This is a genomic window from Paenibacillus germinis (genome assembly GCF_013141785.1).
In the GTDB taxonomy this organism is placed as follows: Bacteria; Bacillota; Bacilli; order Paenibacillales; family NBRC-103111; genus Paenibacillus_E; species Paenibacillus_E phytorum.
Map to the genome: position 1 here is coordinate 1 of NZ_WHOC01000176.1, position 230,686 is coordinate 230,686.

Genomic DNA, 230,686 nt, shown 5'->3' on the forward strand with positions numbered 1-230,686 from the left:
TGTACAACTTTATTGATTCCATTTAGCGTTATCCTAGCTAATGTTGTAATGAATACAACAATTCCAACCCAAATTGGCCATTTCGCATGAAATAAGGCCAATTTGTTGTACGAAATACAACATCTCCAGCCTGGCGGGCAGAAATCAAAGAAACTGTTGTACGCAGTACAACTTTCCGCAAATACCAAGGAAATATTAATCATTTTGTTATTTTTCCGGGGATGAGAAGTCCATTTCAGCTCTCTCAGCATACATTTGTCGGTTAAGAAGTATCTTTCTGACTCTGAGACGTCCTATTTGGACTTCTCAGCAACACTTTGCTACTTTTCCCGCAGTGAGAAGTCCATTTCGACTCTCTCAGCATACATTTATCAGTTAGCAAACATCCTTCTGGCTCCGAGAAGTCCTTTTCGGACTTCATAGCAATACTTTGCTACTTTTCCGGCAGTGAGAAGTCCATTTCGACTCTCTCAGCATACATTTATCAGTTAACAAGTATTTTTCTGACTCTGAGACGTCCTATTTGGACTTCTCAGCAACACTTTGCTACTTTTCCCGCGGTGAGAAGTCCATTTTCAGCTCTCTCAGCATACATTTATCAGTTAACAAGCATCCTTCTGGCTCCAAGAAGTCCTTTTCGGACTTCTCAGCAATACTTTGCTACTTTTCCCGCAGTGAGAAGTCCATTTCGACTCTCTCAGCATACATTTATCAGTTAACAAGTATCTTTCTGACTCTGAGACGTCCTATTCGGACTTCTCAGCAATACTTTGCTACTTTTCCCACAGTGAGAAGTCCATTTCAGCTCTCTCAGCATACATTTGTCGGTTAACAATCATCCTTCTGACTCCAAGAAGTCCTTTTCGGACTTCTCAACAACACTCATATAAACATTCGCAATCTATAAGGGAAAGTGCAAATTACCAGTGAGAAAGACGTAGGAACAGAGTTTTCAATCTATTTGCCTATGATCTAATGCCTCATCTTTCTTCTTGCTTCTAGCTCCTTCTTCAAGGCATGCTCAACGGATTCTGCAAGGATATCGAATTTCTCTGCAACGGTGTACGTCAGGATCTTTCCACAGTGGATGCAGCGCTGTATTTGAATATCTGTGACTTTCGAACAATTTGTGCATTTAATCATCGTATGTCGTCCACCTTTGTAATTATCATACCTCCATTATACACATATACATCAAAAAGCCACCTATTTACCTACCCAAGTGAACACCCCAGGTGACAACAAGACTAAGCAGATACTTACGGTAAGCAATGCTCATATACCTAACCTAGAACAATCGAGCGAATTAAAATGAATTCATTTATAATGGATGTATATCCATACAAAATGTCAACTTCAGGCAGGTGAAAAAGCAATGTCCTACATGGATATACCCTATAGCTTAGGAGAAAAGTCAGCCGTTCCCCTTTGTAAGTTTATTTCCATTTGGAAGGTGCAGGCGAACGACACCTATCAAGTAACTAAAAGTGCTGGATTTGTTACACCCGGGCTTTTTATTACTTATGAAGGAAATGGTGTCATCACTTTAGCCGATGAGCGATACGACTTGTACCCTGGCTCCTTTTTCTTCGTTAAAGAAACGGTTCCATGTACTTACAATTGCCAAAATAATAATTGGAAATTTTATTTTATTGACTTCAGCAGCTTGGACATGGCTCACTTTCTCCACCTTCCTGTTGGAGAAATCTTATCCACTGCGAAGTTAAGCGAAGCCCTTCAATTATGCGAAAAAATCATAGGAACCCTGATCGCACAACCTACTGGTTATGCTTATTCCGCCAACATCCTACTGCAGGAAGTGCTGCTCCTTTTTGCAAGGGAACAGTCGTTTTTAGCCGCTCCCAACCATAACGAAATGGACAGTATCCTCTATTTCATTCATAAAAACTTGAACAAGCCTATCCAAATTGATGAGCTTGTGCAAAAGAGCGGTTTGTCACGCACCTACTTCTTCGCCCGTTTTCGTTCCATGACCGGACATTCACCAAGCAGCTATATGCTAAAATTAAAATTAGAGTCAGCCAAAGTTTCGCTTGAAACGACTAATTTGCCTATCAAGGAAATAGCAGCTGCTCTGCATTTCTATGATGAGTTTCACTTCTCAAAGCTCTTTAAAAAGCACTATGGTATGCCGCCCAGCGTTTTTCGCCAAAAATAAGCATTATTATCACTTCATTTATCGTGACCTCGCGGTTTTTTACCGCTCCACCTTTCATCAACCTTCTCATTGACCGATTGATATCTCGCATCTACGCTGATCCGATATTGGTTCGTCGTATTTTCAAGCGAACAATGAAGCAAATACATGCCGAAGATGAGAACATCGCCTGCTTCAAACGTTGTTGTAGCCCATTTTCCGCCGAATTTTTCCGTAATAACCAGCGGGTCGTCGGTATAGTGTCCAATGCCGTCACGATCTGAATCCTTCGTCCCGTACGACTGTTTCAAATCTTCGAAACGATGTGATCCAAGGCAAATCGCCAGTCCTCCCATTTCATAGGATACATCCCCTAGTGGCGACCAAACCGTATAAACTTTCTCTGTACCTCTTCCCATATAAACAATGTCATAATGAGCTCCCGTAAAATCACCCTTGCCTACCGCCCGGAGCCATTTGTAATGATACGTAAGCGAGGGTTCTCCGAGGAGTTCATCAAAAAAACGCATGATATGATCCCCGTTTAAAACATTAAGCAAAGCCGGCAGGTCCTCATTCGTCCCCCCCATGAAGATGCTCTTGCTGCCATCAGCCATTCTACCTTCTTCCAACAGGGTATCGCGATCGAGCTTCCCCATTTGTCCCATTTTCTCTAAAATACTCGTACGTGCATGAAACACCTTCGCCCGGTCATGAAATCCGCGGATGAGTAAATATCCGTCTTCCTCCATCCGCTCGCGCAGCGCCACCACATCATGAACAATCTCGTTTGAGCTCCTCAGCTCTGTCAAATGGGGACCACCCATCTCCAACTCGCGACTTCCTACTTTCACCAACATTTGCACACACACTCCTCTGCGTATTGACTTATAGCTTAAGTGTAGGTGATATTCAGTCGTTGAACCATGGATGATCGCATTTTATGCATGTATAATCGTACATTTTCAAATGTGTGTATAAAGAAACGACTGCTTGCATGAAAAATTCCAATATTTTATGATTGTTCCAAAAAATAAAAGAGCCGAATGGATCGTTCTCATCCACTCAGCTCTTAAGCTTTATTTTACAATAATTTGTATAACATCACTTACCGTTGTTCCACTTCCATTCATAAACTCGCCGCGATATTGATAAATGCCAGGAGCTTTTCCCGAAATTTGTGTAATGGCCGATTGGGCACTTGGTGTGTGTGAAGATAAAGATTGCGTTTCAATAAGATCGCCATTTTCATATAATCGATACTGTGTTGCGTTCGTGCCCCACCACATATTAGCAGTAATGGTATAGTTCCCATCTTGATCCCAGTTGTTGCTGGACAACACAGGTTTGCCAGGATTCGCATTAACCACGGTAACGGTGTGTGGATCACATGAAGTCGCTCCATAAAAATTCGATAACACACATGTATACACATAGGTTCCGTTCGGCTTACCTTGAATAGGAGTAATGGAAGTCTGGGCTGCTGGCGATGCATCGGCCAGTGACTTCGTTTGGATCAATTGGCCATTCTCGTACAACTTATACAGTGAGCCATTGTTTCCCCACCACATATTCATCGTAACGTCATAATTGCCATCATGTAAGCCTGTCGCAACACCACTATTATTCGAAAGTGTCGGTTTACCTGGCACCCCATTCGCAAGCAATGCCGGACTGACGGAATGCCGTTCGAACTTGACTGCATCAGCCCTCGTATAGATCATATCGGCAGGAAGGGTTGGCGGATCTACAGTTGTCGGAGTCTCCCTTGTTAAACGAACATACTCGCTGCCGTCTCCTGTAAAGTCGAACGTTCCAAGATTAACCCAACCCGACGAGCCGACTGTCGCATCGATATACGTGACCTCGGTAACTGACTGATGCTTCACTTCCACTTTGACATGATTATCGTTTGCCGTCGTGTGGACGATCTTGTAGATGGAGACCGTATATCTCCCCTCTGGAAACTGGGCCTTCCACGTCGCCGATGATCCTTGAACTGTAGAGTAACGAGACTTAACACCAATTTTGTAACCGGCTAAATTGCTTTGGCTCCAAGACCCCTCCGTAGCGTATAACCCGGTCGTATTCGTACTGTCAACAATAACCATCAGGTCCCTGATCGTTATTGTCAAAGGTGGCGTTGTTAAGGTCACTCCGTCCATCGTTACCGTGGCCCACACCTCGATGTGATCCGTTTCCCCATCGAGGCTTTGAAGGGTCAACAAACCGTTACTGTCCACTTCAGCCAGATCGGTTCTATCAACGAAATACTGCACATTTGCATGTGCCAGATCACCGATCAGGCCGTTATCCAAATAGCCGGTTACGCTCAGTTGAGCAGCTTGAGTCATCTGCAGTTCGTCCCGATTTGACAGGATGGCCACCGACTCCAATTGCGGCATCCTATTAGGGTTCACCCACATCATTGCATCGGCAACTACCCGTGACTTGTTGGCCTTATTGGTTAATTCCACATACCCACTATTACCTACTGCAAAAGGATAAGCTCCCAGGAACACCCACGTCCCATTGGCCGTTGTCTCATCAACGGTAACCGTCTCGGAGCCCCCGTTATAATAAACGGTAAAAGAGGCATTCGTTGCCCAATTTTCGCTCGTGGCGGTTATTTGCGGAAGCTTGTAATACACGCTATAAGTAACACTTTCCGGCAGCTCAGGCCGCCAGAGAATCTTGCTTGTCGCTGTGCCGGCAGTCGATTTCGCATAAACATAGTTATCATAGTAATAGTCATTAGCCGTTGTATCTCGTATCCAGACGCCTTCCGTTTCCGCCTCCGAATTATCAACAATGATGGATGAACCTTGTTGCCAGTCCGGTTGGACCGGAGTTACTGTTACCCGATCAGGCAGATATAGCGTCCGCTTGCGGGTCTGTTTTCCGTCCGATTCCACATAATAAGTGAAAGTTTGTGATAAATCGTTGACCCGTATCGACCATTCCATCGGATAAATCGTATCTGGAACGGTCGTGTACGTGGCCCCGCCATCCAAGGAGTAATGGATCGTCGCCGGTTTCGTCGTTTTTGCCTCCACGTAAGCATCGTAGGACGTTTCGTCGGGCTTGACGATTAGCATACTTTTAACAGCATCTATTGGACTGTGAACATCGAAGAAATAGCTTGCATCCGATGTATCGGCCGTTCTAAGCTGGTGAAGCGGCACATCTATGTCTAATCCCTCCACAATGATAGCTGTTATTCCCTTGCTTGATACTGTAGCCTGAATGATTCCGCCACTCATAACCGCTTGCTCTGGTGTGCCATTATCGCGAATGATGGTTACGGTATAATCTTGTGCCGGGTTGAACCCAATGAGTTGCGCATTCAATTCGATCGGAGTCTGTACTTCAGCAGTTGATTCGTTGCTTAATCCGATGTAGAACTTATTCCCGCTCTCCCCTGTTATCCAGTTCAATTGCGGATGGTTGGTCTGGATAATCCCTTTGGGCATCCAGAGCCAAACGTTCGAATTGCCGTAGAATTGACCTGGTTTATTCCCATAGAGGTGATATTTGAACCATAAAAAATTAGTTTCGAATACGGAAGGGAATGAAATATTCCCATTCGATTTCAGCGATTGTTCACTGATCAAATAATCCATCGTTTGCCCGAGCTGCGCTGGCATATGGTGATAATAGATGGATGTTGCCCCACTTGGCCCTTCCAAAGGAAAATCCGGTTGGAGTTGACTAACAGCGAAGCCCTTATAGTAGTATCCTGGATAGTTGGAATATCGTCCGATGACCGCATTATGAGCGATATCCTGCAATAATTTATCGCCAGTATAGAGCGATAATCTCATCATGAATGGCGCTTCCTGCGCGTTCATCCGATAATAGCCAGTTGTACTTCCCGCTTCAAACGTCAACCCATTGGGAGAAACAAGCCAACTGTCCGCTTGTACGCCACCGGCTACATCTTCAGGGAGCTTGCTCCTAGGATATGCGTATTTACCACTTTCCGGCCAGTGGAACGACTCCGCGTAATTATACGTCTCCGGCTGCGGAATCGTAACGGTGCCTTCAGGAACCGGACGAGCTACGAACATGGTAGCGTACTGTTTAGCTTCCTTGTACGCGGCATTCAAGTATTTGGGATCTTGCGTTTCCTCATACAGCTCCAAGATCTCCATCCACAGCTTGCTATAATAATAAATAAACTCATTTTTACTCACATTCGTGGATGCAGGTGTATCGATATTTTGAAGGATATAACTGTCGGCTGCATCCTTGGCATCCTGCAAATACTGCGCATCCCCCGTCATACGATACATCATAAGGGGTTGAATGACAGGCCCTCGATCTTTCTGATCAGGATCTCGCACAAGGTACTCTTCCTGCCCCAGCGATTGAATGCCAGCCGAAGTGCCCAGCATCTGATTGACAGCGGCTACGCTTGAAACATCGAACGGCAAGGTTGCCATTTTCCATAACGATGGCACGCTGTATACTGGCTTCTGTGTCGGCGACCAACCGATACCATTTCGCGATACACCGTACTGGATGGACGGCAGCGCCCTCGTATCGTAAAGCTGGTCGTCTCCGGTCAAGTAGTAGGCCCCCAGAAGAACTGCATTCGATGTTGTTCGAACGCTATCCTCGTTCTCGATGTCAATGAAGCCTTTGGCTCGGTTCCACCAGCCACTGGGCGACGGAACATAATTAACAGAGTCGTCACCCTGAGGCTCAATCTTGAGCAGATCGATCATATTGAACATCGCATCCGTAAGCGACTGATCGGCGACATTTTCCCGGTATGCCGAATAACCGTATTCACTGCGGAGAATATCCCGATAGGTCTCATACAGACTGCTGCTTTGAGCGATTAGCCCCATATGAAACTGATACGTGCTTTCCGCGGTCATTTGCGAATAAGTCCCTAGCTGAGGAGCATAAAGGATCGGCTGCACGCTGCCTTCGTTGTTGACAAGACTCATACCAAGTCGTTGTTTGGAAACGCCTCCCGTCGGTTCAAATTCGACCGGAAGCTCTTCCGACGGTGCAAATACGCCATACGTCAAAGAGTTCCCCGCACCGTCATTCTTTTCAACCAGACTCATCGGAGCGCTCAGCTCCCTCAAGCTTGTTGATTCTACCGAACCTACCATTTTTGCATGCGACCTGAAACCATTCAACACTTCATTGATGCCAGTGATTAGTTCTGTTGTGAAAGACTGATAGCCGATCACATAATTGCCATCCCGGCGAGGTGTAAAGGCGAAGGAAACATCTGGTTTATCCCCTGACATGGACCAGTTCACTTGCAAATCGTAATCGTCTCCATGCAAAGAATCGGTTAATACCGCCGTGTGGCTATCAGGGAAATTAATCCCGTCGAATGTAATCCAGCGTTTGTTCATTGTATCGTAGTAATTGGTTCGACTCCCCGCATTCCCATCTAATAAGACCCATTGTTCTTCAAGTCTTTCCGCCGTATTATTGATTGGCACCCAGTTCCCCGTATCCGTGTCCTTGTAGAACAGATCACGAACGATGGATTTACCTCCATCCCAAGTAGCTTCATAGAAGGTCGCCTTATAGTTTGCATTTTCGATGCTGCCTTTTTCCGTATAACTGAGATTCGCCAATGTGCGGCTGCGCAGCGGAGGCAACGGTGGAGCCTGCTGCCGGATATTTCCTTCGAACTTGACGCTATCTGCCCGCGTAATGATGGTGCCCGTCGTAGGTTGCGTTCGAGTCAGCCTGACAAATTCGGTATCATTACCACTGAAATAATACTCCCCCAAATCAACCCATCCGACAGGGGAGCCCGACGAGGGCCTGAGATCCATAAACATGACATCCGTAATCCCATTGTGCACAATTTCGATTTTTACATTACTATCTGCTTTATCCGCCCAATTAAGCTTGTAGAACGATATTCTCGCCGTTCCTGCTTCCAATCGCGGATTCCATGTGATGCTTCTTCCCACCGCATCCGTATAGTTGGAACTCGAATTATTATACCCCTTCACTCCTGTACTTGTGCTCCAATAAGGAGCCGAGTATCCGTTATTCTTGTTATCCAAATCGGTGGTGACGACACCATCAATCGTGATGCTTCCATCATCAATGATGATCGTCTTATGAGGCTCTTTCTGCTGAATATTACCTTCGAACTTGACTGCATCAGCACGCGTAAGTATCGTGCTGGTGGTGCTGGTAGACCGACTCAATTTAACGAATTCTTCACCAACCCCGGAGAAATAGTACTCTCCCAAATCTACCCATCCCGCAGGCGCCCCGAATGAAGGCCTCAAATCCATAAATAGTACATCCGTCGTTCCATTATGAGTGATTTCGATTTTTACATTGCTATCCGCTTTGTCCTCCCAGTTAAGTTTGTACAACGATATTCTCGCCGTTCCTGCTTCCAATCGTGGATTCCACGATATGGTTCTGCCTGCTGTACTCGTATATTTGGAACTGGAATTATTATACCCCTTCACTCCTGTACTTGTGGTCCAATTCGGAGCGGAATATCCGTTATTCGCGTTCTCCGCATCAGTGGTGACGACACCATCGATCGTGATGCTCCCGTCATCGATGATGATTGTCTTAAACGGTAAGGTCTCCGCATTAGCGGTCCTAATCCCGAATAGGCTTAAAGGAACTATCATCGTCATGATGAGAACGATTAAGAAAAACAGCTTGCTTTTTATCATAAAACTAACATCCTTTCCATGATTTGCTTTCAAACAATACGGATTTCAACGAATGGAATGTTCGAATCAAATAACGACCCGCACTTTGATAACGCTTTCAAAATAGAAAACCAACCTCCTTTGTTCGAATAGTTGTGACGCAGCAATTATTCGTATCGGTCTGACTAGTCCCTACGTCTTTTTTTATCTTAGCATGTCATATAACCGTAAAATTTCTTTAATTTCAAGAATTTCTTATAAGATTTTATGTCAAAAAAGAAACCTACTTCGTATTGGACCGCTCAACTGCAGTCAGATACGATGTAGGTCTTGCAATGGGAACAAAGCCGATTTGATCAATTATAATGGCGGCTGCACCAGCAACAACCTCCCAAGCTGAATCACGGTTTGCTTGTACCAATCCGGATGCTGCCGTACATGCTCCATGCTTCGTTCATTGCCACTTGCCTCAAACACTGCCACTTTATCTGTCATCTCGGCATCGATTTCGAAGCGAACTGTATGTTTCCCATTCGGAAGTTCCGGCAAGAAAACATACTGATTCCGATTATGATCGTTATATGGCGTGAATCGATCGATGAGGAAAGGTTCCCCGCCATCCACCGTCACCTTCAATCTGCCGGAATCAGGCCCCCCGATATCGAACAGCCCAATGTGAGTGCCTTCGAACTGCACCGTGATAGCCTCCCCCGGATCGACCGCTCGCCATAGGCCGGGGAACAACCAATTGTACGCGCGGACCAAAGCAAAATCATCGGGGGTCATATAAGACCATCCTGCCGAAAAATTAGCATGGCCATCCAGCGGCACCATAGCGGCGTACTCCCAAGGATTGGCCGGGACCAAAGGGTCCTGAGGCAAGTTATGTTCGACCCTTCCCAAGCCACCTCGAAGTTCACTCATTTTCTCAAACGACCGGGTGATCGTATCCGTGTAAATTTGGTGCCCTTCGGGAATTGTCGGATGGACTGAATCATGCGTAAAAACAATAGCTCCGGAAATGGACTCATCTGCCCCTGAGGTAAAAATGAGCTTTCCCTCCGACACCAAATGACTGACCGCTACGCCCAGATGAATCGAAGGAACGCCATAATAGTCGGCCACTTCCTCTTGCATAACAGCCCCCTTCTGATATTCCCCGGACTGAAATAAGGCCACATCCCGCTCCTTCAGCGTATAAACGAACAGGATATCGGTAAACCGGCTCCGCTTGCGGATTTGACGGACGATCCCTTCGATCCGCGCCTTGGACTCGGGGACTCCGCCATCGTTGCCGACAAATTCAACAAACACTAGATCAGGCTGATGACGCAAGACATCCGTCTCCAAACGGGCGCAGCCCAAATCCGATCCAGTTCCGTCAATGCCTGCATTCACAGAGCGAATATCCGCCTTGGGATATTGCTCACGAAGCCATTCCGCTGTCATTACACGGTATCCTTCAGAACGGGTGTTACTACCGCCAAAATAGACTATGGTCACCGTGTCCTCATTTTCCAACTTTTGAATTACATTTGGAAGGCCTTCTCTAGGAAATAATTCCTTCATTGTCACTTCACCTAACCTCACTTATCTTTTTTAGGAGCATACAACTAATATGGTAGTCCTTTTTATCTGCGTTTTTTTACATGATTTCGAGAAAAATTCATACATTTTTTTGCCCCCTAAACCAACAAAGAGAGTGGCAACTAATTGCCACTCTCTTCCTTAATTTACTTGATTAACCCTGCTTCTTTAAACTGCTTGGTTGCTGTGTCCTTATATTTCTGCATGTCAAACTTGGTATCCAACGTTTTGAGGAAATTATCCCAGTTGGAAAGAGGGTCTTTGCCCGTCATAAATTTGACCAAGCTTTCATTAATGAAACGTTGACGGTCAGCCGCCAATGTATCGCTCGGGTCTGCAGTCAATAAATTCCCGGGCAAAGTAGGCGCCACATATTTCTGATTGTTCGTAAAAGCTTCTGCCGTCTTTGGATTCTGGAAGCTGAAATACTCGGCATCATCACCACGGCGCGGCATTCTATAATGATCGACCCACAGGTATTTTTCTTTCATTTCTTTCGTTAAATCAGGAGTTTTGTTTTTGACCTTGCCGTCCACCAGATCCCAATGAATACCTTTAAGGCCATAGGCGAAATTCGGGTATGCTTCTTTGTCCGTAAAGAGATATTCCAGCATAGACAGGATTCGAACGATTTTGTCCTTATCTGCTTTCTTAGAAATGGCCCATGAATTGCCTTGGAATGATTTTCTCTCCACGATTTGATCCCCGTAAGGCCCTTTCATCGGAGGAATGACGATCCATTCCGGCACCTCTCCGCCGATTTCTTTCATTTTCTGCTGGGCATCCGGTTCCAGCCTACGGGCATCCCTTATCATGAAGCCGATTTTACCTTTATATAACTTTTGGTCCAACAAATCAGGTGTATTCATTGTCACCCAGTCTGGATCTACAACTTTGGCTTCCATCATTTTATTGATGTAAGCGAGCGCTTCTTTCATTTTGGGATCGATAAACAGGAACACCGGTTTATTGTCTTTCACTTCAATGGCTGAGGGAGGATTAACGCCAAACATCCACATCAAGCTATCGAAGCCGTAGGTTTGCAGATTGCCTTCTTTATTCATACCGCCAATGAATCCGTACGTATCGTTCTTGCCGTTTCCGTCCGGGTCTTTCTCCGTAAAGGCTTTCATCACTTCGAACAGCTCGTCAGGGGTTGTCGGTACTTTCAAACCTAGCTTTTTTAACCAATCATTGCGGATAAAGTAGCTTCGACTGATACCGTTTACATTATCATAACCTGGAACTGCAATGGTTTTTCCTAGATATGACATCGCATCCCAGGAGTCTTTACCAAAACGCTTTTTCAATTCGGGAAATTGATCCAAGTACGGTGTTAAATCCGCAAGAACGCCTTGGTCATAATATTGTGCGAGATCAGCCCGGCTCTTCAAGAAGAGCAAATCTGGAATATCTCCGCCAGCAATGAGCGTATTTAATTTGGTCGTTGCTTGCCCTGATTGAGGAATCATCATATCCAAGTCGATATTCACTGCTTTTTCCAACATTTGGCGTTGGATATCTTCTTCACGGGGAGGAAGCGGAGCAGCAGCGTTGAAAGTGCCTTGGTTAAACATCGAGATTTTCATTTTGGTTGCAAACTTGTTGGGCTGGCCTTGCGAACTACTCGAAGCTGTCGGTATAACTTCATTTTTTTCCCCACATCCTGACAATACCGTTCCCAAGCCTACTATTGCTGTCAGAATAGTAAATGAAATCTTTTTACGCTGCATATTGACCTCTCCTTTTGCTTATATATTATCACGGTTTCCCCGTAACAACCTAGGTTGGAATGCCTTTTAACCTTTAACCGATCCCATGAGCACACCTTTGGTAAAATGCTTTTGCATAAATGGGTAAACGATCAAAATCGGAACCGTAGTCACGACTACAGCAGCCATTTGCACAGCGAACGTGCTAACGGTTCCGGAATTGGCAAGTGAATCAGCACTTTGTGTTGCGACGTTAAGCAGGATGTTTCGCAAGATAACTTGAAGAGGCATTAAGTTGGAATCATTGATATAAACAATTGCATCGAAATAACTGTTCCAATGCCCGACTGCGTAAAATAAGGAAATCGTGGCAAGGACGGGCAAGGACAAGGGTAAAATGATCTTCCATAGCGTCTGAAGTTCACTTGCACCGTCTACCCTCGCCGATTCCTCGATTTCAGCAGGCAATTGCTCGAAAAAGCCTTTAATGATCACTAGATTAAATGCACTAATGAGATGTGGAATAATCAATACCCAAGGACTGTTTAGCAATCCCAGAGAGCGGATTAATAAATAAGTAGGAATTAATCCTCCCCCAAACATCATGGTAAAGACGATGAATAGTAAAAATGCGCTGCGCCCCGGCAAATATTTTTTGGATAACGGATAAGCCGCTATTATCGTAAAAAATACATTAAGCGCAGTGCCTACTATCGTTCGAAACAACGTAATTTTATATGCCTGCCCGATACCATGAGAAATAAATACTTCTTTATAAGCTATAAAGGTAAAGGATTCTGGTATAATAACAATTCCTCTTCTTAACACTTCCGATTCTGGCGTAATTGAAACAGCAACCACATATAGAAAGGGAAGTAAGCAAAGCAGTGATAGCACAATAAGAATAATATAAACGGCTGTTTGCCATACTTTTTCCCCGAATGACAGATTTATCATATTGAAAACCACCTCACCAAATTTGCCCATCGAATTTTTTGGCGAGCTTGTTCGCAGCCAAAACTAAAACAAATCCGATGACAGCTTTAAACAATCCTACAGCAGTAGCCAACCCAATCTTAAGACGCTCCAACCCTTCACGGTATACCCATGTGTCGATAATGTCGATCTTCTCCTGGTTAAAGGTGTTGGCAAACATGTATATTTGGTCAAAGCCAGCGTCCAGAATATGGCTTAGTTTAAGGATCAGCATCAGAATAATGACTCCTCGAATGCCGGGTAATGTTACATGCCATAGCTGTCTCCACTTGGATGCGCCATCGATTCGGGCCGCTTCATATAAGCTCGGATCGATTCCCGCTAATGCTGCAAGGTACAATATCGCTCCCCATCCAATATCCTTCCATATTTCAGATAAGATGATCAGCAGTCTGCCCCAGGCAGGTTCCGTCAGAAAGGAGATCGGTTGGAAACCATTTCCCTTCAGAAGCATATTAAAAAGGCCATCTCCTGGGGCTAATAATGCCACCATTATTCCATAAACAATGACCCAAGAGAGAAAATGGGGCAAATAAGTAATTGTTTGCACGATTTTCTTAAACCAATGGACATAAACTTCATTGAGAAGCAGAGCAAGTACGATGGGTGCGGAGAAGCCGAACAATAGCTTGTACAGCGATATGATAATCGTATTTCTCATAATATCCCAGAAATATACCCCGTTAATAAAATCTTTAAAATTTTTCAATCCCACCCACGGGCTATCCCATAGTCCCAAAGCCAAATTGTAGTTTTTAAAAGCAATAACGATTCCCGCCATAGGAATGTACTTGAAAATTGCAAAATATAACAATGCCGGGAATAAAAGAGCATACATCACTTTATACGTTCGTATCGTTCTTATCAAAGACTTCCACTTGGGAGGGAGGGGGATGGCGTCCGCTGCCAATTTCGTTTGCATTTCATCACCTCAACTTTATTTATATTTTTATAATAGCATCCCAAAATCGGATAAATTTCTGTGATTTCTAGAATTTCTTATAAGATATTAAGTAAGAGACTGGGAAAATTTCAATACACTATGCATGAAAAAATATAGCCTCTCCAACCATGCCCGTAAACTGGAAAGAAGGCTGCCATGTGGCAACCCTTTTTTATTGAACTATGGTATTCATTAGTTCAACTTGTAAAGTATGATCCTTCTCGAATTTCTGTTGAATTCAGAATCTCCTTCGCTCTTGGCCTGCCGTATAAATCCCGAACGACAACCCCATCCCCTTGCAGATAGCTTTCCGTCACCGTGTCCAGAATCGCGTTATTGAAGCTGCTTTTTCTTGAATGTGTATAAATGATCAAATGGTTCATATTCAATTTACTTTAAGCATGTTAGTGATTGATTACTTACTATTTGTTGTAAAAAGAGAGCCATTTCTTCTCTGCAGCGCGTGAATCGTAGCCATGATTCCCTTCTCGAAGGCAGTCGCCCGTGCCTGTCCGATCAACCGCTCGTATTTGTCCGCGCTCAAGACAAGCGGCTCTTCGGTCAAATAGAGCATCTCCACGACCTCCTTCATTACAGGCACAGCCATACCGAGCAAAGACAGCCCGACTCTCCCTAGCGGAATGACCGATTTGGCGCTACCGCTCGCCTCCTGGGCTATTTGCACGATCTCCCTGCCCGAGATCAAGCCTGCCCCAGGTATATGCCAGTTCTGCCCATATGCATCATCCCTGCCGGCGAGCTCCGTGATCATGAACGCCGCGTCCGGTAAGTAAACGAACTCGCGGGGGACACGCATATTGCCTATGAAAAATGCCATCTTGCCAGCCGCGATCGCTTCGAGTGTAGAGCCCAGATAAGAAGCCTCATTCGCCGTGGGGCCGTAATAATCCGGCAAGCGGACGATCATGACCTTAGCTCGGCTCCACCGCCAATCGAACAGCATCTTCTCGTAAGCGAGCCTGATCTTGCCCTTCTTTGTATGCGGCTGCTTCGGATGCTCCTCCGTCGCCCGAGTCATCTGACTTCTTCCATAAGGATAGATACCGTCGATTGCGACTATTTTTATACTCAGCCGGTTAGCAGCCTCCATCACCGATTCACCAAGCGGAATCAGCTTGCTTACCATCTCGTGATATGGCACATTCGCACAATGGAACAAGACGTCCGCACCTTCCGAAGCGGAGACGATGTCATCCGGACGGAAAGCATCACCTACGGCAATCGTCAGATGCTCAGGATGACCCAGCCTAGCCCTAAGATCCTCCAGTTTCTGACGAGATCGCCCGAATGCTACCGTCCGAATTCCTCGCTTGACCAGCTCTTCCGCAACTGAAGCCCCCGTGCCTCCCGTTGCTCCTACTACTATCGCTTTTTCCAAAAGAATCACCTCATTTTTAATTTTGTGATTGATCAATTACTAACCTGAAAACAATATAACATTCAGTTATTGATTGGTCAATCACTTTTTTAAAAAATCCGTTATCCTCCTCCTATCTCCTTCAATTCGGGCATTGCCAATGCTACCGAAATGTTGCACAGTATTTCATTCGAACTCAGCCTCACCTTGAGCCCAATAGAGCCCTTGTCTCTTCCCAAAAGGAAAAGAAAGGGCTCCGCTTTATGGAAGGCGAATAATAACTTTACCAAATTTCGAAGCCTCCTTGAAGTAGCTGAACGCCTCCTTGGCTTCGTCGAAAGAAAACACACGGTCGATGACAGGCTTCATCTGGTGGGCCGCAATGGCGCGGTTCATCGTATAGAATTGAGCACGACTGCCAACGGCGATCCCCCGGAGGGTAAAGACGTTATAAGCAATAGCTTTGAGGTCAATCGTCGCGCCTTCTTGTGTGAGCCATCCGACCTGACTGATTTGACCTTCAAAGGCGATTGATTTAATCGACTTTTCGAGGGTACTCGTTCCGCCAACCTCTACAACACGATCGACGCCTCGGCCTCCAGTCAGCTCACGCACTGCGATATGCCATTCGGGCACTGTCGTGTAGTTAATGACTTCATCCGCCCCGAGGGCCTTCAACCGGTCTGCCTTTTCATCGCTCGAAGTGGTTGCAATAACTCGGGCACCGCTCAGCTTGGCGAGCTGCAGCGCGAATAGAGAGACACTGCCTGATCCGAGCGTGAGTACGGTATGTCCGGCCTGCAGCGACTGCCCGCTAGTGAGGGCATTCCATGCGGTAACGGCGGCGCACGGTAAGGCTGCGGCTTCCTCGAAAGAAAGATGATCGGGAATATGGACAACAGCCTCTTGGCTCAGAACCGCATATTCAGTAAGCATCCCGTCTAGAGAGCCGCCGAGCTGCGCTGAATACTCCCAGCTGAACGGACCGTCAATCCACTGTGGAAAGATGGAGGCCATGACTCGTTCCCCCGGTTTGACCCGGGTGACACCTTCACCTACCTCTACAATTTCGCCAGCCCCGTCTGAAGCTGGAATAAAGTCCGGCCGGACTGGCAGGGGATACCTGCCATGAAATAGAATTGAAATTTCTCGATAATTAAGCGAACAGGCCCTAACCCGAATTAGCACTTCTCCTGGACCCGGAACCGGTATGTCGTGTTCCTTAACCGAAAGGCCGGCAAGGCCCTCTCCCAGATTTCCATGATAACTTCTCACGATATCCCTCCTCAAGGTTGGAATGATGGTGCAGTTTGCTCGAATGACCAGACAATATGCTCGACGAATCAGGATGCTTGCAGCACATCGGTGAATTGATAGTCGAAACGGATCCGGCCATCATCGTCAAGCAGCATGAAGACGGTTCCGGCAGCCACAGCCATGCCGCCATCCCGGGGGACCATCGCCCAGCTGTACCTTACGGCTTTGTGATGCTCATCTGCAACCCCTATGGTTTTAAATACGTATCCTCCCGTTACTACGAACTTTTCGTACGCCTTGAGTACCCGGTCCTCGATGGCTTCGTGTCCATGCGCTTCAAGCGAATGAGTGCAATGGGTTGCGTCTTCCGACCACAGCTCTGCGATGATTTCTCTGCGCCGCTTCGCGTCAGATTCGTTCCAAACGGAGTTGTAAAGATTTACGAAAGTATTAATCTCTTTCATAGCCTAATCACCATTCCTTCGTTGTTAAGTTGATTACATATATGACTATACCATTCAAACATGACAGATCCTGGCTTGTTTAAATGGTATAATTAAAAAAATGCGAGGAGGAGTGCTATGTTAAAATCACAGCGGCTGATCCAGCTCATCATGATCGTCAATGCCAGGAAATCATTTACCGTTCCGGAGCTTGCCGATGAATTAGGATTATCCAAGCGCACGATAACCCGCGATTTGCAGGAACTGAGCGAATTGGGTATCCCTATTTATTCCGTACAGGGGCGAGGGGGAGGCTATAGGCTTCTGCAGGAGCGGTTGCTCCCGCCGATTACATTCACGGAAAGCGAAGCGGTTGCTATGTTTTTCGCCTGCCAATCGCTGCAGTATTTCGGTTCCCTACCTTTTGATGAAGGGGCTTCCTCGGCGCTTCACAAGTTCTACCATTACCTTCCTCCCGATATCAAAGAACAAATCAACCGGCTGAAGAACAAAGTGGTGATTTGGAACCCGCTGCGGTCCATGTCCGCTAAGTGCCTTCGCACCTTGATGCAGGCCATAATGGTCCGAAGCGTAGTGACCATCGAGTATGACACGGGCAAGGGAGCCGAGAGAAGAGACATTCAGCCGATCGGTCTTTATGCTAGTCAGGGCTACTGGTATTGTCCGGCCTACTGCTTCGAGCGCAAAGGATATCGCCTCTTCCGTGCGGATCGAGTACGCTCCGTCAGTTTGAATGATTTGCTCGCCTGCTTGGATGAGGTCGACAAGAAATCCATCTTCGATTGGAATGTCGACGAGCTGAATGCATCGGAGAAACAGGAACTAATCGCCACCCTGACACCAATGGGCGTTCGGTCCTTAGAGGAGAACGGCTGGTTTAATGAGTTCATTGAACACTATGAGGATGGAAGTGGTGAGATCCGTATGATGATCCCCGTGAACAAGGTGTCGTTTTATGCGGAGATGATTTGGGGAGTTGGAGAAGCTGCCAGGATTATTGAACCGCCAGAGGCGATAACTTATATAGAACAAAAGTTGAAGATGATGAGGCAGCAGTACAAGGTCCAATCCAAACTTATAAATTCATAGTAAAGGATAACTATAGCTTAACTAGGCTGCCAATCACTCGGCAGCCTTCTCTGTTTATTGAACTCTTGTTTTCCCTATTCCTTCTTGGAATCAATCTGATAACTTTGCGCCCGTCAAATGTTTCACCAGGTATTCATATACATACTGCTAACGTTAATAAAGTTGTAATACTTTGTTCAAACCGTATTCACATATTATGTGAAATAAATCACATACATGGCGTAAGATAGAAATATATAACAAATCAAATTGAAAACAGAAGGTGATACCACTTGAACCAATCTCGAAACCATGAAAAACGATTGATGTACCTGATGTTCATTGTTGCTTTTGTCATGTTACTTTCTTTTATCCGCAAGTTTTTTTGAACCTATGAAAACTACTAAGGAGATGAGTCCATATGCCTATCTACGATCCCGTATTTTATAGCCGTCTACTCACTGAGACCACACTGGCATTTCATATCATTTTCGCTACCATCGGCGTTGGCGTTCCGGTCATGATTATGTTGGCTGAGTTAGCCAGCATTAAACGTAAAGATCCCTATTATGCGTTGCTCGCACGAAGATGGGCTCGGGGTTTCGTTATCACCGTTGCTATTGGGGTGGTTACAGGTACTGCTATCGGGCTTCAACTCAGTCTGTTGTGGCCGAAGTTCATGGAGATTGCTGGGCAAGCCATTGCGCTTCCGTTATTTCTAGAAACATTCGCCTTTTTCATCGAGGCTATCTTTTTAGGCATTTATTTATATACATGGGAACGTTTAAAACCTATGCATCATCTCTTTCTACTCGTTCCTGTTGTCATTGGCTCCTCTGCCTCAGCATTTTTTATTACAACTGTGAATGCATTCATGAATACGCCGCAAGGCTTCACTCTAAAAGATGGCTTGATTACGAATGTACAGCCGATTCTAGCTATGTTTAATCCATCAATGCCTACCAAAGTAGCACATGTGCTTTCCTCTGCCTACATGACCAGCGCATTCATCTTGGCTGCTATAGCGGCTTACTCCCTTCTCAGGAAAAAGGGGGATACTTTATACGCAAAAAAAGCTTTAAAGCTGACAATTACTGCTGGGCTCGTGTTCGCCATAACTACGGCAATGATCGGTGATCTATCAGCCAAATTTCTAGCTCATAATCAACCTGAAAAGCTTGCCGCAGCCGAGTGGCACTTTGAAACGACTACGAATGCACCGCTCGTTCTTGGCGGTATTTTGACTGAAAATAATGAGGTTAAATATGCGTTGAAAATTCCGTATGCACTAAGTATTTTGGCAGGTGGAACTCCAGGAACTGAGGTAAAAGGGCTGAATGATATTCCGAAAGATCTCCGTCCTCCTCTATACGTGCATTATTTCTTTGACGCCATGGTTGCTATAGGCATGTTTGTGATTTTCGTTGCCATTTGTCATATGTGGTACGCACGCCAAAAATCCCGTAAACCTTATCCGAGATGGCTTCTAGCGATTATCGTTGTATGTGGTCCGCTTTCCATGCTAGGCATCCAATGTGGATGGTTTTACGCGGAGGTTGGTCGCCAACCATGGATTCTGCGTGGATATATGAAGGTAGCAGATGCCGCTACATCTTCACAAGACGTGGACACCATGTTACTGCTGTTCTGTTTACTTTATATGGTTTTAGCACTGACTGCGGTAAAAGTATTATCCAAACTTTTTAGAAAAAACGATGTTGCAGATGAACTGATTGCACTTGGTATTTTCGGGGGGAGGACCAAAGAATGAGTCTAGAACTTGTTGGAATAACTGTTTTGTGGATCTTTTTATATGGATATCTAATTGTGGCGTCCATTGACTTTGGTGCGGGTTTCTTCAGCTACTATTCGGTTATTACGATGAAAAAGCATATCATTCATAAGATCATTGAAAGATATTTATCTCCTGTCTGGGAAGTTACCAATGTATTCTTAGTTTTCTTCTACATCGGTATGGTTGGATTCTTCCCAGAAACAGCACGTTATTATGGGACTGCGTTACTTGTACCAGGCAGTGTAGCTATCATATTGCTAGCCATAAGAGGAGCCTACTACGCTTTCAGCAACTATGGTTCCAAGGATAACAAATGGTACATGCTGCTCTATGGAGCAACTGGCTTGCTCATCCCTGCAACCCTTTCTACGGTACTGACCATTTCTGAGGGTGGAATCATCGTCGAACAGAACGGCATGATTTTGCTAGATTGGAGTAAGTTACTTGGGAGTCCTTATACGTGGTCGGTCATATTGCTATCGCTAGTCAGCGTCCTCTATATTTCGTCCATGTTCCTTTCCTTCTACGCCTACAGAGCAAAAGACTATCTCGCTTTTGGAATTTTACGAGGCTATGCTCTTTTCTGGAGCGGACCTACTATTCTTGCAAGTCTGCTTGTCTTTTTCGCTATAAACCAGCAAAACCCAGAACATTTCCGCAACATGCTTAACCTTGGATGGATGTTCGGAGCATCATTTCTCTGTTTTTTAGTTGCCGTCTACTTGCTTTGGAAAAAAATAAAGCTAGGTCTATCCTTCATATTGGTACTTTTGCAATTTGCTTTTGCTTTCTTTGGTTATGGTAAAGCCCATTTACCGTATATTTTATTTCCATACATCTCCATTCACGAAAACTTTACGAATCAAGCAATGGGAACTGCGCTAGTCATCGCCTTTATTGCAGGGCTTGTTATTTTAATCCCATCTCTGTTCCTGCTAATGCGTCTATTTCTTTTTGATGCTGATTATGTACAAGGTAAATTTATAAAGAAGGGTGATTAAAACTATGGAAAACTTATTAATCCAATATGCTCCACCGATATTTGTTCTATTTTCACTTGTTTTTATGATTCTGTGGGTACCAAGGGCAGCCGACGTGACAGAATAATCAGTAAGGCGAAAAAGTCGACTATTTACTAGTCGACTTTTCTTTCCTTATGATTCGTGTTCAATATCCTTTTCCATGTCGTGTTTAAGCTCTTTAGGCATTTTTTCTGGTTTACTTCCGAACCACTTCGTATAGAGAGCTTCATAAGTTCCATCTTTGGAGACTGCTATAATGGCCTTATTGATCTTTCCCATGTACATGTTCCGCTTTTTAGCAACGATTGCGTAGCTATCTTTGTTGAAAACGTCCCCTATTTTTTTAACTTTTCCATCTGCTGAGTTTTGCTCATAATCTTGAATACTGTGCTCTTCAAAAATGACGGCATCAACGGTTTTATTTTTCAAATCATCGTATGCGTCGGAGATATTCGCATAGCTCCTTATTTTGATTCCTTTAATCTCACTCGCAAAGTAATAAGCAGTCGACCCGTTCCTTGTTGCCACCACTTTCTGGGCCAAGTCATCTTGGCCTTTGATCGCCACGTTATCTGATGTAGTAAGTATCGCTTCTCCCGATTGAAAATAAGGATCTGAATAGTCTAATTTGTTTTTGCGAGCATTCGTGACGGTCATTCCGGCGATTGCCAAATCCACATCGCCTGATTTCACACTTTTGTTCAACTCACCGTATTCCATGGGTACCCATTCATATTTTAGTTTCGCCTTTTTAGCGATGGCTTGCCATAACTCCACTTCGAAGCCTTTCTTCTCTTCCCCCTCTGTATACGTAAAGGGACGGTTGTTTTTCTCGATACCGACTTTGATCGATTCATCTTTCGAACATCCTGTGGAAGCTAATGTTACCAAAAGAACGACCAACAGCGTGATCCCCTGCTTGCTTCGAACTCGTATATTCATTGCCTTTTATGCCCTCCTTATCAGGTAAACAACGGTATTATTTGTAAATTGTTAATCGGTTATGCAGACTCGATTGCATATATTGTACAAGTTGTCACTCAAGGACATGAAAAAGACCAATCCGCAAAATGTGGATTGGTCTTCTATTCATTCTACTTTCTGCTTCTCTTTGGTATCTTCTTCTAACAATCCCTTCGTTCCTTGCCTAAACTCCTTAATCGTTGTACCGAATGCGCGGCCTAACTGCGGAAGCTTCGAAGGTCCGAATAAAAGTAACGCAACTGCAAAGATGATGACAATGCCTGATACGCCAATGCCTGATAGCATGATGTTCACCTACCCCATATATGGTTTCTGAATTAAAATTTAACCATGAGAGCTGTCACATACATAATAAGAATTCCTGCAGTTAACCCTCCAAAATTCATCCAAGAAACAGGAGAAAGACCCCTTTTCTCGGATTCTTTAAGAATCATTTTGGAAATGACATAAATAACTTGTAGAATGGCACCAGCGCCAATACCGAAGAATAGCGCGGCTAATGTATCATTAAAAATAAATCCGCCTGCCCAAGTTCCAATAATGGCAGGTCCACCGGCGATCAATGCTAAGGTAACAAAAGTCTTCCAGTTCGGACGATCTTTAAGCAGTGGTGCCGCGATTCCGACACCCTCCGTGATATTGTGAAGGGTAAAACCGATGATTAAGAAAGTTCCCAAAGCAGCTTCCCCGACTGCAAAAGCGGATCCAATGGCAAGCCCTTCGCCAAAATTATGAAGACCAATACCTGTGGCAATTTTGTTAGATACCCTTCTTCCATCTAAAGAACTGCGGTTTAGCTTGCGTTCATTTGACTGATCCACCGCTATTAAGAAGAGACAACTGAGCAGGGCACCAAACCAAACGAGTCCGGTACCTTGAAATACACCTGGAGCTTCTGAAGCCATTTCAAATCCTTCTTGAAAGGTGTCGATCACCAGAAAGAACAAAAGCCCTATCGTCAATGCGAGAATAGCATGCATCCCTCTAACTGAAAATCTACGTAGAAATGGATACCACATGAGTCCTAACCCAACCGGAACAACCCCTACGTAAAATCCTATTAATGCATATTGCCAAAATAGTTTACCATTTGGTTCAGGTGTTGCTGCTGCAGCTACAACTTCACCAGTGAAAATCAATCCATTTGAGGTGATAAGTTTAACTTCATGCGGATCGCCTTGCACCCAGGGGTAAGGGATTTTGACGGTTCCACGTTCAAATCTTTGTAAGGTATCACTTGGTGAGAATTCCGCATTCCAAAAGGCTCCATCCACAACGACTTGGGCGATCGTAATTTCCTCCGGTCCTGAATTAAGCACCTTAAGTTGGATTCCTTCATCATTGAGCGTTATTTTCTCTACATTAAGAACTTCAATAGGAGCAGCCGGCTCATTTTCGATTCCTGTTCCCACTTTTGCAATGGTAGTAATAATCGCAATTAGCAAAATTAGGGGGAGAATTCCCCATAGTATAGCTTTAAATTTGTTAGTTGAACCCTTATTTTCGGTTTGAACATTATTACTCATCGTACACTCACTCCTCCTTTCTTATTCAGCTATGAAGAAGCCCATCCAACCGAGCTCAGCAAATTCACTTTGATGCGCATGAAACATGTATCGCCCAGGTGCTGGGAATACAATTTCTAATATGCCTCGCTCTCCTTGGCATTGCATAATGGTATCTGTAAAATTAGGACGCGCCTCAGGATCCGCGCCAGTTGCATAATAATTAAAAAAGTTCGCATGAAGGTGAAAAGAATTTATGGGATCAAATTCAGTAAGATTGCTGAGATAAATACGTACAAGTTCCCCAACTTTCACCTTAATTGGTTCTTGCTGATAGGCAAACGCGTACCCATTCACCGTGTAGACTTCATTCTCCCCATCTAGATCCAGATCATAGCCATTCATAAGCATATTGAGTTCTTTTGCAGCAGCTCTTGGCTTTTTCGGATCAATGATGAAGTTACCATAAAGTCCTTTATGAATATGTCTGGCGAGAGGCGCAACATGACAATGGTAGACATGCATACCAGCAGGCTTAGCCTCAAACTCATAAGTGAATGAACCACCTGCATTAACTGCTTCCAGTCCATCCATGTTGGTAGGATGCATTCCATGAAAATGAATCGAATGCGGATGGCTCGTTGCATTGGTAAACTTCACTCGAAGGACATCCCCTTCGGTACAACGAATTGTAGGTCCTGGTATCGTGCCGTTGAATGTCCATCCGGGAAACTTGATCCCTTTCGCGATCTCAACATTATTTTCATATGATGAAATTTCGTATTCACGTAACGTTCTTCCATCAGGAAGCTTACTTACCTTTCCATAATCAAATGCTGTGAGTGCTTTCTGTGCTGCTTTAAAACCTTCAGTCACTTCTGTACTCGGCACATAACCATGCTTCATACCTTCATGCAACTGCTCTTTCATAGCATTATGAACGCTATGCTTATCCGCAGCTAATGTTGTTTTACCAAATGGATTCAGTAACGCACTGCCAATGACAGCAAAAGCTCCAGCGGTTCCCATTTTCAAAAGATTACGTCTTGATACCTTATCAACCGGTTTACGGAACATCGTCATGCCCTCCTATTTAATATTGCTTGTTTACAATTATTTTGTGTTAGGGAAACATTTTAGTCAAAAAAAATTTTATTTCCGATGGGACAAAGAGTTTACCAAGGGAAAAACCTTGACTTTACTATAAGCCCATTATCATCGTTTGTAAACCTATTTTTTTCCTAAAAAAATGCCGTTATTTCTATCCATCTCAAAAGAAAGCTTGAAAGCATAAAAACCGGCTTACACCGACCTTTGACGAGACTGTTTGTAAAGTTTGATGCAAAGTATGTTACGCCCTAGACGTAACTGGTTCAAACATTCGCTTGATCATTCGTGTCTTGTTGCATTTTGTACAACATTACGCAAGCTAATTCAAGTTTTCTGCGTTATTGTTGCAAAAAATACAACAATTCTAGCCAAAAGTAGCTCTATTGCCTTTAAAAACGCTGATTTGTTGTACTGAATACAACATCTTTTAGCTTGCCCCGTAGAAATCGAGGAAATTGTTGTACACCGTACAACAATCCATCCCAGTTCCCTAATTCCCCATTTCTATCACATCTCTCAACGCGCGCAAATCCCGGGCATGCGTTATCACTGTATGGCGGTATGTCAAAACCCCAACCAAAATAAATAAACCCCTGTTTTGTATGGTTACAAAACAGGGGCCTTTTCCATAAACTTACTTCTGAAAGGTTCTCGGCGAGCCTCCGAACTTTTGTTTGAAAGCTCGTTCGAAGTGCGTTAACGTATTAAATCCTGAGGCATAGCAAATTTCTGTGACAGGTATATCCGATGCCATTAATAACGATTTAGCAAAGTTCAAACGCAGTCCCTGTAAATAAATTTGGAACGGGATTCCTGTCATTTTACGAAATGCTTGACTGAAATAATTAGGTGCCAATGCAGCCTGTTTGGCTGCTTCCTCTAATCGTAGTGGATCTCTAAAATGGTGGTGAATATAGACAAGAGCTCTCTGAATCGAACGATGCTGAGCTTCTAAATCCTTTTCATCGATACCTGGGTGCTTCTGACAATGGGCTCGAAAAAGATTAAGAAGGATCCGCTCCAACGCACCTTTCACCATCATTCGCTGACCTGGCATCCAGTTATAGGCCTCGCTGCTAATCAGGCGAAATTCTGACTCTATCATGTCAAAGTTAACATCCATATCAACCATATATTCGGCAAATTGTTGAAACATTAGCTCTCTTATGTCTTCCCCAAGAAATTCTCCGGAGAAAACAAGGTTGTAAATATCCATGGGTTCATCGGGAAATGAGAATATCTCATGAAAATCTGCTGGTGTGAGTAGAAAGAGACTTCCTCTAGTAAGCTGATGCTCAGTTCCATTAACGATGTTCACTCCTCTACCGCGGAGAACAAAGCAAAGCTCATAAAATTCATGCCAATGCAAGGAGTGGTGCTCGTTGTTGATGTGTTGATAGTAAATTTGAAAAGAGGAGGAGGGATCAATAAATTGGGCATTCGTTAACCTAATCGGTTGATTCTTCATATCTGCCCTCCACCTCCATTTTTCCATTATTATAGCACAACAAGATGCACCTTAAATCGGCTATTGCAGCTGTCCTTTATACGTTAGCATACGTATTTCCTGCTAGATCTTGACCGCGTGCCAACCATACTTTGAAGTTTTTGTTTTTCTCTGGATACACTTGCGTTTCAGTTGAGAAATAACGCATGGTATATCCACAACGACGGTTTTCGCTTTTGTTCGGATCTGCACCGTGAATAATGCGCGAGTCATGCAGCGAGCATTGACCTCTCTGTAATTCGAAGTGAACAGCTGTCGATGTATCCATGTTTTTAATTTGCGTATTAAACAGATTCTGGGACCCATCTACACTTTCATACTCAGAGAAACCGTTGTTATGTGTACGGGGAATAACTTGCATGCAGCCATTTTCCTTCGAACTATTATCGATGGCGAGCCAAACCGTAATGATTTTATCAAATGAACTAACCCGGCCATTCCAATAAGCCGAATCCTCATGCCATGGCGTTGCCCTGCCAATAAAGGGGTCTTTGCAAATAAAATGGCTTGACCATAGACCGATGTTCGGTCCGATAATAGGCTCCACGAGATCCAGAACTTCATCAGACAAGAGGAATTTGAGCAGGCGTTCTTCACGGAAATGGGGTGTGTCCAGCTCGTCGGACAGTTTACTTCCTTTTTGCTTCAGTTGATCTTCAAATATATCCGTCAATTCAGCTAACTTCTCTGGTGAAAACAGCTGTTTTTCATAAAGTAAGTACCCATTCTTCTTATAAAATTCGACTTCTTCATTTGTTAATTTACTCAACCTAAGCCCTCCTAAATGTGCGTTCTTATTGACAAGTTAACTATAACGCACAGGTAGAATAGCAGGCTTATCGTTTACTCAGAAAAAGTTAGCGTATCTTAAGGTAAAGCAAGAAAAACCAGGGCTACTAATCGATCACAAGAAAAAAAGCCACTCTTGGAAGAGTGACTTTATATCCAGCATGATAAGTAACAAGATGATAATAACCATCAATTACCTGCGAGCGAGCTTGGTCAAGCGCCCATCCGAAATCCACTCGGCCACGTATACATCCCCACGCGAATCAACACAGATACCATGCGGAGAACTAAATTTGTTTGCTCGATAATAAGCTTTATCTAGATTAGGCCATCCCTCTTGCGATTTAGCTTGACGATCCTCACCCAAGTGCGCAATTAATCTATCATGTTTATCGAATACCGTTACACGGCTGAATAAGTCCGGAAAATACATTTCATCCTTGTAGAAATAGAAGCTGCACGGCATATCCATATCATGGTCAAAAGCGCGTTTGAATTGCCCTTCGAGTGTAAACACTTGGATCCGATGATTGCCTCGATCCGCAACATAAAGTTCCGGTTCTCCGCGTCTCAAATCAACGGAAATACCATGTGGGCAAGCGAATTGCCCAACTTCTGAGCCCTTCCCTCCCCATGAGCGAATATAGTCACCAAGTGCATTATATTGATGTACCCAGCTTTGACCATAACCATCTGAAATATAAATATCGCCATTTGGCGCCACAGCTACATCCGTAGGCACAAATTTGCGTTCAGCATCATAAATCTCAGGTAGATCAGGCGTGCCGATCGTTAACAGATGTTCGCCGGTTAATGTTGTTTTAACCATAATCCCTTTGTCCGTGTCGGTCACATAAAGGAATTCGCCACCTGCATCTTTGTGCAGATAAAAGCCATGCGCACCTCCTTCGAATTCTTCGCCCCATGCATTCAAATATTGTCCGTTACGGTCAAATACAACAACGGAAGGCGTTCCGGTATGGAATAAATAAAAGCGATCCGCACCATCAACTTCAATTCCGTGTGTGTAACCTAGTGTGACATTTTCGGGCACTTTGGCCCAATTGGGAATAACTTCATAGTTATGTGACGTATTACCTGCTTGAAGGGCACTCATAGATAGCGCTTCCAATTTATCCACATCCTTTTTCTACTTATTTCCTTTTCATAATAACACTTAATTATTGCTATGTACTAGTTCAAATGTTGAAAGCCAGAGGAGAACAGTAAGATACTGCTTAAAGTTAAAAATGACCTAAGAATATTTCAAAAGTGGATACAACCATGTCAATCTGGGCAACCTATTGAGTGCCTTTTCAACAGAAGAGATTCAAACTTCGGATCAACGTTTACATAGTGGTAGGCACTTAAAACAACAATCGATGGTGTTAATCCATACATGAACACGCTAAAGGAGGTACTGTCCATGCCAAACAAAATTCATCTTGAAGCCGCAGCACAGAAATTTGCGGAAGATACTGCAAAACCGCCATTTCTCTTCGATCTAGGTCCTGTAAAAGGGCGCGAGACTGTTGACAAGGTGCAATCCGAGCCTGTCCATAAAGAAGCTGTCGACATGCAAGATCTTACAATCGCAGGTGGCCCGAGCGGTGAAGTATCCGTAAGAATTCTGCGACCAAAGAATTCACCGCCGACACTCCCTGTTATCCTGTATATCCACGGTGCTGGGTGGGTTTTCGGAAATGCACATACGCATGATCGCTTGGTCCGCGAGCTTGCCGTTGGTGCTCAGGCAGCTGTCGTATTCCCCAACTATAGCCATTCGCCTGAGGCCAAGTATCCAACAGCACTCGAGGAGATCTACGCCGTCCTCCAATGGACAGCCAGCCATGCAAAAGAGTACGGCTTCGATGCTGAGCATCTCACGATTGCAGGCGATAGCGTTGGCGGCAACATGGCCGCAGCCATTACGTTGGTCGCCAACGAACGCAAGGGCCCGACCATCCATAAGCAGCTGCTGTTCTACCCTGTAACCGATGCATCCTTCGATACGGATTCATATGAGCAGTTCGCTACGGGATACTTCCTACGTCGTGATGCGATGCAATGGTTCTGGGATCAGTACACGTCTGATCCCCGCGAACGAGCGGAGGTGACGGCATCTCCGCTGCGAGCTACGCTCGAGCAGCTCAGCTGCCTCCCGCCCGCGCTGATCATCACGGGCGAGGCCGACGTACTGCGCGATGAAGGCGAAGCCTACGCGAATAAGCTTCGCGAAGCCGGCGTGCCCGTCACGTCCGTGCGCTTCCAAGGCATCATCCACGACTTCGTGATGCTGAATGCCTTGGCCGACACGGCTGCCGCGCGCGGTGCCATGATGCTCGCCAAAGCTTGGCTGCGAGAATCATAACAGCAGCCTGCGGTGCAAGCAGGCTAGCACAAATAAGCAGAGGCACAATCCACAAGTGGATGTGTCTCTGTTTATTTTCATAGATGAGCATTGTTCTGTATAGATCCTCAGAACCGCATTTCCTCCATATGGTGATACAAGCAATTTTCTACTTCCTTCATATGGGCTGCTCAAAGCAATGTTGTGCTCCCTATATATAAGTTGCACAAAGTAATGTTGCACTCCCCCTATATGGGCTGCTCAAAGCAATATTGTCCTCCCCCCGCGTGGGCTACGAAAAAGCAAAGTTGTATTCTGTACAACATTAAGCTAGCTAATTAACGATATCCCTTCGATTGTTGTAGAATGTACAACATTTCCTCCAAAAAGCAGCTCCAAAGCATGAAATACGGTTAAATTGTTGCACGAAATACAACATCCAACATCTTTGAGAGAAGATATCACCTAAATTGTTGTACAGCGTACAACTTTCGCTCCTATTCGCTGCGAAAAAAGACGCACAGGCTTCCCTTATTGCCTCTATCCTCCAAACCGGAAACCTGATAACCGTCAATAAAAACACTCACCATACTTTTGCTGCAATGATGTATTTCATCGTTAGATTCAAGTTGATGTAGCATTACGATTGCTGCAACGATGTTTTATATCGTTACGAGGGAGATTGGACGAATAACTGTTCATAAAAGGTTGATGGAACGATGTTTTACATTGTTGCAAGGGAGCTCTATCATCATTTTAGTACTGTGACGATACTTTTCATCATTGCGTCACAGGCCGGCAAACTCAGTGTGTACTGCCTAACTCCCAGATAACTTCGACTACTTTTGGGACAGCCACTCTCCTATAGGTTTGTACTTTACGAACTATAACTATCCGAATACTTCGTATCCGTCTTCGCCCATACATCTGCATACTCCTGATGGCGCGTGAATTCTTGCAACGCGAATGAGCATGAAGGAATGATTTTCCTACCTTTCTCACGGGCTTCATCCACTACAAAATCAAGCAGCTGTCTCCCTAAATGACGACCACGAAAGCGAGGATCAACATAGATTAGGTGAAGCATTTCCCTTCATTAACCTATTTATCAGAAGATGAATCATTATTGCTCCATCCATTCCGTAGCGACATCAACCGCTTGTTTAAAACACTCTCGCCCGCGGCTAATCAGTGCTTGCTTCGCTTTATCGTACTCTCCTTCCAGCATCCATGCTGCATTTTGATCCTTGATCACACCAAAAGCATCCCATGCAGAGCGCAACGAGGAGAAGTATTTTCGATCACTCGCCTCTTTCAACTTACTTTCTAGCTCTTTCATACATGTTTGTAAAAGTACCTCTTGTGCCACTTTTTTCTGGTACCAATCGTTTATTTTTTCTGGATCCCTAGCTTCAATCAACGAAACCATGATCGCTCGCATGCCCGTCGCACATTCCATCCACACATCCAAATCTTTCTGCAAGGCATGAGATTGCTGGAGAGAAGGCAATTTAAATTGCGAAACTACTGAGCGTAAGGAAAGACTGCTCCTTGTTGCTTCTTGAATACTTACATTCATCCCCAAAATATTCTGAAGCTGAACATCAGCAGCAGCCAAAACTTCTTCACTCCCAGCCGCTACTTGTTGAATCATTGCTGACGTTTGATTAATCGAGTTAGCAATAGACAATGTATTGCTGGTAACACCTTCTAAGCGACTATCTACTCCCTGCATGTCCCCCAAAAGTTGACCAAGAAATGACTCCATCACTTCATACTTACTAACCGCTCCTTGCAAAGTGTGCGCACCTGTACCAACCGTGTCCTGCATCTGGTGAATCGAACCTCGCAATCCATCTGCACTAGAAGTAACCGTTTGGATAAGTTCCTGTATGTTTACCGTTTCCTGCTTCGTCTGAATGGCCATTTTTGAAATCTCTTGAGCAACGACCGTAAATCCCTTTCCCTGTTCTCCTGCACGCGCCGCCTCTATATTCGCATTTAGCGCTAACAATTGAGTTTGTTTAGAGATATGTTCGATTAGAATGGTCATGTCTGCGATCTTCTCAAGAGCTTTATTCAATTCATCCATTTTTACATAGATTTGCGTACTATCCTTGGAGATTAACTGCATTTGTTCCATCGCAACACTCATTTCCACTCTACCGGAGCTCACTTCTCCCAAAAACTGAGTCGATGATTGAACGATGGCACTATTGCTATCTTTAACTTCCTCGAGAAAGGTGTGAATAGGATGGATTTGGTCTGATATGAACTGGGCATGTTCCGAGGCATCCTGCATACCTTCAGCCATTTCCCGCATCGTAGCCGTTATTTCTTCTACCTGCACAGTAATCAAAGTTGACCTCGCGCTCGTATCCTCCATCTTATGATAAAGCTCACTGGATGATTTATCTACGATTCGTATGAGAGATTTCAAACTGCGAATTGTTTTTTTCAACGTACTGATTAAAGATTTCTCACCAACAACAGGAGCACAGCTCATACTGAAATCACCCGTAGCCATTTTTAATAAATCCCCATGAACCTTTTCATACGCTGCTGAATGAAATAGTTTGAACAAAGTGATCCCCCTTTTTTCACATAAAAAAGCCTATCCCATTACAGAAACTGTAACGGATAGGCTTCGTTGCCGAATAGAACAATAAAGAAAACAATGTTAGATTTTCTACGTGATCACGTCTTTGTGATGGTTCGATTATATAAAAAATGTTGTTTCATGTCAATATATGTAACATTACCATTACGTCTACTGAAATATTTATTAAAGATCAGGCTCTAGAGTCACTGATATAACCTTCTGTCTTGCCGTATCAACACTCGTCAGATCAATCAGATAAACGGTTTCAGAATGCCCAGAATGATTCAAGTGTTCAACAGTCTGAATCGCTGCATTCAACTGCGGGGCTTCATACACAAGACGAAGCTTCCGACCTTCACTCGCGCTTAAAATAATTTCCCCCTCCTTACCAACTTCTGGCGGATAAAGGGTAATGAAACGCTCAGTAATCGACGTAGGTGGTTCCGTGAATTCATAACTGTCCGTTATCGTTAATTTCCCGTGCTTCTTATCCAAATCGAACAATCGCTCCAATTTATACAAATGAGGTAGGTCATAAGCTCGCCGCAGATCCAATAGGAATCGATCTCTTCCTTCTTGAATACCCACTTCCACTACCTGCGAACGATACAGCTCTCCCTCGCTTTGAAAGCAGCCATTGATGATGGGAACGCTATGCCCAGCTGAGCTGTTGCAAAGAATCGAATATCGTTCGTCGCCAAAATATTGTCTTGTATAAAGACCAGCACCAAGATCCTCCAACCACCTGACGCCGTCCACTACCCAGACAAAATGTCCGATATCATTATGATTATGCGGCTCATTATTATGTCCGCCCTTAGCTGCAAAGCTGATGAGTTTACCGCCAACCTGACACCGGCTAACCATCCATTCGGCTTCTTGAAGGAACTCTGAACGAATCGGCAGCCCTTCCCTTTTTTCCAGCAGCGCATAGTCCGTCCAAGCCAGATCACGCAGTGCCGTTGCGAAGCGGCCGCAGTGATCAACTGAATTCGAACGATGCGTCAGCGACGGGATGCGGAGTTGTTCAATCGTTTGGCATAGACGGCTAAATATGCCAGTCTGAATACCGCTCGTACGCCCGCAATCGGAGAAATTAGCCACATGATTCTCCTGTAAAAAGCAGAATTGCGGGAACTCCGCAATGCGCTGGGCTTTCTTTTCATCCAGAAGCAGATCGACCTGTCCACCTGTACGCTGCTTCAGCAGCTCTGCAAAATATACGTAATAACCGAAACCGTAGTACCAGTAGCCGAGACCTTCAAGACACGCCCCCTCTTCGGTGAACCCTTCAAGGAAGCACTCCATTGCTTCAAAAACGCGATTTAACACAGGCATCAGGATTCTCGAATCCTGAATCATATAAATTGCAGCCATTCCGATGCTTCCTGCGCATACAGCCGACCAGTTGTTCGTTGCTGTCTCCCACCCAAACACTCTCTTGAGCTGCATATATGGATTCAGTACTCTTCGCATAACCTCGTGGCGTGCGCGATTAACAATAAGTGGATCGAGTCGATCCTTGAACAGATGACAAATCTCACTCAATGCATGGGCCGTCTCGGAAGCGAACAAATCAACATGCCTTGCCGCCTCATCTTCCGCCACGGGATCATGAACGTTCAGGTGTGCAGGCAAGCACCAGGTATATTCATCACATATGGCCCAGATGATGTCCTCGAGTGCAGGAATGAATGCAGCATCATCTTCTATTAATACAGCGATTGCCAAAGCAGCAAGCCGACGTCGTCGATCGAAATAATGCTTCTCGAACTCTTTTCTCGAACCATTTACTTGAAATAATCGAAATGCGCTGAAGGGCAGCGCCTCGATGGGCTGCGTGAGGAATTGGTCAGCTAACTGCCGGATTTCTATCCGGTGGGCAGACAGCAGCGGATTGTCCATACCTGAGCGAATATCCGCGGATCGTGTTCTGACTTCTTCAAAAAGGGAAGCATAATCCGTCTCCGCAGCTTGCAGCGCTTCTAACAATAATCGACTATTCAAGTGAACACCTCTTTTGGGTTAGTTATCTTTAAACCCACTATAATGAATAAGGTGTTTATCGTCTAGTTCATGAATTTACTTTTTCGGGTAAAATATTAACCTTTTTCGGGCTCCAAACCGAACTAGAAAGCTCTCGACGCAGGACAGGCGCTACTTCAGTCGCAAATCGTTCAACTTGTTCACGCTGTTCGGCTTCAGTTAGCCCATCCACACTGATACTAACGACTTGATGCCCAAAGGCCGCATGGTAATTTAGAATTTTCTCAATGACCGTTTCAGGGCTCCCTATGAGCGCAGAACCATTCTTGATACTGTCCTCCAAATTCTTGAATGGAGATTGGTTATGCTGCGCTGAGGCTGTTGCATGCAGAGCATCATAGTAGGGGCGATAACGCTTGATCGCTTCTTCAGGCGTATTCGCCAGATATAAACTACCGAAACCTGATCCAACAACGGCCTTATTGGGATCATGACCATAATAGTCTAGCCGTTCGCGGTAGTGGTCGATCAGCGCCTTATACTTAGCTTGGGGATGAAAGGTATTGGATGAAAAGATCGGCTCTCCATGTTTCGCAGCCAACTCCGTGGATCGTGTACTTGATGCACTGCCGTGCCACACTGGGATTGGCTTCTGGAAAGGTCTAGGTTCGGTAGTGACATTATGAAGTGCTGGACGATACCGCCCTTCCCAGGTAACATTTTCCTCATGCCATAAGCGCTTCAGGAGTTCATATCGTTCAGCAAGAGATTCCCATTGCTCTTCCTCCGTTATTCCAAATAGCGGATAGTGGCGAGGATCATTCCCTTTTCCAATGATCATTTCCAAACGCCCGCCAGAGAGATGATCGAGTGTGGCATAGTCTTCGGCCACACGAACGGGATCTAACACACTTAGAACCGTTACCGTGGTTAGCAATCGAATTCGTGAGGTTTGAGCAGCAATGGCTGCTAATACGACAGGCGGTGAAGAAGACTGGAACGGCGCACCATGCCGCTCACCGACTCCATAAGCCTCAAAGCCAAGCTCTTCTGCCAGTAATGCCTGCTTAATCACATTCTGAAATTTCTGCTGAACCGTTAATGTTTCCCCAGTTACAGCGTTAGGAAGATTCATCATCAGACTAAATAAAGCGAATTTCATCTTACTCCCCCCTTTTAATCTGATAATACACATATAATTAATCGGATTTATATCATGGATAAATTTTAACATCTCATGGATTCAGCGTCTAATAGGTTCTTTCTATTCAAACTTTCAATCATTCTATACAAAGACGATCTGTTAATTGAAGAAATTTGCAATTTTTCACAATTTCATATATATTTTTATATTGCTGACTAAAAAAATATTATATATTTCGGATGATTTTACAAAATTCGCCTTATCCGAATGATGAAATGAAGAGGTGCACGACAATGACATTGAAAAAAACTGCAGCAGGACTCATTTTACTAACCGTGATGTTGACAGGAGCAGCTTGTTCCTCCAATCAACCGAAATCATCGCCAAGTCCCGCAGCTACAACGACCACGACGGTTGCTCCGCAAGCAACTGCCGAAAGCCAAGATGCCGTTAATATGAAAGGCTATATAGCTGCTAGAATCGCTCAAGAGAAAGTGGAATTCCTCTTTGCGGAAGCTAAATCCGCTGATGGCGCGTTTATCCTCAACCCTAAAGCTGCAGACGGCAAAGAAAAAGCTGTGAAATTTCTTTCCAGCTACTTCGATACAGCAATGGTAGACAAACTAACTGCGCATTACCTAACTGATCAAAAAGCGGATAATGCGATCGTAACAAACCAAAAATCTTTCTTCACTACAAACCTTCTTGCAACGAAAAAAGAAGATATTGCGTTTGACGCGTCGAATACGAAGGATCAAGTTAAGTTCACTACCAAAGACGGTGTAACTTACACGACCAAAAAAGTGAACGACAAATTCGTTGTCGCTGCGGTTCAATAAGATTATCATATTTGATCCAGGCTCATTATCAGGTGATCGCAAAAAAGTACCGTCAGGGAAGTTTCGAATCCTGACGGTACTTTTTTGGTTCCACGCTATACTTCTATAACTAACAGACTCCACACATAAAGCCTAGGAATGGTTACGACAAGCGATAAACCACGCTCGGTTTCCTCAATCGTATACATTAAATCACGCGGTCTGCCCATCTCGATATCCGGGCTAGCTGTGAATACATGCTTAACCGGGCCAGCGATTTGAATCCTCACCATGATACCTTCTACAGGCGTCGGCTGTAATTTACCTTCATTCCAATAATCCTCTGAATTATTCGTGAGATTAATAAAGCTGATAAGCTTATGTGACTCATTCTCCCTGACAACCGTCCAAACTTTATTCGGTTCTCCGTAAGTGGAGAAAGAGGCATTTTCAAACACATACTCCAAATTATCGCCCTGCACATGCGTCATCGATACGTCGCGCAGTGTTGAATCCTGCAGCAAATGTACATAACGTACGAGAAAATCGTAATAATTTCTAATATTTCTCATAAACTCATCGCTTACAATCGAATAGTCGGCATAGTATCCCTGCGTGAGAACACCATTGCTCTCACCTAACAGCAGATGATAAGCGCCTTGGGAGAATATAATTGCTGAAAGCAGCAGTGCAGACATATGAGCCTTCTCAACGGTTTCCTCTGGTTCCAAACGAAAAGGCTTCAAATAAGCAGCCAAGATGACGGGCTTTCCTTTACCCAAGTGCTTGGCCCAAGCAATTACCTGCTGAATATGATGATACTTTTCATATGGATTCCATACTTCGATGTAGATGGCATCCTGCTCAGCCAAAGCGACGGTATCAACTGGCCAATTCCCGACATTGTTGAAAATGAGACAAACATCGTCTTTAATCTGGTCTAGAGCTTGACGGGTGTTACGTATTAGAATCGGGAACTGCTCATCGAGCCGCTCGACTTTCTGTTTCCCGCCAAGCATAGAAATACCCGTTTTGGGATATCCGTAGGTATCCATATGAATACCGTCGAAATGGACGATTTCGATCGTTTTTTTGTATTCTTCAATAATATGCTTGTGCCAAGGAGATTCTTCGTTGATATTCATGATGGAAAAGATGTTGATGAAGTCAACAACATGGCCATTACTGTAATAAAGTGCCCACTCCGGATGCTCCTCGAAAAAGGCTTTGCTTGCTGCATAGATAGCTCCATAGGCAATCGCCTTCATCCCATAAGAATGGCATAGCGCGATTTTCTCCTTTACGACCTTCAGACTCAGCTCTCTCCCCATTAAATCGGTAAACACATCTTGTGGCGGCACGAGATCATTATGACGGTACATCCAATCATAGAATTGAACTAAATTAATGTGCAGCTTATTAAGGCTGGCAACATCAGTCGTATCACCTTCTTCACGTGAATGAAAATCGCTTAGGAAGCCATAACGAGGTGATTTCCTCCAGTCGGAGACCACATCAAAGGCACTAGAAAAATGCTGCGGCTCTGCTCCGTCTTGAATAAGATCAACATCAACGCCGTACCCTTGAAAATCCGCATCAAAAGACGCTATTTCAAACACTTGGGTTGAGCTTGAATTCGGCTGTAAAGCAAGATCTAGTGAACATATCTTTATGATTCGGTTCGAATTGAGAATTTTGATTGCCAAATGAATTTGCGCTTCATGTTGTGCCGGGTTATCCAGTTCAATTTCAATCGAAACGGGTTCATTTGTAACAAATTGCGCCTTGCTTGCGAATATGTCTTTTATTTGTGGAAACATACTTCCTCACCCTTTCACTGCCCCAGCAGTTATCCCTTTGACAAAGTATTTTTGGAAAATTAAAAATGCAATGACAGCAGGCGCTAGACCAATTACAGCGGCAGCAGCCATGAGGTTCCATTGGGCCCCATACTGTTGAAAAAACATGGACACAGCTAGCGGAATCGTTCGCATCTCTTGGCTTGTCAGGAAAAACACCGCTTGCCCATAATTATTCCAGATCGCCAGGCCCTGCAAAATGACTACCGCAGCGGTGACTGGACGAAGAAAGTGGAACGTGACTCGCCAAAACGCAGTGAATGGTGTACAACCGTCAATAATGGCGGATTCTTCAATTTCGCGAGGCAATACTTTAATGAAGCTGGCGTACAGGAACACAGAAAAAGGGATACCGTTGGAAGCCATTAGTAAAATCATGGCCCAATGAGTATTAATACCGCCAATCGACTTCATGAGAGTATACAAAGGCACCGTTATGATAATCGCTGGAATCATCATACAAATTAGCAAAACATGAAACACAATCGCATGGAATTTGTTATGATGCCTGGCAATTGCATATCCCGCACAGCTGGACACAAGGATTATCAAAAGTGCGCCTCCCATTGCGATAATCAGCGAGTTGCCGATTGCTGCTCCCATCTTAGATACTTTCCAGGCTTGTGAAAAGTTAGCAAAATGGAAATCGGGAAGCAGTACAAAGCCATTAAAAAGCGTGCGCGAAGGCGTATTTAGAGCCAAATAAAGCAAGATATAGAACGGAATTAAGGACAGCAGTGCCATAACTGTCACTAAAGCATATTTGCTGAACATTCGAGTCAAATTCATAGTGAAGCCCCCTACATGTCGAACTCTCTTGTTTTGATGAATTTCATAAAAACAAACACAGGAATAATAATGATAGCGAATAATATCATAGCAACTGCTGTTGAGTAACCGGTAAAACTGCCATACAGCATTCTCAAAATGTATATACTAAGCGATTCGGTGCTGTAACCTGGTCCCCCATCGGTTAGAGCAATGATAACTTCGAATACAGACAACGAGCCGATTATATTCGTCACAACATTAATTTTGATAGATTGCACAAGCATCGGGATGGTGATGTACCATAACGATTTGGCATAGCCAGCCCCATCGATTTCACACGCCTCATACATCTCTTTGGGAATCGATTGCAGCCCTGCCAAATAAATAATCATGGTCATGCCCACAAACTGCCATACGTTAATCAGTATTAGAACGATGAGAGCAGATTTAGGATTACCAAGCCAATTGCCGCTAAGCGCGCCTAAATGTAAATTTTGAAGGAAGTGATACAGGAACCCGCGATCCGGCTGTAGGATAAAGTACCACACGTACCCCATAATGAGCGGGCTAATAACGGCTGGCAAATAAATGATAGCTCGGACGACACTTTTACCTTTGAAGGAACGATCCAGTACCAAAGCATACAAAAAGCCGAATAAGTTAAGCAGCGGAGCGCTTCCCAAAGCAAAGAGAACGGTAGTTGCCACATCTTTTTTGGCACGTTCGTCTTTAAAAAATTCAACAAAGTTCTGAAACCCAATCAATTGAGGTTGAGATATCCCATTGGAGTCGGTCAGACTGATTCCGATCCCCTGGGTCAACGGATATATGAAAAATAGTCCAAATAGGATGATGGCAGGCAGCGCCATTAATTTGTGCAGGTTGTTCCCTAGCTTATGCAGTATTTTCATCCATCCCTCTCTCCAATCATCGCAATAGACCCGGATTAAGCCGAGTCTATTGCATTTAAGTCTGGCTATTCTCGTAGGGCTCGCTTAGTTAGTCTTACTTATGTGTTGCTTTCCAGGCTTTATCCCAAGCCATTTGGTAAGCTTTTGCAAAGTCAATCGTTTTGGTGTATTTGCCTGCTAGTACATCTTGAACCATTCTTCCTGCATCATCGCCAGAGAAGCCAGACGGTGTATCCGTGAACGGAATGTTAACACCCGTTTTCAAAGCTTGCGAAACTTGATCTTTCAATGGACCCCAATCTGCAGATACATCCGTGAATGCAGGAGGCGATTTTAAGAATTCACTGTATGTTTTCAGGTTCTCAGGCTTGATCAGAAATTCAAGGAACTTCTTCGCTTCTACTGGGTGTTTGGACTGGGACGTAATTGCGTATCTAGAGTCGTCTGCGGAAAGCACGACCGGTTTAGTGCCATCTTGGATGGACGGATATGGACTGAAGCCGATGTCATTTTGAATATTCGGATTAATTTTTAGCAGATCGCCCAATACCCACATACCTTGACTGATGATCGCTGCTTTACCAGTTGCAAAAGCCTCTTTTTGATTATCATAAGTAGCTGTCAAAGCGTCACCGTTCATCAGTCCAGCGCTTTTGAGCTCAAGCAGTCTTTTGGCAAATGTATCAATGGAACCATTCTCTGCATCGAATGCCAATTTATCAGATTCATTATTGATGAATGCTTTACGGGATCCGTTTACACCTAGGGTCTGTTTGATGATACCGTGAGGTAAGAACTCAATGAAATGACCCAATGTCCAGGACTCTCTACCTGCTATAAAGATAGGAGCGACATCTGGTTTCTTATCTTTGATCGTTTGTAAATTTGCTTTGAATTCGTTCCATGTTAAAGCTTCTTTCAACCCAAGTTCATTGAATATTTTTTTGTTATAGAATATACCAGCCGTTGTAACGTTCGTCGCGACACGGAACTGCTTACCTGTTTTCACGTCTGTGGACAATTCCTTGATGGCTGGAAGAACGCGGGACCAGAAAGCTTCGCTCGAAAGATCCAGATATTTCCCTTGGTCTATATAATCCTGCTCAACGACCGTTGTGATATCTGGAATATCACCAGAAGCGAACTTCACTTTGATCACATTACTTGCATCTTTTTGATATTCTTGTTCAACAACAATACCTGGGTTTTCCGAATTGAATTTCTCGATCATCGTGTTGATCAAATCAACCGTTTCCACTTTTCCTGTGAAAAATTTAAGTTTTACAGTTTCTTTAGGTTTGCTCGTTGTTTGTGCAGGTGCAGCTGTAGCTGGCGCATCTTTTGGCGCTTCTGCCGTTTTTTGGCTGCATCCGGCAACGATCCCCCAGAGCATGATGGAACTAAGCAGCACACTCATCTTCTTAGTGTTCATAGATATCCTCCCTTTATCGTATCCCGCTTTATTCTTGGTTACATGTTTATCATAAGGCGGATTGAATCGACGAGATACACCGCATTTTTTAGATCAAGGTACGATTTTTACAGATCGTGCAAAAACAGATTGCCCTCTATTATGGCAGCGTTTACACTGAATTCAGGGGGAGATTATATGTATCGATGGAAAAATTACCGCGAGTGGAGCATCAAGAGAAAATTGCTTGTCTTCTCCGCACTTTTCATACTTGGATCCGTATACTTAGAATCGATCCTTTCTTATTCCAAGTATACGAAGGATTTTGAAGCGCAGTCCTCCGATAGAGTTGGGCAAATTATTGAGCAGGTCTCCTATAATATCGATACGTACCTTGACGATCTGTTTCGGCTTTCCTTGTCGCCTTATATGAATGATAGCGTCATGAAAGCCATAGAAGATAATCCGAAGAACTCTGATTATGAACTTCTGCAGAAACGCCGCACGATCGAGGGGTATTTGGAAGAAATGATGATTTATCCCCGCAAAGATATTAATCGTGTGTTTATATTAACGGATGATGTGTATACCAGTGGAAGAATTCCTATCAGCGTAGACACAAAAAGCCGTTTTCAAGAATTCGACTGGTATAAGCAAGCCATGACAACGCAGGATTCCATTTTCGTGCCGACGCATACCCAGCAGATGGTGAAAAACCAAGGTCCAAAGGTGTTCTCCATCGTCAAACAGCTTAGAAGTACACGAAATACGGAGAAAATACTTGGCGTTATTAAAGTCGATGCGAACTACAAAGGCATTGAAATCATCTGCGATAAGGTCAACTTGGGTATTGACGGAGGCTTGTTTATTATTGATGAGAAACACAATGTGATTTACGGCAATACGAAGAATTTGAATGCCCAGAAATTTTATGAAGCTATACAAAAAAGCGGTAAGAATATGCTATCCGTTCAGGAAAACAACACCCCTTATTTGCTGAATGCAACTCTTTTACCTAGATCAAATTGGACGATTCTTGCCGTAAGCTCGTTGACAGAGTTAAATCATAAAGCCAAGGAAACAAGAAATTTCGGCTTTTGGATGGCGCTGGTTTGTTCAGCCCTAGCTTTTATCTTGCTTTATTGGTTTATACGCAAGCTTCTGGCGCCGCTATTCACTATTGTACATTTGATGAAAGAAGTAGAGCAAAGCAATTTATCTGTTCGTTTTCCCGACCTCAGAAGAGATGAAATCGGATACTTAGGTACCTCATTTAATCGGCTTGTCTCTAGAGTAAGCGAAATGTTGGAAGAGAATACACAGCTCGTCAAGAAAGTGTACGAAACGGAACTGCTGCAAAAAGAAGCGCAGGTTCAAGCTTTATATAACCAGATCAGGCCTCATTTTATTTTCAATACGTTAAACATGATTTCGATGTTAATGCAAACGGGCAAGCACGAAAAAGCCGTGGACCATATCCACAAGTTAAGCGATTTGATGCGCAGCATCACCATGTGGGATAAAGAAATCCCGCTCCAGCGTGAACTCGAGCTTCTTCAAGCTTATCTGAGCATCCAAAGCAGCCGATACGAAGGAAGACTCGACTATTCGATCCAGATTGAACCTGCTCTATATGGTCGGTTGCTCCCTGCCCTGCTCTTTCAACCGATTGTAGAAAATGCAGTCATTCACGGATGTGAAGCTCAGCGCGAGAAAACAACCCTAACAATTTTCAGTGAAACGAAAGAAGAGGAGATACTCTTCACCATACAAGATACCGGGAACGGAATGGGTAACGAGACATTGGCTCAGCTCCGCCGTAAGCTGGAGCGGTTAGAGATGGAGGAACCGGTACCTGGAAAGACGGTTCGTGATGGTCTGGGGATCGGTCTTATCAATGTGAATAAGCGCATTAAGCTAAAATATGGTCCCGATTATGGATTAACCGTGGACAGCGTGCTTAATGAAGGAACGACCGTTTGGATCCATTTGCCCCGTAATGGGCCGGAAAGGAGCAGATAAAAATGAATAAAGTCATGATCGTTGATGATGAGCCGTTGGTCCGCGAATTTTTGAAGCTGCATTTTAGCCAAAATCATCTCGATTGGGAAGTGGCTGACGAGGCCATGGATGGTCAAGAAGCATGGGAAAAGCTGCAGGAACAGCGGGTCGATCTCGTCATTACTGATATCAAAATGCCTGTGGTTGACGGGATGGAGCTGTGCCGCAGATTATCACAAATTGATCATCCGCCGATCGTATTGATTCTCTCTGGCTTTGACGAATTCTCTATGGCGCAGGGAGCAATCCGTTATGGTGTTCATAGTTACATGCTGAAGCCGATGGTTAAAGATGATCTGATCGAAACGATCAACCAGATAACCGATCAGTTGGAGCGGAAATCCCGTGAGGAGCTTGCTTTTCTCGCAATGAAAAATATAAGCAAAGACAGTCAAAGCCAAGTGGTGAAACAATTCTTGAAAGCATTGGTAAGCGACAGCAGTGTGGAGATTAAAGCACTGTATCCGCTCGTGTTTCGACTGAAGGTACAGTTGATTGAAACCGAAGGTATGATTATGGTGCTTGATTTGCACGAGGATCAACTTGCGATGAAGGGTATTCCGTTCAGCGATAAATCGATTTTTCGATTTATTTTGAATCAATTCGCGAGCGAATTATCCGAGGAAAGCGGAGGAATGGGATTTGTATTCTTGGATGAAGAACAGAACACTTGCGTTCTTATGACGGGTGAAGACAAAAACCATATCAAACAAAAATGTCAATTGCTGTATGAAAAAATATCCTCCGTGATGCTGACAAATACAGGAGTCACCGTGTCTGGTGCTCTAGGTTCCTATGAATCCGAATTATTTCAGCTGCAAGCCTCTTATCAGATCGCAAGCAGGAATCTTCACTATCGTCTTTTTTTAGACGGACCTACTCTGTTCGACGAGCTTACTCTGCTTAACGAACAACCACGCCTTAACGCTTTGGAGCTTACAATGTCCTCCATCCAATTCGCTTTACTGGATCATAACGAAATCGTTTACTCAATGGCTATTAACCAATATGTCGACAAGATGGAGGCCTTCAGCGTATCCAGCGTACTTAAATTTGGCATTTATTTGATCCGAAGACTGGCCAAAGGAATGAATGAACATCGAGGAGAAGTCTTGGAGAGAGCCTACCGGCACCTCCAGAAGAATTTTCAACAATCAAACGTAGAATGGACAAGTGAATCCACTCTTATCTTATTCCGCGAAACACTTGGTTTTTTTACCTCAGGAAGAAATGAGGAACCGAACCCAGTCAACGAACAAGATATTGTCAGCCGCGTCAAAGCCTACATCTACGCCCATTACTCCGAGCCGCTGAGCTTAGCCCTATTAGCTGAGAAACTCGGCATTTCTTCCGGATATTTAAGCCAAATCTTCCATAAAACCGTCCAGGAATCCTATATCAAATTTCTGACACGTGTTCGAATGGATCAAGCCGCCAAGCTGCTGAAAGCCGTTCCTCCGGAAAAAGTATACGATGTTTCTGACAAAGTCGGCTACGTCAGCGTCAAGCATTTCTCCCATGTATTTAAACAGCACTATAACATGCCGCCCGGTGAATTTCAGGAAAAATACATGAGCGCTCAACGAGGGAATTGAACGCCGCTCGTTATCGCATCAATTTCTTTCAACTCATCCAAGCTAAGCCTTTCACCGATGACAGGCAGCGCATCCGTAATATGCTGCGGCTTGGAAACCCCAAAATCGCGGATGTAATTCCTTGTTTACTCAGAACCCAATTCAGTGCAAGCCGAGCGAGTGTCCAGCCTCTGCGTCAAAAAAGACTCCCTTCTCGTTTCAAATGAATGAGGTAGAAGTCTCCCGTTGTCCGGTTGACTTGAATATATGGCGATCATATCATTCCAATCGTAAACACATATAGCTCACTTCACCCACTTGTATAATCGGATTAAACCTGCTAACATGACTGCAACAGCTCATATTGCCTATTGGACCACCAAAGGCTCCCTTGCCCCAGTGTTTATCACCTGGCATGCATGTGGAGTCTTCTTTTATTTTCATATTTAGTAAGGAGTGTACAGGATGAAAAAGAATACACGTCAAATTCACTTAAACCTATTCCTTGCGAGCATGGGACATCATGAAGCTGCTTGGCGGCATCCAGATTCTAACCTGAACGGCGTCTATGACTTCGCTCACTACCTGGAGCTAGCACGTAAAGCCGAGGCCGCGAAGCTGGATTCCCTATTCCTTGCTGACCGCTATTCAACCTCTCCAACAGCGGTCCAATATGGTGCATTAGGCGGATTAGAGCCGCATACACTGCTTTCCGCGCTTGCCGTTGTGACGAAACAAATCGGGTTAATTGCCACCGTATCCACAAGTTTTAACGAACCCTATAACGTGGCTCGCCGCTTTGCATCACTGGATCACCTAAGCAATGGCCGAGCAGGATGGAACATCATCACCTCTGGTACGGATAGTGAAGCCCAGAACTTTAATCGGGATCGCATAGCCCAACACCAAGAACGCTATGAACGTGCCAAGGAATTTGTGGAAGTCACGACAAAGCTTTGGGACAGTTGGGAAGACGATGCGTTGATTCGAGATCAGAAGACTGGCATTTATGCCGACAAAGACAAAGTCCATGAGTTGAATCATAAAGGAAAGTACTTCTCGGTTCGCGGCCCTCTGAATACATCACGATCACCGCAAGGCCGTCCGATTCTTGTGCAAGCAGGGTCCTCCGAAGACGGCAGGGATTTTGCTGCAGAGTGGGCTGAGGCTATCTTTACGGCACAACAAACACTCGAAGATGCACAGGCATTCTATGCTGATGTTAAGAAGCGTGTCCTTCTGTACGGACGAGACCCAGCGTACGTGAAAATTTTGCCCGGCATCTGCCCCATTATCGGTAAAACTGAAACCGAGGCCAAAGAGAAAGAAGGCGAACTCCACGAACTGACGAACCCAACGTACAGCCTTCTCCAACTGTCGAATCGCATTGGCTTCGATCTTACTGCCTATCCTCTGGACGGACCTTTACCGGATCTTCCCGATTCTAACGAAATTGCCGGTCACCAAAGCCGTACACACTTGATCAAAGAGCTGGCTGACAGAGAGAAGTTGACGATCAGACAGCTGCTGCTCAGACTAGCGGGAGGACGCGGGCATAAGACGATTGCAGGTACACCGATGCAAATTGCAGACGAACTGGAAGCATGGTTTGTAGGTCATGCAGCCGATGGCTTCAATATCATGCCGCAGCTAATGAACGGCGGGTTGGATGATTTTCTCGAGCATGTCGTACCAGAGCTGCAGCGGAGAGGATTGTTCCGTACAGCCTATACAGGTACTACGCTTCGTGATCATTATGGCCTGCCAGTTCCAGTTAATTCTTTTGCAAAAGCGAAACTATACCATTAAAGGCACCTATTTGCAGACGATGGCCGTCACATCCTGAATGATTTTATTGAGACTTCACGGTGATCATACGAATTTGCTTGGTGATCTCTTCGCCTCTTTTCAAGGCTAATTCCAGTGGCAAAGCTTCCTTTTTACTAGGATTGGTATGACCTACGTGTTCTTTCCATGCCGAGCCTAATAGGTGTTGACGCTGCAGGATCAATTGAAATAATTTCGAATTATCGGGTTGTTCTATGAAATCTGGCATCTGTTCCAAAGTAATATGAAATAAATGACTTAAAAGCGTTTTAGCCATCACCCAATGACCATCTGAGTTGGGATGAATACCGTCACCGGAACGATAGCCAGGGTTGATTTCGCGTTCTTGTTCTCTATGGTGAAGAAGTGGGTCGTAGATATTCACGACTTCATCAGCAGTTGAATACAGCGTTATCAGCCAATTCGCATAGTATCTAATGACATCATTGTAACGTACATATGGCTCCTTGTAGCTGTAGTCTTTCTGACCATCGGGCAAAAGAATATTAGCGTTCATAGATTCGGGATCAAAGGGCGGAGGCGTCATGACGATGGCTTTTGCCCCGCTTTGATGGATCATCCGAATGGCTGTAAGTATACCATTTTGATAAGTTTGAAACCGTTCTATGGAAAATGGCGCATAGATGCCATCATTCATGCCATATCCCACAACAACCCAGTCCGGTTTGCTTTCTTGTAGTGCCCTTGCTAATCGATCATGGATACAGGGACGTGGAAATGGATGGTCGGCCTCTGTTAATCCAGAAGCAGTCTCACTGCTTATGCCAAGGTTAATGAGTGTGAGAGGAATGTCGGGCCTATACTGTTCAAAAAAAGCATCCACATAAGCAATAAACGTCCCTTCATCTGTAATACTGTCCCCAAGAAAAACAATTCTTTTACCACCAGTCAACTGCGATTCCTCCGATTCCTTTCTTTCTATTGGAGTCATCTCAACTCTCCTTTTCATCATATATCGTGCATGATAATTCTTGAAGAGGATTTCCACAATACCTCTTTTTCAGCATCCTAAAGACATACATACTGCAATCAAGCGTTAAAGCAATCCCCGTGATAAAATTCGACTAGTTACTACCTGCTTTCATAAAGTGAGCATTCGTCCTTTTGCGGGAATTACTAATATGCTGGGACATGGCATCGGAAGCGCCTTTGGGATCTCGCTGCTTTAATTTCTGTAAGATAGCATTATGTTCCGACCATTCCTCATTCGTGGTATTTATATCTAAATTTAATTGGATGTAGGTTAAATATCTTTGAATCTGTTCAATATAACCCCTGACTAAATTCTGCAAATTGGTATTCTCGCAATAGGCAAGAATAGTACCATGTAAAGACATATTCATTTCCTTAATCGTCCCCAAACCATTAGTAGATCTCGGTGATTGCTGAGTTTGAAGGGCATCCATGGTTTCTTGCAGCTGTTCCAGTATATCTTCTGGTATAAGAAGCGCGGCCTTTTCAACGGCAAGTGGTTCAAGCTGCAGTCTGATTTCAAATAATTCGTCCAACTCTTTGACACTCATCATGTTAACAAACATGCCTTTAAAAGGAATGACATTCAGATACCCTTCCGATTGCAATCTGGATAGGGCCTCACGAATTGGAATGTTGCTTACTTCTAAAGCGCGCGCTAATTGATCAATGTTAATCTTTTCCCCGGACTTCAATTTATGAGTTAAAATATCTTCTTTGACAATCCGATAAATTTCTTCGGTTAAATTAACCCGATTAATTTTACTCCCCATATGATACCCTCACCTTTTTTACACTTAACATATCATGTATGATCGAGGGTTATCAAATAATAAATATCGAGCCCTCTCTAGACAACAAGAAGGGCTCGATATCTCAGATACCTATGGAGTAACTCTTAGAGAATCGGTTCATCGTAGAAAGTCGGATATTTACTCCTGGTCATCATCTTCATGATCATTCTGATTCTCGGATTTCTTACTTGTTTTAAAAGTAACTTCAACCCCATAGCTCGTTCCTACTGAGTTGGTCGCGTAAGCTCTGGCGTAATACGTCGTATTTGGTTTCAATTTCTTTATTTTCTCACTAAACTCGCCTAGTCCAGAGCCTAAGGAAACTTTGGTTGATCCGTCACTGGTTAGCGTAGGAGTTGGTGCTGTTGAATACACAATTCCTCGCGATGTAACAGCAGTACCTCCATCAGCCGTTACTTTTCCAGCAATTGTTGCACTTGTATTCTTGACCTTAGTGACCCCAGTCGTTGTTACGGCAGCAGTTGACGGTGCCTTTGCAACCGTAAAGCTTAATTTATCCAGCAGCATATAGCTGCCTGATTTTTTCACGACTTTGATCGTGTGCAAGCTGTTTGAAAGACCAGAAATACTGTACACCGTTTGTTGGACTAACCGCGTCGCATTATACGTGTTCACAGTTTGTTTGAAAACATCATCCACGTAAACGTCGATTTCACCCTGTGAAGCATCTTTTTCTGTAATAACTGCAATTCCGGTTCCTTTAAATGTGTATTTGAATGAATCGTTGTTCGTTTCTGTAAAATGCACGTCATTCTGATAATCGCCACTGAAGACGAATGTCAGATTCGTAGTTCCCACCGGCTGTGCTACAAGGTAAGCCTTCTTGATCGTCAACGTATTGCCTACTAATGTGTAATCGGTGCCTGGCACTAGCGTAGTTCGGCCATTGTCGATTCGATCAAGTACATACTCGCCAAGTGACAACGTTGTACTCACATCCTCTTGTGCAGCTATCTTTTTGTCAAAACTGCCTGTATCCGGACTCATAAGATCGCCTACAAGTATCGTTATTTTATCCAACAGCATATAGGATCCCGATTTTTTCACAACTTTAAGCGTATGAGAACCACTTGGCAATCCTGCAATGCTGTACACCGTTTGCTGTGCTAATCGACTAGCATGATAAGTACTCACGGTTTCCTTGAATACATCATCCACATAAATATCGATATCGCCCTGAGAAGTATCCTTCTCTGTGATCAACTCAATGCCCGTTCCCTTGAAGACATATTCAAAATAATCATTGTTATTCTCGGTGTAATGAACGTCGTTCTGATAATCTCCGAGTCCTCGATTGTTGCTATAACCCCATGAACCGGAATAATGAATCGCAGCATTCGTATCATTGATGCTAGCCGTGGCGCCATGGGATGCGGGAGCCGTTTGTACGGTCAATTCCGACGCTGCCGACGGAGTCAACTGGATAGACGTCATAGATGGTACTACTTGAACCAATTGTGCTGACACCTGTCTATACACACTTCCAGTAACTGTGCTGCCCGCAGCAGGATTAATCAGATCAGCGATGAGAACTCGCAATTTATCAATGAGCATGTAAGAACCTGATTTTTTCACAACCTTGATCGTATGAGGACCGCTGGGTAGTCCTGAAATTCCGTAGACAGGTTGTTGGGCTAAACGACTCGAATAATACGTGCTAATCGTTTGTTTAAATACACCATCCACGTATACATCTATATCGCCTTGAGATGAATCCATTTCTGTAATCACTTCAATGCCTGTTCCGGTAAAGGCATATTCAAAGTATTCGTTATTCCTCTCGGTGAAATGTACATCATTCAAATAATCTCCAAGCCCTCGATTCGTACTTCGCTGCCAAGCGGCCGAATACGTAATCCCCGAGTCGTCGTTATTGATGGCAATTGATCCGCCTTGAGAGGTGTTGCTTACAACTATAGCGAGCGTCTGCGGATTTCCGGCGCTGAAGGAAATAAGCAGGTTCGTTGTCCCCAGCGGTTGTAGAGCCAGGTACTCCTTCTTGATCGTTAACGTATTGCCAGATACGGTATAGTCGGTGCCTAATACAAGCGGTGTTCCACCACTCGTTATAGTGCTCAACTGATTACCGGCTAGTAGCATCGTAGTCGTTACATCCGCCTGCAGCGTTTTGTCAAAATTTCTAGTCGATGGAAGGATCGTGCTGTTCTTCGGAGAAGTGTCGCTCACAGCAATGGACAGAATCGGTCTAGCTCCGGCGCTAAAAGTGAAAGTAAGCTGCGTAGTTCCGACCGGTTGAGCAGCAAGGTAATCTTTCTTGATCGTGACCGAGTTGCCTGAAACCGTATAGTCGGTGCCTACCACCAAGTCTACACCTTCATTCGATATACCGCTAAGTGTGTTTCCATTCAACGTCATCGTTGTCGTTACATCGTTCTGAGCTGTTAAATTTTTATCAAAGCTTCCGGTAGAAGGGCTGATAATGCTGTTCTGTGCTAATGAATCAATCACCGTGATGGCAAGATTCTGAGTAGCGCCCAGTCCCCTGTTGCTGTTTCGCTGCCAATCGCCTGTGTATGAAATTCCCGTATCATCATCATTGATGGAGGAAACGCCTCCTTGGGATGTAACCTTCAACAAACGAGAAGCATGTGGAGCTAAATCCCCCGAACTGAAGCTGGAGTTAAACACACCTAGTTCGCTATGACTCCATAAATCACGTACGGAGGCAGCGCCGCTTAAACCGATATCACTCCAATTGACGTTGACCGTCGCGTTCGAGCTTCCCAGATTAAACAGTCCAACGGTATAGGTTCCATCACCGTTGTTCGCATACCAGACCTGCTGCTCGGATGCGAGGGATACGGGATGTGCCGGCTTACCGTCCTGATTGACGGCGATGGCCTCATCGTTCGTCAACAGCTTAATGCCGAACTCGTCCAGGTTGGTTAAGTCATTGCCCGTATATAATTGAGCCGACGAGATAGCCCAGAAAGTCATGGCTGTCTGCCGCTCATCAGGTGTAATGCCATCCATGGCGCCGTTACCGATATTCAAGGAATCGAAATTATTCCATCCGCCCGGACCTGCATGACGCCACCACTCTCCAGCTCGCGGAAATAGCCTTGCGATATTAGCCCAATTGGTCAATCCCGCTGTTCCACAATAACATTCAATATCCCAATCAACACGCCATCCGTTCGCGTACTTCTTCCAGGTGTCAGCGTAGTTAATATCCAGCGCCCACGATAGCTCGAACCAAATGTTGTGCGGGGCAAGTGCCTGGGACCAGGCTTTGACATCACCGCGAGCATCAATGGACGTGTCATTATGTCCGGAGCCCGGCGTTACGCTATCGAACTTCACAAAATCAACACCCCATGAGGCAATCTCATCGGCAATGGAGTTGATATAGCTCTGCGCACATGGCTTAGAAAAGTCAATTTTATAACCTATATTCCAATAATCCGACGTAGTTAATGGAAGTACCACGATGTCTTGTGCATGGCAGGAGGTACCATAGATTGGCAAGTTAGCGTCATAGGTTGCCGGTGACATCCCCGGTATAAAATAGAGGCCAAACTTTTGCCCATTGTTATGTACATGATTGATAACCTCATTAAGACCATTCGGATACAAAGTGGTGCTTGGTTGTGGGCGTCCGTATTCATCCATACTCCCATTCCAGGCTGCATCTACGTTGATATAATTGTAGCCATGGGGCTGCAGAATCGCATGCATAGCGTCAGATTGAGCCATAATCTGTGCGGCTGTAATCCAATTTCCGCTGTGATACACTTGCATGCTGTAGCTGCTCCAGCCCATGTATGGTTTTTGCGCTAATCCATTATCGGCTGCTTGTACGGGTTGCCCTTTCGGAATAAAGACAGCAAACAAAGTGATAAAGAAAATAAAAACCAGCAGCCACAATCTAGTTTTCTTAATCGTATATCCCACATCATACATCCCCTTTAGCGTTAAAATTCATAAATAAAGCCAGGTGCTTTATTTCTAGAACAAACACCTGGCCACTTCTTCATAGATCGTTATTTTTTTATTGCTGCCGTATCGTAAGCCTTTTGGAGAATTTCAAGGTATCTGCCCACTTTCAAGTTATCGAGACCTTTCACATAGGCATCCCAATCTTTGGTCAAGTCCTTATTTCCTGTAATAAATTGAAGCGCGCTTTGCTCAATATAGTTCTTGATGTTGGTTTGAAGAATGCTTGCTTCGTCTGTAAGTGCTGGATCAATCCAGATCGCCCACATTGGGAATAGTTCCTTCGGTTCATGTCCTTGATACAAAAGCGTCGCATCGTACAATCTGCGTTCGTAATTCGCTGAGTCGTAAACATCCGTTCCTTGTACGAAGCTATCTCTGTATTCCTTTGGTTGGTAAAAGTGTCCCATACCGCTCCATCCAGCATTACGAGGAGGCTGCCCATCTACAGCTGGAATCGTTGCAATTTGAGGGGTTACTCCCTTGCCTAGAGCTACTTCACCATCTTTCGGTTTTCTCCAATCGATGCCTTCCATACCCGATGCTGCGTTCGTTTGTCCTTCTGTCGTATACATATAATCAACCATTTTAATCAATGCGATTTGTGATTCTTTGCTGGCCTTATTCGTAAGGACGAATTTCGCACCTGGAATTAAGCCGCCTCCATCATGCGTTGCGAATGAACCATGCGGTCCTGTGAGCGGTGGCACAGGGTTATAATCAGCTGAATTTTTGTTTCCTTTATCAATGTTAACGAAGATGGCTGGATGCATGCCTGCGCCTGCACCTAGAATTTGTCCGCCAGCGTTCTCACCAATTTTCTTAAAGGCTTCGGCATTTTGTGTAAAAGCACCTGGATCGATCAAGCCCTCGTCGTACAAGGATTTAATATAGGTAAGTCCTTCTTTCCATTCCGGCTTATTGGCCGCAGTATCCACTTTACCGTTAACCAAGTTCAGGTAATTACGGTCATCATTATAGATGAAGCCGTTCATCAGGAACGGAATGACACGCACGCCGAAATCCTCAATCGATCCACTAAGCGGAACTTCGTCTGCTTTACCGTTGCCGTTCGGATCGTTCTTTTTGAAAGCTTGAAGCACTTTCTTGAAATCTTCGGTTGTTTTCGGCATTTCGAGGTTTAATTTCTTCAACCAGCTTGTATTGATCCACATTTTGTTCGGGTAGGAACAGTGGAAACATTGCGTATAGGAGCCAAGTCCGTATATTTTTCCATCTGGCGCTGTGACGAAGCTTTTGAGCGTTGGATCCTTTTCCATCGCCTTTTTAATATTAGGAGCATACTGATCAATCAAATCATTCAATGGAAGCAGAACGCCCTGCTTGCCGAACTTGAGAAGATCGGCTTGTGAGAATTGGTCGATATAGGCCGTTAACATATACGCCTCTGGATAATCGCCACTCGCTAAGGAGATTTGCCGTTTTTCCTTGGCCCCATCATAAGGGATGATTTCGAACTTAAACTTCGCATTAAATTTGCTTTCCAAATGCTTTGTGAACAGGTTCGTCTTCAAATCCATGTCGTTAGCCTGTTGAGCAAAGATGCTTATTTCTACGGGCTTAGCCGCTTGTGTTGCACTTGGCGATGCTGTTCCAGTTGAAGGTGTTGACGATGCCGAAGTCTCCTCTTTACTCGAACATGCGGCAAGAACCATACTGAACATCAAGATGAAAACCAAGCTACTAATCGATCTTCTTTTCAATTGAATCCGCTCCCTTTTTTGAATTAACTTGTTTGCTTATCGTTTATTCCTTAGCGCTTTGTTTTAGTCAATCCCCCCTTTCAATTCTTCAATCGGACAGGTTATCCCTCTTTCCACTTACCCTTTTACAGAACCTACCAGCATCCCCTGGACAAAGTAGCGCTGTACAAACGGGTAGATGACTAGTACGGGAAGCGTTGCCACGACAATCAGTGAATATTTCAAAAGCTCTGCCAACTGCTGTCTTTCTACCTGTTTCAAGGCATCTGTGGCATTTGAGCTGTTGTTAAGAATGATAATACTGCGCAAAATGAGCTGAAGCGGAAAAAGATTGGCGGTTTTGAGATAAATAAGAGCATCGAAGTAAGCGTTCCATTGACCCACAGCGTACATTAAGAACAGAACAGCTATGATCGGTTTCGATAACGGAACCACGACACTCCACATGAACCTGAGATCGCTGCATCCATCTATTTCACTCGAATCAATTAATTCATCAGGAATCGAGGATTGGAAGAACGTTCTTGCAATGATCACTTGCCATACCCATATTGCGTTAGGGATCAATAAAGCCCATCTGGTATCGATTAGCCCCATCTGCTTCACAACCAAGTAAGTAGGAATCAATCCACCGCTAAATAACAGCGTGAATGTAATTAGCATCATAAGCATATTTCTTCCGAACAAAGTCTTGCGTGATAATGGATAAGCAATCATGATCGTAAGCATTACACTGATGATCGTTCCGGCAGCCGTATAAAAAAGAGAATTGGCATAGCCTGTAACAATTTTCGGATTTTCGATGAGAGTTGCATATCCCTTGAGGGAAAATTCTACCGGCCAGAGCCACACACGGCCTGAAGTTACCGCTGACGGACTGCTGAAAGAGCTGCTAAAAATATAAATAAGCGGATATAAGACGATAACTAAAAGGAGGCTCAGTATCACGTAGATGCTAATCAAAAATAGTTTATCGCCAACCGATTCTTTGATCGTCGTTTTCATCGTATTCATCGTTTGGTTCCTCCATTGTTTACCAGATACTCGTATTCGATAATCGCTTTGCTACCATATTGACACCAACAAGCAGAATTAAATTGATAACAGAATTAAACAATCCAACCGCAGTAGCAAAACTATAGTTCGCGTTCAGTAAACCAATTTGATACACATAGGTGGCAATCACTTCGGAATTTATCTTGTTCAGCGGATTTTGCAGCAGATAGATCTTTTCGAAGCCAAGTGACATGACACTCCCTACATTCAAAATGAAAACAATCGTGATGGTTGGCATGATGCCGGGCAAGTCGATATGTCGGATTTTCTGAAACCGTGAAGCGCCATCTACCTTGGCTGCCTCATAAAGCGAAGGATCGACTCCTGCTAGCGCAGCCAAAAAGATAACTGCCGAATAGCCTGCCGTCTGCCAAATATCCGACCACACATAGATCGAGCGAAACATGCCGGGTTCCCCGAGAAAATTGATAGATCCCATTCCGAAATGATTCATCGCCACATTAACGAAGCCTAGCCGTGGTGCTAGAAAAAGCATGATAATGGATACCATAACGACGGTGGATATAAAATAAGGAGCAAACGAAACCAATTGAACAAACCGCTTAAATTTGCCATTGCGTATTTCATTAAGAGCCAAGGCCAACAAAATTGGAATTGGAAACCCGACGATTAACAAGTATCCGCTAATGAGGAGTGTATTTTTAATTAACGTCCAGAAAATCGGATTATCAAAAAACAACTTAAAATGTTTGAATCCCACCCATGGGCTTCCCCATATCCCTTTAGTAACGTTGTAATCCTTAAAAGCAAGGACGGCATTCAACATCGGATAGTATTTAAAAATAAGGAAAAACAAGGCTGGCGGAATAACGATAAGATACAATTGCCAATGTTTTCTAAAACTCTTTGTCGCTGCTGTGAGGAAGCCTCCACGTTCTATTGGTGCCACTCGGCTGCGTTCGATTTCAATTCCTTTTTCCAAAATGCTCCCCCCTAAATTCCTCATGAAGTCGTGATAGCGCTTTCTATATGGCTGATTATAGGGTGCTATTGCGACCCTCGTATAGGTACAATTGCGTCGTTTTGCGAACAAATAACCCGAATTCAGCGGGCATTTTTCCTATTCGAACAGCCACTTTTCCGCTACGGCCATTAAGACAGAAAAAATCCTAACCGCCTAAGCGATTAGGATTTTCATTCTTCTGCGGACTGTCTGAACGAGCTTGGCGATACGCCCATAACTCGCTTGAACGCCCTCCGGAAGGAATGTGAACTGTTATAACCAACATGCGAAGCGATTTCATCCACGTTATATTGGTTTCTTTTTAAAAGAATCGCTGCGTGATCCATTCTCACTTTTTCCAAATGATCGGATAAATTCGTCCCCGTTACCTCTTTAAATAATTGGGAGATGTATTTTTCTGGACGCTCTACAATCTCAGCTATCCGGTATAGGTTTAGATCGGGATCTGAATACTTTTCAGCGATATATTCATTAATTTGCTTTACGGTTTTAATATGGGCATCGTTCTTTTTGCTCGTGATGAGACCGCACATGGCTGAGATAATCTCATTAATTTCACGCGAAATCAGCTCAATAGCTTCAGTGGCCTGGATGCTAATGATCCGATTTTTGATTTTCTCGAACATAGGGGATTCCATGAGAGCCTTCTGGTCGAGTAATTTAAGCAGCGTTCCTTTCACTTCTCCGATAAACTGATGCTTCATCTCCACAGAAAGCTCTCGATTTTCCGTATTTTGCTCGATCATCGACTTGACGATCCGCTCGGCTTCATCCACATCGCCTGCCCTAATCGTACTAATTAATCGCAGCTCCACATCGATTGGATAATAATACGTGTTACTCTCTACTCGTGTATCACTATACCAAACGATTCCTTTTCTATTCATATATACGGCGTATTCTAATGCCTGTCTGGCTTGTTCATAGGAATGGCTGATCTCCATGACAGAGGAAAAGGGATCGCTTAGTGCTGCAGTAATAGTAATACGATAATCGGTAAAAGCCAGATTGGCGAGATTTGCCACGAGCTGCTCGATATCTTCCTTGCCAACTTCTTCACCTTCATCCTTTTCTCCTGACGTAAATAGGGTTACAATGCGATCTGAACCCAAATCCGTCATATGAACATGCAGGTGGCTGCCTGAATCAATTAAAATCTGTTTCAGAATGAGTCTGGCCGCATTCAGTTCGTTGAGAATTTCAACGCTTTCCATGCCGGAGTAACCATTGATTTGCAGAATACCCGTATAACCGGCATTCATATTTAGCCCAGTGTCAGCCTGCGCGGCAGCAGAAATCAATTCATCCCTCGATTGAAACTCACCCGCAATTAACCTTTTATAAAAGGCATCGCGAATTAATGGCAGCTGCCGATTAAGCTCAGACTCAAGGCGCTTGTTGTTGGTAATGATATTGGATATATTACCCTGCAAGAAATCATATTCATTGCGCTCTGTCGTTGCATCCTTGCCAAACTGCTCTTTCATCACACTAAGCAGCCTATTGATCGGGGCCGTATTTCGATAAGACAGCATAAAACCAACAAAAAGCCCGATCAGTAGAGCAACACCGGTCACCGACCAAGTGATGTACTTGATTTTATTCGCATTCTCCATTAAAACGTGCTTTGGAATTCCCGTGCTATATACCCAACCCGTTGATTTGGATTGAATCCTTATCACGAGATCATCTGCATAGAATTGACTGACTTTCCCCTTATCGAAGCGGCTATCAGCGGATAATTGATCCATTTCCTGTTGACTGATCCCCTGCAAGCTAATGGTATGTCCTTCTGCATCGCTAATATGCGTCCAACCACCGTTCGGATCTCTTAAACCAGACAAGACACTGTTGATGGTTTGTTCATCAATAATGGTGACAACCGTGGCCGGTGAAGAATCACTAAAGCTGTCTAATGGGAGCGATTGCATAAAGGTGATGACTGAGGTTTGCGTTCCGTTGTTGACAAACGGGCTCAGCGGCATGATTTCGCTTCTATGCGTTTTCTCTAATACTGTTTTTTTCCATTCGTCCAAGGAAAGATTGCTGTAATGCGAAGTCTGGTAATAATGCTCAGGGCGAAAATAAGCATTGCCTGGCGTCACAACGACGTTAAAATTAGTCAAATAAATATAGAATTGCTTCAAAAAATCATTCGTTTGGCTGTAGGCCTTAATATCTCTCGTTATTTTCCAGACCCCATACACATTTGCTTTATCGTCCACCAATTTTTCGTTCAAAAGGACACTCAAGTCTTGGTTTAAAGCTAATTGTCTCGTAAAACTTTCAACTTCGGCCATTCTTCGTTCAAGAATCTCTTGGCTCTTTTGAAGCTGTGTCACATTATTCTCAATGGAAATCGATTGCGTGACAGTGATCGAAGTACGATATGACATATAGCCCGCTATGCTGGGGATGATCAAAATAACGATGTAAGAGATCAGAAACCTTCGAAATAATCTGGAATACTTGGGCACTGGCAGTTCTCCCTTCCATTTTGGAGGTTTCGGAATACGTTCCTTAACAAGTTAGCACGATTGTTCAACAAAAAAAACCCCTAGTCGGGTCTTTTCTGATTTTTGCATATGACTAATACCCCCTGATTGCAGTCCATGCGAAACTGTACCTTATCTATATGATAGCGCTTACTACAAGACTGATTATATAGATAAAGAGCAATATCGCATAGGTACAATTGGGTCGTTGACCATACAAATTTCCTTATTCCTTATGAGTCACGTTCAACTGCTTGTCGATTCTATAGACATAATCTGGTCTTAGAACGAGCGGAACGCTTTGTTCACGGTAGCGCAGAAATGTTTGACCCGCTGAGAATGCCTGAATAGTGGCTTCCATCAACTCACCGTTCTCCCAGACGATATCAACTTCTATATTTCCTTTGGCCCGCAGTCCTGAAACTTTACCTGTATGCCATTTCTTTGGCAGGGCGGGAAGTAAATTAATTTCTCCAGCATGACTTTGCAGCAGCATTTCCGCTATCGCCGCTGTCCCTCCAAAATTTCCGTCTACGACAAATATGTGTTTCTCCGCTCCGGCAATCCCCGGTTTGGAAAAAGTTAATAAGTTATCGAAACTCAATTGACCGATTAAATGGGTTAAATGCTTATAGGCATGTTCGCCGTCTTCTAATCTGGCGAAGCTCGCTGCAAAAGAGGCAACTGTGAACTCAACATCCTCCAACGCCTCGCGAGACATTCGATTTTCTAATGTGATTCTTGCAGCGGCGCTCAGTTCCGGTGTTCCTCTTAGGGTGATTTGGTTACCTGGATGCAAGCTGATTAGATGAGATAGGTGACGATGATCCGGCTGTGCTTCTTTATAATCTTCCAGCCATTCCTGTAATTGTCCCCGGTTGCCAATACGAAGGGGCGGCAGCTTAGCGATGGCTTGCTTCAGTTTGGTTTGCATATCAAAATCCACTTGCAGCGTATCGGCAGCCTCCAAGCAAAAGGCGAATAAGTCACGAACCAACACTTGATCGAGTGTTGAGCCCATCGACAATTGATGGACGTTGTCTTCGATATAAAAGCTATTTTCCGGTGAGTTAGAAGGCCCTGTTACAAGCCACCCATATTGTGGATGCAGCGTCATGTAATCGAGGAAAAAGGCGGCGGCTTCTTTCATCACAGGATAAGCTCGCTGCGCTAAGAACTCACGATCTAAGCTATATTCATAGTGTTCTCGCAGTTGGCTTGCAATCCATAAGCCTCCTGTAACGTTCAGTCCCCACGAAGTTTCCCAGCCTGGAGCTGTAAACCCCCATGCATTCGAAAATACGTGAGCAACCCAACCTTCGCATCCATAAAAATCGTGCGCTGCAGTACGGCCTGCCAGCGATAGCTGCTCAATATAACTCATTAAAGGGATGTGACATTCTGCCAAATTACTGATTTCTGTTGGAAAATAATTCATTTGTGTGTTGATGTCCAGATGGTAGTCGCAGCTCCATTGCATACGGTTGGCTTCGCCATCATTCCAAATGCCCTGTAAATTAAGAGGCAAAGGAGAATCTGCACGTGAACCGGAAATCGTCAAATAGCGGCCATATTGATAAAATAAGGCGAATAATAGCGGATCATCATCTTGCCCGTTCTGCAAGAGACGGATTCTTTCGTCTGTAGGTAGGCGGGACGCGTCTGAATGACCTAAGTCAAGATTCACTCGGCCATACAAGCGATGATAATCGGATATGTGATTTTCTTTAAGCTTTGCATAGCCAAGTGCTATGGCTTGTGCTAGTTGGCGCTCAGATTCATTAAGCCATGAGTCATCATTTTTCCCATAATCGGTATTAGCGGTAAAGTAGATGCAGGCTTCATCTGCGTTTCTTACGACGATTTGATTATCCTCTACAATAACGGTTCCGCCCTGTGCCACAACTTTGACCATGCCTTGACAGAAAACTCCGCACGTACCGTCACTATGCATCGTTTCCGTCGCTTGCCCTTCAAAAGTAATCGTAGCGTCCTCGGCAAACCGTTGCGTAAAGTTGTCAGTCAGACCTTCTATTCCTAATGTGAATGAAATGCTCCCTTTGTGTTCACTCCAAAAGCGCGAAGCCACAATATCATCCGCATGCGAAGCAAATATTTCCCAGGTAAAGTTATTGCCATTTACGCTGTAAGAAGTATGAAAGATAGCGTTTTTAAGGTTTAATACACGCTGGAGATCACCACCTTGATGCTCCACATTCAAGATTAGATTACACATCTGCAAATTCGTTCCGAAATTTTGCTTTTTAGGCTGCAGTGCCTTCTGAGCTAGCTCTTCCCCGCGTTTGTAATCCCCTGCAAAGAAATGCTGCCGCATCTGATCAAGATCAGCTTTGCCCTTTGATTGGCTTTCGATCCTCTCCGTTTTTCCAGACCAATAAGTGACTTCCGTCATACTCCAGGTTTCCTTCTCGATCCCGCCGTAGACGACGGAGCCTATTCTCCCGTTTCCTATTGGAAGCCCTTGCGACCAGTCCAGCGCAGCGCTCGTATACCATAGCTTCAAATCACTCATGCAGAATTAGCCTCCTCAACTTCATTACACATTATATATCGTGTATGATTCGAATCTTATCATTTGCGATAAATCGTGTAAAGATATGTTAGCTCCACGTGAAAAAGCAGTCCAGTGTTTGAAAAAACTGGACTGCTCTCTGTTCATTGGATTTATTTTTGATTAGATTACAACTGATTTTCCCCAGTGCTTTGAAAAAATTCAATGATTTCGCCATCAGGCCCTTTACAGAAGGCAATCCGAATAGGTGTTGCTGGACTTTGACTTACGACCACATCTTTGGGCTCGACCGTGATCTCTGCGCCAGCCGCGCGTGCTGCTTCCACCGCCGCAGCGACATCATCTGTTCTAAACGCCATATGGATAATTGCACCTTCCGGCTTATCTCCTGGTACACCACCGGCAAACACTTCTAGATAATCGCCGTCTCCGGTATCAAGAAGAACAGCTCTCCCGTCCCCTTCTCCCCAACTTAATCTTTCCGTAAAGCCAAATCCTTCTGTGTAAAATTTCACCGTTACTTCGAAGTTGCTTGCTCGAATGGCAACATGATGAAAACCGCTTCCGCCTAATTTGTTAATTTTCCCCATATGATTTACCGCCTTTCATTATTTATTAATACGATACGGATAACGAATGATTTAGTCAAATTGTGGCAATATTAACCTTGCCTAAAAAAACAATAGATCGGAGATGTATACCATGACTGACCAACAATCCGAACAACAAAATGCAGAAATAGAAGCCCATAATGCGGTAGCTGATGCACTAAGTGAACTGAATCAAGCACAATCGATTAGTAATCATCGCAGAAGGGCTGTTCAGCAAGCACACGAACAACTTGACCAAGCACATGCACAATTAGCAGAAGCACGGACAGAACAAACTGGTAGTGCTGATGAAGATAGCCTCATGTAAATAAGGCTTACATGAAAGGGCTGCCCCTCAAATGATAATACATGAGAGGGGCAGCTTCTTCATGGAAACATGCATCCATCTATCTACCAATGGTTGGCTTCCTTTAAAGGGAACGTACAGACGCTATTTACGTGAAATATGCTCTAAACACGAAAATGAGGAACGTAGTGACGCTATTTCGTTGTTTTTAGCTTCGAATAGCACAAATTTCATCGAATAAGGCTCTCACGTTCCGCTTGTTGGTTATTTTCCTCAAAAATGCCAAAATAGCGCCCCCTCGTTCCCCCAATTCAATTTTTAGCTCATTTCATCCACTTTAGCGGATCGTCGTTCCGTTAAGAACAACTCTGCCCAAAAAGGACCTCCCCTTATTGGCGGAAGTCCTCCCTCCTATCACTTTTTACGATCATAGTTCTGCAGCTTTTTGAGAAAGTTATCCGCGGAAATATAGGGCATGCCAACATTCAACCGAGTTATTTCTCTACTATCCCCCGAATTAATCCCTTCTTTTGTCGTGATAAAATAACGGAAACCCATTTCTTTCGCGTCATCCATAACGGTCTGATTATACTCCCCAAAAGGGAAACATAGCATGGAGAGCTTGTTGTCTAGCTGCGTTTTTAACATGGCTTCGGCCATCCAAAGATCCTCGCGGACTCTTTTTCTCCATTCCACCTCCGTCTCCAACCGTTTTTCCTGTTCTAGGAAAAGACGATTCGTCAGAGCAGGTACGGCACTTACTCCGTCACCCCTCTTTTTCTGGTGAAGGTTATATGAATGAGAATAGAAACTGAATCCATCGTGTTTCATCTCCTTTGTTTGCTTCCAAGTCAAAAAGGGGAGAGACGGATAATCAGAATCCAGATAACTTACAACAACAAAGTTAGTTGCCGTGAACCCTTGCTTTTTCAATAAAGGGTACGCCTTCTCATAAAAAGATCGATAGCCATCATCGAATGTAATCACGACAGCATTCGGGGGGATTGACTTTCGATGCTCTAGAAAACAGCTATAATCTTCGATCGGGATCACATTATAATGATTTTCTTTTAATATCTGGAGGTGCTGATTAAATTTAGCCGGGGAAATCGTCACAAATGACTCGTTTTCATCTAGATGGTGGTAGGTAAGAAAGATGGCTTGATTGGTATAATGAATAACCTTCGTATCAACTTCCGGTCTAATGATTGCGCTTTCATTTGTACTGGAGCAAACCTGATTTAGATTGTCATCCTGATTCCCCAGATTCCCCAAAGGCGCTAAAGCTAGCATTAAGTAGAAGATCCATGCATTCATTATCTGTGTCTCCTCCCCCTTTTTAATTAGAAAAATAAAGACAACCAGCCCGCACTTGGTCATTAGATACATATAATTTTCTGTGCAAACTTATGCTTCCATAAACAAAAATAGCCACCTCAACAGGTGGCTATTCTTCCTTTACATTTACTATTATAAAATACGTGCCGTAAACATGGATCTAGCTACTCTAGTGCCGTTCGTCCTGATTTCCATATCAATCTTGCAAAATCTGCGGCTCATCTCCACGATCGAGGGTACGATTTCGATGACGTCATCGATTTGCAGCGGGATTAGAAAATAGCTGGAAGAACTATCCAGAATAAGATCACCTTTCTTGTGCTCCTGAACCGTGCGGTAAGCCGCACGAATCATAATCGTTGTCAGTACACCCTCGGAGACTAATCCTTCAAAATTCGTCATTTGCGGGGTAACCGTTCCTTGGAAATACAGCTTGCCTTCCTCATCTCGAAGCTCGTCGATTCCCGAATAGATCTGCACCTCGAACGTTTCTGCGTTCTGAGGCTGCCTTTGCATATGCTGCATCGCTTTCATAACATCCTTACGGCTAATGACACCGATCATCTTGCGATCGGTATCTATGACGGGCAGCAGCTCAATACCTTCCCACACCATGGTATGTCCAGCAGATGCTACCGACGTTTTCAAGTTAATCATCAACGGATTAGGAGTCATCAAGGTGCCAATGAGCTGGTTCGGCTTCGCGCCCATGATATCCTTGGTCGTAATCATGCCAATCGGCACTTGATTATCATCGATGACTGGATACCGAGTATGCGTCGTTTCTTCAACCAGCTTTTGCATGTCTTTGACCGTGTTAGCAGCGAACAGCGAATAAATAGGGCTGTCTTTGCGCACGATGTCATCTACGATCATAATCTTTTTCTTAATGAGGCGATCTTCCATGGCACGGTTAATCATCGTAGCAACCGTGAATGTATCGAATGAGCTGCCGATAATAGGCAGCTGCAGTTCATCAGCAAGCTCTTTTACTTCTGGCGTGGTATCAAATCCACCGGTAATCAATACGCCAGCGCCCTGACTTAGTGCACACATGTGTGCTTGTACACGATTGCCCACAATAAGCAAATTGCCTGCTTCAATATACTTCAGCATGGCCTCCAACTGCATCGCGCCAATCACGAATTTGTTTAGGGACTTATGTATACCCGAAGAACCACCCAACACAACGCCTTCCACCACATTTACGATTTCCGCGAACGTTAATTTATCAATGACAGGTTCTTCTTTCTTCTCCATGCGAATCGTGCCGATCCGCCGTTTGGTGCTCACTAGACCGATGTTTTCCGCTTCCTTGATGGCACGATAAGCTGTTCCTTCACTCACATCCAGATCTTGAGCGATTTGCCGAACGGACAGCTTGGTGCCTACAGCCAAAGATTCAATATATTTCGTAATTTGTTCATGCTTCGTATGAAGCTCCGAATGGCCCGTGCTCATGGTTCACACCTCGCTGAACTGTTCTATAACATTGAAATAATTATAGTATATCCAAATAGAAAAAGACAGAAGCCTCCTAAAGGCCCTGTCTCAAATTATTTCAATTACAAATATCGATACCCTTGTTCGGTTAAAAAAGCTTCAAACTCAGGCGAAACCGTCATCTGGGTAAAAAGAGCATTTGCTTGGTCAAACTTCATTTGCTGGAATGTCTCATCCCCAAGCTTTTCTTTGATCTTTGCCATCTCTTCAACTTGAATCTGCCCAAATAGTTCTGCCGTTACTTTGCGCCCGTCATCCAAAACTCCTAGTGGATGGTGGATCCACTGCCAAAGCTGCGCCCGTGATATTTCCGCAGTGGCCACATCTTCCATCAAATTGTTGATCGGTACAGCACCGAAACCACGCAGCCAAGCTTCCAAATACTGAATGCCGACGCTGACGTTCGTCCGTATCCCTTTCTCAGTTATCGGCCCCAGTGGCACTTCTAACAATTGTTCAGCGGTAATTATGGTATCAGAAAGCTGCTTGTCAATTTGATTAGCTGACGGAATATACGCATCGAATATTGCTTTTGCCACAGGGACTAATCCGGGATGAGCCACCCATGTGCCATCGTGACCATTTCTCACCTCGCGCAGCTTATCTGCTCTTACTTTCGCCATCGCTTCTTCATTCGCCTCCGGATCATTCCTCACCGGAATTTGTGCGGCCATACCTCCGATGCAAGGCGCATTCCGCTTATGACAAGTCTGGATGGCGAGCAGCGAATAAGCTTTCATGAACGGCGATTCCATCGTAACGAGCGCTCGGTCGGGAACGATAACGTGAGGCTGCTTCTGCAGTTTTTTAATATAACTGAAGATATAATCCCACCGTCCGCAGTTCAGGCCTGCGCTGTGCTCGCGAAGTTCATACAAGATTTCATCCATTTCAAAAGCTGCGACAATCGTCTCAATGAGCACCGTGGCTTTAATCGTACCTTGCGGAATGCCAAGCTCCTGCTGAGCAAATAGGAACACCTCATTCCAAAGACGCGCCTCGATATGGCTCTCAAGCTTAGGCAAGTAAAAATAAGGTCCGCTTCCTTGCTGAATCTGTGTCTTTGCATTATGGAAAAAGAATAGGCCAAAATCAAATAACGAACCTGAAACAGGGTGCCCATCAACCTGCATATGTTTCTCTTCCAAGTGCCAACCGCGGGGACGAACTTTGAGCACTGCCGTCTGGGCTTGAAGATTGTAGCTTTTCCCTTCCAGACTGGTGAAAGCGATCGTTCGACGAACAGCATCGTACAAATTCACTTGACCGTCGATCGTATTATTCCACATTGGCGAGTTAGCGTCCTCGAAGTCTGCCATGTAGACGTAAGCGCCAGAATTGAACGCGTTAATGACCATCTTACGGTCGCCAGCTGGACCTGTTATCTCAACGCGTCTGTCTTGCAGATCCGCAGGGATCGGCGCTATGGTCCAATCACTGCTGCGTATCCTTGCAGTTACTGGCAAAAAGCCCGGCAGCTCACCTGCATCAATACGACTCTGCCTCAGGTTGCGCTCCTGCAACAGCTCTAGGCGTTTTGCTCCAAATGTACGCTCAAGATGTGCTACGAATGCTAATGCTTCCGGCGTGAGAATCTTCTGCCCCTCCGTAGAAGTCGGTTCGATTTCAATTCCCCTTAGCATGGTTTGATCGATCAATATCCTCATCTCCTTGCATTGCTATTAAGAAGCAAATTGTTCCTCTTCTGTGGAGCCAGAAAGCGCAGTAGTGGAAGAAGTACCACTCGTAATAACTTGGGAAACTTCATCGAAATAGCCCGTTCCTACTTCGCGCTGATGGCGTGTCGCTTCATAACCGCGAGATTCACTAGCGAATTCCGTTTGTTGGAACTGAGAATAAGCAGCCATACCACGATCTCTATAATCGTGAGCGAGTTCAAACATGCTGTGATTCAAAGCATGGAAGCCTGCCAATGTCACGAACTGGAACTTATAACCGAGCTTACCTAGCTCTTGCTGAAATTTTGCAATCGTAGGTTCATCTAATTTCTTCTTCCAGTTAAATGAGGGAGAGCAGTTATAAGCAAGCAGTTTGCCTGGAAATTTCTCATGAATCGCTTCGGCAAAACGTCTTGCTTCCTCCAAGTTTGGCTCCGAGGTTTCACACCAGACCATATCCGCATAAGGCGCATAAGCCAGACCGCGTGAGATCGCTTGATCCAAGCCTGCATGTACATAAAAGAATCCTTCGGGTGAGCGTTCGCCAGTTAGGAACGGTCGATCATTCTCGTCAATGTCGCTCGTCAGAAGACTTGCTGCATTCGCATCAGTTCGAGCGATTAGCACCGTCTCCACGCCCATCACATCGGCTGCCAGCCTTGCTGCGATAAGATTTTTTACGGCTTGCTGCGTTGGCAGCAGCACTTTGCCGCCCAAATGGCCGCATTTCTTTTCGGAGGAGAGCTGATCCTCGAAATGGACAGCAGCGGCTCCTGCCTCAATCATGCCCTTCATCAGCTCGAACACGTTAAGCGGTCCTCCGAAACCAGCTTCCGCGTCTGCCACAATGGGGAGAAAGAAGTCAATGCTTCCCTTGCCTTCCGCATGCTGGATCTGATCGGCACGTTGCAGCGCCTGGTTAATTCTTTTCACAACGCTAGGTACGCTGTTAGCTGGGTAAAGACTTTGATCGGGATACATATGACCGGATAAGTTCGCATCGGCGGCAACTTGCCAACCGCTCAAATAAATGGCTTTAAGTCCTGCTTTTGCTTGCTGCACAGCTTGATTTCCCGTTAGAGCGCCAAGTGCAGGTACAAAGTCTTCTTCGTTAACTCGCTCCCAGAATTTGCGGGCTCCCTGGTCAGCCAGTGTCTGTTCAATGATTACGGAGCCACGAAGGCGAAGCACATCCTCAACCGAATAAGGTCGAGACACCCCTTCGAATCGCTTGGAATTCCAGCTTGCTTGCAGTTGTTCACTTTGACTTTGTTTGTTCATGATCCTATGCACTCCTTTATTGGGTTCTGTTTTTTAAAAGGATACGTCTAGAAATCCGCTGCCGCCGCAAATCGGACAAGTGTTGGGCCAGAGTACACGATCCTGACCAAAATGGATGGACGACCCCTCTTTGTGAAAATGCTCATCTGTGCTTCTCATTTCCTCTAAATCTCCATTACCTTGGCATGTTGGACAATCCATTGTTGTTTCCTCCTCTAATGTATTAATACAGTTTTGTTTTTGTTATATAATATATAACACACTACAGAATAATGTTCAATACTGTTTTATAAAATTAATTAATTTTATAAATATACTATAACAATAAAAAGCCTACCGAAAAATCGGTAGGCTTTCATTTCGTTATATAAGTTGCGAAGTCCGCCAATTATCCCACTTCCACATCATTATCAAAGGCATAGTACAGTGTCAAAGACAATGGAGACAATGGATACAGAGCAGTTTCACCGCATTCATCGTGTTCCTTATGAACTTCTTGTTTTGCAACAGACCGCTGAAAATCATAAGCCCGAAGGTTCGTGAATTTCCTTCTTTCAAACTCCATCGATGATGCCAAACTACTCATAACCATCTCTCCCTTCAACATATGAACCATTGTACCAATACAGATCGTGTTTATATATTATATTGTATAACTAAACAAAACATTTATGCAACAACAATTTTGAATTATTTTTATTGTTATATAACAAATGCGATAACACAAATCTAAGACAGCAATTAACAGCAAACAAAAAAATGATGAGGCAAGATTAGTGAAGTGTGACCCGAACAATGGGCACTTTTAATAAAGTAACCTCAATGGGTTCTTTTAACGTTTAAAAACAAGAATAAGAAAGGTTGAGGATTACATGTCGGAAATAGTTGGAGTAGTGGGGAAATAAGGTGTGAATGAATGAGTGAATGAATCCATCTTCTCTGTTGAAGATGTTGTAAAAAGAAAGTACAACAATTCAGCCCCATACAGGCCAATTGGCGACAAAATGGGTTCGAAATGTTGTACAAACTACAACTTTTACTTCAAAAATAGCCTTTAGGCGTGTGAATTGTTGCAGAAACTACAACATTGGTAATCACAGTAGCCCATGTTTTGAACTCATTATATCGAATAAGCGATCGGTATCAATGGACATTAAAAAGATGACCCCCGACGAATGCCGGGAGCCATCTTTTAACAGCTGAATTTAGGGTCTTCCTTTTAAGTGTACTCTTAACGCTTATAATATCGATCTAAAGCTGATTTCTGGATCTGAATGGCACGATCAATTTTGGAGGCTTTAATTTTACTCACATAGGTGTCAAAAGCGTCCAGAGGCTCCACGCCAAGTATGATTTTTAACGACATCTCGTCGACAAGCGTCATGACATCGATCATGATGGAAGAAAGCTCAGCGCTTTCTAACTCTGTCTTAGGCATTTGCGGGAGTGTATGACTGTCAACATCGGTATTTGCCCAAACTTGAATGGCCTCCCTTTGCTGAGGCAATGTGTAATATTGCTCCATATAACGAACGTCTTGGACGAAAGGACCGAAGTAACTAGCCCGGTTATACAGTGAAAGGGCTTGAGATGGCGCGAGTTTATTGGGATTTCGCAAAATTAAATCCGTATATCTCGGGTATCCGCCTTCCATGTCATAACTAATTCCCTCGATCCCGAAATTGAAAAGCATATGCCCTTCATCGCTATATCCGTAATCCAGCAGCTTCGCAGCTGCTTCTGCGTTCTTGCTTTTGCTTGAAATGGCAACCCCGCCTGTCCCCACATACGCATAGCTCCGCTGCCCGAACTTAGGCTTATCTCCTTTTATCAACACCGGATAAGGAGCAGGCCCTAACAATGCTGCCTTTTCTTTGTCTTGAACGATGGGCTGCCATTTGCCAATACCTGCGCCAGCATTCCATATCGTTGCCCCGCTTCTTCCTGAAATCATATTGGCATCCAACGTTTTGGTATCCACTGTAGCGATATTTTTGTCGATCAACCCTTCTGCATACCATTTGCGAAAAGTAGCGAGAAACTGTTTATAGCCCTCTTCCATCGGCCCATATTTTACTTGGCCGTTATCCAAGTAGAACCCTTTCTTGATCCCATAGGCACCCACGAAAGCACCGCCCTCAATGCCGAATAACGGATTGGGAACACCTAAGAAGGTCAAAGGAGCAGCGACTCCCTTCTTCTCTTTAAACGCTTTTAAAACGGTATACCACTCATCGATTGTAGTCGGCGTCTGGAGACCAAGCTCTTGAAGCCAATCCAGACGGATGATGGGCCCCTGATAGGTTCGAAGCAATTCGTCGCCCCGAATGAATGGAAACACATAATAACTACCGTTGTCCGTTTTGACCTGTTTGTCTATTTCCGGGTGCTCACTTAAGTATTTTTTTAGATTTGGCGCATGTTTGTCTATGAGATCATTCAATTTCAAAATATAACCGTCATTGATCGCCTTCTCAGATCCTCCAGGATAGTTATCCCATTCATATTCCATCATATCGGGCAAATCGCCTGACGCTAATAAGACATTCATCGCTTCTTTCGCTTGATTAGATGGCGGTTGAATGAAAGTCAGCCTTACCCCTGTCCGCTTCTGCCATTCTTGGAAGAACGGTATGTCCTGAATGTTCGGCTTTACACTCGCCGCATTGCCGTTAAGTTCAGACCAATAGGATAGCGTCTTCTTGGCCTGATCGGGTTGTTCTACCTTGGTAGTAGCTTTATTCGGCTCCTCTGCAGGCTTTGCTGAGTTATTTCCAGAAGTACAAGCTGATAACAACAGGGTAATTACCCACATCAACAATATGATTGAAGTACGTATACGTCTTTTACTCATCTGGTAACCCTCCATTGCCTTAATACCTAGCGTGAATCAGTTCATTTCCTTGAATTTTCCAGGTGTTATCCCCTCGTACTTTTTGAACACGCGAATGAACGTCGCAACCTCATTGTAACCCACATAATTGGCAATATCGGATATGGAGTCTTGCTTATAGCTGATCATGCGTTTGGCTTGCTGAATGCGAACCTTTGTGATGTAATCGAGCAGTCCCTCTCCTGTTTGATCCTTAAACAATTTAGAGATATAACTACCTTTTAACTCAAAGCGTTCACCGATTGTATTCACATTTAAATTAGAATCCTGATAATGCTCGTCAATGTAACGAGTCACCTTGGAGATAAGCTCACGCAACGTCTCTGCGCGCTCTTTGGACAAGTTCGTTTCCATTTTCACAGCTGCAAATGCACAAACTTCTTTGAGCAAGGTTTGAAGTTCATGCTGCATTTCCAGTATCGTATCACAGGCGATGATCTTATCCATCCACAATGGATTGTCTCCTAAAATACGGCTATCACCATCTCCTAGTTCATTGATCGCCTTCACCATCGTACCGACAAGATTGAAAATGAGACATCTCGCCAAGGTCAGTGACACCAGGGGCTTATTGAAATTTCGCTCCATAATTTCGTTCATACACGCACTAGCCTGTTCAAAACCACCAATTTTTATCAGATTTATAATCTGCTGCTCGACCTGAAGCGGATAATAATAGCCCAGCTGTTGCTGATCCGTGGAATCGATTCGAATCTCATCGTAGGTGATGATCTCTCTTTTTCCTCGAACCATCTTATATTCCATGGCATCCAATGCCTCACTATACGCCTCGGCGACTCCAAACAAGGAGCCATGGATGCCGCCAATGGATACCGTAAGATCCATGCTGAATCGAATTAAAAACCGCTGTGCTTCTGTAGCAATCCAATGAAGGTCTTGCTTCATTTCGACAGCTTCGATATCTGCAAAGTTCACAAGACAAACCATCATATCATCTACTTCAGCCACATAACCCGCATGCCCGCGCTGCCCGACAAGCTCTTCCACGACATTCGTAATAATGAACTGTATGAGTTTCCTTCTTTCATTCATATCCATTCCCGGCAAATTGGAGGAAAGGCTGTCCTGATTCTCAACAGCAAATAAAATGACGGCAAAATCATGAGAAATTAAATCAATATGGAACGATTTGAACGCTTCCTCATATGGAATCAGTGTATCCATCTTCCCTTTCAGGAGCCGATTCAACATATTGGAACGCAGCACGTGGTGATGAGATTGCAACTGTAAAGCAATTTTATCTTTCTCATTTCTTGTTTGTGAAATTGCTCTTTGAATGAAGTTGAGTTCATTTCCATCTGGCCGTTCCTGGGTGGAATTCTTATCAGAAAGCGACTGAACCAGCCGCTGAATAGGCGAATAATTGCGGCGCATGAAAAACCATGTCAATACGCCTGCTCCCATTAAACTTATTAAAATGCTAATATAGGTGAATTTACGGACATATTCCGCTTTCTCCCAATAAATACGACTAGGAATAACCAAAACATATTTCAAATCAGACACAGCAGATTGCATATAAAATAGCTCTGAATCCCCATTCTGCGCCGGCTTGTACATCACATCATCCCTATCCAACAACTGCTCCAAAATAAGGTTCTTATTGACCGACACAGGTAAATTGGAAAGAAGAACTTGATTATCATGATTAAGAATTAATATCTGTCCGCCACTAAACCCTGAGATTGTTTCCATCGCCTTCTGAAATCTTTCCATGTCTGCCATGACGACGACGGTGCCGGTTTGTTTGCCGTTCAAATCCTTTGGCAGGTGTGCAATATAAGCGATTGAGTTTTGAGGACTCACCGCATCCGCGCGTGGCAATAAGAGAAATTGGTTGTTAGCGGCATTATGTATCGTATCGAGCCATTGCTCGTATCGAAGCGTTCCTGTGTTGTGAATCGTATCAAAAGCAGTTTTCAGGTCCCTGACATTTCCCGGACGGAGGATCGATGATTCCTGATCCCAAGTGACATAAAATTCATCGATCGTTGCATAAGACGTTTGGTACATCCTAAATTCATTCACCAATTGAAAAGCGAGGAACTGATCGTCGTTTGACCGTAGATTGGAGTACATTAAGCTTTGAAGCTTAGCATTCCAAGTGATCTCCATATTCAATCGTTTCATTAAATCGATTTGATTATCTATCGTATACCGGACTTGTTTCAATAACGAATCATTCGCACGATGAATCTCGCTCTTAAGCGCTTCACTGGATTGCATATAAATAATCCAGCTCATCATCATCGGTACGAACAACACCGCGCTATATGAAATTAACCAAGTAAAAATAATGCTTTTTCGCTTCTGCCATAGAAATCGGATCTTCACATGGATCTCCTCCCATTGAATGGTGGATGAATGTCTGAAGGGATTGTCTCCACTTACCTCTATTATACCTCTGATTGCAAGGGGAGGAATGTCCAAAATGACAAAACCGATTGACAAAAGCTCTATTCAAGTCATTTTTACACAGAATTACCCCTTCAAAGAACCTACCATAACCCCTTTTACAAAGTAACGTTGAACAAAAGGATAGATACAAAGTACAGGTACTGTTGCTACAATAATCGTCGCATATTTAATTGTTTCACCTATTTGATGTCGATCTCCCGCATCTGCCCCTACGGACATTCCGTCTGTAGAATTCGAGATTAATATTTCACGGAGTACAAGTTGTAAGGGGAACAGGTCTCTGCTTTTAATAAATACAGATGCGTAGAACCAAGCATTCCATTTATCAACCGCATAATAGAGAATCATAACCGCAATGACCGGCATGGAAAGCGGAATAATGATTTTGAACAAGATGGTAAAATGGTTCGCTCCATCGATCTTGGCCGACTCCTCTAAACTATCGGGTACAGACATGAAGGCTGTACGCATGATAATGAGATTGAAGGTACCGATCGCAAATGGAATAATCGTAGCCCACAACGAGTCCAGAAGACCGACATTCTTCACAACCAGATATAAAGGAATTAAGCCACCGTGAAAGAACATGGTGAAAACGATGATCAGCATAAATGCTTTATTCCAAATGACATTTTTCCGTGAAAGCACGTAAGCCCCTAAAGCTGTCATCAAAATATTCACTAAAATACCGAACACAACGATAAATAGCGTATTGCGGTATCCGATCAGAATACCTGGGTTTTTCATGACACCTTTGTACGCTTCCAGACTAAAACCTAAAGACTTATAAAGAATTCCCTTGTGAGCCACTAACTGACCTGCATCACTAAAGGATGCGAAGACGACATATAGCAGTGGATATAAAGTAGCAACCACTAGGACTACTAAAATTAGATGAATACCAATATCGAACAATCTTTCAAGCATACTAGGTCCCTTATTCATTTGCTTCACCTCACCATAAGCTGCTTTCATTTACTTTTCGGCTGATATAATTGGCTGAAACCAATAAAATAAGATTGATTACAGAGTTAAATAAGCCGACTGCTGAGCTGTAGCTCCATCCGAATTCAAGTAATCCCTTACGATAAACAAAGGAAGAAATGACATCCGCGGTTTCATAAGTGACCGGATTGTAAAGGAGAATAATTTTCTCGAATCCTACATTAAGTAAATTCCCCATTCGCAATATGAACATGATAGCAATCGTTGGCATGATGCCAGGTAAGGTGATATGAATGATTTGCTTCCACCTGGTTGCTCCGTCCATACGCGCAGCTTCATACTGTTCGGTATCAATACCCATTAACGCAGCAATATAAATGATGGACTCCCAACCAATTCGCTGCCAAATCTCCGATAAAATATAAATAGGACGGAATAAATCAGGCTTCTGCAGCATCGTCTGGCCATCATATCCAAAAGTCATAAGGATCTTGTTGATCACACCATCCGCATTCGTAAAATCAGTTATAATCCCACAAATAACAACAAGTGAAATAAAGTAAGGCATATACGTTATGGTCTGAGCCACACGCTTGAACATCTTGCTGCGCACTTCATTGATTAGCAAGGCCAGAATAATCGGCGCTGGGAATTCAAATACCAAGGAGTACAGACTGATAACAAGAGTGTTCTTTAAAATACGCCAAAAGTAAAAACTACTGAAAAAATCTTGAAAATGCTTGAATCCTACCCACTCACTGCCGATAATCCCTTTCATAGGTGAATATTCTTTGAATGCAATCAGTGCTCCATACATAGGGGCATAATGAAAGATCATATAATAGACAAGCACTGGAACCATCATCAAATACAAGTATTTATTCATTATGAAGTCACGAACATATCGATTTATGCCCGTTTTTTTCTTTGCTAGTGCCAGACTTTTGAGCGGTTGCGTAGTCTCCATCTTTTCCCTCACCTCATTCTGAATGGATGGAGAGAGCAAAGCTCTCTCCACTCATTTTCGCATTATCTTTTGTTATAACGATCCAAAGCTGCCTTTTGAATTTCAATAGCACGATCCAACTTCAAAGATTTCATTTTTTCTAAGTATTTCGGATATTGATCGACGGATTCCGTTCCAAGAACGATTTTTAACGTCATTTCATCTACCAGGGTGTTGATGTCACTCATGATTTTTGCATATTCCGAACTCTCTTCCGGCGTTGGCGTAAGCGGAGGCAGACTATACTTATCTGTGTCCGTTTTCTTCCAAACATTGATCGCCTCACGCTGGGTTGGCAATGTAAAGAATTGCTCGGCATATCGCTTATCTTGGATAAACGGGCCGTTGTAGCTGCCGCGAACATACATGGACATCGCTTGCGCCGGAGCTAATTTATCCGGATTTTTCATCAATAAATCTGTATATTTCGGATAACCGTTCTCTAAATTGTAGCTAACGCCTTCTGTACCGAAGTTGAAAAACATGCGTCCCGCTTCACTATAACCATAATCCAGCAGCTTCGTCGCGAGTTCCGGATCTTTCGCCTTCGTCGTAATGGCTACAATGCCTCCAGAGGAATACGGCTTATCCTTTTGACCAAATTTAGGGATATCTCCTTTTTTCAATACCGGGTAAGGAGCTGCGACCAATTGTGCTTTGGGATCTTTCGCTTGGACAATCGGCTGCCATTTCCCAATACCGCCTCCAGCATTCCCAATACTTGCTCCCGTGCTAGCTGTAGAGAAGTTTCCATCCAATGCTTTTGAATCTACAGTGGCAATATTTTTATCCAGCAAGCCCTCTTTATACCATTTGCTGAATAATGCCATATAATCTTTGTATCCGCTCTCAGCTGGACCGAATTTGATTTGTCCATTTTCCAAATAGAAATTGCGGTTAACTCCAAAAGCCCCTAAAAACGCACCATTATATGAATCATTGAAAAAGTTCGGTTTACTGATGAAAGAAAGAGGTGCAGCTGCTCCTTTCTTTTCTTTAAACGCTTTAAGAGCAGTTGTCCATTCATCGATCGTTTCCGGTACAGGAAGACCTACCTCGTCTAGCCAATCTTTGCGAATAATTGGACCTTGGAATACTTGCAGATATTCATCCCCTCGAATGAAAGGAAACGCATAGTAGCTGCCGCTATCGGTTTTTACCATTTTGTCAATTTCGGGATTGTCTTTCAGAAATTTCTTAAGGTTAGGCGCATGCTTGTCGATCAAATCATTCAATTTAAGGATGTATCCGTCCTTGATCGCCTTTTCAGGTCCACCTGGGAAAGTAAGGAAATTATATTCGATGATATCCGGCAAATCCCCGGATGCCAACATGACGTTAAGAGCCTCTTTGGCCTGTCCCGTCGGCGGTGCGGAGAACTTAAGCTGTACGCCCGTCTTCTTCTGCCAATCTTGAAAGAAAGGAACTTCAGCGTGGGTTGTTTTAACACCGGTTAAATTCGGGGTCAACTCGCCCCAATAAGTAAGTGTCTTATCCGTTTTGATTGGGTATGTCGTCACAGCGTTGTTCGTAGAAGGCGACGTTTCTTTCGTTGTATTAGGTGTAGATCCTGTCTGAGAGGAGCAAGCAATCATTGTGCCCATCATCAAGACAGTCATAGTAGAAGCTAACATTTTCTTCATTCATTGACCCTCCAGTAATTTTATGGTGAGATGCATCTCTTCCCTTAGATTAATGGAACGCCAATGACTTAAATATGAGTAAAATGAGGAATAGCATGTTGATTTTCATTCAGCAAACTGATTATTTCTCCAAAGCAATAGACTATTTCTAAAATCATTGGCCATATTTACAAAAAAAAGAACTAGCGTAAGATCATCGCTAGTTCTTCTACCCTATACTTTCTCCAAACTCTCCCGATATGCCTTCGGGCTAAAACCCGTCATTTTCTTGAAAATGCGGCTAAAATGCTCGGGGTTGAGGTATCCGATTCTTTCCGAAATATCGGAAATTTTGATCCCCAGTTCGAGCAGCTGCTTCGCCTCTTCGATACGCAGCTTGGTCAAATAGTGGATGAAATTGCAGCCGACTTCTTTAACGAACTGCTTGCTCAAGTAGCTTTCGCTCACGCCCACCATCTCACTGATGAGCGACTGATTAATTTCCTCACGATAATGCATATCGAGGAATTTCTTTGCACTAGCAATGGAAGGACTATAGCGCGCTGCGTTCATAAGGCTATTCCCGTGAATAACTGAATGAGCACGCTGTAATAGCTGTCTGACATATTGCTGCGTTTCCTCCAGCGTCTCCATCTGTTTGATTTCATCAAATGGATTGTGAGAAGTAGGCTGTATCTCCTCCAAGCGCATGCCTTTGGCATAAAGAACAGCGCCGAGCTCCCACAACATATCGACGAATACAGCTCGCACCCTGTCAGGCAGCTCCTGCCTCGCATCATACATTCGCTTCTCCAATTGTTCATACTCGCGAACCCACTGACTTTCATCAGGTTGCTTCAGAGCTTGAAGTAATGCAAGCCTCCCAGCCCTCAAGTAATCCCACAACTCGTGGCCCCCTGTGTCTTTCACACAGGATTCCTGGGACGCCGATTCCCGATAAAACAACTTCCCCACACCGGCAAAATAACTTTTTGCTGCCAACTGCTTGGCCTGTTGGCATAAGCGAGGCCACTGCCTACTTCCATTTGCCAAATCACTTATGCCTACCGAAATAGAGGCGTTTACATATTGCAGCAGGCGAGTCTGAATCATCGTCAGTGCGCTATGAATGTGTGCCCGAATCGCCGATTCGCTGCGTTCGTTCGGGAACGCACACAATAAGACGTATTCGCCTGCTTCCTGTCGAACAATTTCATGCAAAATGGACATTTCATGAAGAACCGTTTGGATCGTTTGTTGGATGAAACTATGCAGCTTCGTCGTGTCGATACCTCGTGCTATTTGAATGATAATCGCCATCTCGTTCGTTTCATTTAACAAACCGTTCGCAGATAACAGCCATTGTTCGAACGACTCTGCGTCTTCCTTTGGATCGAAGTCAAAAAGCTTCTGTAATAACGCATCCTTATCCGATTGTTGGACTAGCTGCTTGTTCGCATGTTCAATCGCATTTGTCTTGGATACGCCGCCTAACCGGACTAACTCCTCTACGGCTTTAGCAATAACGGGTACGATATGATCCTCATCCATATCCACCTTGACGATGTAGTCGAGAGCTCCGAGAAGGAAAGCTTCCCTCACATAGCTGTAATCGCTATAAGCGCTAAGGATAATTGGAAGCGGACGCTTCGTTAATACTGGGTCATTCAATGCCTTTAATAACTGGATGCCGTTCATTCGAGGCATTTGGATATCGACTAGCAGCAAGTCGATGTCGCCACGGGCCTTAAGCAGCGCGAGACCTTCGACACCGTCACCCGCTTCGCACACGATTTCAATATGGAGAGCTTGCCAATCGATCAAATGATGCAAGGCCAAACGAACTAACGGTTCATCATCAACGATCATCATCTTGTACATGTAGTTACCCCTCTCCATCCATCATCGAACTTCATCAAGTTGGGCTGATTTTTTCACCGAAAACTGAATGTAAATATAAGTGGAATAGGTTTCTGGGCAGCGAGAAGAACGATCGCCATAAAAAGTATATAATACAGAACATTGCTGAGCAATTGTCGTTTGCTTGCGGTGATTTGCGCCTTAGACCTAATATATTAGCACGATTGGAAGCGCATTCACATGATCTATTTTGAATAAAAGATGATATTTTTAGTTGAATATTAATAATGAGTGAAAAATAAGCCAGGAAAAGCTACTCCTGGCTTTGACCATGTTACTTAGTAAGCGCTAAGCAATATTCTTCTCTTATTCGAGTATCTTTGTCGCTACTGCAGCTAAGTCACTAATGTCAACTTTGTTGTCGTGGTTGATATCCGCTTTTTTGTACTGATTCCAATCTGTGTCAACAGAAGTTTTTCCATAAGCCGCAGCCACAATAGCTAAGTCGCCAATAGATACTTTGCTGTCTTCGTTCATGTCGCCAGGAATAGAAATGTTGACGGAAGAAGTGAAGGACTGTACAGCCGCATTTAGGTCAGCCACTGCCTGCGCTACTATCGCCTCAGTTGCTCCCAAGTCATTTGCTACCACCTTAGCTTTGTCAATTGCCGCTTGCAGCGCCGCTTTCGCTCCTGCTGGATACTGCCCGGCTTGTGTGCCTTCTACCGCCGCATCATGTTTTGATTGAGCATCAGTAATTAAGGCAGTAAGTGCCGCCCTATCCACTACAGTAATTTGTACGCTGTTGGAACTACCGGACACTTCTGTTTCCAGGCCGTCACCGTTAGCAATCTTCACGTTAGACAACGTGATTACTGCGGCCTGCGGCTGAGCCATTAATTTGGCTTTCCAGTGAAGTTTCAACAGATCCCCGCTCGCATTAGAGGCATTACTGCCTGTGCTTGCCGCAATGAGCCTGATTTGACCTGGCTTTTCCGTTTTATTTACAATGACTAATCCCTCTTTAAGCGATTCTGCCGAAATAAATTCCAATAGATTCGAATTAAAGGTAAGGGTCAGATCTTGTGCATATACATTTTGAGTGTTATTCAGCCCGTATTGAACGGTAAACTCTGCTCCCGCAGTGATCGTGCCGGTTCCGGTTAAAGTGGTTGCGGGCTCAAGCGAATTCTGTGTAAACATAAGCGTCTTCGCGAGCCCCGCTGAGTTAACTTCATTTGCTGCAACACGTATCAGTACGGTCTTGTCGCCATTGAATACAGGAGTTTGGGCCGCATTATAATTTGTATAGTTCGCCCCGCTATCTATCGAATATTCCATACTCTCGTCCGCGCCTACGATAACGTTATTCGTATCGTCCGCCGTTACGTTTGGTGCTGCTATCGCCGGCGTATACTCGAATGCATCGATAGCCCCGATTGTATCCACTGCCGATGGGCTTTTCGTACCTTTGACAACGACTTTGATCGTATGTTCTCCGGCTGGTAGACCTGTCTTGCTGTAGATGACGACCCTTTTGATTGTGCTAGGAGAGTAACAATCGAAATCCGCTTGATCTAATACCCCATCCAAATACACATCGATCTTACCCATATTCCTCTGCTTCATACTGATCAGATTGATTGAGGTGCCGGTAAACGTAAATTGCGCCGAATTGCCGGCCGTATTGTTATATTTCTCTGTACCGTTATAATCTCCGCCATCGTTGTAATTGTTCCATGTCCCCGTATACACAATGGACGGATCGCGATCATCGACCATTATCGTCTGTACGACATCAATGCCGTTCGTCACGGTCACTTGAGCCTTCGCATTGAAGCTTCCGTCTGCCGTCGTCGCCGTAATTTCGGCGCTGCCCGTTTTGAGACCTGTTACCATCGCTTTGCCGCCGACAACTTCAACTTTGGCTACCAACGGATCGCTGCTTGCCCAGCTGACGTTTTTGTTCGTCGCATTCGCGGGTTGAACCGTAGCTGTAAGCTGTGTCGTCTCTCCTACTTTGAGCGCAACATTAATCTTATCCAGTTGTACGCCGGTTACAGCCCCATCCTGTATAGGTGATGTAACTTTGGCGTTAGCCCAATCCGCATGATCGGAACCGTTGCCGTTTCCACCATTCGTTACGACTAGCTTAAGGACATTCACGCCTGTCATATCAAGGCTTACTGCCTTTGTTGCACTGCTTCCAGTCATGACGCCGCTATCGTAAATTTCATTGCCGTCCGCCCAAACTTGGAAAATGACGCTTCCACGGCTGCTCTCTACTTCGTCATCGACACCGATATCCGATGTAAACAGCTTGCCTTTCCCGTCTAAATAATAGGAGATCTCAGACGCAGCATGGATGCCAAGTCCTTTTGGATAGACAACCCCATTCAGCGTAATTGGCTTACCATCACCAGCCGATGACTCTCCGTTACTCATGTTGCGTTCCACGGGTCCCCATCCATTCGTTGTACTCATCCAGGTAGCGTCTCCTAAATAAACTTCGCCTGAAGGCACGATTGGCGGAGAGGTTACATTCACTTTAGCGTCAACACTGCCAGTCAAAGTTCCGTAAGCGTAAGTTACTTTGCCTGAGAGCTCATACATGCTAATTGCCATCGTTGCAGACGGAGTAACGCCCCATTTGGTATCAACGGATTGGCCCGGTGTTACTTGTTGAATAACATTTGGGGTAACAGCTTCGACTGCCCATCCGCTCGGAGCCTGTAAAGAGATATTCGCGTTTGAAATTGCGTTCGGACCGTCATTTTTAAAAGTTGTCGTTACTTCAAATCTTTTCCCTGGCGAAATGTAATCAGGAGCTGTAACAGCCAGTTGCGTCGCAGGCATCGACGACGTGATCGTATACTTTTGTCCCGCTTCGGTATTGAACGTTATCGTGTCTCCGCTAACCGTATAGTTCACCGGCGTGTTGTCCGCCGCCTTAAGCACTGTAAATTGTCCGGCATGGGTGAATGTCTTATCCTTGACTTTAGCGACATTTCCTTCCAAGGAAGTGATCGTCGCATTCCTCAATATCGTCCCATTCCAGCTCATATCCACTTCAAAATCGCCTCTTGCCTTCAAGCCCTTAACATCTCCTTTGGGCCATGCCATCGGTAGAGCCGGCAACAAGTCAATACTTCCTGTATGACTTTGCAAAAGCATCTCAGCGATCCCGGATGTCGCCCCAAAGTTACCATCAATCTGGAATGGCGGGCCAACATTGAATAAATTCGCGTACGTGCTGTCGTCAAGGTGTCCTTGGAGAATCTTCTCAGCGTGATCACCGTCCAGCATACGAGCCCACATATTCAGTTTATTCGCTCTGCTCCAACCTTCCGCTTCATCTCCACGCTGAGTAAGAGTCACTTTTGCCGCATTAAATAGATCAGGAGTTGTTACCTTATTGATCAGATTGCCCGGATATAAACCTACCAGATGTGAGATATGGCGATGCTCATCGTTCGGATCATCGATATCCTCTTTCCATTCCTGTACTTGCCCGTACTTCCCAATTTTCGGCATAGACAGCTTACTTCGTTTATCAATAAGCTCATTGCGGAAAGCTTCATCCATCCCCAGAACGTTGCTCGCATCAATGCAATCCGTGAACAATTGCCAAACCAGCTCTTGATCATAAGAATCCCCTATGCTTAATGAACCATGTTCCGGTGAAACACCCGGCGTAGATACCAGTGTTCCGTCCGTATCCGTAACGAGCGTTTTTGTCCAAAATTCAGCCGCTTCCTTCATAATCGGATAAAGCTTATTACGTAAGTATTCCGTATCGCCCGTAAACATATATTTCTCCCACAACTGCTGTGAAAGGAACGCGCCAGCGGCCGGCTGCCATCCCCAATTGCTAATATCCCAACCTGGTGCCGTATAGCCAAAAATGCTAGTGAACGTATGAATCGTCCAACCAGAACCAGTTACACCGTGATGCTTCTGAGCTGTGACCCTGCCTGGAGCCCGTAAAGAATCGATAAAATCAACATAAGGTATGGCCGTCTCGCTCAAATTGGTAACTTCAGAAGGCCAGTAATTCATTTCAAGATTGATATTCGTATGGTAATCCGCTCCCCATGGCGGTGTCTTGGAATTATTCCAGACTCCTTGCAAGTTGGCAGGCAGCGATCCCGGACGCGAAGAAGCGATGAGCAAGTAGCGGCCATATTGGAAAAACAGAGATTCCAGCGCACTGGTGCGGGTCGTTCTGTAGTTGGCCAGAAGTTGGTCAGTTGGTACCGTGGCCTGCTGGTCATTCAGATTAAGCGCTACTCGCTTAAACAGCGACTGATAATCAGCTAAATGGTTCGCACGCAGCACATCATACGTTTTGGTGGAAGCTGCTGCTAGGTTATCGGTCACAGTTAGGTGTGGATCCGTTCCGATATAATCCGGATAATGATTGGCATAATCCGTAGCTGCAGACATGAGGATCGTAACAGAGCTAGCGCCTGCTACCGTCAGCTTCCCATTTCCGGCCGTAACCGTGCCGTCATCACTCAGAACTCGGAACTGCGATTCATAGGCCATATTATTATCAGCTAGTTTACCGCTAAGGGTCAGCGTATTGCCGCTAGCCACGATGGAAGGAGCCGTATGAGGGCCTGTGACCCTTACATCAAAGTTCAACAGATTCGGCTGACTGCTGGAAAGCCGCATCGCCATCACTTTATCCGGATAACTCATAAAATATTCGCGTGTATAATCGACCCCATTCTGCTTGTAAGTAACACGCGCGATCCCATCCTCCAGATCAAGTTCTCGCCGATAATCGGCAACCGTCACGGAAGCAGGAAGGGCAAAATCGAAAAAGATATCACCGAAATTTTGATAATGGCCAAATTGCGGATAATCGTTTAATGTACCTGTCAAATATTGCTCGGCAATCGAAGTGGCTTCACCTACATCACCGCTGGCTAGCTTCTGGCGAACATTCTCTAAATGATCGGCCGCACCATCTCTGTTACCGTCCCTTCCGCCTCCGGCCTTAGAACGCGGACCGCCTGTCCAAAGCGTCTTCTCGTTGAACTGGATATGCTCTTGGTCTACACCGCCATACACCATTCCACCCATAAATCCGTTTCCAATCGGCAGCGCTTGTGTCTCCCAATCCGTTGCCGGTTGTCGATACCATAGGGCCAGATTATGAGCCGGGGGCTGTGCGGATCCCGTGAATGTAACCGCGGTTGCCGCATGCGCCATTCCAATTGGCAATAGGGTTGGTATACCGGTAAAACCAGTGGAAATGCAAGCAGCTATCATTATACTTAATAAAGATTCTTTCTTGTAAGGCATCTTCAATAACTTGCGCAAAACGATCACCCTTTCATCCTTTGTTTCACATCACACAGAAGTAATACAAATCGTGCAAGAAAAAAAACGACAAAATGATACATTATGTATCACTGCAGACAGAACAAACAATTGAATCATTCAATTTTTGCACGCATTCTGGTGAATAGCTACACTTCCCCCTTTCTTTTAAAATACTTTATATCTCAACAATACTTCAAATGAAAACGCATTCAAATGATCTATTTTGGGTTCTTATTGATCTTTTTTAAACTAACATCACCTAGAATACAGTAATTCGCACAAAAGACTGTCCCAAAGTCATTTGAGCTGCCAGGTCAACATTTCCCTGCCTATTGGTCGTAAAAAAGAGGCTACGCAAAAATTTAGTGCAGCCCCTTGCTTATTAAGTTATTTGACATAGCCCTCAATCAGTATGAAAAACTTCCTCCATTGAAGCCCACCATTCGCCTTCAAGCCGCGACTCCAACGGCTCTTGGCAGGGATCACAAATTTCCCACCATTTTTGTGTTGTAGGGTGGAATAATTGCGGATATTGCATGCGTGGATCATATTGAGAACGTCTGACCATACGTTGGCATGTAGCGTCTTATATTCTTCGAGCTTCTCAGGCTTAACCTTGATCACACTTCCATATCGATTCACTGGTGGCACACATGCATAATCCAGTTATTTAATCACCGTATTCAGCTTTTTCCGTTCGTCCGGCAGCTTCGCATACTTTGCGCGGTACATGTCAAGCACCCGCCTGACCCCCAACTTTTCTAATTCTTCCTGAAAATAATTCCAATCCGTATCCATCGTAAGCTCTCCGGTCACGAATTTAATCAACTTCTCGGTCCGAAACTTATTGAGCGGTGTCATGACTTTCGTTATCTCAACCATTTCGTCCTGATTGAAAGAGACGGTCGGTCCCGAGAAAAATCCAATTCGGCTCACGTTATCGTTATACATTCGCTGCCCTTCAAGCCCGACCGCCCCCCACTTTCTCGCATACTCCGCATCTTGGTCATAGGGCGGCCAGATACCCGTGCGTCCGTCCACGCCTACCTGTTCAGGGGTTACCGTCCCCGTCGAATTCAGCTTCGTCTGCAGCTTTACGGCATATTTACGCTCCCCGTTCACCCATTTGAACGTCTCCCCTTCGATGCCCCAATTCGTTAGCTCCATCATCTCATCGGAATATTGATAATCAAGCAGGCGAATGAGTTCATCGGTATGGTTTGAATACGCATTGACAGCGATCACCCAATCTCCTTGCGAGTTTGCATATTGTACCGGTAGGAGTGCCTGCAGACCGTTCTCAGTGATGGGTGGTTGCACAGCTTTCAAGCTAAATAACGGATCTTGTTTTTTCCCTTTCTCTACCCACCCGTCCATTTCTGTAAAATATTCGCCGAACAAAGCGAAGGTCTTGCCCTTCGTAATGTTTTCAAAAAATTGAGCATCAGAATCGGTTGTAAAATCGGGGTCGATCAATCTCGCTTCATAAAATTTGTGGGCCAATTCGACCGCCTTCTTGAAATTGGGCTCAATCGGACCGAACTTAAACGTCATATCATCGTTATTGAAGTAAATGCCGCTTTGCGTATGATATGCCATGAAAAAGTTATCGAGCAGGTGATCCGGTCCCCAACGATTTGAAATCGGCTTCGAATCAGGGTAAATTTGCTTGAGCTGTTTTAGTGAATCGTACAGCTCGTCGAATGTTTTGGGCAGCAGCATACCATTACGGTAAAAAATGTCTTCACGCAGCAAATAGCCGATGGGCATTTGCCCATACGTGTTGAAGCCGTCGATGCCGTAAAGTTTGCCATCCTCGGAGACGATGCTGTCGTAGATTTGCGGATATTTGTCCATCCATCGCTGTAAATTCGGCATTTGCTTCAGGTAGGGACGAAGATCGAGCAGCAGCCCCTGAGGACCGAACCGCTGAACCATTTCTTTGTTAATGACGAAAATATCCGGTTTATCTCCCGAAGTCGTGAGCAGCTGCTTGACCCGCTTCATATATTCGGTAACCGGAAACTGAATCCAATCGAACTTTATATGGGCACGACGCTCGAACTCGCGATCGATCAGCGTATCCCGTTCTCGTTCGAATGACGGGACGGCCGCTTTGACGACGATTGGCGGTGCAGATGCCGTACTGGATGCCCGCTTGCCGAGGGTAACGGAGGCTGAAGAAAGCACCATCGCCGCACACATAAAGACCACGACAATTATCGTTCTTTTTTTATTCTGCAAGACCTATCCCCCCTTCAGCCTCGCAGCTGTAATTCGCTTTGATTCCCTTGCGATATTCGTGCGGCGTCGTGCCTTCCAGCTTCTTGAACATACGGATAAAAGCGTTCGCGTTATTGAAGCCGATCTGCTTGCCGATGTCATTCGCTGTGCAATCGGTACCGAGCAGCAGCTCCTTTGCTTTTTCGATGCGCAGCCGGTTAATGTAATCGGTAAACGTAACGCCTTTATGTTTCTTGAAATATTGTGAAACGTAGTTCGCATTCAGGTCGAAACGATCAGCAATCGTTGTTAAATTCACTTCAGCCAAATTTGCCGTTATATAATCGAGCATCCCGGTTAACGCCTGAGACGACTGTTGCAGCATCTGCACGTGCTCCGTCACTTTTCCGTATACGTTGCGGCAAAGAGCTTCGATCGGCAGCGGACTTTGCATCGTATTCACGCGTGCGATCATTTCACCAGCGGGCATTCCGAACATCGACTCTTCATCGATACGACGCGAATAAAAAGTTTCCACGGCAAAATAGAGCAGGTCGCTCACCAATTGCCGGAATACCTTAAAAGGCATTTGCTGCTTCTTCGCCCCTTCGAAAAGCTGATCCAATAAATGAGCGGCGCCCTCTACATGGCCGTTCTCCAAATATTTGCGCATCGTCTCCTTTTTATCCGCCGCATTCAGAGCACCGCCCCCTCCCGGGTTGCTGTCAGCCACGCCAAAGACGATGCCTCCGCTGCTCACGCTGCGCATATCGAGGATCGTACACGCATCCTTGTACGCCTTCCACGTTTGATCCAATTGCACGAAAATCGGGCTAACGCCGACTGCCAGGCTTATTTCGACCCCACAATCCGCTTGATATCGCGTCAAATCGGCTTCAAGCTTCATGACAAGCGCATCCACGTCGCAGGCATCCTGTTCCTGTATAAAAAGTACGCTTTCGTTCTCGGTCATATCGAGTACCGGCTTGTTTAAGGTGATCAGCTGTCGTTTGTGCTCGGCTACCGCCAATTCGCCTCCTCCAGCAATGCCGATTCTAACGACAGCCAGCGCGAAGAAAACCCCATCGCGGAAAAAATCGTATTTTTGCTTCAGCCGTTCGATATCTTCCTGATTAAGCTGCTGGTTCAAAGCGCGGTACAGAAAGATTTGCAACAACGAAGGCAGACTTTCCTGCTGAAACTGCTGTAGAGTCGTTATATTTTCCTTGATATAGTCGTATTCGGACTTGCCGTTCTCGAACGGCGCCTTGGCAAACCGTTTCACATAATTGACCATCTCCGCGAGCGGCGAGTAGATGCCGAACGTGAAGACGGCGGAAACAATCGTTCCGATCAACATGAACAAGACGATAACGCCGATCGTCATGTATAGGAATCTATTGATCGGACCCGTCAGCATTTTTTCCGGTGTTACGATCAGGAAGCCAATATTGTTCCAAGATGACGGCTGAAACGACAGTATATAGTTGTCTCCGTCAATCGACGCTTCCGAATCGGTTTTAACATCTTTCACATTCAAACGAAGCTCCCCGAGGTTGAACGTCCCGCCTAGCATTTTGCGATTGGTCGCGCTGATGAGCCGGTTATGGAGCGTGTCGATGAGGTAAATGTCGCCTTTCTTCGTAATGTTCATGTTATCGATCATTTGATAAATCTTTTGCTCGTCTATGTTAACGATCATATAGCTGCGCGCATGAGCAATGTTTTCGATACCCAGGACAAGCGGGACGATTGTTTTGTACTTTTTCTCACCAGTCACACCGGTCTGCCTGTAAACGTCTGTCGCGGGAAATATGGTTGACACGACACCCTTTTCGATTTCGCCGTTCCAAAACGGCTGCGAATAGCCCTTATAACGATAATATTTGTTAAGGTAAAAAGCGGTTTCGTAGGAACCAGATCCGGCCAACACCGTATCGATGTTTTGAAAATAGATAAAGGCATCGTCCACTGTGTCATCGCTGATGTACAGATCGTACAGCTTGCTGCTTAATGCATAGGTAGAAGAGGCGTAATTTTTTTGAGATTTGTCGGTCATGGATATCAGATTGAGGTAGTTGGAATCGGACGAGATACTGTAACCCTTGTCTTTGATTTTGTTGAACAGGCCGTCAAGTGACGAAGAAACGACGCGCAAATAATTGTGGTTCGCTTCCTTTGCGTCGTCGATCATCCTGTAATTCGAATACGCTGCGATCATGATAGACGATACCATAAGCAGCAAGGTCAGAACGAAAAACCGCAGAAAAATCGTGATCAGCGTCTTTTTCTTCATACCTGCGGTAGCCTTGCGCGGAAACGATTTTACTAGTCGTCTCATGAATTCCCGTTGCCAAGAACTTATAAAAGTCTATAAATCCTTGTTTGCTTCCTGCTTCTACGTGTCCGCTTTTGCCTAAGCTACTTGCGTTTGGTCTAACACTCCACAGACGTAAATTCGGATGCAACGAATCCTACATATTGGCATAAGCGTTTGGGTGCTACATCGCCAATTTCGATAGGTTGATCGCCGCGTTCAAGTCGCGGTCAATCTTTAATCCACATTTGCATTCATAGATGCGTTCAGACAATTTCAAGTGTGATTTCATCTGACCGCAGCATGAACACAATTTCGATGAGGGGAACCATTTGTCGGCTTGAATGAATTTCGCGCCGATCTTCTCGCACTTGTATTTCATTTGCCGGATAAACTCTTGCAGCTTCTGACCGGCTATGGCTTTGCTCAAGTGGCGGTTCTTCATCATTCCGCTTACATTCAAGTCTTCCATCACAATGACGCTCGGCTTGGTTTTCGCTATGGCGTTTGTTGCTTGGTGAATGTAATTGGTACGGATATTCGTTAGTTTCCGATGAAGCAAACGAATGGACCTTTCAACTTTTACAACGTTGCAAGTCTTGACGAAACGGTTTCCCTCCTTGTTCATGTCGTATTTTCGGGAAGCCTTGCACTGCAACCGTCGCAATCGTTTCTCCGTCTTTCTTACGGTGGCTGACTTATTGATGTTTTTGAATGCCATACCGTTACTGCATACTGCTAATTCCTTCAGGCCTACGTCAATGCCGATGATTTCGCCTGTTGGCAGCAGTGACTCTTGCTTTTGGTCGAACGCTATGGATATATACCAATACTTGCCGTCATACGATATGCGTGGGTTGCTGTACTTCACACCCACATGGAGTTGTTCCGATGTTTCCACCCAACCTATTTTCTCCAGCAGCACTTGCCCATCTTTTACCTTCAATTTCTCCGTATCATTGTAAAATGCGGGTTTGGAACGCTTTCTGCTTTTGAACTTTGGTTTCTTGGACTGTCCTTTGAACATCTTTTTGAATGCCTCGCAAGCGTCTTTGACGGCTTGTTTCGCTACATTGTTGGATACCTCGTATAACCAGGCATAGGCTTCCTGCTGCTTAAGCAGCGTCAGTTCTTTCCGTAGTTTGCCGTCTGGTAGGAACTTCCCGCCGTTTTGGTAGTTTTCTTCTTGACGCACTAACGTCCAATTGTATACCCATCGGGCGGTTCCTGCTGAACGCCATAATTGCTGTTCTTGTTCAGGAGTCGGTTTGATTCTGACTTTTTTCGCTAGAATCATCTTCGATCAACTCCTTCAGAATTTTCTTCACTTTATTCGCCCTTTTGACTGGCAATCGAAACATGAATACGGTAACGATTTTTTGATTGTCGCTGCCAATATCGGTAATAATCTCAAAAGAGTATCCTCTGGCAAGCATGTACATTTTGACGTGTTCAATCTGTCGCTCAAGATCATCTTTCTGTTTTTGGACTGGATACGCGAGCATAATCTAAGATGATTCTTTGTGCCGGTTCTTTCTTGCGTAGAAGTTTGTTTAGCTGTATCTGGGAGTAGTACCTGTATCCACCATCACTGACATGATGCTGCTTCAGTTTCCCGAGCTTGTCCCAGTTCCTTAATGTTTGTTGTGTGACTCCGATCATCTTGGCGAAATCGCCAATTCCGTATAGTTTCATTCTATCACCTCTATAATTATTATAGAGTTTAAAAAAGATTAATAGATATAGTCTCTCTGTTTATCAACCTCCTGAAACGAAAACTGTCCTGCGAATGTGAAAACATGACGAATTGGAAGCGCATTCAAATCCTTCGTTGTAACGATTATATCATGAATGCATGATTCATGGCGGCAAAACCATTTGCAGCCTTGCCGCCATTGCTCCACGCCTTCGGTAAGCAAATCTTACAACACGGTAACCATGCAGGACTCCCCAGCTTGCAAAGAGATTGTGAAAATGTCTTTCATTCCGCAAACGAGTTCCTTCGTCTTATTACCGATTCGAATTTGCAGCCCTTCGCTCGCGAAATCGTTCTGTACTCGGAAGAAACCGTCGCGTTCGGCACGCAGTTCTACATAGTCGAGCTGGTTCGCACTCCATCGCGCCGAGACGAGCACGCCCATCTCCCCGCGGAAATCGCGGAACTCGACGTCATTTGCCGCCCATTCACGGGGAATCGCTGGAAACGTACGAATCGTCTGGCCGTCCGTATGCAGCAGCATTTCCTGGAGCGCACAAATAGCGGCAAAGTTGCCTTCGAGCGTAAACGGGCGGTAATGATACATGCAGACGCCAGCCTTTTTATAATCGCCATTCAGATGGAACCCGTTCGGCGAGCACGTGTAGTGCCACATTTGCTGCAGATGATAAATCGCCGCTTCGCCGTTGCCCTGCTGCGCGTACATGGCAGCCGCCCAAGCGAACGAATAGCCTACCCATTGTCCCTTGCCCAGCACTTCCAGATTAGCGATCGTCGCATCGGCAATCTTGCGATCCCTCTCCGAACCACGTCGGTCAAGCAGCTGCAGCGGGTAAATAGCCATCATATGAGACATATGCCGGTGGCTTTCCATGAGGCACTCTTCCGGATTGACCATCAGCACGTTACTCTCGTTAACCGCAAGCTCCGGGAGTTTGGCAAGCACCTCCGCCCATCTTTCTACATCGGCGGCGTAAGTGAGCTTTTCCGCCATATCGTGCAAACGCCTGAACAAATAAATAAGGAGCGCCAAATCGTAGTTGCTGATCGGCTCCAGCCATGCTTTGAGCGAATTGTCGTGAATCTCCGGCGAGCTCGATACCGGCAGCCGCAGCTTGCCGTCTTCTCCCAGCGTCAGCCATCGCTGCACGCAGTCCGCCGTTTCCTTGAAGTATACATACGTTTTGTCGCGCAAGAAATCGCCGTCGCCCGTATACAACCAATAATGGTCGAACGCCTGGCACACCCAAATGTGGTTCGTAATGCTCATGCTATACATCGGCCACCCGCCCATCGCACCGCCGGTAAGCGTCATGACAGATGGAAGGTTGATGCCCGGAGCATCAAAGAAGCTTTGCGCGAACCGCTTCGCCTCCGGCCGCAAGCCCCACAAGAAGTCGAGAAAGCTTTCCCCTTCTTCAAGATGATTCGCTTTCAAATAGTGCCAGTAGCTGAGCTGCGTATTCAAGTCGTGATGGTAGTCGCCTTTCCATGGAGGGAGCAGGCCCTCGTCCGCCGTCCACACCCCCTGCAGCGGCATCGGCGGAGAGCCTTTGCGCGAGCAGGATGCGAACAGGTAGTTGTTCAAGTACCACATCTTCTCCGCTTCCGCGTCCGGCAAAGTGATCGAGCTCTTGCCCCAGTAGCGTTCCCACCAGGTGCAATGATCGCGGAATGCGGCGTCAAACCCGGCGTCCAGCGCATCGGTAACCTTTCGTTTGGCATTCTCCAGCCACTGCTCGCCGTCATGATTGGCAGCGATCGTATAAACCGCTTCCCAATGGCCACTCGCCGTTTGCCGTTCGGCCACGACAATTGCATATTCGAGTTCTTGGCACGTCCGCTGATAAAACCAGCGTACATTTCCTTCTTTATGCATCGTAGCGGCTGGGTAGCCGAGCCGGGTTAGGCTCGTATGGAAAACGGGATCTGCAGAATTATGAGGCAACGCACCGGCGTAATCCGGCGGTACGATGTCCAGCCGTCCATCATCGATAGGAGCACCACCGATTTGGATATAGCCGAGGCCGTTCACTGCATGCAGGTAGCTGTCCACCTTAACGGTACGATCACCGAAAGCCATTAGGACATGCGCGCATGCCTCGCGAATTGCGAGATGACTCCTTACGTGATCCGCTGACCTCCCGAAACGCAACTCCAGCCGACCGGCAGGTAGCTTGGTTGGGTACGGATATTTTTCATAGATGCTATCGAATCGGCTGAGCAGCCCTTCTTGGTCACCGCGCCTTACGCATTCGATCATTTCCGCATAGGTAAACCCGGCATCCAGCACCTCAGGCGCCAACCGCAAATCCCACAAATCGCCGCGGTCCAGGCTGAACCGAAGCGGCTCCCCGTTTCCCCACAGCAGGCATCCTGTCAATCCGTTACCAAGCGGCAGCGCCTCGTCCCATCTTGCGATCGGCTGATCGAATATCAAATCATGATTGTTCATCTCATTTACCTCCCCGCATAAGCAGACAACTCCTTCCATGCGTTCTCACGCACGGAAGGAATTGTCTGACTATAGCCTTAATTATTTTTTGACCTTATCATTCTGCAGCTTCAGAATCGACTCGTAGTCGCCCATTTTCTTGATCGTCGCTTGGAATTTGTCCCAATCGGCGAAGCTCATCTCACCTTTAATGAATTTGACGGACGATTCTTTTACGTACGTTTTGATAGGCGTCATCGTATTGGCGATACGATCGTTATCATCCTTCGTCAACATGATCTTCGGTGCTCGGTCCATCGGGGCGATCGATTCTTTGCCGCCGTATTTGTCAGACGCCATATAATAGTTTTCCATCTGCGCTTTGCCGTTGTTATAGAAGAGCACATCCGGAACCGAGGTGTACACGGCAATCCGCTCTTGCGGCGTAAACACGATGCCCGGGCGGGTGCGCATCGATGCCGATACACCCATCTTCGCCAGTTCGCCTACGAAGTCTGCCGAGCTTTTCAATGCTGGCAGGTACTGTTTCTTGCCATCCTTCATTTCGTATGATTTGCCTTCGATTCCCCACATTAAGAGATCGATCATTTTGTCGTTGTATTGATAATCAACCAGCTTCACGAGCTGCTCCGGGTTTTTGGCTTTTGCCGAAATAACGAGACCATAACCGTTATTCAGCCCTTTTCCTTTCGTGTCGCTTCCGTATTTCCATGATTTCCCGTATTTCGGGTTATCAGCGAGCATCGAAAGCGCCCATTTGACGCCAGCTTCTTTATTCGCATTGAAGTCCGCCACATAACCGGACCAGATCAGTGGGTACATGAACGATTTGCCGGTCGACGCCTTCGGCTTCGCCTGATCCATCTCATCCGACCAGTAAGCCGGATCGAGCAGCTTCTCCGTATACAATTTGTTCAGGAAAACCAGTGACTCCTTGTACGCTTCTTCCGTCGGCCCGTATACGTACTGTTTGCCGTTCCAGTAAATTTCGCCGTTCGTATGGTTCGCGTTCAATATGCCGTCGTAACCCAAATACTGTTCGCTCTGCGCGACCGGATAAGAGTCAGGGTAAAGCGCTTTCAGCTTTTTGGCTGCATCGTACATTTCGTCCAGCGTAGTCGGCACCTTGATATTGTTTTTCTCGAAAATGTCGAGGCGGTATGCCGCTGCGTATTGGCTGGGCTCGATATCCGACGGATTCGAGAAGCCGTCGTAGAACGCGAACAGTTGCTTGTTTTTATTCATCAAATATTGCTCGTTATTATCTGTGGCAGTGATGAACTGCTTATAGTTGGGCATTATGTCCATGTACTTGGAAAGGTCCAGGAACAAACCCTGCTCGCCGTATTTAATGATATTATCCTGACTGCGCACGAGCATGATATCTGGAATGTCTCCGCTTGTCAGCATCACCTGCGTTTTCTCTTTGTACTCGCCCCACGGGATACGCGTCCATTCAATCGTCACTTTGGCTCCCAAATACTTCTCGATTTCCTTCTCGAACTCCTGCTGCACGAGCGTACCCGTCGGATCGCCGCCAAAATGCGGGATAACGACCTTCAGCTTCAGTTCCTTTGCATCAGTAGCCGCCTTGCTGCCGGAATCGCTTGCCAACGGCGACGCCGACGAACTACCTTTACCCGAATCGTTTTCGCAACCGCTTAGGAACACAGTTGTTAAGAGGATTGCTGATACTAACATCGTCATTGATTTTTTCACATAAATTCCCCCTTTGATTTGATGAACATGGATTCATATCTCAAAGCTTTTCCCGAATGAGAGATCGGGAGATGCCTGTAAGATCGACTACCCTTTGATCGAGCCGAGCATAACGCCCTTGATGAAATACTTTTGCACAAAAGGATACATACACAGAATCGGCGCCATCGTGATGACGATCGCCGCCATCTGGATATTTTTCGGATTGATTTGCCTGTTCTGGATCATATCCCTCACCTGCCCGCTCTGACCTTCCTGCTGGGTAAAGATGATGCTGCGCAAAAACATTTGCAATGGATACTTGTTCTCATCTTTCAAATAAATAAGCGCATTAAACCATTCATTCCAATGCGCCACGATCGTAAATAGCGCGAAGGTGGCTAGCAGCGCCTTGGAAAGAGGCAAGTAGATGCGGAAAAGTACGGTCAAATCGTTGGCGCCGTCCATATAAGCCGACTCTCGAAGCTCAGATGAGATGTTTTGAAAAAACGTTCGAAAGATGATGACGTTATACGCGCTGATGCAGCCGGGAACGACCATGACCCAGAACGTATTCAGCAAGTGCAGCTCTTTCATGATCAAGTAAGTCGGGATCATCCCTCCGCTAAAAAACATCGTAACCGCAAGAAAAATGGTAATAGCCTTTTTCAATCGGAAATCGGAAACCGTGAGCGGATACGCCATCATCGACGTCAGGAAAAGTGTCAACAATGTGCCCGTCGCAGCGTACAGCACCGTGTTTTTGTAGCTGATATAGAGCATCGGGTTGTCGAAAATGACCCCATACCCTTTGACATTGAACCCTTTCGGGTACCACGAAACTTGCCCGAGCGAAATAAAATCTGCGTTGCTGAACGAAATCGCGATGACATTGAGCAGCGGATAAACCGTAACCACCACAAGCAGCAGCATAAATCCGTAATTGGCAGCGTCGAACAACCGCGATCCTAACTTTTGTTTGTAATGCACGTGTCTCACCTACCTACCATAAACTTGTTTCCGAAAATTTGCGGGACATGCGGTTGGTCATCAGGACAAACAGGAACGACACCACGGAAAGCATCAAGCCGACGGCTGCGCCATATTCGAAACGTCCGCCTTCCAAACCGATCCTGTACACATACGTGCCGATGACGTCAGCTTTTTCGTATGTGCTGGGGTTGTACATGAGCAGCACCTTCATGAAATCAGTGCCAAGAATGCCGCCTACGGACAAAATGAACAAAATAATTGTCGTCGGCAAAATAGTCGGAATGGAAATGTGCTTCGTCTTCTGCCACCGGTTCGCTCCGTCGATGGATGCGACGTCGTACAAGGTCGGATCAGCATTGCTGAGCGCAGCCAAGTAAAGAATCGTTCCCCAGCCAATACCCTGCCAAATACCGGAACCGACGAACAGCGTCCGGAAATAAGACGGCTCCGTCAGATAGTTGATCGGCTCCATGCCGAACAACCCCGTAATCGAATTAAACAAGCCATCAAGCGACGTAAACTCCTTAATCATCCCGATAATGATAACAGTGGAGATGAAATGCGGGAAGTAAGAAACCGTTTGCAAGAATTTCCTGAAAGCGAGCGCCCGAATTTCATTAAGCAGCAGCGCCAGGACGATCGGGGCCGGAAACCCGAACACGAGTCCGTAGATGCCGAGCACTAGCGTATTTTTGACGGTTCGCAGCGCCATCGGATTGTTCAGAAATTCTTTGAAATATTTGAATCCGACCCAATCGCTTCCCCATATGCCTTTGGCCACGTTGTAATCTTTGAATGCGATAAGCACCCCGTACATCGGAAAATAGGCAAATACAAGCACAATCAAAAAGCCGGGCAGCACCATCAAGTACAAATACTTATGACGCCAATAATCACGTAAAAAGCGGTTCTGTCCGCTTGTGCCGGGACGCGCTTCATGCGTTATGTTGGCTGATACCGGCTGATTCATGAGGCAATCGCCCTCCTTTTCGTTTAAAAAGCCAACCTGTACCGGGGCCCCGGATGGAACAGGTTTTAGGTCTCATCGCAAAGTACCCGAATTGGAAATGACTTTGCTAAATATGTCCGCCATGTAACCAACGATAGACGACACCTATTCTCCGTGCAATGGATAAATCATTAGATCATCACCATTTCGTTAGTTTTGACGATATAAAATTTGTTATCCATACATAAAGGAAGCAGCATACCGTTCTAGCGGCAAGCTGCTTCCTTTGTTGTGCTAATATTGTGGAACCCCTGTTAACCGATCCTAAAGACCTGAGGGGTATCCGCTATTCGTTATTTTCGACGCAATCGCCGCAAGGTCCATGATATCAATTTTGTTGTCGCCGTTCGTATCAGCTGCTTTAATTTGCTGCCAATTCGGATCGGATGACGTTTTTCCGTAATTGACCGCAGCCAAGGCCAGATCGCCGATGCTCACTTTACCATCGTGGTTGATGTCGCCTGGAGTTCCTTGAGGTACTGTCACTTCAACATGTACGGAAGATACCGCCGCTTGTTTCTCAACGCCCGTTCCGCCCGCCAAGGCTGCGCTCGTCACAGAAACGGTCCCTGTGGATGTTACCGCTGCTTGTTTCGCTTTGAACGTCAGCACGAGCACTTGCTCATCCCCTTTGACCGCTTGTTTTCAGTTACTCCCTCCAGACCAAATGTAACAGTGAACGTTCCTCCCGGGAGTACCGAGTTCGGAGCCGTTAACAGTTACTAAAAAATCATTGTTATATATACAATTGGTACGCTACAAAGTGTTAATTTCAAATCAAAAGAAAAGTCGCCCAACAAAAGGACGACTTCTCTCTAATCTTATTGTGTTGACCATAGTTTGATCAATGCATTTGCATCTGCATTAAGAATGGCTTTTACATTGCTGTCTACATCTTTTCCTAAAGCTGGATTGTTAAGATGTTTCACAAAGTCCTGCATGTGCTTTGCAGCCTGATCTCGCCGGTTTTTATCAAGTTGATGCTGCGCTTGACTGAGGGCATTGCTCAGTTGTGATGTTAATGCGTTGCTAAGCAGCGATTGATAGTGGTTAAGCAACGCATTCATTGCATTTATGCTGGACGTCACATTGAATTGGAAATTCTTTTGAAGCCTATTTCCAGCCATATCTTCAACAACGATAGCTGCTGAATAGCTGCCAACTTTTCCAGTTAAATCTATGACGATGCTTGTTCCCTTAGTTAGATCTACCGCATATACAGCGTCGCTGACACTGATCTGGGCAGAAGCTACACCTGATAGATGATCAGACACCTGAAAGGTTAAAGGCAGATTGTCATCGAAGGAGTCACCCTCCTTTAATTCCTTCCCAATAATCATAAATTTAATGTCAGGAAGTGTAGTATCGACTTTTACAGTCTGCTGCTTGGCATCTTCAACATTTCCTGCCCGATCCGCTGAACGATACTGAATGGTATATGTTCCGTCTTGTGGCAGCGAAAACGCTCCGTAATAATCCGTCCAATCCCCATTCTCACTTAGTTTGTACTGAGTCTTCTCTACGCCGGACATATCATCCGTTGCATGCAGTGTTACTGCTTGACTGTTGTACCATCCATTGTTAGTTGTTCCTGCAACAACAAGTTCGGTAACCGGCTTCGTTTGATCTAATAATATCGATACCGAAACTGCATTAGAGTGAGCGCTCTCCACGCCGTATACGGTCTGGGTAACAGAATATCCTGCGCCTGCCGGTACACCGGTAAATTGGTCTGCCGCCGTGCCTGTCGCTGTTAGCGACGCAATTACTTGGTTCAAGCTGTCATAGAGCTTCAAGATCGCCCCTAGGACCGCATTCTGAACGGTAACGGTTCCCGCACCCCCGGCAATCGCCAATGCAGGAAGAGAATCTTTAAACACATTGATTTCAGCTGCAGACGCCCAACCATTGTATCCATTCGTTGCTTCCAACTTGACAAATGCTGCGCTTGTCGATGTAAATACAACGCTTTTCTCCTTGTCGTCTGTAGCCCATGTTCCGCTTGTTGCTTTTGTAAAATTAATTCCGTCTGTGCTCGTATACAAATTGTAATTCGTAATCATCCCGTTTTTACCACCGTCTTGCCTAGGAAGATATTTAATTTGGTTGATGTTATAAGTTCCACCAAGATTCAATGTAATGGATTGCGGAAACTGATTGGGATTATCCCACCTGGTATGCCAAATCGTTGACTCATCATCGTCGATTGCATTGGATGGGCCATTATCTTCATTTTCTGTTTCCGCATCTGTAGCCGTTGCAGTCATCTGCGAATGAGGAATCATGTTAGGATCGCTAGTAGACTGATCCGTCGGAATATTCTGGCTAGGATCCCCTCCAAGCGTAATAACCAGATCATCCATGACGAAATCTGTAGCGCCCGCCTTTTTCTTAATTCCGAACCAAGATTGGCCAGATGATGACGCTACGAAAGCTGCTTTGAATGTTTCTGGCGAAGTGGCTTCCTTTAATGTAGTGGTCGATTGTATCGTAGTACTGTCGCCAATTACGAAAGCGTAATCTGATGCTGCGCTTTCATATTTAAACTTCACCGTATACGTCGTTCCAGGGATTAACCTTACCATCTGCGGAATGGTCTGGTATAGCAGTCCCGAAGATTCCTTATACGCTTTAAGTGAATAATTTCCGCTTATTACGTCGTCAATTGCCTTCCCGTTCCAGCCTTTTTGTGTATACGGAGCGTGAAGCTCTGACAGATGTGTTCTCGGGTCGTTCGTCCCTCCAGCTGGGCCTTTAACAAACGGGTACCATCCTTGGAGTGCATGTTCGAAATCTTGAACGAAGTAGGCTCCATCCGGATTCGGCGTCTTGACCGTTTTCCCGATACGCACGTCGTCAAAGGTAACAGTCGAAGTGCCGCTATCTGCTTTTAAATATAACGTCGCTGTTGTGGACCCTGCAGGGACATCGAAGAACAAGTACATCCGCTGCATATTCGTATCGCGTTTAGAATCGGCTTGAATATAGTTGCTCCATAGCGAGCTGTCTGCATAATTACTGACTTCTGGCCCACCGTAATTATTAACGCCGATGTACGCTTTACGTCCGTTGCTTGTGGACACATAAACGGATGCATAATACGTTCCTTCCGAAAGGCCGGTGATTTGCTGACTTACGGTTGCACCGCTGCCGCTGCCAATCATAAGTTCATATTGACCGCTAGGGTTACGCTCAACCGAGGTGTCGCTCCCTGCAACTGTCCAGGCATTCAAGTTTCCACTGTTGAATCCCGGGTCCTTAACCTGTGTGCCCTCACCCCAGTTGACAGTAGGGTTAGCCGCTGCAGCACCCTTGTAAACGACGTAGGGGGTTTTTGCAATTGCATTTATCGCAATCTGGTTATTAGAAACAGGCAGATCGCTAATCAATTGTTTCCCTTGATCTGTAAGCTGATAAAGCTTGACGGTTTGCAAACCTGCCCAGCTGGATGGCAATGTCCACGTCGTATTTCCGCCGTCTGCATTCCAGTGATAAAGTTTATCTTCTGTTGCAGGGCTCCAGGGCAGAAGATATTTATTGCCGCTAAGCAATGTTATACCGTCCTTCGTTACAACTCTCGACCCGCTTGCATTGCTCACGTTTACGTTATTTTCAAAATTGATCGTATCGCCGGTCCACTTCATAATTTTGAAATGCTGCATGTATTTAGTAGGCAGATTCGTCTCAAAGGTTACTTGAATGGCGTTATCGTAATTTCTATTCCCTTGCCAGCCTTCAAAGTCCGTCACTTCTGCGCCACCCAATAGCGGATTCCGCGCAATCCAGGTATCCTTCTGGTGGTTGCGGATAAATCTTGCAATCTGGCTATTGAAGCCCTTGATATTAGACCCTCCGTATTTGTAATCTACAGCCCAGTGATACCAGACCGAATCATTTTCAAGCACATCCGGGAACTCCGTTGTCGTCGTCCACCCTAGCGAATTGATCTCACGCGCCAGCTTCTGTCCGTTCCACGCCTTTTCAAACCATGCATCCACGTACATGAAGTCAAGGCTTGGCACGGCATTCTTAAGCTGCTGCAGGCGGTTCAGCCTGTTATTAGACGTACCTTCGTAGCGCATTTGGGTAGGATTGAGGTCATACGCTGGATCCAACCAGTCCCATCCAGGATGATTAACATCTCCCAACGTATCGGAAAATACACTTGATTCAGGCTGCAACCCTGTAGCTCCGATATGAACGCCTACAAAACCGTTGTATTGATGTGCGGCGCTGGCCATCTGTTCCAAATCGGCAGCTCCGCCCTGACGTTTGCCAACATAGCGATAATCAAATTGATTCTGGTCGTGCCCTTCCCCCTGGTAGCCCTTATGCTCAATCCATTGTCCCAAACCATCCGTATTCAGGTATACCCTCTTGGTTTCATCCAGCGTTTTCAAGAACGGATTGGTTGCTTCACTGGCGAAGTTCATGGGAATACGGAACACCGCTAGGTCCGGTACGCGGTCAGAGCCCACCGGGACGTTCATGATACTCCTAAAAGCGATTGCCCCGTCCTGCCAGTCGACTGTTCCGTCACTATTGGCATCGGGCGTAATTACTACCTTTGTGCTTGGCAGCGGTTCCGGCGATACCGATCCGCTGACGCTGCAAATCCATGGATAGCTCCAAAGGCCTGTTCTGTAGTAGCTTCCCTTGTTTACCGTCTGCTTCAGAATGCGCTCGTTATTGTTATCTTTAGAGTAATCGGCAACAGCATTTGTCCATATGCTTCCAGCAAGCTGGTTTGTGTTTACAATCCCATACAGGTAATTTACAGGTGAACTATCTGTAGACGGAGCGCCTGTAACCGATTTAAAAGTGTCGCCAGAACCGCTTACAGCCGTATACATTCGAGACCCTGAGAATGCCGCTCCGCTTTCTGTGCTCCTTACCGAGAGCAGATTCAAGTTCGGGATTTCCAGTTTAGAAACCTTTGTCGAACCATTTTCAACTATATTCGTAACTTGATATAGAAGGGTATTCTTCACAACCTGCAGTTTCATGTCGACCTCGACACCAATGGAAGTAATTTCAAGCTTATAATTGGCTGTGTCCGAAGTTGAAGAAAGCTCATAGGTTACTGTAGGCGAATATGGGATATCATTAATCTTGATTTGGGACATAGCATCTTCCTGACCATACATCACTGCACCGCTCGCTAACCATTGATACTGAATGACACTTGGAAAATTCTTGTCCACCATTACGCTCATTACCTTAGAAGAGATGACTTTTGTATTCGACGGTTCCGTTTGCGGTTCCGTCACGGTTTGATTCTGGCTATTAGGGGAAGCTTCAACCCCAGATGTAGCGCTTTCATTTCCAGTCGGAGAAGAAGCAAGCGTCGTAGACCACGATAAAACTAGCTGCAGCGTTAAAAAAATAGTGAAGAGTTTTCCTAACCGTTTTCTTTGTTTAGCTTTAACCATAACGTTCATCCTTTCTGAAATAAACATTTGTAAGCTTCCCACGCGATATTCCCCTCAAAGGACGTCTGTTAACCACGAATTATTTTACATATTTCGCATAGCAACACCTCTAGGTATCATGATTAGTATCTTGGCACTAATACATAGCATAGAGCAACTGGAAGTGCATTCAAATGATTTATTTTGAAGAAAAGATGATGTTTTTGGTTTAATATGCCATTTTCAAAAACAGAAAATATGGTTTGGAAATCGCCAAACGGTACAAGAACGACCGTTTGGATGATTCCATTAAGCACTCTGAACTAGCGTGAATAACACTCTTCGATACTATTATCCAATTTCCTATGCCTTAAGAGGAATACTTTATTCTACTCTCTCCGTAAACTATCTCGATATGCTTTCGGACTATATCCAGTCATCTTCTTGAACATTCGGCTAAAATGCTCTGGATTCAGATAGCCGATTCTTCCCGAAATATCAGAGATTTTGATTCCCGTTCTCAGCAGTCGCTTCGCCTCTTCGATCCGCAAATTTGTCAAATAATCGATGTAGTTGCAACCAACTTCTTTGACGAATTGCCTACTCAAGTAGCTCTCACTGAAGCCGACCATCCTACTAACGAGCGACTGAGTGACCTCCTCACGATAATGCATATCGAGGAATTTCTTAGCATTAGCTATAGGTGCGCTGTAGCGGACGTTGTTCAGCGTCTCAAGTCTATGAATCATACAATGTGCATGCACTAGATGCTGCTTCACATAATACAGCGTTTCTTCCAGCGTATCGCTCTGTTTAAGCTCATCAAACGGATCAAAAACACTTATCTCCTCAAACCGAATGCCTTTGGCATAGAGAACTGCTCCGAGCTCCCGCAAAACATCAACGAAAAAAGCTTGCACGCTGTCAGAAAGCTCCAGCCTCACACCCAGCATTCGCTTCTCCAATTGTTTAAACACGCGTTCCCACTGACTTGCTTCAGCATGTTTCAGCGCTTGAAGAAGTGCCAGCCTCGTTGATTTCAGATCACTCCACAAATCCTGGTTCATCGTCTACGATCATCATTTTGCACACGCAAGACTCCCCCATGTTTAAGTTCGTCTGCCAGGTAACTAACCTTTGATGGCTCCATCCATCAAGCCTCTAAAGATGTAGCGTTGGAACACGATGTAAAACAGCATACTGGGAAGCAGTACCAGGATGATACCCGCACAGAGCGCCACCAGATCTGAGCTCCGCTGACCGACAAAAGCCATGAGCGCAGTCGGCAAAGTTGCAAGCTCCTTTTTTGGCATATATAAATTTTGCACATAAATATCATTCATAATGGTTACGCTCTTAAGAATGCCGAGCGTGGCGGTCGCTGGTAGCAGCAGTGGGAAAATAATCGAGCGGAAAATACGGAAATATGACGCACCATCCATCATCGCGCTTTCATCTAGCTGATTTGATATTTTTTCCAGGAACTGGATGTAAATGTAGATTTGCATAATGTCAGTCCCTACATAAATGAGCAGCGGAGCACCCAATGAATTGTACAGACCCATGGCGTGAATCAGCTGAAAACGTGCGATCTCCGTCGTGTATGTCGGAATGATCATCGAAGCCATGAACAGCAGCAGCACCACTTTTTTCAGCTTAAAATCAAAACGGTTGAGCACAAATGCCGTCATTGTGCCGAGCAGGGCATTACCAGCCATACTAACAACGACCAACACCAAGGTATTGCGCAAACCAAGCAGAATGTGACCTTCGTTGAAGGCTTTTACAAAATTCTCGAAATGAAAGAAATTGCTTGGCAGCGAGAAAGGTGATGTCGCCCCCAGTTCTGCATTTGTCTTCAGCGAGCCGAATACGACAAGTAGAACCGGAATGAACACAATCAAGCACATCGCTATAAAAAATATATAGTACAGGACATTACTGAGCAATTGGCGTTTGCTCTCGGTAAATGTGACTTCCATTAAGACTCGCTCCTATCTTTAATGATCCAATTTTGTAAAGACGAGAAGCAGATGATCAAGATCAAAAGACTGACCGCCATGGCCGAAGCAAGGCCGTAATTGTTATAGGTAAACGCTGTTTGCAATGAAAACAAACCAAATGTAGAACTAGCTGTTCCTGGTCCGCCGCCTGTCATCACATAAGGGATGTCGTACTGCAGCAGCGCGCCGGAGATATTCAGGAACAAGATGATTTCCATCACGCGCCGAATGCCGGGCAAGGTAATATGACGCAGCTGCGTCCAAAAACCAGCGCCATCCATTTTGGCAGCTTCATACAGATCAGTCGGAATTGACTGCAAGCCCGCCAGAATGAGGATGATATGAACACCACTGAAGCGCCATAGAGATACAGCGACCAGCGAGTAATTTACGATACTCAAGTTGCTTAACCAACCAGTAATGAGTGACTCCAGCCCCATCCATTTGAGCAGTTCGTTGAGCGGCCCATTCACAGGGTTATAGATGTAACTGAACATATAAGCAACGGCAATACCGTTAATAATGTAAGGCATAAGCACCGTAAATCGAAAAAATGAACTTCCGCGTATCGTGCGATTGAGCAGCACCGCTGTCATCACTTCAATAGGAATGAACAGCAGATGGACGATAAAGTAGATGCCATTGTTGCCAATAGCTTGCCAGGCGTCCGGGAAATCAAAAATCAGTTTTTTATAATTATCAAACCCGATGTACTTCAAACTCTCGCTGTATCCGTCCCAATTCGTTATGCTGTAACGAAACAATTGAAGCGTGGGATAGATGAGGAACAAGAGCATGAGCGCAACCGGAATGAACAAGAACGACCAAATGATAACTTTCTTCTGTAAGCTGTAACTCATCTCCACTCACCCCTAAATCTCTATTGATAGGAAAAGGGTACTATTTCGTCTCGCTCAAATAGTACCCTCTATCGTCATTACTTCGTTGAATCGATCGCTTTCTTCCACTTATCATTTAATTCTTTTTCAATCCCATCGATCGGTTTTCCGGCAAAAATACTTTGTGCGGCTTTCTTCGGATCGAATTGTGCAGCAGCGCTCACTTTGGCATAGGCCTCATCTGTTCCGTAATAAACAAACGATTTAGAAGGATTAGCCGTTGTCCATTTGTTAAAGAACGGAAGATCCGAAGTGATGCCATTAACCGTGGAGAATTGCTGTACTTTATTAACTAAACCTGAGTAGACATCTTTGCTGAACATCCAGTCCATGAATGCTTTGGCTTCTTCGACGTTTTTGGTGTTTTTGTTAATACCGATGTTCATATCGGACATCATCATCGATGACAGATCGCTACTCGTCGACTCGCGGAAAGGAAGCGGGAACACACCCAGATCTTCATCCGTCTTCACTTTCCCCATATAGTCAGGATAGTACCATTGACCAAGTGCAATCATCGCCGACTTCTTCGCTTCGAAGGACTGTGTAGACTGGTCGAACGAAACAGACAGCGCATCAGGACCTGCGTATTTCTTATCGGCAATTACCTTAATCGCCTTACCTACTTTATCAAAGTTGCTGCCATCTCCAAATGGCGCAGGATTTTTGGCCAGGTTCGCCAAATAGCTCTCATCACCAGATAAAATATGCGGACCGAACTCCATCAATGGATAGAAGGTCCAATCATCTTTGGCGCCAATGGAAATTGGTGTGTATTTGCCATTTGTTTTGATCTTATCCATTGTAGTGATGAATTCTGGAAACGTTTTCGGAATTTCCAAGCCCAACTCTTTGAAGATACTTGGATGGAAATAAACAAATTCAGAGAACGAAATGAGCGGAAGACCCATTACTTTGCCATCAATTTTAGTTGGAAACTTGTTGTTCTTAGTCGCATTCAAATCATCCAGAGGCAGCAGTGCCTGCTTGTAAATTTGCATGTGGCTCGGCTTCAAATACATCAGATCCGGCAAATCGTTAGCCGCCAACCTAACCTTCAAGTATTGCCCTCCGTTGTCAGGCACCTTTTCCACTTCAACGGTTACATTCGGTTTTAGCTTGGAATACTCTTTCGCTTTCTCTGTCCAAAACTCAAAATCAGTCTTCGTGTCCCACATCGCGAGCTTCAGCTTCACCGGCTGAGCTGGCTTAGCCGTCTGCTCCGCTGCTTTCGTCGCTTCCGGCGCTGCGCTTGCCGGTGTTGATGCAGGCTTTGTACCGCCACATCCTGTCAAAGCCGTTATGGCCATTAAACTAACCAAAGCCAAAGAACTTGCCCATTTTCTCTTCTTCATCGCATTGACCCTCCACCTTTTATCGATTAGGTTGTTTGTACCTTGTATTTATCATAAACGATAGTTTAACGCAGCCGAATGATCGATTTTGCCCATTACTTGATCTATTTTGAACTACCGACTTTATTCTTCCTGGATGACCGGAAGAGTAATTTCCACCTTCGTGCCTGACGGTTCCAACCTCTTTATCGCTACACCATAGTCTTGTCCGTAATGCAGAACAATGCGATGATGCACGTTAAGAATTCCCATGCCACTGAACGTGTAATCCTGGTCAGGATCTTGCAGCTTCTCAATCTGCTCGTCCGGGATGCCAATGCCATCATCTGCGATGACAATGCAAAGCTGTTGGCCCACCTTGTGGATGGCAATCGTAATCGTTCCATTCGTTTCTTTACTAACCAAACCGTGCGTAATTGCATTTTCAAGAATCGGTTGAAGCAGCAGTTTCAAAACATAGAACGAGGTTGCTGATTCATCAACTTCCCATTTCACCTCAAACTTATTACCGTAACGTGTTTCCATAATGAAAATGTACTGTTTTAAGTTCTCCACTTCATCTGCAAGCAGCGTCAAGCTACCTCCCCGGTTGAAGGAGGAAGAAACCAAGCGGATCAGCGCCTGAGTCATATTGCGGATGTTGTCAACTCGGCTAATGATCGCCATCAGTTTAATGGAATTGAGTGTATTAATCAGAAAATGCGGATTAATTTGCGATTGCATCGCAGCGAATTCCGCTTTCTGCTTCGCTTTCTCCTGCTGTTCGGTCTGATTAATAAGCAGCTTGATTTGCTCCATCATATGGTTAAACGTGAGCCCCAGCGTGACCGTTTCGGCACTGCCGGAAGCCTCGATCTTCACATTGAGATTCCCGTCCATGACGCGCGACATTTTCACTACTAACACATGGATAGGCTTCATTAAATTATGAACAAGGTAAAAAGAAATGATCAGGAATACAACGATAACGACGAAAGTCGCGAAAAGGACTAATCGATAAATAGTGCTGTAATTAGCCATCAACTCGCTGTAAGGAATTTGGTATACGATCTTCCAGTTCGCAATGTCCACCGTTGCAAAGGCAACCATCATTTTCTGCCCATTGATCGTATCCACGAAGTTACCCTCGCGCTGCGAGTCGATGCGGTTGATTAGCGAAGTATCTATTCCTTGCTCGTTTGCCGGTAAGTTATAGCTGGAGGCAATAACGTCGCCATCCGTCGTTACAATGCGGAATGCCGATGATCCGCTGATTGGATTTTGCCACAGCATTTTCTCGAAATGATCCCGACTAAACACAAAATAAATGAAATCAATATTATGCAGCATTTGAAAATAGCTCGGCGCAATAGTGGTTACAATGCTCGTAGATTCCCGTGAATCGTATAGTGCACCTTTTTGTTTGCCAATGAAATGAACATGATCCTGTTCTGCGATCGTCGCCTTGTACCAATCCATTTTTCGTAAACTGTTATCATCTACATCCAAATCTTTTAAGTACGAATAGACGCCTCCGCCTTTATAAAAGAAATTGATCGACTGCACCCTTCCTGACATGGAAGAGCTGTATTTTCCTAGTGCTTTTGATAAAGAGATGAAGTAGGGCTGCCTCATATCCGTGGCTGTTTCGTGCAGCAAAGTCGCTGTCTCCAGCACCTCCGTATCCATGCCAACCGCTGCGGAAAAGTTGACGACATTGCTAATTTCCTGCTCAATCGAGTACGTCACCGCATGGAGTGTCTGGAGCGTTCGGTCGGTCGTTTGCTGCAGCAAGTCTCTTTTGTACACCTGAAGAATAGTAGCGCTAATTGTCAATATAGGCAGCACCACCATCGTAAACAGCAGAATATAGAGCGTAGTAGACGTTCGCCATGGTTTTCTGAATCGGTTCATCCGGACTCGACCTCGCATCACGTTATTAGGAAGGGATTACTTCCCGAGATGTAAAATATCATAGCACAATTTGTTTGGCACGCCAGTCTTTTCTTGCATGGAAGAAAGGTGATCCTTTTTCCAATATGAAAGGGCTGCCCCCAGAAAGCTAGGAGACAGCCCTTTATGTTTCATCAAACGACTTATTGGAGAATTTTACTCGCCACTAACGCAAGATCATCCAGACCGATTTCACCATCGCCGGTAACATCTGCTTGTTTGACTTGCTGCCAATCCGGACTGGAAGAAGTTTTGCCATAGTTTGCTGCGACAATAGCCAAATCGCCGATACTTACTTTATTATCGTGATTAATATCGCCTGGTATTCCTGGAATGACGTTCGTTATCTGAATGCTGACTGTTGAGTTGTCCACCTTCGCTTCTATACCTTTGTCATCCGAAAGCGTTGCATCAGATACAGAGATCGTACCTATCTTGGGTTGTGTTACAACTTTCGCTTTGAAAGTCAGTTCCAGAACCTGCGCGTTTCCAGTAACGGCATGCCCGGCTCCCTCACTGGCTACAATGAATCGAAGTTTGCCGGCTGTGTTCTTGACAGTCTCAATGAGGCTAATACCTGTAATCGATGACTTCGCTGATACGAATTCCATGGTGGCCGGATCGTAACTGACCGCAATGTCCTGCGCATACACGTTCTGCGTGACATTGCTCAATCCCAAACGTACCGTGAATGCCTGACCTGATAGGATCGTGCTTTCGGTAGATAATGTCGTTGCCGCATTGCGCACGACATCTCCAGGTTGAACGGTAATCTTACTATTCGCTGTAAAATTTCCATTGGCGGTCGTTACGGTTACATCAGCAGTACCTGCTTTGATGCCGGTAACAATCGTCTTGCCGTCCACGACTTCTACTTTCGCGACGGTTTCATCGCTGCTCGACCAAGAAACATTCTTATTCGTTGCATTACCCGGAAGTACGGTGGCAACCAACTCTGTGGTTAGCCCCTCTTTCAGGGTAACCTGCGTCTTATCTAATTGAACGCCAGTCACTGCTACCTCAGTCACACTAGGTACACGAAATACATTGATCTCTGCAGCTGAAGCAAAATTGCCCACAGTCTCAATTGCTTCCAGCCTCACATAAGATGCCGTCGTCTTAGCAAATACAATACTTTTCTCCCTGTCGTCACGAGCCCAGGTGCCGCTGGCAGTCTGTGTGAAATTGTCCCCGTCGGTGCTTACGTACACGTTATATTTGGTGATCGTACCATTCCCCGCACCCGATCTCGGCGTGTATTTGATTTGGTTCACTTCATAGCTGCCGCCAAGATTCAGCGTAATCGACTCAGGCAAATGCGCAGGAGACCATTTCGTATGCCAAATCGTAGATGAATCTCCATCGAGCGCGTTCACTGGGTCATCGCCCGGTTGGAAGCTCGACGCAGTTGCCGTCATGCCTGACTGCGGAATAAGCAAATTGGGTTCAAATACCGTAACCTTGCTTGTTGCGGATAATTGGCTGCCGTCTTTCGTCGTCGCTGTAATGGTGGCCGTACCTGATAGGAGTGCGGTTACCTTTCCAGTCTGGTCCACCGACACGACTTCAGGTTTGTCTGAGCTCCATTCCAGCGTCTTATTGAATGCATTGGCTGGTTCCACACGTGCATTGATTTGCGCAGTATTTCCTTTATTTACAGTTACTTCTTGTTCATTCATACTTATTTTGGTTATAAGGACTCCTTCGACAGGCACGATAGGTCCTTTGTCTTCGATACGAATGTTGTCTAAGACCAAAGTACCCGTTAATTCGACCTGATTGTTATCAAAGTTTTTGATAATCGCTAGGTAAGCGTCTTTTGCTCCATCTGTTGGGAACGTTAAATCTAATGTGCCTCTACCTGCATTTAATTTCTGGGAAGCAAGTTCGCGCACCGCTCCATTCTCATTGACGCGTAAGGCAACCGTGTACATATCTTGCGCATCCGAATTATAATCCATCGTCAAACGATACAAATTATCCTGCTTCAGGCGGAGCGTTTGCGGCAGTGTCCGCAACCATTCGCCCGTCCCTTCCTCATTTGTTTTTAGTGAATATTTATCATCCAACACATACGATTTCACTTGATTGCCGTTCGTCTCCACCAGATGAGTCCGGACTGGTCCTTGCTTCGAATATACAAAGGGTCCCCATCCCTCATCGACGTTCTCGAAGTCCTCGAAAAATACGGAGTCTCCCTTCTCTGTTATGGTCGGATTTTCCCAAACCCTCACATCGTCAAACGATACAGTTGCATTACCTTCTGCCACATTAAGGGATAGTGTCGCCTTGTCGCTTGCCGCATCGAACGATACTTTCAACCGTTGGAAGTTCGTATTAACATACTTATGCTGCTGCGCCAAAAACTTATGATTCGTGTCTTCCAAACTGTTAACTACCTCTTGATCTCCCTGCTTCACGCTGATTGTTGTTTTGCGTGTGCCGTCTACCTTAACCCAAACGGATGCCGTATACGTTTTGCTTGGCGTAAGTCCAGTAATGACTTGTTCAATCTTAGCATCGTTCGGTCCTTTCACCTGCAGCATATCTTCAGCGTTGCTGTTTTTTGCGAATACGATATGATCTGTATTCGTTGCTGTCGATGACTTTTTCCATACGTTGAACTTCTGGCTGTCAAAGCCCATGTCCTTGACCGGACTTCCGTCTCCCCACACCGTCTCCGCTTCTACCGGAGCTTGATCCTTGTAAAGCGCATATCCTATGCCTTTCTCCGCCGTCAATGTCACTTGACCGCCCGTCACCGGCACACTGCTTACAAGCTCTCGTCCTAGATCCGTCAGCTTATATAATTGTGCCGTCTGTACATGACTCCAAGATGCCGGAAGCGTCCAAGTCGTAGCGCCGCCCTTCGGATTCCAGTGATAGATTTTATCTTCCTTGACAGGATCCCATGGAATAAATACCGTGCTGTCGCTAATCTCGCTGCTATCTGTCATGATCGCCACATCATGGCCGTCTTTGGACAAATGAATGTTCCCGTCTTGACCGCGCGCCACAGAAACATTGCTTTCAAAATCGATGCGATCATTCGTCATTTTCATAATTGGGAAGTATTGCATGTATTTCGTCGGTAAATTGTGATCAAAGAACGCTTCTGTCGTTTTGTTATAGCTGTAAAATAAAGGATTGTTTTGCCAGTATCCAACGCCAACCTGCTTATTGCCTTTCAATAGAGGATTACTCATGAATCCATCCATCACATTGTTGCGAATAAAACGAATAATCGAGCTATTATTTCCTTGGTTTGGATAGCCTGGATCCGTACCCCAATGAACCCATGCGGCCTGCTCATGAAGCGGTCCAGCAAACTCGGTCCCCAGCATCCAACCGTTGCCGTTCACATATTCTGCGAGCTTCTTCGCATTCCAATCGACGCCAGCATATACGTCCACATAAACAAAGTCGAGGTTATCTCCCGTGTCGCTTTTCAGCATATCAAGACGTCGCTTCAATTCCCCTGACTCAACATCTTTCGTCTTATCCACATAATACGCCTGATCGAGCCAGCCCCATCCTTTGCTTAGGGGATTCACCATGTTTTCCATTTTCGTTTGGAAAGCGTCAAGCATGTATTCCGTCGCGTTGATATGAACGCCGCCCTTGATGTTGTACTTCTTGCCTTCGCTAAGTATAAAGTTGAAGTCTTCTTTGCCCCCTTGGCGAATACCGATATGGCCACCATAATCCGGATGGGAATCGTCATGTCCTTCGGCTTGATAGCCTTTGTGCAGAACAATCTGTCCGAAGCCGTCGGTCAAATGTGAAATTTTCTTCGCGTTATCAAACGTTCGCAAGAAAGGAGATGAGGTTGTGGAACCGATGTTCATCGCTATGTACGAAATGTTGTCGCGAATCATTTCGCTGCGGTAAGGCGCCTCAGCATGGTTGCGATAAGCGATCGCACCGTCCTGCCAGTCGACCGCGCTGTCATTGTTCGCATCCGGCGTAATAATGATCTTTGCCCATGGCAATGGCTCCGCCGCTATTTCCGGCTTCGTACTTCCGTGGTAGGTCCATGCGCCATTCGACATGGCTGCTTTCTTCGTGCCTGTCGTATCGTTAGCCACTTTCACACGAACCTTATCGTTTCCATTCACGACATTATTGACAATAGTCGCTGCGAGCACATCTGAGTTGAGGAACGCATACGTACGGCTTCCACTGGCATCCGTCGCTCCGCTTTTGAGATCGTTATATTCCTCGTTAATGATGTTCCAGCCGCCTGTCACAGATACGGCAGTCTCTTGTGCCTTAGGCTGTGTGGCTAGGACGGACACGAGATCGTGATTCGGAAACTCGATTGTTTTTACTTTCTCTGCACCTTTTTCCACGATGTTCGTCACATTGAAGTTCAGCACGTTGTTTTTCAGTTCGAGTTCCATTTCCAAATCTACATTAATGTCTGGAATTTGCAGCGTGTAGGCGGCTGTTTCTCCTTTACTTGCTGTTGCTGCCTTCTTGACGTAGGACGTCGCAGTCGGATAATAGGATTTTCCGTTGATTCTTACTTCATTGATTCCGTCTAATTGACCATTCATCTCGGCACCGCTGCTTTTCCAAACGTACTTCTTCACCCGTGGGAATTCCTTATCGATTTCAACAGTCAATTGGTCCGATGTAATCGTATCTGTGAGCGTAATTGGCTTAGGTTCGGGATTATTTGCCTTCACTTCCGTCAATTTCACATCGTCGATGAAGAAGGTTTTGTTGTCAAACCAGCTGCGAATTCCGATTTGGCCCGCTGCCGTCGGCAAGCTTGGCAAGGTCGTGCTGAAAACACTGACACCGTCGATCCACAGCTGCACACTATCATTCTCATAACGAAGCTTAAATGTATACTGTTTATTGGCTACAAAAGTCGAACCACTTGAATCGATGTTGCCGTAAGACTCAACCCCATTTTTCAGAACATCCCAGCCCCAACTGCTCGTATCGAATTGAATGACGCTATAATTGTTTTTATCCGCATAACGGAGAACTAATCCGAATCGCGTGGGCACTTGGTTGAACTTCAGCTTGACTTCATATTCGCCATTCGCATATTTCGGCGATTCCAGATCGGCGAGAATGACAGCCCCTTGCGTTACCGCTTTTACAGTGCCATTATCCGGTGTAAAAGCAGTTGCTCCTTTGGCAGCAGTCCATCCGCTTATATTGCCATCGTTGTAATCCCTAGCATAAACACCATTTTCTAAAGCATGAGTTGTTATCGAATTTATTGATAAGATACTTGCTTGTTCTTGCGTTTGATCTATAGCGAATGTGGTTGCTGCTGGTATGAAAGTTTGCAATCCCATGAACATGGTTAGCATCATGCCGGTCTGTTTGAGGTGTTTTTTCAATTTATATTTTCCTCCTAATTTCAAATGAGTTGATCTTCACAATCTGGATCAAAGCCCTGATAACAATCTCTTCATCACGACAGCCGATTCCGCTCTAGTAGCCTGCTCCTGAGGAGAGAAGGCATATTCCGTTCTACCATTCATCAAACCTGAGCCGATGACATATGTTACAGACTTTTTCGCCCAATCGCTGATTGCGTTTTCATCATTAAATTTGCTGACTGCACCCACAGTGAGGTCATCTGCTTTAACTCCCTTGGAGTAGGCTTTCGCCCTCATTAGCATGGCCGTCATTTCCTCACGGGTAATGTTACGCTCAGGAGCGAATTCACTGTCTGAAACCCCTTCAAGCAATCCTGCCGCATAGGCTTTCTTCACCGTACTCTCATACCAGGCGCCTGAAGAAACATCGGCAAACGGATTTTGCACGGCTGCGTCTTTCAGTTTTAATGCTTTGGCGATCAACGTAGCGAATTGCGCTCTAGTCACATTGTCGTCGGGTACGAAGTGATCATCATCCATACCTTCCACAATTCTTTGCGAAACCATTTGCATAATATCTGATTTGGCCCAATGACCGGATAAATCGCTGAAAATTTTGGTGAAATCCGTAGTCGCATTTACGGTAATTTGCTGATCCTTCAAGTTATGATCTATGATTTTCATGGTTGTCCACTTCACTGCTGACGTTCCGACCTTCTTTGCCTTAAACGTTACCGTACCAATTTCGACATCTCCCTTCTCGCCATCTACATTTCCGATTTTGGTATGGGCAATGGTAATTTCATTATTCTTGACGATTGGCGAAACCGAAAATCCTTTCATATGCGATTCCGCTTTAACAACTTCCAATTTCTCTGGATCGAAGCTGAATTTCGCCTCATAGGCAAACAAATCCTTGATGTTCTGTCCTTTCAGCGAAACGGTAAATTGTTCACTTGCAGATTCGGTATCCGAGGCTGTCATCGCAAAATCTGATGCTTTCTCCGCATGGACTGGAGCTAGCCACATGAATGAGCAAATCGAACAGATTAGTGTATTTATTATTGTTTTTCGATTCATTGATAATCACTCCCTCTATAGCTTCAAACTGCTGAGTCGTTCATCCACATCATTGAAAAGATCGAGGTAATATCGTAGAAAGAATCCTCACTTCATAAGTGCATGATACATTATGTATCATAAAAAGCGCATAATGGCGTTCCGTCTCTCTGTTCGTCGTTATTCACGTCAGCTAACTTTACATGCTGCCGAGCTGTGCGCACTATATCCTTACCATAATTACCTCCTTTTTCTTTCTTAACATCCAGATACAATTTGTATCGTTATCTTTCTTTCAATGGTAACCAATGTGAAAGCGCTTAAGAATGATCTTTTTTGTAGCTAAATTGATTTCTTTTGTACTTCATCGTTCGTTTTGGAACATATGCCTCCTCACACCCGGTTGATATAAACGCCAAAAGGCTATTTTGCAACTTAAAGTTGCAGATCGTATAACATATTGAGCCCATTTGCTGCAAAATCGACTATATCGGGCTCATTTGTTGTACATTCTGCAACATCTCCCCCAATCAGGGTTCTCACCTGCTAAGTTACTCAACCCTGGCCCGTTCTCTCTACGTTATACGACTTTCCTTTTTAAATCCCATTACCATTTCTCCCACAGATCAGAAAACAAAACATCAGGGGAGGTAGTAAGCTCATCTCCCCATCACCCAAAACAAATAATATCTTATAGAGCAAACAAAACCCGACCTCGTCCAAACGGACAAAGTCGGGTTCACATTTCTCAACAGTTATTAGGATTTACACTGTGCGATGGCTTGTAATAAAAGTTCCGCAAACACTACGTCAATCTTTTTGCCGGATTGTGCGCGAATGTGATTCTCTAGATCGTTCCAGTCATTTTTCTTTTGAATGTCATCCTCTTTCCGTTGAATCTTTTCTATCTTCGATAGCAAGCTGTTCACTATGCCCTGATTGGTGATCAAGCCTTGTTGATATGCGTAACGAACAGCTTCGTCCAAATGGTTGGCATCCATCCGTACTTTTAACAAGTATGCTGCGATAGTTTCGTTCCCTGCCGCATCAATCGCTTTCACATTCACCGCATGTTCGCCAATGCTGAACGATAACGGATTAAACGAATATGGGCGGCTTATAGGAACACCATCCAACTCAAGAGATTCGCTTGCCACGCCGCTCACCGGATCGGAGATATCGAATTGCAGGCTGCTTCCATCGGTCCAATAGACATCCATCGTAACGGTAGGAACGATGACGGGAGCCACCGTATCAATTTTGATTACAGCCGTTTTAGTCGTTTCTTGGTTTCCAGCATTATCGATGCTATAAAACTGGATTTGATGCATGCCCTCTTCAGCAACAACGATGTTGTTCCCTTCCACAAAGGCGCCACCATCCAAACTGTAAAACGACTTCTGCACGCCGCTGCCATCATCACTCGCCGTCAATGTCACCGATTGCGCAGTACGCTGCCAATCAGACTTCGCGTTAGTTGTCGTAACCGGCGCTGCTGTATCTTTCTTGAATGTGACAACATGCGTTTTGCCAAAAGATCCTGTGACCGTAATATTCAGCTTAAAGGAAGGCATCGTCTGCAGAACCGCAACCGTGTCATCGGCACGAACCACCGATAAGCCAGCCTTGTTCAGTTCAAGCGAAATCGTACTTTGCGTTTGCGTCGGATCGGATACAGCAACTGTCAATTCGCTGTCCGTTTCCTTCACCATCACGGATGCCGGATTTTGCGCAGAAATGAAATCAACCGATGCCGGATTCCAGAAATTCACCGCCGTAATACCTAGCTTTTTCTCTCTGACCGCATGTACGTCCGTTGTATTGCTCAGCACTTCAACATTAGGAGCGCTGCTATAAAGCGCTGTATCCGCTGAATTTTTATGAGGCAGCATGACATAGGAATAAGATGCATTCGATGGTGTTGCCCCGTGTTCAAAGGCCAAGCTTAAATAATTTCGCGTAACCGGGGTAGCCGATTGTCCGCTATTAATATCTTTCCAAGCGCCGGTTCTCGCTTCGCGCAAACCATACACATTAGAAGCTTCAGGGAAATAATATCCGATGTCGGTACCCGGCGCATTTCCGGCCAAGTGAGCCCACTTCACGTCACCCATCGTTTCCGACCAGCCGAGTTGGCTAGACTTTACGGTTCCGTTAATCGTGAGGGCATTATCTCCCGCATCGTTAAGCTTGCGGTTATCGATAATGGTCTCAACCGGCTGCGGTCCGGCTGTCGTGTTCGAAATACCGGATCCCAATGCGACGATTTCGTCATCGAACATAAACCATGACTTCTTGCCCTGCAGATTGCTTCCAGTCGATTGCGCAAGCGAGAAATCCATCCCCGCTGCACCATAAAGGTTATCGATGGACGATCCGCCAACCCATGTCTTCGGATTCATGTAACTTTTCCACTCGACAGGTGTCGTCCCTTTCCCAGATCCATCCGTTGTCGTGCCAGACAGTCGGAACGAATCTACAGTTGGCCAAAAATCATTGCGGTACTGGGTAAGATCCTGATCATATAAAAAAGTCATTCCAATGCCCGTATACCAGCCCTTCAAATTCTCGTTATTGCCCTTTTCAAAGGCAGAGATGCGGTTTGAGAACAGACTAAGCCCGAAACCATATCCTTCCCGTAAATGGACAACCCTATCCATGCCAGCAAACACTTGGTTTTTCAGCAGTTCTCCGCGAGGCTGGATCGAAGCATCATTCATCAATTTTTTGACTAGAGACAGCTCGTAAATCGGTAATCTTTCGTAGTAATTGACATATGTCGTGTCCGACTGAATCCATTCTTTGGCCATCCGCTTAATCGATAAAGCTACGTCCGCAGGCGCCCCCTCGGCTAAACCAAGCAAGGAAACAATCGTGGCTCTGGCGCTTCCCGAGCTTTGTCTGGAGATCCCTCTGCCGTTCACCATATCCATAAAGAGTCCTTTATAAATGACGGGTTCAAACGTATCCGATACCCAATCATAAACATGATTCACATTAGGATCCGTCACAGGCCATGGTGAACCATTCAGCAAAAACGTCATATCAGCCGCACGGCTGAGCCATACCGCACCGTACCCCGCTGTGTAGGCGATGTTGGTATGTTGAACTAGCGAACCATCCTTGTAAACACCGTCTCCATGATCCGCATAAATAAATTCCGGCCCGATGGAATCAAGCCCTTGCTTGATCTTCGCACTGCTATTTCCGATCACGCCACGCATCGTAACGACCAATGCTTTGTCGAGCAGATTAGCCCCAGTTTCCGTCACATTGTTGAGCGTTCTCTTCTTCGGATCCGGAGCGAAGCGATCGACGGCTTTGATATACTTGCTAATTAGTGCCGGTGTCAAATGATCGTACATTAACACAAGGGTATCGTTCAGAATTTGCGGTGCGCCGATTTCCCAATCCCACCAATTGCCGTACTCAGTTTTGGTTTCATTGTAACGGTTCGCATACATCCAGTCCAAAGCGCTGATGATGTCATCCCGCAATGCTGTATTCTGATACAGGCTTGAGCCTTGTAGCGAATAAGCGAGGGCCATGGCTTTCAGTCTGCCGAAAGCACTTGATATTTGAGCCGAATCCGTCGTGCTGGACAGATCGTTCCACAAATAAGTACGGCCCACAGCTTTGTTGAGCGTATCCCAATGCCCGGTCGTATTACCATTCGTAATACTTGCGGCTTGTGTTGAAAGGTAAGAGGCAATATCCGGATCAACCGTATTGTATGTGGTGCCGCCAGTCAATTTGCCATACCATTTCAGACGCAGCTCGCTGTACGATTGAATCGTTTCAGCAGATTCTACGTTAACAAGACATTGAGCTTTTAGCGTTCCATCTGGTGTCGAGACCATAATCGTTGCTGAACCTAACCCTTCTCCGGTTACTTTTCCATTACTGTCCACTGTTGCTACATTCGGATCACTGGAGCTCCAGACAACGGTTTTGTCCGCTGCGTTCGCTGGTGTGAACGTCGGTGTAATCGTTACCGATGCAGCTTTGGCCATGGAAAAAGCGGTTTGATCTAAAGAAATTCCTGTAATCCCGTCATATTCCTCCAAACTTATATCGTCAAACCATACTTTTCCTTTTCCCGTTTCAAGGAAAGGTTCAATGGTCAACTTCGTGACGCCCGCTGGTATGGTCATAAATACTTGCTGTAAAGTCCAATCCTTCGTACCTAGCAACTTGGCAGATGCAGGACCGTCTCCAACTTTACTCGTGTTATAGTATTGCGTTCTGAAATAAGCCCCTGCACCCGTTACGTTCTCGGTTTTCACCCACACTTTAAGTCTGTAAGATTTGCCGGCAGTTACCGTCGTAACGCTTTGACTCACAGATACTCGGCTTGTTGCGAAGGCATCAAACAAAATAGATTTGCTCCCTTCATGATACGTGGTTGGATCCAACATGACGTTCACTGTCTTATTCGGAGCTTTCCCGCTCCCGGTTGGAATCCATAACCCCCAGCCAACAGGAACAGGACTTGTGACACCGCTCCAGGCAGCATCCGTTGTTGTAGTTGTCTGCTCGAAGCCTCCGTTCGTCATCTGGTTCACCGCTGCAGCCTCTACCTTAAGGATAGCGTTTTCATAAAAGGGAATGTACGATCCAACCAGGCTGAAAATTAAACTGACAGCTAACAGCATACTTACTTTCCTCATTAACTTCACCTCGCTAGAAATTAATATAAAAACAATTAAAATGTAAGATATATAACGGGATTTGTATATCGACGATATTTGAGCCATATCGTTTTTTTATGAAAAGTGGAGAACAAAACCCGACGACGCCAATAAAAGGTCATAGTCGGGTCTGAGATGCTGCAATTACTTCTTGTTCTTTTCTTTAAAGAAGTCACTCGTTTCTTTTACGTGCTGCTGGAAGCTTGGGTCGTCTTTGTATGTTTTCACAAATTTATCCCAATCTTCTATTGAATTCTTGCCGATAATCACGTTAGTGAGCATGTCGTTAAGCTTCTTGTTCCAGTCCGCACCCTTCTCTTTAAACGGGGCTGAATTCATCAAGCCATAAGTAGGATCCGGGATGGAGCTAATCGAGTCAACCAACTTTTTATTTGCCTCAAATACGTCGCTTGGGATACCAGATACTTTCGCTCTAAGGTATTTATCAAAAGTACCCGTCACCCATTGGCCGGTCGTATCGCCCGAATATCCTTTTTTCTTGCCTTCTTCCGTTTGCTCGACAAATCCGTCAGGCTTTAATTTGTAATCAACGTCCTGAATACCGTAAACAGCCAGGTTGTAACCTTCTAAAGAAGCTGTGTAATCGTAAACTTCAAGAATTTTCTTCAGCTTCGCCTCGTCCACTGATTTCTTATTGATCAGGAATTGACCGTAAAATCCGCTCGCTTGCTCATAATAGGCTTTGCCGTCCGCCGCTTTCGGAAGCTCAAAAGCAACCAGATTTGCCTTAGGATTCGTTTTTTGCAGCTCAACATTGTATTTGTAGGCATCAACAACGTTAGCGATTGCAAGTCCTGCCTTCCCTTGCACGAGCATGTCTTTGATTTGTGCTGTCTTGAGCACTGGGAAGTCAGGTAATATACCGCCTGATTTGTAAACTTTGTTCCAATTGATTAGCGCCTCTCTCGCTTGCGGCGTCCACCAATATGGCGTCAGGCTGCCATTCTCTTCCTTCCACTTTGTTCCTGTTCCGAAAAGCGACAACAAATAACTAGACGGTCCAGGAGATCCAGGAAATACAGCCCCGTATGTGTCGGCAGTGCCATTGCCGTCCGGATCTTTCTTCGCAAATGCTTCAAGCACATTGTAAAGCTCATCCATTGTTTTCGGTGGCTGCAAGCCGAGCTTATCCAGCCAATCTTTGCGAATTAGCAGCGATTCATGACCGTCCAGCGGTCTAACGCGTGGCAGCGAGTAGAGCTTTCCTTTGAGCGACGCGTTCTTGTACACGTTCTCCGGATATTTGGCCAAATTCGGGTAATTTTTAACATAATCCGTTAATTCCCAGAAAGCGCCTTGATCGATAGCATTCAAGAAGGCAGGCGTTGAATTGAAGTCCTCAATGAAGAGCACATCCGGCAAATCTCTGGACGCGAGCAGTGCATTTAGTTTCTCCGAAATTTGAGCGGATGGAATCCAACTCAGCTTCAGGTTGACATTTAATTTCTCATTCAGCTTTTTAACCGCTTCCAGTTCGCCCGTTGGAGCTGCAGCGAAAGCCAGCGTCGTAATCGAAATATCCGTCGGTTTCGCAGGTTTGCTGCTTGCTGTGCTGCCTGCCTTTTGACCTTCATTCGATGCGCTGCCGCAAGCCGCCAAAGATGCTGTAAGTGCAGCCGCTGTCATAACAACGGCCAATTTTTTTACCATTGGTTTCATGTGTGGACCTCCCAGGAATAATATCTTTATGCTTACCTCTTCTGCTGTGCGTTTAAGCCAGCATCACCCCTTTCAGAGTTATCACAGTTATCCTTTTACGGAGCCAACCATCATGCCTTTGACAAAATATTTTTGCAGAAACGGATAGACGATGACGATCGGAAGCGAAGAAATAACGACTGCGGCCATTTTGATTACCTGCGGTGGCACCGTCTGCTCACTCTCCAGCATTGCAGCAATGGACGGGTCCGCCATTTGCGAAGCAGAAACCAGCATCATTTGCAGCAGAACCTGCAGCGGTCTGAGCGTGTCTGTGTTAATGTAGAGAACTCCACTGAAGTACGTATTCCAGTAAGCTACAGCATAAAACAAGCCGAATGCCGCAAGCGCTGAAACGGATACAGGCAGCATGATGCGGATAAAGACGCCAATATCCGAGCAGCCGTCGATTTTGGCCGCTTCCTCCAATTCATCTGGTATTTCCTGATAAAAGTTTTTCATTAGAAAGACATACCACGCGCTAGTCAAAGCGGGCAGTATGAGCGCCCAAACCGTATCCATTAAGCCAAGACTATCCACAAGTAAATAATTTGGAATCATACCCGGATTAAAAAGCATGGTCAGCAAAATCGCGACCAAGAAAAATTTCTTTCCTTTCAACCTTTTACGCGATAGGACATAAGCGAGTGCACTCGTAACGATTAGGCTCAAGACAGTACCGAAGACCGCCAAAAATCCACTGACTCCCATAGCTTTCACGAACGCGTTTGTCGAAAAAATAAATTCGTAAGCCGAGAGACTCCATGTTTGTGGAATTAATACGATTGACTTGCTCATGTACTCTGTCGGGTCGGTAAAAGATACAAGTATGACATACAGAAATGGGAGCAAAGTCACAAGCGCAAAAATCGTTAGCACAGCGTAGTTGATCGCAGTAAAGAATTTCACGCCAAAGCTTCTATTCATGTTAGTAGAGTCCCTCCTCTCCGAATTTTTTGGCTAAGCGGTTGGACATTACAACAAGGATTAGTCCTACCACCGATTTGAAAAGTCCGGCAACCGTCGCATAACCGAATCTTCCTTGCTGAATACCGACGCGATACGCATAGGTATCGAAAACATCGGCCAGATGCGCGACTGGTCCACTCATCATCAAGTAAATTTGTTCAAAGCCTACGTCCATAACTTGCCCCAAGCGCAGAATGAGCAGGACAATGATCGTGCTTTTAATACCGGGAAGCGTCACATTCATCGCTTGCTGCCAACGACTAGCACCGTCGATTTGCGCAGCTTCATATAGCTCTGAGTTAATGCCAGCAAGTGCGGCAAGGAAAATGATTGTCCCCCAACCGGCTTCTTTCCAGATGCTTTGAGCTGTCAGCATAGCCCAGAATAAGTTCGGTTCCGTCATGAACTCGATCTTTTGTCCCCCGGACTCGGCGATCAGTTGGTTAATGACTCCGCTGCCTTGACCGAAAATCAGAAAGCAAATCCCAACAATAATGACCCAGGAAAGAAAGTGCGGCAAGTAAATGACCGTTTGTACGATTTTTTTGAAAGCGAGCTTACGCACCTCATTCAGCAGCAGTGCCACTACGATTGGAATCGGGAAGAAGAAAAAGATGTTCAACAAGCTGATCGCCATCGTATTTCGGAACAATTGCATAAAATCGGGATTGGTGAAAAACTCGTTGAAGTATTTCAGGCCCACCCACTCACTGTCCCAAAAGCCTAAATAAGGTGAATAGTTTTGAAAGGCTAGCAGAAGTCCCCACAATGGGAAATATTTAAATAATAGGAAAAATAATAATCCAGGCGCTGCCATTGCATATAGATATTTGTCACGCTTTATCGCGACGGCCCATTCTTGCACCCACGAGCCTTTTACTCGAATTGCCTTTTCCACTCCAGCTGGTGCCGCTGTCTGGAGCGTTTCCAATCGACTTTGCGACAACTTCCTCACCTCTCGTTCATGTAATTAGCATCTCGCTGCTTTGCATGAACAGATCGTACACTGATCACAGCTTTCCGGACAATGACCAATTCTTGTAGTCTGCAACGACGGAGGCAAAAAAAGAGAAACCCCGCAGTAAAGGGGTTCCTCCAAAGATTTATACACTTTTCTTGCCTTAGAACATGCCTGCGGAACAAAATATGTGCATGCTAACTATCACTGTCGGTTCCCCGGTATTGACCCGGCGTAACGCCGATGTGCTTTTTGAATACGCGTATAAAGTTTTTCGTCTGGTAGCCGACTCTTTCGGCAATATCCGAAACTGATAAATCCGTCGTTCGCAGCAGCTCGATGGACCTCTCAATCCTGATCTTCGTCAAATATTCGATAAATGAGACATCCATCGTCTTTTTAAACAGCTTGCTTAAATAATGGGAACTCAAACCGCAGATTTGCGCGCATTGATCAAGCGATAGATCAAAGTGGTAGTTGTCCTCGATGTAGCGGACGACCTTTTGGATTAACTGTTCATGCTCCTGGTGCTGTTTGCCATGTACATAAGCAACAATCGGATCGACCATTTGCACCTTGAACCATTCGTTCAATTCACGAATCGTGCTGATCTTGCGGATTTGCCCGTAAGGATCGGCTTCCGCTTCTCCAGACAATTGGGCCGAATCGAGACCCAGCAAGTATGCAGTACGAATAGCAGCGGTTAGCAGCCGATAATACGACATTTGTATCAGTTCAGGCTTTTGGACGTTATCACTCATCGACTTGGCGAATTCGGCCAACATCCGCTCCGCTTCTTCCTGATCGCCTAACTGAAGGGAATGTTCGAAGTGGGTTTCGATTTCGAGCGGATAGCGGTAATGAAGTTCGGATGCGCCGCCACCGCCCGAGTGTGTGATCACCTGATTACCACCAACGATGATGCGAGAGCGCACGGACAGAACAGCCTCTTCATAAAGTTCGGGCAGATCTGTGATACTTTCGCTCTGTCCACTCAAACCGATTGTCACTGGAAGACGTAGATAATCGGACACCAGCATTCTTAGGCGTTCTGCAAACAATTTAACCTCTGTCTGCCGCTCATCTGTCTGCTCGGGGTCACGGAACAGCCATACGGCGACCTGATCATTCAGCAGATTGATGATGATACCCTCCATCTCCTGCGATTGCAGCAGTTCACCGACAATATTTTTCAAGGCAAAGACGATCAAATCGCGGTCATTTTCCTGAAAACGCGAACCACTATCCTGCGGTGGGTCGCATGTGATGACGAAGACACTGTTTTCCTGCCCTGCAGGCACGTTATATCTTCGTAACATGCCCTCCAATTGATCCCCAGAGTAGTGGAGAAACCGTCCCTGCAAAAGCTGCAGCGCGAAAATTTCACGAACTAAGGGCAATTGATCGCTTAGCTGCTGCTGCAGTTGATTGGCCGTGCTGCTCAGTTCACCCCATCGTTTGCGTACGAAGCCAACCTCGTCCGTTTCCGAGTCAAGTACCTGTCCGCCTTTCAAATGGGCCACGAGGTTCTCGATCGGTCGATAGACACGCCGTGTGCCCCATAATGCGATTAAAATGCCCAGTACAAGACAAACTGCAATGATCGTTAGCGTAATCATGGCAATGCCTTTCGATTTGGCGTTCAATTCATTGACCGGCACCATGTTAATATACTGCCATTTGTTATAAGAGGAAGTAATCGGCGTCACCATGTAATCCGTATCTTGAAAAGTGAAAGTAAAGCGCTGCTCTGATCGCTTTTGAGCAATAAGCTCGAATAAGCCTTCTGGAACGCTATTCCCGCCGCTTGAAGTCACAAGGTTGCCCGTTGCGTTTAAGATGAACATGAGCTCGCCGCTATAGCTGACGAATCGGCTCATAATGTTTTGAAAGAGTGTCTCATCGATACGTATAAACAAAAGTCCAGTCGGATTTTTGGCTAATAGCGGCACCTTAGATATCAGGGTTACGCCGTTCAGATTATAACCGGGTAAATACGGAATCGGCCCCGTGACCCATCTGATCTGGTTATCGGATGCAAGTTCTTTCAGCAGCTCCTCGCGTTCTTTGTCTTCAGTGATTCTGCGGCCACCGTAGATTGGAGAAATTAAATAACCCTCGTCCGGTACGTAAATTGCAACATCGCTTACTTCTTTGTTTCCATTTTGCAGCGCAGATAACTCTCGTGAAATGCCAGAATAAAAGCCTGTATAGTTCGTGCTTTTCAGCTCCGTCAAATTCGAGCTAAAAAAAGTGCCCAGCAGCATTTGAATCGCATTGTTTTGTATCCGATCCAATGTGGAATCGATACTCGAGGACACGTTATTCAAAATGCGGACATTTGATTGGTTAACTTCACTCTGCACGACTGAAGCCGAAAACAAATAGCTTCCTATTCCAACGGCTACTACCGGAATGACAGCTATGAATAAAGACAAGGTAACCATATTGCGAAAAATCGTTTTACGCTGAAATAAGCGCTTCCAACTATCCTTAAACCATCTACGCATTGCGAACACCTCATCAACAGATTCATGAGCATTGTAATCGGTTGCTGGAATAAAATCAACCGGGAAAGCCCTTTTTGATGCGGGGCAAGCGCCTAACTCGCCGATCAGACATGAAAAAAGGCGAACACGAAATCATTACGATTTCGCGTCCACCTTTTGAGAAAAGACCGATGATCACGCACTTACATTTGCGCCGACAATAACGGCTTTACTCTTCTTGCGCTTCATAAGCTCAGGAAGCGCAATGCCGAACATTGTGACCGCCACGCCAAGCCATTGCAGCCAGTTCACGGACTCGTTCAGCACGACATACGACATAATCACGGCCATCGGCAGTTCTGCCGCGCTCAAGATTGTTGCTAGTCCGCCGCCAACACGCGGTACACCAATAGCATAGAACAACGGTGGAATGACAACACCGAAGAGAGCTAGCAGCAGTGCCCAAGGAAGCAGTGCCTCATGTAAAGATCCATTCACAAGAAAATGCGGCGGAAACACCAGCATGACGAGAATGAAAGAGCCAGTTAGCATGATAGCGCTTCGTGTGATCGGAGCGACATGATTGGCTGTTTTCCCGCTAAACCAGATGAAGAGCGCATAAGCTACTGCAGCCAGCAAGCCAAGGGCAACACCTATCCACGAAACAGCTTCCTGCCCCCCGCCTATATAGCCACTTGCCATAATAATCCCAACAAACAAAATGACAAGCGATAGAATTTTCTCCTTGCCAGGGCGTTTGCGTTCAACGATTGCCTCCAGCAAAATGCCCATCCATGTAAATTGAAACAACAAGATGATCGCGAACGAAGCGGAAATATACTGCAATGCCGCATAATATAACATTCCCACTATGCCTGTGGTCGTACCAACGGCCATGAGCGAGAGCACTTGTCGTTTTGTTACTTTAAACGTACTAGATGCCGAGGTTTGCTTGGCGGATTTCGCGGTCACGAATACCAACATCCACAACATAATCACACCGAATAGGTTTTGGCTGCCGACGACATCGCCGACATTGAAACCAGACTCATAAGCTTTCTTTACAAAAGTAGATAATAAACCGAAGCTGCATGCCCCAGCTAAAACAAATAAAATGTATTTCATGTTGCCTCCCTGCGAAAAGAAAAAAGCGGACTGTGTGCCCAGTCCGCCACGTTTCGTTATTATGCCATTATATATAAATCTTATGACGAAATCGAGTCACTTCCATTTAAACTACTTTACTGAGAAAGTGTTCCAAGAAGCGCTCAGCGTCTACTTCTAAACAAACATCCATGTTAGGCTCGTTTGCAGGTTTGCTTCTCAGATCACCAACTGTACGGCCTAAGGAGTGGAAACCGTCGAGATCCACCCGAACATGCAGGGGTTTCGTTGTAACGAAATCCGGATTAATGGCCACACCAACAGCAAGCGGATCGTGAAGGCCGCACCCACCGATGCCTGGGTAGAAATCTTCATAAGCATCGATGTAGAAATCGGTCATATCCGCCAATAAGGTACTGAGAGCTGTCTGCTTGTCCCGCCATACCTGTACATCTTTCTTCGGCAGCAGCGTCTCCATCGTTACATCGAGGCCTACGAGTGTGATAGGGATGCCGGAGGCGAACACATAATCCGCCGCTTCCGGGTCAGCGTAAATGTTTGCTTCCGCATGCGGCGTTACATTACCCGCTCGGGTTACAGCTCCGCCCATAACAACCACCTTGTCCACTAGGCCAACAATATCAGGAGCCTGCATGATCGCTAGCGCCAGATTCGTCATCGCTGCAACCGTAATAATCGTCACCTGATGCGGCTTACTCCGAACCTGATCAATAATAAATTGTGGTGCGTACTGCTTCGATGCTTCTCGTGTAGACATATTTGTCAGCGTGTTCCCAATGCCGTCTTCACCATGAATATGAGTCGCACTCGCTTTCACTCGACTAACGAAAAGCGGCTTAGCCGCTCCCGGAATGACAGGAACTGAGCTGTCCAAATGTTCAAGAACTAGCAGTGTATTGCGGGTTGCTTCTTGAACCGTAACGTTGCCGAAGCAAGTCGTCACCCCCAATAATTCCACTTCTGGGGCATTCACCGCGTAACTTATGGCTAGCGCATCATCAATGCCTGTATCAACATCCAAAATAATCGGTTTCATCTAAGTTTCTCCTCTCGTTAGCTCTTTAATGTGGTGATGAAATAGTCAAGAAACCGCGGGCTGTTGACTTCAAACGCAACTGCTGTATTCGTTACCGGCACCGTTCTGCGGAAATCTGCCAATGTAGCTCCATAGGACATGGTCCCTTTTGTCTCAATGCTGATATAAAGATCTTCCGTCGTGACGAGATCCGGATATGCAGCTACAGCAACAGCTAGCGGATCATGCAGCGGTGCGCCGTAGAAACCGTTCTGCTTATCGTATGCGCCAAAATAAAATTCGAAAGCTTCACCCATATAAGCGGCCGCTCTTTCATTGCCCGGAGCAGGCGACTCCATTAGTAAGCGGCGGTGCTCCTCGCCAATGACCGTCTTCATTGTTACGTCCAAGCCAACCAGCGTAATCGGGATGCCGGATTCAAACACGCGATGCGCAGCCTCAGGATCGCCGTAGATATTCGCTTCGGCAACAGGTGTAACGTTGCCAGGCACTTTCACCGCTCCACCCATGATCACAAGCCGCTTCACCTTGGAGGCTATGGAAGGATCTTGTGCGAGTGCGATAGCCAGGTTCGTCATTCGGCCCACGAACACTAACGTTAGCTCGTGGGGGTTTTCATTCACCTTGCGGACGATGAACTGTGCTGCGCTCTCCGCAATAGCTTTCCCTTTGGGCTGCGGCAGCTCGCAGTTGCCGATACCGTTATCGCCGTGGATATGCGTGACAGGACCGCGCCAGTCGCGGAACAGCGGCTTTGCTGCGCCCATGGCTACCGGCACTTCGTAATCAACACCCGACAGCTCAATTACTTGCAGCGTGTTGCGAGTTGCTTGCACGACATCCGTATTACCGAACACCGTTGTAATGCCTTCTACTTTTATGTGTTTTGTTTTCAGGGCGAGCAAAATCGCCATTGAATCATCAATACCTGTATCAACATCAAGAATCATGCGAACGTTTTGCAATGTAGTCACCTCTATGTGTAGTTTTTCAAAGTTTGAATAAGCATGTCCCAGAATTTATCTTGGTCAAGAGTGAAGGCCACATTCACGTTAGGCTCCCGACCTGTGACACCTAGCAAATCAACGACCGTCATGCCATACGTATGCTCGCCTTTTGTTTCAATATCAACCCGCAGCTTCTTCGTTCCGAACGCCGTCGGATCAATACAGTATGCAACGCAGCAAGCATCGTGAATCGGAGCACCGGCAAAGCCGAAAACTTCTTTGTACGTATGGGCGAAAAAACCCAAAAGTTCATGAACGAAATGAGAAACCCGGTTATCCACATCGAGAATACGCTGATGAACATCATCCGTTACGATCGCTTGATGCGTTAAATCCAGACCCATCATTGTGATGGGCACGCCGCTCTCGAATACAACCTTTGCCGCTTCGGCATCGACGTAAATATTGAACTCGGCAGCAGGTGTTGTATTACCGAACGTTCCTCCACCCATGATGACTATTTCTTGAATTTTAGCTAAAATCGCTGGTTCTTTGCGCATAGCTAGGGCAATGTTTGTGAGCGGCGCGACAGGAACCAAAGTAATATCCCCATCTGAATCCATCAATTTGCGAATAAGGAGATCAACAGCATGCTCCTTCTCCACCAATTTACTTGGACTAGGAAGCGTTGGGCCATCCATGCCAGAATCGCCATGTATATCAGCTGCGGTTCGGCGCTCACGTACGAGCGGCCGTCCAGCGCCTTGGGCAACAGGAATATGCGTGATGCCAGCCAGTTCGCATACTTTTAACGCGTTAACTGTCGTTTTCTCGACCTCGGCATTGCCTGCCACCGTTGTGATAGCAACCAACTCCACGTGCGGATTAGCCCCTGCCAGCAAGATCGCAATAGCATCATCGTGCCCCGGATCGCAGTCAATAATGATTTTTCTTTTCACTTTAGTTTCCATCGTTCGCTCCTTTTCTTAAGCCGCAGCAATTTTCACTGCCCCTTCGGCCTGCGCCCTTAGCGCATCGTTCAGCTTTTTCTTCTTGCGAATGGCAAAGAATACAAGTGCTGCAATGGTTACGAGATAAGGAATCATTTGGATAAATTGACTCGGTACTTTACTGCCCGGAATCGTTTGGACAACGGTGGCGATCGCGCTAGCTAAGCCGAAGATCAGCGAGCCGAACAAGATTCCAACTGGGTTGCGGTTCCCGAGTAAAACGACGGCAAGTGCCAGGAAGCCTGTGCCTGCTGTCATATCTTTAACGAACATACTCGTCATACCCATAGATAAGTAAGCGCCGGCTAAACCCGTAAACAATCCGCTCCAAGCAAGCGCCGAATATTGAATGCGATTTACGGAAATACCTAGCGATTTGGCCGCTTGCGGTGCTTCACCAACGGAACGGAGGTGAACACCGTATGGTGTTTTGTACAGAATAAACACACATAACAGTACAGATAAGAAAGCGATCCAGGTCATAAGACTATGCCCGCTAAGCAGCTTATTCAAGAAAGGAATCGTATCAATAAACGGTATACGAACAACGGGAATATTCTGTAAGCCAGAAGGTGAGTAGTTGCCTGTCACTCCGAAAATTTTGTTCATAAGGAAAATCGTCAAGCCCGAACCCAAAATATTCACGGCAAAGCCGGTAATGATCATATCCACTTTCAGTTTGAGTGAGAAGAACCCCATCCCGTAACAAACGAGCATGGAAGACGCGACTCCTGCAACCAAACCGAGAACCCAACTATCCGTTACAGAACCAACGGCAATGGCGCTAAACGCTGAGATTAGCATCAAACCTTCCAAACCGATATTGATGACGCCTGCGACATCGGCGATAAGTCCGCCTAAAGCCGAGAGCAAAATCGGTGTTGTGAATCTGAGCAGTATAACAAACAGAGATAAGTCGATAATTTGTGACCAAAGAGCTGATAGCATTTAGTTCACCGCCTTTTGCCGCAGGACGAATTTTTGTTTCAAATAGGCAAAGATCGCTTGCGAAGAAACGAATAAGACCAACATAACTTGAATAATAATGGCCAGCTCACGCGGCATATCGCTTCCAACTTGCATGGAGGCAGCACCTACTTGAAGGTAAGCATAGAACAAACTAACAGCCACTACGCCAATCGGATGATTTCTTGCAAGCAGAGCAATGATAATCCCATCGAAACCTAGTCCTGATGAGAAATTATCTTTATAAGTGCCATGTACACCCAGGATTTCAACAATACCAGCGAGTCCAGCAAGCGCTCCGCTGATCATCACACTTACAATCACAACGCGTTTCGTTGAGATACCGCCGTAATCCGCGAATCGGCTGTTTTTACCTACTAAACGCAGCTCATACCCCGATCTCGTTTTGTACATAAAGAGATACACAACTACAGCCGCCAGCAGTGCTACTACCACTCCATAGTGTGCCGGGAACCCTGTGAATATTTTACCCAACTTTGCACCTGGATCCACATAATGCATGCGAGCGAAGCCACCGCTAGCCGAATCTTTGAATACGTTGTTGACCAAAAACGAGGTGGTCAAAATTGCGACGAAGTTCATCATCAGCGTGGTAACAATCTCATTCGCATTCCATTTGGTCTTGAGCCAGCCCGGTATCGCACCATATAGCGCCCCGCCTGCCATTGCACTTATGAGCACTAGGGGAAGCAAAATCCATGCCGGTAATCCGTGTACATAGACAGCGACTAGAGAACCTACGAAAGCCCCAACGTATAGCTGACCTTCTGCCCCCATGCTGAATACACCGCTCTGAAAGACAACAGACAGCGCCAATCCCGTCAAAATCAGGGGAACGGCTTTATTCAAAATGGTGCCGATATTGAACGCCCCTGAAAGCGGGCCGCCCAGAAAAGAACTGATCGCCTCAATCGGATTTTGGCTGGAGAACAAGATCACGATGAATCCGCAAAGGATCGCCATGATAGCTGCGGCAATGATACCTGTGATTTCCAAATAGATAGCTTGTCTTGTATTCATTGGAGCGCCTCTTTCCTTTCCTGATTCTTGATCCCCAACATATAATGGCCGAGTTCCTCTTCTGTCAGCCCATCATGATTATCAAGAACGGCAACTATTTTACCATTGTACATAACGGCAATCCGATCGCTTAAGCCCATGACTTCTGATAATTCAGCTGAAACGAGCAGCACTGCCGCACCACCATCCCGCCTTTTGATAATCTCGCGATGAATAGATTCGATGGCTCCGATATCTACCCCCCGGGTTGGCTGCGAAGCGATCAGAAGCTTTGGATTTTTCGAAATCTCTCGGGCGATTACCACTTTTTGCAAGTTACCCCCGGATAAAGCTCCGGCCATTACGTCCTCGTTTTGAGCACGTACGTCGTAAACATCCATCATCACTTTTGCAAATTCCTTGATTTTCTTTTTATTCAGAAAAGGTCCCCGTCGGAATTCCGGATTCCGGTAATGGTCAAGAATTAAGTTTTCGGCAATGGTCGACGTTAAACTGGCCCCCGTCGTTTGTCGGTCTTCAGGTACGTGCCCGATTTTCATCGCGCGAATTTGTGCAACGCTTTTTCCGATCAGTTCCTCGCCAAAATAGCTGATTGTACCTGACGTTGCTTTTCGCATACCCGTGATCGTTTCTACCAGTTCCGTTTGTCCGTTCCCTTCCACGCCTGCGATTCCCACAACCTCGCCAGCCCGAATATCGAGCGAAATACCACGAAGCGCCGGTGCTCCTTTGTCATCAGAAGCGCACAGATTCTTAGCTGACAATACAGTTTCTTTAGGTTCGGAAGGCTGCTTCTCGACGCGGAATAATACTTCCCTGCCAACCATGAGTCTCGAAATTTCTTCCGGATTCGTTTCCTTGGTGAGCAGTGTCGTGATCGTTTTCCCCGCTTTAAGCACCGTGACACGATTGGATATTTCCATCACTTCGCGCAGTTTATGCGTAATGAAAATGATTGTATAGCCTTGTCGTACCAGTGTCTGGATCGATTCAAACAGCTCATCGGTTTCCTGGGGAGTTAAGACAGCCGTAGGTTCATCAAGAATAATGAGGCGTGCGCCGCGATACAGTACCTTGATAATTTCCACACGTTGTTTTTGCCCAACGGATATCGTTTCAACCGTTGCACGAGGATCAACCTTCAGCTTGAAAGTTTCAATCAATTTTTCAATTTCGGAAAGCTCCTTAGCACGATCTCGTACGAGGGAGAAAAGCCCTTTGACTGGCTCCTCACCAAGCACGATGTTTTCCGAAACCGTGAGCGAGGGGACAAGCATGAAATGTTGGTGCACCATGCCCATCCCTTGCTTAATCGCATCTTTCGGTCCTTGGAAACGAAGCGGTTGGCCCTTATAAAGGATGGATCCGCTTGTCGGTGCCTCTAGTCCGAACAATATTTTCATAAGCGTTGATTTGCCAGCTCCATTCTCGCCGACTAGTGCATGAATCTCGCCCTCATGTATTGTTAAATCCACACCACGGTTCGCTTTCGTACCATTGGGGTAAGTTTTATGGATGTCTTTCATCTCCAGCAAAATCGCCATGGATACGTTTCCCCCCTCGTTACCGGCTTATTTCAAAGTGGATATCACTTTGATTTCGCCTTTGTTTAACTTCTGCTCGATGTCCATGATCTTATCTTGCATAGCTTTAGGAACATGTTTGCTGTACAATTCGTCTTTCGCCAAGCCTACGCCGCCTTCTTTAATACCTAACACTTCATTCTTGCCGAATCCCAGTCTATCTTGACTGAACAAAGTCAATGCACGTAGAACCGAGTTGTCAATGGCTTTTACCATGGAAGTTAACACACTGCCCGGATACAGACCGTTTTGGTTGGAGTCTACACCGATCGAATATTTACCCAAAGAATTACCGGCTTCCAGAAGGCCAAGTCCAGCTCCTCCTGCTACGTTGAATGCGATATCTACTTTTTGCGAATTATACTGAGCTAGTGCAAGTTCTTTACCTTTGGGAGCGTTTGCAAAGTCGCCAACATAAGAAGCAACAACCGTAATTGCAGGATCCACGTATTTCGCGCCTTGCTCATAGCCCGCTTTAAAGTCATTAATAATTGGAATGTCCATACCGCCGATAAAGCCGATCACTTTTTCTGGATTTGCACCTTTCAGTTCCGTGCTTGTCGTAACCAATGCTGCAAATGCTCCTGCCATGAAGGAACCTTCATTTTGCGAGTAAGTCATGGAGTACACATTCGGAAGTCCTGTAATGGCTTCATCGAAGAAAATAAACTTCTGTTTCTCGTAACGCTTCGCCACATCTTTGATGATGTCTGTCATTTGGCTTGTCCCAAGGACAATCACGTCATATTTCCCGCTGGAAGCGAGTGATTCTAGTCCTGAAGGCCAGTCAGCTTGGTTCGTGCCGCCTTCAACGGTTTTCACTGTCATGCCTAGTGTTTCACCAGCTTGCTTCACGCCTCTTTGTGCAGAGTCGAAAAATCCTTTATCGCCAAGCGTACCGTTCACGAAGTATACAGCATTAATTTTCTTGCCCGCAGCAGGTGTACCTGCTGCGCCTGGCGTGCTTGTCGATGTGTTTGACATCCCACAACCTGCTAAAAATACCAATACGGACAGTAACAATAAGGCAGTGATTCCTAATCTTTTTTTCATCGTGTAAATCCCCCTTAGGATTATCTTATTGATTAGTTAAGTGTTTTTAAATCTTCCTGGGTCGGCATGCCAGCTTGTGCGCCGAGCTTTGTTACGGACTTCGCAGACACCTTACAGGCGAAAGCTACTGCCTCTTTCAACTCACTGCCCGCGGCCAGCGCATAGGCTAGTCCACCGTTATAGGCGTCACCAGCTCCAGTCGTATCAACAACAGGAACACGATAAGCCGGAACTTTCATAAGTGTTTCTCCTTTACGAAGAAAGGCAGAGCCTTCCTCGCCGAGCGTCGTTATGACACAGCTCGGTCCCATCTCAAGCAAGGCTTCCATAGCTGTCTGCAGCTGATCGCCAGAAGCATCGATGCCCGTGAGCGTCGCTAGCTCTAAGCGGTTCGGCGTTATATAGTCCACGCATTTCAGCATGGCCTCCGGCAGCTCGCGCGCAGGTGCTGGATTCAGAATAACGGTCTTGCCTAACTTCTTTGCTAACTGGCAAACGGCTGAAGCCGTTTCAAGCGGAATTTCCAATTGCACAAGCACGATATCATGCTCCGCGATGACTTGCTCCACTGCTTGAATATGTTCTGGCAAACAGCTTGCGTTTGCCCCCGGAACGACTACAATCTGGTTGTCTGATTCGGCAAGCATGATGGAGGCGATTCCTGTCGGGGTTCCCGCGATCCGAATGACGTGATCTGTGGAAATCGCATCCTGCTGAAGCGATTCAATGAGCGATTGTCCGAACATATCGTCTCCGACGGAGCCGATCATCGTCGTCTGACCGCCTAACCTCGCAGCAGCTACAGCCTGATTCGCGCCTTTACCGCCTGGTATAAAGTGGACATGCTCGCCTGTCAGTGTTTCCCCAACACGCGGAAATCGAGACGTTTCCACTACAATGTCCATATTCAAGCTCCCGATAACCACAATACGGGGTTTATTCATCATTTCTTTTCCTTTCTGTCGATCCTCTTTGTATGAGAGTCACATCAAACAGATGTGTCTGCTCTTCTTGGATGTCGCCTTCAATCTTTTTGATCAATAGTCTCGTTGATAGCATGCCCATGTCGTAAATAGGTTGGGCAACCGTTGTGATTTCCGGTTCGACGATGAGTGTTAAATCAATACCGTCAAACCCGACCAACGCTACTTGATCCGGCACGCGCAGCCCCAAACGCTGAAGCTTTTTCAGCGCTCCGACCGCCATCGTGTCGTTGCCGGCAAAAATACCGTCGATATCCGGATGACGCTGCATCAAATTCTCTACAGCGGCCATCCCGCCATCAACGCGGAAGTAGCCGGGCTCTACCAGACTTGGTGAGTACCAAGGAAGATTCTTCACGGATTGTTCGTATCCCATGAACCGTTCTCTCCCTGTCACAGTCTCTTGCGGACCATAAATGTGAGCGATCTTCTTGCAGCCCACATCCATCAGGTGCTGCACAGCCATCTGAGCTCCCTCCAAATGCTTCGAGCTCACGATTGAGCAGGAAGCATCTCGCGGCGCTCTGTCGAGCATGACAAGCGGAATCTTTTCACTTTTGAGCGCTTCTACATCATCAGAGCGAAGGTTGTATGAGGCGAACAAAATACCATCCACATAACGCTGCTTCAGCACCTTAATGTACGTTTGTTCCTTGTCCGCCTGATTGTCCGAGTTACATAAGATAACCGTGTACCCGTACATCCGCGCCACATCTTCTACAGCTCTGGCTAGTTCAGCAAAGAATGGATTCGTAATATCGGGAAAGATAAGAGCGATCGTCCCTGTTTTCCTTCCCGCTAGCCCTCTCGCTATCGCGTTAGGCTCATACTGCAGCGTCTTAATCGCTTGCTCCACTCTTAGCTTGGTATCTTCGTTCACATACCCGTTTTTGTTGATATAACGGGAAATCGTCGCTACCGAAACCCCAGCCAATTTCGCGACATCTCTAATCGTTGCCACTTGTTACTACCCACTCCTAATGATGCGAGCAACCTAATTCACAAACCAATTTATGGCATGTAGGGAAACGGTTACACATATCCGATATTTTCCTATATCTCTATTATTATCAGTCATTACGGAGAAAATTCGCACCGGAAATCTTGATGTAACTAATAATGTGTAACCGGTTACATGTTTTCTGTTTTTATTATATCCTCATTTTTAAAAAAGTGTCAAGAAAAAAATAGCTGAGATGCGAATAGTCCTGAGAGTTGCAAAGCAAACTAGGCCTAACACGTATATGTTTAAACATTCACTTACTTATCTGTGTAATGTTGTATTTTTTACAACTACAGGAGGGCTTATCCAAGTTTTCTCGGCGAATGCTGTTAAAAATACAACATTTTCATCCAAAAGCAGAGGTATAGCATGATTAAAGGCTAAATTGTTGTACAGTATACAACATCCTTAGCTTGCCCAGTGGAAATCAAGGATATTGTTGCACTCTGTACAACTCGCCTTCCTACTTTCCCAATTTCTCCCACAAAACAGAAAATAAATCACAAAAATACATAGTCACTTACCGAATAATTCAGAGACTATACACAATCTCACTCAACTGAGCAAAATCTATATCTTACATAGCTAAATAGGGGGAGCTTCGCCTTTTATGTAAAAAAAGAGCCTCGCGAGTTAATCTCGCAAAGGCTTTAAATTTTCACATCTTTAATTTAGCTTTAAGCGAATGTGTAAATTGGTATTTAATTCAGAGGTGGTAGGAGATGACATAAATTCGCTAGAACTAGCTTAAATCATACAAGCTCAATACTCGGAGCTGCTCCTTGAACTGCTGCAACGTCAGCTTTTCACTCATTCGATCGAACGCTACTCGCACTTGTTTGACGACGCCAGGGGACAGATCAAAATAATTGTCGTCGAATATGCAATCTGCTTCAACCAGCTCCAAGCCAATATATTTCGCAAAAGTCTGCGACTGTAAGTTAACGATATATTCTCCTTCTGATTCCTGGGCATCCCAAGTAATGCCTGGAGCAGCGAATGCGAAATGCTTAGCTTTCGTAAACAAAACCGTCCCGGAACTGACTTCACGATCGTCTATCCAGAAACTAAACTCCAAATATGTCTGTCTCTTCGTTTCCTCTAAGGTAAGTTCGTCGCTGAAGTCGAGCGTAGCGAATAAGCCGGACTGCAAAGCTTCCACTGCTGCTTCTACGGTGTCTTCCCGATGAACCCGACCGTCGTAATCTCTTAATCTCCATTGAATCCGTCCTGAGACAGGCTCCATGGTCTCGTTCGTCACGTGAAGCTCCACCCGAGTTCCTTCTTCGCAAGCAGAAAGCAGCACGGGAGCGTAAAACCGTTTGGCAAAGTAATGAAGCGCCTTCCATCGACCGTAATAGTCCAGACTTGACCATGAAGCCACCGGCCAGCAATCGTTTAGCTGCCAATAGATCGAACCCATGCACCGCCCACGATGTCTACGCCAGTGCTCCACCCCATATTTGATCGCTTCTGCCTGTAAAATTTGCGAAGCATACAGCATAGAGGCGAAGTCTTTCGGATATTGAAAATTCTCCGATAAATAGTACAATATTTTACCGTTTGCCGCTCCGTTTTTCTGGTGTTTTTCCATCACATAGGAGAAAATATTTCGATCCTCTGGCTCTGTGAAAGTTTCCACCGTTTTGATGCTGGGAAAAGATTGAAAACCGAACTCAGAGCAAAATCTAAAATGAAATTTGCGGTATTCGGTAAACGGCTTTAAGCTATGCCATACTTCCCAATAATGCACATCGCCGCGATTTTCATCGTTAGGCCGATCGAAGTGGCCACCAGAGGATGGCGATGACGGCCAATAGAAACGCTGCGGGTCGTGCTGCTTAACCAAATCGGCAAGCAGTATTTCGAATTGCTTAATATAATCCGTGCGCAGCTGCGGCGTTTTGGGAATTTCCCAGTCCGCCCAGCCCCATTCCATTTCATTGTTGCCACACCACAGCCCCAAACTCGCATGATGGCGAATTCGTTTCACGTTGTCAATGACCTCATGCCGAATCGTGTCTGCAAAAGCTTCGTTCATTTCGTAAATGGCGCAACCAAACATGAAATCCTGCCATACCACCAAGCCATACTTGTCGCACAGATCGTAAAATTCGTCACTCGGATAAATGCCACCGCCCCAAACGCGGATACAATTGAAATTTGCGAGGACACAGTCCTGAATAAGCCGTTCCGTTCTTTGCACGGAGTAACGTGCAAGAATATGATCCTCCGGAATATAATTCGCCCCTTGGGCAAAAATGGCGATGCCGTTGACTTCAATCGCGAAGCCCTCGCCCCATTCATCCGGCTCACGTTTCACACCTAACGTTCGCAACCCAATTCGATACTGTTTCTGATCCAGTTCGCGTTCACCCTGCATCAAACGCACCTTGACGGTATAAAGTGGCTGGCCGCCGTAGCCGTTAGGCCACCAAAGCTGCGGATTCACGATATCCACGTCAAATTGTACGGCTGACTGCTCTCGCGATCCCATGTCAGAATGATTGATCATAACCGTCATACCCTGTGGATCCATCACCGTCAATTCTGCCCGTATGTTTTCATCCGTCCAGGTCTGCGTCTCTATGTTAACTTGCAAGTTAACTCGTTCGTGTACATGTGTTTGCCGGATATGTACATCTTCAAATCGTGCACCTTCGTAGGCTTGAATCGAGATATTGCGCCATATCCCTGCATCCGGCAGCTGTGCACCCCAGTCCCAGCCGAACATCGAGTGACCTTTTCGCAAATGCGGGAATCCGGCGACGGCATCAACCACTCCCCACAAGGGGGTTTCATTGTTCTTTTGCTCTACATATCGCGTGGGAGAATAGAGTATAACCTGAATCCTGTTCGCTCCTTCTTTCAACAAGTCACGCACATTGAATTCATAAGTGCGGTGCATATTATCGGTCAGCGCCACCTTGTGTCCATTGACGATGACCTCCGCCAGCGTGTCCAATCCCTCGCATCGGAGTACCACCAGATCACAACGCATCACCTCATCTGTCACTTCGAATTCTCTTACATATACGTAGTCGAAAGCGGACAGTGCCAGCGCCTGATCCTGGTTATCTCGATAATAAGGGTCCTCCATGCGACCGGCGCGTAATAAATCAGAATATACGGTTCCTGGCACTGATGCTTCAATCCATGCAGAATCCTCCGCCTGTTTCATGGACCAAAGGCCGTTTAACGGAATGCTAATCATCACATCATCTCCTTGTTCTTCTGGGTTTATATCTATGGTAAGATGAAAACAATCAAAAATCGTAACCATTTTTCGGAAAGATATCCCTAATTTTCGGCAAGGAGATTTCTTTATGACCATTTATCCGTTTTACTTGACTGACTATCCGCGATTGCTTTCTTCTTTTCCTTTTACAATTGACATTCATCAAATTGACACTGTCTTCCCGTCGCATCGACACGACTTTCTCGAAATATCCTTCGTCATCGAAGGAAGAGGAACAGAAACCGTGAATGGCATCTCGCATCCGATGGAGCCGGGAACCTTGACATTGATTTTGCCCTACCAATTTCACCAGTTGCAAGCAGAGCCGGGCTACCCTTTGCGGCTGTATAACTGCATGTTTAGTGCGGAACTACTTACAGCGTCGAATGAGCATCAACCAGGTTTTATGGATATTCTCCTGAGCATGCAGGATGACCGACCTTCAAGTCTTAATCTGTCTGGTCCGACAGCCGATCAGTTTACCCGTATGCTGCAGGAACTATTGGTCGAATATGAGAGGAGCGATAAATGGCGGGAAACCTTACTTAAGGCAAAGCTAACCGAGCTATTGGTAAACATAGACCGTTTGCGCAACGAATTGAAGACGGCGAAGACCGTCCAAACAACAGAAAAAGGCGGACGACCGAACATCGTTTGGACGGTTATCTATTATATGCATATTCATTATCGCGAGCATCTTACCTTATCTGCACTAGCAGAGAAGTTCCATTTTCACGAAACGTACTTAAGCGAACAAATCAAAAAGCATGCCGGGCAAAATTTCGTGCAGCTTCTCCACGATATTCGCATCCGGCACGCTTGCTCCTTGCTCGTATCAACCGAAATGACCATTGCCGACATCGCCTATGAAGTGGGATACGGTTCAGGAAAAACATTGTTTAAAGCGTTTCAGGAACGCAAGGGATTAACCCCAGGCGCGTATCGAAAGACGATCCATTAATTTATCGTTTTCTGTCACTCCAGTTGCTTTAATGTATAACAAAAAGAACCCTTTTCTTTTCATCACATTAATCACATTCCTCTCTTCATTTCAAAATCCCAATTAACCCCAAATGAAAATTCGTCCCTTTGCAGTCCAAACGGTTTCCATGGACAACCTCCAGTTCGATATGGTGCGTTCCCTCCTTTAGCTCATCGGCTATCCAGTAGATTTGAAACCATCCTCCGTCTCCACACCAATCCGGTCTTTGCCGGCAGGTAGTGATGGCATCCGCTCCATCCAGCCGATAGCTGAACTCCGCAGACTTTTTACCGAAATCAAAAGCTAGTGCCACCCCCCTTCCTACAAATGAAAATGAGAGCTTTGCTCCTATTGCCGATGTACTCAATATCCGATCCACCCTTGGCAGAACAACAGTCGATCGTCTTATCGTCCAAGGTCCTTCCAACTGCACCTCTTCAAAAGGCAGCAGTTGGGTGTTCTCCCAGTGACATGGATTGAGCGGAGTCGGAAGTGGCTTCTCCTTGTCGACACTTTCTAAGCTTGGTGCAGTTATCCGCTCTCTTTCCAAAAAGGAGATCACACTCTGACCATAGCTCAAGCTGCCTCGGTGGGTAGGATGGAGGCCATCCGGTAACCATTCGTCCCAGGTCATCCGCCCTTTCTTGACTTCGTTCCATGCATGCAGTCCCATCCAAACCGAACTGATTCCGTAATGTTCTGCCAATTGTTCAAACTCTAAGATCGAAGCTGGTACTTCGCTGCGGGACATCGCATCGTACATGTCCTGGCAATACGTGTACACGATCACTAGATTGCTTCGCCCCTCCGCCAAGAGCTTGCGGATCAACCCTTCTCTTGCCCGCATTCTCCTCTCGGAAGGAGTCCCATTGTCATTCACCGCAAATTCGATAAAAACCAGATCACACGCACGATCAATCAAATCGCGGTCTGCCCGGAACACAGCAAGATCGCTTCCCGTTGCGCCGATAGCTGCATTTTCTACCGCTATGCGAGCATTCGGGAACGATTCAACGAACCAACGCGTGACGGGCTCGGGCCAATTGTGCGCAGCTCTCCCATCCTCCGTAATGGATCCTCCGATAAATCCTATAGTCAAATGCCCCTGTTCGAGTTTATTCCATACCTTTGACAAGCCGTTTCGATGTTGGTTAATGTCCATAGCTCTCACCTTTCTCCCTCTCAAAATCGTTAAACTGATCCATGTCATCGTTCTTAGAAACAAAACGTTTTTTATGTACATTCCTTCGTAGATAAAGTTTAATGAACCATCGTATTTGGTACAATGAACCGTACCTACATTTATTTGAAAAATTCTACGACTTCTTTTGAATCTAAGCTTTAATTTATGTCGATTCCTTTGACTTTTGCATAAGTGTTTACTTTTACTGATTCATGAGTTATTCTCACTTCTACAAGGTACTAGGTGTAAAGGAGAAACAGAATACCATGAAACTAAGAACACTTTTGAGAGCCAAAGGCTTATTATTGAAAATGGTATTGTGGAGCAGCGCATCCGTTCTGTTGATTGTAGGTATCCTTTCTGTCGTCATTTATTTAAATGCACAAAGTTTGATGATTAACAAGGAATATGACAATAGCAAAAAAATACTGTATCAAGTCAAGTACAATACGAATCTCATGAATGAAACTATTAGCAGACTCACGCAATCCCTTTATTTAAACAGTGATGTAAATGCCATTATGTATGCGGAAAAGGAAGATATGGTCAATGTGATCACGCGTATCAATAACGTTGGTAATTCCGTAACATCCGCTAACCAATACGTTCATTCCATAAGTATTTATAATCAAAAGCTCAATCAATTTTACAATGCAGGTTCGCCTGTTTTTTTCGATGATCCGATGTTATTCGATTTATTTCATTCCGATCGGCTGATACCCATATTGAAACCAGTTTTCCGCGATATTCACAAGGTGGTGAATGGAAAAACGGAAAGTGAGCCTGTATTCTCCTATTTCATGTATGAAACAACAATGAATCAACAAATACCGAGCGGTGCAGTGGTAATCAATGTCAAACCCTCATGGCTGCTTGAAAACATCAAACAAATCAATATGATCAATAATCAAAAGGGAGATAATATATTTATCCTCGACCAGCTTGGCGATTATGTGGATGAAGGTATAGAACAAAGAGATAAATTAAATTGGTTGAAAAATGAGTTTATGCAATATAAGAATTCCCATTCTCAAGCAGAAACGGAAGGTTTCTTTAAAAGCAGCTTCAAGGAGACGCAGTTCTTGGTTACATACTCGTATATCGATAGCATCAATATGACCTTATTAAAGATTCAACCTACCCTGGAGGTTTACGGATATATTGACAGTTTCAAGACCAGTATCATGGTGATTACATTGATTTTCCTCGCTATGGCCGTTGTGGTTTCTGTAAGCGTTTCCCGAAAGATCTATAGCCCAATCGGAAATTTGGTGAGCACCATTTCATCTGGACGCGCACATCAGTATGAAAAGGAAGAAATCCGGGACGAAATATCTTACTTGGACTTTGTATATAAGCAATCTATGGAGCAATTGAACCTCTACGATAAAGAAAGATATCAATACAGAGACGTAATGAAGCATTACTGGCTAAATCGTTTGCTCACGGAAAGCTTACATATAGGAAATGTTGAAATGGCAAGTATGTTTCGTGAAATGAAAATCACTTTACCGTTAAACCATTCCTACGCTGTCTTGTTATTAAAAATCGATAATTACAAACATTTTCAGCAAAGCTTCTCCACCAAAGATAAAGAAACCATTCGCTTCGCCATGATTAACATCGTTTCTGAATTGGTTTCCAAATCCTATATCAACGAGGGACTGGATTTAAAAGATGATCATGTCGTTATCATCGTCAGCGTACCTCCAGAAGAACAATTCGAACCTGACATGATCTCACTTTTAAAAGAAGCCCAACAATTTGTGAATCGTTTTTATAAAATTACTTTTACAGCTTCCATAAGCGCTACAACTGAAAATATCCAATCCCTGCACACCGTCTACAATAAAGCACTGGATCAATCTATTTACCGATTTATTTGCGGACACCAATCGATTATTGATACCAATACCTTCCGTCATAACGAGGGAAGCAAAAAAACGGGTTATTCTAAACATCTGGAAGTGCATCTACAGGAAGCCCTTCGTAAACGCGACTTGATGGCAATCGAAGAAACAATGAAATTACTGTTCAAAGAGGTCACTGAACTCAATTATTCCAATGCGCTTGTTTCGACGTTTCGGCTCGTAGAGCTGACGAAGATGACACTCGAATCCAGTACAGACTCACTAACACCGTCGTTATTAATCGACCTCTCCTCCCTCTTGCTTCATCTGATGGAGAAAGAGACCATTAACGACATATACGAAACGATGCTCGGATCAATCAAAGACTCGTTTCAAGGTGAAGCCTCCGAATCAACGAATAAATTAAACCATTATGTCGTAGAAGCGGTTATTGACTACATTCGGACGCATTACGACGATCCATCTCTATGTCTAGCTTCGATCGCTTCGATGATGAAAATAACTTCAAGACGTCTCGGTAATCTGTTTAAAGATGACTTGTCTGTATCGGTCGCCGATTTCATCAATGAGACAAGATTGACGAAAGCTGCAGAATTGCTTGCTAAAAGCGAGATTAGCGTACGTGAAGTCGTTGAAAAAGTCGGTGTATTAAACGAAACGTATTTCTTCAGCTTATTTAAGAAACGCTTTGGAGTCACACCAAAAGAGTATGCGTTAAAAAATCAGATCAACCAATTACGCAACACCGATTGATTTCAAGTAGTCGATACTCATTTTGACACTTTCCATTGGCGGACGTTGGCAGAAATCCTGTTAGACGAAGTATATTCTATGTCTTTACATATATCTGACGATGGCCTCCACAAGAAAGAGAGGACATCGTCAGTGTCTAAGAAGATTTACTTATTTTGCGCTTTCCAGGCGTCTAGCTGCTTCTGCACCTCCGCTACAATTTTCTCCATTCCCGCATCTTTCAAGCGCTGCTTCATATCAGCAAGGAACTTGTCATAATCGGGCATCGAGCCTGTATTCAGAATAGGAAACATTTCGGCATATACGGCATTCACTTGTGCGGTTTCCGACTTAACTGCTTCTCCATTAAAAAGAAATCCTAGCGTTGCGGAAGTTTTCGCTTCCTTGTTATTTTTCTGCATTTGTGCAAGCGACGCCGTCGTGTTCCAGTTGGAATCCCATTGATCCCATAACGGCCCAAGCCAGTTGTGCCAGATCGCCCATGTTTGCTCCGCACCGCTCTTCGCTTCTATGGAAGGATTATCTGTTCCAGCGCCCGATTTAACCGTATAGTTCTTTCCATCTAAACCATAAGCGAGCGTATTGGAGAGCTTCTTGTCTTTCCATACCAGATTGAGCAGTTGCATCGCTCTTTCCGGGTTTTTAGACGTTTTACTAATCGCCGATGCGGCGCCCAACATATGACCGGTTCCAATGATTGGGGAATAGGCGAACGATTCCACGGTTGGATAACCAAAAAGCGCTGTCGATTTCGAGCCATCCTCCGTATAACCGCCAGAATCGCGCATGACCGCGTATTTGCCAGACTTCGCTTCGGCCGTATAATCTGTTTTGATCGCGGCGTCTTTGGCTATATAGCCTTTCTGGTAATACTCGCGAATCGTTCTATAGTTGTTAATATATTGAGGAATGTCCAGTTCCCAAATAACTTTACTGTTCTTTTCATCGTAAGATATGCCTTTGGTTATTAGCGTATAATCAGGAACGTACATGGCTGGAGCCAGAACCGTTTTGGTCACAAGAAGTGGGGTTATGTTTGGTTCATTCTTTTTAATCGTTTCCAGGTAAGGCGCTAAATCTTGAATGGTTTTTACCTGTTTATGATCCAGATTGTACTTGGTCGCCAAATCCTTTTTGAAAACAAAGCTGGAAGGTGTAGAGAAAGGAGATTGACTGGGAATAGCCATGATCTTCCCATTAACTGTAACCGCTTTCCAAGCTCGCTCGTCTACTTTCTTGAGAATGTCCTGTCCGTATTTCTTCAGCAAATCATCAAGCGGCAAAAAGGCGCCTTTCTGCACGTTAAGGTCAAAAGGATTGGTCCAGTTTGCAGTAAATACTATATCGTATGCTTCGCCTGAAGCTGACATCAATTTCATCTTGTCTTCCCAACTCGCATTGTCGATGAAATTCATGTGCAGATTCGCATTAATGCTGCCTTTGATGATTTTGTTGGCTTCCGCCTCAATGGCTTCCTGATCTTTCTCCGTATCGATCGGTTTGCGCATATACCAGCTCAGATTAACCAAATCTTTCGTAGAACTAGCCACTTCCGATGCTTTGGGCGTTGCTTGCGATGGACTCGCGCTTGCCCCCGTTTCTTTCGTATTTGAGCTGCAACCACTTAGAACAACTGTGCCGACCAGACCCATCGAAAGGATTCCGTTCAGCGTTTTCCTTACTTTGCTTTTTTCATGACTCACAAATAAAACCTCCCTAAGATGAATGTTATTATCTATATATAACAGAGACATGGATGAATAACCATGTACTGATGTTACCCTTTGACTGCGCCTACCGTCAGACCCTGTACAAAATATTTCTGGAAGAACGGAAATACCACCAACATCGGCCCGGCAGCCAGCATACACATTGCCATTCGCGCACCCAGACTCGGCACCTGCTGTCCCGGTTTAACCAGACCGTACTGCATGGCTTCTGCACTATTCAGAAACTCCAGATTTCGCAGAACGCGAATCAACAAATATTGCAGCTTCATCTTACTTTCATCATCGATATAAAGCAGTGTGAGCCACCAGTCATTCCAATATTCCAAAACCAGAAACAATCCAAGTGTCGCAAGCGCCGGTTTGGAAAGCGGAATAACAATCCGGGTGAAGATGGTAAACTCCGACGCCCCGTCCAATTTGGCTGATTCGAATAGAGCATCCGGAAGCGATTGCAGAAATCCCTTCATCAACAAGACATGCCACCCAGTGATCAAGAACGGAAGAATAAGCGCCAGTACACTATTTTTGAGACCAAGCCAGCTCACCATCAGAATGTAAGAAGGAACCAAACCGCCCTGAAACAGCATCGTGAAAAATATATAGAAAGAAAGCTGTCTTCGATATGGATAATCTTTTCTGGAAATAGCGAAAGCAAAACTAGTTGTAATCCACAAACCCGCCAACGTCCCAATCACTGTTGTAGAAATCGTCACTAGGTAAGATTGCAGTAAAACTGCGGGATTGTGTAAAATCACACGATACGCTGTTAGATCGAAATGCTTTGGGATGATCGTGTATCCGTAAGTAAGAATGTCATTTTCACTCTGAAATGATGTTCCTACAATGATCAAAAATGGATATAAGCAAGCTATGCACACCAAGATAAAAACACTGTGGATACTGAAACGCCCTAGGGAAAATCTTGAACGGGATGATAATGTAGAACGAGAAGAACTTGTAGAATGAGAGATCGAAGTCTGTGGTTGATTCATGTTACATTCTCCTTAAAACAATGAATTTTCAGGATTGAATTTTTTCGCAATATAATTGGTTAACAATACCAAGATAAATCCGACAGTAGATTGGAAGAAGCCTGCTGCTGAAGCCATTCCGATATCTCCCAAATCGATCAGTGATCGATATACAAAGGTGTCGATCACATCCGTGGTCGGATAAAGTTGGGAAGAATTCAGTGTCACGTTAAAGAATAAGCCAAAATCGCTGTAGAAAATTCTTCCGATCTGTAGAATGACCAATATGAATATGATAGGCTTGATCATCGGAATGGAGATAGAAATCGCCTGCCTCAGCTTGCCGGCACCATCTATTGTTGCCGCTTCATAGTACTCTGCGTCCACGCCCATTAAAGCCGCGTAGTAGATAACCGCACCGTACCCGAGTCCTTTCCAAATGGACACAATGACGAGAATGAACGGCCAATACTTCGGCTCGTTGTACCACATGATCGGCGTTTCCCCCAAGAACGTAAGTACCTTGTTAACCACCCCATAGTCCATATCGAAAAGCCCACGGAAAGCAAATCCGGCCACGACCCATGAGATGAAAAAAGGAATAAATAACACGGTCTGGTATACTCTCACAAATCTCCTGCTGATCTCCCTAAGCATCAAAGCCAATACAACAGAAATGAACGTTCCGAGCGAGATGAAGACCAGATTGTAGAGAAGCGTATTGCGCAATGCTCTCTGTATGGAGTTGCCATTAAATAGAAACTTGAAGTTGTCTAATCCTACCCACGGACTGTTCCAGATTCCCAGATCAAATTTGTAATTTTTGAATGGAAGAAGCAGTCCATATAAGGGCACATAATTAAAAATGAATATTAACGCAATCCCCGGTAAAGCAAGTAATGTAATACTGAAGCTTTTTCTAAATGTTTTCATTTGCCCACTCCTTCGTTCGTTACCAGTTGCCTACTAGCATCTGCCTGATATCCACAACTTTAGCCCGTTAGGAGGCTTAAGTATATTTCAAACTTTGTCTTTTTCTTCAAAAAATGACTTAGCGCATAGGAGAAAGGCCTTTAATTAGCTCCTTTTTATGCGATATTTGTATGTAACGAGTTCGACAAACGCAAAAAAGCCCTTGCGGTCATGAAACGACCACAAGAGCACTATAGGATCAAGCCTACAATAATTGATAAAATCGTGCTGCATTACCTCCAAAGATAGCTAAATGATCCTCACTAGACAGGTTGGAGGGCAATGCGTTCATCAAAGCCATATAAACTTCATCATAGCTGCAAGTAGTTAAACATACTGGCCAATCGCTGCCAAACATCACTCGATCTGTGCCAAACACTTCGATGACATGATGCACATAAGGAGCCAGATCCATCCAGTTCCAAGCTTGCTGATCGGCTTCTGTTACTAATCCTGACAGCTTGCACATGACATTAGGAAATGCAGCCAGTTCAGCCATCTCCGTCTTCCACGGTTCGAAGATGCGTCCAGCGATAAAAGGCTTTGCCGCATGATCGACTACTGCCCGAAGTGTCGGAAAGCTTCGAAGCGCCTCCACTATATAGGGATGATGCCGTGGTCTAAGCTGCAAATCAAGCGGAAAATCATCCTTGACCAGCTGCTTTATATTTTGCATGACTTGCGGTCTAAGTATCCATGAATCCGGCAGATCCTGAAGCATTGGACGAAAGCCAACAAACCCTTTATTCCCTCGAAACTTAGCATATTGCTCGCTAAATAGCGGTGAATCCAGATCTAGCCAGCCGACCACTCCAGCTATACTTTCATACTCATCATACAAAGAGAGCAAGAATTGCGTTTCCTCCAGAGTCGGCGCGGCTTGCACGACAATCGTACGTTCTAACTGATAGCGCTCCAACGAATCCTGCAGCTGCTCAGGCATATAGTCTGCAAATAAAATACCCTGCTCAGAGGTCAGCCAGCCATAGTCTCCACGTTCCGTTTTCCAATAGTGCTGATGCGCATCAATTCTCATAGGTCACCCAAATAAAATATCTGTAAAGTAATAATGGGGGCCAGGTAGTGTTGTGTTAAGAAGTGCCACCGGCAAGACATATACCTCTAATGGAGAACCATTCTTTAATGCCTCAACTTCAATGTCATAGCTTCCTGCAGCTAGTGTTATTTCAATCCTTTGTTCTTCTGGAGCCCGATGATAAGCTGGCATGAATTCCAACGATTCTTTACATTCAATGACGATTTGACCGTTTAGTTTCAATACGATAGGACCTCTTGCAGCCGCAATAAGACGAATCTTTCGCTCACTTGGGTTGAAGAGCTTCGTTTGAGCGCGGTACAAGCCATCGTCCTCACTACCGAGTTCCTTCTCCCATTCCAAACGATTGCCTGGGAAATATACTTCTTTCCCCTCACTGCCGTTCGGTCCCCAAATCATCCACTTTGAAGCATTTACCAACGAAAAAGGAACCTTTTGAGCAGCCCATACGGATTGGTCATGAAATCTTGTCCAAACGAATGCAAGCTCATAGCTGGACTTAGCGATCGCGGAAGCTCGTATTTCTGTATTCCATTCGATTGATTCATTAGGTTGTAGGCTCACTTCAAGTGAATTCGGCCCCTCCCAATTCTCGGGCAGTTCTAACGCGATATTGCCTGTTATTGATGTTAACGAACGGTTGGTGAACGTGATATGCAGCGTCTTCTTCTGATTCACTCCGATGGCTGGACCTTCCTGACCGAAATCGATCTCAAGCTCAGCATCCGGAGTGTTACGAGTTCCTTGTGGCAGTAAGTAGTGATTAGCTGTTACCTTCCTCGTCCAAAGCTCCCTTATTTTCTCTTCCGTTTCGTTCGTTTCTACGGGTTGGTTCAAGGATGTCGGAAGGTCAGGATGCACCAGTATGTCCGTATCCCAAGCTGCAAGAATTTGTTTGCCCATGCGGATGGTGCGCCTGGTTAACTCGTCCAAGTTCTTAGGTGCGGGAAATCCTTTAATCGGTGGGCTAACGACGATCCGATCACCAACTGGATTTACCCATTTATCCGGCAAACCTTCTGGACCGAGCAGCATGCCTAATATAGCGCCCAGTGTAGCAGCTGTACAATCAGTATCATAACCGCAGTTGACCGCTTTCAAAATCGCATCTTCGAAATCCTCGCCATATAACCAACCAAGGATCGTAAAAGCAATATTTTGCGGGGCATCCGTAAAGTTATCGTTGCCATGATGCTCCAGAATGAGCGAACGCGCTTCGAGCCAATCCTTCCCTTCCTTATGCCAGTGGAGCAGATCTTTCAATGCTTTGGCGGTACGGCAATCCGCAGGGATATAGGTCATGCCGATCTCAATTAAGCGATCCCGATCCTTCTCATAGAAAATAGCGCTCTCGAGGGCGGCAAAAAACATTTCCCCGTATACCCCTTCCCCGCCGGCATGATCCACAATGGCGTCCTGATAAGCATAATGAGCCGCTGTACTTGGCGATCCAGGTGCAGCCATGGCCCAGATTTCGGAACGAATGGGTGAACCCATACACTCATTGAACGGATTGTTGAATGATCCAGCAACGGGCGCAAGAAGGCCTCTTCTCAGATTCGTAAGCGCGTAACCATACTCATCGAATGGGAAAAAGATATGCTCCAACCATTCCTGCCCAAGCTCGATCGCAGTCAATCCCGGACCGTATTGCTCCAAGGCATGCAGCCACACCAATTGTAAGTCCAAATCATCGTTCTCCAAAGGACCGTCCGGCAGCTCCGGATAAAAGGTCAATTCTAGCAACTCCTTAATGCCCTCTACTGGTGCACCAAGTGTTCCCCCAATATTTTTCCCAAGCCATCCCCCATATACGATTCGATAGTAATCTTGTTCATTCAGAATTCGGATACCCATGATGAAACCTCCCGTAAGTTGTTATTGTGTTCATAACTTCATCATAAGACCGGTTTCATAAAGGAGCCATGTCCATAATTATGTTTTCAAAAGAATAAATATTAGAAAATGTCATGCCCTTTGCTTTGAACAGTTGTTATGAATCGAGAATACCGGATTACTTCGTCCATTAAAGTCGTTCAGCAGCTACGTGAAGTTAGATGGGCTATATGGGTTGCAATGTTGTACCTAGCAAACATATACGAAAAAGGCACCTCGCTTTATAGCGAAATACCTTCTCTTTAATGCGTTGCTGCCGAAACACCATGCCAATAGGTTTCAATTGTCTTTCTCATCAACGTCTATCTCACCATTAAGCTGATTAGAATAGTTGCGCATCAAATCAAAATCCGGATTACAGATATCCTCCTGCACGTTGGCTTTATCTAGATCCTGCGTATTCAAGAGATTCATGTTCTCATTGTCCATCCTGCTCTCTCCTTCCTGAGAGTAGGTTTTCCATTCTTATACAATTTATCCCTTTTCGAAAATGACCGTAACAAGTGTCCCCTCCGGCACGCCGGGATAGCGGATTAGAAGCGTTCGAGATCCGGGTTCCCAACTTCGATCAATAACTTCATGACCATCCGCGATGACATGACGAGGTTCCTCTTTCAGTTGTAGTCTTGTACTAACAATTACACCTGCAGGCGCCTCGGAGACGAATTGGAACTTCCCTTTTACGACGGGTTCCTCGTCACGGATTCGCGACGAACTGATGACGACAGCTGAAGTCTGTTCAGGAGCTGCCTCAAGGTCATAGAGTAAACTACCCTTGCCTGGTTCGACAACAGGATTGCTTACAATAGTAAGTCTAGCATCGAAAAGGTCGATGTAGCTGCCATGAACGGTGACAGCTTGATCCGTAAGCGACTCCGTCATGACGCGTGTCGCGACATAGGGACCTCGACGGATTTGAAGATAATGCTTTTCACGCAAAGGCTCCTCATCTCCGCGCATGGCAAGTGCACGCTTCACACTTTCGCGGACCCAATTAGCGCCATCTTCGGTTTCAGCAAGTCGGGCTGGATGTACGCGGTAAACGATAACACCGCCTTGACCTACCCGGTACTCGCCATCCTCAGGGCGGCGTCCCATCCCAATGGCCTCGAAGAGGTGATCATCTGGCCGTTCGTAGGCTCTGGCGCCTTGGTTCCACCATTCCTTGACACCGTGGTACGGGTCACTGCCGTCTCCTACATAGATTAAGCAGCCTCCTTCTCGTATCCACTGCGACAGCACTTGATGAAGACCGGCGTGCTCCGGTTTCATAAATTCATAACTGAGCAGCAGCACCCGGTAATCGTCCAAATACCCTGGGAAATGAAGCAAATTGTCCAGCTGAACTGGGCGAAGCGGTATACCGTGCTTAACAAGCGGCAGCGCCAGTCCATAGAACGCCGACCAATTTAGCATTTCTTCGTGATGCTCGGAAGGAAGAATTAATGAACTGATGGTGCCATCATAACGAAAGTCACCGTCATCTGATTGCAAATCAACGTCACCCCGTTGGAACATAGCTGAGTTGGCAAGGAGGAGACCGATTCCATCCGTTTGTTCATCGGACGTGATTTCCTCGTGGCGGTGCATGTCACGAAGTACGTGCATAACAGTCAACAGCTCGGTCGCATAATCGGGCGGGATCATTTCTTTCCCCTTGCCGTCTTCCTTCGGATAGGCAACCTCGAACACTCTTCGCGGCCAAGGACATATCTCGTAATTGTTTACGTAAGGATGAAGCAGAGAAGCAACGACTGTATCTTCATAATTGACCTTATAGTCCGACCACGTGTAATTCGGATTATCCTCAATTGGATCATGAAGAAACCACATATCACGGCCCGTGCCGCGAACGAGCTCTTGCATGACGCCGTATTCAAGGAATGCCGTTTCGAACGTTCGTTCCTCACGGATGCCTTTGTACACATTGCGCGTGCGCGCAGTCCCTGTCCATACTTGAGCAATAAATCCGTCGCAAGCTGGCATGTTGACGAGCAGCGCTTCCGGACTCACAATCCGCCACTGCGTGTAATTGATCAGACTATGCGTCGGCACATAAAAACGGATCGCACGCTCATAATTAACTTCCGCATATTCCTTCATCTGCGCACATAAGCGATCCAGCGTTCGATAGTACAGATACGCCTTCAACTTGGACGCCCGGTACTGCGCGTCTGGCGACTCATGAGGCGGTATCCACGGCTCCTGATAAAAGATGCGCCATTCCCGCTTGAAGGCTTCCGAATATCCGCCGGCTACCCAAAACTCTGGCTCCTCTAGATGAATGGCTTCGGCCCCACTGTCGATCGCCCGCTTAATACCGGCAGCAAGGTACTCGCTAAAGGAAATCGTCGGGACCATATAAGGCACGTCTTTGCCGTGCAGTAGCTGGTCGCCTGCACGATTGGTTTGAGCTTCGTCCCAATGATCACGGCCATCATACTTTCCGTACAAATAGATTTGGTATTCTCCCCACGACACCCCTGTCATCAGGTGGATGATGTAGCCCTTTTCTTTCCACCCGGCGATTCGTTCCTCCAAGTCATCCGAGATGCCATACACCATGACAAAATCGCTGCGCAAATCGTACTTAGCCCCATACGGACGCGATTCTTGGAAACCCGTCCATTCCTTCCTATCCGATACCGGTCTCGACAAAGGTAAACCCTCCTCTAGGAGTTCCCACTCGGCAGAACAAGAACGGGAGAGTCATATTGCCTCTCCCGTCGTTCGCCACCAGAGCGGCCTCTTGTTATGTTTTAGTTTGGCATTTGAAGTTTTACCACTTCTTTGCCTTTTAGATTATCATTCGTGAATTTAATCGCTTCACGATATCCTGTTTTTACCAGTTGCCCGCGTAAATCATTGATGATTTTGAGTGCCGCCTCATCGGATTTGGCAAATATCGCTTCCTTCCAAACATCACCGGTTTTATCCATGGATGGCTTGAGAGATTCCCATTGAGGGGCTTTCGTAATAACGTCCCAAGGATTGTAAGCTGTGATGACTTTAATGCCATTCGGGCGTAAAATTTTACGAGCTTTCTCTAAAGCTGCCACGCGAGTCTGATCAGCCCAGATATCCCCGTTACCTTTGGAATTCGTACGGTCCAGACCCGTTAAACTTTCGTAGCCGACGCCAATCCCTTCGTTCTTTTTCAACTTCCCGGTTTTGTCATTCACAAACTTATCAAACCATTCTTTTTTCGCTGTCGGTTTACCGTTCTGCATATCCCAATGAACGCCTTGAACGCCGTAGCGAGTAAGCATGAAGCCTTCATCAGAAGCTAGGAAATCCAGCAGACGCAGGGCCGCATCCACGTCCTTAGCTTGCTTCGTAATAACAGTCACATTGTTGCCTTGCACGCCTAGATCGGCCGGACGGTTGGCTTCAGCGCCTGCTCTTTCCAGCGGACCTACAGGCACATAATCGCTGCCAGGGTGAGACTGGACGTAGTCCTTGGAGGCATCAAGAATAGCTGGATAGTGAGCTGCGAGGACGGCTACACGCCCTTGCTTTACTTTCTCATTCGCGATTGGATCCGTCTGCGTAAACGCTTCGGAATCCAGCAACCCTTGGGAAATCAGCTTCCGATAGTATAACGTGTAGTCTTCGTATACTTTAGTAAAGAAATTATTCTCTATGGAGCCATCTCCTTTATCGAGGAAGCCAGACCCCATAAACATCTGATCGCCGATATTAACAGCCCAACCGTTATGAAAGCCGCCGAGTGGAATGACGGGTTGACCGCTTTCTTTGAGGCCCGCATCTTTGATCTTCTTCAAGAAATTGTAAAAGTCGTCCTTTGTTTTGACGGACTGTGGATCTACCCCTACTTTTTCAGCAATGTCCTTACGTACATAGAAGCCGTATAACCAGTCCATGGCATCTTTGTCCGTTGCAGGATGATTTTGATATAGCAAATACTTTTTGCCACCATAGGCGTCGATTCCTTTCTCATAGAGCGCAGGCGGTACGTTTTCCTTAGCGATTTCTTTGGCTAGGTTGGGATAATTAGCCAGCTTGCTTGAGAGATCAACGAGTTGACCCTCCTTTGCAGCTTTGATGATACCATCCAGTTCCCCGCCCCACGCCGGTCCGGTATATATATCTGGCAAGTCCTGCGTTGCGAAGATCGTGTTAACTTTCTCCACTTCGCTTCCTTTGGTGTATTCCATTTGAACCGTTACCCCGGTTTTCTCCTTGATCACTTTGGCGACGGCATTCATGTCGCTCTCAGAACCGCTGGAACCATTCCAGTTGTGCAAAACTTTAAGCGTGACCTCTTTCTTGGTGTCCGTTTTGGCAGTTGCACTTGGACTTGTGCTTGAATTTGCACTTGGGCTTGGAGACGTTTCATCCTTCTGAGTACAACCTACTAAACCACCTGCAAGTGTTAATGCTAATACAACGGAAGCACCTCTAGACCATTTCTTTTTCATGAGAACCCTCCTTCATTTTTATATGATAAGCCCCCCAAAATCGAGGACAGCTAACCCTTAATGGAGCCTAGTAAGACGCCTTTGACAAAATACTTTTGCAGGAATGGGTAGATGCACAAAATCGGGAAGACGGTGATAACCAGGAGCGCCATCCGTAACGATTCGGGCGTTGAACCGGCTGGATTCATGCTAATCGTTTGGCCTCCTTGCTGAGCTGCCCGCTGCATCGAATTCGAGAGCGCTTCCGCTTCAGTCAGCATTTGCTGCAGCAGCGTTTGAACAGGAACCAGGTTTTTGTTGGATACGTAGTAAGCCCCAGCAAACCAATCGTTCCAATGTGCGACACCAATGAACAAACTTATTGTTGCTAGCACTGGACCTGATAAGGGAAGGATAATTTTCAAGAAGATGGTGAAATCGCCATATCCGTCAATGCGTGCCGACTCGTCCAGCTCTTCCGGTATCCCTTGCAGGAACGTCCGGATGATGACGATATGCATGAAGTTGAATAACATCGGAATGATATATACCCAGAAAGAGTTGATCAAATGAAGCTTTTGCAGCGTGATGAAGTAAGGAATGAAACCCGCACTGAAGATCGTAGGCAAAAAGATATAGAAAGTGAAAAACGTTCTTCCCGGCAGTGTCTTCTTAGCCAATGCGTACGCCATAAGCGTACACAAAAGCACGTGTAGAAATGTACCGAGGATGGTTCGCATCAGCGTGATTTTGTAAGCTTGCCAGATACGAGGATTGTCGAATACTTGCACATAGTTATCAAATGTAAACTGCCGGGGCCAGAAATACAGCGCACCCTGCATGGAGTCATTTCCATCGTTTAGTGAGTACACGAGAATGTAAATGAATGGGTAGATCATCGAGAAACCGATCAGTGCCAGCATGATATAATTTAGTGTGCTGAACAAGGAAAAATCGCGCTTCATCTCATCACTTCCTTAGCGTCTTCGTTAGTAAACTTTCTTTATAAGCATTTTTTTTTAAAAAAGGGATACGTCGCTGTATTTCTTAGCGATTCGGTTGACAACAAGTATCATCACCAGACCTATTATGCTTTGGAACAACCCAACTGCAGCCGCATAGCTTAGTCGACCTCCACTAATACCGGAAGTGATAACATGCACGTCGAGGACGCTGCCAATTCGGGCTGTTGCAGGCCCATTCAAGAGAAGCAGCTGTTCGTACCCGGCGCTCATCAAGCCACCGACGGAGAGAATAAAGAGGATCACAGCAATGTTGCGAATGCCGGGGAGCGTGACATGCCACATTTGCCGAAAACGATTCGCGCCGTCAATCTTCGCCGCTTCGTACAATTGCTGATCAATCCCGGCTATTGCCGCCATATAGATGATGGAGTTCCATCCAATATTTTTCCAAACATCAGACCCCAATATCATGGGATAAAACCATGTCGTGTTGTACAGGAATTGAATGCGCTCCAAGCCAAGTGAGGCAAGCAGGTCATTCAACGGTCCTCCATACGGAGTTAGGAGGCGCTGCATCAGCGTCACGACTACGACCCAAGATACGAAGTAAGGTAAGTAGGAAAGGGTCTGGACAACCTTTTTGAATTTCACTCTGCGAACTTCATTCAAAAGAATCGCGAGAATAATTGGCATTGGGAAACCGATGAGAAGCTTAGACAAACTGATCACAATGGTGTTACGTATGAGTTCTGTTGATTGATAATAATCAAAGAATTGGCGAAAGTACTTCAAGCCAGCCCAAGGACTTCCTGAGAAGCCGCCGGTGAATGTAAAATTACGAAACGCCACTTGAATTCCGTATAGGGGAACGTAAGAAAAGATGAAGAACCAAATGATGCCTGGCAGCATGAATAAGTAAAATACTTTATGCTGCCAAATGCGTTTCCATAGGAAACGCTTGAATGACATCGGTTTTCGGGGCTGAACTTGAGTCATAGAATTTGTAATTGATTCCATTGTAAGCGTTTTACCTCCTTATAGGACTTACTCATAGGTTTCATTTGATATATTTATCATAGCATGCAAAAATACCCACTCGTAAGTCCAAATATTTATGATCAGGTATCACTTTCTTTGGAATTATCATATTTGTTTGAATGTCACGTCATCTTAAGCCGTTCCCTGAATTGGGTAGGCGTCATCGCGTAGTAATCTTTGAATACCTTTGTAAAATAGCGGTAACTCTGATAACCAACCTCATCCCCAACTTGAGCTACGGTTAAGGCCGTTCGTTCAAGCAGTTCCAAGCTCTTCTCCATTCGAAGGCGAACGAGAAAATCAACGAAGTTATAACCCTTCTCTTGCTTAAATAAGGTGCTGAAATAAGAAGCGCTGATGCCCACATATTCAGCAACCTCCTGAAGAGAAATATCCCGAGACAGCTTGATCTTCATGTATTCTATGCCTTTGGAGACCGGCGATAGGGAAAGGGCTTCGATGGCAATCGATTGCAGCATGAACTGAATCAACTCTTTTGCCTTCTCGGTAAGCTCAACATACGTTTCCTGACAACGGATTTCCTCTATAAACATTTCCATGACTTCACTTGTCACTGGAAGAGATTTAACCTCCCTGAGCTGACGAAACAGATTAACGAGCATCTCGCCCACGATGAAACGTATGGAATCCTCCGATTCCCCGCTGCTGCACAAATTCCGCAGAAATTCGTTAAAGAGTCCATATCCCCCTTGTTCGTCGCCTTGCTTAAAGGCAATGATGAGTCTCTTTTCAAGCTCAGTCGGGTAGAAGCCCTCGTTTTGTCCTTGCGGTGATGGATGAAAAAGATTGACAGACCCTTTACCCGTGAAAAATTTATACCGAAGCGCCTTGAAAGCTTGATCATATGCCTCGGGAACATTGGAAATACCCTCGAACCGTTGACTGCATCCTACTGAAAGTTGAACGTTAAATAACCGCAAATATTTGTTTAAGCTCTCTTGGAAAGCATGACCCGCAAGAACTCCTTTGTTATCGACCTTACTTTCTGATCCGGCTTCAAGGAGGAAAACGTAACGGTTCGGCGGCATCAGCACAGAATCTACCGCTCCGTAACTGTGAGAGATTTCATCCAAAATATTATGAACGATGAAGCGGCATAGTTTCTGGTCTTCATCGTTATAATTATCGGTGAACTTGGTGTAATCATCGAATTCCGCGACAAGCATAAGAAATGAGCCATTCACGATGTCTAATTGAGCGTCAAATTGATTGAACCACCGCTCTGGAGAGATCAGAATGTCTTTACGCGTCAGCCAGCGCTCATAGATTTGCGCTTTTTGGAGCAATGCCTTCTCCTTCTGCATTTGATTGGCATATTGGATTTTCGTCGACTGCAAATGACGCTCATCGAGTCTTCGCGCGATTGTTTCGAATACTTCTGTTAATTGCTCTTTGGTCACAGGCTTCAGCAAGTAATCGCGCACGCCAAGCTTAATGGCCTGCTGCGCATAATCGAATTCCCCGAAACCGCTAAGAATGACAATTTCCACAGGTTCACCCGGCAGAGATCGAATGCGTTCCGTTAGTTCCAAACCATCCATGTAGGGCATCCGGATATCGGTCATCACCACGTCCACTTCAGGACGTTCCTTCAGGATTTCCCATGCTTGCTTCCCATCCTCCACAATCGCAATGACTTCAAACCCATTTTGTTCCCAATTAATAATCTTGGTGAACCACTTGCGAGTTGATAATTCGTCTTCCACAATAAGCAGCTTATACATGTTCAACCCCCTCAAGCACTGGCAGCGTTAATACAACTTCCGTTCCTTTCCCAGGCTCCGACTTAATGGATAAGCCATACTCACTGCCGAAATACATCCGAATTCGACTATTCACGTTGTACAACCCAATACCCTTGCTGGGCGAATGATCACTTACTAAAGTTTCTACTTGAACCTTCGTCATCCCCACGCCATTGTCACGAACAGTCACGATGACAGCCTGCTCTGTGAGCTCTCCTATCACGGTTACAGAGCCTGCCGACATTCCCTTCAACCCATGCTGGATCGCATTTTCCAGGAGAGGCTGAAGGATAATTTTCAAGGTGTAGAGACTTGGTATCTGCGGATCTATCTGCCATTCGACCGTATGTCGCGCACCGAAACGGATTTCCAGAATTTTTAAATAACATTTGGCGTGATCAATTTCTTGTTCGAAACGGATGGTGTTGCTTCCCTTGGATACCGATATTCGAAAGAGGTCCGCTAGGGCGACGACCATGCCAATGGCAGTCTGCTTCTCGTCCATGTCAATCTCGTTCTTGATTGCATCCAATGTATTGTATAGGAAATGAGGATTAATTTGAGCTTGTAAAAAATTGAGCTCCATTTCCCTTCTTTCCAGTTTTTCCACATAGTTTTGGTGAATAAGGTCTCGTAAATTATCAAGCATGTTATCAAAATTACGATCTAGTTCATCGATCTCATCGCCTCTAACATGGACTCTGCGGCTCGTAGAGAGCACCCCCCTGCCTACCCGGGATACTTTGGCGTGGAGACGTCGGATCCCGCGGGTCAGTTGACGGGTTATAAGCAAGGTCAGAAAAGAGAAAATAATCATACAAATGATACTGACTGTCAAAATGGTTTGCCGAATTTCATTCACTTTGGATTGAATCGACGCTTTGGGCACAAGTAGGTACATCGTCCAGTCAACATTCTGGAGCTTGCGGTACCACATCACGTAATCGGTTCCCTGAATATGAAGGTTCAGCTCGGATTCAGAGCTTCGATCCTCACTGGTCTGTTCGACGATTTCCTGTGGAAGTGGTTTGCCAAGTTGATCGGTGTCCGGGTTAAACATGATGGTTCCCTTACTGTCTGCGATGATTAGGCTTCCGCTTGCGTCAGCTTTGTTGCCCATCGTTTCCTGCACATAAGTTACGGAAGGGATCTGGATCGTTAGCTTGATGTAACCAATTTTCTTAAACTGCCCGATGCTGTAAATCGGACGCACCAACGCATAATAATATTTACCGTCAACCTGCTCAAGTATCCAAAACTTCGAGTCTGGTATCTCATTCAAGCCGAGAACCCTTCGAAGCCTATCTTCTGGAAAAAGGTATACGCCATCGGACATGACATCAGGAGACGTGGAGAAAAATTCGATGCTCTCGACATCGGTCGCCTGATAGGCTTGGATAAACCGGACCGCACGAGAGATTTCCCGATTCATGATAATAACGCCTTTTTCCCGGTATACTTCGGGTTCCGTAAGTACGTTTTGAACGGGCTCCGACACTGTTAAATTGTCAAGAATGCTTTCATAGAATCGGATATTGTAGTAAATGCCGTTGTTGGATTGGACTAATATCTTTTGATAAGAATCAGATACGTACCGGATAATGAGGTCCGACATTTGATTAAGGAAGTAATTCGTTAACCCTACAATCGGAAGTAGAATGGTCACCAAATATACGATCATTAATTTTTTGTGCAGCTTCATGCATGTCTGTCCCCCTTAGTTTAAGTAAGCATAACTGTCTCTTCATTTCCCTAAGGGGACAGATATTTCCTTTATGGTAATAATTAACAAATGATTTATTATGGAATACGTACTGACACATTATCAATCTGTACAGTCGCATTATCGTCGTACCACACACGGAACTGATAGGCATGCCCCAGTACAAAATCAGCCCCCATAATCATGGACTGATACGTATCAGCGGCATTGAAATCACTGCGCAGCACGGCTTTTTCGCCAGTTACTTTATTGCCTGTTCCGTCATAGATGTCGAGATTCAGCACCCGCTCGGAACCGCCTGTCGGATTGTCGATCTTAATGCGGAAGTCGACCTTAAGACTTCCGGAAGGGAGATCCACTACACCGGGGCCATGCAGCATATGACCTGCCGCATGTTCCTGCGGATTCGCATACCAACCATCTGCGGCTGCAGCTCCCGTATTATGGCCGAAGTCACGCTCCGCTTCGAAAATACGCCTCGTATAGTTCGCCGATACGTGGATCGGAATCTGCGCTTCAAGGCCATTGTACGACGCCTTCACGATGGCATCTCCGCCTTGAAGCACCTGCAGAACGCCGCCAGCACCGATAGTGACCGTAGCTTCACCTTGCGCGACGGTCCAAGTTCCATCTGTCGTCAGATTAACGTCCGGCTTGCCTTGTTCGCTCGCTTTCCCCCACAGCTGAAGCTGCTTTTGCCCTGCATCGGTTCCGAACACCAACGAGGTTACGTTCGATCCTCCGAATTTAAAATAAAGCGATTGTGTATTTGGCTTCGTTATTTCTGGCATATCCAGTCTCACGTGGTCAACTTTGACGTTCGCCTTATCTTCGAAATGCACACGGAATTCATAGGTGCTGCCAAGCGAAAAGTCGACGTCCTCTAAACTTATATCCATGTACTGATCTTGTACGGCAAAATCCCGTAACTTCAGCTCTTTTGAAGCAATAATTTGATCAGCACTCGCATTGTTAATATCAATGATAGCAATGGTATCATCAGATCCAGTCGCACCCGAAGCCTTCATGCGGAAAGTGACATCATGCACACCTGATGGTAAATCGGCCACATAAGGTCCATATAACATATGGCCGGGTCCGTGCTGCTCGATATTTGCCAACCAGCCATCTCCATCAAGCGCCCCTGTGTTATGCCCGAAATCGTTCTCGGCTTCATAGAGCCTCTGTGCTAAATTACGGTTCATCACGACGGTGACTCGATCTATTTTAACCTTGGCGTTGCCATCATACCAAGCTCTGAACTGATAAGAATGACCTGCCACAAAGTCGGCTTCAAGTGTCGAATTATGGTATGTGTCGGCGCTTTGGAACTCGGAGCGATGCACGGCTTTCTCAGCCACAACTACTCCGGCTGTATCATCATAGATATCTAGATTCAGTACACGATCATTATCGCCAGTCACACCGTCAATCATGGTTTTGAATTTGACTTGGTTGCGGCCTGCAGGAATGTCCGAGGCACCTGGTCCGAAGAGCATATGTCCGGCAGCATGCTCCTGCGGATTAGCTGACCAGCCATCACCATCCAACTTCCCTGTGTTATGGCCAAAATCGGTTTCCGCCTCATACACCTTGTTGGCTATTTCCGTATCCTCTTTCGGTACGTTATTTTGAATTAGCTTCACCATTTTTTCAGGCGTTACGACTTGAACATCGCCTTGAAGTTGATCGATAACAGCCTTTGCTTCGTCCATCGAGGATGACCAGGCGTGAACGAGAATGAGAGAGTAGCCTGCAGCACTCTTCGGATTTCTTGGAGCCGCATTGATATGCTGGGCAACCGAATTAACATCGCTTCCAGCGATGCCATGCCATAGCATTTCACGCGGAGTGACGATGGGCTTATTGTTAGACCATTTCAAGGCTCCGTTTAACGCTTTATGGTTACTGTATTCCAAATAAATAACGCCATCGATATTCGGCTGAGCCATATACTTATCCCACATCGCCTTTTTGTTGAAAGCATTAAAATCAATAACTTCAACAAGCGATAAATCAGCTTTGCCCATATAAGTGTTTAACCTATTGAGATGTATATCCAATTCCTGCTCCGGGTACATGGACGGATACATATATCCGCCGCCTGACGGACCAACGACAAAATTATCTTTCTTTGTACCATCCGTATACAAACGTTCCAGAACAGTCGGTGCCAAATCCATCATGCTGGGAGAAACAGCCCAACCCATATCGAAATTCCCACGGTTTGGGTTGCCAAACCATGGCTTGCCCTTCTCGGCCAAATCATTTAGCATCCATTGAATATTATCACCATCTGACATGACGAATGACACATAATGCACCTGATCCTGAACTGCAGGCTGCGTCTGATCCTTCTGTTTGAGCTCTTTGATGTTAAAGCTGCTTAACACTGACAAATTATAGGCATGATCTGCCGGCAGTGTATATACACCCGCTGATGAACTCGGACGTATGAAAGCGTCTTCACCATTTGACGCATCTCCCCAGCCTAAAATGACAGCATCTGGATCCGCGTCCGCAACGACGGATTGTCGGAACGCGCTGTTCCCATCATAAAAGGTGAAAGCGTTAGCCATTACAGCGTAATCTCGTAGTTTACCGCCCATACCGGACGCCAATTCTTCGCTCGTCTCCCCTTTTTGCTCGATCAAGGTGCGATGGTTGAGCTGGTTCCAGTAGTTTTGCTTGACCCATGCTTCATCCTTCGTTGAGAGATCCATCGTTTGCTTATAGCCTTTGGCTTGTTTGACATCACCTTTTTCAATTAAGATGGCTTGCTTCAAATGGGCTAGTGAAGTAGCTGCATTGATGGAGCTGTTCCCCTTTTCCCATAGTAAATAGCCGTCGAACTGCTTCTTGAATTCCTTCACGAGCTTCCAAGGATCACGGATAAATTCCGTTTTCACCCCGTATTTTCGGACCAAATCGTCCAGCCATATCTTGTAATTCCCGGAATCGGGCAGTATGTAAATTTGATTAGAGGACTTATTAGCGAGCAGCCCTTGCAGCGAAGCGATCATGACACTTTCCGTTTCCGACATATCGCCCAAACGGATCACATAAAGCTTTTTGGCTTTAACAGCAGCCTTTACATAATTAGCGTCCAATTGCGGCGAATCGCTTTGAGAAAGAGTTGTTTCATGATCTGACTCTGATTCATTAGCTGCAGCGGATGGAGACACAGATGTTCCTAAGAGTGAGATGACAATAGAAAAGCATACAAACAAGACGAATAAACTGGTTTTTCTCATTATAAACCTCCTCATAATTTGAATGTATGACTGGATTGACTTGTCATTCGAATTATACAATATATTATTAACATATTCTACATGTCATTTAGATCATTTATAATTTCTACTTACTACTAGATAGACTTGTAGGTGGGCCTCAGATCCTATGCAATCGATGGTGATCAATAAACAAAAAAAAGCCAAGCCAGGTTCCGCACAGCATCCCTGACTCAGCTTATTCAATTCATCCATATTGCATTTACATATGTCATTTTGTTTCTGGTACCAGAAACAAATCAGAAGAATTCAACATCTCAATGATCCTGTCGGCTGGCACCGGTTTGCTGATGAGAAATCCTTGAATCTGATCGCATCGGTATGTTTGAAGGATGCGAAGCTGCTCCGGCAGCTCAACTCCCTCCGCTACTACGGTTAGCTGAAGCCGATGAGCCATTTCGATCAACGACGATACGACGACTTGGCTTCGAATGTTATCTGCCAGTTGATCGATTAACGTTTTATCAATCTTCATACATTGTATGGGGAGTTGACATACATATTTCATTGAAGAATAGCCTGCTCCAAAATCATCAATGGAAATCATAAAACCCAGATTACGCAATTCGAGTAATATGTTGATCACTTCTTCAAAGTTTTCGATTGCAAAACTTTCCGTCACTTCTAGCTCAAAATGGCATGGATCGACCTCTTCCTCTGCGAACACACCGCGAATTCGGTCAACGAAGTTTGGCTGCAGCAATTGGACGCCGGAAATATTAATGGCAACGATAAGAGGCATGTTCAAGGATTTCTTTCGCCATGCGATGAATTGCCGGCATGCCGATCGCATGATCCATTCACCTATCTCATTAATGATTCCGGAATACTCAGCAATGGGAATAAATTCATAAGGAGATACATGTCCGAGTTGTCTGTTCGTCCACCTGAGCAGCGCTTCCACCCCGACAATTTGATTCCGTGCCAAGTCCAGTTTCGGCTGGTAATGAAGAGTAAGCTCGTCGTTGTCAATCGCACATTTCAAGTATTGCTCTAAAAGCATTCTTCTGGTCCGAATCGCTTCAATTGATTCCGAATACACACGGTAATTATTTTTGCCGGATTCTTTGACATCCAGCATAGCCACATCGGAATGATGAAGCAGGCTTTCCGAATCCTTACCATGATCAGGATACAGACTTATTCCGATACTGGCTGAAATTGTGGCACGATAGCCATCTAGATCGTAGGGCACATTAATCGCCTCTCTGATTACCTTCGCCAGGTGCTCAATTTGCTTGAAGTCGTGAACGTTATGGGAAACGATGCAAAACTCATCGCCCCCCAATCGGCAAAGGAATTCCCCCTCCTTCATACAAACCCGTAATCTCCCGGCAACCTCAATCAGCAGCAAGTCTCCTGTATGATGTCCCATCGTATCATTGATCAACTTAAAGCGATCCAAGTCGATGAAGATTACGGCAAAGCGGAATGGTAGCTGATGGTTTTGTTTAATGATTTTCTCCAGATACTCGAAAAAAGCTTTTCGATTGGTGAGACCGGTCAAATTATCATGATCCGCTTGATATTGAATTTCGTTTTGTGATTTCTCAAGCGACGTCATCATGTGGTTAAACGACTTCTCGAGCTGGGTAATCTCATCTTTGCCGGATTCCTGAATGCGAATCGAAAAATCCTGTTTTGTTTTGATCACATTCATCCCATTGATCGTGCGATTCAATCTAGCAAATATCGTTCGCTGAAGGACACAACTAATAATGAAAAAGAAGACCAACCCAGAAAGCCCGAAATAGAACATATAAAAAAAGATACTTCTTTGGGCTTCCTTATATAGTTCTCTTGGCTTCACGAACTTCAGGAGAACGGCTGGTTTATTATTGACGTCTGTTAGCAGGGAGAAGCCTGTGATCGTCGATTTATCAGACTCGGTCCAAAAAGGCATGACTCGTTTTCTGGAAACGGTTACAGTTGTAGCTTGAACAGGAGGAATAAAAAATGGATCCACAATAGATATACTTAAAGGCATGTCCGTTTTTTCGGAAATATACTGAACGTAATTCGAGTCTAAGAAACGCGCGAAAACCAACGTTCCATGTACGGGTCCTTCATTGTTGCTCGTTAAAATTGGGTATGAGGTTGCGATCAGCGGTTGCTTATCAACAATCAATAACCCCATCTTCCGGGAAGAAGCGTCCGACTGATCAAAGAAAGAAGCATACTCTGTCTGTAAGGTATGGATGAATGTAGTCGGATAGTCGAGAGGGCGGTTATTGCCATAATCGTAAGCTTTTCCGAAGTAAACTTGCTTCCGATTGTTCATCAGAAGCGTTATATTAAGACGACTTGACATAAATAATGAATCGGTAAAATTGACAGTGAGATAAGGATCGTTAGAAGCAGGAATCGTCGGCCTATCGATAAAGTTGTATGTATCGTCCCAGCCCGCATAATTAATTGCAATTGCACCTAGATTTGTATACTCATCAAAATAAGAGAGAAGGTTTTTCTTCATGTTTTCACGCAAATTTTCAAGCTCCATCCGCTCATAATTGTGCAAAAGAGCTCTCTCAGAAATGAAGTATAGAAGTGAAAGCATGCAAAGCGTGGTCATCCCAACGTAGATGATGATTTTCCGGCGAAGCGACATAGCAACATCAACCTCCAATGATGAATTTCTTTTTGCGATAGTCCTTAGGTTGAATAGCTGCCAATCATCTCCATTAAAAAAACCACATCAATTTAATAGAGATGTGGTTTTCTTTTACGGTAACTGGCTGTTTCTGCGGGTTTGCCCTTAACAGAATTCCTATATGTATGTATCTAATTTGATTATAATGGACTATAAATAACAACACAATAAATAGTTCTTAAGTATTATAAATTCGGGCTATCATTAGGTATTGAGCGGTTTCCCAAATCAACGAAAATAAGCTAAGTCACAGTTGTTATAACCATCTGGACTTAGCTTATTCCAAGAATTCCATTTACCTCCGCCTTGAATCCGCGAAAACTCAATAAATTAACTGTGTATGATTAAAGGCACAACTTTCCCTTCATTCACATCTATTAAACCAAAATCCGTTATTTTCAGTGCAGGACTAACTGGTAAAGAATGCGTGCTGATCGACATAATCGGATTATAATGGCAGTAGCCTAACGATTCCATGGCCTTGCGCAGCTGCTCAACTTCCTTGGCAACTTGCTCCAAAGGGACTTCAGTTAAAATACCTCCGACAGGCAGCTCAAGACTAGCGATCACCTTGCCGTTCTCAACAACACTGAAGCCCCCTTGATTCTTGATGACCTCATTAGCCGCGATCATCATATCGACGGGATTGTGCCCGACAACAAGCATGTTATGGTTATCGTGGGAATAAGTCGTTGCTATGGCTCCTCGCTTGATCGTATCCCCGCCGATTAAACCATAAGCGCGATTCCCGTTTTTTCCGTAGCGTTCAAACGTAGCAATGAGTCCATAGCCGCTATCCTGCCAGTTAAGCTTCCCTTGTCGAACTTCTACATCAACCTGATGCTCCTCTGTAAACGTGGAGCCATCCTTTACCATCATTGCTCGGCACGCATAGCGGCCATCAGCTACTTCTGTGTTCACTGAGAAGTCCGCTTCTGTTAACGGTGACATGTGAACGCTTTGATAGTAGTGATCTGGAAAAGCGGGTGAATGGTCGGTAGGTTGGTACGGTTCGTTCACGTCATAGACCTTGCTGCCATGCTTGTACACTTGGTCGATAGTCAGCTGCTCCAGATTGGATATCAGTTGAAAATCGCCAATTTTACCGGGCGCAATAACGCCGCGATCATACATCCGCATTCTTTTGGCTGGAGAAAGCGTACTGGCATAAATCGCCTGCTCAGGCTTCATCCCCATCCCAATCGCTTTACGAACAAGGTGATTCAAGTGGCCCCGGCGCTCGAAGGAGTCGGCCATCACATCATCGGTAACAAAGCAATAATGCTCGGATACCTCATGCTCCATCAAATACGCCATCACTTCAGGCGTCATGGATTTTTCTTGAATTTCAATAAACATACCCGCAGCGATCCGAGCTTCCATGCCCTCGATCGATTGATGTGTATGATCGGAATCTACCCCGCTAAAGATCATTCGATGCAAATCCAGATCTATTAATTTCGGGACATGTCCTTCAATAATGAGATGAGGATAATTACTGCGGATATGATGTAAGATGTGATTCGTTTTGCAGTCAGGATCCGTAATGACATCTACGTAGTTCATGATTTCGCCTAAACAAATGATACGTTCCGTACGAAGCAGTTCGTCCAAATCCTCAATTTCAATCGCACCTCCGGTCGTTTCCATCGAAGTAGCAGGAACCGAACTCGGGATGGCGTAGAACATGTCCGCCACACAATGCTGGCTAGCTTTAATGAATTCCTTCACCCCATCAAGTCCGAAAACATTGGCGATCTCATGAGGCTCTGGGACGATGGTTGTAACACCGTTGCGAATGAGTCCATAAGAGAACGTCTCTGGCGTGACCATCGTACTTTCGATGTGCAGATGGATATCAATAAGGCCGGGAATCATATAACGTCCTTGTCCGTCCAAGTGCTCGTCTGCTTCGAAGCTATCGGCAGCCCGTTCCCCGATATATAGAAACCTTCCATCTAAGATCGCTGCATTACCTTGGATGAATGTTTTAAAATAACTATTATAAATTCGTACATTTTCAATCAGTAAATCTACACGCATCTGCCTTCGCCTCCAAGTACATTACTCAACTAGAACTAATTTCTCGCTAGGAAAAAGAAGCCGGACCTCTTGACCGTTCAGGTAAGGAAGTTCCATTTCTTTATTCACTGTGAAATTTCCCAGCTCCGTCTCGACAACGTATTGATAGCTTCTTCCAAGGAAGGTGCTAACCTTGACGCGGCCTGTCAATCGATTCGCTCCTGCCTCGATTTCATCAGGCATTCCAATCACGACATCATCCGGACGAATAGCTCCTTGCTTGCCCAGCTGTTCTCCTTTGCTTGCGTGCTTCGTAACGGCGAACATATAATCTTTCACTTTCAACGCAATCTCTTCGTTTCCATCGAACCTTGAATCGAAAGTAATAAAATTCGTAAAGCCAATAAACCGAGCCACAAACTCTGTTTTTGGATATTTAAATATCGCCGCTGGAGCGCCAAGCTGTTCAATGATGCCTTTATTCATAATCGCAACTTGATCAGAGATGGAGAAGCACTCTTCCTGATCATGCGATACATAGACAGTAGTAATACCAAGCTCCTGCTGGATGCGGCGGATCTCCACCCGCATGTTAATGCGCAGATTTGCGTCCAAGTTGCTTAGCGGTTCGTCGAAGAGCAGCAATTCCGGCTCGATCACAAGCGCCCTGGCAATCGCGACCCGCTGTCTTTGGCCGCCTGAGAGCTCCTTCGGAAAACGCTTTTCGAAGCCGGACAAACTTACGATATCGAGGATATTTCGAACCCGCCGATCGATCTCTACCCCACTCACTTTCCGAAGACGCAGACCGAAAGCTACATTATCATAAATGGATAAGTGTGGAAACAAAGCATAGCTCTGAAACACGAATCCGAAGTTCCGTTTGTTGACGGGAACGTGCGTATAATCTTTTCCGTTTAGTGAAAATTTGCCCGCCCTTGCTTCAATAAATCCCGCAATTAGCCGCAAAGTCGTCGTTTTCCCGCATCCACTAGGACCGAGCAGTGAGATCAGACTTCCTTTTTCAACACTTAAGTTGAAGTCCTGCAGAATATATTGCTGGTCATAGGCAACCGAAATATTTTCCAGTGATAGCAATGCCATGGATGAAAGCCTCCGTTATCGTTTGGTGAAATAGGATAAACCCATCAACCGTTCAATGATGAACATAAGTACGGCAGTGAAGAGCATTAGTAAGACAGATATAGCCGCAATTGTAGGGTCAAAATGATTCTCCACATACGTCAGCATCTGTATGGGCAGCGTACTGACTCCGGGCCCCGTCATAAAGACCGAGATGTCGACATTATTAAATGATTCTAAAAATGCAATAAGAATGGCTGCGATAATACCGGACTTGATATTCGGTAAGACTACTTTGAAAAAGGTTTTAAGCTGACCAGCGCCAAGACTTAAAGCAGCTTCCTCAATCGCAAAATCGAAATTCGATAAACTTGATGCAATAACGCGGATAATAAATGGAAGCATAATCACAGTATGTCCAATCAGCAAAGCTGCATAGATCGGCAGGTGATAAGTGACGATAAGGTACTTGAGCATTGTAAACCCAAGCACGATACCTGGAATAAGTACTGGGGAAATAAAAATCGCATTAAGCGCCCCTTTCCCCTTAAACTCAAACCGGCTTAACGCATAAGCCGCTGGGATACCAAGCAGCAGTGCAAACAAATTACCGATCAACGATACGATAACAGAGGTACCCGCGGTCGTCATGAACATCTTGACTTCCAAAATGTTGCGGTACCATTTCAATGAGAATCCTGTCGGTGGGAATTTCAATACACTCCCCGGCTCAAATGAAGCAAATGCAATAATGACGAGCGGCCCGAGCAAGAACATGTAGACAAGAAGCGTAAATAAGGCCAGTCCTCGATTCTTCTCCCGCATACTTCTACCCCTTCGGATTTAATTTAGTAGCCAGTTTGTTCATAAGCGCGATAACCACGAAGGTGATCACGATCATAATCACGGCAATAACGGAGGCGAGATACCAATCGTTCAGAGTAATTGCATTCTGATATAGGAATGTAGAAATGACCCGCTGCTTGCCTCCGAGCAAAGCCGGTGTCGTATAAGCTGTCAGGCTTCCGACAAAAACAAGGATACTGCCTATAATTAATCCGGGTACACTAAGCGGCACGATGACCTTGACGAAGGCCGTAAATCGGTTAGCTCCCAAGCTCTCCGCCGCTTTGATCAGATCCGGATCTATATTCTCAAGAACACCGACCAACGTAATAATGATGAGCGGAAGAAACAAATGGAGAAGACCAATCATCATCGCAGCTGGCGTGTACAAAATATCGAGTGGCTCTTGGATGATACCAATGGCCATCAAGGCATTATTGAGCAGCCCTTTTTTACCCAAAATAATCATCCAGCTGAACGACCTGACAACCGAGCTCGTAAGCAGCGGGAAAATAGCTAATGCAAGTAATATCGCCTTTTGTCGCGGACTCTGTTTAGAGATGAAGTAAGCCACAGGAAATCCGAGCAATATGCAAAATAGGGTGGTTACCAAGCTGACACGCAGCGTCGTCCACACGATTTTGAGAAAATAAGGGTCTTTAAAGAAGCTTAAGTACCCTCCAAGTGTAAATGTCCCTTTATCAAAAAAGGTTGAACCTATCGTAAGAAGGATCGGTACCACCATGAAAACCGTCAGGAACAGTAGTCCCGGTAGCAATAATAAAAATAAGTACGTTTTTTTCATGTAGCTTTACTCCTGTTCCTGGGTTCGCTAGGCACGCAGCGCGTGTATAAAAAGCTGGAGGAATTCATCAGCCGATACTTCCGTACACACATGAACATTTGCCTCTTTGGACAAGCGGTTCTGGAAATCGCATACGGTTTGCCCGTCGCACAGCTCACTTCGGGTTTCGACATCAACGTAATAATGGCGTGTCGTGACAAGCTGTTTATTCAGAGCCACTCCAACTGCAAGTGGATCATGAAGCGCACAAGCCCGAACCCCGTTGCGTTCATAGTAACGCTTCATGTAATTCGCGGTGCTTTCCTGAACATATCGGGCTATGGGAGAATCTCCTAGCTCACGGATATGTTCTTCAGTCAGCAGCGCTTTACGTGTCACATCCAACCCTACAAGGGTTAAGGATGGAAAACCTGCCTGGAAAACGATCTTCGCAGCTTCCGGATCGACGTACATATTGTACTCCGCCGTAGGTGTTACATTGCCGAAGCCTTGAACGACGCCCCCCATCACAATCACTTCCTTGACCTGATGAATCAGATCAGGATGCTTCATAACCGCCAAAGCCAGATTCGTTAGCGGCGCGGTCATAACCAAAGTGACTTCTCCGACGTGCTTCCGCACTTGTTCCACAATAAAATCGGAGGCATGTCCAGCGGTCGTCTGCATATGAACTGACATATCGCTTAAAGCGCCGCCAAGCCCGTCATTTCCGTGGACATGATGCTCAAAGTGAGAAGCTCGCATCAAAGGCTTGTCTGCCCCTTTAACGACAGCAATCTTCTCTTCCATCCCAAGCAGTTGGAGGATCTTACATGTATTCTTGGTCGCTTGGTCCAGCGAAACATTGCCATTCACGGTTGTAATTCCGAGAACATCCATCTCTCCGCTGCGGACGGCCAACAGAATACCTAGCGCATCATCCACACCCGTGTCTACATCTAGGATGACCTTCTTTTTCATGACTAAGCCCCCTTTAAGTCCTATTGAAGAAATCAAGGGTATATCAGCATATACCCTTGATTGATATTAATTATTGAGCAACTTCCTTGTTCCAACGGGCAATCCATGCTTTGAGATTCTGATTGACGAATTTCATATCCAATTTGCGAAGTTTACTCACGACGTCAGCGCCATAGGTAATCCCCGTAGCTTCTTCAGGCGATAGCTGAAGTGTCGTATTTACAGGTGAATCTACTTTTGCTTTTGCTGATTTCTCCTGTACTTCCTTGCTCAAATGCCAGTTGATGAAATCTTCAGCAAGCTGCTTATTTTTACTTCCTTTAATCACGTTGACCGTGTTCATAACGGCGTAAGCTCCTTCTTGCGGGGAGACGAACTTCGTTTCTGGAACAGCCGCTTTCAAATCCTTCACATACATTTCCATGATAGGTCCAGCTGCAATTTCCCCTTGCGAGAACATGTTAACGAATTCGGAAGTTTGGCCGTAGTATTTAACGACTCCTTTATTCACTTCCTTAACCTTTGCGAAAGCTTGATCCTCATTAAACGTCGTGCTACCCGCGACAACAGATGCTGCATCCAAAACCATTGGACCTGTTGTTGACGTGATGTTAGGAAGTGTCAGCTTCTTGGAAAGCTCAGGGCTCCAGAGGTCGCTCCATGACTTGATCTCTTTGGTAGTTGCTTTCGGATTGTAGGCAATACCCAATCGACCTACCGTGTACGCAGGACCGTAATCTTCACCTAGTGGCGCCTTAGCCAAATCATAAATGTCTTTCAAGTTTGGAATACGACTGCGGTCGATCTTATCGAACAGTCCAGCTTCAATTCCTTGTTGTGCGTAATAGTCGGATAAATAAATGAGATCCACACTAGAGCTGCCTTGTTTCACTTTGTTCAAACGTTCTGCGTTGTTGCCTATTTCTAGAACGATCTTAGCATTATGTTCTTTCTCAAATGGTGCGTACACTTCTTTCTTAAAGAAATCATCCGCAAAACCCCAGGTGGAAATGATTAATGTTGTAGGTTCCCCTTTGGATGCCGCTGTGGCAGCTGCTGTGGGTGCTGTTGTAGCTCCACTTGTATTACCCTGGTCCTTCGCTGGCGCTGTGCCGCAACCTGTCAAGGCTAGTCCTACTACAGATAAAGAAATTAAACCACGAACCATTTTTTGTCTCATCATTTCATCGTCCTCCCAAGTTTTATCATGTATGATTTTAATGCGTGAATCCCCTGTTAAATTTTTACTAGTATTACTCAAGACCCCAGATATATGCGCGTTTCGCCTTAAATCCAGCTATACAAAAAAAAGAAAAGTACCCTTGATAGAAAGAAGCTTCTAATCAAGAGCACTCTTCATTGTAAACAATGTAAAGTGACATCTATTGGTATACATGTGGTTTCCTCTTAAGATAAATCAAAAGAGAACACCGCCCGACTAAACTATTCGGTTTGTTTAAGAATAATGTTCGTGATTGCCCATTGCGTCGGCGGATCATAGTCCCTTAATACGGCATCCATGGATAAGCCAAGTTCTTGCTCCAGCCTGTCCCGGATTCTCTTCTTGTATATAGAGGACATATAAAAATCGACTTCGTGTTTGAGCGTTGGCGCCTCGCCCTCTAATGCGGTTGAACGTGGTGAGCGGCGGTGCTTGGCATGAAAAGTAATAATGTTTTGATCAATGGAAACCTTCAGCAGTGTTGTGCCAAACCCGAACAACTCTTTGGAGATTTCGTTATAGAGGTGACACAGCTTCTTCTTGTATTCATTAGAATCTAGTTGTGGCATGGAATCACCTTCAAGATCAATTATCAACCCTTATGCGTTAAAATCTATCTTAATAATACATAGGATTTCAGAATTAATCAAGAGAATCGTTCGTCTTTCTCACTGAAAAAGGGCGTTATTGACCTACAACACATCTAAATGATCCAATTTCCCGAATGTCTTACAAATATTGCTTGATCGTAGTGACAGATAAACGTAAAAAAACGCTCAGGCAGCATAACACTTACTTGGTTAACACAAATCAAGGGCAGTCTCACCGCAACTTTAATACTAGTACTTTATTACTAGTATTAAGAGTGCTATACTTTAGAATAAATGAATAAATCGTAATTCTTCTGTTAAACGATAAGAGCAAAGCTAATGAAAATTAGTGACGCAAAGCTAAAGGAGCTAAGGCGAAATACTTCGCTATGCTTGCCAGTTACCGAAGGAAGGGACATATCCACAACTCCCCTTATTCTTCTTATAAGGGGAGTTTTCCTTATGTAACGGGTAGCCATCTATAACAGTAAATAGCTAGGTAGAAAGTCCCCCTGAAAGGTGATAATTAAAATGGCGAAACTAATGGTTGTAGATGATTCTATCTTTATGCGATTGATGATTAAGAATATCCTCTTAGAATTAGGGCATGAAATTGTAGCCGAAGCATCGAATGGACTTGAGGCAATCTCTCTGTTTTTACAACATTCACCTGACATCATTACGTTGGATATTACAATGCCCGAGATGGATGGTATTACTGCATTAAAGGAAATTAAAAGTTACAAGAGCGATTCAAAGATCATTATGGTCTCAGCAATGGGGCAACAATCCTTTGTCATTGAAGCCATTAACCTTGGCGCTAGAGATTTTATTGTGAAGCCTTTTGATAAAGACAGGGTAGCTGAAGCTGTAAAAAAAGTACTGAATACGTGAATGCCCACAAAGATCTCCACCTGAATGCCTCGCCATTCCACTTTTTGGACCTCCACATTATAATAAAACCTTAGCAATTCACATACTTAAACAGTTAGGCGGAATTTCCCATGCATTTACGATCTAAAGAAAGAGTAATCACATATTTTAGCCGTGATTATGTATTTCGATACGGATTCATTCTAACTCTACTACTGATGACGGTTTTACATGTATTTATTTTTCCAGAGTTTGATATATATGCTTTCTATCTACTATCTGTTATATTCTTGGGCATCGGCTTTTCGAATAAACCGCTGGTCTTTCTAATCATTCTTTGTACAATGGTAGTTTTGTTGAGGTCCTATGTAGAATTCAAACAATTCCCTCCCATGGATTCGTTCATTTCTCTCTGGTGTGTGTATGTGATCATGACCCTTATTGCGGCTAGGATGGAAAATAATTACCAGAAAAAGAGAAAAGTCACTTTTGACTTGATCTCAGCTCTAACGAAATCCTTAGATTCAAGAGATACATACACAGCAAGACATTCTGAGAAAGTAGCTAGTTATGCTTTAAAAATCGCTAATGAGATGAAACTTTCTAGTGAGCAATGTGATGCTATTTATGTTGGCGGCTTACTACACGATATAGGCAAAATCGGTGTACCCGAATATATACTTTCAAAAACAGGACGATTATCGGATGAGGAGTTCAAAGTTATTCAAAAACACCCGGTCATCGGCTACGAAACAATTAAACATATAACTGAATTCAACAAAAACGGAATATTGGATATTGTTCTATATCATCATGAAAAATATGATGGAACAGGGTACCCACAAGGTTTAAAAGGTGAAGAAATCCCTTTATACGCTCGCATCATGGCTGTTGCAGATTCTTATGATGCTATGACATCTACACGTGTTTATAGGGAACCTCTGAATAAAGAATTAGCTATTAGCGAAATTAGTAAAAATAAAGGTTTACAATTCGATCCACATATAGCTGATCTCTTTATTGGGATCTTAAATAGAGAAAAATAGACAAAAACCAGGTAGTAACACAAAAACTAAAGTGTTATTTCCTGGTTTTTATTGAAATTACCTTATTTGATTCCAGACGTCGCAATACCTTCGACAATATAACGTTGTAGTGTCGATGGCTGGTCAAAGGCAGAATAATCCGCGTATAGATGGTGATCGGACCACATCCGTCGACAGTAGCTGCTTTATATAGCTCGCGCGGTAACGTTCGTATAAATTGAACAATTATGTAGATAAAGAATCCTTATACCCCTTTCATGTCAATATAAATGTGGGCGCTTTCTTTTAAAAGTAGCAAATCTTATCATTTTTCCTTGCTGCACCTCGTTTATTCAAATAAGACAAGTCTTTTTTCCTGACTGCTTTTTTTAACTAACTCAATCACCTTTATGGTATTCATTGCATCGTTTGCACTTACGGGTACTGGTTTGTTATCAACAATTGCATGATATATGCCTAGATAATAAGATTCATAAGCGCCTGCTTTGGTCTCAATTTTTCCTTTTAGCGTACGATCACCTACACCTATCGTTAACTCCCCATAGTATTCTTCTTTATCTTTGCCCCAATGAACATCGCCCGGCACCTTACCTTGCTTTAATGCATCCTCTTGCGAATCCAAACCATATTTAATAAAACTGCCTTTATCTCCATGTATCTGAAATTTAGGTCCGGAGCTCTTGATGATCGAACTAGAATGTAAAATGACTCTCAATCTTTCATAACCTAGTATGATATGAAAATAATCATCAACCTCAGAATTTTTTCTTTGAGCAAACACATCGCCATAAATCGTTTCAGGAAGTCCAAATAGATGCAAAGCTTGATCGATAAGATGAGAACCGAGATCATAAAGCATACCTGAGCCCTCGATATTTTGCTCTCTCCATCGATTGGTTACTTCAGGGCGATATCGGTCATAATGTGCTTCATAGGAATATATTTCTCCCAAAACTCCTGATTCCACACTAGTCTTGACGGTCAGGAAATCATTGTCCCATCTTCTGTTATGAAAAACACTTATTATTTTTTTATGCCTAGTTGCAATTTCGATTAATTCCTGCGCTTCTTCCGAATGAATGACAAATGGTTTTTCAACTACAACATGTTTACCTGATAATAAGGCTTGCTTTGCAAAAGGATAATGGGTTGTGTTGGGTGTCGTTATGACAATAAGATCAATAGCAGGATCAGAAAATATGTGTTCAACATCTGAAACGACCACTGCATCAGGACACGCTTCATTTACTTTTTGGGGATTTGAAGAAACGATTTTTGATATTTCTAGTCCTTTAATAGTTTGTATAACCGGCACATGAAACGTTTTCCCTGAAAAACCATAGCCAATAATGCCAACCTTCACTTTTTCCATAAAATCACTCCATTTCGTTAACTTTTGAATGAATTTCTGCACCCATCATAAGTCAAAAAATGAAATGTCGCAAGCATATTTTAAGTTTAATAATTATGATTTTAAGTTTAAAACTTATATTAATGGTCATAATCCTTGAATTATTTAGGTAATAAACTTATAATTAGACATATACTTGTACTGAAAGAGGTAACATAATGAATCAGGATGAAAGAACCCAAGCCATAATCCAATATCTAAAAGATAACCATAAAATCCAACTTGAGGATATTTGTGAGCTGTATGGGGTTTCTCGCGATACGGCAAGACGTGACTTAGTAAAACTTGAAGAAGAAGGAGATATTATTCGAGTTCGAGGCGGAGCCATGCTTACTACCTTGACGAAGGATATTAAGAGCTATAAGGAACGATTACTTGATTCTGCAAATAAGAGGAGCATTGGCCGTATGGCCGCTTCGCTAATAAAAGATGGAGACTTCATCTTAATGGACACAGCAACAACCATACAATTTACAGCTGAATACATGTCTACGAAAAATAACGTTGTTGTAACGAATTCCATAGATATAGCAAGTATTTTGTGTGATAAACCCCATGTAACCACACATCTGCTTGGCGGCGAATTAAATACGTGGCATCGGTATGTCTTCGGTCCTCGTACATTAGAAATGTTAGCTGATATCAAAGTAGATAAATTAATTCTTAGCGCTTGCGGCATTACTTCCGATGGATTAACAGCACCTTCTGTTGACGAGGCCTATGTAAAATTAGAGATGATAAAAAGAGCTGATCAAGTCATTGTATTAGCGGATTCATCTAAATTCAGAAAAAGCCTTTTCCATCGGATTTGTGATTTGGGAAAGATAAATGTCCTTATTACGGATCAAGAACCTGATAGCAAAATGAGGGAAATGTTAATCCATAATGAAGTTGAATTAATCGTAGTCCCTTCGGAAAACTTAAATAACAGTTTGTGACTTCTCTTCTTTACAAACAAAGGAGCATGTTCCGATTTCACTCATGGAACATGCTCCTTCTATTATCTTTTCACAATCACTTTTTATTATTGAGCATAGACAGTATCAAAGTGACTGCTTCTGCTCGGGTGGCCTGATCATTAGGAGCGAAGAGGTTCCCATCTCTGCCTTGGACTAATTTCGCTTCGCTCGCTGCTGTAATATAAGTTTTGGCCCAAGCGGGAATATCATCAGCGTCGGCAAAGGTGGAATTTCGCGTGGTATCCAAGCTTAATCCCAGCGCCCTAACAATCATTGTCGTAATTTCAGCACGCGTAATCTTTTGATCCGAACGGAACGTATTGTCTTCGTAACCTGTCACAATGCCTGCCTTCACTGTAGCGGATATAGAGGTGCTGGCCCATTGCGGGATGCTATCCAAATCTGAAAAGGTAAGCTGCTTATCGTTAACTGGCAAATGAAGCGCCCTAGCAAGTATCACTGCGAACTCAGATCTGGTTATGAGTCCTTGAGGACGGAAGGAGCCATCTTCGTATCCGTTCACAAAACCAAGTTTTGCCGCTTTTTCTATCGCTTCTTTCGCCCAATGTCCAGAAATATCGGTAAACGTCGTCATATTCTTGATCTCGGTCGTGGCTACAGTACCCGCCGAATGCGTGACGGAGGCCAATTTGCTGTTCACAAGCTTCACATCAGTGAGCTCAATCGAAGCTTTTCCCCCGCCGATTACTTCAAAGGTTAGTGTGCATAGGGTCACTTCGCCGTTTTCCCCTGGAGTATTGCCCATCTTGGTACTGGCAAATTGCAAGTGATCCTTCTTCAGGATGGCCGGAACGGTAAATCCCGAGAACGCGCTTTTGGCTGCTTTGAATCGTAATTGGCTGTCGTCATACACGAAATTAACTTCGTAGGCGTATACATCCTGGAGATTTTTCCCTTTTACAGTGACTTCCACTTCTTTGCCAATCTCCGGTTTGTCATTTGAAATGATGAGTGAGTAGGAAGCCGTCTCTGCCGCCAACGTGGTTAGGGGAAGCAAAAGTACGAACATCAGCAAGGCGATGTTAATAATAAGAAGTTTGCGTATCATGTAGAATCTTCCTTTCCCAGGGATACGGCAGATCATTCTATGATCTTCTTAGCAATCGCCGCAATATCAACAATATCGATAACGCCATTACCGTCGAAGTCAGCTGACTTGAACCGGCTCCAATCCGGATGCTTATTGTCCATGCCATAATGAGCGGCTGCGATCGAAAGATCACCGATCGTGTACTTGTTGTCGTTGTTGGAGTCGCCCGGCAGACCAGGATGAGGTGGAGGCGTGATCACTTCAACGCGCATGGACATTGGAAGCGCCTGACTCTCATTTCCCTGCGCATCCCCTAGGGTCGCGCTCGTAACGGCTATCGATCCGCTCGCAGACTGCGTTATCTGCTTCGCACTGAAATTCAAATCGATAAACTCCGTATCGCTCGTTACGGAATGCTCCATCCCCTCGCTTACGACAAGAAGACGAATTTGTCCAGGAACTTGCTGATCCTTCGTATAGAGGCCTACGCCCTCAAGGGTTGACTTCGCATCTTTAAATTGATAGAGGTCCGTATCATACTGGAACAATAAATCCTGCGCCAGTACTGGCTTTTGCACATTCTTCAGTCCGAATCGGACAGTAAACAGATCGCCCGACCTAACAGAGCCAGGACCGCTCAATGTCGTTATCGTTTGCTGAATGACTTTTTTCTTCACATACACCTGTGCCGTCACCGTTTCCCCTTCATAAGCTGCGCTAATCGTCGTGCTTCCTTCGGATGCCCCGGTCACAATCCCTTTGTTATCGACGGAAGCGATACTCCCGTCTGCCGTCGTATACACAGCCAACGACGTTACATCCTTCACGATATTTGACCCGCTGTATGTCGCCGTGACGACAGTTTGATGCGTATCGCCTATTTCTAGATGATAAGACGGACTATCTAGGCTGAGTGTTATTGGCTCTGGTTCGGCCGCTTTGTGCAGTGTAAACTCATCCACCACCCGTCCGCCAACCGTCTTGGTCACAACCTTCAGCTCGTTACCTTTGATGTCCACAACCGCATACATTTGCGTGTTCTCGGCGTCGGTTACTTTCTGCCATTCTCTTGTTGTGAGCGAATAAAACTTAGGTCCAGTGGAACCAGCCACCATGTACGTCGTTCCTTGACCTTCGGCAACAGGCTTGCCAGCTTTCATCGGGAACGTCCGCAAGTAGATGTGGTCATGTCCGTTAATAGCAAGATCAACCTTGAACTCGTCGAACACCGGCACCCACTGCTCTCGTACGTCAGCCGAATCATAGATGCTGCCGTAAGGTCCTCTGTGAAAGCCGACCACTTTCCATTTCTTCGTCGTCTTAGCAAGATCCTGACGCAGCCACTCCTTCTGCTCTTCGTAGGCATACTCGCTATTGAGCACAGCAAAATGCATGTCTTTGTAGTCAAAAGAGAAGTTCGTACCCTTGAGCGTGCTCACTCCGTTGCCAGGCTGGTTAAAGTGAGCAAGGAAATCACTATTCTCCCGCATGCCCATTACTTCATGATTCCCGATGATTGCGACCAGCGTCGTCTTCATCAGATTCTCTTGCGCAGTGCTGAACCACATGTTCCATTCACTTTCTTTAAAGCCGCTGTCGATCATATCACCAGCGTGTACCATAAACTCCGCATCTGGATGCTCGTATACCGCTTTATTCACGGTATTGCCCCACAGCTTGTAGCCATTCAAATCTGCCGCTTGCGAATCGGCAAAGTATAAAAACTTCGTATGATCTCCGATCGATTCCGTCGTCTGGAACGTTCCCTGCGTGCTAACGTTGCCGTTGCCGTCTCCAACACGGTATACGTAACGGGTACCAGGCTCAAGATCATCTGCCGTCGCTTTATGCACCCGGATCGTACCCAGATCATACGTATTGTATACGTTGCTGGTACCTGTATACTTCTTAACGTTCGTTTGCATAAAGTCGGTAAACTCCGACTCTTTGACGATTTCCACAGCTGACGGCTCCGTTCCCGGATGAGTGTGCCATGTAAACGACCTGGATGCCGTCGGGTCTTCACCCATCGTAACGCTGATGTTGTAAGGAGCAGGTGTACCGGCCAGTGGTGATACTTTGAAGCTCATTACCGGGCTGTACATTTGTTCTTTCACCGCTTGCAGCTGGTAGGTCTTCACTACAGCAGTCAAAGCATTTGTCTCTAGCTTGCCCTGCGCGCCAGACACACCAACCTCGCTGCCGTCTGCGAGCAGCTTCGCGCCTTCTACGCCATTGCCGTTTTCATCCGTTACCGTAAACTTCGTCGTATACCCCTGCACGATGCCGAATTCATCCCAGCTTACCTTTAAATGGTTCTTGATCGTCGATGTAATTGGCAGACCAAAGAAGGCAAAATGCGTATCTCCCGAGCTTATAAACGAAATTAAGCCTGCTTGGAAGCCGATTTCATGCGATCCGGTTGCTGCCGCCTTGACTCTGTAACGGATTCGACCGAGCAGGTCATCATCTGAGAGCGCAGCGGTCTGTATGCCGGTCCAAGTTAGCCGAACCGTTCCCTGCACCGTATCTACGGAAGTTTGCCACATGCTGTCGGCCAGCTTGCTGCCTTTTACCGCTTGAAGTTCTTCCACTTTTGCCGGATCGAACCGGAATTCGATTTGACCGTCGCGGATTTGAGCCGTCTTGACCGCTTTTATGTCCAATGTGTACGTATTTCCGGCATAAGTTTCCACAGGGGCCTGATAAACAAGCTTAGGAGCACCTGTGTCCACCGTGAACGTCCATTCCTTCGTCGTTTGGTTGCCGGACAAATCTTTGATTTGAATTTTGGCCTTGTGGACACCGTCTGCCAAAGGCACATCCGGCGTATACCAAATGCGGCCTTCCGGCGGATAAAGCGCATGTGGAACAGGTACATTATCCAAATAGAACCGGATTTTATCCGGATCGATTAGCGTCGTACCCGGATGTGTTGCCGGATCATAGCCAAAGTCTTCTCCGTAAGCGCGGATCATCGGCATGTTCGTATGCACCGCAGCCCCATCTGCCGGCGTTATATTTTTCAGCACTGGTGGATCCATATCATCTTTGGCCGGTCCGTAAAGGGCACGGATTTGGTCCACGTAGATGCTGCCTGCGTCCTTCTTGGCGGCCTGCGTTTCCATATAACGGACAGGCATATCCATCGTTAGCGGAAGCGCTCTTCCTTTGGGAACCGTCGCTTCCACGTATTTCCACCCTGTCCAGTTCACGCCGATGTTCTGATCTGTGAAATCAATCGGTATCACCCCGTTGACGTCACGCATTTGTGCCCGCAGCCAGTGCGTACGGCCATCACCATACACCCACATGCTGATTTTTTCGGGGTATCCTGGAATTTGTATACGGGATGCTGTGTCTTTGGCTGTCAAATACGCACCTGAAGTGCCCGGTTTTCCGGTAAAATCATACTCCAGCTTCAACGACTTGCTCCCAAACCTTACGAAATCTTCATTTGTTTCGATACTTGCTATACTTTTAACAGCCTGTGCGGAAGAGCTTGCGAGATAATTGGTCAATCCGTTTTCAAAATCCTCAAGAATGACCGGAGGTAGACCTACATTCACATCCATAGAAGTTTCTACTCCACGATAACTAACATAGATTTTACCGCTTTTCTCCGTTTCGTTCGCAGCCATGAATGTTCCGCTAGCGTCAATCGTGCCAATGGGCCCTTCAACACGCCATGACAGCCTGCTGTTATCGGCCCGAACCACTTGACCGCTGCGCAGTGCCGTAACGGACAAGACGGCTGACTTACCGGAGGCAAACGTCTTCACCGCATCTGGAAACTTCAGCTCCGTCAGATCATCTACGACTTCAATAGTACCTTTACCAGATGCCAATCCATCGCTGCTGACCGTAATTTCAGCAGTCCCTGCTGCTGATCCTGCGGTGAACTTGCCAGTGTTATCCACTGTCCCTCCTGCAAGATCGACGCTCCAAGCAACTGGACTGGCCCAAGTGGCCGGATGCCCGTTACTATCAACAGCCCCTGCTTTGAACGAAGCGGAAGAGCCGGTCAGCACGCGTTCCAAATTCGGCTGGACCACCAGCTTCGACGCCGCACCCTCAGGTGCCTTGTTGACGAGCAGTAAACCGTTCGCCGTTTTCCGTTCGCCACCGTCAGATGGCCTGTTGAGCAGTGTCCGTGTCGTGTCTCCAGGCAGCTTAACAATGACAGTCGAAGAACCGCCTCCGTCTAAATTAAGCGCCTGAACAACACCTAGGTTTTTCATGATTTGACCTAGTTCTTGCAGCTGCACGCCCTCGCTGAAACCTGGGGCACGGCCGTCAACCTCAATCATCACTACCGAACCGTCAGTCTTCGTGCCGATCGCAGTCCGGGGATGTACAGCTGTGTCGCCATTCGGCTGCACCTCGCCGTCCTTCACCAACAGCGCAGACCCCCCGATGACCATCGACACGTCACGCCATGCCGCTTCCAGCTCGAAACTTGCCGTTAATTCATCTCCGATATGCAGGCTGCTTAATACAGATCTAGCTGTTCCCGATGCCGACAAAACAACCTTTCCTTCTGTAAGAGTACTGTTTCCTTTGTCCTTATGTATGTCAGATACGCGCAGCCTCATCGTCTGCCCGCTTTTAACATCACCTTCCAGGATATCGAGAACGACTTCATCTCCAAGATCATTCGCGGTCGTCGTCGTATGAAAATCTGACGTATAAAGCACAAGTGCATCGGTACCCCGTGTGCGGTTAATATGGGTCAAGGGTGTCGTCTTGCCTGCAATTGTAACCGTTCGGACCAGTTTCGGGCTCGGCCCGTACAGCGAAGTCCCGTCCGTTTTAAGGCCGAAGGCATACCAGTCGTTCGGCGGACTTGTCAATATCCGACCTTCTCCCATAAACATGCCAAGCGGAATCCCATTTGCCAAGTCGTAGAAATCCCCATTCATGCCCGCAATGACCCGATTTCCTGGTTTGTCCGCATCGCTGGCCATCTTAGAGACACCTTGCATCCCATACACCTTGCCGTCCGTTTTGCCTGGCTGTAATTCGAGCTGCGGATTCTTCGGGTCAAACACCACCGTATGTACCTTCTCAAGCCCCCGGTCCAGCTTCATATCGTACCAGCCATATGCAGCACCCGGGCCGATTGGTACGGAACGCTCGTCAATAATTTGGCTATTCATCACTGGAACCGCAGCTAGAGCCGTTCCGTAAGGCAGAAGAGCCGATAGTACCGTCACGCCGCATAACCATAAGGACAACCTGCTTCGAAGCTTCTTCATTCCCGAATCCTCCCGCCTACTATTTTCAGGATCAGGACACCCCCTCTCCCCGAAACCGACGGTAAATGCATCCGTTCCAGAAAAAGGGGCATGCCCTTTTCATTCAATTATCAAGCTTGCTTCTATTCCAGAATCTTCTGTGCGATCGCCGCAAGGTCTCTAATGTCAATCATGTTATTACCGTCGATGTCAGCCGTCTTGATTTGATTCCAATCCGGACTCGTGTTGTTCTTGCCATAATGAGCAGCTGCGAACGAAAGATCACCGATGGAGAACTTATTGTCGCCGTTTGAGTCACCCGGCAGACCAGGAGGAGGCGTTATCACTTCCACGTGCAATGTAGCTGGCCGCGCTTGAACCTCTCTTCCTTGCTCGTCACCAAGCAGTGCGCTCGTTACCGAAATCGTGCCGGCTGTTGTTTGCGTGACACCTTTCGCTTGGAACGAGAGCTTCACAAGCTCAGCAGTGCCGCTAACTGCGCTGCCTGGACTTGCAAGAATCAGCCTGATTTTGCCCGAATCCGCCTTCTCCGACACAATTTCAACACCTGTCTTAATCGCGGTAGAGGAGACATAATCGGCAATGGCAGGGTTGTATTCAATCGTGATATCCTGTGCATAGACGTTCGATGTGACACTGCGTAGACTGAAATTTACCGTGAACGGTTGGCCGGTCAGCACTGTGGTTGGCCCAGTTAAAACAGCTGTCGGCTGTTCATCTCGCACATGAACTTGCAGCATCGCTGTTGCTGTAAGGCTCCCGTATGTCGCTGTAATAACGCTTGTGCCTTCTTTTAGCGCCGTAATCAAGCCACCGGCTGTCACTGTTGCGATATCGGTTTGACTGCTGACGAACTGCGAGCTGCCCGTCACATCAATCGGTATTTCACTTCCCGCACGCTTGGCGAACACTCTCGTCTGCTTCGTTGCACCGATAGCAAGATCGCCTAACGGCTCAAGCTCGATACGGTTCTCGCTGTCGCCAAGGGTTACAGCATTGCTGGCCGCACTTTCGTTATGCACCCGATCTACAGCTGTAACGGCATAGGTGTACAGCTGCCCTTCCACAGCTTTGTTATCTGAGTAATGCTGCACATCACCCGATTGTTTACGTACGATTGCTGAGATTTGCGCCGGATTATCGGTACTGCCGACCTGACTGCCTTCAAATCTGTAAATGACGTAGTAGGCTGCATCGCTTCCCGCTTGGTCCCTCCACGTGATATCGATGCCTGCTGTCCCTTTGGACACCGTTTCCAGAACCGGCTTCTCAGGCGCAACATTGTCAATCCACGTCATGGCTGGAATAAGTGCCGGCAGCTTGTAGCTGTCATTCGTCAGTCTGTCTTTAATACCGAGCGGGTTTCCGAGGAGATCCTTCGCACTGAAATGCATGCTGCCTTTGACGCCTTCAAAGTTCAAATTGTACTTTAGCTGATTCGGCAGCTCATCAGGAAGCTCCCAAGCTTCGTTGTTTGCGTTAATTTTGTACACGGCATGACCGATGTAGAGATGAACATTCGTCCCCTGCGTTTCTTTCGTCCACCAATCAATCAGCTTTTCATAAGCCGCCGCCGTGAAGCCGAAATTCCAATAAATTTGCGGTGTGATGTAATCGATCCAGCCTTCATGAATCCATTTGCGCGTATCGGCAAACAAATCGTCATAATTGCGCTGCCCTGCCGTCGTATCCGATCCTGTCGGGTCGTCTGCGATGTTCCGCCAAACGCCGAATGGACTGATGCCAAATTTGACGTAGCTTTTCTCCCGCTTAATGGCGATAGACAGCTCGTGCACAAGTTTGTTCACGTTGTCTCTGCGCCAGTCTCCTTTGTCGGTAAAGGATCCGCCATAAGTGGCGAATGTCGCAGCATCCGGGAAGTCCTGACCGTTGACAACGTAAGGATAGAAGTAATCATCCATATGGACGGAGTCGATATCGTAGTTGCGAACAACTTCCATAATGCTACCAATTACAAAATCTTTTACCGCTGGCACACCAGGGTTGTAGTACAGCTTGCCGCCGTAGCTAACCACCCAATCTGGATGCTGTCTAGCCGGATGGTTCTCAACCAGATTACCAATCTGATCCTTCATACTGATCCGGTAAGGGTTAAACCAAGCATGGAACTCCATGTTACGCTTATGCGCTTCCTCGACCATGAAGGCAAGGGGATCATAGCCTGGATCTTTCCCCTGCACACCTGTCAAATACTCGGACCATGGACCGTACTCGGACGGGTAGAATGCGTCTGCGGTTGGCTTCACCTGTACGACCACGGCATTTATGCCCATTTTACCCAGATTGTCCAGCATGGTTGAAAAAGTCTGTTTCTGCTCATTCGGCGTCACAACACCTTTTTGCGGCCAATCAATATTTTCTACCGATGCGATCCAAGCTGCTCTAAGCTCCCGTTTAGGTGCTGATGTCGCTTTATTGACAACAACAGTGAATAGATCGGATTTTCCGCCAAAAGAAGCTGATATCATGCTAATCCCCACTTTCAATCCGGTCACCCTACCAGAATCGTCCACAGTCGCAACCTCTGAATTGCTGCTTTTAAACGTTACCCCACTTGTAAGTTCCACCGGATTGGGCGTTAAGCTATAAAGGCCAGTAACGCGCGTTTGCTGCGAATCCCCGATGGTCATCGCACTCAGACCCTGGATGTCAATGCTTAGCAGTACAGCCACTGGATTCGTCACAATGAGCTCGTAGGTCGACGATTTCCCTCCGTAAGCAGCCGTAATTGTGGTTTGACCAGCCTTCAGCGCACTAACCTTGCCGGTTACATCAACAGACGCCACATCCAGCCCGCTGCTGCTGAACGATACTTGGCTGTTTGCAAGCTCCACAGGATTGGGATCGCCTACAAACGTAGCGAACACTTTAGCCTGCTTCGTCTGGCCTTTCTCCATTGCGCTCAGCCCGGTTATCTCAAGACGTTCAACCACCGGAGCCTCAGCAGTCACCCTCAACTCATACACGGCTGGCTGCGCGCTTCCGAATAAAGCAGTGATGGTCGTTGTGCCCGCTTTAAGCGCCTTCACATTTCCATTACCATCAATGGTCGCAACAGTGGGATCACTGCTGTAGAAAACCGTGCCGCTTTGAATTTGCACAGGCGCTGTACTGCCTGAATACGTCGCATTTACGACGGTTTGCTTTGATTCGCCGATGATCATCGGCGTTAAGCCCGACAGCTCCAATTCGAATACATCCGTATTCGAGTACAAAGCAGTTACTTGGTCAATGTATAGCGTTCCTCCGTTTTTATTGGTGTTGCTTGTTTCAACCAGATAAATCTGATTCAGCCGAATCGGCGGCTTCAGGTTGCCCGGTAAATCCACCGTCACGTATTTCCATCCGACCCAGTTCAAACCGCCAGCTGATGTGAAATCAATGGTCGGTTTCGTCCCCGCCGAATCTTGAAACATAGACCGCAGCCAATGCTTCTGGCCATCGCCATATACCCAAACGCCAAGTTTTTTCGGATAGCCTTCCAATATGCGTCCAGTTCCTCCAAGCTCATCCTTGAAGTTCAAGTAAGCAGCAGAGGTACCTGACGTACCTGTGAAATCGTAAGTGAATTTTCCGGCATATATCCCTGCGTGAACAGGCTCCGGTCTATTAACCCGTGCCAACTGAACCGAATCCTGTACTGTACGTATACTCGAGGCCGCAATATCAGCAATGTTCTCGAAATCTTCCACAACTGCTGAAGGTTTGCCGACGATCACAGCAGACTCCGCACTCAACCCGTCGATGGCTGCTACAACCTTACCTACCGCTGCCCCATTTACAGCAGTCAACTCACCAACTTGAGAGATTGCACCGATTGAGCCCGTTTGGCTCCATACGAGCTGTTCCGCTGGAAAAGCCATTTCATTGCCGCTGCCATCAAAGCCTTTAACCGTAAATATTTGTACAGCACCTGGATTGACAGTAGCCATTTTTGGAGCAAGCTCAAGGCGTCTGAGAACAGGTGCGTTCAGATCCACAAGCTGCATTCCTTTGTAGTAAGCATCTAGAATCTTGTCATAGCTCCAGCCCAGCTTACCCAGCATTTGTGCGCCGAATTGGCTCATGCCCACCCCATGGCCATTCCCTCCACCGTAAAAGGTTACGTCGGTTAAGTTGCCCCCGCCGTCGCGAGCCAAATCGAAGGTAAGGAAAGCGGAATACAAGATGGCCGGATTCTTTAGCGTAGCTGTCGTATCATAGGTGCCAGTTCCGCCTTTAGTCCGATAAGCCAGCACGTCTGTCGTTCCGCCCGTATCCGTTTTATTAGGTTTGATCGTGAAGCGAATGTTGAATTCTTTTACAATTTTATAAGTGCCCGTACTGCCCTCAATAACAAGCTCCATCGCGTTGCCGCCGGCACCGCGTCTTGAGACATACATGTTGCTGATGGTGCCTACGCCCTCTGCCGGAATCGGCTTACTGACAAAGCTGCCGTCTATATCCTTCGTCAAAATAAATAGAGGCTCAGCCGCATAACGGAGAAGGATATTTTTGTTTACTGTATTTTCGAGCTCCTTTTTCGTTAGGCTGACTTTCCAGCGGAAATACAGCGAGTCCGAATCGTAACCCGTATAGTTTAAGTTTTTGTAAAATGCGTTAAGCGCTTGCTCGCTAGACGTATCGATTGTCAGCATACTGCTGGTATTCGCTGGATCGTAAGTATAACTCCGTCCGGTCAAATACGGCAGCGGAGTACCCGGGAACTGATTCGTGTCTATGTCGTGCCATACCTCGTGCTTCGACGCGCCATAGCCACCTGATGTCGAGTAAAATCTCGCATCCACCAGCGCGCTGCCGCTTTTCATGATTTTCCCAGCCGTTGCCTGTACGGCTTGCGTCGTCAGCGTGTTCTCCACTTGATTGTTATACACTTGGCTGAGTGTACTGTCATCGATATGGAAACCAAGATCAGCAAACCGACTCGTCATGTAATCGGTTAATGCATAAGTACGCGCTGCTATCGACTGCGCCTTCAGTGCTTCCAACCCGAAAGAAGACGGCATTTCACTTGGAACTACCTGGTACAGATATTGTTCAATATCCACTTCGTTGATAAGTCTTAGCTTGTTTTTCTCTGGATTTAGAAACAGCTCGAACTTCCCTCTATATAGCGGTTTACCATGGGCACGGGTAATGGACATTACCTGAAGTAGTGAATCCCCGCTAATTGGCTCCATATATAGTCGGTTTGCCGTTTTGACAAGCTGCGAACCGTTCTGCGCAACGGCAATCTGACCGCCCTCCACGGTAAACGAGACGAGCGTTCCTGCCGTAATCGTAAATTGCTGGTTGGCCGCTTTATCGTTGATAAGGAAGCCCTGCTCCGATTTGATATCGATTTGCGGGTGGTCAATTTGCGTCATGTCGGCGATATTCGAAATATCTTTGCGAATGCCAACGCGCATACGATTCATTGGCGTTTCGCCAACGATCACGATTTTCGCAGCTCTTCCGTCTTCGCCTAAATAAACATCCACGTTTTCAGCACCGACCATCACATCATTCAGCGATTTGGTGACCGCAGTTCCGCCAAATTGTTGTTCAACCGTCACGGTTTCACTTAACGCGACAGTTCCTTTGAACTCAAGATCTATCGTTTTGGCTGCTGTGTTTTTCCCCATTACCTTCTCATGAATGGGAACAGAAGACGATGCAGCTGCTATTTTCATCATGCCATCTTGTGCTTGAACAGTCGGTAAACCGCTTCCAAAACCGGATAAAATCGCTCCGCATAGCAGCATGAGAGCCAGGGAAGCAGATAATTTCTTGCGCAGCGAATATGTGAAGCTACTCATCAAAAGGCACTTCCTTTCTTTTTCGTCCCTTAAAAGCAACCTATTCGTTTCATCCCTCTCAAAACAATTCTGTTATTGCATCAGCATCACCATCCCAATAGAGTTCACCCATTTTTAGATACATTTTGTATCACCTGAAATGGCGTCATTTCTTTTCTTCTAATCGAACTAGAAATATTTTTTCAAAATATAATATATAAATGAAATTTAATTTCAATCTTTTCATTTTAAGTTTAGCTTGATCTTTCCCAGTTGTACATAGCGAAAAATGACTGCTTCTGTCTATTTTTACCGACTGAAAATTGCCATTTTTTAGCGAAGATTCGCAAACTTAAATGAATTCAGTTCTATCATGCAACAAAAATAATAAAGGGGATCGAATAGGTGTTTTCAGCCCATTCGATCCCTCATATTCCGCTTCTTCTAGCTGTCTACTTTCTTTCCAGATCAACACCAACTTTGCCGTCTTGCACATTCACCTTATACGTTTTCACCCAAATCTTATCGCTGAATAAAGATTTGCCGGTTCGAATATCGAATTCCCAGCCATGCCAAGGGCAGCGGATGATTTCACCCTTTTTACCGTACTCGTATTCATACACGTCCGAAGGAAGCGTAGTACCAGAAACGAGTCCTTCGCACATCGGCGCCCCCTGGTGGGGGCAATAATTGTTTAAAGCGTAATATTCATCGTTTATCCGGTAAATGCCGATGCTCTTCCCTTCGATTGTGACGACGGCGTGACCGCCATCGGAGACAGCGTCCGCATCCAGCACGTAATGTACCGTCATAAGGTCCTCCGTGAGTTAAAGGTTATATAGGCTTTTGGCATTTTCGTAAAAGATTTTACGCTTCGCCTCCGGCTTTAGTCTCCGCAGAATCATACTTGGTGAATCGAAATCCCAATGCGGATAATCACTCGAATACAGAATCATATTCTCGGCATCAATCATATTGAACAAATCGATCAAATGCTGCGGATTGTCCGGTTCCTCAATGGGCTGTGTAGTTAAATAGCAATGCTCTCGAATGTACTGACTAGGCAGCTTCTTCAGCCAAGGGACAGTGGAGCGGAGCGCTTTATAGTTCTTATCCAGCCTCCACATCAGGTGCGGCAGCCAAGCAATACCACCCTCTGTAAGCACTACTTTCAACCGCGGGAACTTTTCAAATACACCCTCGCATACCATGCTAACAAGATGAGCCATGAACATTTGCGACAAGCATGTATGCCACTCGATGTAACGGGAAGGATACCCAGCAGCGGTAGGTGCCGTGGAGCTGCCCCCTCCTTCCGCGCCCGGATGAATCGCAATAGGTAGACCATTCCGCTCCGCAGCCTCATAGATAGGATGATACATTCGCTGGCCGAGTGGAGCACGAGCCGCACTAGAAATCATGACTTCAACGATATCGGGATGGCCCCCGACACGGTCAATCTCTTTCGCGGCAAGATACGGGTCCTGCGTGGCGACAGCCATGGCGCCCTTGAACGCCTTGTGTTTACCAAGCCATTCGCCAATCAAAAAGTCGTTGTAGGCAGAGCAAATCACAGCTGCGTAATCAGGGTCGTGCGTCGTTGAAATATTGTACACAACCCCGGTCAACACGCAGTATTCAACATTGTAGCCCTCAAGCAGCTGCTTGATCATGAGGTCTGGGTCCGAGCCAGCTTTGCCGCCGCTGGCCGGAATGGCGTCCTTCTTCATTACACCTACAGGCGAATAGTAACCGGAGCCAGCATACCCTATTCCGGTATTCGCTACGCGTGACCGCCATGGTTCTGCCAGGTACGGCAGCAAGTCGGCATCATTCTGTTCATTGTGGACATCTGCATCAATGACTTTGAAATCTTCGGCCATACGAATCCCTCCATTCCGGAGTATGTATTACATTTCCCACATTGCATGCACAATTGGATTACTTCTTGCCATAGGTGCGAGTATAAGCGGAATTGTACATCTCCAGCAGTTCGTCAGACCCGAGCTTCTTCGCCTGATCGATAAATTCTTGATACGTCTTATCGTTGATCGGCGTCTTGCCTGCTACGAATTCAGTCAGCTTCTGCTCGAGGAATTTGTTCAGGTTATTCAGCTTCGATTTTTCCAGCTCCAGCTCTTCCTTCGTCTTGACGATCTGCTTCGGCGCCGGAATAATGAACGGTTCGTATCTCTTGTTAATGTCCTTGCTCTTGTCGCTTAAGCCGCGCTCCCACACCTCGCGGGATTTGGCATTATCGAGAGTAACCATGTCGTACCAAACGCCCCAATCCTTACGCAGTGTCGTGAATGGCGAAGCGCCGAAATCCTTGTTGTAGACTGCCTTGCCGTTTTCCTTTGTATACGTTTTGCCCTCAATACCAAGCGATAAGTAGTTGGAGCCTTCTTCTCCCAGTAAGTAATCAAGAAATTGAACCGCCCTGTCCTTGTCTTTCACCTTAGCCGAGATCGCGCGGCCGGAAGCGCCGACAACCGAACGGGAGAACTGGTAGTTTTTGATGCCATCTGCAGCGAACTGTGGAATCGCATCGAGTGTGTAATCCGCACTACCTGCTTTACGGCCTTTGTCCATGAGCGTTTCCAAGTCAGCCTTCCAGAAAAACGTCACAAGCGATTTACCTTTAAGAATCCGCTCTTCCCACTGTGCTTGCGTAATCATTGAGAATTCAGGATCCAACAGCTTCTCATTAAACAATTTATTCAAGTAAACTAGTGAGTCCTTATATCCTTTATGATAGGGAGCGAACGCGTATTTATCGGTGGCTGGATCGACGTTATAGAAGCCGTGTATGCCGGTGAACGCTCTTCCGAATGTCGTAAATAATCCGGTGTCGCCGACAATGGCATTATTGATGAGCGGATACGTATCCGGCTGTTTCTCTTTGAGCGTTTTGAGGAACTGGTAAAATTCATCCACGGAAGTCGGCGCCTTCAGTCCGTACTTATCCATGATGTCCTTGCGTGTATACCAGACAAAGTTAAAGCCTTTCCCTTCTGCGTCGCCCTCGATGACAGGAACGGTATAAATACCACCGTCAACGCCAGTTGCGACCGCTCTAGCCTCAGGGTATTTTTCGTAGAACGCCTTTAGGTTCGGCGCTTTATCCAAGTAATCTTTTAAGTTCAAAAACACTTTATCCGGACCATGCTGTCTTCCCTCTAACGTATCTACCTGGATGAAGTCCGTTACGGAGTTCGTCGCAATCATAATTTGCTTCTTTTCCTTCAAACCTTCCTGACTGACAACTTGAAACTCGACCTTTACGCCGGTCTTTGTTTCGATTTCCTTGAAGATGTCCCAGTCCTGGCGCACTTTTCCTTCTGGACGGTCGTAGGCCAGCCACGTGAATGTGATCGGCTTCTTGGACTCGTCTGGTTTCTTCGTTTCTCCGGCCGCAGGAGTATCATTCGGTTGGCTCGAACAGGCTGCTGCGACTAAACTGATGAGCATAACCGTAGTCAAACCTGTTGCGACATTTCTTTTTTTCATATGAAACCCTCCCTATCGTGTTAAAAAGTATCCCTCTATAGCGTTAGATTCCAGGGAATCTAGAACTATCCTTTGATGCCGCCGATCATAGTTCCCTGCACGAAGTATTTCTGGATGAACGGGTAAACGCATAGGATCGGGAGCGTTGCGATCATGATGATGGCGTACTTCATTGTTTGGAGCAGGCTCAGATCGCCTTCAGCCTGAATCGTAGTACCAGCCACCAGAATATTCCGGAGCATAATTTGCAGCGGATACATCGAGCGGTCGTTCAAGTAAATGAGTGCATCGAAGAACGCGTTCCACTGGTTCACGGCTGTGAATAAGCCGATTGTTGCCAAAACCGGCATCGATAAGGGAAGCACGATGCGCAGCAGCACTTGTAAGGAAGAACAGCCGTCGATCGTCGCCGCATCTTCAAGCTCCTCCGGCAATGCTTCAAAGAACGTGCGCATGATGAACAAGTACCACGTGCTGATCAGGGAAGGCAGAACGATTGCCCAGATCGAGTTCAACATCCCCAGCTTCTGCACAACGAGAAACGTTGGGATCATACCGCCGCTAAACAGCAGCGTAAAAGCAGCCATCATCAGAATGATTCTGCGGCCGGGCAGCCATTTCTTCGCCAGCGGATACGCCATAGCCGAGGTTACGAGCAAGGTTAGTATCACATGAACGATCGTATAACGGATCGTATTCCAGTAACTGATCCATAGATCCGGATTGCTCACCAACTGCTTATAGGCAATAAGCGTTACCCCCTTAGGAAAGATGAGCACATCCCCGCTCGATACGAGGGCATTATCACTGATCGAAGCGCTGAATACATAAACCAGCGGGTATACCATAACGATCATCAGAAGAATCATGATCACATAGTTGAAAGTATCAAATACCCTTGAAGCCATCGATTGTTTGATTTTCAAAAGGGTTCCTCCTTTACCACAAGCTCGTTTCTGAATATTTTCTAGCGATCCGGTTAGCGGCGATGACGAGGATAAGGCCGATCACTGACTGAAATAACCCGACGGCTGTGGCGAAGCTGAAATCCGCATCCAAGATGCCGCGCCTATACACGAATGTGTTGATGACATCCGATGTTTCATAGTTCATGGAATTGTAAAGCAGCAATATTTTTTGGAATCCGGTCTCCATAAAATGGCCAAGCGTAAGGACGAACAGGATGATCATGACGGGCACCATACCAACGAACGTAATATGGCGCATCTGGTGGAAGCGGTTCGCCCCATCCATTTTCGCGGCTTCATAAAGCGTCGGATCGATACCGGCAATCGCAGCCAGATACAGAATCGTCCCCCAGCCGATTTTTTGCCAAACTTCGGAGCTGACGTAGATCGTCCGAAACCAATTTGGCAGTCCTAGAAATAGGATCGGCTCCATCCCAAACATTTTGACAAGAATGAAATTGATAATCCCGGTTTGCGGTGAAAGAAATGTGACTAGAATGCCAGCGATGACAACGGTTGATAAGAAGTGCGGCATGTAGCTGATGCTTTGTACAATTCGTTTAAACGTTTTGTTCTTAAGCTCGTGAAACAGAATGGCCAAAATGATCGGTGCCGGAAAATGAAACAGCAAATCGTACACGTTGAGCATGACGGTATTGCGAATCAGCTTCCAGGAATCCGGATTTACGTAGAAGAATTCGATAAAATGCTTCAAGCCTACAAATTTGCTGCCTAAAATGCCTTTACCGATCGAATAGTCTTGAAAAGCGATGATGACACCATACATGGGTACATATTTGAAAATGATGTAATACAAAATTCCCGGCAGCATTAATAGATACAGTGCTTTATGTTTCTTCAACATGTACCACATAACATTTCGCTGTGGCATCTCATCCCCCCTCGCCTTGATAACGCTTACAACTCTGAGTTGATGGCCTAACTATACAAAGCCAGGACTGCCCCGTAAAGATCGCATAATTACGGGAAGTCTCTTTTTTTGCAGACGCAGGTTTCCAAGGGATTCCTGGTCATTTCGGGAGATCGGATGAAAAAAAAGAGACTTCGGAAAAAATGAAGTCTCTGTTCGTTCAATGGTTAATTGTGCGATACTTCGCTGGGGTAATCCCTTCATATTTACGAAACGTTCGGATAAATGAGTTGCGCCCCCAGTAACCTACCTTCTCCGCGATGTCATCGATTTTCATGTCCGTCTCCAGCAAAAATTGCTTCGCCTTCATCAGTCGGTATTTCGCAATATACTCCACATACTTCTCGCCAACCTCTTCTTTGAAGGTACGACTGAAATGGCCGTTCGACATGTTCAAGAGCCCGGCAAAATATTCGATCGACAGCTCCTCATTATAATGCGCATGAATATAGTCCAAAATCTCTGAGAACTGCTTTGCACGCTGATCAGGCTCCTCTGTCCGAAATAAAACACTGTGAATGTCCTGGAAACAGACTTTGAGCTCATCCCATGTCATACAACGATTAAGCCGCTCGAACAGGTCTGAAAAGAACGGCACGTTAAAATCGTTATGCTCGGTTTCTACTGCGCGGATCCATGTATTGAGAACGTCGGTACATAAATATTTAGCCTGGATGGCAGTGGCATTCTTGCGTATTCCCACTTCGAGCATATCGAACGCAGATTGCAGCAGCTTATCATATTCCCGCGTCTTGAATTGATTGAAGATACGGTTGACATCCTGAACAGATAAAAAGCTTTCCCACTGCGTTCGATCCCATACATTCGGTCCACGACATATCTCCACATCGGAATCAAGTCCGCGATTCTGCAGCACGGACAACGCGAGCTTATACGACTCATGCAGCTCTTCGGTAGCGTTCACCGTCTTCCCGATTCCAATCGTCGCTTTAAAGTATTCGCTGTACTGTTCCAGCAAGAGGCTCACAATGTTCGCGGCCTCCTCGGCTCCGAAGTGGAGAAACGGGTCATGCAGCACCACGCACGCCATCACGTCCGGCTTCGTCTGACAGAGCCAGATCAGCGATGGCGACGATTTGACTATACGCTCTTTGAGTTCCATGAATAGGAAAGACTTCGACGTCTCTGACAGCTGTTCATAGGCGGGCGAATTGTAGTGAAACGCAATGCAGAGAACCGTGCGCATCGCGTTCTTGTTATAGATAAACTCGATTTCCTTCGCATAATATTCGATGGACAGTGCGTCCCGATATTCACCCAGCAGAATCTTGGTTACGAAAAGCTCCTGCAGGATGGGGAACATACCGCTCACCCTTTGAGACAGCTCTTTATTTTCTTCCGTAATTTCTTTTATCGGACGATAGACGCGACGGCTTAAATAGTAAGAGACAAAGCTGCCCACCACGAGGAAAAAGACGAGAAACGCCCAACTAATCACCCGTGTGATGTAAGCTGGCTTCATCAGGGTACGCAGATCCGCGATGGTCACGTAATACCATGAATCGTCGAAGCTAGATTTCACAAGTGACATGGCAACTTCGTTTGTAATGAGAAATTGAGACCCCTTGGAATTTGCGTGTGTACGCTCCATCACCGCCTTCGCTTCCTTATCTGTCAAACCAACTTGGTTCATGATTAGCCCTTGGCTGCTCGCAATTGCCGTTCCCGTCACCCATTTTTCCGGAATGCTGATCTGCTCCTGGACCTTGTCCTCAGCGAAATCGACGACCAAATATACATCGGGCTTGTCGCTGTTAAATGGATAGCTCATTAAGGCGGACATGCCGATTGTACTCGGATCGGTAAAGTCCATCATTTTTTTGCCGGTAAAATACGACATGTACGCTTTTCTCTGCTGCTCGTCAAGCGGATAAGAAAAATCAAAGTAATACTCTTTGTCCGTATAAATATCGACATCGACAACGAGATCGTGATTCACAAAATATAAGAATACCTTTGAAACCAATTTATCGGATTGAAGCTTCATCAACTGCTCTCTGAGAGAGTGAAGCTGCTCCGTACGCTGTTGGTTTTCACGCGAATCGTCGACTGTACGGAGCAGACTCGTTAAATTGGAAGAGTTGAGCATGTTAATCATATTTGTCTTGAGCGAATCTAATGCGGTGTCCGTCTGCTTGGAAAAGTGGCTTATGATGACATCGTTGAGCTTCTCTGCATCCTTCTCGATCGTGCGGACCACGAGAACATGAGCCATAATGCTGGCAACAATAACCGGAATGAGAATAACGATGAAATAGGTGGTAAAAAGCCGCCAAAAAAGGGCTAATCGGAACTTATGTACCTTAGAAATGCTCAACACGATCGCCTCCCGCCCCCTGTAAACGTTCGCAGTGATGGCATTACGAATAACTTCTTATCGCGTTCTCTTCATATAGATGATACTGCTGTTTCAGCTGCGCGAATTCCCGGCTTTCGTCCCGAAATTGTTCTAATAACACCGAAACATCTAACGGATCTTCACGGTATACCTTATCCCCACATAATAAATCAATAAAAGGCCTAGATCCCTCTTTAAAAGGTGGCAGGAAAGAAAATTGTTCATAGTTACGCTTAATGGTATACATCAGTGTGATAGCTGTCTCCAAAGGACGAATCGCTCGGGTATCCAGCAGATGAAGCTGAACGCCGCTGCATGATTCTCCCTGAAATTTGGAAAAAGTCGGTTTAAAATAGACCGGACGGAAAACGACCCCAGGCAGTTTCTTACTGTTCATCTCATCCGCCAGTTGTTGAGCATTGACGAACGGGGCTCCTACAATTTCAAAAGGAACTGTGGTGCCTCTTCCTTCGGACAAGTTGGTGCCTTCAAATATACAGGTGCCTGGATACAACAATGCCGTTTCAAACCGGGGAATCCCCAAGGAGGGCATCACCCAGTGTCTACCGGTATCATCGAACTGCATCTTCCTATCCCAGCCCTGGGCACGTATCACATGCAGATCACAATGCCAGTTCATCTGATCGTTAGCCATCGTGGCCACCTCACCGGCAGTCAGACCGTAACGCACACAAAGCGGATAATTGCCAACAAAAGATTGATAGTCCTGCTTTAAAATGTTACCTTCTACCGTCACCCCATCCAATGGATTGATGCGGTCCAAAATGACAAATGGCTTGCCTGCTTTCGCACAGTCTTCCAGAGCATATAGCATCGTATAAATAAAAGTGTAGTATCGTGTGCCCACGTCCTGAATATCATAGACGACCATATCTACCTCATCCAGCATTTCCTGACTCAAGCGCTTGGAATCCTTACGATACAAGCTATATACCGGCACCTGTGTGATCGGATCCAGATACGTTTCTACCAGGGCGCCTGCTGCTTGATCACCACGCACACCGTGTTCTGGTGAAAACAGGGCTGTCAGATTGAAATTCTCATGCAAAATTTGAATGGTGGAAACGAAGTCATTGTTTAAGCCGGTAGGGGCCGTAATTAGTCCCAATCGTTTCCCTTTAAATAGATGAGTGTATTGCCCAATGCAATCGATCCCGTTTCTGATCATAGCTGCCTCCCAAATTTTGTTTGATAAAAGAAAAACGGATTATGGCGTCCTTGATGAGTGTGTTTGTCAATTTTGATGCCAAGCTTGTTACGCCCAAGACATCTTGCTCATCCGTGAAATGTTGTACGTTGTACAACAATAGGTAAGCGAATCCACGTAATTCTCGCTAATGTTGTAAAAAATACAATAATTCAAGCCAAAAGTGACTCTTTTGCATGAAACAAGGCAAAATTGTTGCACACCATACAACATCTTCAGCTTTTCCTGAAGAAACTTAAGGAAATTGTTGTACGAAGTACAACATGCCTTACTACTTACTACTTACTACTTACTACTTACTACTTACTACTTACTACTTACTACTTACTACTTACTACTTACTACTTACTACTTACTACTTACTACTTACTAACTCCCACTTTCCCCACACACTTCCCTCACAAACCACAAAACAAACAATAAACCAGAATAATCACTTACCGAGTGAGTTATGTAAATCTCCCTTGTGAAATTCAGCAAAGTATGCCATCGAAGATCATCATCGTTTACCCAAACGCAAAGTTAAGAAAACCTCTAGCAAGGCGCCATTCAAGAATGAGCAGCCGCATTTAGAGGTTGGTTATTGTAGGTCATAATTCAGTTTTGATAACCCGCATATTTTCTTCTGGAATCATGAAGGTTTGTGCATATTCTTTTCTGGCTTCAAGGCCGCGGACTCTCATCAAATGCTTGTAGTACTCCAAATACTTGAACGACTTACTGCCTGTTACGAACCAATGTGTAGAGACGGCCTTCACCCATAGATCAAAGGCTTCTTGGTCGTAGTCGACATACACATACGGACGATAGTCGACGGCGTCCTCCCAGTTCTCGGCATAATACAATCTCTGCGCAAAATGTGCAGGAAGCTCCCGCTCAAACGTCGGCAAGGCGGCAAAATAGCGGGCATCATTGACGATGCGGTGCGTTGTCATATGATCCTTGTGCATGCTGTTCTTCCAATGCGTAATAATCACGTTGGGACGAACTTGACGAATGACATCGCATACGCGAAAACGCATTTCTTGGTTATCCTGCAGCTCGCCGTCAGGAATATCGTCGAATACGAACGCTTCCCCGCCCAGCATCTCGGCAAAGGTTTTCGCCTCATTCACTTTCTGCACGCGATATTCGGCCATATCTTGTCCTGCCGGAACGCCGCGTTCGCCTGCTGTCAGCGCTAGGGTCGCAATGCGGTCCCCCTTCAAAGAGTGACTTGCCAATACGCCCCCTGCCGTTAATTCGGCATCACCAACATGGCCACCGATAGCTAGAATCGTTAACTTTTGCTCGCTCATTCACACAAACTCCCTTCTCATGACAGAAAACTGTTTGACGGTAGTAAAGCCTGCCTTCTCGTAGATGCGGATAGCTGGGTTCGTACTGCCCGTATAGAGCGACATGTAGTCGGTCCCGATCGAACGAAAAGCTTCGCACAGCTTAAAGAAAAGGATGCTGCCCAGACCGTGTCCCTCATGCTCGGGAATGACGCCGATTCCGGCGAAATAGCCCCGGCCGTTATCTTGACGAATGACCGGACCGGCAAATCCGATTACCTTGCCTTTATATGCAGCAATCACCACTGGCACACCCTCTGCCGTGCTTTGCCCGATTTCCTTCTGCCATAAAAGATTATTAAATCCATTCAGCATTTCATCCACGCCGTTATGCTTTTCCGGGTCGAACAATTCCACTGTGTAGCCATCAACTGCGGCCTTATTTTCCTTGGCTCTGATATCCTCTGGTATGGTGAAACCGTCCAGCTTCAAATACATGGCGCACTCTTTGGCGCGTTCCACATACCCTGCCTGCAGCAAAAACGTATACAATTTACTTTCGATTGGCACGCCCGGCGCATTGTTATGCTCATGCTTCGGTGTCCCTGGTATATACCACGGCAATAACATCGGATTAAAAAATAAGACATCGCTTTGCTTTTTGCCAAGCTGCTGAAAGCGACGCTCCAAAGCGTCTAGCATGCCTTGATAGCTCTCATCTGTTTTGAACTCATCGGCTAAAACGATGCAGGTGATGTATCCCGCCACTTCCCCAAGCGGCAGATCATCCCCTGTGCAGCCGCAAGCAAAGCCTTTGACTTCATTTTGTTCCAGTAACACAAAAGCATTTTGACTATCAAAATAAGGGTTGGCCGTGAAGATACGCTCAAAGGTTTGTTCGGTTAGCTCCTTGTAGCCTTCTTTCACGGCTTCTTCATTCCATAAGTCAATAACCGCTTGACGATATTGTTGATCCCAAGACACAATCATGCTGAAGTCATACCTCCCCCACGCGCGGCTTGTATTAGCCCTTCACCGCACCAACCGTTACACCTTCTAAGAAGTACTTTTGCAAGCTGAAGAAAAGAATAAACATCGGCAGTGCAGAGATCGTAGCACCCGCCATCATCGGCGCGATAAACGTCGTATTGGCGAAGCGGAAGTTTTTCAATCCGACTTGGATCGTCTGCATATCCATCGTATTAGTGACAAGAAGCGGCCAGAAGAATGTGTTCCAGCTATCCATAAACGTTAGAATCGCCATGACGGCAAGCACGGTTTTGGACAAAGGCAGAATGATTCTCCAATAGATCGTGAACTGGCTGCACCCTTCGATCTTGGCGCTTTCCATAATCTCGTTCGGGATGCTGCTCATAAACTGTTTAGCCAGAAAAATATTATATACAGTAACGATACCCGGCATAATTAGCGCGCTGTACGTATTTTGCAATTCGAACACGTTAACAACCAGAATATACAAAGGAACTTGCGTAACTTGGTAAGGAATCATCATGGAGACAAGCAGCACAGCAAACAGCACGCCTCTCCCTTTAAAACGAAGTTTAGAAAATGCATACCCAGCCATGCTCGCAAAAATAACATTGGACACCATCACGGTGGTCGCGACGATCAGAGAGTTTAAAATCCAACGATACGAATACTCACTGTAATCAAAGAAAAATTTAAAGGAAGCGAATGTAAACTTGCTTGGTAAAATGGAGTAGCTCACCGCTCCAGCCTCAACCGGATCAGCAAAGGATGAAATGACCATGAAATAGATCGGAAATATCGTCGCCAAAGCAAAAAGTAGAAGGGCGATAAAAATAATTGAATTTCGAATGGTTTTTACTCTAGGTTTTCCTGCATGATTGCTGTATAAAGCCATTTTTTATCCCCTCTCTCTTAATACTCGACGTCTTTTCCTGCATATTTGAACTGAATAACCGAAATTCCCGCGATAATAACAGCTAGAATCAGTGATTGCGCCGCGGCTTTACCGAATTCGAAGTAAGTAAATGCATTATTGAAAATCAGCAGCCCCACCATGGTAGTCGCATTGTTCGGACCGCCACCGGTCATGAGGTATGCGTTTTGGAACACTTGGAATGAACCGATAACACCCGTTACCAAAAGGAATAATGTAGCTGGTTTCAAAGAAGGAACAACGATGTGCCACAGCTTCTGAAAAAAGTTCGCTCCGTCCATTTCCGCTGCCTCGTAATACGTATCATCAATGCCGAGTAAACCGGCGAGGTAGATGATAATGCTTGTGCCATGACTGGACAACCAGGACATTAGAACCAAAGAAAACATCGCCGTTTTGCTTGAGCCCAGCCAGTTCTGATTGGTAATGCCAAAGAAATGAATCAACTGATTTAAAATTCCGCCTTCCATCGGATCGAAGATCCAAAGCCATACGACGGATAAAGCAACACCTGAAGCAACAACAGGCAAGTAATAAACACCTTTGAAAAAGCCCTGCGTTTTTTTCCTGAGCGGCAGAATCATAATCGCGATCACCATGGACAAGATCAAGTTAACAGGTACAGTCAAAAGCGTATAGACGACGGTATTGCGCATTGCTTGCCAAAATAAAGCATCTTTCACCGTAGCGACATAATTGTCGAACCCAACATACGTGGAACCAAGAGGCTTATATTGTTGGAGACTAATGATAAAGGCGCTAACGACCGGATATGCGGTGAACATCGCAAAAACAACCAATGCGACGGCAATGAATGCATATCCCCAAGCACCTTCTCCTTTGATTCCTTTTCTTTTCATCGGTTTAGCGATATTCGTTGCCATTTTTGTCTAACCCCCAAACCCCGTTTCAAAAAACTCGGATTAAAATAGTTCGGATAGCCGCGCAACAAGCATCACGACTATCCGAGGTTTACAACTTATGATTAATCTTTCACAACGCCGTCTGCGCCAAATGCAGCAATTGCAGCGGTTTTCACAGCTTCATACATTGCTTCAGGAGTAATTTCACCTGCGATTAGACCTTGGAACTTAGGTACGATAACTTCTGTTTCCAACTTAATCGCTTTAGCACCCAGTTCTGTCGGGATATCCGAACGAGCTGGTGTCGCATTTTTCAGCATGTAATCAACAGCAGCGATGTTCTCAGGGCTTCTGTCAATTTTCATGCTTTCAGCTGCTTTTTTACCGCTTTGCGTAATGTGAGCAGAGAACAGATCACTGTTTGTTGCTGCAGCATTTTTACCGCTAGCTAAGAAGTAAGCAGCTTTTACAACATTCGCTTTGTGCTCAGCCGTAGGTTCCTTTTTACCGCGGAACGTCATGTAACCGTCAACGACAGTAGCGAATGATGGTTTTGCACCTTGGAAAGTCGGAGCCGGCAATACCACATAATCAACCGGGATGGAATCTTTTACAGCACTTGCATCAGCTGCTTTAAGTTTTGCGTTATTGGTTTTAGCGGAATTCTCAAATACCGCAAGACCTTTACCAGTGATCATCGTTTGGCCTGTCAAGAACATGTTCCAACGTTTACCTGCATCTACGGAGCTAAGCTCTTTTGGCATGGAGCCGTCATCGATCAACGCACGAAGATCTTTCAGAAGACCTAGGTAGTTTTTGCTAGTGTACGCATATTTCAAATCTTTATTAAACGCATGAGGCATGCCGGCATTTTTCGCCATGATACCCAAGTAGTCAACGGCTGCAACGCCTTTAACAGCGAATACGAAACCATAGCGTGTTTTGCCGTTTTCAGTTACGACGCCTTTTTTGACCGCTTGACGGAATTCATCGTACGTCCAACCGCTCGTTTGTACTTTCTTCCAATCGATGCCAGCCTTTTCCAGGTACGCTTTGTTGCCGCCTAGTGCGTGAACTTCCATGTACGCTGGGAAACCGTAAAGTCCTTTGCCGTTCTTCATGTATTCAAGCGGAGCTTTCTCATAATCGTTAATCATCTCAGGAGTTGCTGAATCCGTAATGTCCATGAGCAAACCTTGCTGCAGATACTTAGGGATGCCGTCAGAGCCTCCGAACGCAATGTCCGGCGGGCTGCCCGCATTCACTTGCGTATCCAATTTCTGCTTCATATCTTCCCAGCTTGCCGGTTCGATTTTCAAAGTCAGATTCGGGTACAATGCCGTAAAGTCTTTGGACATTTGTTCGAAAGTCTTTTGGTAGTTCGGTGAAACTGGCGGCAGCAAAGCAGTAATGGTGTCTTTAGCTGTTGAGGCGCCGGCAGTAGCCGCTGGAGCAGGAGTGCCTGCTGGTGTAGTTGTTGCTTTCGTACCGGAAGTACCACCACAAGCTGTTAAAGCCATGGTTAAAGCTACGACGGATGCTAATACGGGCATTTTTCTTTTCATGTAAATAGACCTCCTAATATAGGGATCTTTGAGCGTAGCTCAAAGTCTCTCCTTTTTATATTGAGTTTTTCACACAACTTTGCTAAAAGTACGTATGGCTGTTTTCAAACGGCCGTCACATTGATTCAATGCTCGTTCTGCCTCCGCTGCATCCAAACCGGTTTTTATCATCATAATCGCCAATTTGCAATTCATGGAAGCGCTTTCCAAATGGGCAATAGCGCACTTTTCATCTACCCCTGTTGCCGCTCTAATGATACGAACAGAACGATCATACAATTTGATATTGCTTGCCTTCATGTCAACCATGAGGTTGTTATACGTCTTTCCAAGCTTCACCATCGTACAGGTCGTCAGCATGTTAAGAACCAGCTTCTGTGCTGTCCCCGCTTTCAATCGGGTAGATCCCATAATCGCTTCCGGCCCAACCACTGGCGCAATACACACATCACAGACAGGCTCTAGTTTCGAATTTTTGTTATTCACTACGCCGATCGTAGCTGCACCAATTTCCTTTGCTTTTTTTAAACTGGCAATGACGAATTGTGCGCTTCCACTGGCCGTAATTCCGATAACAGCATCCTTGTCTGTCACACCGCACCGTTCAATGAGTGCGATCCCCTCCTCCGCGTTATCCTCAAAACCTTCAACTGCAATTCTTAGTGCCCCATCGCCACCGGCGATATGACCTTGCACCAGCATGGGGTCAATACCAAAAGTAGGAGGACATTCAGAAGCGTCGAGCACACCGAGTCTGCCAGAAGATCCAGCCCCTACGTAGAACATTCTGCCACCGTTTTTAAGAACATGATGTAAAATATCAACCGCTTTCATAATTTGCGGTATTTCTGCTCCCACTGCAGCGGGAACCTCAGCATCCTGCTCATTCATTAAACGCAGCATTTGTTCCGTTGTACATTCATCCATAATCAGTGTTTTCTCGTTAATCTCTTCCGTAGTCAACCCCGACAGATACTCATCCATAGCCTTCCTCCTATCCTGTTTGTTACAATTTCTAATTTCATACTAGCGAAAAATTTCATGATGGTCAATAGTTTTTGAAATTTTATTTCTTTTTACAATAAACATTTGATTTTTTATTTTATTTTACAACAAAAAAAGACAACGACTTGATCTTGCTAAGGCGTTGTCTTTGTCTTTTATTTACGATGTTTGCTGCTGGCTATAATATCGTGCGTTTTAGCTAAATATTTCTTCACTTTCTTGTATTCCGCACTGGCTACACCCGCAAAAAGTATATCAATTACCGTCAGCATGGCAATTCGCGATCCCATGGCACCGCTTCTGATCGTTACCTCTGGTGTAGAAATGCTCAAGACGATATTCGCCTTATCTGCTAACTCGCTTTTATTATATTTGGTAATGGCAATAATACATGCGCCATTTTTTTTGGCTATTTCTAGCGAATCGAGAATTTCCACCGTACTGCCGGAATTCGAAATAAAGATGGCTACATCACTTTTGTCCATCAGCGTAGCTGCCGTGAGCTGGCTGTGCCCGTCCGTGTAGGTATGGCACATCTTGTTGATCCGTGAAAATTTCTGCTCCGCATCGATACCGACCAGACCGGAAGCACCAATTCCGAAAAATGCAATACGGTTACTTTCACGCAGGACTTTTACAGCACGGGCTATTTCATTTTTATCAATGACACTGAGGGTGTCTTCAATAGATTTACTATTATTGCGAGAAATATTAGAGATAATGACAGATAGATCATCCCCTGGTTGTATATCGGTGTACTGGTCTTTCTCATCATCGTCCATAGATCCGATTGAAGCCGAGATACTTACAATAAAGTTCCGGTAACCTTTATACCCCATCGTTTTACAGAAACGAAGAACAGATGCGTCACTGGTCTTCGTCAGCCCGGCAAGGCTTTTAATCGAAAGATGCGGGATTTCCTCTAAATTCTCCAAAATATACTCGGCTACCAACTTCTCTACAGGAGTTAGGCTTTCTTTCATATCACGAATCTTTATCAAAATATTATCATTAATTGACATATATATTATCTGTTCACCCTATTTTCTCTGAGCTGAAATTTTAATCTCATCATACGAATAATTGCTCAAAAAAACAAGATTTATATCTAAAATCGTACACAATTTTGAATATTAAGTTAAGAAATTTATTTTCAAAATAAACAATTCAAAGTAAAATTAAATTCCAATTTATATTGCAGCGTTTCTGAATGCGATGCTATAATAGCAGCGAGATTGAGCTAAATAGGAAGGGTGAATACATGGATGAATAAAAAATTGAAAATAGCGATTATTGGATCAGGAAGCACTTACACCCCAGAATTGATTGAAGGAATGATTAAGCGAAAAGACGTTTTACCAATAGATGAACTCGTACTCATGGATATTGATGCAAGAAAGTTGGAAATTGTAGGCAACCTCTGTGAACGCATGATACAGGCAGCGAATATTCCTTGTCGAGTTATCTTAACCGAAAACTTGGATGAAGCGCTGCTGAATGCGGATTTCGTGTTATCACAAATTCGTGTGGGTAAGCTGCCTGCCCGCGTACTCGACGAGACCATTCCTCTCAAATACGATTTAATCGGGCAAGAAACCTGCGGAATCGGTGGATTTTTTAAAGCCATGCGCACCATTCCCGTTATGCTTCATATTGCCGACCGTATGAAAGAACTGTGTCCGGATGCTTGGCTCATCAATTTCTCCAACCCAGCCGGAATTATTACAGAAGCTCTGCTTAACCATTCCAAGGTGAAGATGCTAGGTCTGTGCAATGTTCCTTTCAACATGTTCAAGAGCATTCGTGAAACCTTGCAATTAGACCATGCTAACTTTACCTATGTTGGACTTAACCATTTAAGCTGGATTACTTCTATTGAGCAAGATGGTAAGGATTATGTGAAAACGGCACTTGATATGGGGCTTAACAGTGAAGCGATGAAGAATATTCCTTCAAGCGGATTCAGTAAAGAGGTCGTTCAAATGGTGGGAGCCATACCTTCTTCTTATTTGGAATATTATTACTTCAAATTGAAGAAGCTGAAATTGCTGAAAGAAAGTGAATTAACACGAGGCGAGAAATGTATTCAGATCGAAGAGGAACTCCTAAACATCTACTTGGATTCCGAACTGCATTCAAAACCGGAGCTGCTTTCTACTCGCGGCGGTGCCAATTATTCGGAAGTAGCCATCAGTTTAGTCGATGCCATCTATAACGACAAACAAGAGGTTCATGTGGTCAACCTGCTTAACAACGGAGCCCTAGATTTCATGGAAAACTCCGATGCGGTTGAAGTTTGTGCGGTTATTGGTAAAAATGGCGCCACACCGATCAAAGTTAACGATTTCAATAATCAACATATCATTGATTATATGCGTATGGTTAAAGCCTATGAGCGTGAAACTGTAGCTGCTGCTGTGAACGGCAACGAAGATGCCGCTATGCGCGCCCTATTGATGAATCCATTGGTCGGTGACTACGATGCCGCGCATAACTGCTTCAATGAGTTGAAGGAAGCCCACAGAGACTACCTCCCGCAGTTTTTCGCTAATGAGAAGTAGTCATGAATGATAAAAAGTACATTATCGGTGTCGACGGCGGAAATAGTAAAACGGACTACTTTCTATTTGATATCCAAGGGAACTTTGTAGACCATATTCATACAGGCACATGCAGTCATGAACAGTTCCCCGACGCGTATCTGAGCTCTTTCAGAATCATGAATGAAAATATTCAGGATTTGCTGACGCGCAATCAGTTAACCATGGAACATATTGCAGCCGGTGCTTTCGGATTAGCTGGTGCAGACATTCCATCCCAGAAGGAAAATTTATGCCAAGTCATTGAACGCATCGGCTTTACTCACTATGCCATGGACAACGACTCATTCTTGGGTGTTAAAGCGGGCAGTGAAAAGGGCTTCGGCATTTGCTCCATTAATGGCTCGGGCTCCTCTACGGGAGGGATTTCTCCAAGTGGAAAGCGCCTTCAAATAGGCGGTGTTGGCAGTGAGTTATCTGGTGATGAAGCTGGGGGGTTCTTTCTAGCCAGAAAAGTACTACGGGCTGTATATGACTTTTTCTACCGTATGGGACCGGAAACCGAGATGACTGACCCCGTCATGAAGCTGCTGCAAATACCCAGTAAAGAATTGTTCATTGAATACACCTTGAACGGCATACAAAAGCGAACAAGTCCCACCACCAAGCTGGTGCAAATCCTGTTCTCCGCGGCAGATAACGGGGATTCCGTAGCTCTGAATATTATAGATAACACAGCCAAACAACTGGCCTACTCCACGGTTGGCTGTATGCACAATCTGGATTTTGACCATGAAGTCGATATTATTCTGGCAGGCTCAGTCTGGGTCAAAGCTGAAAGTCCTCTGCTTCTGCAAAACTTCAAAAATCATATTGCAAACTTGACCAATCACAGCTGCAATTACATCCTTCTACAAGTACCACCTGCAACTGGCGCAGTCCTATGGGCACTGGAACTTGCCTATGGTCATCCAGTGAATTTAGATACTCGTCTGAAAGTGATTGAGGCCGTAGAACAACACAATATTTTATAGTGAAATGAAATAAAGTATCGCTATAGTAACTAGAATATTTTAAGGGAACGAGACAGCGCTATTTGGACAAATAGCGCTGTCTCGTTCCTCTTATTCGATTTCATGCAAAGAATTTCCGAAATAAAGGATCTACGTTCCGCTAACTTAAGCTCAGATCTTCATACCTCATAAAGCCTCCAACAACCGTTGCCGATCATTCGATCCCATCGCTAAATGAATAAGGTGAGCCACCAATTTTTTCTGTTTTGGGTTTAAACGTGCAAATACTCTTGGTTCTAGTTGACACATTTCCCTGATGACAGATTCGAGCTCTTCTTTTCTGGTATTGTCCTCAGGTACGTCTTTAAAAGTAGGAAATGCCTTGGATTCCGCAAAGTCCTCAATAACATGATCTGCTAATAATCCCAAGTAGGGCTTCCTTTTTTGCTTAATAAACGTGTTGATTTCTTCAAGTAAAAATTGAAAGGCCTCGCTTCTTCTGCTTGCTCCAAAAGATAATTCCAGTTGTCCACCGTTGTCTTCACTATCAAAATCAAAATGATCAAATCCTTGACTTTGAATATAAACACTATGATAGAAGGAATCACCTTTATTATTAAAAGTTGTCGGCTGCTTATGCTTTTCAGCTAAATTTGAATCGATAAAGTAAAGCTTGGAATATTCATGATTGATTCGGTCATTCCAACGAACATATTTGATTTGAAACTCCGTTTGTGTAGGCTCATGAACGATTTTAAAACTTTCTTTTTCGGCTATAACGCACGAATAGTCTAAGGATACGCCATCCAATCTAACATCGAAATGTTTTTCAGAATGAAGTTCTAGGAACCACCCAAATTCCTTACATAAAAAAGTCAACAAATCCTCATATACAAAGTCTTTTATGATATTATGAAAAGTTACCGTCGTCCCTGAATCTTCATCTGTTAGTATGTTATTCGTAGCTTCATAAGTATCCAAATTTTTCGAATGAATACGAATGATATACGTATTTTTAAGAAGGCCGTCTACATATGTCGTTTCCCATGTTGCATCTGATGCAAAGTGGTGGAAGGTTAATCGACCGATTCCATTCTTTCCATGCATGGCAGAAGTCGTTCTTGCTCGCTTTTCAGGATCAACTTGCTTCTCTGATTCAAAAAATGGCGTAAACTTCCGATCTAATTCTCTCCTATCTATGCCATAACCATTATCAGAAATGACAATTTGATCTATGCCGCCTAGAACATTCTTATGAAGCTTAACATCTACAACAGTAGCTTGAGCATCGAAACCATTCCAAATATATTCAGAGATTGCTTGCAAATAATCAAACTTACGAAGAGTTTTTTCGATACCTTTTGAGGATATTTCTATTTTGCTTTTGCCCAAAACGATCAACCCCTTCAATGAATATCACTCCAATATCTACAATCTATCATATTCCAAATCTTTCAATTCGTATGTCGATTCATGCTTGCCTGATGCAAATCTTTTTCGACAAAAAACTCCTCCTGCAAGGCATGAGTCGCGCGATTTTCTCCGCCTGGGACGGACTGGATATCGAAGTGAGATATGGTCAGCCCTACTTGCGCACCGTGCTCACTCGCTTCGCTCCCTGCGTGCGGGCTGAACCCCTTACCTCATCGCTGCCAGCGAAGTGCTCTCCCGCAGTGGCTGGTTTCACTGCCCAATCGACTTGGTGATCTTATATAAGCAAAACTACCAGAATTATCGGCTTCACCTATTGTCAAGCTTCTTATTTAACGCTACACTAAAAGCAATTCGGTCGTGAAGCACACGCCGCTTCGATACTTTGTATCGGGGCGGCTTTTTGCTTTTGCCTGTGAATAAAGGAGAGGGAAGACATGTCAAGATTTGACCTAAAATATGAGGAATGGTTACAATCGAATATTGTGCATGAGACAAATCACAGAAGGCGTGAGTTGCTTGAAAAGGGCTTAGGTCATGGCACCATGGAATTTTTGCGATCCGTTTGGTTCCCAACTGTCAACAATTTCGATCACCTTTATCCCGAATGGGAGGTGCGTGATTTTAACAATGGATACCGTTATGTGGATCTTGCATATTTACCTGGAGGTGTGAAGGGTGGCATTGAAATTCAGGGCTACGGTTCTCACGCCAGGGATCTTGATGTAAAACGATTTAAAGATTTATGTTGGCGGCATTGTTTATTGGCGCTTGATGGCTGGATATTTTTACCCATTGCTTATCTTTCCATTCAAGATGAACCTCAACGATGCCAGCAACTGGTACTTTCCTTCATTGGAAAATTCATCTCAACAAATGTGCAGCCCGAATTAAATTTTCTCGAAGCGGAAACAGTACGATTTGCTCGGCGCCTGCTTCGTCCATTCACACCCATAGTGTTGGCTGGCCATCTGCGAATTACCGACCGTCATGCCCGGCGGATTCTGCACAATTTGGTTGAAATGGAAATCTTATTTGTAACGAGCGGAAAAATGAGGTACCGCATGTATTGCTTACGGACTCAGTAGACGTAATTTGGATAAAATGGAGCACGTAAAAATTCTAACGGACTCCGCTGCTACTATTCATTGAAACAGACAGAAAATTGATTTTTTTTTATCTAATAACGATTATAGAGTCCGTTAGATAAGAGGAAAGCTCAAATAACCGATAATAACGGCGATTAGGTCCGTTAAGGGGCAACCAGCAGGGAACTTTCCTTCAACCTGCAGCTATCACTTTTCTGACAATAGTGTTAGCTATTAACGAAGGTCACGGTAGATGTCAACGATGCCTTGCTCAACCCTACAAAGTGAAGCATCCCTCCGGAATGTATCCCGATTACTTTGAGGGTTGAGTGAACCCAAATCTAAGCCCCTTATGGTGTTTCACAATAAATATGGAGTAAACTTCGCTTACCCTAAAACATATAAATTCCTATCTATCGACAAAAAAAACGACACCTCAAAGGTGCCGCTTTACATTATTTCTTGATTTCTTCCAGTGGAGAATGATGTCCGTAAAACGTTTTTTCTCTTATAACTGGGGCTGTCCATTTTACAGCATTGGCGATCACGCGCTGAACATCTTTGTTGTGATAGGTAGGATAAGTCTCATGTCCTGGACGGAAATAGAAAATTCGGCCTTGACCGCGACGGTACGTGCAGCCGCTGCGGAACACCTCGCCCCCCTCAAACCAACTGACGAAGATTAATTCATCAGGTACAGGAATATCAAAATGCTCTCCGTACATCTCCTCTTCCGCCAAATCGATATAGGGGCCAATTCCCTCAACGATTGGATGCGATGGATCAATAACCCAAAGCCGTTCTTTCTCGTCCGCTTCTCTCCAAAGCAGGTCACAGGATGTCCCCATTAGCTTGCGGAACATCTTGGAATGGTGGCCTGAATGCAAGACGACCAGCCCCATCCCCTTATGTACACGGTCACAAATACGATCGACGACATCATCCTGAAAGCCCTTGTGATCGACGTGACCCCAATAAATGAGAACATCGGTAGCATCCAGCTTTTCTTGGGTTAGTCCATGCTCAGGCTCATTAAAAGTTGCAAAGCTAATCTCAAATCCATCCTGCTTGATACCATCAGCAATGGCTCCATGCATCCCTTTGGGATATATCCGGGCTACCTCTTCTTTTCTTTGCTCTTGCAGAAATTCATTCCATATCGTTACTTTAATCATACAACTCGCTCCTTTTTTAACAATGAATGCAGTTATATGGTTCTCGTTACTCCGTCTTTAGCTGAATCTATGATCGCTTGCAGCACTCGTTGATTACGGTATCCGTCTATGATTGTAGGGAGTAATGGAGAGTTAGCCTGTTCCAAATAATCCACAAAATCCTGCAGCATGGGCTTCATCGTTTTCTCGTCCAAATGAATGACTTTTTCTGTTAGCTCCAGCTTTTCGCCTTCTCTAACCGTCAAATGAACTTCATTCGGTTGTTCAACTGAAATCCTGACGGTGCCTAGATCGCCAAACAACGTAACCTGAAATTGATTTTTCGTTCCAATGGCATTTTTATGGGTATAAAACGTGCCCATGACCCCGCCTTCAAGCACACACTGGAATCCTGTAAAGTCATCCACGTCTACTTCCACGAGTTGATTCGTCCGCGAATCTGTTCGGTGATCGATAAATGTGCTCATCATACCGGCCACTTGCGTAAATTCTCCTACAAAAAAGCGTGCCGCATCCACCATATGAGAGCCAATATCCGCTAATATACCTGACCCTGCCATCTCTTTGTTAAATCGCCAGGTGTACTCCTTGTTAAACATGGGCGCGTTTTCCTCTTGCAAGTAGTGAGCGGCAATATGCCGAATACGCCCTAAAGTCCCTTGTTCTACAAGCTTCTTAACGTATTGAAAGCAAGGTCTATAACGGTAGGAAAATCCAATCATGCAGGGTATCGGATTCTTTTCATACAAGCTTAATAATTCATCTGCTTCTTCCATCGTTCGTGTGAAAGGTTTTTCAGAGAATATCGGTTTACCGCATACAATCGCATATTTTAAAATGTCATAATGGAATTTATTCGAAACACCGGATATGATAAAGTCAACATCGGTATCAGCAATAATCGCTTTATAATCGCTATAGCGCTTCTCAGCCGATAAGTTCAATCGATCACCGACCTCTTGAACCGCCTTCGTATTCACATCACAAATGGCTGCAACTCTCGTATTCACAATTCTCGAAAGATGGTTCATATGATAATCGCCAATTCCTCCAAGACCAATAATGCCTACGTTCCATATGTCTTTGTTCATCCTGCTGCCCTCCCGATATTGTCTTCAACTACTTATTCAATCGTCAGACAAGAATTTCTTTCTATAATTTTGCTTTCTATAATCATATTTTCCGAGAAATCCCCTTGCAGAACGCCTAGTTGGTGCATTAACAATCGGACCGATTGAGCCCCTAATTCCGAAGGCTGCAAATCCATGCTCGTCAAAGACGGGTTCGATTGAACCATCATAGAGAGATCTCCGCATATGACAAACAAAGATACATCTTCTGGTACCCTGAGATTCAGATCCTTGAGTGCATTAAGGACACTGAATGCCGTGCGGTCGTCATCTGCAATAATCGCGGTCACTTTCTTCTTCTGGTTACCAAGGATTTCAATCGTCTCAGCATAGCCATAGTCCATGTATTCACTTGTATTTAAGGCAGGCTTATGATGAATCATGTGTTCTTCCACGTCAAGCAGATGATCATTCATCGCCTTGATGAAGCCGGCTTTTCTATCGATGGACACGGTCATAAGCTCATTTGCATTTAAAAACATAATGTCTTTATGACCCTTGTCGATCAGATACTTGCATATATTGTCAATAATCTTATGATTGTCGTTATCCACGCTGAAAGATTTATGAATATTGGTATTCATGACTCTGCCGACAGTAACAAAGGGGATTTGTTCACCATGCATGAGGTTGATACGGTCATCATCGGTCGTTGGACTCATCACAACAGCACCATCAATCGGATAACTCGACAGGAATGGTGTTTTCACCTTTTGTACAGGAATCATATCCAGCAGAACCCTGTATCCATAAAAGGAAGCTTCCAAAATAACGCCATTAATAAACTGTGTATGAAATGCGCTAAAAAAGAAGCTGCCATGCGGGATTGTCAACCCGATCGCCATGGTTTTCTTCGTAGCCAAGCTTCGCGCAATATGATTAGGCACATAATTTAATTGTCTGGAGACCGTCATGACTCTCTCTTTTACTTCGTCACTTGTAGGTCTTTTTTGGCTAAAAACATTCGACACTGTCCCTTTTGAGACTTTCGCTAATTTTGCTACTTCATCAATTTTAGCCATATATAATCAAACATCCCTTCAGAAAACCATCCATTTATCCTAATTCTTCATTGAGTTTTTCCACTAAATCGATTAATTCCAGCGGATGGTTGATCGTATAGTCGGGTATTTCACTTTCGTCTGCGTGCAATTTCGGGTATCTAGGCGTCCAGCTCAAGAAGACACTCGTAATCCCCATAGCATTGGCTCCTTTAACATCGCGGCTCAGGTTGTTGCCAACCATGACAATACGGGAGCAATCCTGCTCGCTGAGATCCAATGCTCCAATCGCGGCTTTAAACATACGGGAACTTGGTTTAGAAGCTTTAATCGTCTCTGAATAAATCATCGTAGTAAAATAATCATACAATCCATTTTGCGTTAAAATATTTTTGAACGATTGCGCCCTACCGTCGGCTACAATGGCTAGTATATATCCACGTTCGGCCAGCGTCTTCACCATAATATCGGCCCCTGGAATCACATTCGCCTCAATGACAATATCGTTGTCATCTCTAATTTCGGTTCCTTCATCAATGATGGTATCTCCGCAGTCCAGAAAAACAATAAGCTTCTTAGCATTAGGATCAATCGTTGTCGTATCATTCGTTGTCTTAAGACTCATGGATTACACCTCTTAAGTTTAATTGATTTGCATAGTGGCATGCAGCATAATGATTTTCGCCGACGGCCTGCAGCTCTGGTTCTTCCTGTATACATTTATCGGACTTATACGTACACCTTGGATGAAAGTGACATCCGCTTGGAGGATTAGCTGGATTAGGAACTTCTCCTTCGAGAATAATTCGATCCTTCTTATAATTCGGGTCTGGCTCAGGTACAGCCGACAATAGCGCCTCCGTATAGGGATGCTTGGGATGATCAAATAACGAATCCACTGGCGCCAGTTCTACAATTTTCCCTAAGTGCATAACAGCTACTCTATCGGATATGTTTTGAACGATGGATAAATCATGAGAGATGAAAATATAAGTGATCTGCAGCTGCTCTTGCAGGTCCTTCAGCAGATTAATGATTTGTGCCTTTATTGACACGTCTAACGCCGAAACAGCTTCATCACATACAATTAGTCTCGGTTGAGAAATAAGTGATCTCGCAATAGCGATACGTTGTCTTTGCCCTCCGGAAAAGGCATGAGGATATCGTTTGAGATAGCTGACATTTAATCCCGTCTTCTCTGCGATTTGGGTAACTTTGTCATCCAATTGTGATTTCGTCAGCTTAAAGTTGGCGAGCAGCGGCTCAGCTATAATATCGTATACGCTCATTCTCGGACTCAGTGATGAATAGGGATCCTGAAAAATCATCTGAATATCTTTTCTATATTTCTTGAATTCTTTACCTCGCAACCCTAAAAAATCAACTTGCTCCTCACCTTCAGGTTGATACATCACTTGCCCTGAAGTAGCATCCATCCCTCGCACAATACATCGGCCTAACGTCGTTTTGCCACAGCCTGATTCGCCGACAATGCTTAGAGTCTCCCCTTCCAATAGCTCAAAAGAGACGTTGTTCAAAACACGAATGGATGAAGGCTTGCTAAACAGCTTATTCTTGGATTTTACTTGAAAATCCTTATTTAGATTATTTACTTTCAGTATAGGTTTAGACATCCTTATTCTCCTTCGCCCTCATCCTTATAAAGAAAACATCTAACCATATGGCTATCGGATATTCGAGTTTTCGGCACGGCCTGTTTATTGCATACACCTTCAATCCTATCCTTGCAACGATCATAAAAGCCGCACATTGGAGGCATATTGAATGCCATCGGAACTGTTCCTTCAATCGATTCTAGACGTGTATGTCTATTTCCGCCTAATCTTGGCATCGATTTGAGCAGACCTTTCGTATAGGGGTGTTTAGGATTATTGAAAATATCTTCTACTGTCGACTGCTCGACAATTTTCCCTAGATACATGACGGCCACTTCGTCGCACATTTCTGCTATGATCCCAAGATCATGCGTCACCAGCAGAATGGCCATGCCAAATTCCTGTTGGAGTCCCTTCATAAGCTCTAACACTTGCGCTTGAATGGTTACATCCAGTGCAGTCGTGGGCTCATCGGCAATTAACAGTTCCGGATTGCAGGACAAAGCCATTGAGATCATCGCACGCTGGCGCATGCCGCCGGAAAACTCATGCGGAAATTGGTCAAACCGCTTCTCTTGATCGGATATCCCAACTTTACTGAGCATTTCTAGCGCTATCTTCTTGGCCTCTTTTTTATTTTTGGTGCGGTGGATCAAAATGGACTCCATGATCTGATTCCCGATCGTATACATCGGTGAAAATGCCGTCATGGGTTCTTGAAATATCATAGCAATTTTGCGACCTCGAATCGATCGAATCTGTTTACCTCGCGAATCTAGAGATAATAAATCCAAATCGTTTAGCGCCTTCTCAGAAGTGGAATGATAAACAATCTTCCCTGAGGTTTCACATTCTTTGGGATTAATACTGATGATAGCTCGACTGGTCAGACTTTTTCCACAGCCGGATTCACCAACAAGGCCCAATGTTTTACCCTTTTTTATTTCAAAATCAACGCCATCAACAGCTTTCATTTCCCCATTATCCATTTGAATTCGAATTTTGAGGTCTTGAACGGATAGCAGGGGTTGTTCGGATTGTGAAACAGAAGCTTGAGATGTCATAATATCTCCTCGCCTTACGCTAATATGGATTATTTCTTGTATGGATCGGCAGCATCGCGCAATCCGTCTCCTAGAAAGTTAAAGGTTAATACGGTAACGATAACAAATCCTAAAGGGATTAGCTTCCATGGATACAAAGCGACATTCTCGATCTGTTGAGCTTCCTGAAGCAGAACACCCCAGCTGGTAGCAGGAGAGCGTATTCCAAGTCCAAGAAAGCTCATGGCTGTCTCTCCGAGAATCATGCCGGGTATGGCTAATGTCGTTGCCACAACCAAGTAGCTGATAAAACCAGGCAAAAGATGTTTAATAATGATTTTAGCATCGCTAACGCCGGCTATTTTGGCTGCAAGCACATATTCTTCATTTTTCAACGAAATAAACTTTCCTCTTGCTACCCTAGCCAGTTCCGTCCAACCAATAAAGGCGAAGATAATGACGATATAGATATACATCGTTACTACGGGCACACGCGGTGGTATGGCAGCCGAAAGTGCCATCCATAGTGGGAGCGTCGGAAATGAACGAATAATTTCAATGAAACGCTGAATGACCGAATCGATCCAACCTCCGAAATACCCCGATACGCCCCCGATAAACAAACCTAAGACAAAACTGATCGTTACGCCAATGAGAGGGATGCTTAATGAAATCTGACTTCCCATCACAATTCGCGATAATAAGTCTCTGCCCATCCCGTCCGTACCGAATATAAATACACGACCAGGTTGATCTACGCCAAATAGATGTCTATTCGTTGGAATCAAGCCAAGGAATTTATAGCTTTCACCTTTGACAAAAAAGCGGATCGAATGGCGAACCTTTTCATCCGGAACAAAGACTTTACGAAGTGTAACCGGGTCTCTGGCTGACTTTAGGTCATATACAAACGGTCTAAATTGAAACTTTCCCTCGGCATCTATGAAGCTCACTTTAGCTGGAGGCGCATTCACATATTTACTGTCGTAGCTCTCCAACCCGTAAGGCGCTATAAACTGAGCAAATATGGCGGCTATGTAGAACAAGGATAGAATCACTAAGCTGATCCGGGCTAATTTATGCTTCTTTAACCTGTGATACATAAGACGCCATTGTGAACTGTAATAGACATCGCTGTTTTTTTGTGGCTTGATCACGTTTAATTTCTGTTTCCCTGCTATCGGAATTGTTTTCATAGGTTATGTACCTCTGAACTCTGTGCGAATTTTTGGATCGAGCCATGCCAATAAAATATCCGAAATCAATGTCCCTATAACCGTTAACACAGCCATAAACAATAACCAGGTGCCTGCCAAATACATATCCTGGGCTAATAATGCGTTATACATAACGGGACCTTGAATGGGTAAATTCAATACGATTGCCGTAATCGTTGAACCTGTGAAAATGGAGGTTAGTGACCATCCAATGGTACTAACGATCGGATTCATAGCAGCGCGCGTCGGATATTTAAGCAATATTTTCGTTTCCGATAAGCCCTTTGATCTTGCGGTTACCACATTCGGCTTATTCAATTCGTCCAGCATTTGACCTCTCATGACTCGAATCAGCTCTGCCGTGTTCGCCAAGCCAATTACAAGAACAGGGATAATCATATGCTTCAGCAAATCAAGAACCTTGTCCATCGACCATCCTGCATTGACGAATTCATTCGAAAATAGCCCTAGCAGGGGATCGCCAAAATATACATAAGAGAGGTACATTAAAATAATAGCCATTAAGAAGTGAGGGGTAGCCATGCCAAGGAAGCCTATGGCTGAAAAAATATAATCACCTATCGAATATTGTCTTACCGCACAGTAAATACCGATGGGAATCGCTACCGCATAGGTAAAGGCCATCGTTACCAAAGAGACGATGATCGTTAACCCCATGTACTGCGCTATGACGTCCATAACAGGCCTGTTATAGCTGAACGAATACCCGAAATCGAAATTAAAAACAATATTTTTCATCCACGCTAGGTATTGCATAAACCATGGTTGATCCAATCTTAAACTTGCTCTCATTTCATCCATATCTTGCTGCGTCATGACATCGCCTGCCACGGACATCTTTGCCGCATAAGTCGATACATAGTCACCGGGCGGCAGTTGAATGATGTAGAAGACGATCATTGATATAAAAATAACGACGGGTATTACCAATATAATTCTTCTTAAAATATATTGGAGCATCTCTATTCAATCCTCTCCGCTTCATTCGAAGATGCTGCTGAATGCAATAAGGGGAAGCTAAGCTCCCCCTATTGATTACAGGTTTAACTTATGGTTTGATATAAAATTGCGATGGATGACCATGCCCTAAGCTGCGGAACTCATCTGAAAAAACCAAATCTTTCGGTATGTTACCCATTTTATTTGAGGCTACAACCAGCGTAGGCGTTGGACCGGCATAACCAATAATCCATTGATTCTTTTGATGAAGCTTAATGATCTCATTACTCCATTTATTGATTTCCTCTTTACTTGTAGATGATTTCACTTTGTTCCAGTAGTCCAGAATTAAGGCTACATCACCTTCTGGTTTGACGCCTTCTTTGCCATTGGATGAAGTAAACAATCCGTAATGTCCGAACCATGGGGTCAGCACTCTCAGAGGAACAAGCGTATCAGGCCGGAAGGCTACATTGACTAACGAAATGTTTTCCGTGGTCGCTGGGATCTTATTCGAGTACTTGAGTTCCTGCTGAGTTCCTGCATCCACAACCTTAACGTCCATCTTAATCCCGACGGCTTGATAATACTTTTTAACTAATTCTAGAAAAGTTGCCGTGCTCGTGCTGCCTTCAATAACCGTTATCGTTAAATCCGAGCCGTCTGCATTCAAACGGAAATTATTTTTATCCCGTTTCGTCAAACCTAACTCATCCAATAATTGATTGGCACGATTCACATCGAATTTGCTCCACTGGTCCGACCAGCCTTTTTGGAAACCAACTAAGCCCTCCGGAACCGATGCTTGCACAGGAGCACCTAAACCATTTGTAACGATCTCGGAAATTTCTTTACGATCAACTGCAACGGACAGTGCTTCTCTAAATCGAATATCCTGAAACAGCTTGCGCAGGTTAGGGTCTGGCGTGGTCTGATTGAGTTGAATGCCAGCACTTGACCAAGTTGGCGTGGTCCAAGGCATCACCCGGAACCCTGCTTTCTTCTCATTTTCTTTCAATACGGTGAAATCTTTAAAATCAAAGGTAAGAAGATTATAATCTCCCGCTAGTGAACCAAGAACTCTTTGAGCGGGGTCTTGAACTTTGGTAGCGACAATGCGGTCCATATAGGGTAGTTGGTTGCCTTCGCTATCCACTTTCCAATAGTAGGGATTGCGTTCCATAATAAATTGATCACTATTCGGATCGTTTTTAGCGACCCAAGCTCTTAAAGTCGGGATTTGTGGGTTTACCCAATAATAATAGCCCGTTGCTACCAAGAAAGACTTAACATCTTCAAATCCCCATTTTTTAGCAATCTCAAGTGCTTTATCTTGGCCTACAAATTCAGGCAGTATCGTTTTTTGGAAATGTGCCGGTGCAAAGAACCATTTGTTGTCAATGGCAACGCGTTCCAGGAACAGCACACTTGGATATTTATGTACAACTTTAAAGGTGTAATCATCAATTTTCGTAATTTTAGCTAAAGCTTTTTCCCCTGTCACAGGATCGACGGAGTAATAAGCATCATATATTTTTTTGCCGAAGGTTTCTTTCGTTAGCATGTGCTCCCAGTAGAACAGGACATCATCGGCTGTGAATGGCATGCCGTCTGACCACTTCATGCCCTTCCTTAAATAAATGGTGAATTCGGTTGAATCTTTATTCACGTCAAAACCTTTGGCCACATTTGGTTCAACAGCGCTTCCATCCTTGTTAAAACGGAAAAGCGCCTCCTCTGTCGGTTGACCGACTGCCCAACGATCATTAGGCCCTGACCAGGGCATTTTCCAGTCGCCGCCGTATTTGCCGATCTCTTCGGTTACTTTTTCCACCATGATATCTTCCTTAACCGGCATACGTTCAATCACAGGTTTCAACGTGCCTGCACCGACGAGCTTAGTTAACATCGGAGCCTCTTTGTAGCCGTCAGCCTTCACTGGTGCAGATGCAACAGGCGCTTTCGTTGCCTGAACGGCTGAACTTGGCTTTGGATCACTTTCACTCTCACATGCTGTAAAAACAACGGCAAAGATCAACATCATCCCTACAAAAAACAACTTATTCTTGTTCAAACCTATCCCCTCCATGATTATACTGGTACTTCAATCTTCTTCATCAAGCTCTGAAAATTGTTTCCCTTCACCTCCTAGGTAGATCACGCATTAAACCGGTTTAATACAGGTAAGTGAGCAATATGTAGGTCGTAAATCAAGTTAAGTATATATGGTGTTAAACCGGTTTAATTGAATTTACAAAAAAAAAAAATTGTAGGCGCTTAATAATCTATGAGTTAGAGGGGACATAATCCACTCTCACTTAAACCGGTTTAATACAGGAACAGCATACGTGTAAGCGCTTTATCTTTTGTAATATCGTACATCGAATTTACGTCTAATGCAACACTTTTTTTGGAAGAAATTAGGGGTAGTAAAAAACAGGAATGCCACTTTCCAAAGCTAAAACAAGTAACCTCGCTTCTCGACATGCTGTCCCGCGCGTCCGTACTGAATAAGCTCGAAAACCGCGCTTATTCAGGAGCGCCTGAGTAAGTAACGCGAAAACCGCGCTTACAGCGAGAGCTCTGCGAGCCGAAAGAGTCTGAGAAGCTGAAAATCGACTTCTCAGCATACTGTCTTGCGCATTCGTTCTGAATAAGCGCTGAAAACGCGCTTATTCAGGAGTACCCGAGCAAATAAGCGCGAAAACCGCGCTTACAGCGAGAGCTCTCCGAGCCGAAAGAGTCTGGGAAGCTGAAAATCGACTTCTCAGCATGCTGTCTTGCGCGTTCGTTCTGAATAAGCGCTGAAGACGCGCTTATTCAGGAGCACCCCAAACCCAAAACATATAAATTCAAAAAAGGCCCTGAGGGTATACCTGCCCACAGAGCCTTTCTAATGAATCCTTCATATTTCATAGAACTTTGACTTTTCCTTTTTTATGGGTATACATGCGATGATCCGCTTGGATAATTAATTCGCCTAAGGTTACGGGCATAGCTGGATTATAATGAAATAATCCAAGACTAATCGAAAGTTGATAGATTCGGCCAGCGCTCAAATTAAAGCTATGTAACCTTTGCTGGATTTTCAAGATGATTTCCTGTTCAAATGTATCTAAGCTGGGTGAAAATCCATGCGTATCCGGTAAAATAACGGTGAACTCATCTCCACCCATACGGGCAATAATATCAGAATCAAAGAAAACTTCTTTCAATATATTGGCCGTATCCATTAAGGCCAAGTCTCCCATATGATGACCATGGGAATCGTTAATTTGTTTCATACCGTCCAGATCGGCAACAATCAAATAAAAGCCATTGCCTTCCTGACCATTCACATGCATAAACTGCTGCGCCTGGTTAAAAAAACCTCGACGATTGTAGAGACTCGTCAGCTCATCAATAATCGATAAGTTATAAAGCTCGTCCTGAAGACGATGACGTTCAATTGCATAACGCATTGAACGCATAATGACCGAACTGTTGACTTGTCCTTTAATCAAATAATCCTGAGCTCCATGCTGTACGGCATTTATTGCAACCTTCTCATCATCAAGCCCGGTCAGTACAACGATTGGGATAGCAGGCGCTTGCTCCCGAAAGCTGATGATTGTTTCCATGCCATGACTGTCTGGAAGTGAAAGATCAAGTAAAACAACGTCAAATGCATCCTTGTTTATCAGTTCAATGCCCGTTTCCAACTGATCGACCCATTTCAACGCAATATTCTGATTATCTGTATCCGATAAAACTTCTCGAATCAATCGAGCATCTCCCGGATTATCTTCAATTAATAAAACCTTGATCAATAGTTCTACCTCCTAGGCAGCTTAACAAGCGTAAGCCAAAAATTTTCAATCGATCGTACAACTGTTAAAAACTGCTCTAGGTTGACTGGCTTGGTGATATAACAATTCGCATGCAGATCATAAGCTCTTAAAATGTCTTGTTCTGCTTCGGAAGTCGTTAAAATAATGACTGGAATATACTTCAGGAGCGGATCATTTTTGATTTCGGCAAGTACTTCGGTGCCATTGATTTTAGGAAGATTTAAATCTAATAAAATAATGTCCGGCACAATCGCATCCTGGTAGCTGCCTTCGCGCTTGAGATAAGCCAAAGCCTCTTCGCCATCCTCAACTACACTTAAATTATTGTGTATCTTCCCTTCTTTTAGCACTTCGACAATCAAACGAATATCTCCGGGATTATCTTCTACTAAAAGAATTTCTACATTTTGACTCAGTTTATTATCGATCATGTAATATGTTCTCCTCTGTCTGGCAGCGTAAAGTAGAAGGTTGTCGAATGACCCACTTCTGAATCAACCCATATTTTCCCGCCATGTCGTTCTACAATTTTTTTGCAAATGGACAACCCTATACCAGTACCCTGGTATTTTGTTTTATTATGGAGCCTTTGAAAAATGAGGAAAATTCGGTCCCGATACTTCGGATCAAAACCAATCCCATTGTCACGAATTGAAAATAACCACTCATTATTTTGCTGTTTAATCCCGATATGAATGATGGGTGCGCGGTTGGCATCGCGAAACTTAATGGCATTACCAACTAAATTTTGCAATAATTGTACCATTTGTGTAGGATCAACCAGCAAAGTAGGCAGTGGATCATGTGTGACCAAAGCATCACTTTCTTGAATAGCATGCTGTAGATTAGTCAATACATGATGCAAAACCTCTTCAAAGTCAACAGACTTAAGCTCCTTACCCTTCGTACCCACCCTGGAAAAAGCTAATAAATCGTTAATCAAATTCTGCATGCGCTGCGCACCATCAACTGCATAATGAATAAAATCATCCGCGTCCTGATCTAATTTACCTTGGTATCGCTTCGCCAATAGCTGTACATAACTGGCTACCATCCGCAAAGGCTCCTGTAAATCGTGCGAAGCGACATAAGCAAATTGCTCTAATTCCGCATTGGAACCAGCCAAATCTTCCTTTTGCCTCTTAAGCTCAAGTTCATTGTCTTGAATATTTTGCGACATTTGATTAAATGCCTCACATAGCTGCAGCAGCTCAACGGGAGCTGATTTCATACTGCTATAATCGATTTTATAATGATAATCGCCTTGCTTTAGTCGCTGAACCCCTTTCAATAAATGCTGAACGGGATGTTCAATATGGTACGATATTCGCAGCATCAAGATAAACCCAAATGTAAGCACGATACAAATGATGATCAACATTACAATTAATTGCCTATTAAAGGTTCGATACACTTCATCTCGCTCAATTTCGTTAACAGCGATCCATTTCCCGTTATTCACCAACTGGTAAGTCCCGAAAACTTGCTTGCCACGGTAACTCTCATAGGTCGAGGTTGCTTGTATCCCTTGCTTCGATCGTTCGAGAATATCGCTGTTCAATTGAAATTCCAGCCGTTTCCAATTCCCCTTGAACCGCGATTCAGTGACTAGATAACCGTTTCGATCAATCAAATACGATTCACCGCTGTCTCCATAACGAAATTGCTCCATGAGCTTATCAATTGTCTTTAACGTAACCGTTCCATAAATAACACCCTCAAGTTGCTTCTTTTTATTCATAACAGGAGCAGAAAATAAAATCATCGGTTGATTGGTGACCTTACCGAGCATCACATCAGATATATATTCACGGCCTTTAGAGGCTTCTTCCAAATAGGTTCGTTCGGTAAAATAAGCGCCAATTTGGTTCATGGTACTAAATTCAACAATTCCCTCTTTATTAGCAAAAGAGACCGCTTCAAACTCCTGTTGATGTGACGCAAAGAAGGTAAGGTTATTTTGAATACCATCCGTATCCAGCTCTACAGTCGATTGTAAATTAGCTAGATTGCGGATTTCAGAAGCTCTTGCAGCTACCCAACTATCAATGGCCGTTTGCTGAATTGCACTGTCTTTGCGCATCGAATTAATCTGATTGCTTTCCGTTTGGCGATACTCTAAAAAGGAATAAGATGAAATAGTAAGCAGTCCAACCATAAGCACTAAGGATATTCCAAAAAATCGCAATCGTGCTTTTAAGCTGTGAAGCCGAAGCAATCGCAATATGAGGTTCATTGGTCCTTCACCCTCAATCTAGAATAAGGGTCGCCTTATCCTTTATATAATTCACATCGGCTTCTTTCAATTCATTTTGAAGCACTTTCCCTGACAAAATATGATTTAACGCCGCATTTATGGCGTCATTCGCTGAATTGGTAAACAAATGTCCCGGGTTGATCGATGTTGGATAAAGCTGCAGCGCTTTCTGCACATCCTTCATCGCCGGATTGGAGTATTCAGCAATCACATCTTTAAAAGCAGATAAGGCAACGTTCTTGCTATAAAGCGCCAACATATCTTTATCGAGCAGAAGGGACAATAAATATTTAGCTTTTACTGGGTGTAATGTCTTTGCATTAATCGATACCTGCTTGTCCGGCGCTGCAGCCATTACCGTTTTTCCATTCTGATCCGGCAGGGCGAAAAAACCCATTTTGAAATCAGACGTATTACTATCTACAACCCCAGGCGTCCAACTACCCATCACCTGCATAGCGCCTTTTCCGTCAATAAATTGCTGAGTCGACTCCTCATAGCCTATTAGTAAAGCATCCGGATTAAAATAACCATTGTGCGCAAGATCAGCAAATTTCCGCATCGCGGTGTTGACCTCAGGACCGTCAATTTTCACCTTACCCGCATATAAATCCAATTCAAAATTAGGGTTTTGGAGAAACTCTGACGTTGCGGCAATGGGCAGATAAACACCCTGAATCGTCCATACATCTTTAAATCCGCCTATAATCGGCGATAACCCAGCCTGCTTGATTTTGGCGTTCAACGCCATAAATTCATCCCATGTTTTGGGCGGCTGCAATTGCAGACGATCAAAAATAATTTTATTGTAATACACGCCAAAAGTGCTCACATCAAGAGCCGCTCCATAGGTTTTCCCTTTGTAGGCAACCGTTTGCTTCGCGGAATCAATCATTCGCTGGGTCCAAGGCTGATCCGATAAATCCAGCAGATAACCCGCTTTGGCGTATTCTTTGATCTTCTGATTAAATAGGATATCGGCAGCTTGACCTGATTTTAATTGGTTTTCTGTGACCTCGGCAAAATTTTTCTCATCTAATTTGTCCCACCGGATAGTAGCTTTCGGATATTTTTCTTTAAACTTTTTTTCTACCGAATCAAAATATCCGTTTTTATCCTGAGCCCAATAGGATACGCGCAGCGTAAACGCCTCATCGGTTCGATCTTCCTGCTTTTGAGCTTGTCCATTCGAAGGAACTGGTTGCTTCGCTGCATTACTGCACCCTGCCGTAGTGATTATAAAGGACAATGCCGTCAGACCAATGATCCATTTACGCATCCGTTCATTCCTCCTGATTAGTTATAAACTTCGATCTCATAAATTCTGGCGGACCCGTTTCTTGCATATCCGTCATTACCGATTTGTGTTCCTTGCGTTATATACAGGAGACTGTCGATTGATTCATTATGTCTCTCAACAAAACTCCAAAATCCGATTTTAGAGTCATTCAGCTTTCGTTAGGGCAAATGGGCTATAGTGGTTACCAATGTTGTATTTTATACAACAATTTGCACGCCTAAAGGCTATTTTGCAACTTGAAGTTGCAGTTTGTACAACATTTTTAGCCCAGTTGTTGCGAAATGGCCTTTATAGGACCAAATTATTGTACATTATGCAACAACTTATGGAAAAAGGCGAGATTTAGGTAGTAATTGTTGCACTTTCTACAACATCATTCAACCGCGAATAGGGATTCATTCATCTAGCAACCTCAATTGAGCATAGTTGAAGATTGAACCCGATCTAAGACACCTCAATGCAGAGCAAGATTAGATGAATGAATCGACGGTCTCTACAGTCTAACATATCTGGCGTTCGTATTGATGCTGCGATCTGTTAAATTTGTCGAATTTCCCATTACCGTGTCGACATCCGTGAAATTTGTGCCGTCACGACTTACCTGCAGCTTAAAATCACGTGTATTATAAATCGCTGATTCTCCGCCCGCTCCCGCATGTTTAACAACCCAACGCTTCAAATGATAAGACTTACCTAAATCGATTGTCAGCCAGTTGGGCGATGCCGCGACGGATGCCCATTTGGTAGCTGTTGAACCATCTGCAGCAAATTGCGGCGTCGGTAGAAATCGTAAATCGGCGCGATCACTGAGTTAGGATCGATCAAACGGTTATGTTTTCCAATACAATATTACGCTCGGCCCTTTATTTGCTATGCTCAAAGCTTTCAGTTCCCTCCCTGCAGCATCACTTAAATTCCTTGCCATTTCCAAACAAAAAAAGACCTGAAATATCCAAGTCCCAGAGTTACTCTATGAAATGTCTACTCGTGATCACATAGTCCGGATTCCTTGATCAGAGCCTTATTTAAATCCATACACGCCATTTTATGGCTTCGACCATTCGCTTTAAACCTACGATATAGGCTGCCAATCTCTTCTTCATTCCAATAATACCCCTGATTGCAGATCTATATGTTTGTTAGCCATGTTTAGTCGCCGCTCGAAATAAAGCAAGCTGTACCGGGCTTGCTTTATTTTATCCTGATTCTCTTATATGCCAAGCATCGGAACACGAACACCGCGCTCCTTAGCCGTCTCTATAGCAAGCTCATATCCAGCATCGGCATGACGGATAACACCCATTCCAGGGTCCGTATTCAAAACGCGGGACAGTCTTTCATCCGCTTCTTTGGAACCATCCGCCACCACAACCATGCCCGCATGCAGGGAATAACCCATGCCTACGCCGCCGCCGTGATGGACAGAAACCCAGCTCGCACCGGAAGCCGTATTCACAAGCGCGTTCAATATCGCCCAGTCGCCAACTACATCACTGCCATCCTTCATGGACTCCGTTTCACGATTAGGCGAAGCCACGGAACCGCAATCCAAATGATCACGTCCGATGACGATCGGTGCGGAAAGTTCTCCACTTCGTACCATTTCATTGATCGCAAGCCCTAATTTCACACGCTCCCCGTAACCCAACCAGCAAATGCGGGCAGGCAAGCCTTGGAACGCAACTTTATCCTTCGCCAATTGCATCCAACGGTGCAGCGGTTCATTATCTGGGAACAGCTTCAACACTAGCTCATCCGTCTTGTAAATATCTTCCGGATCGCCGGAAAGCGCTACCCAACGGAAAGGACCTTTGCCTTCGCAAAACAGCGGTCGGATGTAAGCCGGTACAAAGCCTGGGAAGTTAAATGCGTCTGTTACCCCTTCATCAAGAGCTACCTGTCGAATGTTATTCCCGTAATCGAATACAACCGAGCCCAATCGCTGCAGGTCAAGCATCGCTCGAACATGAGCGGCCATCGACTTCTTGGACAGCTTCACGTATTCAGCCGGATTACTATTGCGCAGCTCGGCTGCCGCTTGGAGGGAATACCCGCTAGGCACATAGCCGTTCAGCGGATCGTGGGCGGACGTTTGATCCGTCACGAAATCAGGAACAATACCGCGTGCTACGAACTCCGGGAAAATCTCAGCCGCGTTCCCAACGAGCCCGATCGAGAGCGCCTTGCCCTGCTCCTGAGCTTCGTTTGCCAGCTTCAAGGCTTCATTTATTTCATAAACCATGACATCGCAATAACGGGTATCGATTCTTCGTTGAATCCTAGTCGGGTCAACGTCCACGCCGATGACAACGCCATCGTTCATCGTGACAGCTAGCGTCTGAGCGCCGCCCATCCCGCCAAGTCCGGCCGTTAATGTCAGCGTACCTTTCAACGTGCCATCGGAGTGCTGCCGGGCAGCCTCGGCAAACGTTTCATACGTCCCCTGCAAAATACCTTGGCTGCCGATGTAAATCCAGCTGCCCGCCGTCATTTGGCCGTACATCATTAAGCCCTTTTTATCCAACTCGTGAAATGTGTCCCAATTAGCAAAAGCTGGAACGAGAACGGAATTCGAGATAAGAACCCGAGGTGACAGCGGGTGCGTCTTAAATACACCAACCGGTTTACCAGATTGAACAAGCAGCGTTTCGTCATCCTCCAGCTCGGTTAAACATTCCACAATCTTATCGAAGCATTCCCAATTTCGCGCTGCTTTACCGATGCCCCCGTAAACGACCAAATCCTCAGGACGCTCTGCCACATCGGGATCCAAGTTGTTCATCAGCATCCGGAGTACCGCTTCCTGCTGCCAGCCTTTTGCCGTAAGTTTCGTTCCATGGGATGCGCGGATCGTACGACCAACTGTCTTTTGCATGCAAATATCTCCCTTAATGACCCAGATACGCCTTCTTGACGTTATCCTGCGTACGCAAATTGTGTGCGGTATCGTGAAACCTGATTTCCCCATGCTCCATCACATACCCGCGATCAGCCACGGATAAAGCCATGGAAGCATTTTGCTCGATCAATAGCGTCGTTAATCCTTGCTTCTTGATGATGCGGATTGTCTCAAAAATATCTTTGACCACAATAGGTGCCAAACCCATCGATGGCTCGTCCAAAATAAGGAGCTTAGGCTTCGCCATTAGCGCCCGACCGATGGCAAGCATTTGCTGCTCGCCCCCGCTCATCGTACCTGCAAATTGACTTTTTCGTTCGGCTAATCGTGGAAATAATCCAAATACGAAATCAATGTCTTGCGTAAGTTCCGCCTTCGATGCTTTTCGTGAAAAAGCTCCCATCAGCAGGTTTTGGACTACGGAAAGCTTGGGAAATACCTTTCTCCCTTCGGGGACCATAACGATCCCATCCTTCACAATGTCATGGGTGGACCTGCCATTCAGTTCTTTGCCGTTGTATTGAA

The 230,686-nt window shown here is 45.1% G+C and carries 156 protein-coding genes, 3 pseudogenes and 1 riboswitch (1 of these 160 cut by a window edge); of the genes and pseudogenes, 19 read left to right on the plus strand and 140 right to left on the minus strand.

The window, feature by feature from the left end; all coding sequences use genetic code 11:
• Positions 1-972: 972 nt before the first annotated feature.
• On the minus strand, positions 973-1,143 hold the full coding sequence (locus GC102_RS33910) for a hypothetical protein (protein ID WP_171693414.1): 171 nt from the start codon (positions 1,141-1,143) through the stop codon (positions 973-975).
• 187 nt (positions 1,144-1,330) lie between these two features.
• Here GC102_RS33910 and GC102_RS33915 point away from each other — a divergent pair, with 187 nt between their 5' ends.
• Entirely contained in the window at positions 1,331-2,179 is an 849-nt protein-coding gene (locus tag GC102_RS33915) for an AraC family transcriptional regulator (RefSeq protein WP_171693415.1), read from the plus strand.
• Positions 2,180-2,193: 14 nt separating this feature from the next.
• On the opposite strand, the gene GC102_RS33920 is transcribed toward GC102_RS33915, so the two are convergent.
• From GC102_RS33920 to GC102_RS33965, 10 genes are all read right to left on the minus strand, one after another.
• On the minus strand, positions 2,194-3,018 hold the full coding sequence (locus GC102_RS33920; RefSeq protein ID WP_171693416.1) for a phytanoyl-CoA dioxygenase family protein: 825 nt from the start codon (positions 3,016-3,018) through the stop codon (positions 2,194-2,196).
• Between the two features lie 219 nt (positions 3,019-3,237).
• The gene (locus GC102_RS33925; RefSeq protein ID WP_171693417.1) at positions 3,238-8,844 is read right to left on the minus strand and encodes a golvesin C-terminal-like domain-containing protein; all 5,607 of its coding nucleotides are present in this window, start codon (positions 8,842-8,844) and stop codon (positions 3,238-3,240) included.
• Positions 8,845-9,183: 339 nt separating this feature from the next.
• Complete coding sequence (locus GC102_RS33930) at positions 9,184-10,392, minus strand: SGNH/GDSL hydrolase family protein (protein WP_171693418.1); 1,209 nt, start codon at positions 10,390-10,392, stop codon at positions 9,184-9,186.
• A gap of 164 nt (positions 10,393-10,556) precedes the next feature.
• Entirely contained in the window at positions 10,557-12,143 is a 1,587-nt protein-coding gene (locus GC102_RS33935) for an extracellular solute-binding protein (protein WP_171693419.1), read from the minus strand.
• A 66-nt stretch (positions 12,144-12,209) separates the two neighbouring features.
• Positions 12,210-13,079: a carbohydrate ABC transporter permease gene (locus GC102_RS33940; protein WP_171693420.1), complete on the minus strand. Its 870-nt coding sequence runs from the start codon at positions 13,077-13,079 to the stop codon at positions 12,210-12,212.
• Positions 13,080-13,092: 13 nt separating this feature from the next.
• The gene (locus GC102_RS33945) at positions 13,093-14,040 is read right to left on the minus strand and encodes an ABC transporter permease (RefSeq protein ID WP_171693421.1); all 948 of its coding nucleotides are present in this window, start codon (positions 14,038-14,040) and stop codon (positions 13,093-13,095) included.
• Positions 14,041-14,258: 218 nt separating this feature from the next.
• Positions 14,259-14,444: an NAD(P)H-dependent oxidoreductase gene (locus GC102_RS33950; protein WP_171693422.1), complete on the minus strand. Its 186-nt coding sequence runs from the start codon at positions 14,442-14,444 to the stop codon at positions 14,259-14,261.
• Between the two features lie 32 nt (positions 14,445-14,476).
• Positions 14,477-15,460 carry an NAD-dependent epimerase/dehydratase family protein gene (locus GC102_RS33955; RefSeq protein ID WP_171693423.1) on the minus strand — a complete coding sequence of 328 codons (984 nt, stop codon included), beginning with the start codon at positions 15,458-15,460 and terminating at the stop codon, positions 14,477-14,479.
• Positions 15,461-15,700: 240 nt separating this feature from the next.
• Positions 15,701-16,714, minus strand: coding sequence for a zinc-dependent alcohol dehydrogenase family protein (locus GC102_RS33960; RefSeq protein ID WP_171693424.1), 1,014 nt, complete (start codon positions 16,712-16,714; stop codon positions 15,701-15,703).
• 68 nt (positions 16,715-16,782) lie between these two features.
• On the minus strand, positions 16,783-17,160 hold the full coding sequence (locus GC102_RS33965; protein WP_171693425.1) for a nuclear transport factor 2 family protein: 378 nt from the start codon (positions 17,158-17,160) through the stop codon (positions 16,783-16,785).
• Positions 17,161-17,277: 117 nt separating this feature from the next.
• Here GC102_RS33965 and GC102_RS33970 point away from each other — a divergent pair, with 117 nt between their 5' ends.
• The 4 genes from GC102_RS33970 (at position 17,278) to GC102_RS40915 (ending at position 21,130) form a co-directional block, all read left to right on the plus strand.
• Positions 17,278-18,249, plus strand: coding sequence for a helix-turn-helix transcriptional regulator (locus tag GC102_RS33970; protein WP_171693426.1), 972 nt, complete (start codon positions 17,278-17,280; stop codon positions 18,247-18,249).
• A gap of 400 nt (positions 18,250-18,649) precedes the next feature.
• On the plus strand, positions 18,650-19,999 hold the full coding sequence (locus tag GC102_RS33975; RefSeq protein WP_171693427.1) for a cytochrome ubiquinol oxidase subunit I: 1,350 nt from the start codon (positions 18,650-18,652) through the stop codon (positions 19,997-19,999).
• Positions 19,996-21,024, plus strand: coding sequence for a cytochrome d ubiquinol oxidase subunit II (locus GC102_RS33980; RefSeq protein ID WP_171693428.1), 1,029 nt, complete (start codon positions 19,996-19,998; stop codon positions 21,022-21,024). Before GC102_RS33975 ends, GC102_RS33980 begins: the two co-directional genes overlap by 4 nt.
• 4 nt (positions 21,025-21,028) lie before the next feature.
• On the plus strand, positions 21,029-21,130 hold the full coding sequence (locus GC102_RS40915; RefSeq protein WP_446686364.1) for a cytochrome bd oxidase small subunit CydS family protein: 102 nt from the start codon (positions 21,029-21,031) through the stop codon (positions 21,128-21,130).
• 47 nt (positions 21,131-21,177) lie between these two features.
• Here the strand turns inward: GC102_RS40915 and GC102_RS33985 are convergent, their stop codons facing one another.
• The 7 genes from GC102_RS33985 to GC102_RS34015 all read right to left on the minus strand — a co-directional run bounded on the left by GC102_RS33985 (position 21,178) and on the right by GC102_RS34015 (position 28,057).
• The gene (locus GC102_RS33985; RefSeq protein WP_171693429.1) at positions 21,178-21,987 is read right to left on the minus strand and encodes a transporter substrate-binding domain-containing protein; all 810 of its coding nucleotides are present in this window, start codon (positions 21,985-21,987) and stop codon (positions 21,178-21,180) included.
• Between the two features lie 147 nt (positions 21,988-22,134).
• Positions 22,135-22,314, minus strand: a complete 180-nt coding sequence (locus GC102_RS33990) for a twin-arginine translocase TatA/TatE family subunit (RefSeq protein WP_171693430.1) — start codon at positions 22,312-22,314, stop codon at positions 22,135-22,137.
• Positions 22,315-22,346: 32 nt separating this feature from the next.
• Positions 22,347-23,555: a ZIP family metal transporter gene (locus GC102_RS33995; RefSeq protein ID WP_171693431.1), complete on the minus strand. Its 1,209-nt coding sequence runs from the start codon at positions 23,553-23,555 to the stop codon at positions 22,347-22,349.
• A gap of 21 nt (positions 23,556-23,576) precedes the next feature.
• The gene (locus tag GC102_RS34000) at positions 23,577-24,611 is read right to left on the minus strand and encodes a multicopper oxidase domain-containing protein (protein WP_171693432.1); all 1,035 of its coding nucleotides are present in this window, start codon (positions 24,609-24,611) and stop codon (positions 23,577-23,579) included.
• Between the two features lie 667 nt (positions 24,612-25,278).
• Positions 25,279-26,112, minus strand: a complete 834-nt coding sequence (locus GC102_RS34005) for an AraC family transcriptional regulator (RefSeq protein WP_171693433.1) — start codon at positions 26,110-26,112, stop codon at positions 25,279-25,281.
• 76 nt (positions 26,113-26,188) lie between these two features.
• Complete coding sequence (locus tag GC102_RS34010) at positions 26,189-26,920, minus strand: phytanoyl-CoA dioxygenase family protein (protein ID WP_171693434.1); 732 nt, start codon at positions 26,918-26,920, stop codon at positions 26,189-26,191.
• A 213-nt stretch (positions 26,921-27,133) separates the two neighbouring features.
• Positions 27,134-28,057 carry an NHL repeat-containing protein gene (locus GC102_RS34015; protein WP_171693435.1) on the minus strand — a complete coding sequence of 308 codons (924 nt, stop codon included), beginning with the start codon at positions 28,055-28,057 and terminating at the stop codon, positions 27,134-27,136.
• Between the two features lie 309 nt (positions 28,058-28,366).
• Here GC102_RS34015 and GC102_RS34020 point away from each other — a divergent pair, with 309 nt between their 5' ends.
• Complete coding sequence (locus GC102_RS34020) at positions 28,367-29,311, plus strand: alpha/beta hydrolase (protein WP_171693436.1); 945 nt, start codon at positions 28,367-28,369, stop codon at positions 29,309-29,311.
• A gap of 856 nt (positions 29,312-30,167) precedes the next feature.
• Here the strand turns inward: GC102_RS34020 and GC102_RS40810 are convergent.
• The 4 genes from GC102_RS40810 to GC102_RS34040 all read right to left on the minus strand — a co-directional run bounded on the left by GC102_RS40810 (position 30,168) and on the right by GC102_RS34040 (position 35,040).
• Complete coding sequence (locus GC102_RS40810) at positions 30,168-30,377, minus strand: GNAT family N-acetyltransferase (protein ID WP_171693437.1); 210 nt, start codon at positions 30,375-30,377, stop codon at positions 30,168-30,170.
• A gap of 36 nt (positions 30,378-30,413) precedes the next feature.
• Positions 30,414-31,874, minus strand: a complete 1,461-nt coding sequence (locus tag GC102_RS34030) for a methyl-accepting chemotaxis protein (RefSeq protein ID WP_171693438.1) — start codon at positions 31,872-31,874, stop codon at positions 30,414-30,416.
• Positions 31,875-32,075: 201 nt separating this feature from the next.
• Positions 32,076-33,899 (minus strand): heparinase II/III family protein, encoded by a 1,824-nt coding sequence (locus GC102_RS34035; RefSeq protein ID WP_171693439.1) that lies wholly within the window; start codon positions 33,897-33,899, stop codon positions 32,076-32,078.
• Positions 33,900-33,966: 67 nt separating this feature from the next.
• The gene (locus GC102_RS34040; RefSeq protein ID WP_171693440.1) at positions 33,967-35,040 is read right to left on the minus strand and encodes an LLM class flavin-dependent oxidoreductase; all 1,074 of its coding nucleotides are present in this window, start codon (positions 35,038-35,040) and stop codon (positions 33,967-33,969) included.
• Between the two features lie 275 nt (positions 35,041-35,315).
• On the opposite strand from GC102_RS34040, the gene GC102_RS34045 reads away from it, so the two are divergent.
• Positions 35,316-35,861 carry a hypothetical protein gene (locus GC102_RS34045; RefSeq protein WP_171693441.1) on the plus strand — a complete coding sequence of 182 codons (546 nt, stop codon included), beginning with the start codon at positions 35,316-35,318 and terminating at the stop codon, positions 35,859-35,861.
• Positions 35,862-35,956: 95 nt separating this feature from the next.
• Here GC102_RS34045 and GC102_RS34050 read toward each other — a convergent pair whose 3' ends face one another.
• From GC102_RS34050 to GC102_RS34065, 4 genes are all read right to left on the minus strand, one after another.
• Positions 35,957-37,660: a glycoside hydrolase family 66 protein gene (locus GC102_RS34050; RefSeq protein ID WP_171693442.1), complete on the minus strand. Its 1,704-nt coding sequence runs from the start codon at positions 37,658-37,660 to the stop codon at positions 35,957-35,959.
• 6 nt (positions 37,661-37,666) lie between these two features.
• Entirely contained in the window at positions 37,667-38,488 is an 822-nt protein-coding gene (locus tag GC102_RS34055; RefSeq protein ID WP_171693443.1) for a carbohydrate ABC transporter permease, read from the minus strand.
• Positions 38,489-38,499: 11 nt separating this feature from the next.
• Positions 38,500-39,381, minus strand: coding sequence for a carbohydrate ABC transporter permease (locus GC102_RS34060; RefSeq protein ID WP_171693444.1), 882 nt, complete (start codon positions 39,379-39,381; stop codon positions 38,500-38,502).
• A gap of 94 nt (positions 39,382-39,475) precedes the next feature.
• On the minus strand, positions 39,476-40,813 hold the full coding sequence (locus GC102_RS34065) for an ABC transporter substrate-binding protein (protein ID WP_171693445.1): 1,338 nt from the start codon (positions 40,811-40,813) through the stop codon (positions 39,476-39,478).
• Positions 40,814-40,990: 177 nt separating this feature from the next.
• Between GC102_RS34065 and GC102_RS34070 the strand changes: the two genes are divergently transcribed.
• The 3 genes from GC102_RS34070 to GC102_RS34080 all read left to right on the plus strand — a co-directional run bounded on the left by GC102_RS34070 (position 40,991) and on the right by GC102_RS34080 (position 46,236).
• The gene (locus GC102_RS34070; protein ID WP_171693446.1) at positions 40,991-42,814 is read left to right on the plus strand and encodes a sensor histidine kinase; all 1,824 of its coding nucleotides are present in this window, start codon (positions 40,991-40,993) and stop codon (positions 42,812-42,814) included.
• 2 nt (positions 42,815-42,816) lie between these two features.
• The gene (locus GC102_RS34075) at positions 42,817-44,448 is read left to right on the plus strand and encodes a response regulator transcription factor (RefSeq protein WP_171693447.1); all 1,632 of its coding nucleotides are present in this window, start codon (positions 42,817-42,819) and stop codon (positions 44,446-44,448) included.
• A gap of 444 nt (positions 44,449-44,892) precedes the next feature.
• On the plus strand, positions 44,893-46,236 hold the full coding sequence (locus tag GC102_RS34080; RefSeq protein ID WP_171693448.1) for an LLM class flavin-dependent oxidoreductase: 1,344 nt from the start codon (positions 44,893-44,895) through the stop codon (positions 46,234-46,236).
• A 43-nt stretch (positions 46,237-46,279) separates the two neighbouring features.
• On the opposite strand, the gene GC102_RS34085 is transcribed toward GC102_RS34080, so the two are convergent.
• From GC102_RS34085 to GC102_RS34125, 9 genes are all read right to left on the minus strand, one after another.
• Positions 46,280-47,206: an SGNH/GDSL hydrolase family protein gene (locus tag GC102_RS34085; RefSeq protein ID WP_171693449.1), complete on the minus strand. Its 927-nt coding sequence runs from the start codon at positions 47,204-47,206 to the stop codon at positions 46,280-46,282.
• Positions 47,207-47,339: 133 nt separating this feature from the next.
• Positions 47,340-48,020 (minus strand): GntR family transcriptional regulator, encoded by a 681-nt coding sequence (locus GC102_RS34090; protein ID WP_171693450.1) that lies wholly within the window; start codon positions 48,018-48,020, stop codon positions 47,340-47,342.
• A gap of 159 nt (positions 48,021-48,179) precedes the next feature.
• Positions 48,180-51,977 carry a X2-like carbohydrate binding domain-containing protein gene (locus GC102_RS34095; RefSeq protein ID WP_312883460.1) on the minus strand — a complete coding sequence of 1,266 codons (3,798 nt, stop codon included), beginning with the start codon at positions 51,975-51,977 and terminating at the stop codon, positions 48,180-48,182.
• A gap of 89 nt (positions 51,978-52,066) precedes the next feature.
• Positions 52,067-53,695 (minus strand): extracellular solute-binding protein, encoded by a 1,629-nt coding sequence (locus GC102_RS34100; RefSeq protein WP_376769431.1) that lies wholly within the window; start codon positions 53,693-53,695, stop codon positions 52,067-52,069.
• Between the two features lie 165 nt (positions 53,696-53,860).
• Positions 53,861-54,757: a carbohydrate ABC transporter permease gene (locus GC102_RS34105; RefSeq protein WP_171693452.1), complete on the minus strand. Its 897-nt coding sequence runs from the start codon at positions 54,755-54,757 to the stop codon at positions 53,861-53,863.
• A 19-nt stretch (positions 54,758-54,776) separates the two neighbouring features.
• Positions 54,777-55,766 carry an ABC transporter permease gene (locus GC102_RS34110; protein WP_171693453.1) on the minus strand — a complete coding sequence of 330 codons (990 nt, stop codon included), beginning with the start codon at positions 55,764-55,766 and terminating at the stop codon, positions 54,777-54,779.
• A 188-nt stretch (positions 55,767-55,954) separates the two neighbouring features.
• Entirely contained in the window at positions 55,955-58,261 is a 2,307-nt protein-coding gene (locus GC102_RS34115; protein ID WP_171693454.1) for a helix-turn-helix domain-containing protein, read from the minus strand.
• Between the two features lie 244 nt (positions 58,262-58,505).
• A complete protein-coding gene (locus GC102_RS34120) occupies positions 58,506-60,812 on the minus strand; it encodes a glycoside hydrolase family 95 protein (protein WP_171693455.1) in 2,307 nt (768 codons plus the stop codon).
• Between the two features lie 167 nt (positions 60,813-60,979).
• Positions 60,980-61,402, minus strand: coding sequence for a VOC family protein (locus tag GC102_RS34125; protein ID WP_171693456.1), 423 nt, complete (start codon positions 61,400-61,402; stop codon positions 60,980-60,982).
• A 112-nt stretch (positions 61,403-61,514) separates the two neighbouring features.
• On the opposite strand from GC102_RS34125, the gene GC102_RS34130 reads away from it, so the two are divergent.
• Complete coding sequence (locus GC102_RS34130; RefSeq protein ID WP_171693457.1) at positions 61,515-61,730, plus strand: hypothetical protein; 216 nt, start codon at positions 61,515-61,517, stop codon at positions 61,728-61,730.
• A gap of 393 nt (positions 61,731-62,123) precedes the next feature.
• Here GC102_RS34130 and GC102_RS34135 read toward each other — a convergent pair whose 3' ends face one another.
• The 47 genes and pseudogenes from GC102_RS34135 to GC102_RS34365 form a co-directional block, all read right to left on the minus strand.
• On the minus strand, positions 62,124-63,026 hold the full coding sequence (locus GC102_RS34135; protein WP_171693458.1) for a polysaccharide deacetylase family protein: 903 nt from the start codon (positions 63,024-63,026) through the stop codon (positions 62,124-62,126).
• A gap of 153 nt (positions 63,027-63,179) precedes the next feature.
• Positions 63,180-64,508, minus strand: a complete 1,329-nt coding sequence (locus GC102_RS34140; protein WP_171640577.1) for a DRTGG domain-containing protein — start codon at positions 64,506-64,508, stop codon at positions 63,180-63,182.
• Between the two features lie 104 nt (positions 64,509-64,612).
• Positions 64,613-66,193, minus strand: a complete 1,581-nt coding sequence (gene aceB, locus GC102_RS34145; protein WP_216628267.1) for a malate synthase A — start codon at positions 66,191-66,193, stop codon at positions 64,613-64,615.
• 39 nt (positions 66,194-66,232) lie between these two features.
• Complete coding sequence (aceA, locus tag GC102_RS34150; RefSeq protein WP_171693460.1) at positions 66,233-67,510, minus strand: isocitrate lyase; 1,278 nt, start codon at positions 67,508-67,510, stop codon at positions 66,233-66,235.
• Between the two features lie 33 nt (positions 67,511-67,543).
• Positions 67,544-67,711, minus strand: a complete 168-nt coding sequence (locus GC102_RS34155; RefSeq protein WP_156411099.1) for a hypothetical protein — start codon at positions 67,709-67,711, stop codon at positions 67,544-67,546.
• Between the two features lie 187 nt (positions 67,712-67,898).
• Positions 67,899-68,096, minus strand: a complete 198-nt coding sequence (locus GC102_RS34160; RefSeq protein ID WP_171640581.1) for a hypothetical protein — start codon at positions 68,094-68,096, stop codon at positions 67,899-67,901.
• A gap of 645 nt (positions 68,097-68,741) precedes the next feature.
• Positions 68,742-70,364 carry an extracellular solute-binding protein gene (locus tag GC102_RS34165; RefSeq protein WP_171693461.1) on the minus strand — a complete coding sequence of 541 codons (1,623 nt, stop codon included), beginning with the start codon at positions 70,362-70,364 and terminating at the stop codon, positions 68,742-68,744.
• Between the two features lie 36 nt (positions 70,365-70,400).
• Positions 70,401-72,758 (minus strand): helix-turn-helix domain-containing protein, encoded by a 2,358-nt coding sequence (locus GC102_RS40430; protein WP_171693462.1) that lies wholly within the window; start codon positions 72,756-72,758, stop codon positions 70,401-70,403.
• A 147-nt stretch (positions 72,759-72,905) separates the two neighbouring features.
• Complete coding sequence (locus GC102_RS34175; protein WP_246321277.1) at positions 72,906-73,787, minus strand: carbohydrate ABC transporter permease; 882 nt, start codon at positions 73,785-73,787, stop codon at positions 72,906-72,908.
• Between the two features lie 10 nt (positions 73,788-73,797).
• Positions 73,798-74,754, minus strand: a complete 957-nt coding sequence (locus GC102_RS34180) for an ABC transporter permease (RefSeq protein ID WP_171693464.1) — start codon at positions 74,752-74,754, stop codon at positions 73,798-73,800.
• Positions 74,755-74,816: 62 nt separating this feature from the next.
• Positions 74,817-76,436, minus strand: a complete 1,620-nt coding sequence (locus GC102_RS34185; RefSeq protein ID WP_171693465.1) for an extracellular solute-binding protein — start codon at positions 76,434-76,436, stop codon at positions 74,817-74,819.
• A 213-nt stretch (positions 76,437-76,649) separates the two neighbouring features.
• Positions 76,650-78,296, minus strand: coding sequence for a helix-turn-helix domain-containing protein (locus GC102_RS34190; protein WP_171693466.1), 1,647 nt, complete (start codon positions 78,294-78,296; stop codon positions 76,650-76,652).
• 345 nt (positions 78,297-78,641) lie between these two features.
• On the minus strand, positions 78,642-83,606 hold the full coding sequence (locus GC102_RS34195) for a DUF4073 domain-containing protein (RefSeq protein WP_171693467.1): 4,965 nt from the start codon (positions 83,604-83,606) through the stop codon (positions 78,642-78,644).
• A 390-nt stretch (positions 83,607-83,996) separates the two neighbouring features.
• On the minus strand, positions 83,997-84,260 hold the full coding sequence (locus GC102_RS34200; RefSeq protein ID WP_246321278.1) for an L-rhamnose mutarotase: 264 nt from the start codon (positions 84,258-84,260) through the stop codon (positions 83,997-83,999).
• Positions 84,261-84,275: 15 nt separating this feature from the next.
• Positions 84,276-85,853 (minus strand): extracellular solute-binding protein, encoded by a 1,578-nt coding sequence (locus tag GC102_RS34205; protein WP_171693468.1) that lies wholly within the window; start codon positions 85,851-85,853, stop codon positions 84,276-84,278.
• Positions 85,843-88,173, minus strand: coding sequence for an AraC family transcriptional regulator (locus GC102_RS34210; RefSeq protein WP_171693469.1), 2,331 nt, complete (start codon positions 88,171-88,173; stop codon positions 85,843-85,845). Before GC102_RS34210 ends, GC102_RS34205 begins: the two co-directional genes overlap by 11 nt.
• A gap of 160 nt (positions 88,174-88,333) precedes the next feature.
• Positions 88,334-89,446 (minus strand): RNA-guided endonuclease InsQ/TnpB family protein, encoded by a 1,113-nt coding sequence (locus tag GC102_RS34215; protein WP_171693470.1) that lies wholly within the window; start codon positions 89,444-89,446, stop codon positions 88,334-88,336.
• Positions 89,406-89,844, minus strand: a pseudogene (locus GC102_RS34220) (MerR family DNA-binding transcriptional regulator). Before GC102_RS34220 ends, GC102_RS34215 begins: the two are co-directional and overlap by 41 nt.
• 227 nt (positions 89,845-90,071) lie before the next feature.
• Positions 90,072-92,321, minus strand: coding sequence for a glycosyl hydrolase family 95 catalytic domain-containing protein (locus tag GC102_RS34225; protein ID WP_171693471.1), 2,250 nt, complete (start codon positions 92,319-92,321; stop codon positions 90,072-90,074).
• Positions 92,322-92,402: 81 nt separating this feature from the next.
• Positions 92,403-94,040, minus strand: coding sequence for an extracellular solute-binding protein (locus GC102_RS34230; protein ID WP_171693472.1), 1,638 nt, complete (start codon positions 94,038-94,040; stop codon positions 92,403-92,405).
• Between the two features lie 87 nt (positions 94,041-94,127).
• Positions 94,128-95,009, minus strand: a complete 882-nt coding sequence (locus GC102_RS34235) for a carbohydrate ABC transporter permease (RefSeq protein ID WP_171693473.1) — start codon at positions 95,007-95,009, stop codon at positions 94,128-94,130.
• A gap of 13 nt (positions 95,010-95,022) precedes the next feature.
• On the minus strand, positions 95,023-95,877 hold the full coding sequence (locus GC102_RS34240; RefSeq protein ID WP_246321291.1) for an ABC transporter permease: 855 nt from the start codon (positions 95,875-95,877) through the stop codon (positions 95,023-95,025).
• A gap of 408 nt (positions 95,878-96,285) precedes the next feature.
• A complete protein-coding gene (locus GC102_RS34245; protein ID WP_171693475.1) occupies positions 96,286-96,639 on the minus strand; it encodes a dockerin type I repeat-containing protein in 354 nt (117 codons plus the stop codon).
• 203 nt (positions 96,640-96,842) lie between these two features.
• Entirely contained in the window at positions 96,843-101,453 is a 4,611-nt protein-coding gene (locus GC102_RS34250) for an endo-alpha-N-acetylgalactosaminidase family protein (protein WP_171693476.1), read from the minus strand.
• A 368-nt stretch (positions 101,454-101,821) separates the two neighbouring features.
• On the minus strand, positions 101,822-102,499 hold the full coding sequence (locus tag GC102_RS34255) for a helix-turn-helix domain-containing protein (protein ID WP_171693477.1): 678 nt from the start codon (positions 102,497-102,499) through the stop codon (positions 101,822-101,824).
• Between the two features lie 63 nt (positions 102,500-102,562).
• Positions 102,563-103,414, minus strand: coding sequence for a carbohydrate ABC transporter permease (locus tag GC102_RS34260; protein ID WP_171693478.1), 852 nt, complete (start codon positions 103,412-103,414; stop codon positions 102,563-102,565).
• Positions 103,414-104,295, minus strand: a complete 882-nt coding sequence (locus GC102_RS34265) for a carbohydrate ABC transporter permease (protein WP_171645788.1) — start codon at positions 104,293-104,295, stop codon at positions 103,414-103,416. The genes GC102_RS34260 and GC102_RS34265 overlap by 1 nt, the downstream gene beginning before the upstream one ends.
• Before the next feature lie 77 nt (positions 104,296-104,372).
• On the minus strand, positions 104,373-105,689 hold the full coding sequence (locus tag GC102_RS34270; protein ID WP_171693479.1) for an extracellular solute-binding protein: 1,317 nt from the start codon (positions 105,687-105,689) through the stop codon (positions 104,373-104,375).
• A 123-nt stretch (positions 105,690-105,812) separates the two neighbouring features.
• The gene (locus tag GC102_RS34275; protein ID WP_171693480.1) at positions 105,813-107,582 is read right to left on the minus strand and encodes a cache domain-containing sensor histidine kinase; all 1,770 of its coding nucleotides are present in this window, start codon (positions 107,580-107,582) and stop codon (positions 105,813-105,815) included.
• 182 nt (positions 107,583-107,764) lie between these two features.
• Complete coding sequence (locus GC102_RS34280) at positions 107,765-112,984, minus strand: endo-alpha-N-acetylgalactosaminidase family protein (protein ID WP_171693481.1); 5,220 nt, start codon at positions 112,982-112,984, stop codon at positions 107,765-107,767.
• Between the two features lie 48 nt (positions 112,985-113,032).
• The gene (locus tag GC102_RS34285; RefSeq protein WP_171693482.1) at positions 113,033-114,046 is read right to left on the minus strand and encodes an S-layer homology domain-containing protein; all 1,014 of its coding nucleotides are present in this window, start codon (positions 114,044-114,046) and stop codon (positions 113,033-113,035) included.
• 737 nt (positions 114,047-114,783) lie between these two features.
• The gene (locus GC102_RS34290; RefSeq protein ID WP_171693483.1) at positions 114,784-118,695 is read right to left on the minus strand and encodes a polysaccharide lyase family 8 super-sandwich domain-containing protein; all 3,912 of its coding nucleotides are present in this window, start codon (positions 118,693-118,695) and stop codon (positions 114,784-114,786) included.
• Positions 118,696-118,860: 165 nt separating this feature from the next.
• The gene (locus GC102_RS34295) at positions 118,861-120,396 is read right to left on the minus strand and encodes an extracellular solute-binding protein (protein ID WP_171693484.1); all 1,536 of its coding nucleotides are present in this window, start codon (positions 120,394-120,396) and stop codon (positions 118,861-118,863) included.
• Between the two features lie 87 nt (positions 120,397-120,483).
• Positions 120,484-121,362: a carbohydrate ABC transporter permease gene (locus GC102_RS34300; protein ID WP_057305446.1), complete on the minus strand. Its 879-nt coding sequence runs from the start codon at positions 121,360-121,362 to the stop codon at positions 120,484-120,486.
• A 1-nt stretch (position 121,363) separates the two neighbouring features.
• Positions 121,364-122,350: an ABC transporter permease gene (locus GC102_RS34305; RefSeq protein WP_246321279.1), complete on the minus strand. Its 987-nt coding sequence runs from the start codon at positions 122,348-122,350 to the stop codon at positions 121,364-121,366.
• Between the two features lie 209 nt (positions 122,351-122,559).
• On the minus strand, positions 122,560-124,872 hold the full coding sequence (locus GC102_RS34310) for an AraC family transcriptional regulator (RefSeq protein ID WP_171693485.1): 2,313 nt from the start codon (positions 124,870-124,872) through the stop codon (positions 122,560-122,562).
• Positions 124,873-125,046: 174 nt separating this feature from the next.
• Positions 125,047-125,976, minus strand: a complete 930-nt coding sequence (locus tag GC102_RS34315) for an EamA family transporter (protein ID WP_171693486.1) — start codon at positions 125,974-125,976, stop codon at positions 125,047-125,049.
• A 106-nt stretch (positions 125,977-126,082) separates the two neighbouring features.
• Positions 126,083-127,012, minus strand: coding sequence for a nucleoside hydrolase (locus GC102_RS34320; protein WP_171693487.1), 930 nt, complete (start codon positions 127,010-127,012; stop codon positions 126,083-126,085).
• A 17-nt stretch (positions 127,013-127,029) separates the two neighbouring features.
• Positions 127,030-127,977, minus strand: a complete 948-nt coding sequence (locus GC102_RS34325; RefSeq protein ID WP_171693488.1) for a nucleoside hydrolase — start codon at positions 127,975-127,977, stop codon at positions 127,030-127,032.
• An 11-nt stretch (positions 127,978-127,988) separates the two neighbouring features.
• Positions 127,989-128,930 carry a nucleoside hydrolase gene (locus GC102_RS34330; protein WP_171693489.1) on the minus strand — a complete coding sequence of 314 codons (942 nt, stop codon included), beginning with the start codon at positions 128,928-128,930 and terminating at the stop codon, positions 127,989-127,991.
• 15 nt (positions 128,931-128,945) lie between these two features.
• Complete coding sequence (locus tag GC102_RS34335; RefSeq protein WP_171693490.1) at positions 128,946-129,917, minus strand: ABC transporter permease; 972 nt, start codon at positions 129,915-129,917, stop codon at positions 128,946-128,948.
• Positions 129,918-130,976, minus strand: coding sequence for an ABC transporter permease (locus GC102_RS34340; RefSeq protein WP_171693491.1), 1,059 nt, complete (start codon positions 130,974-130,976; stop codon positions 129,918-129,920).
• Positions 130,973-132,520: an ABC transporter ATP-binding protein gene (locus GC102_RS34345; protein ID WP_171693492.1), complete on the minus strand. Its 1,548-nt coding sequence runs from the start codon at positions 132,518-132,520 to the stop codon at positions 130,973-130,975. Before GC102_RS34345 ends, GC102_RS34340 begins: the two co-directional genes overlap by 4 nt.
• Before the next feature lie 27 nt (positions 132,521-132,547).
• Positions 132,548-133,612: a BMP family lipoprotein gene (locus GC102_RS34350; RefSeq protein ID WP_171693493.1), complete on the minus strand. Its 1,065-nt coding sequence runs from the start codon at positions 133,610-133,612 to the stop codon at positions 132,548-132,550.
• Positions 133,613-133,644: 32 nt separating this feature from the next.
• Entirely contained in the window at positions 133,645-134,559 is a 915-nt protein-coding gene (gene rbsK, locus GC102_RS34355) for a ribokinase (protein ID WP_312883463.1), read from the minus strand.
• Entirely contained in the window at positions 134,549-135,556 is a 1,008-nt protein-coding gene (locus GC102_RS34360) for a LacI family DNA-binding transcriptional regulator (RefSeq protein ID WP_171693494.1), read from the minus strand. The genes rbsK and GC102_RS34360 overlap by 11 nt, the downstream gene beginning before the upstream one ends.
• A gap of 784 nt (positions 135,557-136,340) precedes the next feature.
• Positions 136,341-138,812 carry a beta-mannosidase gene (locus GC102_RS34365; RefSeq protein ID WP_171693495.1) on the minus strand — a complete coding sequence of 824 codons (2,472 nt, stop codon included), beginning with the start codon at positions 138,810-138,812 and terminating at the stop codon, positions 136,341-136,343.
• A gap of 112 nt (positions 138,813-138,924) precedes the next feature.
• Here GC102_RS34365 and GC102_RS34370 point away from each other — a divergent pair, with 112 nt between their 5' ends.
• Complete coding sequence (locus tag GC102_RS34370; RefSeq protein ID WP_171693496.1) at positions 138,925-139,797, plus strand: AraC family transcriptional regulator; 873 nt, start codon at positions 138,925-138,927, stop codon at positions 139,795-139,797.
• A gap of 85 nt (positions 139,798-139,882) precedes the next feature.
• On the opposite strand, the gene GC102_RS34375 is transcribed toward GC102_RS34370, so the two are convergent.
• Positions 139,883-140,980 carry an SGNH/GDSL hydrolase family protein gene (locus tag GC102_RS34375; RefSeq protein WP_171693497.1) on the minus strand — a complete coding sequence of 366 codons (1,098 nt, stop codon included), beginning with the start codon at positions 140,978-140,980 and terminating at the stop codon, positions 139,883-139,885.
• 287 nt (positions 140,981-141,267) lie between these two features.
• Between GC102_RS34375 and GC102_RS34380 the strand changes: the two genes are divergently transcribed.
• Positions 141,268-143,625: a helix-turn-helix transcriptional regulator gene (locus GC102_RS34380; protein WP_171693498.1), complete on the plus strand. Its 2,358-nt coding sequence runs from the start codon at positions 141,268-141,270 to the stop codon at positions 143,623-143,625.
• 146 nt (positions 143,626-143,771) lie between these two features.
• Here the strand turns inward: GC102_RS34380 and GC102_RS40435 are convergent, their stop codons facing one another.
• The 21 genes from GC102_RS40435 to GC102_RS34485 all read right to left on the minus strand — a co-directional run bounded on the left by GC102_RS40435 (position 143,772) and on the right by GC102_RS34485 (position 173,614).
• Entirely contained in the window at positions 143,772-145,328 is a 1,557-nt protein-coding gene (locus GC102_RS40435) for a DUF3502 domain-containing protein (protein ID WP_171693499.1), read from the minus strand.
• A gap of 74 nt (positions 145,329-145,402) precedes the next feature.
• Positions 145,403-146,347, minus strand: a complete 945-nt coding sequence (locus GC102_RS34390) for a carbohydrate ABC transporter permease (RefSeq protein ID WP_171693500.1) — start codon at positions 146,345-146,347, stop codon at positions 145,403-145,405.
• A gap of 12 nt (positions 146,348-146,359) precedes the next feature.
• Positions 146,360-147,259, minus strand: a complete 900-nt coding sequence (locus tag GC102_RS34395) for an ABC transporter permease (protein WP_171693501.1) — start codon at positions 147,257-147,259, stop codon at positions 146,360-146,362.
• 244 nt (positions 147,260-147,503) lie between these two features.
• Positions 147,504-148,334, minus strand: a complete 831-nt coding sequence (locus GC102_RS34400; RefSeq protein ID WP_171693502.1) for an amidohydrolase family protein — start codon at positions 148,332-148,334, stop codon at positions 147,504-147,506.
• A 3-nt stretch (positions 148,335-148,337) separates the two neighbouring features.
• Positions 148,338-150,212: an ADP-ribosylglycohydrolase family protein gene (locus tag GC102_RS34405; protein ID WP_171693503.1), complete on the minus strand. Its 1,875-nt coding sequence runs from the start codon at positions 150,210-150,212 to the stop codon at positions 148,338-148,340.
• A gap of 318 nt (positions 150,213-150,530) precedes the next feature.
• On the minus strand, positions 150,531-150,680 hold the full coding sequence (locus GC102_RS34410) for a hypothetical protein (RefSeq protein ID WP_171693504.1): 150 nt from the start codon (positions 150,678-150,680) through the stop codon (positions 150,531-150,533).
• A gap of 45 nt (positions 150,681-150,725) precedes the next feature.
• Complete coding sequence (locus GC102_RS34415; protein WP_171693505.1) at positions 150,726-152,909, minus strand: hypothetical protein; 2,184 nt, start codon at positions 152,907-152,909, stop codon at positions 150,726-150,728.
• Between the two features lie 101 nt (positions 152,910-153,010).
• Positions 153,011-154,693, minus strand: a complete 1,683-nt coding sequence (locus GC102_RS34420) for a type 2 periplasmic-binding domain-containing protein (RefSeq protein ID WP_171693506.1) — start codon at positions 154,691-154,693, stop codon at positions 153,011-153,013.
• A 50-nt stretch (positions 154,694-154,743) separates the two neighbouring features.
• Positions 154,744-155,637, minus strand: coding sequence for a carbohydrate ABC transporter permease (locus tag GC102_RS34425; protein WP_171693507.1), 894 nt, complete (start codon positions 155,635-155,637; stop codon positions 154,744-154,746).
• 54 nt (positions 155,638-155,691) lie between these two features.
• Complete coding sequence (locus GC102_RS34430) at positions 155,692-156,654, minus strand: ABC transporter permease (protein ID WP_246321281.1); 963 nt, start codon at positions 156,652-156,654, stop codon at positions 155,692-155,694.
• A gap of 143 nt (positions 156,655-156,797) precedes the next feature.
• Positions 156,798-158,420: a response regulator gene (locus tag GC102_RS34435; protein WP_171693508.1), complete on the minus strand. Its 1,623-nt coding sequence runs from the start codon at positions 158,418-158,420 to the stop codon at positions 156,798-156,800.
• Positions 158,413-160,143, minus strand: coding sequence for a sensor histidine kinase (locus GC102_RS34440; RefSeq protein WP_171693509.1), 1,731 nt, complete (start codon positions 160,141-160,143; stop codon positions 158,413-158,415). Before GC102_RS34440 ends, GC102_RS34435 begins: the two co-directional genes overlap by 8 nt.
• A 98-nt stretch (positions 160,144-160,241) precedes the next feature.
• A complete protein-coding gene (locus tag GC102_RS34445) occupies positions 160,242-163,418 on the minus strand; it encodes a GxGYxYP domain-containing protein (protein ID WP_171693510.1) in 3,177 nt (1,058 codons plus the stop codon).
• Positions 163,419-163,668: 250 nt separating this feature from the next.
• The gene (locus GC102_RS34450) at positions 163,669-166,065 is read right to left on the minus strand and encodes an EAL domain-containing protein (protein ID WP_171693511.1); all 2,397 of its coding nucleotides are present in this window, start codon (positions 166,063-166,065) and stop codon (positions 163,669-163,671) included.
• A 372-nt stretch (positions 166,066-166,437) separates the two neighbouring features.
• Positions 166,438-168,150, minus strand: a complete 1,713-nt coding sequence (locus GC102_RS34455) for an adenine deaminase C-terminal domain-containing protein (RefSeq protein WP_171693512.1) — start codon at positions 168,148-168,150, stop codon at positions 166,438-166,440.
• 21 nt (positions 168,151-168,171) lie between these two features.
• Positions 168,172-169,233 carry an ABC transporter ATP-binding protein gene (locus GC102_RS34460; protein ID WP_171693513.1) on the minus strand — a complete coding sequence of 354 codons (1,062 nt, stop codon included), beginning with the start codon at positions 169,231-169,233 and terminating at the stop codon, positions 168,172-168,174.
• A gap of 15 nt (positions 169,234-169,248) precedes the next feature.
• Positions 169,249-170,037: an ABC transporter permease gene (locus GC102_RS34465; protein WP_171645818.1), complete on the minus strand. Its 789-nt coding sequence runs from the start codon at positions 170,035-170,037 to the stop codon at positions 169,249-169,251.
• 4 nt (positions 170,038-170,041) lie between these two features.
• Complete coding sequence (locus GC102_RS34470) at positions 170,042-170,863, minus strand: ABC transporter permease (protein ID WP_171693514.1); 822 nt, start codon at positions 170,861-170,863, stop codon at positions 170,042-170,044.
• Positions 170,864-170,890: 27 nt separating this feature from the next.
• Positions 170,891-171,823, minus strand: a complete 933-nt coding sequence (locus tag GC102_RS34475) for a nucleoside hydrolase (RefSeq protein WP_171693515.1) — start codon at positions 171,821-171,823, stop codon at positions 170,891-170,893.
• Positions 171,824-171,893: 70 nt separating this feature from the next.
• Positions 171,894-173,003 (minus strand): ABC transporter substrate-binding protein, encoded by a 1,110-nt coding sequence (locus GC102_RS34480; protein ID WP_376769432.1) that lies wholly within the window; start codon positions 173,001-173,003, stop codon positions 171,894-171,896.
• Between the two features lie 263 nt (positions 173,004-173,266).
• Positions 173,267-173,614 (minus strand): hypothetical protein, encoded by a 348-nt coding sequence (locus tag GC102_RS34485; protein ID WP_057306268.1) that lies wholly within the window; start codon positions 173,612-173,614, stop codon positions 173,267-173,269.
• 340 nt (positions 173,615-173,954) lie between these two features.
• Positions 173,955-174,043: riboswitch (cyclic di-GMP riboswitch) on the plus strand.
• Between the two features lie 123 nt (positions 174,044-174,166).
• Between GC102_RS34485 and GC102_RS34490 the strand changes: the two genes are divergently transcribed.
• A complete protein-coding gene (locus GC102_RS34490; RefSeq protein WP_171693517.1) occupies positions 174,167-174,529 on the plus strand; it encodes a response regulator in 363 nt (120 codons plus the stop codon).
• Between the two features lie 410 nt (positions 174,530-174,939).
• Positions 174,940-175,554 (plus strand): HD-GYP domain-containing protein, encoded by a 615-nt coding sequence (locus tag GC102_RS34495; protein ID WP_171693518.1) that lies wholly within the window; start codon positions 174,940-174,942, stop codon positions 175,552-175,554.
• 124 nt (positions 175,555-175,678) lie between these two features.
• Here GC102_RS34495 and GC102_RS40440 read toward each other — a convergent pair.
• Together GC102_RS40440 and GC102_RS34505 are read right to left on the minus strand one after the other, a co-directional pair.
• Positions 175,679-175,795, minus strand: a pseudogene (locus GC102_RS40440) (ABC transporter permease subunit); the annotation flags it as partial.
• Positions 175,796-175,882: 87 nt separating this feature from the next.
• Positions 175,883-176,926, minus strand: coding sequence for an oxidoreductase (locus GC102_RS34505; RefSeq protein ID WP_171693519.1), 1,044 nt, complete (start codon positions 176,924-176,926; stop codon positions 175,883-175,885).
• A gap of 197 nt (positions 176,927-177,123) precedes the next feature.
• Between GC102_RS34505 and GC102_RS34510 the strand changes: the two genes are divergently transcribed.
• Entirely contained in the window at positions 177,124-177,903 is a 780-nt protein-coding gene (locus tag GC102_RS34510; protein ID WP_171693520.1) for a DeoR/GlpR family DNA-binding transcription regulator, read from the plus strand.
• A 76-nt stretch (positions 177,904-177,979) separates the two neighbouring features.
• Here GC102_RS34510 and GC102_RS34515 read toward each other — a convergent pair whose 3' ends face one another.
• From GC102_RS34515 to GC102_RS34595, 17 genes are all read right to left on the minus strand, one after another.
• On the minus strand, positions 177,980-178,993 hold the full coding sequence (locus GC102_RS34515; protein ID WP_171693521.1) for an S-layer homology domain-containing protein: 1,014 nt from the start codon (positions 178,991-178,993) through the stop codon (positions 177,980-177,982).
• A gap of 32 nt (positions 178,994-179,025) precedes the next feature.
• Positions 179,026-184,233 carry a phosphodiester glycosidase family protein gene (locus tag GC102_RS34520; RefSeq protein ID WP_171693522.1) on the minus strand — a complete coding sequence of 1,736 codons (5,208 nt, stop codon included), beginning with the start codon at positions 184,231-184,233 and terminating at the stop codon, positions 179,026-179,028.
• A 122-nt stretch (positions 184,234-184,355) separates the two neighbouring features.
• Positions 184,356-190,052, minus strand: a complete 5,697-nt coding sequence (locus tag GC102_RS34525; protein WP_171693523.1) for a family 10 glycosylhydrolase — start codon at positions 190,050-190,052, stop codon at positions 184,356-184,358.
• A gap of 431 nt (positions 190,053-190,483) precedes the next feature.
• Positions 190,484-190,843: a Rieske (2Fe-2S) protein gene (locus tag GC102_RS34530; RefSeq protein ID WP_171693524.1), complete on the minus strand. Its 360-nt coding sequence runs from the start codon at positions 190,841-190,843 to the stop codon at positions 190,484-190,486.
• A gap of 15 nt (positions 190,844-190,858) precedes the next feature.
• Positions 190,859-191,914, minus strand: a complete 1,056-nt coding sequence (locus GC102_RS34535; protein WP_171693525.1) for an amidohydrolase family protein — start codon at positions 191,912-191,914, stop codon at positions 190,859-190,861.
• A 58-nt stretch (positions 191,915-191,972) separates the two neighbouring features.
• A complete protein-coding gene (locus GC102_RS34540; RefSeq protein ID WP_171693526.1) occupies positions 191,973-193,541 on the minus strand; it encodes an extracellular solute-binding protein in 1,569 nt (522 codons plus the stop codon).
• Positions 193,542-193,606: 65 nt separating this feature from the next.
• Entirely contained in the window at positions 193,607-194,467 is an 861-nt protein-coding gene (locus GC102_RS34545; RefSeq protein WP_171693527.1) for a carbohydrate ABC transporter permease, read from the minus strand.
• Positions 194,468-194,480: 13 nt separating this feature from the next.
• Entirely contained in the window at positions 194,481-195,401 is a 921-nt protein-coding gene (locus GC102_RS34550) for an ABC transporter permease (protein WP_171693528.1), read from the minus strand.
• A 199-nt stretch (positions 195,402-195,600) separates the two neighbouring features.
• Positions 195,601-197,781 carry a helix-turn-helix domain-containing protein gene (locus tag GC102_RS34555; RefSeq protein WP_376769430.1) on the minus strand — a complete coding sequence of 727 codons (2,181 nt, stop codon included), beginning with the start codon at positions 197,779-197,781 and terminating at the stop codon, positions 195,601-195,603.
• 40 nt (positions 197,782-197,821) lie between these two features.
• A complete protein-coding gene (locus GC102_RS34560) occupies positions 197,822-198,988 on the minus strand; it encodes an exo-beta-N-acetylmuramidase NamZ family protein (protein ID WP_171693529.1) in 1,167 nt (388 codons plus the stop codon).
• A 629-nt stretch (positions 198,989-199,617) separates the two neighbouring features.
• Positions 199,618-200,325 (minus strand): PIG-L deacetylase family protein, encoded by a 708-nt coding sequence (locus GC102_RS34565; protein WP_171693530.1) that lies wholly within the window; start codon positions 200,323-200,325, stop codon positions 199,618-199,620.
• On the minus strand, positions 200,326-201,294 hold the full coding sequence (locus GC102_RS34570) for a GNAT family N-acetyltransferase (RefSeq protein WP_171693531.1): 969 nt from the start codon (positions 201,292-201,294) through the stop codon (positions 200,326-200,328).
• 34 nt (positions 201,295-201,328) lie between these two features.
• The gene (locus GC102_RS34575; RefSeq protein WP_057305497.1) at positions 201,329-202,189 is read right to left on the minus strand and encodes a carbohydrate ABC transporter permease; all 861 of its coding nucleotides are present in this window, start codon (positions 202,187-202,189) and stop codon (positions 201,329-201,331) included.
• A gap of 17 nt (positions 202,190-202,206) precedes the next feature.
• Positions 202,207-203,112 carry a carbohydrate ABC transporter permease gene (locus GC102_RS34580; protein WP_171693532.1) on the minus strand — a complete coding sequence of 302 codons (906 nt, stop codon included), beginning with the start codon at positions 203,110-203,112 and terminating at the stop codon, positions 202,207-202,209.
• A gap of 101 nt (positions 203,113-203,213) precedes the next feature.
• Positions 203,214-204,656, minus strand: a complete 1,443-nt coding sequence (locus GC102_RS34585) for an ABC transporter substrate-binding protein (protein WP_171693533.1) — start codon at positions 204,654-204,656, stop codon at positions 203,214-203,216.
• Between the two features lie 69 nt (positions 204,657-204,725).
• Complete coding sequence (gene murQ / locus GC102_RS34590) at positions 204,726-205,640, minus strand: N-acetylmuramic acid 6-phosphate etherase (protein WP_171693534.1); 915 nt, start codon at positions 205,638-205,640, stop codon at positions 204,726-204,728.
• A gap of 176 nt (positions 205,641-205,816) precedes the next feature.
• Positions 205,817-206,683: a MurR/RpiR family transcriptional regulator gene (locus tag GC102_RS34595; protein ID WP_057305501.1), complete on the minus strand. Its 867-nt coding sequence runs from the start codon at positions 206,681-206,683 to the stop codon at positions 205,817-205,819.
• 243 nt (positions 206,684-206,926) lie between these two features.
• Here GC102_RS34595 and GC102_RS34600 point away from each other — a divergent pair, with 243 nt between their 5' ends.
• Both GC102_RS34600 and GC102_RS34605 read left to right on the plus strand, forming a co-directional pair.
• Complete coding sequence (locus GC102_RS34600) at positions 206,927-208,222, plus strand: 6-phospho-beta-glucosidase (RefSeq protein WP_171693535.1); 1,296 nt, start codon at positions 206,927-206,929, stop codon at positions 208,220-208,222.
• A 2-nt stretch (positions 208,223-208,224) separates the two neighbouring features.
• Positions 208,225-209,235, plus strand: a complete 1,011-nt coding sequence (locus GC102_RS34605; RefSeq protein ID WP_171693536.1) for a BadF/BadG/BcrA/BcrD ATPase family protein — start codon at positions 208,225-208,227, stop codon at positions 209,233-209,235.
• A 165-nt stretch (positions 209,236-209,400) separates the two neighbouring features.
• On the opposite strand, the gene GC102_RS34610 is transcribed toward GC102_RS34605, so the two are convergent.
• Positions 209,401-210,606 (minus strand): ATP-binding protein, encoded by a 1,206-nt coding sequence (locus GC102_RS34610; RefSeq protein ID WP_171693537.1) that lies wholly within the window; start codon positions 210,604-210,606, stop codon positions 209,401-209,403.
• Positions 210,607-211,082: 476 nt separating this feature from the next.
• Between GC102_RS34610 and GC102_RS34615 the strand changes: the two genes are divergently transcribed.
• The gene (locus GC102_RS34615) at positions 211,083-211,733 is read left to right on the plus strand and encodes a transcriptional regulator (RefSeq protein WP_171693538.1); all 651 of its coding nucleotides are present in this window, start codon (positions 211,083-211,085) and stop codon (positions 211,731-211,733) included.
• Positions 211,734-212,188: 455 nt separating this feature from the next.
• On the opposite strand, the gene GC102_RS34620 is transcribed toward GC102_RS34615, so the two are convergent.
• The 16 genes and pseudogenes from GC102_RS34620 to GC102_RS34695 all read right to left on the minus strand — a co-directional run.
• Entirely contained in the window at positions 212,189-212,908 is a 720-nt protein-coding gene (locus GC102_RS34620) for a ThuA domain-containing protein (RefSeq protein ID WP_171693539.1), read from the minus strand.
• Positions 212,909-212,940: 32 nt separating this feature from the next.
• Positions 212,941-213,999 (minus strand): Gfo/Idh/MocA family protein, encoded by a 1,059-nt coding sequence (locus tag GC102_RS34625; protein ID WP_171693540.1) that lies wholly within the window; start codon positions 213,997-213,999, stop codon positions 212,941-212,943.
• A 32-nt stretch (positions 214,000-214,031) separates the two neighbouring features.
• Positions 214,032-215,060 carry a LacI family DNA-binding transcriptional regulator gene (locus tag GC102_RS34630; protein ID WP_171693541.1) on the minus strand — a complete coding sequence of 343 codons (1,029 nt, stop codon included), beginning with the start codon at positions 215,058-215,060 and terminating at the stop codon, positions 214,032-214,034.
• Between the two features lie 34 nt (positions 215,061-215,094).
• On the minus strand, positions 215,095-215,664 hold the full coding sequence (locus tag GC102_RS34635; protein ID WP_171693542.1) for an HAD family hydrolase: 570 nt from the start codon (positions 215,662-215,664) through the stop codon (positions 215,095-215,097).
• The gene (locus tag GC102_RS34640) at positions 215,654-216,673 is read right to left on the minus strand and encodes an ABC transporter ATP-binding protein (RefSeq protein ID WP_171693543.1); all 1,020 of its coding nucleotides are present in this window, start codon (positions 216,671-216,673) and stop codon (positions 215,654-215,656) included. Before GC102_RS34640 ends, GC102_RS34635 begins: the two co-directional genes overlap by 11 nt.
• A gap of 2 nt (positions 216,674-216,675) precedes the next feature.
• Entirely contained in the window at positions 216,676-217,719 is a 1,044-nt protein-coding gene (locus GC102_RS34645; RefSeq protein WP_171693544.1) for an ABC transporter ATP-binding protein, read from the minus strand.
• Between the two features lie 29 nt (positions 217,720-217,748).
• Positions 217,749-218,894, minus strand: coding sequence for an ABC transporter permease (locus GC102_RS34650; RefSeq protein ID WP_171693545.1), 1,146 nt, complete (start codon positions 218,892-218,894; stop codon positions 217,749-217,751).
• A 3-nt stretch (positions 218,895-218,897) separates the two neighbouring features.
• Positions 218,898-219,896: an ABC transporter permease gene (locus GC102_RS34655; RefSeq protein ID WP_171693546.1), complete on the minus strand. Its 999-nt coding sequence runs from the start codon at positions 219,894-219,896 to the stop codon at positions 218,898-218,900.
• A gap of 88 nt (positions 219,897-219,984) precedes the next feature.
• Entirely contained in the window at positions 219,985-221,949 is a 1,965-nt protein-coding gene (locus GC102_RS34660; protein WP_246321283.1) for an ABC transporter substrate-binding protein, read from the minus strand.
• A gap of 838 nt (positions 221,950-222,787) precedes the next feature.
• A complete protein-coding gene (locus GC102_RS34665; protein ID WP_171693548.1) occupies positions 222,788-223,684 on the minus strand; it encodes a GGDEF domain-containing protein in 897 nt (298 codons plus the stop codon).
• 5 nt (positions 223,685-223,689) lie between these two features.
• Positions 223,690-224,136, minus strand: coding sequence for a response regulator (locus GC102_RS34670; protein ID WP_171693549.1), 447 nt, complete (start codon positions 224,134-224,136; stop codon positions 223,690-223,692).
• Positions 224,133-225,941: a sensor histidine kinase gene (locus tag GC102_RS34675; protein WP_171693550.1), complete on the minus strand. Its 1,809-nt coding sequence runs from the start codon at positions 225,939-225,941 to the stop codon at positions 224,133-224,135. Before GC102_RS34675 ends, GC102_RS34670 begins: the two co-directional genes overlap by 4 nt.
• A 13-nt stretch (positions 225,942-225,954) precedes the next feature.
• Positions 225,955-227,241: an ABC transporter substrate-binding protein gene (locus GC102_RS34680; protein ID WP_171693551.1), complete on the minus strand. Its 1,287-nt coding sequence runs from the start codon at positions 227,239-227,241 to the stop codon at positions 225,955-225,957.
• 514 nt (positions 227,242-227,755) lie between these two features.
• Positions 227,756-228,028 (minus strand): annotated as a pseudogene (locus GC102_RS34685) (discoidin domain-containing protein); the annotation flags it as partial.
• Positions 228,029-228,472: 444 nt separating this feature from the next.
• Positions 228,473-230,137 carry a urocanate hydratase gene (gene hutU, locus GC102_RS34690; protein ID WP_171693552.1) on the minus strand — a complete coding sequence of 555 codons (1,665 nt, stop codon included), beginning with the start codon at positions 230,135-230,137 and terminating at the stop codon, positions 228,473-228,475.
• A 13-nt stretch (positions 230,138-230,150) separates the two neighbouring features.
• Positions 230,151-230,686, minus strand: the 3' portion of a protein-coding gene (locus GC102_RS34695) for an ABC transporter ATP-binding protein (RefSeq protein WP_171693553.1). Its footprint extends 169 nt past the window's final position; 536 of the gene's 705 nt are visible here — the last part of the coding sequence; its start codon lies off the right edge, out of view — the gene reads right to left on this strand; the stop codon is at positions 230,151-230,153.

Excerpts from the sequence above, each read along its gene's own strand:
- GC102_RS34315 (WP_171693486.1), bottom strand. The coding sequence starts at position 125,976 with ATGAAATACATTTTATTTGTTTTAGCTGGGGCATGCAGCTTCGGTTTA.
- GC102_RS33925 (WP_171693417.1), bottom strand. The coding sequence starts at position 8,844 with ATGATAAAAAGCAAGCTGTTTTTCTTAATCGTTCTCATCATGACGATG.
- GC102_RS34560 (WP_171693529.1), bottom strand. The coding sequence starts at position 198,988 with ATGATCAGAAACGGGATCGATTGCATTGGGCAATACACTCATCTATTT.
- GC102_RS34250 (WP_171693476.1), bottom strand. The coding sequence starts at position 101,453 with ATGGTTAAAGCTAAACAAAGAAAACGGTTAGGAAAACTCTTCACTATT.
- GC102_RS34505 (WP_171693519.1), bottom strand. The coding sequence starts at position 176,926 with ATGGAAAAAGTGAAGGTTGGCATTATTGGCTATGGTTTTTCAGGGAAA.
- GC102_RS34470 (WP_171693514.1), bottom strand. The coding sequence starts at position 170,863 with ATGAAAAAAACGTACTTATTTTTATTATTGCTACCGGGACTACTGTTC.
- GC102_RS34410 (WP_171693504.1), bottom strand. The coding sequence starts at position 150,680 with ATGGACAATGAGAACATGAATCTCTTGAATACGCAGGATCTAGATAAA.
- GC102_RS34020 (WP_171693436.1), top strand. The coding sequence starts at position 28,367 with ATGCCAAACAAAATTCATCTTGAAGCCGCAGCACAGAAATTTGCGGAA.
- GC102_RS34400 (WP_171693502.1), bottom strand. The coding sequence starts at position 148,334 with ATGAGAATTGATGCGCATCAGCACTATTGGAAAACGGAACGTGGAGAC.
- GC102_RS34175 (WP_246321277.1), bottom strand. The coding sequence starts at position 73,787 with ATGAATAAGGGACCTAGTATGCTTGAAAGATTGTTCGATATTGGTATT.
- GC102_RS34285 (WP_171693482.1), bottom strand. The coding sequence starts at position 114,046 with ATGAATCGAAAAACAATAATAAATACACTAATCTGTTCGATTTGCTCA.
- GC102_RS34050 (WP_171693442.1), bottom strand. The coding sequence starts at position 37,660 with ATGTTTCCACAAATAAAAGACATATTCGCAAGCAAGGCGCAATTTGTT.
- GC102_RS34300 (WP_057305446.1), bottom strand. The coding sequence starts at position 121,362 with ATGAATAGAAGCTTTGGCGTGAAATTCTTTACTGCGATCAACTACGCT.
- GC102_RS34125 (WP_171693456.1), bottom strand. The coding sequence starts at position 61,402 with ATGGGGAAAATTAACAAATTAGGCGGAAGCGGTTTTCATCATGTTGCC.
- GC102_RS34680 (WP_171693551.1), bottom strand. The coding sequence starts at position 227,241 with ATGCGTAAATGGATCATTGGTCTGACGGCATTGTCCTTTATAATCACT.
- GC102_RS34615 (WP_171693538.1), top strand. The coding sequence starts at position 211,083 with ATGTCAAGATTTGACCTAAAATATGAGGAATGGTTACAATCGAATATT.
- GC102_RS34405 (WP_171693503.1), bottom strand. The coding sequence starts at position 150,212 with ATGGGTATCCGAATTCTGAATGAACAAGATTACTATCGAATCGTATAT.
- GC102_RS34565 (WP_171693530.1), bottom strand. The coding sequence starts at position 200,325 with ATGAGCGAGCAAAAGTTAACGATTCTAGCTATCGGTGGCCATGTTGGT.
- GC102_RS34530 (WP_171693524.1), bottom strand. The coding sequence starts at position 190,843 with ATGACGGTACATTACGTGCTGGATGCGGACGCTGTCTCCGATGGCGGT.
- GC102_RS34510 (WP_171693520.1), top strand. The coding sequence starts at position 177,124 with ATGAATCAGGATGAAAGAACCCAAGCCATAATCCAATATCTAAAAGAT.
- GC102_RS33990 (WP_171693430.1), bottom strand. The coding sequence starts at position 22,314 with ATGCTATCAGGCATTGGCGTATCAGGCATTGTCATCATCTTTGCAGTT.
- GC102_RS34480 (WP_376769432.1), bottom strand. The coding sequence starts at position 173,003 with ATGAGACAAAAAATGGTTCGTGGTTTAATTTCTTTATCTGTAGTAGGA.
- GC102_RS34345 (WP_171693492.1), bottom strand. The coding sequence starts at position 132,520 with ATGGCGATTTTGCTGGAGATGAAAGACATCCATAAAACTTACCCCAAT.
- GC102_RS34320 (WP_171693487.1), bottom strand. The coding sequence starts at position 127,012 with ATGAAACCGATTATTTTGGATGTTGATACAGGCATTGATGATGCGCTA.
- GC102_RS34425 (WP_171693507.1), bottom strand. The coding sequence starts at position 155,637 with ATGAAGCGCGATTTTTCCTTGTTCAGCACACTAAATTATATCATGCTG.
- GC102_RS34270 (WP_171693479.1), bottom strand. The coding sequence starts at position 105,689 with ATGAAGAAGAGAAAATGGGCAAGTTCTTTGGCTTTGGTTAGTTTAATG.
- GC102_RS34635 (WP_171693542.1), bottom strand. The coding sequence starts at position 215,664 with ATGAGTCTTAAGACAACGAATGATACGACAACGATTGATCCTAATGCT.
- GC102_RS33975 (WP_171693427.1), top strand. The coding sequence starts at position 18,650 with ATGCCTATCTACGATCCCGTATTTTATAGCCGTCTACTCACTGAGACC.
- GC102_RS34330 (WP_171693489.1), bottom strand. The coding sequence starts at position 128,930 with ATGGAAACTAAAGTGAAAAGAAAAATCATTATTGACTGCGATCCGGGG.
- GC102_RS34265 (WP_171645788.1), bottom strand. The coding sequence starts at position 104,295 with ATGAGTTACAGCTTACAGAAGAAAGTTATCATTTGGTCGTTCTTGTTC.
- GC102_RS34375 (WP_171693497.1), bottom strand. The coding sequence starts at position 140,980 with ATGGACATTAACCAACATCGAAACGGCTTGTCAAAGGTATGGAATAAA.
- GC102_RS34225 (WP_171693471.1), bottom strand. The coding sequence starts at position 92,321 with ATGAACAATCATGATTTGATATTCGATCAGCCGATCGCAAGATGGGAC.
- GC102_RS34135 (WP_171693458.1), bottom strand. The coding sequence starts at position 63,026 with ATGAATGCATGGATCTTCTACTTAATGCTAGCTTTAGCGCCTTTGGGG.
- GC102_RS34060 (WP_171693444.1), bottom strand. The coding sequence starts at position 39,381 with ATGAAAATACTGCATAAGCTAGGGAACAACCTGCACAAATTAATGGCG.
- GC102_RS34210 (WP_171693469.1), bottom strand. The coding sequence starts at position 88,173 with ATGAGACGACTAGTAAAATCGTTTCCGCGCAAGGCTACCGCAGGTATG.
- GC102_RS34540 (WP_171693526.1), bottom strand. The coding sequence starts at position 193,541 with ATGAAAAAAAGAAATGTCGCAACAGGTTTGACTACGGTTATGCTCATC.
- GC102_RS34450 (WP_171693511.1), bottom strand. The coding sequence starts at position 166,065 with ATGTCGCTTCGCCGGAAAATCATCATCTACGTTGGGATGACCACGCTT.
- GC102_RS34215 (WP_171693470.1), bottom strand. The coding sequence starts at position 89,446 with ATGATTCTAGCGAAAAAAGTCAGAATCAAACCGACTCCTGAACAAGAA.
- GC102_RS34430 (WP_246321281.1), bottom strand. The coding sequence starts at position 156,654 with ATGGAATCAATTACAAATTCTATGACTCAAGTTCAGCCCCGAAAACCG.
- GC102_RS34550 (WP_171693528.1), bottom strand. The coding sequence starts at position 195,401 with ATGCCACAGCGAAATGTTATGTGGTACATGTTGAAGAAACATAAAGCA.
- GC102_RS34090 (WP_171693450.1), bottom strand. The coding sequence starts at position 48,020 with ATGGGGAGTAAAATTAATCGGGTTAATTTAACCGAAGAAATTTATCGG.
- GC102_RS34650 (WP_171693545.1), bottom strand. The coding sequence starts at position 218,894 with ATGAAAACAATTCCGATAGCAGGGAAACAGAAATTAAACGTGATCAAG.
- GC102_RS34515 (WP_171693521.1), bottom strand. The coding sequence starts at position 178,993 with ATGATACGCAAACTTCTTATTATTAACATCGCCTTGCTGATGTTCGTA.
- GC102_RS34290 (WP_171693483.1), bottom strand. The coding sequence starts at position 118,695 with ATGAGGAAAGTAAGTATGCTGTTAGCTGTCAGTTTAATTTTCAGCCTG.
- GC102_RS33970 (WP_171693426.1), top strand. The coding sequence starts at position 17,278 with ATGTTAAAATCACAGCGGCTGATCCAGCTCATCATGATCGTCAATGCC.
- GC102_RS34185 (WP_171693465.1), bottom strand. The coding sequence starts at position 76,436 with ATGAAGAAAATGTTAGCTTCTACTATGACTGTCTTGATGATGGGCACA.
- GC102_RS34630 (WP_171693541.1), bottom strand. The coding sequence starts at position 215,060 with ATGGCTAAAATTGATGAAGTAGCAAAATTAGCGAAAGTCTCAAAAGGG.
- GC102_RS34490 (WP_171693517.1), top strand. The coding sequence starts at position 174,167 with ATGGCGAAACTAATGGTTGTAGATGATTCTATCTTTATGCGATTGATG.
- GC102_RS34055 (WP_171693443.1), bottom strand. The coding sequence starts at position 38,488 with ATGAATTTGACTCGAATGTTCAGCAAATATGCTTTAGTGACAGTTATG.
- GC102_RS34080 (WP_171693448.1), top strand. The coding sequence starts at position 44,893 with ATGAAAAAGAATACACGTCAAATTCACTTAAACCTATTCCTTGCGAGC.
- GC102_RS33935 (WP_171693419.1), bottom strand. The coding sequence starts at position 12,143 with ATGCAGCGTAAAAAGATTTCATTTACTATTCTGACAGCAATAGTAGGC.
- GC102_RS34255 (WP_171693477.1), bottom strand. The coding sequence starts at position 102,499 with ATGAACCAGGATTTGTGGAGTGATCTGAAATCAACGAGGCTGGCACTT.
- GC102_RS34350 (WP_171693493.1), bottom strand. The coding sequence starts at position 133,612 with ATGAAAAAAAGATTAGGAATCACTGCCTTATTGTTACTGTCCGTATTG.
- aceA (WP_171693460.1), bottom strand. The coding sequence starts at position 67,510 with ATGAACAAACAAAGTCAAAGTGAACAACTGCAAGCAAGCTGGAATTCC.
- GC102_RS34440 (WP_171693509.1), bottom strand. The coding sequence starts at position 160,143 with ATGAAGCTGCACAAAAAATTAATGATCGTATATTTGGTGACCATTCTA.
- GC102_RS34575 (WP_057305497.1), bottom strand. The coding sequence starts at position 202,189 with ATGGCTTTATACAGCAATCATGCAGGAAAACCTAGAGTAAAAACCATT.
- murQ (WP_171693534.1), bottom strand. The coding sequence starts at position 205,640 with ATGGATGAGTATCTGTCGGGGTTGACTACGGAAGAGATTAACGAGAAA.
- GC102_RS34130 (WP_171693457.1), top strand. The coding sequence starts at position 61,515 with ATGACTGACCAACAATCCGAACAACAAAATGCAGAAATAGAAGCCCAT.
- GC102_RS34310 (WP_171693485.1), bottom strand. The coding sequence starts at position 124,872 with ATGCGTAGATGGTTTAAGGATAGTTGGAAGCGCTTATTTCAGCGTAAA.
- GC102_RS33910 (WP_171693414.1), bottom strand. The coding sequence starts at position 1,143 with ATGATTAAATGCACAAATTGTTCGAAAGTCACAGATATTCAAATACAG.
- GC102_RS34620 (WP_171693539.1), bottom strand. The coding sequence starts at position 212,908 with ATGATTAAAGTAACGATATGGAATGAATTTCTGCAAGAGCAAAGAAAA.
- GC102_RS33930 (WP_171693418.1), bottom strand. The coding sequence starts at position 10,392 with ATGAAGGAATTATTTCCTAGAGAAGGCCTTCCAAATGTAATTCAAAAG.
- GC102_RS34580 (WP_171693532.1), bottom strand. The coding sequence starts at position 203,112 with ATGGCAACGAATATCGCTAAACCGATGAAAAGAAAAGGAATCAAAGGA.
- GC102_RS34445 (WP_171693510.1), bottom strand. The coding sequence starts at position 163,418 with ATGAGAAAAACCAGTTTATTCGTCTTGTTTGTATGCTTTTCTATTGTC.
- GC102_RS34075 (WP_171693447.1), top strand. The coding sequence starts at position 42,817 with ATGAATAAAGTCATGATCGTTGATGATGAGCCGTTGGTCCGCGAATTT.
- GC102_RS34455 (WP_171693512.1), bottom strand. The coding sequence starts at position 168,150 with ATGCGTGTAGATTTACTGATTGAAAATGTACGAATTTATAATAGTTAT.
- GC102_RS33950 (WP_171693422.1), bottom strand. The coding sequence starts at position 14,444 with ATGAACCATTTGATCATTTATACACATTCAAGAAAAAGCAGCTTCAAT.
- GC102_RS34595 (WP_057305501.1), bottom strand. The coding sequence starts at position 206,683 with ATGTCAATTAATGATAATATTTTGATAAAGATTCGTGATATGAAAGAA.
- GC102_RS34190 (WP_171693466.1), bottom strand. The coding sequence starts at position 78,296 with ATGTACAAGATGATGATCGTTGATGATGAACCGTTAGTTCGTTTGGCC.
- GC102_RS34380 (WP_171693498.1), top strand. The coding sequence starts at position 141,268 with ATGAAACTAAGAACACTTTTGAGAGCCAAAGGCTTATTATTGAAAATG.
- GC102_RS33965 (WP_171693425.1), bottom strand. The coding sequence starts at position 17,160 with ATGAAAGAGATTAATACTTTCGTAAATCTTTACAACTCCGTTTGGAAC.
- rbsK (WP_312883463.1), bottom strand. The coding sequence starts at position 134,559 with ATGATGAATAAACCCCGTATTGTGGTTATCGGGAGCTTGAATATGGAC.
- GC102_RS40810 (WP_171693437.1), bottom strand. The coding sequence starts at position 30,377 with ATGCTTCACCTAATCTATGTTGATCCTCGCTTTCGTGGTCGTCATTTA.
- GC102_RS33915 (WP_171693415.1), top strand. The coding sequence starts at position 1,331 with ATGTATATCCATACAAAATGTCAACTTCAGGCAGGTGAAAAAGCAATG.
- GC102_RS34435 (WP_171693508.1), bottom strand. The coding sequence starts at position 158,420 with ATGTATAAGCTGCTTATTGTGGAAGACGAATTATCAACTCGCAAGTGG.
- GC102_RS34105 (WP_171693452.1), bottom strand. The coding sequence starts at position 54,757 with ATGAATACGATGAAAACGACGATCAAAGAATCGGTTGGCGATAAACTA.
- GC102_RS34110 (WP_171693453.1), bottom strand. The coding sequence starts at position 55,766 with ATGAGGAATTTAGGGGGGAGCATTTTGGAAAAAGGAATTGAAATCGAA.
- GC102_RS34100 (WP_376769431.1), bottom strand. The coding sequence starts at position 53,695 with ATGGTTCTTGCCGCATGTTCGAGTAAAGAGGAGACTTCGGCATCGTCA.
- GC102_RS34240 (WP_246321291.1), bottom strand. The coding sequence starts at position 95,877 with ATGGTGCTGCCCGGCTTTTTGATTGTGCTTGTATTTGCCTATTTTCCG.
- GC102_RS34640 (WP_171693543.1), bottom strand. The coding sequence starts at position 216,673 with ATGTCTAAACCTATACTGAAAGTAAATAATCTAAATAAGGATTTTCAA.
- GC102_RS34495 (WP_171693518.1), top strand. The coding sequence starts at position 174,940 with ATGACCCTTATTGCGGCTAGGATGGAAAATAATTACCAGAAAAAGAGA.
- GC102_RS34520 (WP_171693522.1), bottom strand. The coding sequence starts at position 184,233 with ATGAAGAAGCTTCGAAGCAGGTTGTCCTTATGGTTATGCGGCGTGACG.
- GC102_RS34335 (WP_171693490.1), bottom strand. The coding sequence starts at position 129,917 with ATGCTATCAGCTCTTTGGTCACAAATTATCGACTTATCTCTGTTTGTT.
- GC102_RS33940 (WP_171693420.1), bottom strand. The coding sequence starts at position 13,079 with ATGATAAATCTGTCATTCGGGGAAAAAGTATGGCAAACAGCCGTTTAT.
- GC102_RS34155 (WP_156411099.1), bottom strand. The coding sequence starts at position 67,711 with ATGGATTGTCCAACATGCCAAGGTAATGGAGATTTAGAGGAAATGAGA.
- GC102_RS34600 (WP_171693535.1), top strand. The coding sequence starts at position 206,927 with ATGAATAAAAAATTGAAAATAGCGATTATTGGATCAGGAAGCACTTAC.
- GC102_RS34625 (WP_171693540.1), bottom strand. The coding sequence starts at position 213,999 with ATGAACAAAGACATATGGAACGTAGGCATTATTGGTCTTGGAGGAATT.
- GC102_RS34675 (WP_171693550.1), bottom strand. The coding sequence starts at position 225,941 with ATGAACCTCATATTGCGATTGCTTCGGCTTCACAGCTTAAAAGCACGA.
- GC102_RS34165 (WP_171693461.1), bottom strand. The coding sequence starts at position 70,364 with ATGAGTAAAAGACGTATACGTACTTCAATCATATTGTTGATGTGGGTA.
- GC102_RS34065 (WP_171693445.1), bottom strand. The coding sequence starts at position 40,813 with ATGAACACTAAGAAGATGAGTGTGCTGCTTAGTTCCATCATGCTCTGG.
- GC102_RS34140 (WP_171640577.1), bottom strand. The coding sequence starts at position 64,508 with ATGAGCACGGGCCATTCGGAGCTTCATACGAAGCATGAACAAATTACG.
- GC102_RS34120 (WP_171693455.1), bottom strand. The coding sequence starts at position 60,812 with ATGAGTGATTTGAAGCTATGGTATACGAGCGCTGCGCTGGACTGGTCG.
- GC102_RS34040 (WP_171693440.1), bottom strand. The coding sequence starts at position 35,040 with ATGAAATTCGCTTTATTTAGTCTGATGATGAATCTTCCTAACGCTGTA.
- GC102_RS34370 (WP_171693496.1), top strand. The coding sequence starts at position 138,925 with ATGACCATTTATCCGTTTTACTTGACTGACTATCCGCGATTGCTTTCT.
- GC102_RS34485 (WP_057306268.1), bottom strand. The coding sequence starts at position 173,614 with ATGCCACAACTAGATTCTAATGAATACAAGAAGAAGCTGTGTCACCTC.
- GC102_RS33995 (WP_171693431.1), bottom strand. The coding sequence starts at position 23,555 with ATGAGTAATAATGTTCAAACCGAAAATAAGGGTTCAACTAACAAATTT.
- GC102_RS34390 (WP_171693500.1), bottom strand. The coding sequence starts at position 146,347 with ATGAATCAACCACAGACTTCGATCTCTCATTCTACAAGTTCTTCTCGT.
- GC102_RS34570 (WP_171693531.1), bottom strand. The coding sequence starts at position 201,294 with ATGATTGTGTCTTGGGATCAACAATATCGTCAAGCGGTTATTGACTTA.
- GC102_RS34525 (WP_171693523.1), bottom strand. The coding sequence starts at position 190,052 with ATGAGTAGCTTCACATATTCGCTGCGCAAGAAATTATCTGCTTCCCTG.
- GC102_RS34655 (WP_171693546.1), bottom strand. The coding sequence starts at position 219,896 with ATGCTCCAATATATTTTAAGAAGAATTATATTGGTAATACCCGTCGTT.
- GC102_RS34460 (WP_171693513.1), bottom strand. The coding sequence starts at position 169,233 with ATGGCATTGCTATCACTGGAAAATATTTCGGTTGCCTATGACCAGCAA.
- GC102_RS40915 (WP_446686364.1), top strand. The coding sequence starts at position 21,029 with ATGGAAAACTTATTAATCCAATATGCTCCACCGATATTTGTTCTATTT.
- GC102_RS34160 (WP_171640581.1), bottom strand. The coding sequence starts at position 68,096 with ATGAGTAGTTTGGCATCATCGATGGAGTTTGAAAGAAGGAAATTCACG.
- GC102_RS33920 (WP_171693416.1), bottom strand. The coding sequence starts at position 3,018 with ATGTTGGTGAAAGTAGGAAGTCGCGAGTTGGAGATGGGTGGTCCCCAT.
- GC102_RS34340 (WP_171693491.1), bottom strand. The coding sequence starts at position 130,976 with ATGAATACAAGACAAGCTATCTATTTGGAAATCACAGGTATCATTGCC.
- GC102_RS34465 (WP_171645818.1), bottom strand. The coding sequence starts at position 170,037 with ATGCGGGAGAAGAATCGAGGACTGGCCTTATTTACGCTTCTTGTCTAC.
- GC102_RS34420 (WP_171693506.1), bottom strand. The coding sequence starts at position 154,693 with ATGAAAAAGAAATGGTCTAGAGGTGCTTCCGTTGTATTAGCATTAACA.
- GC102_RS34180 (WP_171693464.1), bottom strand. The coding sequence starts at position 74,754 with ATGGAGACTACGCAACCGCTCAAAAGTCTGGCACTAGCAAAGAAAAAA.
- GC102_RS33985 (WP_171693429.1), bottom strand. The coding sequence starts at position 21,987 with ATGAATATACGAGTTCGAAGCAAGCAGGGGATCACGCTGTTGGTCGTT.
- GC102_RS34085 (WP_171693449.1), bottom strand. The coding sequence starts at position 47,206 with ATGACTCCAATAGAAAGAAAGGAATCGGAGGAATCGCAGTTGACTGGT.
- aceB (WP_216628267.1), bottom strand. The coding sequence starts at position 66,193 with ATGCTAAGGGGAATTGAAATCGAACCGACTTCTACGGAGGGGCAGAAG.
- hutU (WP_171693552.1), bottom strand. The coding sequence starts at position 230,137 with ATGCAAAAGACAGTTGGTCGTACGATCCGCGCATCCCATGGAACGAAA.
- GC102_RS33945 (WP_171693421.1), bottom strand. The coding sequence starts at position 14,040 with ATGCAAACGAAATTGGCAGCGGACGCCATCCCCCTCCCTCCCAAGTGG.
- GC102_RS34070 (WP_171693446.1), top strand. The coding sequence starts at position 40,991 with ATGTATCGATGGAAAAATTACCGCGAGTGGAGCATCAAGAGAAAATTG.
- GC102_RS34585 (WP_171693533.1), bottom strand. The coding sequence starts at position 204,656 with ATGAAAAGAAAAATGCCCGTATTAGCATCCGTCGTAGCTTTAACCATG.
- GC102_RS34260 (WP_171693478.1), bottom strand. The coding sequence starts at position 103,414 with ATGGAAGTCACATTTACCGAGAGCAAACGCCAATTGCTCAGTAATGTC.
- GC102_RS34475 (WP_171693515.1), bottom strand. The coding sequence starts at position 171,823 with ATGAAAAAGAAGGTCATCCTAGATGTAGACACGGGTGTGGATGATGCG.
- GC102_RS34535 (WP_171693525.1), bottom strand. The coding sequence starts at position 191,914 with ATGGCCGAAGATTTCAAAGTCATTGATGCAGATGTCCACAATGAACAG.
- GC102_RS34275 (WP_171693480.1), bottom strand. The coding sequence starts at position 107,582 with ATGAACCGATTCAGAAAACCATGGCGAACGTCTACTACGCTCTATATT.
- GC102_RS34365 (WP_171693495.1), bottom strand. The coding sequence starts at position 138,812 with ATGATTAGCATTCCGTTAAACGGCCTTTGGTCCATGAAACAGGCGGAG.
- GC102_RS34005 (WP_171693433.1), bottom strand. The coding sequence starts at position 26,112 with ATGAAGAATCAACCGATTAGGTTAACGAATGCCCAATTTATTGATCCC.
- GC102_RS33980 (WP_171693428.1), top strand. The coding sequence starts at position 19,996 with ATGAGTCTAGAACTTGTTGGAATAACTGTTTTGTGGATCTTTTTATAT.
- GC102_RS34000 (WP_171693432.1), bottom strand. The coding sequence starts at position 24,611 with ATGTTCCGTAAACCGGTTGATAAGGTATCAAGACGTAATCTTTTGAAA.
- GC102_RS34645 (WP_171693544.1), bottom strand. The coding sequence starts at position 217,719 with ATGACATCTCAAGCTTCTGTTTCACAATCCGAACAACCCCTGCTATCC.
- GC102_RS34015 (WP_171693435.1), bottom strand. The coding sequence starts at position 28,057 with ATGAGTGCCCTTCAAGCAGGTAATACGTCACATAACTATGAAGTTATT.
- GC102_RS34670 (WP_171693549.1), bottom strand. The coding sequence starts at position 224,136 with ATGATCGATAATAAACTGAGTCAAAATGTAGAAATTCTTTTAGTAGAA.
- GC102_RS34605 (WP_171693536.1), top strand. The coding sequence starts at position 208,225 with ATGAATGATAAAAAGTACATTATCGGTGTCGACGGCGGAAATAGTAAA.
- GC102_RS34395 (WP_171693501.1), bottom strand. The coding sequence starts at position 147,259 with ATGAAAACATTTAGAAAAAGCTTCAGTATTACATTACTTGCTTTACCG.
- GC102_RS34045 (WP_171693441.1), top strand. The coding sequence starts at position 35,316 with ATGACATTGAAAAAAACTGCAGCAGGACTCATTTTACTAACCGTGATG.
- GC102_RS34295 (WP_171693484.1), bottom strand. The coding sequence starts at position 120,396 with ATGAAACCAATGGTAAAAAAATTGGCCGTTGTTATGACAGCGGCTGCA.